Raw genomic sequence first — 230,195 nt, 5'->3', positions numbered from 1 at the left:
CGGCGAATGCATCGCGCTGCCGATCGACATCTCGACGGTCGAAGGTTGCGACAAGTTGGCTGGCGAATTCATCAAGCTGGAGCCGAAGCTCGACATCCTCGTCAACAATGCAGGAGCTGCATGGGGCGCGGAATTCGACGAATTCCCGGAAAGCGGCTGGGACAAGGTCATGGACCTCAACGTCAAATCGCTGTTCTTCCTGACCAAGGCGCTGGCGAAGCCGCTGCGCGCGGCGGCGTCACCCGAACGGCCGGCCAAGGTCATCAACATCGCCTCCGTCGACGGCATCTTCGTCAACCCCGGGGAGACCTATTCCTACGCCGCAAGCAAGGCCGCCGTGATCCATCTGACGCGGCGCATGGCGACGAAACTGGTCAAGGACAATATCAATGTCACCGCGATCGCGCCGGGCGCGTTCAAGTCGGACATGAACCGGGCGGCGCGCGACCATTCGGACGAAGTGGCAAAGCGCATTCCGGCGAAACGCATCGGCACCGATGAGGATATGGCGGGGGTGGCGATCTATCTCGCCTCGCGCGCGGGCGATTATGTGGTCGGCAATACGATCGCGGTCGATGGCGGCGTGGTCTACGCCAATGCGGGGCTTGAGATCGCGGGGTAGGCGTTGCGCACGACCGGTCGTCATACCCCGCGAAAGCGGGGTATCCAGTACGCCGCGGCCTCAATTGGTTGACCGTGGCGTTTCTGCAATTGACACCGGTGTTTACTGGATCACCCGCCTTCGCGGTTGATGACGGCTATGTCGAAGGCGCGGGCTCGCGCTTCTCTCACATCTCACTCTTTATATTCGAAATCAGCCCTGGGCGCGTTGGGCAGTTCGCGCTCCAACGCCTCCCGATAGCGCAAACACCCGCGCAGGAATTTCGGCCAGGGCGGCACGGCCACCTCGGGCGTGACCTGTTCGGGCATTAGTCCCCAGAGATCGGGATGGTGCCAGCACAGGTCGTGACCGGTGCTGTCCCTGTGCGTGCGAATACCAGCCCTTAGACGCTTCACCTCCGCGACCAACTGGTCGCGGTTCAGTGCTTCAAGATCGCTGTCGGGGTCCATGTTACTGCTCCCCGATGTGGGGCGGTTCAGGTTTCGATTTTGACGTACTCGAAATCGCCGGGCTTGTTGTCGATGCCGACTTTCGGCGGCGAGATCCAGTTGGCGTAGACGCCGGCTTCGGTCACGGGCTTCATCAGCGAGGCGATGAAATCGCCGTCCTGCGTCGAAGGTAACCATTCGCCCTTGCGCTGGTTCCAGGTGGCGTCGTCGATCAGGATGCCTTCCGGCGTGGCGTGGATATCCTTGAACTCGCCGATCTGGCGATGGAACGCGACGTTCGGCAGCGTCAGCTTGTACTGATAGCCCGCGGTCGAAATGACCTTGTTCCAGCGCAGCATGCCCTTGACGCAATCCTGCGTGTAGTCGTCGCGCAGGCGCATGTTGAGCGCGGTCAGCGCCGGCTCGTCGACGCGCTTGATCACACCGTCGACCAGCTTGAGCACCGGATAGGTGGCGTTCTTGAGCTGGTGGTCGTCGTCGATCTGGGTTTCCTTGTAGCGGCCCTTGATGCCGGCGTTGAAGGCATTCGCCGCGTTGGTCGAGACTTCCGAGCCGAACAAGTCGAGCGACAGCGAATAATGCAGGTGCAGCTTCTTCTGGATGGTCGGCAGGTCGATCACCCCGAGCGCACGCACCTTGGCGATGTCGGTGGGATCGGTGATGCCGGCTTCCTTCATCGCCTCGCAGGTGCGCTGCACGACGCGGCTGATGCCGGTCTCGCCGACGAACATGTGGTGGGCTTCTTCGGTCAGCATGAAGCGGCAGGTGCGCGACAGCGGATCGAAGCCGGACTGCGCGAGTGAGTGCAGCTGCATCTTGCCGTCGCGGTCGGTGAAATAGGTGAACATGAAGAACGACAGCCAGTCCGGCGTCGCCTCGTTGAAGGCGCCGAGCATGCGCGGTGAGTCCGCATCGCCGGAGCGGCGGCGCAACAAATCATCGGCCTCCTCGCGGCCGTCGCGGCCGAAATATTTCTGCAGCAGGTAGACCATGGCCCAGAGGTGACGGCCTTCCTCGACATTGACCTGGAACAGGTTACGCAGGTCGTAGAGCGAGGGCGCGGTCTTGCCGAGATGGCGCTGCTGCTCGACGGAAGCGGGCTCGGTGTCGCCCTGGATCACGATCAGGCGGCGCAACGTGGCGCGGTGTTCGCCGGGGACTTCCTGCCAGGCCGGCTTGCCGTAATTCTCGCCGAAGGGAATGACGCGGTTCTCCTCCTGCGGCGCCAGCAAAATGCCCCAGCGATATTCCGGCATCTTGACGTAATCGAACTTGGCCCAGCCGCGCGGATCGACCGAATAGGCGGTGCGAAGGTACACCAGCGACTGCTGGAAACCTTCCGGCCCCATGTCGCCCCACCAATCCATGTAACCGGGATGCCAGCCCTCGAGCGCTTTCAGCACCTGGCGATCCTCGCTGAGATTGACGTTGTTGGGGATCTTGGTCGAGTAGTCGACATTCATGAAATTCATGGTGTGCTCCTTAAACCCGCGTCATATCGAACTGCGCCATTCTGGCCGGTGCCGTAGCGGCGCAGCGCGCCGTTTTCGCCGACCGCATTGGGGCGCTGGAAGATCCAGTTCTGCCACGCCGTGAGGCGCGAGAAGATTTTCGATTCCATGGTCTCAGGGCCAACGAAGCGCAAATTCGCTTCCATGCCGGTGAGGCCGTCGGGCGAGAACGACGTGCGTTCTTCCAGGAACACCCTCACCTCGTCATCCCAGTCGATATCGTCGAGCGCGAAGGTGACGAGGCCGAGCTCTTCGGCCTCCTCCGCATCGAGCGTGGTGCCGATGGTGGCTTCCGCGCGCTCCAGATCGGACGGATCGGCCTGGAAGCGCGATTGCAGCCGGGTCAGGCCATGGCACATCGGATAGGGACCGAAATTCATCGCGGTCAACTGGATCGCCGGGGGCTGGCGGTTGTCGCCCTGCCGCGAGCCGATCAGCATGTAGGAGCGGTCGGCGGCGAACACGAGTTCGGCGAGCGTGCCGGCGAAACAGGAGCCCGGCTCAACCAGCGTCACCAGCGTGCGCGAGGTGACGTCGATGCGCTTCAACACCCGCTTCCAGTAGTGCCTGATCTCGTTGACCAGCCAGTGCGCCTTGTTGGCGTCGAGGAAGGTGTCGCAGGCCACTACATTGGCGGCATCGCCATGGCTCTTGAACAGCAGCATCGCGATTTCGAGTTCGTTGATGCGCAAGTGAAGGATCGCATCGTCAAGCTCGCGCGCCACCTGCAGCGGCCAGAACGACGCGCCTTGCGCGATCAGGCCGTCGATATCGGCAGGCGGAGCGGCTTCCGGCGCCCTGATCGAAATGGTCGCAATCCGCGCGGCGCGGTCGATGTCGACATTGACAAAACCGTAGCGGATGCCGCTGTCGTCGATGGTGCGGTGGAGCGGCGACAGCGTGATGCCCTTGCCGTTGCCGTTGCGCTTCGAGGCGGCGGCAAATTCTTTTGCCCGATCGGCGACTTTGCTTTCGAGCTTGCTGTTGGGCACGATCTCGTCGACCAGTCGCCACGCAACGGCGCGCTTGCCCTTGATGCCTTCCTCGATGGTGCAGAAGAAGTCGGCATGGTCGCGGCGCACCTTGCGCTTGTCGACCACGCGCGTCAGGCCGCCGGTGCCCGGCAGCACCGCGAGCAGCGGCACTTCCGGCAGCGACACGGCAGCCGCGCCGTCATCGGCCAGCATGATGTGATCGGTCGCCAGCGCCAGTTCGTAGCCGCCGCCGGCCGCGGTGCCATTGACGACGGTGATGAAGCGCTGTCCGGAATTCTCCGATGAATCTTCCAGGCCGTTACGGGTCTCGTTGGTGAATTTGCAGAAATTGACCTTGTGGGCGTGGGTGGCGCCCGCCAGCATGCGGATGTTGGCGCCGGCGCAGAACACGCGGTTCTTGCCCGATCGCATCACCACCGCCTTCACTTCCGGGTGTTCGAAACGCAGCCGCTGCACGGCGTCGGCGAGTTCGATATCGACGCCGAGATCGTAGGAATTCAGCTTGAGCTGATAGCCTTCGAACAGACCGGCATTCTCGTCGACGTCCATGGTGAGCGTCGCAACGTCGCCTTCCACGCCCAGCTTCCAGTGCCGGTAGCGCTGCGGATCGGTTTGAAAATCGATGTACTTCGCGCCGCCTGCGAGGACGCGATCTTCACCGGCCATGAGGACACCCTCTGTCGTTTTCTCAGGATTTGCTTGGTTGGTTAGATGCACAATAATGCATGTTTTTTAGCAAGTCCAGCCCAAACCGCCGAAACATGCATTTTGTTTCATGTTCTGATAGCGGCGGCGAATGCCACCCAATCGGTCTTGGCGAGCGGAGGCCGCTCCAGTTTGCCCTTGATGAGGGCCGCCAGTGCCGCTGCCGGAAAGCAATCCGCAAATCCGTCACCGCCAGCGTTTCGCATCCCCAGCACATCGAGTTCGCCGAGCGCCTCCCCGAGCAGCCGCGCCGTGACGTGCGGCTTCTGCATGCGCAGCCGCAAATTCGCTGTCGCAATCAGGATGCAGGCGCGCAACAGGATCCGCTCGCGACCGCCCTGCGGCGCCGCCGCCCACACCGCCTCCAGGATCTCCTGCGCTTCCCAGAAGTAACCGCGGTCGTTGAGCGTGAGGCCGTAGCGTAGTGCGGGATGGCGCGCCGGCACGTAGCCGCCAAATCGTGGCGGCACCAGAGCTGTGATCTGCGCCAGCGTTTGGTAATCGGCACTGGGTTTTTCGGATTCGCCGGGCACATAGGCCCATCGCGGCAGCGGCAGGTTGCCTGCGGCTGGCGGCGGCGTGGTCATCGGGGCGCCGCCCCGGAAAAAAGCAAAGCGTTACGCGGCCCGTCCCTGCGAGCCGTCATCGACGTGCAACACCGCGTTTGCGAATTCCGAGATCGCATCCAGCGTCGCCCCCGGGGCTTCACGATGCGGCTGATGTCCCGCTCCCGGGATAACCGTCACATCGACCGGACAGTAGCACTCTTCCTGCGCGATCTCGACCTGCCGCATCGTCCCATACTGGTCGTCCACACCCTGCAGGATCGCCACCGGTACGCGAATATAGGCGAGGTATTCGGAAATATCCCAGCTGCGGAAGTCAGGATCGAGCCAGGCGCCGTTCCAGCCATAGAAGGCGTTGTCGACATCCCTGTGCCAGCGCGAAAGCTTTCCCTTCAGATTCGTGGTCTCGTAGGTGTTCCTTATCTGCGCAATCGAGGCCACCGAAATATCCTCGACGACGAAATGCGGGGCGATCAACGCGAGGCCCTCGACGCGGTGGTCCTGATGGGAGCCGGTATAGATCGTCGCGATCGAGGCGCCATCGGAATGGCCGAGCAGGAGGCCGCGGCGAAAGCCGATCTTGTCGAGCAGCTTTGGCAATACGTCGAGCGCCTCGACATGCATGTAGTCGAGCGGCCGCGGCAGTTTCACCGGTGTCGATGCACCGTAGCCCGCGCGCGAATAGACGAACACGCCGGCGCCGGTCGCGGCCTGAAGCTGATCCGGAAAGTCTCCCCACAGCCTGGTCGATCCAAGGCCTTCATGCAGCATCACGATGGTGGGCGCATTCTCGGGCGACGGGCCGATCATGCGGTATTCGAGATGGGAGCTGCCGACGGTGAGGAAGCCCGAGGAGGAAAGGGTGGTCATGTCGCAAGCTTTCCGAAGTGATCCAGACGTCGCATCCTCAAGCTCGTCGTCCCCGCGAACGCAGGGACGACGAGTGATTACGATGCGCCTTCCCGCAACTTGAACCGTTGAATCTTCCCCGTCGCCGTCTTCGGCAGACTGTCCACCACGTCGATCCAGCGCGGATATTTCCACGGACCGATCTTCTGCTTGACGTGCTCCTTCAGCGCCTCATGCAGGCCGTCGGTTTTGGTATCGGCGCGCAGCACGACGAAGGCTTTCGGCTTCAGCAATCCTTCCGGATCGGCCTCGGGCACGACGGCGGCTTCGAGCACGGCCGGGTGGGTGATCAGCGCGCTCTCGACCTCGAACGGCGAGACCCAGATGCCGGAGACCTTGAACATGTCGTCGGAACGGCCGCAGAAGGTGTAGCGACCCTCGGCGTCGCGGACATATTTATCGCCGGTGTAGGTCCAGTGGCCCTGAAACGTCTGGCGGCTCTTGCTGCGCTGGTTCCAGTATCCCTCGGCCGCCGAGGGCGCCTCGACCAGCAATTCACCGACTTCGCCGTCGGGCACTTCGCTGCCTGCTTCATTGACCAGCCGCACCCTGTAGCCGGGCACCGGACGGCCGGACGAGCCGTATTTGATGTCGTCGGGGGCGTTGGAAAGAAAGATGTGCAACAGTTCGGTCGAGCCGACCCCGTCGAGAATGTCGGCGCCGAAGCGCGCCTTCCAGGCGTTGCCGACCGATTCCGGCAGCGCTTCGCCGGCCGAGGTGCAGATGCGCAGCCGCGTGCCGGCGCGCGCGTTCTTTTGCGTCTCGTCATTGAGCATCGAGGCAAACAATGTCGGAACACCGTAGAAGATGGTCGGGTTATACCTGTTCAACAGCTCGAACATCCGCGCCGGCGTCGGGCGGTCGGCGTTGAGGACGGTTGAGGCACCGACCGACATCGGGAACGTCAGCGCGTTGCCGAGTCCATAGGCAAAGAACAATTTTGCCGCAGACAGGCAGACATCGTTCTCGCGGATGCCAAGCACCTGGCTGGCATAGGTGTCCGCGGTCGCCTGCAGGCTGGAATGCAGATGCCGCACGCCCTTGGGCATGCCGGTGGACCCGGACGAATAGAGCCAGAAGGCCGGCTCCTCGGCGTGGGTCGGCACGGTCGCAAAGGACTCGTCCTCCTTTGCGAGCTCGTCAGAGAGCTCCTTGTGGCCGAACGCGTTGCTGCCGGACACCACGACATGTTCGAGATCGGGCATCCGCCCGACGATGTCCTTGACGACGGGATACAGCGCCTCGGACACGAACAACACGCGCGCGCGGCTGTCGGCCAGCACATAGGCATATTGATCCGACGTCAGCAGCGTGTTGAGCGGCACCGGCACGATGCCGGCGCGAATCGCGCCGAGAAAGACGGAAGGAAAGTCTGTCGTGTCGAGCATGATCATCGCCACGCGCTCTTCGCGGCGGACGCCGAGCCGGCGCAGCATGTTGGCTGTGCGGCAGCTCTGTTTCTGCAGGTCGCCATAGGTGAGTTCGGAGACCGTATCGGTAAAGGCGAGCTTGGCCCCGCGGCCCTCGTCGACATTGCGGTCGAGCAGCCAGGTCACCGCATTATACGAACCGGACACGCCGCTCACGACGCTTCTCCCCTGGTTTTAAGAATTATAATTCATACAAAGACACCGGCAGCGCTTGCTGTCAATCCTCATCGGCATTATGTTTCCGAAAACCATTCACCCGCAGCTAAAGCTGAACGAGGGAAATGACCGAGGCCAGCGACCCCGAAACCGGCTTTCTCGAGCAGCTTGGCCAGCGTGTGCGCACCATGCGTGCCCTTCGCGGCATGTCGCGCAAGGTGCTCGCGAAAGTATCGGGAATTTCCGAGCGCTATATCGCGCAGCTCGAAAGCGGCAAGGGCAATGTCTCGATCGTGCTGCTGCGGCGCGTGTCGAACGCGATGGGCGCGCATCTGGAAGACCTCATTCCCGCAACCGAGCCGGCGCTCGACTGGGCCGTGATCCGCGACCTCTTGCGCAAGGCGACGCCCGCCCAGATTGCGCAGGCCAAGGACGCGCTTGCCGGCGGCGGCATGTCGGCGCAGCGGCGGATCTCGTTCTCCGGCATCGCCTTGATCGGCCTGCGCGGCGCCGGCAAATCCACGCTCGGCAAGATGCTGGCGAAGAAAATCGGCTGGAAGTTCGTCGAGCTCAACAAGGAGGTCGAGGCGCAAAACGGATTATCCGTCGCCGAGATCATCGCGCTCTACGGCCAGGAAGGCTTTCGCCGCATGGAGCAGGCGGCGCTGACGCAACTATTGGCGCGCAAGGAATTGATGGTGCTGGCGACCGGCGGCGGCATCGTGTCCGAGCCATTGACCTTCGACCTGATCCTGTCGTCGTTCTACACCATCTGGCTCAAGGCCGAGCCCGAAGAGCACATGGCCCGCGTACGCGGCCAGGGCGATTTGCGCCCGATGGCCGATGACCGCTCGGCGATGGCGGAGCTGCGCAACATCCTGGCCAGCCGCGAGCCGCTTTATGCGCGGGCCTCCGCCGTGGTCGATACCGCGGGGCTTTCGGTCGACGCCGCCGCCACGCGTCTTGTGGATGCGGTGGCGCCGGTGCTGCACGACAAGCACGCGTTCGGGCTGCGCAGCGCGGTCTCCTGATCTCCTTACGATAGCGACACCAGCTATGGGGGCGAATTTCGCCCCTGCAACCGCACGGCCGCAGTTAACCACCACACGAGTTCCGTGCAGCAATACACCCTTTAATTGTGTTACCAAATCCTTAATCGAATGGAGAAGAAGCATGCTGGAGCGCCGTCGACACCAGAGAAACCGCGTCTATTACGGCGGAATGGTCGCGTTCAACGCTCGCAACTCGACGCTCGACTGCGTCGTGCGCAATTTCAGCCAACGCGGCGCAAAGATCGAATTTGAAAATTCGACCATGTTGCCCGACCGGGTCGATTTCGAGATCGAGCGCAGGAGTCTCTCGTGCCGGGCCAAACTCGTCTGGCGCGATCAGAACGCGGCCGGCCTGTTGTTTTCGGATGTGCAAGAGACAAGCGACGTCATTCCGCTGGACCTGGCGCGCAAGCTGCGCGCGACCGAACGGGCAAACCGGAGGCTGCAGTCGCGCCTCGATCAGCTTCTATCCGAACTCTAGGGTCGCATGAGCACGGTTGAAGGCGAAGGCGCCGCCATCCTTGCCGTAGCCAGCGCGCCGAAAGTCCGGCGGCGACGGCTGCGTTCGATATTGCTGGCCTTGCTGGCGCAGTACACGATCGTCTCGATGATCGTCGGCCTGTCGGTCGCCGGCATCCTTCGCTATGTCGTGACCCCGCAGATCGTCGCCAGGTTCGAAGCGATCGAAGCCGCGCTCAAGCGCTTGCCCTCGCCATAGCCTGATCAGATATCGGTGATCCGGCAGACTTCCTCGTGCGTTCATGGGCCCGCCCGAAAAATTGTTTCACGACGCCGTAATTACCGGTTCCCGCGGATCGAACTGTTCGCGATACTGATCGCCACCGCCGTGCCGCGGCCCGATTGCCTCAAGCTGGATACCGGGGTGAATCCGGCTGATGTGACCGCGCGGGAGATCGTCCAACATTTCGGGCTGAACGTTCCGGCATAACAGGCCGTCGTCCACGGTGAAGACATGAAAATCGAAATCGCATCCAGATCGGACATCCCAACGATGATGCGCATCGAGCGCGGCGAGGGCTATGCGCGCCTCGTCGGCCGGTGGGAAGCCGAGCAGCACTCCGCGGCAATCGACAGTCCGTCCTGCAGATATTATCTGGCGCGCGAGGGAGACGATATTGCAGGATTTGCGATCCTGCAGAATGTCGGAAGCGAGAATCAATGCCTGCGGCTCCGCCGTATCGCCGTACAGGATGCCGGGCGCGGCACCGGATCGCGCCTGCTGCGCGCTCTCCTGAAAATCTGCTTCGACGATCTGGGCGCGCATCGCGTCGAGCTGTTCGTATTCGAAGACAACGAACGGGCCCATCGCGCCTATCTGAAGAACGGATTCGTCGAGGAAGGCATCGTCCGCGACATACACCGGGATGCGGAGGGCACCTTCCGGTCCATGCGCCTGATGTCCGTACTCAAACCGGAATGGCAGCGCCCGCGGTAGCCGATCGATCTGCCACTATCCGAGCTTTGCAAAGGCGAGAGCATGCTGAATGCTTCCCGTATCTGTCGGAAGTTCGTTCCGGCCAAGAGGCAAGGCCATCCAATGCGGCCCGGCATAAGGTGAGATAAAGCCGCTCGCCTTGCCGGCATCGAATCCAAAACGCCGATAGAAGGCCAGATCGCCGAGGACGAAAATTCCGAGCCACCCGGCGGCCTCGCTGCGGGCGATCCCTTCACGGATCACCCGGCTGCCAACACCCATCCGCTGGCGGTCCGGCAGCACCGCGACCGGGCCGAGCGCCAGCGCCGGAAACGGCGCCTTCAGCCGCGAGAACATGGCATGGCCAGTGACGGTTTTGCCGTCAACAGCGATCAGCGAGAAAACGGAATCGCCTGCGGCACGTAGATCGTCGACCAAGTCCGCTTCGGCGGATTGGAGGAATGCGGCCTCTTCAACGAAACGGATCCCAGCAATGTTGCCTGGCGATACAGATCGGATAGTCATTCGTCAAACCAGCATCGACTTCACCGAGGCCGACGCCTCGCGCAGGCGGGGCAGGAAGCGTTCGACCATCTCGGCTGATGACACGCGGTCGACATGCGCGCCCATGTTGATGGCCGCGACGGTGACGCCGTCATACCGGTGGATTGGCACGGAGATCGAGCGGAAGCCCGGCTCGGCTTCGCGATCGACCAGCGAATAGCCCTTCGCACGATCGGCGACGATCGTCTTCAACAACAGTTTTTTGTCGGTCACCGTGAACGGCGTCAGCGGCGCGAGATCCATCGCGTTGAGCGCTTTCGCCAGTTCGTCGTCGGACAATCGCGACAGCAGCACGCGGCCGACCGAGGTGCAGAAGGCAGGCAGCCGGTAGCCGATGTCGATGCCGGCGGAAAATATCCGCGTCGGGCTGGCGCGGGCGATGAAGACGACATCGTTGCCATCGAGGATCGCCATCGACGAAATTTCCTGCGCCTCGCCCGACAGCCGGTCGAGCGCCGGCTGCAGCACCGAGACCACATGGTTGGAAGCAAGATAGCTGGAGGCCAGCACAAGCACGCGCGGCATCAGGCGGAACAGCTTGCCGTCGGTGGCGACGAAGCCGGCGCGTTCGAGCGTGAAGAGAATCCGCCGCGCGGTCGCGCGCGGCAGGTCGGCGGCCTTGGCGAGGTCGCTCAGCGTCATGGGCTGCTGGCTGCCGCCGAACACCTCGAGCACGCGCAGGCCGCGATCGAGGCTTTCGATGAAATCGGTCGCGCCGCGGTTGCCTGCGTCGCCTGCGCGCTTAAGCTTCGGCATCGCTGCCTCCATAATCCGCTTGCCTAACGGCGAGCCTACGTTAAAATCGCACAGAAGTTCAATAGGCGAACAAATGGATATGCGGAGATCCTCGCCATGATGAGCCAGGAAGCGAACGACCTGATTACCCGCACCGGCCGAAAAGATCCTTGCGGCAAGCTGATGCGGATGTATTGGCAGCCGGCCGCGCTGGTCGACGAGCTGCAGGGGCCGCGGCCGGTGCGCCCCATCAAGCTGCTCGGCGAGAATCTCGTGCTGTTTCGCGACGAGGAAGGCCGCTACGGCCTGATCGACCGCCACTGCGCGCATCGCGGCGCCGACCTCGCCTTCGGCCGTCTGGAAAACGGCGGGCTGCGCTGTGCCTTCCATGGCTGGCTGTTCGATGTAAGCGGCCAATGCCTGGAAACGCCCGCGGAGCCAAAAGACTCCAAGCTGTGCCAGGGCATCAAGCAGCGCTCCTATCCCGTGGTCGAGAAGAGCGGCATCCTCTGGGCTTATCTCGGCGAAGGCGAACCGCCGGCGTTTCCCGAGATCGACTGTTTCGTCGCGCCCGACAGCCATACCTTTGCGTTCAAGGGCCACATCAATTGCAACTGGCTGCAGGCGCTGGAAGTCGGCATCGATCCGGCGCACGCCTCGTTCCTGCATCGCTTCTTCGAGGACGAGGATACTTCCACTGCCTACGGCAAGCAGTTCCGCGGCGCCTCCGCCGGAAGCGACATGCCGATGACGAAGATCTTGCGCGAATACGACAACCCGATCATCAACGTCGAGCACACCGAATACGGGCTGCGGCTGATCGCGCTGCGCGAAATCGACGAGGAGCGCACCCATGTGCGGGTCACCAACCAGCTTTTCCCGCACGGCTTCGTCATTCCGATGAGCCAGGAGATGACGATCACGCAGTGGCACGTGCCGGTCGATGACGAGAACTGCTACTGGTACGCGATCTTCACCAGCTACACGGCGCCGGTCGACAAGCAGAAGATGCGCGACCAGCGGCTCGAATTGTACGAGCTGCCGGATTACAAATCGCGCAAGAACAAGAGCAACGATTACGGTTTCGATCCGCACGAACAGGCGTCCGAGACCTACACCGGCATGGGGACCGACATCAACGTCCACGACCAGTGGGCGGTGGAATCGATGGGCGCGATCCAGGACCGCACCAACGAGCATCTCGGCACCTCGGACAAGGCGATCGTGCAGTATCGCCGCCTGCTGCGGCAGGAGATCGAAAAGGTCGTCGGCGGCGAAAAGCCGTTCATGTTCTTGGACAGTGCGCATGCGCGCAGCATCCAGGGCCCGGCCACGATGGACGGCATCGGGCCGACGCGCGGCTGGGAAATCTACTGGATGGAAATCGACGTAAAACGCCGCCGCGGCGCGCCATGGGCAGCGCCCGTGCCGAGCGAGATTGCTGGCAAGATCCGGCATTTGTCGGCGGCGGAGTGATGGCTCCCTCCCCGTCATTGCGAGCGCAGCGAAGCAATCCATCGCGCCGCATGTGGAAAAATGGATTGCTTCGTCGCTGCGCTTCCTTGCGCAAACGCTTCGCGTTTGTCGCAGGCAATGACGGCTATTGCGGAGCAACGCGTTGAGTTTCGTCGAACGTCACGGGCTGTGGTCGAAAGAGCAGCAGGAGGCCGCCGGCCGCCTGCGCAAGATCGTCGAAGAGAAAAATCTCGAAGTCATCAGGCTTTCATTCCCCGACCAGCACGGCATCCTCCGCGGCAAGACGCTGGTCGCGAGCGAAGCAATTGCGTCGCTCGAAAGCGGCTGCTCCATCACCACCACGATGCTGGCCAAGGACACCTCGCACAAGACGGTGTTTCCGGTGTTCACGGCCGGCGGCGGTTTTGGCATGAAGGAGATGGAGGGCGCTGCCGACGTGTCGATGGTGCCTGATACGACGACGTTCCGCGTGCTGCCCTGGGCGCCCACCACAGGATGGCTGCTCTGCGACCTCTATTTCAGCGACGGCCGCCCGGTGCCGTTCGCCACGCGCCATCTCTATCGCAAGGTGCTCGATCAACTGGGAAGCCGCGGTTACGATTTCGTCGCGGGGCTTGAGGTCGAATTCCACCTCTTCAAGCTCGAAGATGCGCACATGACGCCGGAAGATGCCGGCCAGCCTGGACGTCCGCCATCCGTCAGCCTGCTGTCGCACGGCTATCAATACCTGACCGAGCAGCGCTACGACCAGATGGAGCCGGCGCTGGAAATCATCCGGCGCGACGTGCTCGCGCTCGGCCTGCCGCTGCGGTCGGTGGAGGTCGAGTTCGGCCCGAGCCAGTGCGAATTCACTTTTGCGCCGACCAAGGGGCTGACACCCGCCGACAACATGGTGCTGTTTCGGAGCGCCGTGAAGCAGATCGCCCGCCGCCACGGTTATCATGCCACCTTCATGTGCCGGCCGAAATTGCCAAACGTGTTCGCTTCCGGCTGGCACCTGCATCAATCGATCGTCTCTCGCACCAGCGGCGAGAACGCCTTCATGGCGAAAGATGGCGACGAGCCGCTGAGCCCGTTCGGCCGTTTCTATCTCGCAGGGCTGCTGGAGCACGCCCGCGCTTCCACCGTGTTCACAACGCCGACCATCAACGGCTACAAGCGCTACCGCTCCTACTCACTGGCGCCGGACCGTGCGATCTGGGGCCGTGACAACCGCGGCGTCATGATCCGCGTGCTCGGCGGCCCCGGCGACGCCGCAACGCGCCTGGAAAACCGGATCGGCGAGCCCGCGGCGAACCCCTATCTCTACATGGCGTCGCAAATTCTCTCAGGGCTTGATGGCGTCGACCGCAAGCTCGATCCGGGGCCGTCGGCGGATACGCCGTACGAAACCAAGGCCTCGCTGCTGCCGAAGAGCCTGCGCGAGGCGGTGTTCACGCTGCAGGAGGACCCGTTCTTCCGGCAGGCGCTGGGCGCGGAGTTCGTGGATTATTACGTCCACATCAAGAACGCCGAGATCGAGCGGTTTCAGGCTGAAGTGTCGGACTGGGAGCACCGCGAATATTTCGAGATGTTTTGAGCGGGGGCGCTCCGCTCTCTCAACTCGTCATTGCGAGGAGCGCAGCGACGAAGCAATCCATGCCTCAGCAAGCGGAAAGATGGATTGCTCCGCTACGCTCGCAATGACGGCGGACCCACTGCCGTCAAAATTTCGGAATCGTAGGGTGGGCAAAGCGAAGCGTGCCCACCATTCCCCAGCGCGCTCGGTGAAAGATGGTGGGCACGTCGCTTTGCTCCTCTGCCCACCCTACGGAGATAGCTTAAATCCCCAGATACCGGTGCTGCAAATCCGGCTCCGCAATCAACTGCTCGCTCGTCCCGGTCCATACCGTCCGGCCGCGCTCGATGATGTAGTGGCGGTCGGCGATGCGGGAGAGGTTGGCGACGTTCTTGTCGATGACGAGCACCGATTGTCCGCGGCCTTTCAGCATCGACAGGCAGTTCCAGATTTCCTCGCGGATCAGGGGCGCGAGGCCTTCGGTGGCTTCGTCCAGAATAAGAAGTTTGGGATTGGTCATCAGCGCGCGGCCGATCGCCAGCATCTGCTGCTCGCCGCCCGAGAGCGTGACGCCCATGTTGCTGCTGCGCTCGGCGAGCCGCGGAAACAGCGCGTGGATCTTGTCGATGGTCCAGGGATCGGGATTGCCCAGGCGGTTGCCCGAGGCTGCGACCAGATTTTCGTATACCGTCAGGTTCGGAAAGATCTGGCGGCCTTCCGGCACCAGGCCGATGCCGAGTTTTGCGATTTTGTACGACGGCAGGCTGCGCACTTTCTCGCCTGCGAAGCGGATCGTGCCTGCGCGAGCCGGTGTCATGCCCATGATGGAGCGGATCGTCGTGGTCTTGCCCATGCCGTTACGGCCCATCAGGGCGACCATCTCGCCGGATTGGACCTTCAACGAAAGCCCGAACAGCACCTGGCTGAGACCGTAGCAGGTCTCGATCCCGTCGATTTCAAGCAAGGTTTCAGCCGTTTTGGTTTCAACCATGGCTGGTCACCGCATGCTGTTCGCCGAGATAGGCGCGCTTGACTTCCTCGTTGTTCCTGATGGCGTCGGGATCGCCTGACGCGATGACGCGGCCATAGACCAGCACGGTGATGCGGTCGGCGAGCGCGAACACGGCTTCCATGTCGTGTTCGACCAGCACGATGGTGACTTCCTTCCGCAGCTCCTTGAGCAGCGCCACCATACGCGCAGATTCGGTGACGCCGAGGCCGGCCATCGGCTCGTCCAGCAGCAGCAATTGCGGTTTTGTCGCGAGCGCTACCGCGAGCTCGAGCTCGCGCTGCTCGCCGTGGCTCAGTTCGGACACCGGCACGTCGGCGCGTTTCGCAAGTCCTACCCGGGTCAGCGCGGCCTGCGCCGCGTCGCGCAGATGCTTCTCCTTGCGAGCCGCGCCCCAGAAGCGGAACGAGTGTCCATCATGCGCCTGCGCCGCGATCGCAACGTTATCGATCGCGGTAAAATCCTTCAGCAGCGACGTGATCTGGAACGATCGCGCCAACCCAAGCCGGCTGCGTTGATAGGCCGGCACCCCGGTGACGTCGCGACCGGCGAAGTGAATCGCGCCGGAATTCGGCATCAGCTGCCCGGTCAACTGGCTGATCAGCGTGGTCTTGCCGGCGCCGTTAGGACCGATGATGGCGTGCAGTTCGCCCGGCAGGACGTCGAGCGACAGATTGTCGGTGGCCTTGATGCCACCAAAGCTGCGGACCAGGTTTTCAACGCGGAGCAAGGGATCAGCCACGGCTCAACCTCCCCAGCAAACCCATGATGCCGCCGCGCGCGAACAGCACGATCAGCAGCAACAGCGGACCCATGATCAGCGCCCAGTATTCGGTAAACTGCGACAACAGCTCTTCCAGCAGCAGGAACACGATAGTGCCGATGACCGGGCCGAACAGCGAGCCCATGCCGCCGAACACCACCATCACCATGAGTTCGCCGGAGCGGGTCCAGTACATTCCGGCCGGGCTGACGAAGTCGGTGTTGTTCGCCAGCAGCGCGCCGGCAAGCCCGCAGATGGTGCCGGAGATGACGAAGCAGACAAGACGATATCTGTTGGCATGATAGCCGATCGCCTGCATGCGCTGCTCGTTGGAGCGAATGCCCTGCACCACCATGCCGAACCGCGAATTGATGATGCGCCAGATCAGATAGATGCCGCCGAACAGGCAGCCGAGGCAGAGGTAATAGAACTGCACGCGGTTCGACAGGTCGATCAGGCCGCCGAAAGTGCTGCGCTTGTAGATGGTGAGGCCGTCGTCGCCGCCATAGCGCGAGAGACCCGAGGTGACGTAATAGGCCATCTGGGCAAAAGCGAGCGTGATCATGATGAAATAGACGCCGCGGGTGCGGAGCGACAGCGCGCCGATCACGAGCGCATACAGCGCCGACGCCGCGAGCGCCACCGGCCACTGGATGAAACCGGAGCCGATGCCTTCAAAGGCGAGGATGCCCACCGCATAGCCGCCGATGCCGAGATAGGCGGCGTGGCCAAAACTCATCATGCCGCCATAGCCCATGATGAGATTGAGGCTTGCGGCGGCGAGCGCAAAGATGACGATGCGGGTGAACAGCGTCAGGATGAAGATGTTGCCGGTCAGTGCGGAATAGACCGGCAAAAGCGCGAGGCCAAGCACGACGAGCGCCACGACGACGTTGCGGACGTTGATATGAGATTTCATCGCTTGGCGGCCGGAAACAGCCCCTCCGGCCGCACGACGAGCACAATCGCCATCAGCAGATAGATCAGCATCGAGGACAAGGCAGGCGCCGCGGTGGAGGCTGCGGAAGAACTCAACACCATGCGCAGCAGATCCGGCAGGAAGGCGCGGCCGAGCGTGTCGATCATGCCGACAAAGATCGCGGCCAGGAACGCGCCGCGGATCGAGCCGATGCCGCCGATCACGATGATGACGAAGGCGAGAATCAGGATGTTCTCGCCCATGCCGATCTGCACCGTGAGGATCGGCGCCTGCATCAGCCCGGCGAGGCCGGCGAGCGCGGCGCCAAGCCCGAACACCAGCGTGAACAGCAGCTTGATGTTGATGCCGAGCGCCCCGATCATTTCGCGGTTCGAGGCGCCGGCGCGGATCAACATGCCGATACGGGTCCGCATCACGACGACATACAGCATTGCTGCGACCGCGAGCGCGACCACGATGATCGACAGCCGATAGGCCGGGTAGAACACGCCGGGGATGATCTGCACCGGCACCGTCAACCAGGCCGGCAGCGGCAGCGCGAGGCCGGCTGGCCCCCAGATCAGCCGCACCGCGTCGTTGAAAAACAGAATCAGCCCGAACGTCGCCAGCACCTGATCGAGATGATCGCGGCCATAGAGGTGCCGGAGCGCGATGAATTCGAGCGCGATGCCGAGCAGCAACGTGGCGCCGAGCGCCAGCAGGATGCCGAGCACAAAACTGTTCGTCCAGGCCACGAAGGTGGCGGCGAAATAGGCGCCCATCATGTAGAGCGAGCCGTGCGCCAGATTGACAAAATCCATGATGCCGAACACCAGCGTCAAGCCGGCTGCCAGCAGGAACAGCAGCAGGCCAAACTGCAGGCCGTTCAGCGATTGTTCTACGAGGACGAGCATGAATGCCTTGGACTCTGGGCCGCCTAACAAAACAGCGGCAGCGCGTCGGCGCCGCCGCTTATTTTTATTGGCGCATGATCATTTGCCAAACCGCTTACACATCCACGCCTCCGAAGCAGGGCCATCGGGTCTCTAAAATTACTTTAAACATAAAGTAATTTTTCGACAAGCCCCCTGGCCGATCATGCACCGGCCATGCCAACCATCACTTCATCGGGCATTTGTCGGCGAAGCGGTCCTGGTCGTCCTTGACGATGGTCGCCACCGTCTTGAGCGCGAGCTGACCGTCGGCGTCCTTGACCACATCCTGCAGGTAGAAATTCTGGATCGGGATGTGGTTGTTGCCGTATTTGAACGGACCGCGCACGGACTTGAAGTTGGCCTTCTGCATCTCGGCCTTCATCTCGTCCTTCTTCGAGGTATCGCCCTTCACCGCGATAACCGCGCTGTTGATCAGGTTCGCGGCGTCATAGGACTGCGCGCCGTAGAAGGTCGGGCGCAGGCCGGTGAATTTCTTGCGATAATCCTCGACGAATTTCTTGTTCTCGGCATTCGGCAAATCGTTGACCCATTGCTGCGCGCCGGGAACGCCGAGTGCATTTTCCTTCTGCAGCGGCAGCGACAATTCGTCGATCGTGAACGCCGTATAGAGCGGGATCTGCGCCTTGATGCCGGCCTGCGCGTACTGATTGAGGAACTGCACGCCGGCAGCGCCCGGATAGAACACGAAGATCGACTCGGCCTTGGAGTTCTTGGCCTTGGTGAGTTCGGCAGAGAAGTCGAGCTGGCTCGGCCACACCGTATATTCCTCGCCCACGACCTGGCCCTTGAACGTGCTCTTGACGCCGGCCAGCATGTCCTTGCCCGCCGCATAGTTCGGGCCGATCAGGAACACCGACTTGACGCCCTTCTGGTTCATGTAGGTGCCGACCGCCTGCGGGGTCTGGTCATTCTGCCAGGAGGTCGAGAACACGTAAGGCGAACAGAGTTCGCCCGCGAGCTGCGAGGGACCGGCGTTGGCCGAGATCAGGAAGGTTTTGGAATCGACCGCGGTCTTGAGCGAGGCCAACAGTACGTTCGACCAGATATAGCCGGCGATGAAATCGACCTTGTCGGACTGGATCAGTTTTTCGGTCTTCTGCTTGCCGACGTCGGGCTTCTGGCCGTCATCCTCATAGATCACCTCGACCGGCTTGCCGCCCATCTTGCGACCTAGATGGTCCAGCGCCAGCTCGAACGAGTTGCGCATGTCGTTGCCGATCACAGCGGTCGGGCCGCTGAAGGTCGAGACAAAGCCGATCTTGATGGTGTCGCCTGCAAGCGCCGTCTGCGTCAGCGCAAAAACGGTTGCACCCGCCAGCCAGAATGCCTTTTTCATAAATCACTCCCCTCCTCGTTATCGAACCAGACCCGGTCAACCGGGCGACCACGCGGTCCCGCGCGCCTCATTATCAGGTGAGGTATTTTGTGCGCGAAATCGCCGGTCTGCGGCAAGCATGAACCGCTGGGCCCGCTTTGGACCTTCGGCTCATACCCCAGCGGGCTGCACCATAATTCGCAGACGCTGCCGATGGCAAGAACTATAGTGCCGGTTGCCCGGGCAACAATTGTCGCACCGGGGGCGGTTCAGATCGAGTATTCCGCGCCGTCGATCGCGTACGCCGCATGGCGGAAATCCCGGATGGTCACGACCTTGCCGGCGGCCCAGCCCAGCAACATGAAATATTTCGGCCCATGCTCGGGTTCGTTCGGATCGAACACCAGGATGGCGGGACGTCCCTCCACCAGGCCCGGGACCAGACACCAGTCGCTCACCTTGGAATAATTGCCGAAATAGCGGGATACCTCGGCCTTGCCGCGCATGTGGGTCCTGCCGACGAGGTCGAGTTGCACGTCGTCTGCGATCATGGCGCGGATCGCGTCGAAATCGCGCGCGTTAAAATGGTCGACATAGGCGCCAAGCCGCGCGCGATCGGCGTCCGATAATCGCTGTTGCGGCGTGTCCTCCGGCTCGTCGGCGATCTCCCGCAACTGCGTACGGCCACGATGCAGCGCGGCCTTGGCCGCGGGCAGGCTGCACGCCATGATTTCGCAGATCTCCTCGAGCGAGCAGCCGATCACGTCCATCAGGATCACGCTTGAGCGCTGCGTCACCGGCAGGCGCATGAAGGTGCGCAAGGAGGTGGCGGCGATCTGGCGGCTCTCCACGGCATCGAACTGGTCAACCATCATGTCCACCTCCGCTACCGATCGCAGCGCCTCCTGACGGTTGCGCCGGCGCAGGAAATCCAGCGCGGTGTTATGCGCGATCCGGAACAGCCAGCCTTCGGGATTGCCGATTGCGCCGGTGCTGGCCTGCGCCTCCACCGCCTTGATCAACGCGTCCTGCAGCACGTCCTCGCCGTCGATGACCGAACCGACCATGCGCGCGCAATAGCGATGCAGCCTTGGCCGCATCGCGACCAGCAGGCGCGCGATGGCTGACGCGGCGGACGTCTCGGGCACCACGCTCATTTGGCCTCCGGCAAGCGGGTTCAGTTCTCTTCCAGCATGCGATAGTTGCCGACGATGGCCGCGCCCTTAGGTACCGGCGGTTCGGCGCAACGCTCCCGAATGCCGCTCTGGAACGCGGCGAACGCCGGCAGCTTCGGCAACGGGCTGGAGCCGTCATCGGCCGCGGTCTCGACGACATGGATGAAGGTGTCGTCCTCCAGCCGCAGCGACATGTAGCGCAGGCCTTCCGGCTGCGCCGCCTTCAGCTCCGCAAACACCGCCGCGACCAGTTCGGCATTCCTGTCGGCCATATCAGGCTTTGTCCTGTACCTTATCACGGTCCGTCGCATGGGCTTCTCCTCGTTGGCGGCTGCGAAGGCAGCGCGCTTCGATTCCAAGGACGTTTGGAACCAGCCAAAGGATGCGGGCTCGGAAAGATATTTTCGGGCCTTCCGCGATACGCATTCGCTATCGATCGATTGGCAAAGGCGCCTTGGATCGGAGGAAGAAATAGCTACATAATCCAATGTGTTGAAAGATCTGAAACCGGGGCCGCAGCCATGACGACAGCACCGAAACAGCCCCATCACGTCGTGATCGTCGGCGCCGGTTTTGGCGGGCTGGAGACCGCCTTCGGCCTCGCCGGCGCGCCGGTCAGGATCACGCTGATCGACCGCCGCAACCATCATCTGTTCCAGCCGCTGCTCTACCAGGTCGCGACCGCTTCGCTGGCGACGTCGGAAATCGCCTGGCCGATCCGCTATTTGCTGCGCGGACGCAAGGAGGTGACGACGCTGTTCGCAAATGTCAGCGGCGTCGATGCCGCGGGCAAGCGCGTGCTGCTCGATGACGGCGACGCGCTGCCCTACGACACGCTGGTGCTCGCCACCGGCGCGCGCCACGCCTATTTCGGCCACGACGAATGGGAGCCGTTCGCGCCGGGCCTGAAGACGCTGGAGGATGCCACCACGCTCAGACGCCGCATCCTCGTCGCCTTCGAGCGCGCCGAACGCGAGACCGATCCGGTGCGGCGTGCGGCGCTGTTGACCTTCGTCATCATCGGCGCCGGGCCGACCGGCGTCGAAATGGCCGGTACCATCGCCGACCTCGCCAAGGACACGCTGCCGCCGGATTTTCGCAACATCGACACCCACAAGACCCGCGTCGTGCTGATCGAGGCCGGCCCGCGCGTTCTCCCCAGCTTTCCCGAAGACCTCTCCGCCTATGCGCAGCGCTCGCTGGAGGAGATCGGCGTCGAGGTGGTGCTCGGGCAACCCGTCACCGAATGCGCCATCGATGGCGTCGTCTACGGCGGCAACAAGCTCGAGGCCCGAACCATCGTCTGGGCCGCCGGCGTGCGCGCCTCGCGCGCGGCGGAATGGCTGAACGCACCCGCCGATCGCGCCTACCGTTTGAAGGTCGAGCCCGATCTCACCGTGCCAGGCCATCCCGACATCTTTGCCGTCGGCGACACCGTGACGATCGCCGGTCCCGACGGCAATCCCGTGCCCGGCATCGCGCCGGCCGCCAAGCAGCAGGGACGCTACGTGGCGGCGCTGATCAAGGCGCGCCTCGGCGGCAGCACGCTGCCGCCGTTCCGCTACAAGCACGCCGGCAGCCTCGCGCAGATCGGCAAGAAAAAAGCGGTGATCGATTTCGGCTGGATGAAGATGCGCGGCAATCTCGCCTGGTGGATCTGGGGCCTCGCCCACATCTACTTCCTGATCGGCCTGCGCAACCGGCTCAGCGTCGCGCTGAGCTGGCTGTGGATTCATGCCCGCGATCAGCGCGCGGCGCGGTTGATCACGCAGGGATCGAGCAAGGTCACGGGATAGGTTTTATCGCGGCGCGCAGGCAAAACTGGCCGCGCGATCGATCGGCCCCGATTTGTAATGCGGCCATGCCGGCCACTGGCAAAGCGGCAGTGCGCGCGTCGCCTCAAACGCCGGCGCTTCGACCCTCTGCTCGGTCACCTCGAGATCGCCGGGCGCCTTGCCATTCTCCACCCAGTCGACCAGCACGCCGAGCATGTCGACATTGGCGGGCGCGCCGGAGCCGACATGATCGACGCCGGGCGCCGTGTAGAGGCGGGCGAACTCGGCCGTCTTCTCCTTGCCCAGCTTGCGCTGCACGTTTTCGAAATAGCGGATACCCGCATAGGGGCTCTGGGCGTAGTCGGCCATGTTCTCGAGAATCACGAGCTTGCCGCCGCGCGCGCTGAAACGGCTGAGGTCCGGATTGGTCGAATCCATCAATCGCGACACCTGAAGCAGGCGCTCCTTGTGATCGTCCGGCTTGTAGGTCGTGACATCGAGCTTCGGGTCGCGCGCGAAGACGTACTGTATGCCGCCCGCGCCATAGATCCAGGCGATGCCGTTGGCCGGTACCGGCGGCTGCGCCGGCGCCGCCTTGCCGAGCCACCAGGCGCCCCAGCCGCCGGTCGGACCGAAGGCAGGCGTGTTTTCGCCCGAGACGCCCCAGCCCGGATAATCATCGAGGCCGTTCTCCAGCGCAAAAGAGAACTTGTAGGTCGAATGAAGCGTCTTGATCGCCGCGATCTGCGGCTCGGTCAGGCACGCGTCGCCGCTTTTGCCCTCCGAGCAGCGCAATGATTCCGGCTGGAATTTCGCCTTGCAGCCGACCGGATCCATGATGAGCAAATCCTCAGCGCCGTCAGCCTTGTCACAGGCCTGCAGCACCGCAGTGGCGACGAGTTCGACCTGCGCAGGGCGGATCCAGCCCTCGCCCATCGTCGCTAACCCCGACCGCGTCCCTGCATGCTGCAAGCCAACCCAGTTGATGACGGGCACGCGGGCAAAGATGCCGTCAAAGTCGTCGGGATAGCGCTGCGCCATCGTCAGCGCCTCGCGGCCGCCTTCCGACGATCCCATGAAGTACAGTTTTGTTGGCGGGTTGCCGTAGGCGCGCACCATCAGGGCAACTGCAGCGTCGCGCACGCGCTTGTAGGACCGATGCGCAAAATTCTCGAACGCCTCGTCGTTGAGCGCAAACACCTGCGGCGGCTCGCCCGGCTTGGTCTCATGTCCGGAATCCGTGCCATAGGTGACAAAGCCGCGCGCCAGCGGCGAAGCTGCGCCGAACGGATAGGCCGGCGGCAAGGCAAGGCCGGTGATCAGCACGCCGTTGAAACCGCCGCCGCCATATTGCAGCGAGCGGCCGTTCCACTCGACCGGGAGATTGACCTGGAATTTGATCGGTGGCGCATTGGGATCGGAAGACGCGATCTGGCCAAGCACCCTGCAGAACTCCGGATTGGCCGGCGTGACGCGCGCTGCCGGCGTCGGTCCTCTTTCGGCGACCGCAAGTGGTGTGGGTGCGATGATGGAGGCGGAATCAACCCGGACGGCGTTATCGGTCGGTCGAATAAGGTCGCTGCAGGTCGTGGCCGGATCGCCGGCCATCTTCGCCGCCATTGCATCCGCAGCAAAGAGCGAGGTCGCAGCAAGCAGCGAGGCCAACTGAGTCCACGCGCGCAAATCGAACTTGAGGTGTTGCATCGTTTCCCCGCTATTGTCTTGCAACCGCGTTTTGGCCGGCCGTCAGGCCTACAATGGTTCACGCCACGCGGGCGTCAACCCAAATAAGCGTCACTTGACCAGCGAGCACCCGCCATCCGCGAGCGGGCGGAATGCCTGGTCGGCCGGGATAGTCGAGACCAGCTTGTAGTAGTCGTAGGGATATTTGGATTCCTCCGGTTTCTTCACCTCGAACAGATACATCGGGTGAATGACGCGGCCGTCCTGGCGGATGGTGACGTCGCCGAACAGCTTGTCCTTACCCTTGAACTTCTTCATCTGCGGCACCGCGTCCTTGGCATGGTCGCTGCCGGTCGCCGCGACCGCGTTGAGATAGGCCAGTGTGGAGGCGTAGACGCCGGCCTGGTTGCCGCTCGGCATCTTGCCGTTCACGCCCGGCCGCGCCGCGAAGCGCTTTGCAAACGCGCGGGTGTCGTCGTCCATGTCCCAATAGAAAGCCTCGAACAGTTGCAGGCCCTGGCCGACCTTCAAGCCCATGCCGTGGACGTCGTTGATGAACAGCAGGAACGCCACCATCGTCTGGCCGCTTTGCTGAAGACCGAACTCGGCGGCCTGCTTCACGGCGTTGACGGTGTCGCCGCCAGCATTGGCAAGCCCGATCACCTTGGCCTTGGAATTCTGCGCCTGCAGCAACAGCGAAGCGAAATCCGCCGTGTTGAGCGGATGCTTGGCCGAGCCCAGCACCTTGCCGCCGTGCTTCTCGATGTAGTTGGTGGCCTCGGCCTCGATGCCCTGACCGAGCGCGAAATTGACCGTGATAAAATACCATTCCTTGCCGCCGCGCGCCATCATCGCCGCCGCCGTGGAATTGCCGGTCGCCCAGGCGTCGTTGACCCACTGAATGGTATTCGGCGAGCAAGCCTTGCCGGTGAGGTCGGAGCTCGCGGTCGAGGACGCGAGGAATGTCATGCGGCTGTCGCGCAGCAGCGAATTGATGGTGAGGCCCACCGCCGAATTCGGCACGTCGACCACGGCATCGACGCCGTCGACGTCGAGCCATTTGCGCACGATCGCAGAACCGACGTCGGCCTTGTTCTGGTGATCGGCGTAGACGATCTCGACCTTGATGCCCTTGCCACCGCCGTTGAAATCTTCCGCCGCCATCCGCGCGGCCTCCACCGAACCCATGCCGTTGGTGTCCTGGAAGATGCCGGAGATATCGTTGAGCACGCCGACGCGAACGACGCTGTCGGAAATCTCTGCATGCGCTGCGTTCGTCACGAACGACAAGGCCAGCGCCAGCCCCAATCCTAAACCCCGCATTGTTTTCTCCTCCGATGTTGATTGAGCGTTCCCGGACTTTCGCCGGGTTTGCGATTGGCGCCATGCGCCGCTAGAGCTGCCGATCAGATGCCGGGATGGTATCCGTCAGGCCGGGGAAATGGTGATCGGGAGACTGTCCAGACCACGCAGCGTGTTGTTGTAGCGGCGCTTCACGGGGCCTGTGATCTCGATGCTGCCGACCCGGCGGGCGATCGCCGCCATCATCACTTCGCCTTCGAGGCGCGCGACAAGCTGGCCGACGCACATGTGAATGCCCGAGCCGTAGCCGACATGGCCCGATGTGCGGCGGGTGATGTCGTAACGATCGGCCTGTTCCCAGCGGCGCGGATCACGATTGGCGGCCCCAAGGAACATCAGAACCTTTTCGCCCTCGCCGATCACGTGCCCGCCAAGCTCGACTTCGCGCGTCGTGGTACGGAAGAAGGTCTGCACCGGGCTTTCGAAGCGGACCGCTTCCTCGAAAGCATTGCGTGCCAGCGTGGGATCGCTGCGCAGCTTTGCCAGTTGTTCCGGAAAACGCGCGAGGCAATAGACGGCGGCGCCGATGCCGTAGACGGTGGTATCGAGCCCGGCTGACAGCAGCGAACGCACCAGAAGCGGGGCTTCCTCATGAGTGATTTCCCCGGCATCGGCGCGGGCATGGATGCAGGCGCCCAAGCCGCCGGGGGCGAGATTCTCGCGTTGGCATTGTTCGGCGACATAGGCCTGATGCGGCGCTGAGCGCTCGATCGCCTCCTGGCGCAACTGGTTCGGCGGCCCGAACGCGTTGAACACCAGGCTGGCATAGGGCAGCAGATGCTCGCGCCCTTCCTGCTTCAGTCCGAGCGCATCGGGGAACACCGACAAGGGATAAGCTTCCGCAAGATCGGTGATGGCATCGAAGCTGCCGCGCGAGAGCAGCTCATCGACCTTGGCTTCTGCCAATGCGGCGAAATGAGCGCGTAACGGCTTCATGGCGGTGGCCGACAGCACCTGATTCAGCACCGCGCGTGTTCGGGAGTGGGCCGGAGGGTCCGCCTCCAGGATGATGCTTTGCGGGCGCCACGCCTTCTCCTTGGCGAAATCGCTTAAACCCACGCCACGGCCCGAGCAGAACGTCAGGGGATCGTGAAGGACGCCATGCACCTCGGCATAGCGCGCCACGCCATAGATGCCCCACTTGGCGAGCCACACTACTGGCCCGGCCTCGCGCAGGACCTGGTGAACCGTATGCATATCGTCGAAGAACTCGATCGAGAACGGGTCGACGTCGAGGCTCGGGACGCCGGTCGGCGCTGCTTGATCGGTCGCGCTCATGGGGTTCTCCTGCATATTGTTCTTGCGGAACGGTATGCGCTGTCTCTATGTCTGGAACGCTGGAGCGATTTCGGAAGAGCATGAGCAGGAACAGACAGGCGCGCGCCCCCCGCACCGGCGCCGCAGGCAGGAGCGGACGGGCCGAACAGGTGCTCGACCTCGACCGTTACGTTCCGGCGCTCATCACCTTCATCGCCAACAAATTGTCGCGCAGCGCGACCGTGGTCTATCAGAAGCGCTTTGGCGTCAACGTCACGGAATGGCGGATCCTGTCGCTGCTCGCGATCGAACCGGAAATTTCGGCGGCCCGCATCTGCCATGTGATCGGTTTCGACAAAGGGCCGGTCAGCCGGACCTTGGCCGGCATGGAGGAGCGCGGGCTGGTCAGCATAAGGGCCGACCGGCAGGACGGCCGCACCCATTCGATCGCGCTGACCGCGAAGGGATACACCACCCACGACCAGGTCATCGCGGTCGCGCTCGAACGCGAACGCCGCCTGCTGTCCTGCCTGAACAAGCCGGAACGCGAGACCTTGATCGGACTGCTGCTGCGGGTGCACGGCAATCTCGACGCCGTGAAAGGCGCGGGCGAAGTCGACGACCGGGCCTGAACGGAACGCGGTAGCCGCAACGCCGGGACGCGCTGCCGCAGAGCCAACGCGCACGCACCGAAGCCTTACGTCGTGACGATCCGGTTGTCCGGACATCCGCTTCTCCCCTGCACGGCCTGGCAATTTCTGTGCTCTTCGAGCGGCCGCTTGTCGAAAACAGGCTCGCACAAATTAGTTGCCTTGGCAACATACACGACAAGCCTCGAAGATCGATTTTCGACGGCGGCCGGTTCCCACCGACCGCCCTCAATCAGATCATTTCTTGACCAGCGGGCAGTTGCCTTCGCTCTCGGGACGAAACGCCTGATCGCCGGGAATGGTTGCGACGACCTTCAGCAGATCCCATTTCGACGTGGATTCGTCGGGCTTCTTGACCTCGAGCAGATAGAACGGGTGAATCTTGCGCCCGTCGCTGCGGATGGTTCCCTTGCCGAACAGCGGATCGTCGGTCGGCATCGCCTTCATCGCTGCGACCACGGCCTTGCCGTCGACGGCGCCGCCGGTCTTGTCGACGGCCTTCAGGTAATGCAGCACGGATGCGTAGACGCCGGCCTGCATGTCGTTCGGATAGTTCTTCTGCGGATGGCGTTCGGCGAACCGTTTTGCGAAAGCGCGCGTGCCGTCGTTCAGATCCCAGTAGAACGGATTCATGATCTGCGCGCCCTGCGCCGCCTTCAGGCCGAGCGCTGGAATGCCGTTCATGCCGAGGATCAGCCCGACCAGCTTCTGCTTCTGCGTCAGCCCGAACTCGGCCGCCTGCTTGATCGAAGTGATGGTGTCATCGCCGGCATTCGCGACGCCGACGATATCGGCACCCGAGGCCTGCGCCTGCAGCAGGAAGGAGGCGTAGTCGGCGGTCCCGAGCGGATGGCGCACGGCGCCGAGCACTTCGCCGCCCGCCGCCTTGACGCCTTCCATGGCCTGCTTCTCCAGATCGTGGCCGAAGGCGTAATCGGCGGTCAGGAAGAACCATTTCTTGCCGCCTTGGGCGACCACGGCTTTGCCGAGGCCGCGGCCATAGGCGTAGGTATCGTAGGTCCAGTGCACGGTATTCGGCGTGCATTTTTCGCCGGTGAGCAACGCGGTTCCGGCGCCGGAGCCGATGAAGACCTTGTTCTTCTGCTCGCTCATATTGGCGACCGCGAGCGCAATCGCCGAGTTCGGCAGGTCGAAGATGGCGTCGATGCTTTCGGTGTCATACCAGCGCCGCGCGATGCCGACGCCGACGTCAGTCTTGTTCTGGTGATCGGCGGTGATGACGTCGACGGCCTTGCCGGCAGCCTTGCCGCCATAATCCTCCACCGCCATTTGCGCAGCGATGACCGAACCAATGCCCTGGTAGGTCGAAAACACGCCCGACTGATCGTTGAGCACGCCGATCCGGACGCGGTCCTGACCTTGCGCTGCGCCAACGAACATGCCGCCGAGCGTGGCAACGAGCATTCCCGTGCGAAAAAACTGTCGCATGCATTCCCTCCTGTAAAAGAAAAGGCGGCCTTCGCGGTCACTTCGAAATTACTTATAACTTATAAGCATTTTGAGGATTGTCAATTCACGTAATGCCGTGCGAGCTATTGCCATGGGAAGAATCGCCAAAGTTTCGACGCGCAAGGCCAACGGGGGAGCCAGACCGGCCGAGCCGGACGCGGGCCGGGAACTCGACCTCACGGCCCTGCGGCAGACCCCGGGATTCATGATCCGGATCCTGCAGCTGCAGAATTTCGAGGCGTTTTATCCGTACTTCGTATCGCTAAAACTCTCGCCGCTCGAATACGCCATCCTCGTCGCGGTGCGCGACAACAAGACGGTGACGCAGAGCGAACTTGCCGGCATCCTGAAGATGCAACTGCCCAATTTGGTGAAGATCCTGTCGCGGATGGAGGAGACCGGCGTTTTGAAACGTAAGCGGTCCACGCGGGACAAGCGGGCGGTTGAGCTCAGCCTCAGTCCGGCGGGCGAGAGGCGCGCCGACGAGGCCAGCCGGCTCGGTGAACGCTTCAATGCGCATACGCTTTCCGCGCTCAGCAAGTCCGAGCAAACAGCCTTTCTCCAGATGCTGGTGCGGCTGGTCGAAGCGCACAAGAACGGACTTTGAGGCGAACCTCTCAGCCGGGGCAGCCGATCCATTCGGCCGACGAATCGTCATCCAGCGTTGCCACCGCGACCGCGCGGCGCGTCAGCACCGCGCGCTGGTTGATGTAGCCCTTGTCGGTAATCTCGCCGCCGTCGACGGATGCGATCTCGGCCAAAAGCAGTGCTCGCGTGGCGTGGCCGGACGAATTGCCGCTCTGCGCCTTGAGCTTGGCAAGGCCCTGTGCGATCGCGGCGCGAACCTTTTCGTGGTCGATCACGTCTTTCACATCGGCATTGTCTGATAGGCTGGCATGCGCCCGGCAGGCCGCGATGTTCGGGAACACGAGAAAGCGAACTTCGTCGCCGCCGTGGCCGGTCACCACGATATCCTGCGCCAGCGGCGCTAGCGCGGCGATGCCCGCAACGCGCAGGGTGCCGACGCTGACCCAGGTGCCGGAATTGAGCTTGAAATCTTCCGCGACGCGGCCGTCGAAAAACAACCCGAGCTCGGGGCGCGCGGGATCGGCAAAGGTCACGGCGTCGCCGATCAAATAGAAGCCTTCGCTATCGAACGCCTGCGCGGTCAATTCCGGCGCCTTCCAGTAGCCGGGCGTGACGTTCGGGCCGCGCACGCGCACCTCCAGCTTGTCGCCTGAGGGCACCAGCTTCAGTTCGGTCCCCGGGATCGGCACGCCGATATTGCCGGAGCGTTGGGCCTGGAAATGGCAATCCGTCGCCAAGGGCGAGGTTTCGGTCGAGCCCCAGGCCGACACCATCGGCATCGCGCGGCCGACGGTCTTGATCGAGAGTTCTTCCAGCGCGTCCCAGAGATTCTGCGGCAACGCGGCGCCCGCGTAGAAGGCGAATTTTACCTCGCCGAAGAATTTCCTGCGCAACTCTTCATCGCTTCGCAGCGCCGCGATCAGCATGTCAAAACCGCGCGGCACATTGAAATAGACCGTGGGCATCACGCTGCGCAGATTGGCCAGCGAGGTCGCAAACAGTCCGGGCGCCGGCTTGCCGCCATCGACATAGAGCGTGCCGCCATTGCGCAGCACCAGATTGAAATTGTGGTTGGCGCCGAACGTGTGACTCCACGGCAGCCAGTCGAGGATGACGAGCTTCTCGCCGATATCCCTTAGGAACGTCCAGGTTTGCGCCTTGGCCTCTTGGCTCGAGGTCAGCATGCGCTGGGTGTTGATCACGGCCTTTGGCGTGCCGGTCGAGCCTGACGTGAACAGGAATTTTGCGATCGTGTCGGGCGTGATCGCGGCAAATGCCTTTTCGACATCGGGCGTTTCCGGCGTGGCCGCGATGCTGCGGAACGAGATCGCATCGGTGTCGCCGGCGCCACTGCTGACGATCGCAGCCGAATGCAGCGCCTTGATCGCCGCCAGCGCTGCGGCAAACGGCTTGGTCGAGGAAACATAGATCGCACCGGGCCCGAGCAGCGTGACCATGCTCTTGAGCTTGTCAAAATCTTTGGACATCAGCGAATAGGCCGACGAGATCGCAGCCGCGGGCACGCCGACGTGCTGCGCCGCGAGCGCGAACAGCGCGTGCTCGACGCTGTTGTCGGACAGGATCACCAGCGGACGCTCGGCGCTCAGCCCTTGTGCGAGGATCCACGCCGCCGCCGCGCGCACCTGCGTCAAGGCGTCCTTGTAGGTGACCGTCGTCCACGGTGCATCGGCACTGGCGCGATCGGCGAGAAAGATCCGGTCGGGCGCTTGCCGCGCCCAATGCTCCAGCCAGTCACCGATGCAACGCACACCCGGCTGCAGCGGCACGGTCGACTTCACTAAAATGCTGCCATCGGCGCGGCGATCGGCGACAATCGCTGGAGTCGCGAACAGGCTGTGGGAATTGTCACCGCTTGCGGCGGCGAGGGTCATGGCTTCCTCCTGTCCCGGCTTTTTCAGGATCGCCGCGCACCGTGCCGGCTTGCAGCCTCGGGCGGGCGCTTGCCCCTAATGTTGAGCACAACAATTGTTGTCGTCAACAACAATCTTCCCTTGAAGTCCGCGAAGCGCTAGAAGGAGCGGCGATGGCGGGAAACAGTCAGGTGCCCAGAACGGCCAAATCACGAGAGGGATTGCCGCCGCGTTCCGGCCGGCCGCGAAGCGGAAACGGCGGCGCGCAAAGCGGCGTCATGGACGACGAGATCGTCCTCGATGCGCTGGCCGGCCACGCCGGCTATGCGGTGCGGCGCTTCCAGATCTGGATTTTTCAGGATTTTATTCGCACCCTCGGCACCGTCGATATCCGCCCGACGCAGTATTCCGTCCTGACCGTCATCGGCGCCAATCCCGGCCTGAGCCAGATGGCGGTCGCCAAGCGGCTCGGGATCGAGCGCGCCAGGCTGGTGCATCTCCTGGACAGTCTCGAACATCGCGACCTCGTCAGCCGTATCAAGTCCGCCACCGACCGGCGCTCCCACGCCTTGCACCTGACCCCGCGCGGCAGGACCGCGCTGGCGCAGTTCAGGCGGCTCGCCGCCGAACATGAGCGCCATGTGGCCGATAAAATCGGCAAGAAAAACCGGGAGCGCCTTCTGCAAATCCTTTCCGCGTTCACCTGATCGCGGTCGTCGCCTTGCCATGGGTCTTTTCGCCTAAACTTTAGGCAATCGCTCGGCTACCCCAGCCTGCAAAGCGAGCGCGATTAGATCCTATACTACTGAAATTACGTGCCTATCTCCCGAGATCGGCTCTACCCAACCATTGTACACAATGGCACATCGCTTGCTTCATTCCCGGTAACCTTTGCTCGCTGGAGTTTTGCTCGCCATGGGGTCTGACGCGCCTGAAACCGTTGCCGCCATCGTCGCCGCGCACCGCGCCGCGACCATGACCCCGGCGCAAACCATCGCGCGCAGCTATCAGCGCATCCGCGCCTATAACGACCGCGCCGTGTTCATCAGTCTGCGCGACGAGAAGGAGGCGCTGGCGGACGCCGAAGCGCTGGCCGCGAAGGACGCCGCGGCGCTTCCCCTGTATGGCGTCCCTGTTGCCATAAAGGATAATATCGACGCGCAGGGCCTGCCGACCACGGCGGCCTGCCCGGCTTTCTCCTATTCGCCCGCGCAGGATTCGACGGCGGTGGCAAAGCTGCGCGCGGCCGGCGCCATCATCATCGGCAAGACCAATCTCGACCAGTTCGCGACCGGGCTCGTTGGCGTCCGCTCGCCCTACGGCATCCCCGTCAATCCGATCCGCGCCGATTTGATTCCAGGCGGATCGAGTTCGGGGTCGGCGGTCGCGGTTTCCGCCGGCCTCGTTCCGCTGGCACTTGGCACCGACACGGCAGGTTCGGGCCGGGTGCCCGCGATGCTCAACAACATCGTCGGATTGAAGCCGAGCCTCGGGCTGATCTCCAACGCCGGTCTGGTGCCGGCATGCCGGACGCTGGACTGTATTTCGGTGTTCGCACTCACCGTCGACGACGCAATGGCCGCGCTGGCGGCGATGGCAGGACCCGACGGCGCCGATCCGTTTTCGCGCGACCGGCCGCTCGGAGCAGTGTCCGCGTTTCCCGAAAAACTCCGTCTCGGCGTGCCGCGCAACGGCCAATTGATCTTCTTCGGCGATCGCGCCGCGGAGAAAGCCCATGGCGAGGCGCTTGAGCGCTGGACATCGCTCGGCGCCACGCTGGTCGAATTCGATCTGGAGCCGTTTTATGAGACCGCGCGGCTGCTCTATGAAGGCCCGTGGGTCGCCGAACGCTACCTGGTCATCCGCGACCTTCTCGCCTCGTCGCCGGATTCGATCCATCCGGTGACGCGCGAGATCACGGCCGCCGGCGCGCGGCTGACCGCAGCCGACACCTTTGCCTCGCTCTATCGGCTGCAGGCGCTGCGACGTGTCGCCGAGCGAGCGTTCGCCCATTTCGACGCGATGGTGCTGCCGACGGCGCCGACCGCCTATTCGACCGCGCAGGTGCTGGCCAATCCGGTCGAGCTCAACTCCAGGCTCGGCACCTATACCAATTTTGTGAACCTGCTCGACCTCTGCGGCCTGGCGCTGCCGGCCGCGATGCGTGCCGACGGCATTCCGTTCGGCATCACGCTGCTGGCGCCCGCGGGACACGACGCGGCGCTCGCCAGCATCGGCCGCGTCTTTCACGCCGATACCAAACTCAAGATGGGAGCCAAGTGCCTGACGCAGCCGCCGCTCGCTCCGTTATCGGCAGCGGCCGGCGGTGACGAAATCACCATCGCCGTGGTCGGCGCGCATCTCTCCGGCATGGCGCTCAACGGCGAGCTGCAGGCGCTCGGCGGACGCCTGCTCGAGGCCACCGCGACCGCGCCGGACTACAAACTCTATGCACTCGACACCACGCCGCCGAAGCCCGGCATGCTGCGCGTGGAGGCAGGCGCGGGACATTCGATCAAGCTGGAGCTATGGGCGTTGTCAGCGGCAGCGTTCGGCAAATTCGTCGCCGCGATCCCGCCGCCGCTCGGGATCGGGACGGTACGGCTAACCGACGGCCGGGGCGTAAAGGGTTTCGTGGTGGAGCCCGTGGCGATCGAAGGCGCGCGCGACATCTCATCGTTCGGCGGCTGGCGCGCGTTCATGGCGAAGAAGGCGGTGTGAGTCCTCATTTCGTAGGGTGGGCAAAGCGCAGCGTGCCCACCATCGCTTGCGATGTTCGAGGAAGCATGGTGGGCACGGCGCTTCGCGCCTTTGCCCACCCTACGGTCTTGCGCAAGCGGCGAAGGTCTACACCGACACCGCGTAGAGCTCGTATTCCCCGCGCACCAGTTCGATGTGCGCGCGCATCGCGGCCGCCGCGCCCGCCTTGTCGCCGCGCATGATCGCGACCACGACGCGGTCGTGTTCGGCGTGCGATTTCGCCAGCCGTCCCAGATTGCGGAACTGCGCGCGGCGGAACGGCTGCACGCGCACCCGCGTTGCCAGCGTCATCTCGGCGATGTAGCCGTTCTGCGAGCCGGCATAGATCGCGTTGTGAAAGCGTTCGTTGACTTCATGAAAGCGCTCGGGATTGCCGGCGTGGCTCAGCACGCGCAATTCCTCGTGGATCGCCTCCAGCTTCTGGCGATCCCCCGGCGGCATCCGCTCGGCGGCGAGGCCTGCGCACAGCGCTTCCAGTTCCGCCATCGCCTCGAACATTTCAGTTAAACGATCCAGCGAGGGCTGCGCGACGACGGCGCCGCGGTGGGCGCGGGCTTCGACCAGGCCGCTCGCCACCAGTTGCCGCAGCGCCTCACGAACCGGCGTGCGCGACACGGAAAAGCGCCGCGCGATGTCGGTCTCGTCGAGCGCCGAACCCGGCGGCAGCACGCCGCGCACGATCTCGTCGGCCAACTGCAGCCGCAGCTCTTCCGCGCGCGTGACCTTGTCGCGCAGCGGCGATGGGCGGTCGACACGGCGAACCATTGTCTCTGGCTCCGAGCCCGCGGCCTGTGGCAGTCGGGTCGGCAGATCCTCCAGGCTCATGTCGTTTGACCCATCTCTTTAGGGGATCCGGGTTCATTGATGATGCTGACATGGGCAGCAACCACCTTCCAGCCGTCAGGAAATCGCACCCAGGTCTGCATCTGGCGTCCGACCTTGCCCGGCAAACTATCACGATAGAACAGCGTCGAGGCGACGGCAGCATCCCGGCCATACGTCGTGATCACGGTCTTGTCGGTCCGGCGGCCCAACCCGATCGGCGAGCGCGCGGCGCGAAACCCCATGATCGCCTCATAGCCGTAGAGGTTTTCACCGACGCCGTAGCGCAGCGTGCGGGAGTCGTTACGGAACAATTCATCGAGCACGGCGACGTCGTTGGACACCAGCGCTTTTTCGTAGCGCGCGAATTGCGCGGTGACTTCGGCGAGCACGTCCGGAAGATCGATTTCCATCACTATAATCCTCGCGGGAGCGGCGCGGTGGCGACGCCGGCGCGCTCTAATGCATGTGCAACGCGCAGCGCGAGATCTTCCCGCCATGGAGCTGCAATGATCTGCACGCCAATCGGCATCGGGACCAGCGGAACTGGTACTGCGACCACAGGCAGGCCGATGAACGAAATGGGCTGGGTGTGGATGCCGATATTGGCGCGCACCGGCAGTTCGACGCCGTCGAGCACAAAGTTTACCTGCCCGAGCTTCGGCGCGATGCAGGGTGTGGCCGGCGCGATAATGACATCGACTGACTTGAACAGCTCCAGCACCTTTGCGCGATACCAGCGGCGGAATTTTTGCGCGCGGTCGACCAGCGCCGCCGGAACCATGGCGCCGGCAATCAGGCGGTCGCGCACCGCCGGATCGAAATCGTTCGGACGTTTCCGCAACCTATCGAGATGCAGCGAAGCGCCCTCGATGGTGGTGATCACGTAAGCCGCGGCGCGGGCGCGCGCGGCCTCGGGAATTTCGACCGTCGCCGTGGCATCGAGCGCTTTCGCGACACGCGAAACGGCCTCGACCGCTTCGGGAAAGACGTTCTTCTGGAAATAGCCGCCGGCTACCGCGACCCGCAGGCCGGAGATCCCCTGCGCCAGCAGCGGCGTGACCGGTTCGATCGCCCGCGTCGTGCAGGCCGCATCGTCGGCGTCGGGGCCCTGCATGGCGTCATAGGCCAGCGCCAGATCACCGACACTGCGCGCGAACGGGCCGAGATGATCGAAGCTTGCCACGAACGGAAACGAGCGCGCGCGCGACAGCCGGCCGTAGGTCGGCTTCAAGCCAAAGATGCCGCAAAACGACGACGGCACGCGGATCGACCCGTTGGTGTCCGATCCCAACGCGATCGGGACCAGACCGCCGCCGACCGCACTGCCCGAGCCGCCGGAGGAGCCGCCGGTCATCCGCGTCGTATCATGCGGATTGCGCGACGGGCCGTCATGCACGTTCTCGCCCGTAAAATCGTAGGCATATTCGCCCATATTGAGCGCGCCGACCAATACGGCACCGGCCGCCTCCATACGCTCGATCAAGGTTGCGTCGCGTGATGATGGCGCGAGATCGCGGTTGATCTTCGATCCGGCGCGGGTGGCGAGACCTTTCACGTCGAAAAGGTTCTTGACCGCAAACGGCACGCCGGCGAGCGGGCCGACTTTCTGCCCCGCGGCAATGGCAGCATCGACCGCACGGGCTTTCGCACGCGCGCGGTCGGCGGTGATGTCGGTGAAAGAGTTCAGTACGGAATCGTGTTTGGCGATCCGCGCCAGTGCGGCTTCGGTCGCATCAAGCGCCGATAATTCACGCGCGGCAACCGCCTGCGCGATTGCCTCAGCCGAGAGTCCGTCGGTGTTCATGGTCATCGTGCTATCAGGCTGCGTAGACACTGGCCGGCTCGGCTTCGTCCGGCAGCGGGAATTCATCGACCAGCCGCGCCAGCCTCAGCGATACTTCGAGATTGGCCCGCACGGCAGGCCGCCAGGCCTCCTCGATGGGGAGCGCCAGCGCCTTGGCGACGGCATCGATGTAGTTGTCCAGGGGTTCGGCAGCCATTTTACTCCCACTCTTCCTTGCACATGATCTGTTCGGAAAACCGGCGTCCACTTTGCGCTAACGCGGCCTCCGGCTCCGGATCATGCTTTCTTAATGAGCCGGCAACGGCGGATGCGGGATCGCCGTCAGCAGTTCCTTGGTATAGGCGTCGTGCGGATCGCCGAGCACGCGTTCGGAGGAGCCCTGCTCGACGATTCGTCCCGCACGCATCACGATGACACGATCACATAACAAACGCACCACATTCAGATCGTGCGACACAAACAAATAGCTCATGCCCATCGACGCCTTGAGATCCTGCAGCAGATTGAGCACCACCGCCTGCACGGAGACGTCGAGCGCCGCGGTCGGCTCGTCGAGGATCACGAGCTTTGGATGCAGCGCGATCGCCCGCGCAATGCCGACGCGGGCCTTCTGGCCGCCGGATAATTGGTGCGGAAAACGATCGAGCAGGTTGATCGGAAGGCCGACCAGCCCGGCGAGTTCCTCGCAGCGGGCGCGAAGGGCGTCGCGTCCCTTGACGTCGCCGAGCTGCATGATCGGATCGACGATGGCGCGTGCGGCAGTGAAGCGCGGGTTGAGGCTGTCGGTCGGGTCCTGGAACACCATCTGGATGCTCTTGCGCAGCGGCAACCGCGCAAAGGAATTGGGCATGATGGCGCCGATCTCGTCGCCGTCGAACACGATGCGGCCGGAGGTCTGGTCCAAGAGCCGCATCACCATCATGGACGTCGTTGACTTGCCGCAGCCGGATTCACCGACCAGGCCGACACTCTCGCCGTGGCCCACGGTGAAGCTGATGCCGTCGACGGCGCGGAACAGTTCCGCCTCGACCGGCGGCTTGCGGGAGAACAGTTTTCCGAGCACCGCGGTGGCGCCCTGGCGCGGATACTCCTTGACGAGCTTTTCGACCAGGAGAAGGGGCTTTGCGGAGTTGTCGACCGCAGGCGCTGGCGCGGCGGCCGGTGTCGCCGGCGCTGCTGCGCCCTCCTCCTCCGGCAACAGATCCCGCAGGGAGACGCCGATCCTCGGCGTCGCGCGCATCAATTTCTTGGTGTAGGCGTGCTCGGGCCTGGCAAAGATATCCGCCGACTTCGCCGTCTCCACCACCCGGCCCTTCTCCATGACAACCACGCGGTCGCAATAGGCGGCGGCCAGGCCGAGATCATGCGTGATCAGGATCGTCGACATGTGCCGGCGTTTTGTCAGTTCGACGATCAGGTCCATCACCGCCTTCTGCGTGGTGACGTCGAGCCCCGTCGTCGGCTCGTCCGCGATCAGGAGCTGCGGATTGCAGGCCAGCGCCAGCGCGATCACGACGCGCTGGCACATGCCCCCCGAAAGTTCGAACGGATAGGCGTGATAGCGCTCGCGGGGACGGGCGATCTTGACCTGCTCCAGCGCCTCGATCGCCTTCTCGCCGCGGTCGCTGGCCGCGCTCTGCACGTGCTGGCGCAGCACGTCCTCGATCTGGTCGCCCACTTTCCGGATCGGATTGAGCGCCGCGCGTGGATTCTGGAAGATCATCGAGATTTCGCGACCGCGCAGATCGCGCATCTGGTTTTCGCTCGCGGCCTTGACATCAATGCCGGAGAACATCACCGAGCCCTCGGCGATCCGGCCGGCGCGATCGAGGATCCGCATCACGGCATAGGACGTCACCGACTTGCCGGAGCCGGACTCGCCGACGATGCCGAGCGTTTCGCCCTTGCCGACCGAGATGTTGACGTGCTGCACCGCCTTGACGATGCCGCGCCGGGTGGAGAATTCGACCGTGAGGTCGCTGACGTCGAGCAAGGGCTGCGCGGTCATGTCAGGTTCTCCGCTGCGGATCGACGATGTCGCGCAGGCCGTCGCCGAGCAGGTTGAAGCAGAACACCGCGAGCATCAGCGCGAGGCCCGGGAACAGCGCGATCCACCATTCACCCGAGACCATGAAGCCCGCGCCTTCCGCGACCATGATGCCCCATTCCGCCGTCGGCGGCCGCACGCCGAGCCCGATGAAGGACAAGCCCGCCGCGTTGAGAATCGCGTAGCCCATGGTCAGCGACATCTGCACGATCATGATCGGCATGATGTTGGGCAGGATATGCACCAGCAGAATTCGCATCTCGCCATTGCCCGACAGCCGCGCCGCCTGCACGAAGCCCGCGTTGCGGCGCACATTCGCCTCGGCCCGCGCGACGCGCGCATAGAGCGGAAAGTTCACGATCGCGGTCGCGATGATGATGTTCTGCACGGTGTTGCCGAGGGCTGCGACGATGCCCATCGCCAGCACGAACAGCGGAAACGCCATGATGGTGTCGGCGATGCGGCCGACGATGCGGTCGGTCCAGCCGCCGAAATAGCCGGCGGCGATACCGGCGAGCCCGCCCATCAAAAACACCAGCGCCACAGAGGCGACCGCGATGAACGTGTCGAGCCTGGTGGCGACGATGACGCGGCTGAAAATATCGCGGCCCAATTGATCGGTGCCGAACCAGTGCGACGCAGACGGCGGCTTCAGGGCTGCTGCGGTATCGCTGGCGAGCGGATCGTAGGGCACGATGTAGGGGCCGAAGATCGCGGCGAACAGGATGATGAGCAACAGGCCGAAGGCAAAGGCGGTGACGCGGTTCTCGCCCAGCACATAGCGGGTGTGTTCGAAGATCGCAGCCAGTCCCGAGGTGCGCGCGGGACCGGCGGGTTCAACGGCGGGTAAAACAGCACTCATCTTCCAACCTCACCCTTCCAGCCGCACGCGTGGATCGATCACGCCATAGAGAATGTCGATGATCAGGTTCAGCAGCACGTACATAACCGCCATGGTCAGCACAAAACCCTGCACCGGCGCGAAGTCCGACGAGATCAGCGCTTCCACCGCGTAGGAGCCGATGCCGGGCCAGGCGAAAACTTTCTCGACCAGCACATTGGCACCCAGCAGAAACGAGAACACCATGCTGAGCGTGGTGATGACCGGCAGCATGGCGTTGCGAAACGCGTAGGTGACGATCACGGTCGACGGCGACAGCCCGCTGGCGCGCGCGGTGCGCACGAAGTCGGACGCCAGCACCGCCAGCATCGAGGCCCGCGTCATGCGTGCGATCGGCGCCAGCGAGAAGATCGCCAGCGTCGCCGCCGGCAGGATCAACTGGCTCAGCGCCGAACGAAACGTCTCGAAATCGCGCGCGATCAGCGCGTCGATCAGATAAAGGCCGGTTACGGTGGGCGGCGCACTGTAGAACACGTCGAGCCGGCCGAGCGGCGCCGGCGACCAGCCGAGGCGGAAATAGAACAGGTAGACCAGCACGAGACCCGTAAAGAACACCGGCAGCGAAACGCCGGCCGTCGTCGTGATCCGGCAGAGATGGTCGATCCAGGAACCCGGCCGGGTGGCGGCAAGCACGCCGAGCGGGATCGCGATCATGACCGAAACGACGAGGCCGAGCAGCGTCAGTTCGGCGGAGGCCGGCAGGCGGTTGCGGATTTCGGTCGCGACCGGCTGGCCTGTGGTCAGCGAGTTGCCGAAATCGCCATGCGCGAGATCGTTGGTATAGCGGAAGAACTGCTCGATCAGCGGCTTGTCGAAGCCGAGTTTCTTGCGGATCTGCTCGATGGCTTCCTTGCTGGCGGCAGGCCCGGCAAAATAAGCCGCGGGATCGCCGGGCAATGCGCGCGTCAGGAGGAATGTGACGATCACGACCCCGATCAGCGACGGGATCGCAAACATCAGCCGCTTGCCGATCATGCTCAGCATGGCGCTCGCCTCTTATGCTTTCACGAGCGCACGGTAATCCAGGCGGCGGTGGAACCAGTACTGATAGCCCGAGACGTTCTTCTGCATCGCGACGTTGACGTAGGGCTGATACAGCGGGATGCGCGGGATATCCTTGAAGGCGAGGTCGACAAAACCCCTTACGTCGGTGTCGTATTTAGCGGTGTTGCCGATTGCGGCCGCGTCGACGGCGCCGCTGATGAATTCGTCCATCGCCTTCGACTGGTAGCTCATGGTGTTGAAGATCGAATTCTTGCCGTCGTAGCACCAGATGAAGAAGTACTCGGGATAGTCGAGCCAGCCGGAGAACACGTTGGTGTAGAGCGGCAGCACCTTCTTGTTGAGCTCGGTGCGCCAGTTGGCGCCGGGGATCTTGTTGATGGTGGTCTTGATGCCGATCTGCGCGAGGCTCTCCTGCACCAGCACGCAGAGCGGCTCGTTGACGCCGGCGAAGCCGAGATCGAACGACAGCGTGGTCTCGAAACCGTTGGGATGGCCGGCCTCCGCCAGCAATGCCTTGGCCTTGGCGATATCGGTGACGTATTTGGTCGGTTGCGGCCACGCCACCTCGGTGGCCTTGTCGGCAGCGGCGCCGAACATCGGCTTGGCGAGGCCGAACAGCACCGCATCCATGATCTTCTGGTAGGGGATCGCGCAGGCCACGGCCTCGCGAACCTTGGGGTTGTCGAACGGCGGGATCTTGACGTTCATGCCGATGTACTGGACGCCGTTGGAATAGGGCACCGAGACGATGTTGAGCTTGCCGCTGTCCTTCAGCTCGACGAAATCCTTGTTCGGCAGATCGTAGGAGATGTCGGCGTCGCCGCGTTCGAGCAGTGCGCGGCGGTTGCCGGCCTGCGGCACCATGCGCCAGATGACACGCTTGACCTTCGGCAAGGGACCGCCGACCCACTCGTCGTTGCGCTCCATGATGACTTCAGTGCCGGCGGTCCACTTCGTCACCTTGTAGGCGCCAGAACCCGCGGTCTGCTGCTTGGTGTATTCGAGGCCCCACGGATCCTTCTCGGTCGCGTTCTTCTTCACCAGTTCGGAATTGACGACGCACGGCACGATGACCGCGAGATCGGGCAGCGTCAGGCGATCTTTCTTGGCAAAATCGATCCGCACCGTGTTGTCATCGACGACGACGAACTGCTCGGGCTTGGTCAGGGAGCCCGCGCCCATCTGAAAGGTCGGAAAGCCGCCGACGCTCACCGCGCGATCGAGCGACCACTTGACGTCCTTGGCCGTGACCGGCGCGCCGTCGTGGAATTTCGCGTTCTTCTTCAGCTTGAAGGTGACCGACATGTCGCCGACCTTCATGTCCTCGGCGAGCTCGGGCTTGAACTTGTCGCGGTCGTAATACGGCACGCCGCCCGGACCGCTTTTCATCTCGTGGCTGATCAGGCGGTCGTAGCAATTCCACGACACTTCGTAGCCAGGCACGTTGGTGCCGACGCCGTGGATGTCGAGGTTGTTGGGGCCGCTTTCCGAGACGATCAGCAGCGTCTCCGACCGCGCATCGGCCTTGGCTGCGGACCAGATCGCCGGCGCCGGCACCATCGCGCCCGCAGCAATTCCGGTGACGGATTTGAGGAAATCGCGACGCTTCATGGGTGATGCTCCAAACGCCTGAGGGAAAACGGCTTTGGAACTGGAATCGCAAGGTTTGTGCCAACCGTTAACGGAAGCTTGGCGATCCACTAACCTTTTGATCAGGCTTGTGAATGTATCCAGCGCTCGACTTCGGCCGTGATGCGACATCCTGGCAGATTGCATACAAAGAGATATATTTGCTCAATAAATATGCAGATATTTTGAGCGCTCCATTGCTGGGCGGCGCTTAGCCGGGCCAGATCACCTCCTGCAATTGACGGAGGTCAGCGGCTTTCTGCTGCCAGCCCTCGATACGAAACTTCCCCACCGGGTCGCTGAAGCGATGTAGCAGCATCAGCGCCATCAGCCGCCGCTTCAGCTCGGGCGTAATATCCGCGGCCGAGTAGCCAAAGCCCTCGAACAGGCGCTGCACACGCCGCGGCCTGCCCTCTGTCATGAACGCGCTCGGACCCAGCAGGTCGTATTCGCCCCTTCCCGTCATCACGTCGCCGAAATCGAACAGCCCGGCGACACGCCAGTCCGCACCGTCCCGGTTCAGCAGAAAATTCTCCGGGATGTATTCGCCGGTCAGGATCACCGGCGGCCTGTCCAGAGCGGTCAGCATGGCCGCATCGCACAACAGCTCGTCCAGTCCGTCCAAAAATTTCTGCGGCAATCCGAGGCGCGCGTGGCGGGCGTGGCATTCCTCGATCTGCCCGCGCATGAAGGCGTCCCAGCCCGGCCCGATCTGCGCCAGGCTGCCCGCGGGGACGCGCTGAACCTCGGCAATGATCCCGCCGATTTCCGCAAGGATGCGCTCCTTGTCCGCTTCCGGCAAAGTGGGCCACGCATCCGCACCCAACACGCCCGATAGCCGTGTCATGACGAGATAGGGCCATCCGTCGCGCTCCCCCTCAGCGACGATTTCGGGAATTGCGACACGAAGCCGCCCGCGAAGCTGCGTGAGCGTGCCGCGTTCCGAGACGAACTGGCCGCGAAGAAACGGCGGGAAAAGCTTCAGGATGAGCTTCTCGTCGAGGGCAAGGACGAGATTGGTGCCGGTGGCAAAAACATGCGGCGACACGCATGCCAGGCCGTGGCCACGGACGATATCGGCCGCAACCGGCAACCATTGCGCCGGATCAGCGCGAAAGGCGGGGAATGTCTCGTCGTCAATGACTGCCGGCAAGGACGCGATCATGGCGGCGCCAACGTTATTCGTCAGCGATCCGGATTCGCCCGCTCGAACTGGCGCAGCAGGCGGTTGCCGCGCTCGACGGCGACGTCGAGGGCCGCCTGCGCCGACTGCTTGCCGCTGAAAATATGCTCGAGTTCTTCGTCGATCACGCCGCGGATCAGCACAAAGGACCCAAGCCGGATTCCCTTCGAATTCTCGGTCGGCGGCTTCAGGGTCATCTGTTCGATCCCGATCGCCGCACCGGGATCGCGATCGTAGAATCCCTGCGCGCGGGTGAGGTCGAAGGCGGCGCGGGTGATCGGCAGATAACCCGTGTTCTGGTGCCAGGCGGCCTGGACTTCCGGCTTCGAGAGATAAGCAAAGAACCGCGCCACGCCGGCATATTCGGTGCGCGGCCGGTCGCGCAGCACCCATAGCGTGGCGCCGCCGATGATGGAATTTTGCGGGGCGCCGGCGATTTCGGGCCGGTACGGGATCATGCCGTAGCCGACCTCAAATTTCGAATTGGCCTTGATGTCCGCGCGCGTCCCGGACGAGCCGATGAAGATGCCGCATTCGCCCTTCTGAAAGCGCGGCTCGGCCGATTGCCCGCGGCCGCTATAATCGAAAACTTTCGTTGTCTCCCATTCCGCGAGTTGCGCAATGTGCCGCACCACGTCCGGGTTGTTGAAGGTCAGCTCCGCATCCAGCCCGCTGAAGCCATTGGCCCGGGTCGCCAATGGCAGATTGTGGAACGCGGAAAAATTCTCGACATGAACCCAGGAGGGCCAGGATGTGGTGAGCCCGCAGGGCGAGCCGGCCGCGCGCAGGCGCTTCGCCGCGGCGCCGACCTCGGCCCAGGTCTTCGGCGCCACTTCCGGATCGAGGCCCGCGGCGCGGAACAGATCCTTGTTGTAGTAGAGGATCGGCGTCGAGACATTGAACGGGAACGACAGCATGTTGCCGGCGACATCGGAATAGTAACCGGTCACGGCCGGCAGATACGCCTCCGGCGCGAACGTCTCCGACTGATCGCGCATCAATTCGAACACCGGATAGATCGCGCCCTTTGCCGCCATCATGGTGGCGGTCGCGACCTCATTGACCTGGACGATGGCGGGCTGGCTTCGCGAACGGAAGGCGAAGATCGCCGCCGTCACCGTCTCGGTGTAGTTGCCCTTGTAGGTCGGAACGACCCGGTAGTCGGACTGCGATGCATTGAAATTGGCCGCCAGCTTTTCAAGCTGCTTGCCGAGTTCCCCCGACATCGCGTGCCACCACATGATCTCGGTGGCAGCCTGTGCCGGAGACGCAAGCGCCGTGGCGGCGACCGCTGCCAATTGCAAGAACCTCAAGGCCAATTTCACTGGTGAATATCCTGCTCTGCCGCGCCGGCGAAATATCTGCCCGCTACGCCCTCATAAATCCATGCGGCTGTGGTTTCAATCCACCCGTCATCACCGCAGCGCACAACACAATTTAAGATTGCCGAAAGATTATCAGGATTACCCGCCGCATCGCCCTGGTTAGCCCATCCACCAATAGCCAAACATCGGAAAATTCTGCTAAAAACACGTTGAACCTTTTTCTCTCCGCCGCAGACTCCATGTCTAAGGGGATTTGTCGCTGTGTATCGCCGCGCCGAACTTTCGCGGACCTTCGTGCCTGTTGTTGCGCTGTTGCTTGCGGCGGTCTCAACGGGCGCTTTTGCGTGCGAGTATCGTATCCCCGATCCCCAAAACGAGAGGCATCCGATCGACGCGCTCCATTCCCGCGGTTTCGGCGTGGAACGCGGTTTCGGCGTGGAAATGGAAGCCTTCGAACATATCAGAGCCGGCGCGGCCGATCTCAACCGTACCAAATTTGCATGGCTCGGGACGATGACGCCGCTATTGATCGGGCGCCTTCGCAGAGTGGATCGAATTTGACCGGCGAACCGCAACAGCACCGGACCGCGGAACGGCCGGCGAGCTTCGCCGCGCGCGGCCGTTTTCGCGTCGTGCAGTGGCTGCGCGCGGTGCCGATCCGCTGGCGCATCCTGTCGATCGCGGGATTGAACTCCGCCGTCGTCGTGGTGCTCGCAGTGCTGATCTGGAACGGCACCAAGGTGCTGGATTCGGCCTGGGACGACGTCCGGCAGGTGCGGGAGTCCGACAAGATCCTGGCGCTGCTGGAGAGCGAAACCAGCCGGCTGCAGAACCTGATCCATCGCTACATCAACCAGCCGAGTCCCGACCTGTTCGCCGAGATCCTGCTGCTGCGGGAAGCGGTGCTCGGCACGCTCACCACGCGCGCCGCGAGCGACCCGATGCTGTCGGGGTCGGTCGAGCGGCTCGAACACGTCACCGACCGTTTCCTCAACGGCTTTGGCGAATTGCGCGCCGTGCAGGCCACCATCACCAAGACCTATGAGCAGCAGGTGCTGGGGCCGGCCCGGGAAATGGCCGGGTTGTACTCGATCATCGAGGGCGCCACCGGGCACCGCGACGCGCAGATCTGGCCGGCACTCGGGAGATCCCGCGAGGCGTTCACGGCCATGCTGGTCGCCACCAACGCCTATTATCTGTCGCGCGCCTCGGCCTCCGCCGAGGACGCCCGCAGGAACACCGAGACGATCGAGAACACCATTCCCGCGATGGCAGACCTCGCCGACAACGACCTGCAGCGCATGGCGCTGACGCGGCTGAAGGCGCGGACGGTGGCGTTGCGCGAGGGGATGGCCAAATTGACCGAGCAGCTCACGATCCGGACCGAGCTCTTGCGCAATACCATCGATGCCAGCCAGGCCGAGGCCATCGGCGTCATCGACGAGTTGTCGGTCAAGATGCGCCAGCGCGAGCACAAGGCGCAGGAGACGTTCGACAGGACGCTGTCGGGCATTTCGCGCCGGGTGCTGTCGATCGCTGTGATGTTCCTCGGCATCATCCTGTCCGCAGGCGTCCTGATCGCGCTCTCGATCCGCCTGCCGCTGCAGCAGATCCTGGCGGCGATGCATGCGATCACCTCGGGCAATTTCGATCGCCGCGTGCAGGGCACCACCGCCAGGGACGAGGTCGGCGCCATGGCGCGCGCGGTGGACGTCTTCCGCGAAAACGCCATCGCCAAGCGCAAGACCGAGGACGAGCTGCGCGCCTCGAAGGAAAAGGCCGAAAGCGCGCTGCTCGAGCTCAACGCCGCGCAGCAGAACCTGATCGACGCCGAACGGCTGGCCGCGCTCGGCGGACTGGTCGCCGGCGTCGCCCATGAGGTCAATAACCCGATCGGCATCAGCCTGACGGTGGCGTCGAGTTTTGCGCGCCGGGCTGAAACGTTCGAGTCCGAATTGCGCAGCGAGCCGCTGCGCCGCTCCAAGCTCGACGAATTCGTCAAGACCTCGCGCGACGCAGCAGGGCAACTGGTGGCGAACCTGCACCGCGCCGGCGAGCTGATCCAGTCGTTCAAGCAGGTGGCGGTGGACCGCTCGCACGCCGAGCGCCGGCAATTCAACCTCAGCGAGGCCACCGACCAGATCGTCGCGAGCCTGAAGCCCGTGTTGAAGAAGGCGGCGATCACGCTGTCGGTCGACGTGCCGGAAGGGCTTGTCATCGACGGCTATCCCGGCTCCTACGGCCAGATATTAACCAATCTTTTCCTCAACGCCGCCAATCATGCCTTTGCGGACGGCCGTTCCGGGGCGATCACGATCTCGGGGCGGGCGCGGGGCAGCGACGATGTCGAGATCATTTTTGCCGACAATGGGGCCGGAATGACGCCGGACGTGCAGCGGCAGGCGTTCGACCCCTTCTTTACGACGCGCCGCAACGAAGGCGGTACCGGACTGGGCTTGCATATCGTCTATAATCTTGTCACTCAGCAACTCGGCGGCCGGATGATGCTGGAGTCAAGGCTGGGACAAGGCACCACATTCCGCATTATCATGCCTAAAGTCGCCAGGGGCGAACCCACGATTACAGACCAGACAGCAGCCGACGGAACTTCTCAATGGCCGAACAGGACGATGTCCTCCACCTGATCGACGATACCGGGACCGTTCCGGAGGACTCGTCCGCGCGCAAGTGGAAGATCGCCGTCATCGACGACGATGCCGCAGTGCACGAGGGCACCCGCTTTGCGCTGAGCGATTACAACCTGCACGGTGCGACGCTGGAAATCCTGTCGGCCTATTCCGCGGCCGAAGGCCGCACCTTGATGCGCAACAATCCCGACGTCGCGGCCGTGCTGCTCGATGTCATCATGGAAACCGACGTCGCGGGCCTGGACCTCGTCGAGTACATCCGCAACGAGCTCAAGAACGAAACCGTCCGCATCATCCTGCGCACCGGCCAGCCAGGACAGGCGCCCGAGCGCCGCGTCATCGTCCAGTACGACATCAACGACTACAAGGCCAAGACCGAGCTGACGGCCGACAAGCTGTTCACCTCGCTCACGGCCGCGCTGCGCAGCTACCAGCAGCTCGAGCGCATGGTGCAGACGAGGCGCGGCCTCGAAATCATCATCGACGCCGCCTCGACGCTCTACGACTTCAAATCGATGCAGCGGCTTGCGGAAGGCGTGCTGACGCAGCTCGCCTCATTGCTCAATGTCGACTGCGCCGGCATCCTGGTGCTGCGCGACGACGGCGCCGCGGGGAGCGAATTCTCGGTGCTCGCGGGCTCGGGCTGCTACAGCCGATTCATCGGCACCACAAGTTCCAGGGCGCTTGATCCGGATTTGCGGCAGATGGTGGAAGCCGCCTTCCTGCGCCGCAAGAACGAATTCGCCGACCACCGCAGCGTCCTTTATTTGCGCACCGGTTCCGGCCGCGAAGTGGTGGTGCTGCTGCAGGCCGAGCGCCAGCTCTCGGACACCGACCGCGCGCTGGTCGAGATTTTCTCCAGCCGGCTGTCGATCGCCTTCGACAACGTCATTCTCTACCGGCAACTGCACGAGGCCAATACCCAGCTCGAGGACCGCGTCGCCCAGCGTACCCGCGCACTGATGCAGGCCAACCGGCGGCTCTCGGCGCAGTGGCTGCGGCTGCAGCGCGCCAACGGCTTCAAGAACGAGATTCTCGGCACCGTCGCGCACGATTTAAAGAATCCACTCGGCGTGATCCTCGGCCGCACCGAAATGCTGACCGAATTGATCAGCGCCGGCTCGCCCAAGGAAAACGTCACCGCACAGGTCGAGCATATCAGGGACGCCACCAAGCGCCTGACCTCGATGGTCGACCATTTGATTTCAGATGCGATGGCGGATGCCTTCGACATTACGATCCGCCGCGAACCGGTCGATGTCGCAGCGCTCGTTACCGAGGTCGCCGATTCGAACCTGCCTTCGGCCGTCAACAAGCAGCAGTCCATCGCCGTGTCAGCGCCGCCGAATATCGTCACCATGTGCGATGCCGACCGGATCCGCGAGGCGATCGACAACCTCTTCAGCAACGCCATCAAATACTCGCCGATCGGCGGCAAGATCACGGTAGGCGTCACCCATGAGGACCGCGACACCGTCATCCGTATTACCGATCAGGGCGCCGGGTTATCCCCGGAAGATCTCGGCCGGCTGTTCGGCCGGTTCCAGCGGCTCTCGGCCAAGCCGACGGCCGGGGAAAGCTCGACTGGCCTTGGCCTGTCGATCGTCAAGCGCATCATCGACATGCATGGCGGCCATGTGACCGCGGAAAGTGCCGGCCCCGGACAGGGATCGACGTTTACGGTTACACTGCCTTCGACAGAGACGACATGACCCAGAACCCGCACATCTTCATTGTCGATGACGAGCCACCGGCCCGCGAGATGGTCGGCGATTACCTCAAGATGCACGGTTTCAGCGTTACGCTGTGCGACGGCGGCAAAAGCTTGCGCCGCGAGATCGAGACCAACGTGCCCGACCTCGTGGTGCTCGACCTCAACATGCCCGAGGAAGACGGGCTGTCGATCATTCGCGACCTGAAGAGCCGCATCAACGTTCCCGTCATCATGCTGACGGCCACCGCAAGCCCGATCGACCGCGTCGTCGGCCTTGAACTCGGCGCCGACGACTACATCGCAAAGCCCTGCGAGCTGCGCGAGCTGATGGCGCGCATCCGCTCGGTACTTCGCCGCAGCACGCCGGCCAAGGCGGTTGCCGCGCCGGAAGCTGCGGCTGCCAAGGCGGCGAAAGAGCAATTGGTGCGGTTCGGCACCAAATGGCTCGACCTCGAAGCCCAGGCGCTGCGCGACGATGAAGGCAACGAGCATCCGCTGACGGCATCCGAATTCGGCCTGCTGAAAGTGTTCGCAGCAAACCCGAAGCGCGTGTTGTCGCGCGAGCGGCTGCTGGAGCTGGCCAATGCGCGCGACGCCGAAGCCTTCGACCGCGCGGTCGATCTGCGCATCATGCGCATCCGCCGCAAGATCGAGATCGACCCGACCAAGCCCGCCGTGATCCGCACCATCAGAGGCGGCGGCTACCTGTTCTCGCCGACCGGCGAGAAGGGCTAGGCCAAGCACGCCATCGTCTTCCCCGCCCAGTGCGCAATTGCCTGCGGGAGCAGGGATCCATACGCCGCGGCGCCCGTATTGGCTCGCTGCGGTAGATGTCCCTTCCAGGCGCAACGCCTGTGATTATGGGTGCCTACGTTCGCGGGAACGTCAAAAAGGTTCGCACCCGGCGGAACGAATCCGCATCTGCAATCGTCCAATTTTCCACATATTGAAATAACTGGCCTTTTAGGCCCGAATGTTTCGTCGCAAGCCCCGCGACGAAACAATTCTCCCCTGCACGAAACCATTTTTCCCTTTTGGTGCAGACATCCCGAAACCGAGCCTAATTAACAATTCTCCCAACGAAACGCCGCACCGTCGCGTCGAATTGGGAGCCTGTCATGTCGAACGTCATCGCCATCAACGCCGCAGCCAAGCAGTCGATTGCCGCCGCCCGCGCGACATCCGACGAAATGCTGCTGCAGAGTATTGCCAAGGGCGACCGCACGGCGATGCATGTGCTTTATTCGCGCCATAACGTCCGGGTTTACCGCTTCGTACTGCGCATGGTGCGTGACACCACGATGGCGGAAGACCTCGTCAGCCAGGTGTTCCTCGACGTGTGGCGGACCGCCAGCCAGTTCGAGGGCCGCTCGCAGGTTTCGACCTGGCTGCTGTCGATTGCCCGCTTCAAGGCGCTGACCGCGCTGCGCCAGCGCAAGCATGAGGACATCGAACAGGAAGACGTGCTGGAGATCGCCGATGAGGCCGACACGCCGGAAGCCTCGCTCGACCGCAGCAACACCAAGGCGATCCTGCGCGCCTGCGTCGCCAAGCTGTCGCCGGCCCATCGCGAGATCATCAACCTGGTCTACTACCACGAGAAGTCGGTGGAAGAGGCCGGCGCGATCATCGGTATTCCCCAGAGCACGGTGAAGACCCGGATGTTCTACGCCCGCAAACAATTGGCCGAGTTGCTTAAGGGCGCCGGCGTGGACAGCCTTGCTGCATAAATACTAGCTATTTCAATAGGTTAAACTGGCATTGGGGACGAGAAACGGGTCGATTTCGACGGATAAAGATTACCTCCGACGAAACAAATGAAACAGTTGGCGACATTACCCGGAAAAACTCAGCCCCTATACCTTTCATCAACAAGTTAGACACCAACGCCGAACAGGAGAGCGAACATGCTGAAGCCGTCCTTCCGCCTTTTCATCGTCCCGCTCGGCGCCGTCGCGACCCTGGCCACCCTCTCTGCCCAGAACGCCCAGCCCCGCGCTCCGCGCGACAGTGGTTCGACGTTCGTGCGTGAACAGGTGGTGGATTGCGGCACCAAGAGTCCCAAGGAGGTCTGTGTGATCTCCTACGACAGCGAGACCCCCCGCTGAACTTCTGACCACCAAGTCCTAAGCCTTCCAAGCTCTAGACCTCCCAAGTAACCTCCAACGACCCGGCCGGGATGCCCCCCAGCCGGGTCGCTCTGCGTTTGACGTTCGTTTCGTGTGCGAGGTGAGCCGCACGAAGAAGTGACGTCGCTCGGCTTGCTGCCGACGCAACGCCCCTGCTGTCTGCCCCGATTCTACCGTTATTGGCCGGCGCTATATATGCGACCTATCTTCGACCGGAACGGCAAGATTGTATGCCAGCACGAACAGATCGACCGCACCCTCGCCTGGCTGCCGAACGCTGTGTCCCAAGATCAGGAAACGCTGACTTGCCGTACGGCCACCGCACCGCTTGCCGCGCAACGCGGCCACGCCGCTCGTGATGCTAGCCGCGGACGATGAATACCGGCGAGGATGAAGTCAGGTTACGCAAGGGCACGTCGCTCAACGAGCGGCTGGTTCTGGCAGGCATTGCTGTAGTGGTGTGCCTGATCGCCCTGCCCGGCCTCGCCCATCTGGTAAATGACCAATGGCTCGGCATCGCCGCGCTGTTTGCGCTGTTGTTCGGGTGCCTTCTGCTGGGCGCGGCCCTGTTCGATCGCAACGTCGTGTGGATCGTTACGTCAGGCGAAATCCTGATCGGCGAACAGCGTCCCTTCGGGAAACTGTACCGACGATCGATCAGGGATGATGAACTATCGGGGATGCGTCTTCGAAGGAGCATCGGCAAATCAGTCGAATTCACCCTCGTATTCGAAACCGCATCGGGAGATACACTCACCTCGCCTCCACTGCCTGACGTCACCCAGGTGCAAAGAACCATCGTGCAGATTGCGCAGCTACTACAGTTGCCTGCTCCCGAATTGGTCGAGAATCCGCTCGATGCCGCGAATACGGGAATACGACTGGGCAAGCCGGTCAGTTCCAAACGCGTACGCGCGTACAGGGCTCTCGTCGTGCTGCTTGCCTGCTCGCTGGCCATTCCACTCATCTTCGCGCTCTGGAGCGGCAAACTGTCTGCCCTCGGAATCGCCGTCGGGTCATTCGGCGGGATCATGGCCTTTTTGCTGATCAGGCATCTCTATCGGGCGAGTGGATGCTGGATTGTCCGCGATGGCGACCTCAGGATTGAGCGGCTCGCGTTGCAGGGTACGATCGAGGTCATAACCGTCGGCGGTGACGACGTCGCGTTGATTGATGTCGAAAGCGGCGGCCGGCGAGGCTCCCACTACGCGATCGCGATCCGGCTGCACTCAGGAAGAAAGATCCGCAGCCCGGTGCTGGTCGGCAAGGACCAGACCCGCGCCGTGCAGGCCGAGATCAGCAGGCGGCTGAGGCTTGATCGATCGGGTGCGGGATAGGGCCGCACGCCTGTTCCGCGCACGGCGCGGGTACAATCCGCATCGGGGCGTGATAAGGTAAGCGCCTGGTTCGGACGCAATTTTCGAAAATTCCCTTTTTCGAAAGAGATCGCGTCTGGCGAAACGCGCGACAGGTGGTGCGGATGTTCGAAGGCTGGGATGCGGTCGTATTGGCCCGGGCACAATTCGCATTCACGATGTCGTTCCACATCGTGTTTCCGGCCTTCTCGATCGGGCTCGCGAGCTATCTGGCGGTGCTCGAAGCGCTGTGGTTGTGGACCGGGCGCGAAGTCTTCATCAACCTGTTCAACTACTGGCTGAAAATCTTTGCTGTCGCCTTCGGCATGGGCGTGGTGTCGGGCATCGTGATGTCCTACCAGTTCGGCACCAACTGGTCGGCCTTTTCCGACAAGACCGGCCCGGTGATCGGGCCGCTGATGGCCTATGAGGTGCTCACCGCGTTCTTCCTCGAGGCAGGCTTCCTCGGCGTGATGCTGTTCGGCCTCGAACGCGTCGGCCACAGGCTGCATTTCATGGCGACGCTGATGGTCGCGATCGGCACGCTGATTTCGGCGTTCTGGATTCTGTCCGCCAATTCCTGGATGCAGACGCCGACCGGTCACGCCGTCAATGCCGACGGGCAGTTCATCGCCGCCGACTGGCTGCAAGTGATCTTCAACCCGTCATTCCCTTACCGTCTCGTGCACATGGTGCTGGCGGCCTACCTGACCACCGCGCTGGTGGTCGGCGCGGTCGGCGCCTGGCACCTGTTGCGCGACCGCCACCTCGCCGGCCCGCGCGTGATGTTTTCGATGGCGATGTGGATGGCCACTTTAGTGGCGCCGATCCAGATTCTCGCCGGCGATCAGCATGGGCTCAACACACTGGAACATCAGCCGGTGAAGATCATGGCGATGGAAGGCCATTTCCAGAGCCACAAGGACGGCGCACCCCTGATCCTGTTCGGCCTGCCGAACCAGGCCGCCGGCAGGGTCGACTATGCGATCGAAGTGCCGAAGCTGGGTTCGCTGATCCTCAAGCACTCGCCCGACGCGCCGATGGCCGGCCTCGACACGGTGCCGCGCGAAAACTGGCCGCCGGTGCCGATCACGTTCTGGTCGTTCCGGATCATGGTCGGCATGGGATTGCTCATGCTGGCGCTCGGCCTGCTCAGCCTGTTGATGCGCGTGCGCGGCACGCTGTACGATTCCCGGCTGCTGCACATGTTTGCGGTCGCGATGGCTCCCGCGGGTTTTATTGCCGTGCTTGCGGGCTGGATCACCACCGAGACCGGGCGGCAGCCCTACACCGTGTACGGACTATTGCGCACGGTTGAATCCGCTTCGCCGCTGGCGGCGCCTGCGATTGCCTCCTCGCTGATCGCCTTCATCATCGTCTATTTCGCCGTGTTCACGGCCGGCGTGATCTATCTGCTGCGCCTGATGGCGGCCCCGCCGCATCCCGGCGAACAGGGGCCGTCGCACGAAGTTCCGATCCGCTCGGCCGGCATCACGCCCGCTGCAGGCGCGGCAACCGAGGGAGCCGCCCGATGATCCCAATCGACCTCGCCATCATCTGGGCCTTCATCATCGCCTTTGCCGTGTTCGTCTATGTCGTGATGGACGGCTTCGACCTCGGCCTCGGCATCCTGTTCCCGCTGTTTCCGGAGAAGCGCGATCGCGACGTCATCATGAACAGCGTCGCCCCGGTCTGGGACGGCAACGAAACCTGGCTCGTTCTTGGCGGCGGCGGCATGATGGCCGCCTTTCCGCTGGCCTATGCGGTGCTGATGCCGGCGCTCTACACGCCCATGATCGCAATGCTGCTCGGCCTGGTGTTTCGCGGCGTCGCCTTTGAATTCCGCTGGCGCACGACAAAGGAACGGAACAAGTGGGACATCGCGTTCTTCGGCGGATCGCTGGTGGCGACGCTGGCGCAGGGCATTGCGCTCGGCGCCATCCTGCAAGGCATCCACGTCGAGGGCCGTCAATATGCCGGCGGCTGGTGGGATTGGCTGACGCCGTTCAGCGTTCTGACCGGCCTGTCGCTGGTGATCGGCTATTCGCTGTTGGGCGCGACATGGCTGGTCATGAAGACCGAGGGTGAATTGCGCGACCGCGCCTATCATTTAAGCTGGATCCTGTTGCTGGCGATGCTTGGCGCGATCGGCGCGGTCAGTATTGCGACGCCATTCCTGCACGTGCAGTACGCGCGGCGCTGGTTCGAGTGGCCGAGCGTCCTCCTGACCGCGCAGGTGCCGATCGCGGTGGCCGTCATCACCGCGCTATTGCTGCGCAGCCTCGCCAAAAAATACGACTACCAGCCGTTCTTTCTGACGCTGGCTTTGTTCGGGCTGTCCTACGCCGGCCTCGGCATCAGCATGTTTCCCTATATCGTGCCGCAGAGCATCACGATCTGGCAGGCGGCGGCGCCGGAGAACAGCCAGATCTTCATGCTGTTCGGCGTCGCCGTGCTGATCCCGCTGATCCTCGGCTATACCGCGTGGGCCTATTGGGTGTTTCGCGGCAAGGTCAAACCTGAGAGCGGGTATCATTGAAGCCGACGGAGCCAAACGCGCGCCCCCTGACACAGCGCCTGCTGTGGTTCGCCGCGCTTTGGCTCGGCGGCGTCGGCACCGTGGCGCTGATTTCGTTTGGCCTGCGGCTGTGGATCGCGCCGAAATAGGCCAAATCTGGACATCCCATGAACAGGGCGGTTGACGAAAATAGAAGACATTTCAGTCACCTATCCGCCTCATTCGCCCTAAACTTGCCATCAAGCTGGCCCTGAGATTTGATGGTTCCGCTGATTTAGCCAACGCCGCGAGGAGAGTTTGCGATGACGAAATTTCGGCACCTGATCTGGATGGTGATCGCTGCAGGCGGTCTGGTCCTTTCGGTCCCGCAGGGCCAGGCGCAGACGCGGCAGCCCGACGTCGGCGACCAGCCGGGGCTCATCGCGGACGACTCCGTCGAACTCGATCCGCAGTTCAGGAAGACCGCGGTGCTCTATCGCACCAATGAAGCGCCGGGCACCATCATCGTGGTCACCGCCGAGCGCCATCTTTATCTGGTTCAGGGCAACGGCCGCGCATTGCGCTACGGCATCGGCGTCGGCCGCGAAGGGTTTCAGTGGCAGGGGCTCGTGAACATCACGCGCAAGGCGGAGTGGCCGGACTGGACACCGCCACCCGAGATGATCGCGCGTCAGCCCTATCTGCCGCGCTTCATGGCCGGTGGGCCCGGCAACCCGCTCGGTGCGCGCGCGATGTATCTCGGCACCACCGTCTACCGCATCCACGGCACCAACCGGCCTGACACCATCGGCACCGCGGTCTCTTCCGGCTGCTTCCGCCTGGTCAACGCCGACGTCGCCGATCTCTACGAACGTGTCCCGGTCGGCACCAAGGTGATTATCCGGCAAAAGCCGGAACTGTAATTGCGACGCGGTCTCTCAAAGCCGATTCATTTCCCTGAAATTGTGAGTTGAAAAAATGCTACGGACATTCCGAGGCGGCCTCCTCATCGGGCTGGCGGTCGCAATCGCGGTCGCGGCTGGCGCGATCACCTATGAACGTTACGACACCAAGACCCTGAAGCGGACCATCCGCCGCGGCGACGTGCTGTGCGGCGTCAACAAGGGCCTGCCCGGCTTCTCGATCCCCGATGACAAGGGTGACTGGACCGGCTTCGACGTCGATTTCTGCCGTGCGGTGGCCGCCGCCATTTTCGACGATCCCAAGAAGGCGAAATTCCTGCCGCTCGACGCCAGCGAACGCTTCAAGGAGCTGCAGAGCCGCAAGGTCGACATCCTCTCCCGCAACTCGACCTGGAGCATGTCGCGCGAAACCAACTACGACCTCTATTTCCCGGCGGTCGCCTATTATGACGGCCAGGGCTTCATGCTGCCGCGCTCGCGCAACATCGATTCGGCGCTGGACCTCAACAACAGCAAGGTTTGCGTGCAGGAGGGCACGACGACGCTGCTCAACCTCGCCGACTATTTCCGCGCCAACAACATGAAATACACGGAAGTCAAATTTTCCAAGCTGGAAGAGGTGCTCAAGGCCTATGAGGGCGGCAAGTGCGACACCTTCACCGCCGACGTCTCCCAGCTCTACGCACTTCGGTTGAACCTCATCCAGCCGAACGACCACGTCATCCTGCCCGACGTCATCTCCAAGGAGCCGCTCGCACCCGTGGTGCGGCAGCGCGACGACGACTGGATGATGATCGTGAAGTGGACACTGTATGCGATGATCAACGCCGAGGAACTCGGCGTCACCTCGAAGAACATCGACGAGGCGCTGAAGTCGAAGAAGCCCGACGTGATGCGGCTGGTCGGCACCGAAGGCAGCTACGGTGAAGACCTCGGCCTGCCCAAGGACTGGGCCGCCCGTATCATCCGCCATGTCGGCAATTACGGCGAGGTTTACGACCGTAATGTCGGCGAAGGGTCGAGACTGAAGATTCCGCGCGGGCTGAATTCGCTCTGGAGCAATGGCGGTATCCAGTACGCGCCGCCGATCAGGTAAGGTCTATCAACGCCCACAACCGTCGTCACCCGCGAAGGCGGGTGACCCAGTATTCCAGAGACGTCGTAATTGACCGAGAAGCCGCGGCGTACTGGATCACCCGCCTTCGCGGGTGATGACGGCGGTGTGTGAGGCGCGGCTCCCGTGCCCCACAACAATCTCAATAACTCTTCATCCGCGCCAGCTGATCGGCGTGGTAATTGCTGTCGCCGAACAATTCCTGGCAGACCCGCGCCCGCTTCATGAAGAAGCCGATGTCGAACTGGTCGGTCATGCCCATGCCGCCATGCATCTGCACGCCCTCCTGCACCGCCAGCGTCGCGGTCGTCCCGGCGCGGGCCTTTGCAACGGCGACAGCCGCGCCGGCGTGCTCGAAATCCCCATCAAGCGTCTGCAGCGCCTTCAGCACGGCGGCCCGGGTGATCTCGATGTCGATGTAGAGCTGGGCTGCGCGGTGCTGCAGCGCCTGGAATTCGCCGATCAATTTGCCGAACTGCTTGCGCTCTTTCAGATAGGTCACGGTGCGGCCGAACACCTCTTCGCTTAAGCCCACCATTTCGGAAGCCACCGCGCCGCGGCCGATATTGAGCACGCCGTCCAGCAGCGCCGCGCCCTGATCGACTTCGCCGAGCACGTGATCGGCATCGACCTCGACATTGACGAATTCGATCCTGGCGGCGTTATGCGCATCGACCATCACCGTGCGTTCGATCGCGACGCCCTTGGCCTTGGGATCGACCAGGAACAGCGTCAGCCCGTTGCGCTCACCGGCGGCGGCGCCGGTGCGGCCGGCGACGATCAGGAGATCGGCGGTATGACCGTCGACCACGAGAGCCTTGGCGCCATTGAGCTTGAAACCGTTCCCCGATCGCACCGCCTGCAGTTTGGTCTGCAGCGGACGATGTTTTGCGCCTTCGTCGATCGCAAACGCAGCCAGCAGCGAGCCGTCAGCAATCTTCGGCAGGTGCGCCGATTTCTGCGCTTCGCTGCCGCCGCGCGCCAGCGCGGACACCGCCAGCACGGCTGTCGAGAGAAACGGCGACGGCATCAGGTTGCGGCCGATTTCCTCCATCACCACGCCGGCCTCGACACAGCCAAGCCCGCTGCCGCCGAGATTTTCAGGGACCAGCAATCCGGAAAAGCCCATCTCGGCAAACGCCTTCCAGAGGTCGCGGGAAAAGCCCGTTGCGTCCTTGCCGTCGCGCAAGCTGCGCAGGTGCGCCACCGGCGCCTTGTCGCTGATAAGGCCGCGCGCGCTGTCGCGCAGCATGGATTGTTCTTCGGTGAGGACGAGGGCCATTGGGAATATCCGCTTCAGAGGTGAATTAAGCTTTTTCGTCGTCCCTGCGAACGCAGGGACCCATACGCCGCGGCCTGTCGAGTAGGATTGGAGTTAGCGTCACAATCAACACTTAACAGCGGTGGTTATGGGTCCCTGCTTTCACAGGGACGACGAGAGAGGTTGGGCACTACGCCCCCGGCAGATCGAGGATGCGCTTGGCGACGATGCCGAGCATCACCTCGCTGGTGCCGCCTTCGATCGAGTTGGCCTTGGTGCGCAGCCAGGCACGTGGGCGTGCGCCGCCTCGGGAGCGCTCGCTTTCCCACTCCAGCGCGTCGATGCCGCCGGCCGACATCAGGATTTCATGGCGGCGCTTGTTGAGTTCGGTGCCGTAATACTTCATCGCCGAGGAGAACGCCGGATGCGATTGCCCGGCCTTCGCCAGATCAACGGCACGCTCGGCCACGGCTGCAAACGCAGCCTCATCGATGTCGAAGGTCGATATCTGGCTGCGCAGCATGGCATCGTCGAGCCGACCGGAATCATCGCTTCCGACGGAGTCGGCGGTGACCTGCCCGAGCGGACGGCCGACACCGCGCTCTCCAGTGCCCGAGATCATCGCCCGCTCATGCTGCAACAGATATTTCGCGACATCCCAGCCGCGGTTGACGGTGCCGACCACATGCGATTTCGGCACGCGGACATTGTCGAAGAAGGTTTCGCAGAACGGCGAATAGCCCGAGATCAGGAGAATGGGTTTGGTCGATACGCCCTTCGAGGCCATGTCGAACAGGATGAAACTGATGCCGTCGTGCTTCTTCGCCGTGGGATCGGTCCGCACCAGGCAGAAGATCCAGTCGGCGTAGTTCGCGTAGGAGGTCCAGATCTTCTGGCCGGTAATGACGTAGTCGTCGCCGTCGCTCTCGGCACGGGTCTGCAGCGAGGCGAGGTCCGATCCGGCGTTCGGCTCGGAATAGCCCTGGCACCAGCGGATCAGGCCGGCGGCGATTTTTGGCAGATGCTCCTTCTTCTGCGCCTCGTTGCCGTACTTCAAGAGCGCCGGCCCGAGCATCCAGGTGCCAAAACTCGACAGCGGCGAGCGTGCGCCCATTGCCGACATCTCCTCGCGCAGCACCTTGTGCTCGGCGCGATCGAGCCCTCCGCCGCCATATTCCGTCGGCCAATCCGGCACGGTCCAGCCCTTGTCGCGCATCCGCTCGAACCAGACGCGCTGCGGTTCGGACGAGAATTTGGCGTTACGCCCGCCCCAATAGGTGTCGTCCTCCGAGGTCATCGGACGCCGCATCTCCGGCGGGCAATTGGCCTCCAGCCAGGCGCGGGTTTCACGGCGAAAATTATCCAGATCGGACATGATGGCGTTTCCATGTGGGATATTTGCAACCGACCTTAGCCGTCGCATTGCGGAATTCAACATATGTCTGGCATCAGCCCATGCCGACGGACGGTGGTCACGACGCCCGATCAGGTGTATGCGCAAAGCCGTAGCGATTGAAAAACAAGAGGAAACGGGCATGCGGTTGAAGTTGCTTTCGCCTGGCGAAATGAGCCCCGAACAAAAAGAAACCTACGACGAAGCGATATCAGGCAAGCGTGGAGCCCCGCCGGCGCCGATGATGGCCTGGCTCAACAGCCCGGACATGGCGCGGCACGCCACGCGGCTTGGTGAGCAACTTCGTTTCAACACCATGTTTCCCGCAAAGCTCTCCGAGATCGCAATCCTCGTCACCGCGCGGCACTGGACCTCGCATTATGAATGGTTCGCGCATAAGCGGCTGGCGCTGAAGGGCGGCATGGACCCCAGGATCATCGAGGACATCCGCGATCGCCGCACGCCGACATTCGATGATCCCAAGGGCCAGATGATCTATGACCTTGCCAAATCGCTCCATGAGGGCAAAGGCGTCTCGCAGGTGCTGTATGACGAGGCCGTCAAAGTGCTCACCGAACGCGGGGTCGTCGAGGTGATCGGGCTGTGCGGTTATTACACGATGGTGTCGATGACGCTGAACACGTTTGAATTTGGACTGCCGGATGGTGAGGTGTCGGATCTGGCGTGATCTCTCTTCCAAAGCTCGCTCTGAGAGGGTCAGGGTGAGGGGCCTCCGCAAATTGTGACCTCCCGATAGACCTGTATCCCTCACCCGACCTTTCCGCTTCGCGTAATGTTCGACCTCTCCCCGCAAGCGGGGCGAGGTTAAGAGTCACAGGAGGCAACATGCCCCAGAACCCACCCATCATCGCCGGCACCCGCATTGGGCATGTCCATCTCAAGGTCGCCGATCTCGAACGCGCCCTTAGCTTCTATTGCGGCGTGCTCGGCTTTGAGGTGATGCAGCGGATGGGCTCCGGCGCGGCGTTCATTTCGGCGGGCGGCTATCACCACCATATCGGGCTCAACACCTGGGAAAGCAAAGGCGGCCACCCTCCGCCGCCTGATGCCACCGGGCTGTTTCACACCGCCATTCTCTATCCCAACCGCCCGGCGCTGGCGGATGCGCTGTATCGCGTGATCGAGGCCGGCATCGAGCTTGATGGCGCCAGCGATCACGGCGTCAGCGAGGCGCTCTATTTGCGCGATCCCGACCAGAACGGTGTGGAGCTCTACTGCGACCGGCCGAAGGAAGAATGGCCGCGTGCGCCGGATGGATCGCTCGCGATGTTCACGAAAAGGTTGGATCTCGAGGAGTTGCTGCGGCAGCGACAGACCTAGCTCTCACCGTCATTGCGAGGAGCGAAGCGACGAAGCAATCCATACTTCCTTCGCGGAGAAATGGATTGCTTCGCTCCGCTCGCAATGACGAACGCCGGATGAGCGCAGCGACATCCGGGCTACGACTTCGCTGCCTGCCGCCCCCGTATCATCACCAGCACAGCCGCCGTCAGCTCCACTGCGATGCAGCCATAGAATGGCAGCGTGTAGCTTCCCGAGAGATCGTGCAGCAGGCCGACCACGCCGGGGCCGAACGCGTAGGTGATCTGGTTGATCGCCGTGATCAAACTGACCAGCACGCCGAACGAACGCGGGTCGAACTCGCGCTGAACGATCAGCGCCGGCAGCGTGATCAGATTGCCGACCGAGAAGCCGAACAGCGCGCAGGCGGCGATCAGCGCGTAGTCATGATGCACGTTGATGACGATCAGAAGGGCCACGGCTTGGCTCACAAAAGAGAGCGAAGACGCCAGCCGCTGGTTCATCCGGTCGATCACGAATGAAAACAGCACGCGACCGACCACCGCCATCGCGGTCAACAGTGCCATCGCAATCGCCGCCTGTTGCCGCCCGATCGCCGAATCCAGAAACGCGATCAGGTGCACGATGAAGCCGACCTGCGCGAACAGCACCAGCGCGAACGCCGCTGACACCGAGAGGAAGCCGATATCGCGAAATGCCCGTGCGCGAATTTGCGTCGGCGACGGCGCGTCCGCGGCGTCGACATCGCCAGCGCTTGCATGAACCGGCGGCCGCCCGACGGATAGCATGATCACGGGAACCATCACCGCGACCATTACCAGCGCCGACGCAGTCATCGCGCCGGGGAAGCCGAAAGTGCCGATCGCCATGACCATCAAGGGCACACCGACAATGCCGCCAAAACTCGCGCCGTTCAGCGCCAGGCTGATCGCCATGCCGCGCCTTTTGTCGAACCAGAGGCCGAGGGTGTTGGTGATCATGCCGAGGCTGGTGCCGGCCCAGCCGAAGGCAAGCACGGCGTTGGCGAGATAGAGTTGCCAGGGCTCGCGGACCTGGCCGATCGAAATCGCGGCCAAAGCCATTGTGCAGATGCCCGCGATCATGCAATTCCGGGGCCCGAACCCCTTGATCGCCTCGCTGACAAAGGCGACCAGCGCCGCGCCCGACAGGTAGAAGAACGTCGTGCCCGAAGAGATCAGCGACGCCGGCCAGCCGTGCAACCGCTGCAACTCGGCGACATAGACGCTCTGGCCGTAGAAGCCGAAGGCCCAACCGAAGGTCGCCAGCAGGAAGCACACGGCCACGATGCGCCAGCCGTCGTAGCGGATCGAAGTTTCGTCAGGAGGCATGTAGTTGCGGGCGTCCAAGAGATGTCCCTTCGTTGCGGTCTCGTCATTGCCGCGTTTGCCCGGCACATGTCGGCAACAGCGAACAACGCTGCAAGGCCCATCAATTCGACGGACACCGAACTGTCAGCAGATGGCAACTAGGTGGTCGGCTTCGACGGGTCGTAGAAGAACCGCTCGCGAAAGACCTTGTCGCCGCGCCATTCCTGCAGCGCCACTTCGTCGAACCGTCCGGTCTTGCCGGAATGATAGACGAACTCGAACACCCAGTTGATCGCGACGCGATCACCCTCGACCACCGAGGCGACGCAGATCGACGTCACGCTCTTGACCCGTTCCAGCACCGCGCGCTCATGCGCCACCAGGAGATCGCGGCCGACGCGGGGCGGAGCGGCATTCTCCTGCATGCTGGCGTCCTCGGTGTAGAAGCGCTCGATGGCGCCGGCATGATCGCCGGAGACGACGACTGCAATGAATTCATCGAGACGGGCGCGCGACGGCATGGTGCCTCCAGCAATCAACTAAAAATCAGATACCCGAACCGGGAATCTCGCCAGCCGCCTGCAGCTTCGCGCGGCGCTTTGCGAATGACGCAAACGACAGGACTGCAAGGCCGAGCAGCACCGGCGGGAACACCACCATGTTTACCATCGACCAGCCGTAATGCGCCAGCAACTGGCCTGAAGAGAACGAGCCCAGCGCCATCATCCCGAACACCAGGAAATCGTTGAAGGCCTGCACCTTGTTGCGCTCCTGCGGCCGATGCGTCTCCAGCACCAGCGCCGAGGCGCCAATAAATGCAAAGTTCCACCCCACCCCGAGCACGATCAACGTCGCCCAGAAATGCATCGCGGTGATACCGGAAAGGCCGATGCCCGCCGCTGCGGCTTCCAGCAGCAGGCCGAGCGCCACGATCCTTGGCGCGCCGAAGCGCGCGATCAGCGAGCCCGTGAAGAAGCTCGGCCCGTACATCGCCACGATGTGCCATTGAATGCCGAAATTGGAATCGCTGACGGTGAGCCCGCACATCTTCATGGCGAGCGGCGCCGAGGTCATCACGAGATTCATGATCGGATAGGCGATCACCCCGCATAGGGCGGCGGCGATGAACCGCGGCTGCCGCGCGATCGTAAACAGCGGCCGGCCGCCATGCATGTCCGATGGCGCCGGCTTCGGCGCGTCGACGCCAGAGAGCACCGCCATCGCCACCAGTGCAACGACGGCCTGCATGACGAAGCTGAAGGCAAACAGATAGGGCGGCCAGATATCCATGGTCCACTGCACGAGCTGCGGGCCAAGCACGCCGGCGAACACGCCGCCCGCCATCACCCAGGACAGGGCCTTGGGACGGAACGAAATGCTGGCGCCATCGGCCGCGGCGAAGCGATAGGATTGCGCCACCGCGCCATAGAGCCCGCCGAGAAAGGTCGCGAAGCAAAACAGCCAGAACGATCCATGCAGGATCGCGGCCGCGCCGAGGGCGCCGGTCAGCACGCCGCAGAAGGTGCCGATGATGAAGGCGATACGGCGGCCATAGGCGCGGGAGATCGCGCCGGTCGGCAGCGTGCCCGCGGCGAGGCCCAGCACATACATCGAGATCGGCACGGTGGCGAGCGAGACGGTCGGCGCCAGCGTCGCGCCGACGATCGATCCGGTGGCGAAGATGACAGCCGAATTGGCGCCGGTCAGCGCCTGCGCCGCGGCGAGCCGCAGCACGTTGGCACGCGCGCGTGCGTCGTTGGTTACCTCTACGGCAGCAGTCGTATCCAGCATCGGCCTTCCCGCCCGGCAGGCCCCGGGCGGGGAGCCTTATCGATTCATTGCGGGCCACTATGAAGACGCGAGGGGACGCGATCAACCGGCGCAAACGGGCGCTCGCTATGCGAGAGGCGCACATTGGACAGCACACCGGCGACAGCCTACATCGAGGGTCGCCCCGATCATGCCTGTTGCGCTACAAGCGACCGGCACCTCCTGGAGTTCAAGCCATGGCAATCGACGACAGGCCGACCATCGCCGCGCCCGACGATGATCCCTATCTCTGGCTCGAGGAAGTCGAAGGCGAACGCGCGCTCGACTATGTCGACCGGCAAAGCCGGCTGACGCTGGAAGCTTTCGGCGGGCGGCAGTTCGAGACGGATCGCGATACGCTCGCGGCGATCTACGACCGAAGCGACAACATTCCCTATGTCACGCGCCACGGCGGGTCCGTCTACAATCTCTGGAAGGATGCCAAAAATCCGCGCGGCCTCTGGCGGCGCACGACGCTTGCTGATTTTCGCAACGCGGAGCCGGCCTGGGAGCCGTTGCTGGACATCGACCGCCTCGCCGCCGAGGAGGACAAGGATTGGCTGCTCAACTGGACCCAACCGCTGCCGGGAAACTCGCGCGTGATCGTCGCGCTTTCGCGAGGCGGCAGCGACGCGGTGACGCTGCGGGAATTCGATCTGGACACCAAGGCTTTCGTCACGGGCGGATTCACCCTGCCGGAAGCCAAAAGTGGCGTCGAATGGATCGACGCCGACACGCTCCTGCTCTCGAGCGCCCTCGGCGAGGGCATGGCGACGACTTCCGGCTACGCGAAAACCGTCCGGCTGTGGCGCCGCGGCGAACCCGTGGAACGCGCGCCGGTGCTGTTCGAAGTGCCGGCCGACCGGATGGCCGCGTACTGCAGCGTCGATGACACCGGCCCGACGCCGCGGATGTGGTTCATCGATCGGATCGATTTCTTCAACCTCAATCTCTGGCTCGGCACCGAGGCCGGTCCGCGCACAAAGCTCGACCTGCCGACCGACATCTGGCTGGAAGCGCATAACGACTGGCTGGCCGTGAAATTGCGCGGCGCCTGGACGGTCGCGGGCAAGACCTACGCGCCCGACAGCGTGCTTGGCATCTCGCTGTCCGCCTTCCTGGCCGGCGACCGCAACTTCACCCTTGTTTTCGAGCCGCAGCCGCGGCGGGCGTTGCAGGGCTTTTTCTGGACGGACGGCAAACTCGTCTTGTCGATCCTCGACGAATTGCGCCCGGTGTTCGAAATCTGCACACCTTCGGCAAGCGGATGGATGCGCGCAGAACTGCAGGGCCTTCCCGAAATCGGCGTGGTCGATGTCTGGCGGCTCGACCGCCACGAAGCCGAGAGCAATGGCGACCTGCTCGCCAATGTGCAGGATCCGGTGACGCCGCCTTCGCTGCTACTGCTCGAGGGCGTCGCCAGCCCCGCTATCCTGAAGCAGGCGCCAAAGACCTTTTCCGCCGACGGACTCGTCGTCACCCGCCATGAGACGATTTCGATAGACGGCGAGCGCATTCCCTATGTGCAGACCGGTCCCGCCGCCGAAACCGGCGACGCCCCGGTCTATATGAGTGCCTATGGCGGCTTCGGCCACGCGGTGAAGCCATATTACAATTCCGCGCTGGGCAAGCTGTGGCTGGAGCGCGGCGGCACCACGGTGCAGGCCAATATCCGCGGCGGTGGCGAGTTCGGCACGCGCTGGCATGATGCCGGCCGTTACGCTGGAAAACGGCTGGCGCATGATGATTTCGCAGCCGTGGCCGCCGACCTCGTCAAACGCGGCGTGACGCGCGCCAGCAGAATTGCCGCCGAAGGCGGATCGAACGGCGGCATCCTGATCACCAACATGCTGGTGCGTTACCCCGAAAGATTCGGCGCGCTGTTCTGTACGATTCCCCTGATCGACATGCGCCGCTACACCAAGTTGCTCGCGGGCGCGAGCTGGATCGCCGAATATGGCGATCCCGACAAGCCCGCCGAATGGGAGTGGCTGAAAACCTATTCCGCCTATCACACCGCAATACCAGGCCAGAACTACCCGCCGATCCTGATCGCCACCACGCGCCGCGACGACCGCGTGCATCCCGGCCACGCCCGCAAGATGGCGGCCAAGCTGCAGGCGATGGGATACGAAGCCTGGTTCTACGAGCCGGCGGCCGGCGGTCACGGCTACGGCAAGGACAACCGCGAGCGCGCCGGATTCATCGCGCTCGGCTACACATTCCTGAGGAACAAGATCGGCTGGGCGGATAACGCCGCGTAGCGTTTCGCCACCCCACCTCACCAAAACGCCCTCTCACGGCCGCTTCTTGCCCGATTTCCTTTGGGCTCGCACCGCACCGGTCTTGTGGACTTTTGAGCGAGGATCCACGAGGCGGTGCGGGAAGCCCGGACTCCAATCGAGCGCAATCGTGGCGGCGAGGCCGAAGAAGCTGGAGCGGCTCATGCCGAACTCCGTGGCGCGCTTATCGATCCGCGCAACCAGGCTCTTCGGCAAATAGACGTTCACCCGCTCGGACGGATCGGGCGGATCGACTCCGACGATGAAATAAGCGACGACGTCCGCGCCCTTTGGCAACGCGATCCGCTCGATCGGCGTCGGCTCCGGCAGCGCCCTGCCCTGCTCGGCCATCCCGTCCACGGCTCGCGCCAGCGCGCCCTCCGCCTTCTCGATCGCCTCCTCCTGCGACCGCCCGCCGGCAACGCAGCCCGGAAAATCGGGAAACCACGCGCCAAGCGCGCCGCGCGGACCGCGCTCCAGCACGGCCGGATAAAGCCGCTTCTTCAATCTGGCCTCCTCCCGACGATTATGCTATTTAACACACATGATGGTGTGTCAAATCACACAACAGTAGCATGAGCCAGGATGGAGTGCAAAATGGACGCGCAAGCCGAGCTCCGCATCGTCCGTGCCGCATACGCCAAGCAGGTACTTGCCGCCGCAAGCGTCGCCAATGCGGGTCTCGCTCAGGCGCTTGCGGCCATTCCCCGCGAGGACTTTGTCGGCCCCGGTCCATGGCTGGTGCTCCGGTGGCTACGCAACTATGTGCCGACACCCGACGCCGACCCGATCTATCTCTATACCGACGATCTGGTCGCGCTTGTGCCCGAGCGCCATGTCAACAACGGGCAACCGTCGTTGCACGCCCACCTTATCCATCAGGCATTACCCGCCGCCGGCCAGCACGTGGTCCATGTTGGAACTGGCACGGGCTATTACACGGCGATCCTCGCACATCTCGTCGGGCCGTCAGGGCGGGTAACGGGAATCGAGTATGATGGGAACCTTGCCGCGCGTGCCAGGGCCAACCTGGCGGCCTATGCGAACGTCGCAGTGATTGAAGGCGACGGCACGCAGGTGCCGTTCGATGCCGCCGATGTCATCTATGTCAATGCCGGCTGCACGCGGCCGGCCACACGCTGGCTCGATGGCCTTGCCGACGGCGGCCGCCTGATCATGCCGATGACGTCAGATCAGGGATTTGGCGGCATAGCGCCGGAGCGCATGGCGAGTGCCGGCGCCGTATTCCGAATTGAGCGAACAGCCGCGAACTATCTGGCGCAATGGATTTCGCCGGTTGCGATCTTCCCCTGCGCCGGCAGCCGCGACGAGGCGTCCGAACGCGCGCTTGCCGAAGCCTTTACCCATGGCGGCTGGCAAAAGGTCACACGATTGTATCGAGACGAGGACGTTGCCGACGAGCGCTGCTGGCTTCGTGGGCCAGGGTGGTGCCTCGCCTATCATTAAGGCGGGGAAAGGCGCTACCGCCCGAAAACCAAAATCATGTTGTTGGCCGGCATTGGCACGGTTTCGATCAATGCGAGGTCCGCGCCAGCGGCGAGCTTTTCGAGATCGACGATGTCGCGCACGCCCCATTCGGCATCCTGCTCGCGCAGGCTGGTGTCGAACACGGCATTGCTCATCGCGGTGTGTTTGCCCTCGCGCTTGAACGGGCCATAGAGAAACAGCCGGCCGTCGGCGCGCAGATAGCGGCCTGCGCCGGCGAACAAGCCCTCAGTCACGCGCCATGGCGCGATGTGGATCACGTTGGCGCAGAACACCGCCAGCAATTCGGCCGGACCGCCGCCGTCGCGCATAGCCGAAGACCAGGCGGGATCGGTGAGATCGATCCGCTGCGGCGGACGGATGTTCAGCAAGGCCGAATGCGCGCGCCACGCTTCGATGCTCTGCAGGTGCCGCTCGTTGAGATCGCTCGGCCACCAGATGATGCCGGGTGTATGCCTTGCAAAATGAACGACATGCTGGCCGGTGCCGCTGCCGGCCTCCACCACGTCACCGGATTTGCCGGCGAGGAATGTCTGCAGCACCGCCCAGATCGGCTCATGGTTGCGGTGGAACGCCGCCGCATCGAGCCGGCCGTCCGGTTCGACCGGCCGGCCATCCTTGCCGAACTCCACCACATATTCGGCCATTGCCGCCTCGTCTGAAAATCGTTGTGGGCCTGAAACGCCGCTGGCGTCACTTCAGTTCGCTACAATAAATCTCTTTCAGCACCTGCAGCAGGCGCAATGCACGCTCATCGGCCACGCGATAATGCAGTGTCTGGGACGCTCGCCGGAATTCGACCAGACCATCGGCGCGCAATTTCGCCAGATGCTGCGACAATGCGGACTGGCTCAGCTTGACGATGCCGACCAGTTCCCCGACCGTCATCTCGCCGCGCACGGCCAGAAAGCAGAGGATCAACAAGCGCTTTTCGTTGGCGAGCATTTTCAGGAGTTGGGCTGCTTCGCCGGCCTGCTTCGCCAGCATCTTCAGGGCCGCCGCATCGTCAGCGCCGGGGGCGGATTGCGTCTCTTTGGCTGCCGCCGCGGCTGCTCTCATGGTGTCCAATCCGGGATGGTTTTCCGTGCCTCCGAAGCACACATGACATACTAACGTCCCGGCCTTTATTTAGCATTGACTAAATTAGCAAATGTCGATAGCGGTTCAAAAAAGCAAAAAATGATGCGGCGATGCGGCCGCGAGGGGAAGAAAACGTGCGGCCTGACCCGTTACGCAGCAAAGCTGTTCTCTCCGATCTTGCCGGCGCGGACGCGCCTTTGGGCCGACGCAGCGTTCTTGGCCTCGGCGCTGCGCTGGCCGGCAGCCTCGCCCTCGGCAGCAAACCCGCCATGGCCGACCCGGTGCAGGAGGCTCCTCCCGCGGACGCCCCCTGGTCGCAATCGATCGGCGCGGGCGTGGTCGACCGGCCCTATGGCCGGCCTGCGGATACCGAAGCCTCCGTGATCCGGCGCAACGTCCCCTGGCTCACCGCCAGCGCGGAATCGTCCGTAAGCTTTTCGCCGTTGCAGGACCTGCACGGCATCATCACACCCAATGGATTGTTCTTCGAGCGCCACCATGCGGGCCGGCCCGATGTCGATCCGGCGCAGCACAAGCTCATGATCCACGGGCTGGTCGAGCGCCCGCTGCTGCTCACCATGAAGGACGTCCTGCGCTTCCCATCGATATCGCGCATCCATTTCATCGAATGCCCGGCCAATGGCGGCATGAACTGGCGCGCCGCGCAGATGAACTCGCTGCAGTTCAGCCACGGCATGGTCAGTTGCGCCGAATGGACCGGCGTCCGGCTGTCGACGCTGCTGGAGGAGGTCGGCGTCAAGAAGGAAGCGAAGTGGGCGATGGTCGAAGGCGCCGACGGCGCGCACATGAACCGCAGCCTGCCGCTCGACAAATGTCTCGACGATTGTCTCGTGGTCTACGCGCAAAACGGCGAGGCGCTGCGGCCCGAACAGGGCTATCCGCTGCGGCTGGTGGTGCCGGGCTGGGAAGGCAACGTCAACATCAAATGGCTGCGCCGGATCAAGCTCGGCGACAAGCCATGGCATTCCCGCGAGGAAACCTCGAAATACACCGACCTGATGCCGGACGGCACCTCGCGCGGCTTCACCTGGCTGATCGACGCCAAATCCGTCATCACCTTTCCCTGCCCGGAAAAACCGCTCGATGGGCCCGGCCTCTATGAAATCAGGGGACTGGCGTGGACGGGCAACGGCAAGGTCAGGCGTGTCGACGTCTCCATGGATGGCGGGATCAATTGGCAGAGCGCGCGACTGCACGACCCGGTGCTTTCGAAGGCACTCACAAAGTTCACCCTGCCCTGGCGCTGGGACGGCCGCCCGGCGCTGGTCGCATCCCGCGTCATCGACGAAACCGGTTATGTGCAGCCAAGGATTGCGGAGCTGCGAAAGCAGCGCGGCTCGAACTCGGTCTATCACAACAATTCGATCCAGACCTGGCAGATCAAGCCTGACGGAAGCGTCTTCAATGTACAGCTCGCGTAAGATTTGCCTGGCCGTCGTGGTCATCCTGCTTGCGGCCGGAGGCCTCGCAGGCGCGGCAGAGCCCGGCTCGTTCGGTTACGGCAGCGTCGCGACGCCGGCGCAGATCGCCGGATGGGACATCGACGTGCGTGGCGAGGACGGCGCTGGTCTGCCGCCCGGCAAGGGCACGGTTGACCGGGGCGCCGACGTCTATGCCGAGCAATGCGCCGCCTGTCATGGAACCTTCGGCGAAGGCGAAGGCCGCTTTCCCAAGCTGGTGGGCGGCGTCGGGTCGCTCCGGGACGAGCGTCCGGAGCCGACAGTCGGCAGCTACTGGCCGTTCGCCCCGACCCTCTGGGACTATATTAACCGCGCCATGCCGATGCCCGTGCCGCACACATTGTCAGCGGATGACGTTTATGCTTTGACCGCCTATATTCTGAGCCTGAACGACCTCGTTCCCCATGATTTCGTTGCCGATCGCAACAGCTTGCCGAAAGTCAAAATGCGTAATCGCGACAGTTTCATCTGGACCGACCCGCGACCCGATACGATGGCCAAGCCCTGCATGAACGCTTGTGTCAACGCTGCCGATGTCAGGATATCGTCGACAGCCGAAGGCAGGAACCTGACGCCGCGCACGACCGGACCACTCGACACGATGCAACCGAAATAGAAACGACGGAAACGCCTGTGATCGATCATTCCCTGACGAAATCCGCAAAGCTCCCGGCGTTCACGCTGGCGCTGATGATCGGCGCGTTCGCTTCCACCGGCATCGCGCAGGCGCAGTCCGCGGTGGACGAAGGCCGCAAGCTCGCCTTCGACCGCGGCAAGGGCAATTGCCTGACCTGTCATGTCATCAAGGGCGGCGACCTGCCCGGCACGATCGGGCCCGAGCTGGTCGACATCAAGAGCAAGTATCCCAAGCGCGAGGATCTCGTCGCCATTCTCAACGATGAAACGCTGCGCAATCCGCTGACCGTGATGCCTCCGTTCGGACGCAACCGGATTCTGACCGAAAAGGAAATCAACGCGGTGGTGGATTTCCTGCAGACGCTGTGACGTGCGCACGCACGCTTTAGGAGACGATGGACATGACTGACGTCGGATTTTCGGCCACGCGGCGGCTGATCCTGCAGGGTGCAGGCGCGGTCGCGCTCTTGGGCCTCGGCAATCTTCCGTTCGGCCTGACGCCGGCGCTGGCCGCGGCCAACGACAAATATCCGGAAGCGGCATTCAAGGCCAAGAGCGAAGCCGATGCGATCAAGGCGCTCTACGGCAAGACGGCGGAGCCTTCGGACAAGGTCAAGATGGACGCGCCCGAAATCGCGGAGAACGGCGCCGTGGTTCCGATATCGGTGACGACGACGCTGGCGGACGTGACCTCGATCTCGTTCCTGGTCAGCGAAAATCCGGTCGCGCTGGTGGCATCCTACAAAATTCCGGCCGGCACGCTTCCAAACGTCGCCAACCGCATCAAGATGGCGCGAACCAGCAACGTGATCGTGGTCGTGGAAGCCGGTGGCAAGCTTTACAGCGCCAACAAGGAAGTCAAAGTCACCGTCGGCGGTTGCGGCGGCTAACGGGCGTCCGGGAAACTAGACACCGGTTTTTCGACAAGATCATGCGCCAAGGAATAGGCTAGGAGAATTCAGATGGCATCGACCATTCGCGTGCGCGCCACTTCGAGCGGCGAGACCACCGAGGTGCAGGCGCTGATCCAGCACCCGATGGATTCCGGCTTCGTCAAGGACGCCAAGGGCGAGATCATTCCCGCGCATTTCATCCAGCAACTCACCTTCGAATACGACGGCAAGAACGTGTTCACGGCCGACTGGGGCGGCGGCGTTTCCAAGGATCCGTACGTCAAGTTCGCCTTCAAGGGCGGCAAGAAGGGCGACGAGCTGAAGATCAGCTGGGTCGACAACAAGGGCGCGACCGACACCACCACGGCGAAGATCCAATGAAGCTGCGATCCGCGATCTATCTGGCTTCCGCCGCGCTCGCGCTCGCGGTGTTGACGCTTGCGAGCACCCTGCCCTCAGGCGCGGCCGACAAGGTCGATCCCGTCGCCGACGCCAAGGCGTTCAGAAAATTCTTCACCGACAAATTCCCGAAGGTCAAACTCGAGGATTTCGTCAACGGCCCCTATTCGATGAACGAGGACCTGTACCGGCAGTGGCAGGAGAAGGAGCAATTTCCGCCCTACGAATTCTCGCTCGAAATGGGCAAGGAAATGTTTTCCAAGCCGTTCAAGAACGGCAAGAGCTACGAGGACTGCTTCCCGAACAAAGGCATCGGTATTCGCCAGAACTACCCTTACTTCGACGAGAAGGAAGGCAAGGTCATCACGCTTGAACTGGCCTTGAACCGCTGCCGCGAGGCCAACGGCGAGCCACCGTTCTCCTATGTCAGGGACGAAATGGCGGCGCTGACCGCCTACATGGCCTTCACCTCGCGCGGCAAGCCGATGGACATCAAGATCCCGGACGATCCCCGCGCGCTTGCGGCCTACGAGAACGGCAAGGAATATTTCTACACGCGCCGCGGCCAGCTGAATTTTTCCTGCGCCACCTGCCATGTGCAGAGCCCGGGCGAACGCATCCGCGCCGAAATCCTGGCCCCCGCGCTCGGCATCGTCAACGCGATGCCGATCTACCGCTCGGAATGGAGCGGCATGGGCACCACCAGCCGGCGCTTCACCACCTGCAACAGCCAGATTCGCGGCGTGCCGCTCAGCCCGCAGGACAATGAATATCGCAATGTCGAATATTACCTGTCCTATGTCAGCAACGGCCTGCCGATTTCGGGTCCGGGGGCGCGGCCATGAGGAACATGTTGCAGAAATCCGCATTGGTGCTGGTGCTGCTTGCCGCGGGTGCTATGCCCACGCTCGCCGCGGGCTCCGAGGACGAATTCAAGGCGGCGTACGCCGCGGCTGACGCCGCCAACAAGGAGGCCGGCAAGCTGCGCAACCAATGGACCACCACGGCGGCGACGCTGGCGGCGGCGAAGAAGTCGGCCGATGCCGGCGAATTCGACAAGGCCATTGCGTCCGCCAAGGAAGCCGAAGCGCTGGCCAAGGCTTCGATCTTCCAGGCCACCAGCGAGAAGACCCGCTGGAAGGATTTGGAAATACGGTGACGCCTTACGACGCGCGGAGACCCGCATGACCATCCGCCGCCGCGACTTCCTGACGCTAGCGGGCGCCGCCACCCTGTCCGGCAGCCTGCCGCGGCTCAGTGCGCAGGCGGCCGATAATAATGCAGGCGTTTACGATCTCGAGCGCTTCGGCAATGCGCGCATCCTGCACATCACCGACACCCACGCGCAGCTTCGGCCGGTGTTTTTTCGCGAGCCGAGCGTCAATCTCGGCGTCGGCTCGATGCGGGGCAATCCGCCGCATCTGGTCGCAAGAGCCTTCCTCGATCGTTTCGGCATCCGCCCCGACAGCGCGGACGCCTATGCGTTTACCTGTATTGAATTCGAAAAGGCCGCCGGACGATTCGGCAAGCTCGGCGGTTTTGCGCATCTGAAGACGCTGGTCGACCGGATGCGCAGCGAGGCCGGCAGCGGGCGCGCGCTGCTGCTCGACGGCGGCGATCTCTGGCAGGGCACCGGCCTTTCCAACACGCTGCAGGGCGCCGACATGGTGGATGCCGCCAACCTGCTCGGCATCGAGGCGATGACCGGCCACTGGGAATTCACCTATGGTGAGAAGGCGCTGCGCGCCAACCTCGAACGCTTCAAGGGCGAATTCCTGGCGCAGAACGTTTTCCTCACCGAGGAAGCCGCCTTCAACGACGCCAAGGCGTTCGATCCGGCATCCGGCCGCGTCTTCAAGCCGTCCGTCATCAAGGAGATCGGCGGGTATCGTGTCGCCGTGATCGGACAGGCGTTTCCCTACGTGCCGATCGCGCACCCGAAGCGTTTTACGCCGGACTGGAAGTTCGGCATCCGCGACGAGGAACTGCAAAAGCTCGTCGATATCCATCGCAACACCGACAAGGTCGACGCCGTCATTCTGCTCTCGCATAACGGCATGGATGTCGACCTCAAGCTCGCCAGCCGCGTCACCGGCATCGACGTCATTCTCGGCGGCCACACCCACGACGCCGTACCGCAGCCGGTTCCCGTGACCAATCCGGGCGGCGTCACCCTCGTCACCAATGCCGGCTCGAACGGAAAGTTTCTGGCCGTGCTCGATCTCGAACTCGGCAAGGGTAAGGTCGCCAATGTGCGCTACCGGCTGCTGCCGGTGTTTTCGGAATTGCTGAAGCCCGATCCGGCGATGCAGACACTGATCGACAAGACCCGCGAGCCGCATGCGGCCGCACTCAGCGAGAAGATCGCTTCCGCCGACCGCCTGCTCTATCGCCGCGGCAATTTCAGCGGCACGATGGATCAACTGATCTGCGACGCGCTACGCGGCGAGTTGAATGCCGAGATCGCACTGTCGCCGGGTTTTCGTTGGGGCACCACCGCGCTGGCAAGCCAGCCGCTGACGATGGAGGACGTGATGGCGCAGACCGCCGTCACCTATCCGGAGACCTACGTCCAGACCATGACCGGCAGCCAGATCAAGGACGTGCTGGAAGACATCTGCGACAACCTCTTCAACACCGACCCTTATTACCAGCAGGGCGGCGACATGGTCCGCGTCGGTGGGCTTGCCTACACCTGCAGTCCGAACGAGAACGTGGGCAAGCGGATTTCCGAACTCAAGCTCGACAACGGCCATGCGCTGCAAGCCGGCAAGCACTACAAGGTGGCGGGCTGGGCCTCCGTCAACGAGCAGACCGGCGCGCCGATCTGGGATGTGGTCGCCAAACATCTGCGGTCTGGCAAACCGCCCAACCGCTCCGCGTCGGGCGTGACGCTAAAGGGCGTTGAAGACAATCCCGGCATTGCAGGACAGGGATGACAGGTTTTTCAACCATCATTCGCGCGATATCAGCGGCGCTTCTGATCGCAGCCGCCGCGCCCGATGCCCACGCCCAGCAGGTGCCGCTGCAGGACAAGCCGTTTGCCGAGCACAAAATCGTGCTGCAGCTCTCCGACAACGACCCGCGCAAGCAGGGCCTCGTGCTCAGCGTCGCCAGCAATTTGATGAAGCACTACGATCCCGACAAGGTCGCGATCGAGGTCGTGGCGTTCGGCCCCGGCATCGAGCTGCTGCGTCCGGAAAATCCCAACCGCAAGATGGTCGAGAGCCTGGTGGCGCAGGGCGCCCGTTTCGACATCTGCCTCAACACCGTCGATACGATCGAACGTGAAGCGGGCAAGCGTCCGGAGTTCATATCGGCGGCGACACCGGTGCAGGTCGGCGTCGCACAGATCCTGTTTCTGACGGAGAACGGATATACGCTGGTAAGACCGTGACGGCCCCCACGTCATTGCGAGCGCAGGCAAGCAATCCATAGCGCCGCAAGCCGAGACATGGATTGCTTCGCTTCGCTCGCAATGACGGCGGAGAGAATTACAGAAGCGAGGTTGAGATTACGCCCGCCCGAGCTAGTCAAAATTTATTGGAACAACGGCCATGATCTTTCGTCAGCTTTTCGACAGTGTTTCCGGCACCTACAGCTACCTGCTGGCCAGTCGCGCCGGTGGCGAGGCGCTGATCCTCGATCCCGTACTGGAGAAGGCCGACCGCTACTGCCAGCTCCTGCGCGAACTAGATCTGCGGCTGGTGAAGGCCGTCGACACCCATCTCCACGCCGATCACGTCACGGGCCTGGGCGAACTGCGCGACCGCACCCAGTGCATCACCATCATGGGCGAGCAGAGCAAGGCCGACGTGGTGTCGATGCGGGTTTCCGACGGCGACAAGGTCATGATCGAGGGGCTCAGCCTCGATGTCATGTACACGCCCGGCCACACCGACGATTCCTACTCTTACTTGATGGGCGATCGCGTCTTCACCGGCGATACGCTGCTGATCCGCGGCACCGGCCGCACCGATTTCCAGAACGGCTCTTCGCGCGCGCAGTATGAATCGATCTTCAATCGACTGCTGAAACTGCCTGACGAGACCATGGTATTCCCCGCCCACGACTACAAGGGCGATACGGTTTCCACCATCGGCGAGGAGCGGCGTTACAATCCGCGGCTTCAAGTGCGCTCGGTCGACGAATATATCGAGCTGATGGCCAATCTGAAGCTGCCGAACCCGAAGATGATGGACGTGGCGGTGCCTGCCAACATGCATGTCGGCCTGCATCAGGAGGAGCTTGCCAAGCAGGGGCTCGCGCTCAGCGCCCTTGATGCGATCAAGAGTCTCGGCCGGCCCGACATCCTGCTGGTCGATCTGCGCGAGACCAGCGAGCGCGCCAAGCACGGCACGATCTCGGGCGCCCTGCATGCGCCCTACCCCGGCATCGCCGAGAGCCTCAAGCCCGGCGGCATGCTGCGCGAAGTCGCCGCCGCCACCGGCCGCCGCGTGGTGTTCTTCTGCGCCTTCGGCGAGCGCTCGGCGATGGCGGTAGCCGCGGCGAAGAATGCGGGTCTTGCCAACACCGCGCACATCGAAGGCGGCATCGATGCGTGGAAGAAGGTCGGTGGGCCGGTGGTTCACGGGTAAACTTTATGGGATGGTCGTCCCTGCGAACGCAGTCCGTAGGGTGGGCAAAGGCGGCGCTTGCGCCGTGCCCACCATCTACCAACGGATTGCCTCTAGATGGTGGGCACGCTTCGCTTTGCCCACCCTACGGCAGCGAGGGCGTATCACCGCCCCACCCGCTTCACCTCCGCCGTCAGCGCGTCGAGCGCATCCGCCAGCAGCACGCCGCCGCATTCGGTCATGCGTTCCGGAATCACGATGCGCTTTTCCGGCGGATAGAAGCGCTCCAGCGCAGGATGCAGCAGGAACGCCTGGCCATCATCTCTCGCATAATCGCCGGCCTGCGAAACCACGATGAAGTCCGGCCTCAAATTCACGATCGCCTCCAGCGAAGCAAATCCGCCAAAGGCGAAGCCGAGATCGCCGGCCGCGCTGCGCAACCCGGTTTCGGCCAGCAGCGAACCGACAAAACTGTCGCTGCCCGCGACCCAACCGCGCCGCGACAACGGCAGCACGCGATAGTGCCGTTCCGAGACCGCGCGGCGGGCGCGCGCCAGCGCCGCATCAAGCCGCGCGATTTCCAAAGCCGCACGATCGGGGTGACCGGTGATGTCGCCGGCCTCGCGGATCTGCTGCCGCGCTTCGTCGAGGGTTCGCGGCACGGCGAGTTCGGCGAGGCGAAGTCCCTTGGCCTTCAACAGCTCCCGCGTCGAGCGCTTGTCGAACGCGCTGGCGACGACGATGTCGGGCCTGATGAGCAGCACATCCTCGGCTCCCCCTGATAACACCGGATAGCGGCTGATGTCGCCGGCCTGCGATTGCCAGCCGTCCCGCGCAAACCGGCTCAATCCCAGAATCTGTTCGGGGTCGGCCAGCGTCAGCAGCAACTGATCTGTGCAGACATTCATCGACACCAGGCGCGGCAGACTGGCTGCGAGCACGGTGCTGCCCGGCAACGCAAGCACCATCATCGCGACCAGAAATGCCAGCCGCCGCTGCATCAGATATCCGCCCACGGCACGATCACCGCCTCGCGCTGGAATTCCGCGCGATAGGCCGAGATCCGAAACACGTCAGCCATCACCTGCTCGGACAGCGCCTCTGCCGGCGCGCCCTGCGACACCAGCCGGCCTTCGCGCAGCACCAGCACATGGTCGGCAAACCGCGCGGCCAATCCCAGATCATGCGTCACCACGATGACGAGCACGCCCTTGTCGGCGGTCGCGCGCAAATTCTTCATGACGTCGATCTGGTGCCGCGGGTCGAGCGAGGCAGTCGGCTCGTCGGCCAGGATGACCGGCGCCTCCACCGCCAGCGCGCGGGCCAGCGCCACGCGGCTGCGCTCGCCGCCGGACAATTCCGTGACGCGGCGATCGCTGAACTCCATGACGTCGACCGCCTGCATCGCGCGCAGCACCGCCTCCGCATCCCTGGGCGACAGTCGCGCCGGATCGGTGGCGCCGTGCGGATAGCGGCCGAGCGCCACGATATCGCGCGCCGGCAGCGGCCAGTGCACCACATGCCCCTGCGGTAGATAGCCAAAACGTTTTGCGCGCTCGCGCAGCGGCAGCGACGACAGCGTTTGGCCGCCGATCTCGATCTCGCCTTCGGACGGGATCAACCCCGCCAGCGCCCGTAGCAGCGTGGTCTTGCCGGCGCCGTTCGGCCCGACCAGCGCCACCAGATGGCCCGGCGACAGCGACAGCGAAACCTCTTTCAGCACGACGCGGCCGGCGAGCCGCACGCCGATGCCCTTTGCGGTCAGAAGCGCCGTTTCGCTCATGCGACGCCTCCGCCGAGCGCGCGGCGTTCGCGCATGATCAGGTAGAGGAAGAACGGCACGCCGATGATCGAGGTCAGCACGCCGACCTTGATGTCTGAGGTCGAGGGGATGATGCGCACCGCGATATCGGCCGCCAGCAACAGCGCGGAACCTGTGAGCGCACTCGGCACCAGAAGCCGCCCAGGGTCGTGGCCGATCAACGGCCGCATCAGATGCGGCGCGACGAGCCCGATGAAGCCGATGGTGCCGGTGACGGCGACCGCGCCGCCGACGCCGAGCGCCACGCCCGAAATCACGAACAGCCGCAACCGTCCGACATCGACGCCGAGGCTTTGCGCGGTTTCTTCGCCCAAGCTCAGCGCGCGAAAGGCATGGCGCTGGCTGAACAGCATGATCGCGCCGGCAATGATGAAGGGAAACGCCAGCATGACATGCTGAAAGCTGCGGTCCTCCAGCGAGCCGAGCAGCCAGAATGCGATCTCCAGCACCACAAAGGGGTTGCTGGAAAGGTTCATCACCAGCGCGGTGGCGGCGCCCGCGAAGCTCGATATCGCCAGGCCTGAGAGAATGAGGATCAAAAGCCCGGCATTGCGGCCGGCGATCGAAAGCAGCACGAAAACGGACGCGAACGCCGCGATGATCGCCGCCACCGGCAGCGCATAGGAGCGCACGTCGGCCAGCCCCAGCGCGATCACCAGCACGGCCCCGAACGCGGCTGATTGCGGCGCGCCGAACAGCGAGGGCGAGGCCAGCGGATTGCGCAACAGACCCTGCAGCGATGCGCCCGACAGCCCGAGAATGGCGCCGATCGCCAGCGCTAGCAGCGTGCGCGGCAGGCGGATTTCGCGCACGATCACCTGCGACACGTCGCTGCCGCCGCCGAACAGCGCTTGCGCCACCGCAAGCGGCGACAGCCGCACGGGCCCGATGCCGAGCGAGATCAGCATCAGCAGCGCAACGAGCGCGGCAAGCGCCGCCACAGCGCCGATCCGCCGGCGTGCGGCATCCTCGTTGGTCAGGGTTGCGGCCTCAACACTCATCGATCGTCCTAAAGCAGTTTTACCCGCCCCGGTACAGGAGCTCAGGCAAGGAGCAGGCAGCGGTGCTCATGCGGCAAAAATAGCGCACTCGTCCAGTGAGGATCGCAAGCGCGCCCAAGGCGGATTGACTCGAACTTTGACAAACTTCTACCATAGTTCCTGACGGTTCCCGTTTTGGGGATCAAAAGGGAATGCGGTGCGGGGAAAATCCCCAATTCCGCGGCTGCCCCCGCAACTGTAAGCGGCGAATCCTTCGTCATATGCCACTGGGAAACTCGGTCCTGGGAAGGCGACGATGGGGTAACGACCCGCGAGCCAGGAGACCTGCCGTCAGCCGTGGTCACACGCGAAGATGTCGGTCGGGGAGTACAGGCATTAGCTTCACTGGGTTCGCGAGAAGCGAGATGGTGAGACTTGGTTCGCTGTGACGTACCACTGACGTCATACCGAGGTTAAGTCCATGTCTTTCACAACCCCCGCGAAGCGGCATAGTGCGCTGCTGCTCGCCACCAGCATCCTTGCGCTGAGTGGCTCGCCCGCTTCGGCGCAAACGCCACCAACGGCCCTGCCCCCGGTCGAGGTCAGCCCCCCCACCGACCCGAACAAGACTCGCGCCCGGCCGCTGGACAACGACGGTAGCGGCACCACCACCCGTCAGGCGCGGACCACGCGGCCTTCGCGCGGCGCCGGCACGGGGACCTCCGATGGCGCAAGCCCGGGTACCGCCGACGCCGGCGGCACAGGCACCGGTGGCCGGCAATTCAACGGCATCGTCGGCACCGCCTCCAGCGTGATCACGGCGCAGGACATCGCCCATTCGCCATCAAACAACCTGCCCGACATTCTCGCGCAAGTACCCGGCGTGCAGCTCACCTCGCTGTACGGCGTTACGGCGAATGGCGCGAAGACTTCTGTAGATCTGCGCGGCTTCGGCGCCTTCGCGACCTCGAATACGCTCATCCTGGTCAACGGCCGCCGTCTCAACGATGTCGACATGGCACAGGTCGATCTGTCGACCATCCCGCTTCAGTCGATCGAGCGCATCGAGATCACGCGCGGCAACAGCGGCGCGGTGCTCTACGGCGACAACGCGATCGGTGGCGTCATCAATATCGTTCTGAAAAGCGGCGTCGGCGGTCCGCCGGTGACGATGCGGGCCGAGGCCGGTGTCGGCTCGTTCAACACGCGTCTCGCAAATATCTCGGCAGCGACCAATTACGGGCCGTGGTCGACCTCGTTCTACGGCAATGCCATCAAATCCGACGGCTATCGCGACAACAACGCGCTGGACCAGAAGAACGGCGTCGGCAACCTCAACTACACGACGCCCGACCTCAAGGCGTTCCTCACCGTCACCGGAGATGACCAGAAGCTGGGATTCCCCGGCGGTCGCATCGTCAGTCCCTTGCAAGGCATCAACGAACTGGTCACCGACCGCAAAGGCACTTCAACGCCGTTCGACTACGGTAACCAGCAGGGCGCCAGCGCGACGGCCGGCTTTACCAAGACGATCATCGACGGCGTCGACCTGATCGTGGATGGCGGCGTTCGTGACAAGAAGTCACAGGCTGGCTTCTTCGGCACGCTGCCGACCATTCCTTTCAACTACGTCGACAGCCATCTGCAGACCTGGTCGATCACGCCGCGCCTCAGCATCAAGAATTCGCTGTTCGGCGTGCCGTCACAGATCCTGACCGGCATCGATTACTACGATGCCACCTTCAATTCGGACCGGCCGCTGTTCAAGGGCGCGCAGCCGATCCACGTCTACGACCTGTCGCAGCAATCGCTGGCCGGATACTGGCAACATACCGTCGGCCTGGCGCCGACCACCGACTTCGCCTATGGCGCCCGGGTTCAGAACACGTGGCTCAGCGCGCGCGACCGCCTGAATCCCACCGCACCCGGCACTTTCGGTTTCGAAACCCAGGCGCTCCCGCTCGACAGCAGCGAAACCAATTACGCACTGCATGTGGGTCTCGAGCATCGTTTCAACGACGTGTTCTCGGTATTCGGACGCGCCGCGCACGCATTCCGCACGCCGAATGTCGAGGAACGCGTGGCCTCTGGACCCTTGCTGCCATTTGCGCCCTTCCCGGGCCCGCCCCAGGATTTCAAGCTGAAGACCCAGACCTCGCACGACATCGAAGGCGGCTTCCGCATCAAGAGTGGCGGCTTCCAGATGCAATCGAGCATCTACGGCATGGACCTCGAGAACGAGATCCATTTCATCCCGGCGCTGTTCTACAACGTCAACCTAGATCCGACCCGTCGTTACGGCTCGGAGACCAGCGCTTCGCTCCGCGTCAGCGACACCGTGCTGCTTCGCGGCGGCATCGCCTACACCCGCGCGGTGTTTCGCGAGGGGGAGTTCGAAGGCAAGGACGTGCCGCTGGTGTCGCGCTACACGGCAAGCGGCGGCGTGACCTGGAACATCTGGCAGAACTACCTGGTGTTCGATGCCACGGTGCGCGCATGGAGCGAGCGCGTCATGGACAACGACCAGGAGAACATCCGGCGCCGCATCCCGGCCGACGCCACCGTCGACTTGAAACTGAGCGGCGCTTACGAACACTTCTTCTGGTCGCTGAGCGTGAACAACCTGTTCGATGCGCAATACTACGACTACGCCATCGCCAGTTCGTTCACGCCCGGCCGCTTCGCGGCCTACCCGTTGCCCGGACGTACCTTCTTGGTGAAGGCCGGCGCAACGTTCTAATCCGAGCAGCCGGATCGGCCTTGTGCCGGACCGGCTTGTCCTGACCTCACGAGACGGTATTCTCCCGAGCATCCTGCCCGGGAGAATACCCCTTCATGCCTGAACCGCTTCCGTTCCGATGGCTTCGATGAGCGCCAAAGCCATCGATCTCTTGCAGCGGGAAATATCCAATCCCGACACGCAATGGAGCCTCGGCTCCTTCGACGCCATCGCCGAATTTTCGCGCGACCATGGCGAGCCGGTGCGCCTCGTCCAGTCGGCGGAAGCCGTTTCGGCCGTGACGCCGCGTGGCGGCATCGCCCTGAAGCCACACACTGCCATGCGCCCCTTCGCGTCGGAGGGCATCACCAAAACCGGGTGGAATCAAAGGATCGCGCTATGCCTGCCGCAAGATGATTGCGCCATGAACCAGCGCGTCGCGCTGACCGAGATCGGCCCCGATCATCAGGCGCTACGGGAGGAAGATCGGAACTCCGTTCTGTTCGATCTCGGCCTTGGCGCGCTGCAGGCGGATTTCTGCGTCCGCATCAGCGATCGCAGCCTCGCCGCGGGGCTGCGCGAACACATCGGCCGCGCCGTGTTCGACCCCGGCAATCCCGCCATGGCAATGATCCTCGCGGCCAATCCGCACCGCGTCTTCATCAGCCGGCTCGGCCGCATCGAGGTCTATCAGCCGATCCCGCCGCCATCGGGCAAGAGCCCGGAAGGTCCCCACACCCATGTGCTGCCGAGGCTATTGAAAAGCGGCCGCACCCATCCCGCGACCGAGCCGGTCCCTGAAGGTCTGGTTCCCTGCGCGCATCTCTATCCGCCGCATCCGGCGCGGGACGGCCTGGGTGAGGCCCGGCCGTTCGACGCCACGCACCATGATGCCTTTCAGCGGATGATGGCCACCTGCGGCGATCCCGCAGCCCTTGCGACCAAGCGGCGGGTGGTCGATGCGGTGCTTGCCGGTGAGCCGCCCAAGGCGGTGGCCGGCGACCGCCACGGCCGGATCAGCGTCCGCATTGCGTTGCGGCAACTGAAGTCGCAGGGGCACGCGTCAGCGGCGCTGAGCGCCTGGCTTGCGAGCTTCGATTCTGCGGCCCCAGACGAGGCCGACGACGAAGCTGCCCTTCATCATGAAGGCTGATTTGACAAGAAAGTGGGGCTTTTTCGACCGAAAATAACATCCTCAGCGCCCCAAACCGTGATAAACCGCCCCAAGACCGCTCGACGATATCTGTCGTGATTTCAGAGGTATGCCATGAACGATGAGCCGAAGAGCGCCGCGGAACTGAAAGAGATCAGGTTGAACCGCAAGCGCACCCAGGAAGTCGAAGGCATCAAGGCGATGGCCGAGATCGCGGCCGCCGACGTCGCGATCCGAAAGCGGACCGAGAAATTGCGCGCGCTGCGTCTGGCGAAGGAAGCAGCGGACCGCGAAAATCCGCCGGAACCGGCGGTCAAGAGCAAGGCCAAGACCAAAGCCGCCAAAAGAGGCTGACCTGAAATGACGAAAGAGGATCGTGATCGCGCCCAAGCACGCGCCGACAAGGTGGCAAGGGCGGCTCAAGATGCGAGATCCGGCAAGGCGGAACGTGACGCCACTGCCAAGGCCGTGCTCGACAACATGGCGAAGCTGAAGGCATTGCGGCTCGCGCGCGAGGCCGCCGAGCCGCAGCGCGCCCCCGCCGCGAAGGCCGCAAAGAAGGCGTCCGCCAGCACCAAGCGGTCGAACGAGAAGCCGGTAGCCCTGTCCGACTGGCTGGCGAGCCAGCAGAACGGCGGACGGCGAACCTGAGGCAGGACTCTTACGGGTGTGTCTCGTCGTGCCCGGGCCAAGACGCGCTTCGCGCTTTGGCCCGGCTGTGAAAAAATAAAGTCAGAGATCCGCGGCGTTACGCCGGCCCCGGCCAATCGATCATCGAACGCGTCTTGTTCTCGGCATCGTAGACCTGCACCTGAAGCATCTGAAACTTGTTCTTCAGGGCCATGCCCGCCTCTTCGGCGGCCTCGACCGTTTCGTGATGCGATTTGAAATGACCGTCGACCACCAGCGAGTAACCGGTGGTCGGCGCTTTGTCGGCGCGGATGGTTTTGCGCGGCTGCGGTTCGTCCGCCGCAGGGCGGGGCTTCTTCATGCTGGCTCCGTGTGAACGCCCTCTTGGACTGAACGCCGCAAAAAGGGCAGGAAAGTTCCTGTGACCGGCGCTAACATGCCGGCCCAACGCGATTAGATTGAGGTCATGCCGATACTCCGAATCGGCATGCAGCGCAAACGCCGATTGATCCGGCAAAAAAGGCATCAGATGGGCGGAACGGGCAGGAAGAACGAGCCTCCGAAGCCGGCGGACGACAAACCGAAAAAGCCGGAGCGCGCGCCGGTTGAGGATGAAGACTACGAGGACGGCGACATCGCCACGCCGAAGCGAGACAGCCACGGCAATGATGATGAGCCGTTGTAATGCAACACACCGGATTGTCGTCGCCCGGCTTGACCGGGCGATCCAGTACTCCGAGGCGTTCGTAGTCGACCGGGAGGCTGCGGCGTACTGGATCGCCCGCCTTCGCGGGCGATGACAAGTTGAGGTTAGCCAAACCCCTCCCCCTCAATCGTCCGAACACTTGCCATATCCAGCAGATGCGCGCCAAACCCGCCGCGCGCAAGTTTGACCGCTGACTTCGGCGAGGCCAGCAGCAATGCGGCCGTCATCGCAAGCGGCACGGCGCTGATCCAGTCTGATCGCACCGGCGTGAGTTCTTCGGTGCTGCCGGCATATGGCCCGCGCTTCGCAAACAGGCGCAAACATTCCCTCGCAATATCGCGCCGCGCGCCACCGCGCGCGCCACATCCGAGCAGTGCCTGCATCGCCAGATGCGTGAGTATGCCCTCACGGCCCTCGGGCAACGCTGCCGGCGTCTCGCCCAGCGAGATCAGAAGCAGCAACCCGACCAGATCGACGCCGGAGCGATACGCGTTCATTGGCTCGACCAGGCGCGGATTGCAATCGATCAGCAACGGCGCATCACCATCATCGGGCAAGATGTAGTCGATCGATAGCGCGCCGTGCCAGTCGAGGGCTTGTCCGATTTTTTCGAGATGCGTGCGAACGACGGGCCGCCTCACGCTCTGCTTGATCGCCTCGCCGCCGCCTACGCCGGCCATGACCTGTCGATAGCCATGAAAAACGATCATCTGGCCGCGGCAAAACACCGACTGTGCCTTCTCGGTCGTTCCTGCGATGAGGTCTTGCACCAAGACCTCATCGGCGAATGCATCGCCGGCACCGAGATCGTGCAGTGCGCCTTCGAGATCGCCGGCATTGCGGATGAACCAGATGCCACGGCTCGCGGTGCCGACCGAAGTCTTGACGACGGCGGGAAATCGGAGGGCTTCACGCAATTGCTGCGCGGACGTCACGATGCGCGTCGGCGGCTGCGGCAGCCCCAACCGATCGAGCAGCCGGCTGAACCCGGCCTTGCTATGCGCGGTGCGGTAGCTCGCGAAACTCGGCAACGCGAGACCGGCGCGGCCTTCGATGCGTGGCTTCGCCCGGGCAAACAAAAATCCCTGCTCATGCGTGGGCAGCAGCACGTCGAATTTCCCGTCGGCCAGCCGCTGCTCGATGAAGGCCAGATAACCGGCGGGATCATCCCGCAGCCCGGGGCAGCGGTGAAATTTTCGGACGAAGCGCGAGAACCGCGACAGGCACCACGGCGAGGGATCGCAGACCTCGACGTGATGGCCCGACAGGCCCAGAATCGTGATGGCCGAGGTGCTGGAACCCTCGGAAACGAGCACGCGGAGCGGTTCTAAGGCATCAGGCATGTCCGATCATTGCCGTGCCGGCGCACCTTTGTCTCCCCGATTCAATGACGCATTTTGCGCGGCCCTGCCCTCCGCAGGGGCAGCCATGCAGCTCTATTCATGGACAAATAACGCCTAGCCACTATTTTCACGAGCGCTTAGAGCCCTTTCCGTTCCAATGGAATCGGAACGGGGCTCTCGATTTTTGATTTGTCGCGTTTTCTTGCCGCGAACCGGTCCCCACTTCGCTGGAAAACGCTCCGGCCGGGCCATAAAAACTACGGGATTTTGAGCTGACATGGTCGACATTCTGGCCGCACCGCAACAAGCCAAAGCGGACGCTTCGCTGCGTACGCTGGCTGCGATTTCGGCCGCCCATTGGGTCAGCCATTTCCATCTCTTCGTGCTGCCGATGCTGTTTCCGTTCCTGAGAGAACAACTCGGCGTCGGCTATATCGAGCTCGGTTTTGCGCTTACCGTATTCGGCGTCGTCTCCGGCCTGACGCAGGCCCCGATCGGCTATCTCGCCGACCATATCGGCGCGCGAAAAGTCCTGCTGATCGGCCTCGCCGTCGGCGGCCTGGCGCTGATCATGCTCGGCCTGCATCTGAGCTACGTCTCGCTGGTCGCCTGCGCCGCGCTGCTTGGCCTCGCCAACAGCGTCTATCACCCGTGCGACTATGCGATCCTTTCGACACATATGGATGAAGCGCGGATGGGCCGGGCGTTTTCGGTCCACACCTTTGCGGGCTTCCTTGGCGGCGCGGTGGCGCCCGCGATCATGGCCGCGCTGGTGGCAACCGTCGGCGGGCTCGGCGCGTTGATCGTGGCCGGCGCGGTCGGCCCTGTTGTGGCGCTGCTGTTGATCGCCGCCCGCATTCCCGATGCGAGCTCGGCTGATCGCAAGGAAGATGGCGCTGACGCGCCGAAGCAAAGCGTCGTCACGCCCGCGATCATCGTGCTGACGATCTTCTTCATGCTGCTCGGCCTGTCCAATGCCGGCATCAGCAATTTCGGCGTCGTCGCGCTGATGAGCGGCTATGGCGTGACATTCTCGGCCGCCAATATCGCGCTGACCGCCTTTCTCGGCGCCAGCGCCGTCGGCGTGCTGGCCGGCGGCTATCTCGCCGACCGCACCCAGCGCCACGGCAATGTCGCCGCCGCGTGCTTTGCGATCAACGCCGTCATCATATCAATCATTGCGACGGTCAACCTGCCGTCGGCCGTGCTGACCGCCGCGATGGGGCTGGCCGGATTCCTCGGCGGCGTCATTGCACCCTCGCGCGACATGCTGGTGCGGAACGCCGCACCGGCAGGCGCGGCGGGCCGCGCGTTCGGCATCGTCTCCACCGGCTTCAATTTCAGCGGCATCCTCAGCCCGCTATTGTTCGGCTGGATCATGGACCAGAACCTGCCGCATTGGGTGTTCGGCGCGTCGGTCGCCTTCATGGTGCTGACCGTCCTGCTGGCGCTGGTGACCGACCGCAAGCCGGCGGAACCCGCTCGGGCGTAGCTCCCTCGCGATGCATTCCTGAGCCTCGCCGGCGGCGGTTGACAGCCTCCGGCAGCATCGGATGATGCGCCAACAAAACCAGAACCGGGATGGAAGCCATGACCTCGACCCCCGACCTCGTGATCCGCGGCGGCACCATTGCCGATGGCAAGGGCGGCGAATTGTTCGAAGCCGACGTGGCGATCTCCGGCGGCCGCATCACCGACGTCGGCAAGATTGCCGCGAAGGGCCAGGAAGAAATCGACGCCAAGGGCAAACTGGTCGCGCCCGGCTTTGTCGACGTCCACACCCATTATGACGGCCAGGTCACCTGGAGCCAGGACATCACGCCCTCCTCGCAGAATGGTGTCACGACCGCGATCATGGGAAATTGCGGCGTCGGTTTTGCGCCATGCCGTCCGGTCGATCATGTCAGGCTGATCCAGTTGATGGAGGGCGTCGAGGACATCCCAGAGCCGGTGCTGAGCGCCGGCATTCCCTGGGCCTGGGAAAGCTTTCCGGATTACATGGAGTGGCTGTCGAAGCGAAGTTTCGACATGGATATCGGCGCGCAACTGCCCCACGCAGCGCTGCGCGTCTACGTGATGGGCGAGCGCGGCGCGCGCCGGGATCCCGCAACGCCTGATGACAACAAGGCGATGGCGGCGCTCGCCGGAGACGCCGTGCGATCAGGCGCACTCGGCTTCTCGACCTCGCGTACGCTGAACCACCGCACTTCGACAGGTGACTACACACCGACGCTGAAAGCGGGCGAAGATGAATTGACCGCGATTGCGGCTGCGATGCACGGCGTCGGCCGCAGCGTGCTGCAATTCGTGCTCGACCAAAGCACCGTGGACGAAGATCTGCCGATGATGCTGCGGGTCGCCCAGAATACCAAATGCCCGATCTCGTTTTCCGTAGCGCAGGCCGACAAGGCACCGCGGCGCTGGCGCCAGACGATGGACACCATCAATGAAGCCGCCGCCCGCGGCCTGTCGATCACGACCCAGATTGCCGCGCGTCCCGTCGGGCTGCTGCTTGGGCTCGAATTATCACGCAACCCGTTCCAGACTCATCCGAGCTATCGCGCGATCGCCAAGCTGCCGCTGGCTGAGCGGCTGACGCATTTGCGTCGGGCGGAAGTACGCGCGGCCATCCTGAGCGAGACGGCGACCGCGACCGACGATCCGCTGTTCTTCCGACCAAACTACGACAAGATGTACCTGCTCGGTAACCCGCCGGACTACGAGCAGCTGCCGGAAAATGCGCTCGGCCCGCAGGCCCGCCGCCAGGGCCGGCAGCCGGAAGAACTCGCCTACGAGGCGATGCTGACGGACGAAGGCCGCGGCATGCTCTATGTGCCGTTCCTCAATTATGCCGACGGCAATCTCGATGCCGTGCATGAGATGCTGCGCGAACCCAGCGCCGTGCCGGGACTCTCCGACGGTGGCGCGCATTGCGGCATCATCTGCGACGCCAGCTTCCCGACCTATCTCCTGACGCACTGGACGCGCGACCGCAGCCGCGGCGAAAAACTCTCGATCCCGTTCGTGGTGGCCGCGCAGTCGCGCAAGACCGCGCTCTCGGTCGGGCTCTACGACCGCGGCGTGATCGCGCCGGGCTTCAAGGCCGACGTCAACGTCATCGATTACGACCGACTGCATCTGCATCCGCCGAAAGTGCATTACGACCTGCCGGTCGGCGGCCGTCGCCTGATGCAGCAGGTCGACGGCTATGAGGCCACCATCGTCTCCGGCGTGGTGACGCAGCGCGGCGGCAAGGCAACCGGCGCGCGTCCAGGCAAACTGGTACGCGGCGCGCAGGGTTCAAAGCCGCAGTTGGACGCGGCGGCGAGTTAGGGCGGCGCTGGTTCAACAGACTCGTTGTCGTCCCTGCGTTCGCAGGGACGACGAGAAAGCGCTATGCGGGTCGCAACATCGAGAGCCGCAGATCCGAACCCACCGGCATCAATTCATAGGGCGGCTGCCAGCCCGGCAGCGCTGCGAGGCGCTCGCGCCAGGCATGGAGCGCCGGAAAATCCGCCGCGATGTCGAAGCCGGTCTCCTCCTTGGGGTAATACACATATCCCGCCAGGGAAAAATCCACGATGGTGGGCTTGTCGCCGAGCATGAACGCGCGATTGGCGAGATGTTTTTCCGCGATCGCAAAGCTCGCCTCGGTGCGCGAGCGCAGGAACGACAGGATGGCCGGATGCACCGGCTCCGGCATGAATGACCTCTGAAACCGGTGCATCGCATGATTGTTCGTGAACTTGTGATTATCGAACATGATCCAGCGCAAGGCCTCGTATCGCTGGTCAGCGCCGGGCGCAAACTTGCCGGTGGTTTCCGCGAGCCAGATCAGGATCGCGCCCGACTGCGACATAAGCTGCCCGTCGACTTCAAGAACCGGGACCTCGCCCATCGCGTTCATGCCGGCCCGCCAGCCCGGATCGCGGGTCTGGCCACCGGCAAAATCGACCCCGACGGGCTCCCAGTCGAGACCGGCGCAATTCAGATAGAGCGCCAGCTTATAGGAATTGCCCGACGCGCCGATGCAATGAAGCTTGTAGCGGGCCATCCGTTTACGCAAACTTCGGCTGCACTGTCGCCTGAGCCATCAGCCTTGCGCGCTCGCTGTTAGGCCAGAGCAGCAACAGCCCGAGCAACCCCGACGCGACCATCACTACCGCATTGATGATGAAGCCGGTGATGTAGCCGTCGAGCGGCACTGCCGCGTTCTGGATCACGATGCCCATCACGGAAGGGGCAATCATTCCCGCAAACGTATAGATCGCACCGTAGATCGCGAGCACGGCGCCGCGCTGCTGCACCGGTGTGAATTCGCCGAGCATCGGCGGGCAGACCACATAGATCGACCCGCAGAGTCCGGAACCGACCACGAGGAACGCGATCTGCAATCCCGCGCCATTGACGAGAGGCAGCGCCGCGAGGATCAATCCGCCGACGATCAGCGGCACCGAGCCGAGCACGCCGCGCGAGACGCGCGTCGTGAAGCCGCGCGCCAGCATCACCTGCGAAATCCACCCGGTCAGCAGCACGATGGTGGCGCCGAAGACCCAGGGCAGCACCGAAATCCAGCCCGCGTCCTTTTGCGAGAAACCTAATCCCTTGACGATGAAGGGCGTGAACCAGGTCAACCCGAGTGATAGCGCCCAATAGGCGCCGAAGGTCGCGGCGCAGCAGCCGATGAACGTCCGCGAAGTCAGGAGCTGGAAATACGGAACGGGCGGATCGGCGGCGGCCATCGCGACCGTCTGCACCAACGGTCCCTCCTTGCCCATCACCAGCCACGCCACCACCCACATCAGGCCGACCACGCCGAGCGCGCCGAAGGCGTAGTGCCAGCTATGATTGACGATGATCCAGTTCAGTGCCGGCACCGCCAGGATCACGCCGAAAGCCGAGCCTTGCGAGAGAATGGCCGTCGGCAGCGTTCGCTTCTCGTCGGGAAACCACTTATAGAGCGCGTGCGCCGCCACCGCGAACGCCGGCCCCTCGCCGGCGCCGAGGATGATGCGGCAGATCACGAGCGTGGTGAAACTGACGGTGCCGACCATCGGAAACTGCGCCACCGACCAGATCACCGCCATCACGAGCAGCACCCAGCGGGTGTCAACACGATTGGCGATGAAGCCGACGACGATGGCCGAGATCGAGAAAAGGATGAAGAACGAGGAGCCGAGGAAGCCGAACTGCTCCGGCGAGAGCTTCAACTCGTCCATGATCGGCGCGCCAGCGAGGCCGACCACAATCTTGTCGGCAAAGTTCACCAGCATGAACAGGAACAGAAGGAAGGTGATTTTCCAGGCGCCCTTCGGCGTCCCCTGGGGCGTCGGTTGCGCGGTCATGGCTGGTTTCCCCGTTTATCTTTACTGGCTCTGTAAGAACGGCCGGTTCCAATGGTACAAGGGGGGTCGCGGGCAAGGCAACCCGGATTTTTCCGGAGAACCCCCGCCCCGCAACTGCTGACTGCCGCGGCAGGCGCGCGCCACAACCGGATCACGATCACGTCGCGGTGCGATTGAGCCGTGATCCGGGGCATGCGCCCTGATATGTTGCTGCCATCACGCTAGGAGATTTCATGGTCAGATCGGTTCATCGTCGCGCATGACCAACGGCAATCTCAGTGTGACCGGTCCGGTGCTTCATGTGGCCGGCCTGACCAAGAGCTACCGCACGGCCGGCGAACAGGTCGCGGTGCTGCGCGGGGTGAATCTCTCGGTCGCCGCCGGCGAGAGCGTCGCACTGACGGGCGAATCCGGCAGCGGCAAGAGCACGCTGCTGCACCTGATCGCAGGCCTCGATGCGGCCGATGGTGGCGAGATCAGGCTGGCGGACGCTCAGGTGTCCGATCTCAACGATGCCGGCCGCGCGGAATTGCGCCGCGACCGGCTCGGCCTGGTGTTTCAGCAATTCAACCTGATTCCGAGTCTCACGGTGGAAGACAATTTGGTTTTCCAGTCGCGCATTGCCGACCGTCACGACGCGGCCTGGCACCACGAACTGGTGGAGCGGCTCGGGCTCGGCAATTTCCTCAAACGCTATCCCGAGCAATTGTCCGGCGGCCAGCAGCAACGCGTCGCGATCGGCCGGGCCCTGGCCGTCAAGCCGCTGCTGCTGCTTGCGGATGAGCCGACCGGCAATCTCGACGAGGACACCGCGGACGAGGTGCTGGCGCTGGCGCGCGATCTGGTGGCGCGCAGCGGCTGCGGTTTTCTGATGGTGACCCACAGCGAAAGGCTCGCCGCTACGCTCGACCGGCGGGTCAACCTCCATGCCGGGGTGATCGCGTGAAGCGCGCGCTGTGGACGCTGGCCATATTGCTGAGCCATTGGCGGCGGCATCCGATGCAGCTCGCGACCCTGTTGATTGGATTGATCTCGGCGACCGCGCTGTGGAGCGGCGTGCAGGCGCTCAATCAGCAGGCGCGCACCTCCTACGATCGCGCCGCCGCCACGTTCGGCGGGACGCGCACCGCGATGCTGGTCGCACGCAGCGGCGCAGGCTTTCCGCAAAAGCTCTTCGTCGACTTGCGCCGCGCCGGTTGGCCGGTCTCGCCGATGCTCGAAGGCCGCATCCAGATCGAGGGACGGTCGTTCCGCCTGTTGGGCATCGAACCGGTGACGCTGCCCGCGGAAGTCGGCAACGCGCCTGCGATCGGCAGAGCCGATCTGCAATCCTTCATGACGCCGCCGGGCGCGATGCTGGTGGCGCCGGAAACGCTTTCCGATCTCAAACTCGCGGAGGGCGCCCGCCCGCAAGCCAATGGCGGCGCATTGCTGCCGCCGCTTCGCGTGCAGGCAAACCTCGTGCCCGGCGTATTGGTCGTCGACATCGGCATCGCGCAGAGCCTCCTGAAAATGCCGGATCAGCTCTCGCGCCTCCTGATCGGCAAGGCGACGGGCAGGCGCGCGCCGCTTGAAAGCATTGCGGGCGACAGGCTTCGCCTGATCGAACCCAACGCGGAGACCGACCTCGAACGCCTCACCGACAGTTTTCACCTGAACCTGACCGCGTTCGGCTTTCTGTCGTTCTTCGTCGGACTCTTTATCGTCAATTCGGCGATCGGACTGGCATTCGAACAGCGGCTGCCGGTGCTGCGCACCTTGCGCGCCTGCGGCGTCTCGGCGCGGATGCTCAACGCCGTGCTGGTGTGTGAACTGGTGTCGCTGGCGCTGATCGCGGGGCTGATCGGCCTCGTATGCGGCTACTTCATCGCCGCTGCGCTGCTGCCTGATGTCGCCGCATCGCTGCGCGGGCTCTACGGCGCGCAGATTCCGGGACACCTGACGCTGGAACCGCAATGGTGGATCGCAGGCATCGCCATCAGCATAGCGGGCGCGCTCGCGGCGGCCGCCACCAGCCTGACCAAGGCGCTGCGGCTGCCGCTGCTCGCCGCTGCCCAGCCGTACGCGTGGCAACAGGCGCAGCGGCGCTGGCTGACCTATCAGAGCGCGCTGGGGCTCGCAGCGTTCGCGGCCGCCGCATGTCTGCTCTGGTTCGGCGATTCCCTGATTTCGGGGTTTGCCGTGCTCGCGGCGCTGATGTTCGGCGCGGCGCTGATCCTGCCGATGTTTCTGGAGTTCATGCTGTCGCTTGGTCAGCGCTATGCGCGAGCCCCGGTCAGCGTCTGGTTCTGGGCCGACAGCCGCCAGCAATTGTCCGGGCTGTCGCTCGCCCTGATGGCGCTGTTGCTTGCACTATCCGTCAATGTCGGCGTCTCCACCATGGTCGAGAGTTTCAGCCGCACGTTCCTGGTCTGGCTCGACGGGCGGGTGGCCGCGGATGTCTATGTTAACGCCGCCAACGACGCGCAGGCCCACGAGATCAAGGCGTGGCTGCGCGAGCGCCCCGAGGTCGAGGCGATCCTGCCCGGCGGCCGCGCCGATACGCAATTGGCGGGCGCGCCAATCGAGGTGCTGGGCCTGCCCGATCACGCCACCTATCGCGACAACTGGCCGCTCCTGGAATCAGCCGACAATGCCTGGATCAAGCTTCGTCCCGGCAATGCGGCCCTCGTCAGCGAACAACTGGCGCGGCGCCTGCACCTGTCCGTCGGCGACCGCATCGAGGTGCCAGCGTCGGGCGGAAACTGGCCGCTCGACGTGGTCGGCATCTATGCCGATTACGGCAACCCCAAGGGCCAGATCGCGGTGAACTTCGCCGCACTGACGCGACGCTTTCCGGAAATCCCGCTGACGCGCATGGGATTGCGGGTCGCCCCGCCAAAGATACCCGCGCTGATCTCGGGCTTGCAGGAAAAATTCGCGCTCGATGACCGCAACGTCGCCGATCAGGCGACGATGAAGGCGGAATCGACCCGGATCTTCAACCGCACCTTTGCGGTGACCGCCGCGCTGAACGCCTTCACGCTTGGGGTAGCCGGCGTCGCGCTGTTGACGAGCCTGCTGACGCTGGCCAATTCCCGCCTGCCGCAGCTGGCGCCGCTATGGGCGATCGGCATCACGCGGCGGCAGCTCGCGGCGATCGAGCTTCTGAAGACGATGTCGGTGGCGCTGATCACCACCATCTTCGCGCTTCCGCTCGGTCTCTTGGTCGCGTGGTGCCTGCTTGCGGTGGTCAACGTGAAGGCGTTCGGCTGGCGGTTGCCGTTTCACGTCTTCCCGCTGCAATTGCTGTGGCTCACAGGTGTCGCGATGGCGGCGGCGCTTGCCGCATCTGCGCTCCCCGTCATCCGGCTGGCGCGCATGCAGCCGGCGAGCCTGATCAGGATCTTTGCCAATGAACGGTAGCGGTCGAATTACCCGCCGCGGGTTCATTGGCGGCACGCTCCTCGCCGGACTAGGCGGCAACGCGCTCGCGCAGGGTTTTGCCGGACTTGGTGAAAGCGCGGATGGATTCGCGAGCGTCGTACCCGGCAGGACATTCGCCTTCCCCGCCGACCACGGGCCCCATCCGGAATTCCGTATCGAGTGGTGGTATGTGACAGCCAATCTCGCCGACGCGCATGGGGCGGCCTACGGCGCCCAATGGACGCTGTTTCGCCAGGCGATCGCGGCGGGCGGGCCAGAGGAAGGCTGGGCCAACCAGCAGATCTGGATGGGCCATGCCGCCGTCACCCGCGCCGATACCCATCGCGTCAGCCAGACATTTGCTCGCGGCGGGGTCGGCCAGGCCGGCGTCGACGCCAAGCCGTTTCGCGCCTGGATCGACGCCTGGGAAATGCGCGGGCTCGATCCGGTGAACGATGAAAATATCGCACCGTGTGAACTAAAAGCATCGGGCGCCGATTTCAGCTACGCGCTGCGCCTCGACGCGGAACGTCCGCTGGTGCTGCAAGGCGACGGCGGCTACAGCCGCAAATCGCTGCGCGAACAGGCCTCCTATTATTACAGCCAGCCGCACTACACGGCGAAGGGCGTCCTCACCATCGACGACAAACCTGTCGACGTCACCGGCATGGCCTGGCTCGACCGCGAATGGAGCAGCCAGCCGCTGGCCGCGGACCAAAGCGGATGGGACTGGCTCTCGCTGCATTTCAATTCCGGCGACAAACTGATGCTGTACCGGATGCGCCAGACCGACGGCCAGCATTACGGCTCCGGCAAATGGATCGCGCCCGATGGCAAGACCGAACAACTCGCCTCCGCCGACATCACGATGACGCCACTGACCTTCACCGAGATCGAGAAACGAAAGATCCCGACGACCTGGCGTATCGCCATTCCGGGCATGGCGCTGTCGATCGAATGTACACCGCTCAACGCCCGAAGCTGGATGGGCACCAGCTTTCCCTATTGGGAAGGCCCGATCCGCTTTGCCGGCAGCCATACCGGGGTGGGCTATCTGGAGATGACGGGCTATTAAGCGCATCTACGAAACAGGGGGAATTTCAGCGATGTATCACTTCACCGCGCTCGTCACCTTGCTGGCGGTCCTGGTCTACTTCTACTCATCTATCCTGGTGTCGCGGGCACGCGGCAAATTCGGCGTCAAGCTGCCGGCCATTTCGGGCAATCCGGATTTCGAGCGCGTGTTTCGCGCGCAGATGAACACGCTGGAGTGGCTGCCGATCTTCCTGCCGTCGCTGTGGCTGTTTGCGATCTATATCGGCGATGGCATCGCGGCCGGGATCGGGCTGGTGTGGGTGGTCGGCCGCATTCTCTACGTGTTCGGCTATGCCAGGGCAGTCAAGGACCGCAGTCGCGGCTTTGCGATCCAGGCGCTGGCGGCGATCGCGCTGTGGGTGGGAGCGTTTGGCGCGATTATATGGCGGATTGTGCAGGCGTGAGCTGCACTCTATGTCGTCCCTGCGAACGCAAGACGACGGAGAGGCGTACTTCACCAGACTCGTAGGGTGGGCAGAGGAGCGAAGCGACGTGCCCACCATCCATCAGCGAACGAGCTGCGAGATGGTGGGCACGCTTCGCTTTGCCCACCCTACGGCTTTTACTTCACCAGCGGGCAGCCGGAATCCTTCGCCGCCGGAAACGCCTTGTCGCCGGGGACCACGGCAAGCTGCTTGTAGTAATCCCACGGCTTCTTCGATTCAGACGGCTTCTTGACCTCGAACAGATAGAGGTCGTGCACCATGCGGCCGTTTTCGAGCACCTTGCCGCCCTGCGCGAAGTCGTCGTCCACCGGAAGCTCCTTCAGCTTCTTGGCCACCGCCTCGGTGTCCTTGGTGCCTGCCGCCTTGACCGCCTTCAGATATTGCAGCGTCGCCGAATAGGTGCCGGCCTGGATCATGTTCGGCATCCGGCCGGTACGCTTGAAGAAGCGTTCGGCGAGGTTGCGGCTCTTGGCGTCGCGGTCCCAGTAGTAGCCTTCCGTCAGCACCAGGCCCTGCGCGGCATCAAGCCCGAGGCCATGCACTTCGGCGAGCGTCAGCAGCAGGCCGGCCAGCTTCTGGCCGCTCTTGACGATGCCGAATTCCGACGCCTGCTTGATCGAGTTTGTGGTGTCGAGACCGGCATTGGCGAGCCCGATGATCTTGGCCTTCGAGCTCTGCGCCTGCAGCAGGAAGGACGAGAAGTCCGATGAGTTCAGGGGAATGCGAACCGAACCCAGCACCTTGCCGCCCTTGGCCTTCACGAAATCGCTGGTGTCCTTCTCAAGCGCATAACCGAAGGCGTAGTCGGCGGTCATGAAGAACCAGCTGTCGCCGCCGGCTTCCACCAATGAGCCGCCGGTGCCGTACGCCAGCGCATGCGTGTCGTAGGCCCAATGGAATCCGTAGGGCTGGCAGGCGTCGCCGGTGAGACGCGACGTCGCCGCGCCCACGACGATGTCGATTTTCTTCTTCTCCTTCGAAAGCTCGTGAATCGCGAGCGCGACCGAAGAGGTCGTCAGTTCGGTGATCATGTCGACGCCTTCGACGTCGTACCAGCGCCGCGCAATGGCGCTACCAAGATCCGGCTTGTTCTGATGATCGGCGGAGACGATTTCGATCTTGTGGCCCAGCACTTCGCCGCCGAAATCCTCGATCGCCATCTTGGCCGCCTCGAACGACCATTTGCCGCCGTAATCGGCGTAGACCCCGGACTGATCGTTCAGAATACCGATCTTGACGCCCTGCGCCGATGCCGGCGCGGCGAGCAAAAGACCACTCGCCGCAACGGCGGCCAACAATCCCGACTTCATTTTTTTCTCCCGGAATTTTTTGTCAGAGGAACCTGACGACACTATTCGATAACCCCGCACCTGCCCATCCATTTCGGATAAGCCTAAAGTATTGGGGAACTTGTGATTTAGGCCGCGCGGCACCGCGTCAAGCGTCACACCGCGGCGACATCCTTGCGGGGCTTTGGATCGGCGAGATTGCGCACGATGACGTAGAAGATCGGCGTGAAGACCAGCCCGAACAGCGTCACCCCGAGCATACCGAAGAACACGGCCACGCCCACGGCCTGACGCATCTCCGAACCCGAGCCCGAGGAAATCACCAGCGGCAGCACGCCGAGGATGAAGGCGAACGACGTCATCAGGATCGGCCGCAACCGCAACCGGCAGGCTTCGATCACCGCCTCCAGCCGCGGCTTTCCCTCAAGCTCGATGTCGCGCGCGAACTCGACGATGAGAATGGCGTTCTTTGCCGCCAGCCCCACCAGCACCACGAAACCGATCTGGGTCAGGATGTTGACGTCCTGCCCCATGATGCGCACGCCGATGGTCGCCGCCAGCAAGCACATCGGCACGATCAGGATAACCGCGAATGGCAGGCTCCAGCTACCATACTGCGCCGCCAGCACCAGATACACGAACAGAACGCAGATCGGGAACACGTAGAGACCGGCATTGCCGCCGGTGACCTGCTGGTACGAAAGGTCGGTCCATTCGAACGAGAAACCGCTCGGCAGCGTTTGCTCTGCGAGCTGCTTCATGGTGTTGATCGCGGTGGCCGAACTCGTGCCCGGCAACCCCTCGCCCTGCAGCTCCGCCGCCGGATAGAGATTGTAGCGGGCGACGCGGTCGGGACCGGAAACGTCGCGGAATTCCACCACGCTGCCGAGCATCACCATGTCGCCAGCGGCGTTGCGGGTGCGCAGCCGTGCCAGATCGGACCGCTCTTTTCTGAACGGCAGGTCGGCTTGGGCAGTGACGTGATAGGTGCGGCCGAACAGGTTGAAGTCGTTGACGTAGGTCGAGCCGAAATAGGTCTGGATGGTTTCGTTGACGTTCGCAATCGGCACGCCGAGTTTCTGGGCCTTGACCCGATCGATCTCGACGAAGAGCTGCGGCGTATTGGCCGTGAAGGGCGAGAACACCTGCGTCAGCCCGGGTGCCTTGCGCGCCGCGTTGACGAGTTCGTCGTTGGCGGCGGCCAGCAGTTCGGGGCCGCGGCCCTGGCGATCCTGAACCCGCATCGTGAAGCCACCCCCGGTGCCGATGCCCGGCACCGGCGGCGGCGGAATGACGATAATGAACGCCCCCTGAATCGCGGACAGGCGCTTGCGCAAATCGGCCGTGATCGCAGCCGCGGTCAGGCCCTTCTTCAAGCGTATCTCCGGCTCCTCGAACACCGGGAAGAGCGCCGCCGCATTGCCCGCCTGTGTTCGGGTTGCGCCCGAAAATCCTGCGAATGCCGCAACGCGGATGATGCCCGGGGTGTCCAGCGCCGCTTTCTCGATCTGACGGACGATGTCGGTGGTGCGCGCCAGCGACGCCGCGCCCGGCAATTGCGCGGACACGATGACATAGCCGCGGTCCTGCGCGGGAATAAAACCTTGCGACGTGGTGGCAAGCAGCCATCCGGCACTGCCGATCAGCGCCACATACAACAGCAGCATCACCGCCGCATGCCGGATCACGAAATCGGCCGCCCTGGCGTAGCCGTGCGACAGCCGGTCAAAACCGCGGTTGAAATAGCCGGTGAACGTGTCCCAGCCGCGCGCGATGAAATTCCAGCGTGCCGGTGGCTTTTTCTCCTCATGCGGCACCAGGATCAGCGAGGCCAGCGCCGGCGACAATGTCAGCGAGCAGAAGCAGGAGATCGCGGTCGCAACCGCAATGGTGACGGCGAATTGCTGGAAGAACTGCCCGGAAATGCCGCCGAGGAAGGCGGTCGGCACGAACACCGCGCACAGCACCAGCGCAATCGAGACCAGCGCGCTGCCGACCTCCTCCATGGTCTTGAGCGCCGCATCGCGCCGGCTCATGCCGTGCGCGAGGTGCCGTTCGACATTCTCCACCACCACGATCGCATCGTCGACCACGATGCCGACCGCGAGCACGAGCCCGAACAAGGTGAGATTGTTGATCGAGAACCCGAGCGCCGCCATCACGGCGAACGTGCCGACCAGCGATACGGGGATGGCGATGATCGGAATGATGGCCGGTCGCCAGCCCTGCAAAAACACCAGCACGACGATGACGACCAGCAGCATCGCCTCATAGATCGTCTTGATCAGCTCGTGGATGGATTGCGCGATGAATTCGGTGGGGTTGTAACCGATGTTGTAGTCGAGGCCCTTTGGAAAACGGGTCTTCAGCCTCTCCATGGTATCGGAAATGCCTTTCGCCGTCGCCAGCGCGTTCGATCCCGGCCGCTGCGTCACCAGCAGCGCGACCGCCGATTTGCGCAGCAGAAAGCTGTTGGTCGCATAGGACAACGCACCGAGTTCGACCCGCGCGACGTCGCGCAGCCGCACGATCCGGCCGTCGGCGCCGGCCCTGACGACGATTTCCTCGAACTGCTTCTGATCCTTCAGGCGCCCGACAAAGGTGAGATTGGGCTGGAACGCGCGGTCGGCGATCGGTGGCTCCCCGATCTGCCCGCCCGTGATCTGCAGGTTCTGCGCGCGGATCGCGGCCACCACTTCGGCAGAAGTCAGACCGAGCGTTGCGATCCGGTCCGGATCCAGCCACAGCCGCATCGAGTAGTCGCGGGCGCCGAACATCTGGATGTCGCCGACGCCGTCGAGGCGGAGCAACTCGTCGCGCACCTGCAGCAGCGCATAGTTGCTGATGTAGAGCTGGTCGAAGCTGTCGTCCGGCGACAGCATGAACACCACCATCAGGATGTCGGGACTGTTCTTGCGGGTGACGACGCCGTTGCGCTGCACCTCTTCCGGAAGCCGCGGCTGCGCGATCGCGACCCGGTTCTGCACCAGCACCTGCGCCTTGTCGAGGTCGGTGCCGAGCTTGAAGGTGACCGTGATGGTCAGATTACCGTTCGAAGTGGCCTGGCTGTAGAGATACAGCATGTCTTCGACGCCGTTGATCTCCTGTTCGATCGGGGCTGCAACCGTGTCTGAAACGGTTTGCGCGGTGGCGCCCGGATATTGCGTGGTGACGACTACGGTCGGCGGCACCACCTGTGGATATTCCGAGACCGGCAGCGTGGTGTAGGCGATCGCGCCGACAATCAGCAGCACGATCGACAGCACCATCGCCAGGATGGGCTGGTTAATGGAGAGCCGACCCAGATTCATGTCTTGCCACCGGCGGGCTTGACCTCGGCGGTCTGCGGGGTGACCTTCGCACCCACGCGCGCCCGCTGCAGGCCGTCGATGATCACGCGGTCTTCAGGCTTCAGCCCCTCGCGGATCACGCGCAGCCCCTCGTCGAGCGGGCCGAGCGTGACCGCCTTCGCCTCGACCGTGTTGTCGTCCTTGACCACAAAGACGATCTTGCGCGACTGGTCGGTCGCAATCGCCGTGTCCGGCAGCAGCAACGCCTCATAAGGCGCGCTGCCGATGATCCGCACCCGGCCGAACTGGCCGGGCAGGATCGAAAGGTTCTTGTTCGGGATGACCGCGCGGGTGCGTAGAGTTCCGGTCGATACGTCGAGGCGGTTGTCGAGGAAATCCACCTTGCCCTCAAGCGAGGGCTTGGTCTCGCCGGTCAGGGTCACCTCGACCGGGTTCGGCGTGTCGCGCGAACTCGGCCGCTTGCCTTCTGACCAGAGCCGGCTGTTTCGCTGGTAGGTCGCCTCGTCGACGTCGAAATAGATGTAGATCGGATCGAGCGAGACGATAGAGGTGAGCAGCGTCGCGCCGCCCTCGCTGCCCTGCACGAGATTGCCGGGCGTGACCAGATGGCGGCTCACGCGACCGGTGATCGGCGCCATTACATGGGTGAACTCGATATTGAGCTTGGCGGCCTTGAGCGCGCCTTCGGCCTGCATTTCCGCGGCGTGGGCCGCCTGCAAGGTCTGGCGGCGCTGGTCGACGATGGAATCGGATACCGCCTGGGTCTGGTTCAGCGTCAGGGCGCGGTCGAGCTCGCGTTTGGCGAGTTCTGCTTTCGCGCGCGCGTCCGATAACTGGCCATCGGCCTGCTCGGCGACCGCCTCAAACGGACGGGCGTCAATCACGTAAAGCAGATCGCCTGTGCGAACGATGGCGCCATCGCGGAATTCGACGGATGTCACGAAACCGCCGACGCGGGCGCGAACCTGAACCTCCTGGACTGCCTCGAACCGCCCGGTGAATTCGTCCCAGTCGGTAACGGTACGCTTGACCGGCTGCGCCACTGTGACCGGCGGCGCCGCGGGCGCCGCCTGCTGCGGCGGCTTGTTGTCGCAAGCCGACAGCGCCAGCGCGATCACCGGGGCTAACCATTTGAGGCGGCGAAGTGCGTGAATGTCGATGTTCGCCGGCAGGGCCGGACGTCCCAATGGCCTGGTCGCGATCAATTCCATCTCCCCTGCACTCTCAACATCCTGATCGATGGAAGCGGCTGCCGTGGAACCTTGTAGGCGGAGGCCACAAATGTGATCGGTTCCCAGTCTCGTCAAGAACCCGGCGGGATCAAGCACAATCGTTATGCATTCGAGTAGCCAACGCCCTGCACCATCAGAATCTCACGTTTTCCGCACTGCGACGAAAGCGGAATCGGTCGCAACGAACGGTCAGCTAATCGTGGGCTAATGACGAAAACGTGACATCGTGAGGGCGTCCTGCAACGCAGCCGCTGGACGGATGGAGCGCGGCAATATCCATCAACACCGGTGCGCATGGCGATGGGTATCGCGGAGCCTGTCATCGGGCGTGCATTCGCGCGACCCGTTGGCTCCGCCATCCTACGGGGACGACAGCATCACCTTCGGACATGACGTCGCGAATTTCCTCGGCTAACCTTGCCGCCAAGGCTGGCAAACAGCCAATGTCCGGGGAGGACAGCCGTGCACAAAGGGCGTGTCGTATTCGGCGCGATGGATGAGGTCGTGTTCGGACGGCCGGCATCCGAGGCGCTCGTCGAGCAGTTGAACCGGCTCGGCAGCACACGCGCCTTCCTGATGGTCAGCGGCACGCTCAACCGCGAAACCGATGTGATCGAAACCATCCGCCGCGAGCTGGGCGTGCGCTGCGCCGGCACTTTTGACGCGATGCCGCCGCATACGCCGCGCGCGGCGGTCATTGCCGCGACAGACCAGGCCCGCGCCGCGAATGCCGATCTCATCGTCACGATCGGCGGCGGTTCGATCACCGACGGCGCCAAGGCAGTGCAGCTTTGCCTCGCCAACGATATCCGCAACCCGGATGACATCGACAGGATCAGGGCCGGTCGTGGCGGCTCGCCGCAGCTCACCGCGCCGACGGTACGCCAGATCAGCGTGCCGACGACGATTGCCGGCGGCGAGTTTTCTTCCACCGCTGGAGTCACCAACGAGAAGACCAAGGTCAAGGAAGCGCTGCGCCATCCGCAGTTGATGCCGCGCGCGGTGATCCTCGATCCCTGGCTCGGCCTGCACACACCGGAATGGCTGTGGCTTTCGACCGGCATCCGCGCCGTCGATCATTGCGTCGAGGGCATCTGCTCGCGCGAGGCGCACCCTTACGGCGACGCCCAGGCGCTGAAGGGCCTGTCGATGCTGGCGCAGGCATTACCGCGGGTGAAAGCCGACGCCCGCGACCTCGACGCGCGGATGGATTGCCAGATCGGGACCTGGCTTTCGACCGGGCCGCTGGCTTCCGGCGTGCCGATGGGCGCCAGCCACGGCATCGGCTACGTGCTTGGCGCCGAATTCGGCGTGCCGCACGGCTACACCTCCTGCGTGATGCTGCCGTCGGTGATGCGCTGGAACAAGTCAGCCAATGCCGAGCGGCAGGCGCTGGTCGCAGCCGCCATGGGGCATCCGCACGAGGACGCTGGCGGCGTGCTCGACCGGTTCATTCGCGGCCTCGGCATGCCGCGCAGCCTGCGCGAGGTCAAAGTGGACCCTGAGCATTTCGACCGTATCGCGCAAGCCGCGATGGCAACGCCCTGGGTGCCGCGCAACCCGCGCAAGATCGAGGGGCCGGCGCAGGTGCGCGAGATTCTGGATATGGCCGCGTAAGGAGACCAAAGCCAACATGTACACCGGCAAGCATGCTCATCTTCGTCCGCTTCAGCCCGCCTTCATCATGGCGTCATCAGGCGAGGCGGTGACCTATCGCGAACTGGACGCGCGCTCCAACCGGCTGGCGCACCTGTTTCGCAACCGCGGCCTCAAGCGGCTCGACCACTATTCGATCTTCATGGAGAACAACAGCCGCTACCTCGAAGCCTGCGCTGCCGGCGAACGGAGCGGACTTTATTTTACCTGTGTGAATTCCTACCTGACCGCAGCTGAACTTGCCTACATCCTCACCAACAGCCAGTCGCGCATTCTCATCACATCGAAAGCGAAACTCGACGTCGCCCGCGAGGCGCTGAAGCAATGCCCGAAGGTCGAGCTTTGCATCATCGCCGACGGCGATGGCGAAAGTGACCGCATCGTCGGGTTGCAACAGGCGACATGCAGCCTGCCAGGCACCCCGATTGCGGACGAATGGCTCGGCACCGCGATGCTGTATTCCTCCGGCACCACGGGCCGACCGAAGGGCATCTTGCGGCCACTCCCCGAACTACCGCCAGTGCAAAACCTGCCGATGTTTGATTTCCTCATCGGTCTTTGGCAGTACCGCGAGGGAATGATCTACCTCTCGCCGGCGCCGCTCTATCATTCTGCGCCGCAGGCGGCGGTCAACCTCACCATCCGCGTGGGCGGCACCGTCATCATCATGGAGAGTTTTGATCCGGAAAAATATCTGGAATTGATCCCGAAGTGGGGCATCACACATACCCAGCTGGTGCCGACGATGTTCTCGCGGATGCTCAAATTGCCGGAGGAGGTGCGCAAGCGCTACGACCTCTCCTCACTCGAGATCGCGATCCATGCCGCCGCGCCCTGCCCGGCGCTGGTCAAGGACGACATCATCAAGTGGTGGGGACCGATCATCCACGAATATTACGGCGCCACCGAAGGCCTCGGCTTCACCGCCTGCAATTCGGAGCAGTGGCTGGCGCATCGCGGGACCGTAGGCCGAGTGCTGCTCGGCGACCTCCACATCATGGACGAGAACATGAAGCCCTGCCCGAAGGGCACGGCAGGCACGGTGTGGTTCAAGACCGCGAGCCCGTTCGAGTATTTCAACGATCCTGCAAAGACCCAGGAGGCCCGTTCCGCCGACGGCAGCATGAGCACGGTCGGCGACGTCGGCTATGTCGACGATGACGGCTATCTCTATCTGACCGATCGCGCCACGTTCATGATCATCTCCGGCGGCGTCAACATCTATCCGCAGGAATGCGAGAACCTCTTGATCACCCATCCCAAGATCGCGGACGCGGCGGTGTTCGGCGTGCCCAATCCGGATCTTGGCGAAGAGGTGAAGGCGGTGGTGCAGCCGATGCCGGGCGTGTCGCCGGGGCAGGAACTGGCCGACGAACTGATCGCCTTCTGCAGCCAGTCGCTGTCGCGCCAGAAAGTGCCGCGCTCGATCGATTTCGAGGCTGAGCTGCCGCGGCTTCCGACCGGAAAACTCTACAAGCGGCTGTTGCGCGATCGTTACTGGGGCAACAAGACCTCACGGATCGTCTAGCGAGATGGGTCGTCGTCAGGTGACGCAATGTCGCGAGTTGCGATGCAACAACCGCGTTGCGACGAAGCGGCTGTGGCAAATCATCGCAAGTTCCGCCACGCGGATTTCGAGTAGTCCGAATTGCCAACCCTCGCATTGGCATGGCCGGTTGCCCCAACGCTGCGCCGTGGTATCCTCGATACCAATCGGCCGGTTGAGACCGAAAAATGTGGAGGGGATCATGCGGAGCGTGCAAGCGCTTGCCGTCGCGGCATTGTTGTTGCTGCCGGCTTTTGACGTTGCATCGGCGGGCGAACCCAAGCAGGGCGGCATCCTCAGGGTCTATCACCGTGACAGCCCGGGCAGCGCCTCGATCCACGAGGGCGCGACCTATTCGATCAACATTCCCTTCATGCCGGTTTTCAACAACCTCGTCGTATTCAAACAGGACGTGGCGCAAAACAGCGTGGATTCGATTGTCCCCGAGCTCGCGGAGAGCTGGGCCTGGAGCAGCGACAACAAGACACTGACCTTCAAGCTGCGGCAGGGCGTCAAATGGCATGACGGCAAGCCGTTCACGTCGGCCGACGTCAAATGCACCTTCGACATGGTGATGGGCAAGTCGCAGCAGAAGTTCCGCCAGAACCCGCGAAAGTCCTGGTACGATCAGGTCAGCGACGTGACCGTCAACGGCGATTTCGAAGCGTCGTTCAACCTGAAACGGCCGCAGCCGGCGCTGTTGTCCCTGCTCGCCTCCGGCTACACGCCGGTCTATCCGTGCCACGTCTCGCCGGGCGAGATGCGCACCCACCCGATCGGAACCGGCCCGTTCAAGTTCGTCGAGTTCAAGGCCAACGAATCGATCAAGCTCACCAGGAATTCCGACTACTTCAGGAAGGGCCTGCCGCATCTCGACGGCATCGAATTCACCATCATCACCAACCGTTCGACGGCTATACTCGGATTCGTCTCCGGGAAATTCGACATGACGTTCCCGACCGAAGTGTCGATCCCGCTGCTCAAGGAGGTCAAGGCGCAGGCGCCGAACGCGGTTTGCGTGGTCGAGCCGGTCAACGTCTCCACCAACATCATCGTCAACTCGTCCTCCCCGCCGTTCGACAATGCCGACATTCGCCGCGCCCTGGCGCTGGCGCTGGATCGCAAGGCGTTCGTCCAGATCCTGTTCGAGGGGCAGGCCGATATCGGCGGCACCATGCTGCCGGCGCCGGGCGGATTGTGGGCGATGCCGAAGGAAATGCTGGAATCGATCCCGGGCTACGGCCCCGACATCAACGCCAACCGGGAAGAGGCGCGCAAATTGATGCAGAAGGCGGGTTACGGCCCGGACAAGCGTCTTGCCGTCAAGGTCTCGACGCGCAACATCCCGGTCTACCGCGATCCCGCCGTCATCCTGATCGATCAGATCAAGAGCATCTATGTCGACGCCGAACTCGACGTTGTCGATACCGCACAATGGTTCCCGAAGGTGGCGCGCAAGGACTATGCGCTCGGCCTCAACCTGACCGGCAACGCGGTCGACGATCCCGACCAGTCGTTCTACGAAAACTATTCCTGCGGCTCGGAGCGCAACTACACCAACTACTGCAACAAGGAAATCGAGAAGCTGTTCGACCAGCAATCCGCCGAGACCGACAAGGAGAAGCGGAAGAAGCTGGTCTGGGAGATCGACAAGAAGCTGCAGGAGGACGTGGCGCGCCCGATCATCTTCCACGCCCGCCAGGGTTCGTGCTGGCAGCCCTACGTCAAGGGCATCACCATCATGGTGAACAGCTCCTATAACGGCTATCGTTATGAAGATGTCTGGATGGACAAGTAAAGTTTGGCCGCGAGCATAGCGTTTTCGAGCGAAGCATGCCCTCGGACTTGATCCGGGGGTGGGACCCGGTTCGCGTGAAGAAAACGCGTCAAAACAAAAAACTGGTGTTCGGTTCTGATTTAATCAGAATCGAACTCTAGCCAATCGGCGAGGGAGAACCGCCAGGTGTTTGCTTATATCGTGCGACGCCTCGCCTTGATGCTCGTGACCCTGGTCGGGATCTCGATCATCATCTTCGTGTTGCTGCGCGTCGTTCCCGGCAACATCGTCGACATCCTGTTCGACGCCGCCGGCTTCGTCGACCCCACCGACAAGGCCAACCTCGAAAAGGAGCTTGGCCTCAATCTGCCGATCTACCAGCAATATCTGAACTGGATCGGCGGGCTGCTGCACGGCGATCTCGGCTATTCCTACGTCTCGGAAAAGCCGGCGCTGCAGGAGATCCTGCCGCGGATTCCGATCACCGCGCGGCTGGCGGCGCTGGCGCTGCTGTTCTCCGCTTCCATCGGCATTCCCTTGGGCGTGCTGAGCGCGGTCCATCAGGGCTCGCGGCTCGACTATGCCTTGCGCATCGTCAGCCTGAGCGGCCTGTCGCTCCCGTCGTTCTGGCTCGGCCTGTTGATCCTGATGGCGTCGGTTTCCCTGTTCGGCAGCATGCCGATCTACAATCCGAACCCGAAGACCTGGACCGAGGCTTTTGCAATCTATGCGGTGCCTGCGATGGCCGTCGGCTTTCGCAGCGCCGCGCTGACCATGCGCATCACGCGCTCCTCGATGCTGGAAATCCTGCGGCAGGACTACATCCGCACCGCGCGCGCCAAGGGCGCCTCCGAGGCATCGGTCAATTATCGCCACGCGCTGAAGAACGCCATTCTCCCGGTCATTACGGTGATCGGCATCGAGGCGGCGTTCCTGATCGGCGGGCTGATCGTCACCGAAACCGTGTTCAATATTCCCGGCGTCGCCCGCTTCCTGGTCGAAGCGCTGCGCTGGCGCGATTACCCGATCGTGCAGAACCTCGTGATGCTGATCGCCGTGGTCGTGGTGGTCGCAAACTTCACCGTCGACATGCTTTACGCCGCGATCGACCCGCGCATCCGGTATGGGGATTGATAGCTTGGCCACGATCAACTTCGATAGCGAATTAAGACGGGCCGGCGCCCATTCGACGCATGGCTGGCGCCGTCTGCTGTTTCTGGCGCAGCGCTATCTGCTCGGCACGATCGGCCTTGTCATCATGGTGATGTTCGTCTGGATGGCGATCTCGGCCGACCTGATCTGCCGCTACGATCCGCTCAGCGTCGATTCCGCGCAACGGCTGGCCTCACCCAGCGCCCGGCACTGGATGGGAACCGATTCATTCGGCCGCGACGTCTGGAGCCGGATCGTCCATGGCGCACGGATCTCGCTGGCCGTCGGCATCGGCGCCACCGTGCTGGGATCGTCGATCGGCGTCATCGTCGGGCTCGTATCGGGCTATCTGTCGGGTTGGGTCGATCTGGTGTTCCAGCGCATCACCGATATTCTGCAGGCCCTGCCCTTGCTGGTGCTGGCGCTGGTGATGACGGCTGCGCTCGGGCCGTCGCTGCCGAACGTGATCATCGCCATTGCGATTCCTCTTATCCCGACGGTCGCCCGCGTGATCCGCGCCAATACGCTGGCGCTGCGCGAACTGCCATTCGTGGAAGCCGCCAAATCGATCGGCATGAGCGAGACCCGTATCGCGCTCCGCCACGTGCTGCCCAACACGCTGGCGCCGCTGATCGTGCTGGCGACCGCGCAACTGGGCTCGACCATCCTCACCGAGGCCTCGCTGTCGTTTCTCGGCCTCGGCATTCCCGAGCCTTATCCTTCCTGGGGACGCATGCTGTCAGAATCGGCGGCGGAATATGTCCGCACAGCGCCGTGGCTGGTGATCTTCCCGGGCGTCGCCATCAGCCTGGCGGTGTTCGGCACTAATCTGTTCGGCGATGCGCTCCGCGACATCCTCGACCCGAGGCAGCGCGGCTGATGACCGAGGCGCAGAAGGACGACATGGTTCTCGACGTGAAGAACCTGCAGACGGTGTTCTTCACCAATTCAGGCCTGTTCCGCGCGGTCGACGACGTCTCGTTCAGCGTCCGCCGCGGCGAGACGCTGGCGATCGTCGGTGAATCCGGCTGCGGCAAGAGCGTGACCGCGCTGTCGGTGATGCGGCTGGTGCCGGACCCGCCTGGCCGGGTGGTCGGCGGTTCGGTGACGCTGGAAGGCACCGACCTGCTCGGCCTCGCCGAGGCCGAGATGCGCAAGATCCGCGGAAATCGGATCTCGATGATCTTTCAGGAGCCGATGACCTCGCTCAATCCCGTGATGCGGATCGGCGACCAGATCACCGAAGTGCTCCGCCTGCACCGCGAAATGACGTCCAAGGAGACATGGGCGAAGGCGGTCGAGATGCTGCGCCTGGTCCGCATCCCCGAGCCGGAACGCCGCGCGCTGGAATATCCGCATCAGCTTTCCGGCGGCATGCGGCAGCGCGCGATGATCGCGATGGCCTTGGCGTGCCGGCCGGCGCTGTTGATCGCGGACGAGCCGACCACCGCACTGGATGTGACGATCCAGGCGCAGATCCTGGCGCTGATCGTCGACCTGCAAAAGACCCTCGGCACCGGGCTGGTCCTGATCACGCATGACCTCGGCGTGGTGGCGCAGACGGCGCAGCGCGTCATCGTGATGTATGCCGGCAAGAAGGTCGAGGAAGCGACCGTGGAAGACCTGTTCGCGAATCCGAAGCATCCCTACACGCGCGGGCTGATGGCCTCGATGCCGGCGGTGATTTCGTTCGGCGCCAAGACCGATGCGCGGCTGAACGAAATTCCCGGCATGGTACCGTCGCTGACCAACCTGCCGCCGGGCTGCGCCTTTGCGCCGCGCTGCAGCCTCGCCATCGATCGCTGCCGCGCAGAATACCCGCCGCTAACGGAAGTCGACGGCGATCACTTCGCGGCTTGCTGGCGAGCGGCGGAATTGGTCGGCGCGCCATGACCGTTTCCCGGCCCCTGCTCGAAGTCACCGACCTCGTCAAGCATTACGCGGTGCGCGGCGGCGTCCTGCGTCGGCGCGTCGGCACCGTGCATGCGGTGGATGGCGTCAGCTTTTCGGTCGGCAAGGGCGAGACGCTCGGGCTGGTCGGCGAATCCGGCTGCGGCAAATCGACGGTCGCGCGCAGCGTGCTGCGGCTGGTGGAGCCGTCCTCTGGCGCCATCAAGCTCAACGGCACCGATATCACCGGTTTGAGCAAGGCCGAGATGCGGCCGCATCGGCGCTCGATGCAGATCGTATTCCAGGATCCGTTCGCATCGCTCAATCCACGCATGACCGCGGGCGATATCGTCGGCGAACCGCTCAGTGTGCATGGGCTAGCGACCGGCCGCGCGCAGCAGGAACGCGTTGCCGAATTGTTCGCGCAGGTCGGGCTACGTTCCGACCAGATGAGGAACTATCCGCACCAGTTCTCCGGCGGCCAGCGGCAGCGCATCTGTATTGCGCGGGCGCTGTCGCTCGGGCCGAGCCTGATCGTGTGCGACGAGCCGGTCTCGGCACTCGACGTCTCGATCCAGGCGCAGGTCATCAACCTGTTGATCGACCTGCAGCGCAAGAACGGTTTTTCGTACCTGTTCATCGCGCATGATCTGGCCGTCGTCGCCCATATCAGCCACCGCGTCGCCGTGATGTATCTCGGGCGCATCGTCGAGATCGCCGACAAGTCCGAATTATTTGCCAACCCGCGCCATCCCTACACGCAGGCGCTGCTGGCCTCGGTCCCGATCGCCGATCCCAGGGCAAAGCGCCTTGCGCCGATGGTCGACGGCGACGTTCCAAGCCCGATCAACCCGCCCTCAGGGTGCGCGTTCCACACCCGCTGCCGCTATGCCATGGACCGCTGCAAGGTGGAGCGGCCCGCACTGGTGGAGGCGGGCGAGCGGCATCAGGTGGCGTGCTGGCTGAATGAAGGCACGGGGCGGCCGGAGTAGAATTCGTAGGGTGGGCAAAGCGCAGCGTGCCCACCATCTCTCACACGGCAAGAATGGTGGGCACGCTTCGCTTTGCCCACCCTACGCAGCTAAGCCACCGCTGCGATCTCCACGACGATCCTGCCCGTCGTCACCTGCTCGCCTTCAGCTACATCGATGGCCGACACCGTGCCCGCTACGCCAGCCGTGTGCACATGCTCCATCTTCATCGCCTCCAGCGTCATCACGGGCTGTCCGGCCGCAACCTGCTCACCGGGCTTGACCAGCACGGCGACCACGCGGCCGTTCATCGCCGCGCGTACCTTGCCATCGCCGCCAGCCGCCGTAGCGGACTCTGGTGCTGCGAGCGTCAAGTCGCGAACGGCAATCGTGGCTCCGCGATGCAGGATGTAGAGCCGATCGCCATCGCGAAGGAATTTTGCGGAATCCATGATGCCGTCGGTGCGGAAGCGGACCGTCTCGCGGTCGAGTTCATCGATCTCGATCCGCTGCTCGCCGCCCGAAAGACTTGCGAGATAACTCCCATCGCGCTCGCGAACGATGTCGACCTCGTCCACGCCATGGCCGCGATCAATCCGTGTCGTCAGCGGAAACGTTGCCGCCAGACTGCGCCCGCTGCGCCAGGGTGGCGCATGCGGATTGGTGACGTAAAGCAGCAACGCGGCCAACGCAGCCTCCGCGTTGGCGTTTGCACGTGGCGCCAGCAGTTCGTCACGATGGTTGCCGATGAAGGCTGTGGTCGCTTCGCCCGCGGCAAACTCGGGATGGCGCAGACAGGAAATCAGAAATCCCTGGTTGGTGGTGACGCCGAACGCCGCGGTCTGCTCCAGCCCGCAGATCAGCCGGCCTCGCGCTTCGTTGCGGTCGGCGCCGCGGCTGATGATCTTTGCAATCATGGAATCGTAGAATGGCGGGATCTCGGAGCCCGATTGCAGCGCGTGCTCGACGCGCACGCCATCCGGCATCTGCCACAGCGCCATTTTGCCGGACTGCGGCATGAAGTCATGGCCGGCATCCTCGGAACACAGCCGCACCTCGATGGCGTGGCCGGAGAATTTGACATCTTCCTGCTTCAGCCCGAGCGGTTCACCCGCGGCGATACGCAACTGCAACTCGACCAGATCGAGCCCGGTGATCGCCTCGGTGACGGGATGCTCGACCTGCAGCCGCGTGTTCATCTCCATGAAATAGAACTCGCCGCTCTCGTCGAGGAGGAATTCCAGCGTGCCGGCGCCCTCATAGCCGATCGACTTCACCGCGGCGACGGCGACGGCGCCCATCCTCGCCCGCAATTCCGGCGTCACTTTTGGCGAGGGCGCTTCCTCGATCAGTTTCTGGTGCCGGCGTTGCACCGAGCAATCGCGCTCGCCGAGATGAATGGCGTTGCCGTAGCGGTCGCCAAACACCTGGATTTCGATATGGCGCGGATTGACGATGGCGCGTTCCAGAATCACGCTTGCGTCACCGAACGCGCCTTGCGCCTCGGACCGTGCGCTGCGCAGCGCATCTGGAAATGCCGCGGCGTCCGTGACCAGCCGCATCCCGCGACCGCCGCCGCCGGCAACCGCCTTGATCATGACGGGAAAGCCGATCTTCCCAGCCGCCGCCAACATCGCGGCGTCGCTCTGGTCCGCGCCCTGATAGCCGGGCACGATAGGCACGCCGGCCTTCTGCATGATGTCCTTGGCGCCGGCCTTGTTGCCCATCGCCCGGATCGCTTCCGGCGATGGACCGATGAAGACCAGTCCAGCATCGCGGCAGCCTTGCGCGAAGTCCTCGTTCTCGGCGAGGAAGCCATAGCCCGGGTGCACCGCGCTGGCGCCGCTCGCCTTGGCGGCAGCAATGATCGCATCGATCCGCAGATACGACTGCGCCGGCAGCGCCTCGCCGATCCGCACCGCCTGATCCGCCTCACGAACGTGCAGCGCGTCGCGGTCGGCATCGGAATAGACCGCGACCACGCCATAGCCGAGGCGCCGCGCCGTGCGCATGATCCGCAGCGCGATCTCGCCGCGGTTGGCGACAAGGATCTTGAAGAATGGCGTCCGCTTCATCGCTATCCCGCTCATGGCCGCGCGACCGAGAATTGCATGCGCTGCGGCGTGCGGGCCTCGGCCTCGCGGCAGATCGACAGCACTTCGGCGAGTACGCTGCGGGTATCGCGCGGATCGATCACGCCGTCATCGAGCACGCGTGCGCTGGTCGAGAACACGTCCATCTGGCCGTCGAACACGCCCGTGATCTGCGCCTTCATGGCGTCGAGCTTCTCCTTCTCGATCGGCTTGCCGCGCCGCGCCGCGGCAGCCTCGGTAACGATCGCCATGGTTTCCGCCGCCTGCTCGCCGCCCATCACGGCCGTCTTGGCATTCGGCCAGGAGAAGCAGAAGCGCGGATGGAAACCGCGCCCGCACATGCCGTAATTGCCGGCGCCAAACGACGCGCCGCAGTAGATCGTGATCTGCGGCACGGAGGCCGACGTCACCGCCTGGATCATCTTGGAGCCGTGCTTGATCATGCCGGCTTCTTCATAGGCCTTCCCAACCATGTAGCCGGTGGTGTTGTTCATATAGAGGATCGGCGTGCGCGACTGGCAGCAGGCCTGGATGAAATGCGTCGCCTTGTTGGCGCCGGGCACATCGAGCGGGCCGTTGTTGGTGATGATGCCGATCGCCTGCCCTTCGATGCGGGCGTGGCCGCACACGGTTGCGGGACCATAATTTGCGCCGAACTCGGTGAAGTCGGAATCATCGACAAACCGTGCTATGGCCTGGCGCATGTCGACAGGGCGCTTGTGGTCCATCGGCATGATGCCGAGCAATTCCTCCGCATCGTAGCGCGGCGGCCTGAACGATGCTTCCGCGGGCTTCGGCCGGTCCCATTCCAGATTGGCCATGATGTCGCGCGCGATGCGGAGCGCGTCGCGATCGTCTTCGGCCAGATAATCGCCAAGACCGGAGATGGAGGTGTGCATCTCGGCGCCGCCGAGTTCTTCTTCGGTCGCAATCTCGCCCGTCGCGGCTTTCAACAGCGGCGGTCCGGCGAGAAATGCGCGGGTGCGGCCACGCACCATCACGATGTAATCGGACAATCCGGTTTGATAAGCGCCGCCCGCCGTCGACGAACCATGCGTCACCGTGACGACGGGCAACCCAGCCGCCGACAGCCGCGCCAGGTTACGAAAGATATTGCCGCCGCGAATAAAATCCTCGACGCGGTAGCGCAGCAGGTTGGCGCCGGCGCTTTCGACCAGTTGCACGTAAGGCAGCTTGTTTTCCAGCGCCAACTCCTGCACCCGCAGGGTCTTATCCAGGCCGTACGGCTGCAGCGCACCGGCGTCGATGCCGGAATCGTTCGCACTGACCATGCAGCGGATGCCGGAGACGAAGCCGATGCCCGCGATCGCCCCGCCACCGGGAATACTCTTGTCGGCGTCGGGCACATCGAACATGTAGCCCGCAAGCGTCGACAGTTCGAGGAATGGTGAACCGGGATCGAGCACCAGCGCGACGCGCTCGCGCGGCAACAACTGCCCGCGCTTATGGAAGCGGTCCCTCGCCGCAGCCGACGCCGCCCGCGTGCGCTCTTCGAGGGCACGCATGCGCGTGATCAGCGCCAGCATGCCGTCGCGATTGGCTTTAAAGGCGGCGCTGGAGGGAACGATGGTAGATTCGATTACTGCCATGAACTCTCCCGCTCGTCATTGCCTGCGACAAACGCGAAGCGTTTTCGCAAGGGAGCGAAGCGACGAAGCAATCCATACTTTCCTTGCCGCGAGATGGATTGCTTCGCTTCGCTCGCAATGACGGCGGCCAAGACCGTCAATGCCTGGTCCCGAAAATCTGCCGCGCTTCGGCGGGACTCGCGATCTCCCGGCCCGCGCGCCGCGCGCAAGCGGCGATCGCCTCGATCAACTGCCCGTTCGAGGTCACCTTGGTGCCATCGGCGAGATAGAAGGTATCTTCAAGTCCGGTGCGCAGGTGCCCGCCGAGATCGGCGCAGCGCTGGTGCAGCGGCCAGATTTCGGCGCGGCCGATCGCAGTCACCTGCCAATGGGCTTCCGGCAATTTCAGCTTCAGCAGGATCGGCAGCAGGTCCGGATCAGCCGGCATGCCGGAGGCGACGCCCATCACGAAGTTGTATTCGAGCGGTCCGGAATACATTCCGGTCTGCCGGTACATGCCGACGCAGCGCACGATGCCGACGTCAAAGCATTCGAATTCGGGAATCGTACCGGCATCCTTCATGACGTCGAGATAATCCTGCACCTTCTCGACCGCGTTATCGAACATCATCGGCGGCCAAGCCCAGGTGTTGTCGGACTTCACCTTCAGATAGTTCAGCGAGCCGGCGTTGCAGGCCGCGATTTCGGGCTTCGTTTCGCGCACGCAGTCGAGCGCGCCCTGATATTTCGGACCCGAGGTGCCCGTGGTGTGGTTGATGATGACACCGGGGCAGGCCTCACGGATCGCCTGCTGAATTTCCTTGCTGACGCCGACATCCCAGGACGGCAGATGCCCCTTATTCGGCTCCTGCTGGCGCAGATGGACGTGCATGATGCTGGCGCCGGCGTTGAACGCGGCCTTGGCCTCGCGCGCCATCTGCTCCGGCGTCACAGGCACGTTGTGCTGCTTCGGATCGGTCAGCACGCCGTTCAGCGCGCAGGTAATGACGGCCTTGTCGCCCATGGATCAGCCTTCGAATGCGAGACGCGAGGAGTCGCGAAAACAGCTTTCGCGATCATGCGTCGGGCATCAGCCGGCTTCTTGCGTCCACCCGCTATTGTCGGCGGCGGCATGGCGGTGGCTATAGATCGCCAGATCGCGCGAACCTGAAAAGATCGCGCGCGGCTTCAAGCCGTAGAAGCGACGGATCGAGTGGCTGAAATGCGTGGAGTCGGGATAGCCGATATCCTGCGCCAGATGCGCAAGGTTGATGTCCTGGTTGGCGAAATGCAGCAGATGCCGCGCCCGCTTCCAGGCGCGGAACGAACGGAAGGAAATGCCGGTCGCTTCCTTGAACAGATGCAGGAAGCGCGACGGGGAGAGTCCCGCCTCCGCCGCGCAGCTCGCCGCCGTCACCGGTTCGCCGGAGAATTTTCCGATCTGCAGAATCGCGCGCGCCACGCGGGCATCGAGTTCACGCCGCGGCAGCGCTTCGCCAAGGCACAGGGTATCAAATTCGGAGCTGGAGAATTCATCGCCGGCGTGATGCTCAAGCAGTTCGAGATAGGCGGCGCGGATGCGGCGGGTGAAGGCTTCGCCTTCAGGCCCCGTGAGGCGTTTGGCGAGGTCTTCGAGCACGCCGGGAGGGACGCTCTCCGGCTCGATCACGATGCTGAGCACCGAACGGTGGTCGCTGGCAATGGTGTGCCTGACGTTCGGGAGCACGGCGACCATCTCGCCATAGTGCTCGCGGCCATCGGCGGTCGTGAGCCACAGCCCGCCCTCCAACGAAACATAGATGTTGAACGCACCCGAGCAGCGTTGGCGCGGACGGCCGAGGAGCCCTGCGTAAAAAACGCGCTCCGGGGTGATCAGCATCAGATGGCCGGATTTGTGGCCGATGTTGTCGCCGATGTTGTCCATGGCTCGTCCTCCTCGCGCGGCTCTTTGGCCGCTGCGACGGGGTCAACCATAGCCGAAATTCGGTGTCTGTCACCGATCGGGAAAGGTTAATTCGAAGGACAGAAATCGGCGCCCCTCAGGCCCGGATCCGTGTCGCCACATTCTGCTCGACGCCGGCCTTGCGTTCCGCCGCAACCGCGCGCTTGTAGCCGTCGCGTTCCTGCAATCTGGCCCAGTACGCGGCGACATTGGGGCCGAAATCCTTGGCCAGGCCGATATTGCCCGCCAGACGCAACGCGTAGCCGTTGACGATATCGGCCGCGGTAAAGCGCCCGGCGCACAAGGTTTCGGCATTCGCGGTGGCTGCCTCCACGGCGCGCAGCCGGCCGAGGAACCATTTGGCGTAATCGCCGGCCACTTGCGGGTTGCGCCGCTCCTCCGGTTCGAGCTGGCTGTATCTCAGCACCAGCGTTTGCGGAAAGGTCAGCGTGGCGTCGCTGAAATACATCCAGTTCAGGAAGGCGCCGTAGGCGGGATCGTCGGCCCCGACCACCAGCGGCGTCGGACCATGCCTGGTTCCGAGATAATAACAGATGCCGGAGGATTCCGTCATCTTGGTCTCGCCGTCGATCATGAAGGGAATGGTGCCGAGCGGATTGATTGCGAGATATTCCTTCGCGAACACCCGCGGCGGGAACGGCAGCATTTTCAGCTCATAGGGCAAGCCCATCTCTTCCAGCATCCAGAGCGGACGGAACGAGCGTGCGCCGTCGCAGTGATAGAGCGTGATCATCAGGCTGTTTCCTTCGTAAGTTCCGATCGGGTTTTTATTGGTTTTTCGGCAGCGTGCCCATCATCTTGCATAGCACCGTCAGCATCACTTCGTCGGCGCCGCCGCCGATCGAGGTCAGGCGGCTGTCGCGATAGGCCCGGCTCACCGGCGTCTCGTTCATGAAACCCATGCCGCCCCAGAACTGCAGGCAGGCATCGGTGAGTTCGCGCCCCAGACGCCCCGCCTTCAGCTTGGCCATGGTGGCGAGCCGCGTCACGTCCTCGCCCGCGACCAGCGCCTCGGCGGCGCGGTAGATCAGCGCGCGCAGCAGTTCGACTTCGGTCTGCATCTCCGCCAGCTTGAAATGGACGGTCTGGTTGTCGAGGATCGATTTTCCGAACGCCTTTCGGTTGCGGGTGTATTCGATCGTCTCGGCAATAATGAATTCATGCGCCTTGAGGCAGGCCGCCGCGCCCCACAGCCGCTCTTCCTGGAACTGCACCATCTGGTAGGTAAAGCCCTTGCCTTCCTCGCCGATGCGGTTGCGCTTGGGCACCCGGACATTGTCGAAGAAGATCTGCGCGGTGTCGGACGAGCGCATCCCCATCTTGTCGAGCTTGCGCGCGACCTGCACGCCCTTGCTCTTCATCGGTACGCAGATCAGCGACTTGTTGCGATGGACCTGGTCGTCGCTGGTGTTGGCGAGCAGGCAGATCCAGTCGGCCTGCACGCCGTTGGTGATCCACATCTTGCCGCCATTGATGACGTAATCGTCGCCATCGGAGCGCGCACTGGTTTTGATCGAGGCGACGTCGGAGCCCGCGCCCGGCTCGGAGACGCCGATACAGGCCACCGCGTCGCCGGCAATGGCGGGGCCAAGAAACTCGCGACGCACTTCATCGGAGCCGAACCGCGCCAGCGCCGGCGTCGCCATGTCGGTCTGCACGCCGATCGCCATCGGCACGCCGCCGCAGGTGATGGCGCCGAGCTCTTCGGCCATCATCAGCGCATAGGAGTAATCGAGCCCCTGACCACCGAATTCGACCGGCTTGTTGAGGCCGAGAAAGCCGAGATCGCCGAGCTTCTTGAACAGCTCGTGCGCGGGGAAGATGTCGTTCTTCTCCCATTCGTCGACGAACGGATTGATTTCGGCGGCGATGAATTTTTGCAAGATACGGCGAGGTTCGTCGTGATCGGCGGTAAAGAGCATACTTCTTTAGCTCCGGTTGGCTTGCTTGCTCATTCCCGATGGCCGGCTTGTCCCGGCCATCACAACCCCATCTGCCTCGAAGCGAGATCTTTCATGATCTCCTCGGTGCCACCGCCGATGGCGTTGACCTTCACCTCGCGATAGATGCGCTCGACCTTGATACCGCGCATGAAGCCGGCGCCGCCAAAGATCTGCACGGCCTCGGAGGCGCAGAACGCCATGGTCTGGGTCGCCTGGTTCTTCATCATGCAGATTTCGGCAACCGGGCTTTCGCCCTGCCCGAGCCGCCACGCCAGCATTTCCAGCATCGCCTGCGACGCCGCGACCTTCTGGGCCATGTCGACCAGCTTGTGCCGGATCACCTGATGCTGCGCGATCGGCTTGCCAAACGTCTTGCGCTCCCTGGCGTAGGCAATCGCCTCTTCGACGCAGACGCGGGCGTAGGCCGTGCAGCTCGCCGCCATGCCCATGCGCTCGCTGTTGAAATTGTGCATGATGATCTTGAAGCCGTGCCCCTCCTCACCGATCAGGTTTTCCGCAGGCACGCGGCACTCGTCGAAATGCAGCGTCGCGGTATCGGACGCCCACCATCCCATTTTCTTCAGTTTCGTGCGCGACAAGCCCGGCGTGTCGCCTTCAATCAGCAAAAGGCTGACACCTCCCGGCCCCTCGCCGCCGGTACGCACCGCGACCGTCAGATAATCGGCGCGCATGCCCGAGGTGATAAACGTCTTTTCGCCGCTGACGACATAATGGTCGCCGTCGCGCCGCGCCTTGGTGCGGAGATTGGCGACGTCGGAGCCACCGCTCGGCTCCGTGATCGCGAGCGCGGAAATCTTCTCACCCGCCAGCACCTGCGGCAGCACCCTCGCCTTGACCTCAGGGCGTGCGGCGCGCGCGATCGGCGGCGAACCGATGGTATGGCTCATCAGGCTCGCACTGATACCGCCCGCGCCGGCACGTGCCAGCTCCTGCGAAACCACGATTTTCATGAACTGGTCGGCAGGCATACCGCCATATTCTTCCGGGAAACCGAGCCCAAGCAGCCCGATCTCGGACGCCTTGCGATATAGCTCACGCGGAAACTCGCCGGCTTCGTCCCATTCATGGGCATAAGGTTCGATCTCGCGCGCCACGAAGCGGCGCATCACGTCGCGGAAGGCCTCGTGTTCGGCCGTATAGAACGGGCTTTGCACCCTTGTGCGCTCCAGCATGCTTTCCTCCCGGGGAATTACGATGCCCCGATTTGGCCGGTGCAAACTTGCGTTGAGCGGCTGGCATGACGCGGCCTGCACCACCGGGCGAACCCGACGCGTGCTGTGTCCAGCAACTGAACGCAAGACCGGTTGCCCGAGCATGCCCTAGCCTTGGTTCAAAACCAATAACAACATTATCGGCCATTCGCCGGGGAGGATGAAGCATGATCCGATCGAGCAAGTTCGCCCCGGTCTTCTTTTCCGCGCTGCTCGCGCTGGGCATAGCGACCACGGCGAGCGCCCAGCAACCCGGCATCACCGAAACCGAGATCAAGTTCGGCAACATCATGCCGTATAGCGGCCCGGCGTCGGCGCTTAGCGTCACCGGCAAGGCGTTTGCGGCCTATTTCGATCTGGTCAACGAGAAAGGCGGCGTCAACGGACGCAAGCTCAACATGATCTCGCTCGACGACGGTTTTTCGCCGCCGAAGACGGTCGAGGCGACACGCCGGCTGGTCGAGAATGACGGCGTCGCCTTCATGTTCGGCACCATGGGCACCGCGCCGAGTTCGGCGACCGCAAAGTATCTCAACGGCGCCAAGGTGCCGCATCTGTTCCTGATCAGCTCCGCATCGAAATGGAACGACCCGGTCAACCAGCCCTGGCTGATGGCGCTGCCCTGGGCACCCAACTATGTCGAGGAAGCCGGCATCGAGGTGCGCTTCGCCCGTGCCAAGAAACCAAATGCGCGCTTTGCGATCCTTTATCAGAACGACGATGCCGGAAAGGACTATCTGCGCGGCGTCAAGGAAGCGCTCGGGGCTGACGCCGACAAGGCGATCGCGATGGCGACGAGTTTCGAAGTCGCCGATCCCACGATCGATTCGCAGATCCTCACGCTCGCCAACACCAAGGCCGACGTCTTCCTGATCTACAGCGTGACGCCGCGTGCGTGCGCGCAAGCGATCCGAAAAGCCTACGAGACCGGCTGGCGGCCGATGCGTTTCATCTCTTCAGGCTGCGCCAACAAGGAAACGGTGATGGTGCCGGCCGGGCTCGAAGCGGCGACCGGCATCATGTCGGTCGGGGCGCTAAAGCCCTATTCGGCTGATTCCACCGACGCGGACCTGGTCGCCTACCGGGATTTCATGAAGGCGCGGCTGCCCAACGTCGATCCGGCCAACCTGGCGGCGGGCTACGGCTACATGGTCGCCCAAGCGCTGGTCGTGGTGCTCACCCAGTGCAAGAACGACCTCAGCCGCGAAAACATCATGGCGCAGGCCGCCAACCTCAAGGGCGTGGCGCTGCCGATGCTGATGTCCGGGGTGACGCTCAACACCTCGCCGACGGACTACCGTCCGATCAAGGACGGCTACATGGTCGAGTTTCGCGACAACCAGTTCAACGTGATCAGCGAATTGCTGCGGGGTTCGTGAACCGGCGATCTGTCCGACACGCACCGCCGACGCAGCCGATTATTGACGCGCAGCCGGTGGCGGCTTCTGCACCGTCGGCGCGGCGGCTGCCAGAATGTCCGCGCGTACGCCGTTCCTCGGCGGATAGATCCGCTGCTGGTTGATCACCTGCTTGGTCGCCTTCGCAGGCGCCCCGGATGAATACAGCTGGCGGTCCCATCCGATGGTTTGAAGTGCTCCCCAGGTTCCGAGGTCGAGCACGGTCACATACCAATCGATCTGGAGTGGAAGCATCGGCTGTCCAAGCAAATTGGCCACGACGTTATTCCCAGCAAAGCGGCCCATCGGTCTTGCGAACTGGCAGGACATCACGGTGCAATGTTCGCCGTCCACGACGCAGGAGGCCACATCGCCGGCCGCAAAAATGTTTGTCGCACCGGCAACGCGCATGAAGTGATCCACATGCAGGCGACCAAGCCGATCCCGCTCGACCGCGATCGTCTGGGCCACCGGGCTTGCCCTCATGCCCGCGCACCACACGACCGTCCGTGTCGGGATCATTTCACCGGAGCTCAGCGTGACGCTGCCTGTATCGACAGAAGTGACCGTTACGTTGAGCCGCGTTTCAACACCCAGCGCCGCCAACGCGTCGCTGACGATCGGGCGCGCCTGTTCCCCGATCGTCTCGCCGACGACGGGGTTTGGATCGACGAGAATGACGCGCCGGTTGCCGGAGAGATCAGCCTTTTCGAGCTTGCCTGGCATCTCTGTTGCGACTTCGATGCCCGTGAAGCCGGCGCCCACGATGACCACCGTGGCAAGGCCTTCCGAAGCCGCTTGCTCGCCCAATGCGGCGAGGTGCGTGTCGAGCCGAACGGCCGCGGCGTAGGTATCCACGTCAAAGCCGTTGGACATCAGCCCGGGTATCGCGGGGCGCACCAATTGGCTGCCAAGCGCCAGCACCAGCCGATCGTATCCTATGACCTCGCTGCCGGCGTTCGTTGTCACGCTCACATGCTGCTTGACGGGATCAATCTCCCGGACCTCCGCAATCCTGTGAGCGACGCCGGCCGGGTCAAGCAGTTCGACAAGCGGTATGGCCGCGTCGCTGATGTCGACCTCATAGTTGCGTACCCTGATGTTGTGGTAGGGGTTGCGATCGACGACGAGTATTTCGACGTCCGCTGCCGGCGCACCGATTTCGTCGCGCTTGCGCGCAGCACCGAGGGCGGCCCAGAGCCCAGCGAATCCCGCACCAAGCACAACAATGCGCGCCATGTGATTTTCCCGAACGCTCGGCTGGAGCTAATCTCGCGGGAGGAACTGAATCAAGCTTGTTGAGTGCCGTCAAAATCCTGCGCGCGCAGCGGCGCAGGCTCAGCCCTCGCCGTCTCGCGTTTTATCAAGCGAGATGCCCAGGCCCGCCAGGTGTGTATCCACGAATTGCGTCAACTGTTGGCGCAGCTTTTCCGGCGGCACCGCGACCATTCGCTCTTCCAGGCCGAGCGAAATGATGCCGTGCACGGCGGAGAACATCATGCGCGCCAATAGCGCCACCTCCTCCGGATTCCGCTCGGGCAAGAGCCGGACCATCGGCTCATGCATCAGCGCAAACGCCTGCATCACCATCTTTAGGATGTCTTCGGGGAAAGGCCGGTCGTCCTCCATCCGGTGTTCGAACAGCGAGCGCAAAAGATTGGCGTGTTCGGCCGCGAACGTCAGGTAGGTCTCGGCCAAGCCGTGGAGCTGCCGGACCGGGTCTTCGGCAGGAACCGCGACCAGGCGGTCGGTCAGAGCCCGAACCGTCTCGCGATTCACGGTCAGGATCAGGCCGTCGAAGTCTCCGAACTCGTTATAGACGCTCCCGATCGAACAATCGGCGGCCTCCGCGACATCCCGAACCTTCAATGATCTCAAGCTGTTAGAGGCAATCAAGCCGCGTGCGATCTCGATCATGAGATGGCGCCGCAAATTTTTTTTGCGTTCCCGCAAAGATTCTTCTTGAGCGTTGCTCACGTTTGTCCTATACATTTTGAACAATGTTCATTTTCAACCCGGAGGCTACCCCAATGCAAACCCTCGTTTCCCAGCTGACCACCTCTTTCGTCGACGATGCCATCGAACTCGTGAAGGGATTTGGCAAAATTATCGTCCACATCGCCACCGCGCCGATCGAGCGCATTGCCAATGCCTGCGACGTCGGCGGCGTTCTGGCCCGCCGGCCGTCGGCGCGTCGCCTGCGCGCGACGATGAAAGCCCATCGTCCGCGCAGCCCGTGGAAGCGCTCGCTGTCGCCGTTCGCCTCCCTGCACCATTTGACCTGAGGCGCCGCCGCTTTCGTTCAAATGTGTCTCCAATCGTAAGAAAGGGATCACTATGCCACGGCAAATCATCCACCAGGTCCCACGCAACAATGTCCGGATAACTTTCCGTACAACTTTTCAATGCAACCGTGCCCGATGACCACTTCGTGCATTGGCCACAACTTTCGCGCGACCGACGACACCCAAATTAGCAGCTCACGATTGTAGATCAGATCCGGGATTGCCCGGCCGAAGTAACAGGAAATAGCCATGATCAAGGAATTGCTGTCCTCTCGCCGCTTCGCCCCGCTGTTCTGGTCGCAATTCTGTTCGGCCCTGAACGACAATGTGCTGAAGAATGCGCTCGTCATCATGCTGCTCTATGGCGTGGCCGCCGAAGAGGGCGCTCCACTGGTGACGTTGGCCGGCGCGGTGTTCATCTTTCCCTTTTTCGTGCTTTCGGCGCTCGGCGGCGAACTGGCCGACAAATACGTCAAAATGACCGTCGCGCGGCGCCTGAAGTTCGCCGAAATATTTGCCGCCTGCTTTGCGGCCGCCGGCTTCTACATGCATTCGATCCCGTTGCTGTTCGTGGCGCTCGCGCTGTTCGGCGTGGTGGCCGCCCTGTTCGGCCCGGTGAAATATGCGATCCTTCCCGACCAGCTCCAGGTTTCCGAACTCGCGACCGGCAACGCCCTTGTCGAGGGCGCGACCTTCCTGGCGATCCTGATCGGCACGATCACCGGCGGCCTGTTTATCGCAGGCGCCTCGCACATGGGATGGATTTGCCTCGCCGTGGTCGGGCTGTCGATCCTGTCCTGGGCATTCGCGGCCCGTATTCCCGTGAGCCAGCCATCCGCGCCTGATCTGCCGATCACAGCCAATCCCTGGACCTCCACCGTTCATCTTTTGAAGTCACTCTACGCCGAACCGCGCCTGTGGGACGGCATGGTGATCGTGTCCTGGTTCTGGATGGTCGGCGCGATCGTGCTGTCGCTGCTGCCCGCGCTGGTCAAAGGCGGCGTCGGCGGCACCGAAGGCGTCGTGACGGTCTGCCTCGCTGTGTTCGCGATCGGTATTGCCGCGGGCTCGCTATTTGCCGCGCAGCTCAGCCATGTGCGCCCGAATCTCGCGCTGGTGCCGATCGGCGCCATCGTGATGGGCATCGTCGGCCTCGATCTGGCCTGGGCCATCGGAAGCACGGTGCACGGAACCGACGTAACGGCCGCCGCATTCATTACCTCCTTCGCCGGCTTCCGGATGCTGGCCGACTTCTTCCTGTTCGCCGTTGGCGGCGGCTTGTTCGTGGTACCGTCCTTCGCCGCGGTCCAGGCATGGTCCGCGCCGTCGGAACGGGCCCGCGTGATCGCCGCCGGCAACGTGCTGCAGGCGGCCTTCATGGTAGCCGGCTCGCTGCTCGTCGCGGGATTGCAGGCGCTTGGTCTCCCCGTAGCCTGGATCTTCTTCGGCCTTGCGATCGCAAGCTTTGGCTCGGTCTGGTTCGTGCTCAACAAATGGGGCCGCGAAGGCGTGCGCGACTTCGGCGCGCTGCTGTTTCGTGCGCTGTTCCGCGTCGAGGTCCGTGGCATGGAAAATCTGCCGCCGGCCGGCACCCGCATGCTGATCGCACCGAACCATGTCAGCCTGGTCGATGGCCCGCTGCTGCATGCCACGCTGCCGATCGACGCCAGCTTTGCCGTTGACACCGGGATTTCCAAGGCGTGGTGGGCAAAACCGTTTCTGAAGCTGATCAAGCATTACACCATGGATCCGACCAAGCCGCTGGCGGCGCGCGACCTGATCAAGCTGGTGGCATCGGGTGAGCCGGTGGTGATTTTTCCCGAAGGTCGCATCACGGTGTCGGGCTCGCTGATGAAGGTTTATGACGGCACCGCGATGATCGCCGACAAGGCGGATGCGGTCGTTGTGCCCGTCCGCATCGAGGGCGCGCAGCGTTCCTACCTGAGCTACCTGAAGAACGGCGAAATCAAGCGCTCGTGGTTCCCCAAGGTGACGATCTCGATCCTGCCGCCGGTCAAATTGCCGGTCGACCCGTCGCTGAAGGGCAAGACCCGGCGCAATGCGGCAGGCGCGGCGCTGCAGGACGTCATGATCGACGCCACGGTCAAGAACGCCATGCTCGAGCAGACCCTGTTCGAAGCGCTGGCGCATGCCCATCGCGACCGCGATACCGGCAAGCCGATCATTGAGGACGCTCTCGGCACCAGCCTGACCTATCGCAAGTTGATCCTCGGCGCCCAGGTGCTGAGCCGCAAGCTGGAGCAAGGCACCACAGCCGGCGAGAATGTCGGCGTGCTGCTGCCGAACTCGGCCGGCGTCGCCGTCGTGTTCATGGCGCTGCAGAGCATCGGCCGCGTGCCGGCGATGCTCAATTTCTCCGCCGGCCCGGTCAATGTGCTGGCGGCGATGCAGGCCGCGCAGGTCAAGACCGTGTTGACCTCGAAGGCCTTCATCGAAAAGGGCAAGCTCGACAAACTCATCGCCGCCATCGCCGGCAAGGCCAGGGTCGTGCATCTCGAGGATGTCCGCACCTCGATCGGTGCGCTCGACAAGGTCCGCGGCCTGCTCGCCGGCACTGCCCCCCGCGCCGCCCGCAAGGCGGACGATCCGGCGGTCGTCCTGTTCACATCAGGCTCGGAAGGCACGCCCAAGGGTGTCGTGCTCTCCCACCGCAACATTCTCGCCAATGCGGCACAGGCGCTGGCGCGGGTCGATGCCAATGCCAATGACAAGGTGTTCAACGTGCTGCCCGTATTCCATTCGTTCGGCCTGACGGGCGGGATGATGATGCCGATGCTGGCCGGCATTCCGATCTTCATGTATCCGTCGCCGCTGCATTACCGGATCGTGCCGGAGCTGATCTACCAGACCGGCGCCACCATCCTGTTCGGCACGGATACTTTCCTCTCCGGCTATGCGCGCTCGGCCCATGCCTACGACTTCCGCACCCTGCGCCTCGTGATCGCCGGCGCGGAAGCGGTGAAGGACCGCACGCGGCAAGTGTATATGGAGCGCTACGGCATCCGCGTCCTCGAAGGCTACGGCGTCACCGAGACCGCGCCCGTGCTCGCGATGAACACGCCGATGGCGAATCGTCCAGGCACTGTCGGCCGGCTGTCGCCGCTGATGGAAGCCCGCCTCGATCCGGTCCCCGGCATCGAGGAAGGCGGACGCCTGTCGGTGCGCGGACCCAACGTCATGCTGGGATATCTCCGTTCGGAAAACCCCGGCGTGCTGGAGCCGCTCGCCGGCGGCTGGCACGATACCGGCGACATCGTCGCCATCGATGCGGCCGGCTTCATCGCCATCAAGGGCCGCGCCAAACGCTTCGCCAAGATTGCCGGCGAGATGGTCTCGCTGTCGGCGGTTGAGGCCATGGCCGCAGCGCTGTGGCCGCAGGCGATGTCGGTTGCGGTATCGATACCCGATGCACGCAAGGGCGAGCGGATCGTGCTCCTGACCACGCAAAAGGATGCCGAACGCTCGGCGATGCAGCGCCAGGCCAAGACCGTGGGCGCGTCCGAACTGGCGGTGCCGGCGGATATCCGCGTGGTCGGCAATTTGCCACTGCTGGGCTCCGGCAAGACCGACTATGTCGGCGCGACCACGCTTGCCAAGGAGCTTGCGACGCCGGCCGAGCCGGTGCGGGAACAGGAAGTCGCTGAACAGGAAGTCGCATAACATTATCGCGTCGCCGCGGGATCAATGACGATCCTGCGGCGAGCAGATCGGATCAACTGCGAGAATTTCCGACGCGATTGACCGGAACCAGAAGTCGCCTTTTAACAACGAACGGCCTAACCCCATCTCCACCCGCAACTGGTGCGGCAATCAATCCATCTTCTTGTCGGAAGGCGTCAATCTAGCCGCATCTGTCGCAGGTGCACTCGGGATGGCCGTATAAAAGAAGCTTTCGTAATATCGTTGTAACGCGAAGCGCGTCAGCACGCCGATAGCAGACGCAAGCGGCACGGCAATTAAAAGGCCGACGAACCCGAACAGGTAGCCGAATGCGAACAGCGCGAACATGATCCAGACCGGGTTCAAGTTGACGCGCCGGCCGACGAAATAGGGCGACAGCAAATAGTCTGACAGTGTCTGGCCGACGAAGAAGATCGCCGGGACGATCCAGATGATGGCCCAATGCGGCCAGAACTGTGCAATCGCAACGCAAGTCGATGTGACGAGCCCGCTCAGCGAGCCGAGATACGGCACGAAGCTTATCAGTCCAGCCGCAATACCGATCAGGATCCCATGCTTGAGCCCGAGCAAGGACAGCGCTGCCGCGTAGAATACCGCGAGGATCAGGCACAGCGTGCCCTGACCGATCAAAAAGCCGCCGATCGTATCGTCGATCTCGCGAGCAAGGGCCCGGACGGTATCGCGCTGCGCAGGCGGTATCCAGTTGTCGATAACCGCCACCATCTTCTTCCAATCATAGATGAGATAGCAGGCAACAATCGGGGTCACCACCAGGAGGGAGAAGGCCGAGATCAGCGCCCGGCCTCCGGTCCAAACCGAGCGCAGAAAATCGTTGAGCCAGTCAGTCGCCATTGTGGTCAATTCTCCGACCGACTGCTCCGCGTAGGCCAGGCCTTCTCCGACAAGCTTGCTCAGCCACGGCCGATTTGGATCGGTCGCGAACCCCCGCACCGTTTTGATGTAGAGCGGAAAATTATCGATGAAATAGGCAAGCTCACCGACAACGACCGGGGCGGTCAGAATGATAAGCGCGGTCACGCCGACAACGAACAATCCGACGATGGTTAGCGTCGCAATGAGGCGGTTCATTCCGAGCCGTTCCAGCCGAGTGGCCAGAGGATCAAGTAGATACGCCAGTAGCATCCCGGCGACGAAAGGCAGCAGGACTTCGCGCAACAGAACGACGGCGACGACGACCGCCGCCAATACCGCAATCCAGAATGCGACGGGCCGAGTGAGGTTCATGGTTCATGCTTACATCAAGCCGGCCGGGGCGATATGCTGCGCACGTGTATGACCCGCGGTCGGATATTTTCGACCGGTCTGGCAGGGAGATGATACTTTGGCACAGAAGTATTACTTTGTCAGTGACCTGCACATGGGTGGCGACGGTCAATTGCAGCACTGCGATTACGCCGCCGAGTTCATCGAATTCCTGAAGGCGTTGGAAAAGGAAGGCCCCGACACCGAGTTTCTGATCGTGGGCGACACGTTTGGCTTCTGGGAGCTCACGCTTGTGTGCGGGGTCGAAAGGCTTGCGCACATCATACAGGCGCACCAGGCGATTTTCGATCAACTCAGGGCCACCGGAGCGCGCATCAAGGTGACCATGATGGTCGGGAATCACGACTATGATCTCGCTTGCGATCCGGCCTTTGTGGAGAAACTGCAGGCATACAACATCCATCTGGACCCGAGCCTGGTCCTGATCCGCCCGGTGGGCGACAAGAGGATATGGATCGAACACGGACAGCAGCGCGATCAGTTCAACAGCTTCCCCGAATATGGCAACGCTTACGCTCTCCCGGTGGGCTACTTCATCACGGAAACCTTCGTCAGCGGAGCCAGCCGGTATTCCGACTTCGGCCGGGGAGACTGGCTCAAGGACATCCGCTCCGTGGGCACGATGCAGATTCCCGAGTGGATGCTGTCGAACTACTTCTACCGCGAGATGAGTATGGCGCTGCGCTGGGTGCTGCTGCCCTTCCTGCTGCTGGCCGGCGTCACGGTGATCGCGATTCTCGGCGAACTCCTTCGGGTCGCGGGCATCTTTGATTACAATATCATATTTCACAACCCGCTGATGAGCAGGCTGGGGATCATCGACAACGTCCTTCAGGTCGTGATCGCGATCAATTCCCTATTTTTGATCTTGTTCGGTATCCCTGCGTTGTTCGTTGAACGTGACCTCATGCGAACGTTGCGTCGCTTTCGTCTGCAGACGAGTCACGGAGTGACCCCGAACCTCGATTCGGAAGCGCCCTACCTAAAAGGAGCTCAGGAGGTTTTCCAGGGTGATGACAAGGTAGCGGTGTTCATTTTCGGACACACGCATTCGGCGTTCCTGCGGCGACTGGGTCCCGCCGGTCAAGTCGTCATCAATACCGGTACGTGGCTGAAGCTATTGTCCCGTGTTCCGGTGCGCTTTGGCTTGTTGCCCGCGGTCTACTATCCCTCGTATCGCCTGAATTACTTCCGGATCGAGAAGGAAAACAACCAACTTGTGATCGACTATGTCGAAATTCCCAAGACGCCTGAGCGCGAACTGACTTGGCTGCAGCGTCTCGTGATCCTGGGGAACGTGCCTAAGTCACCAGAAGCAATCCCCGCAAGGACAATTATCGATTTGTAACTGCAGAGACCAATGACAGGCGACTTCCGCACCCTGCGCCTCGTGATCGTCGGCGCGGAGGCGGTGATGGACCGCACGCGGCAAGTGTCGACGCCGGTTCCCGCTGAAGCTCGCGCTGTGGTAGTATGTCAGCTGCTGGGGTGACTCTTTCAGGCTCGGGAGAGGCTCTATGTCCAGACTTGTCACAATCCTCGCTGCTTCTGTGGCGCTTTGCGTCACCAGTCTGGCTCACGCCCAGCAGCAAGCATCATCCAATCGCCAGCCGCTTCGGATTGGTGCCACCATGTCGATCACGGGAAAGGCTTACTCGGTCCAAGGCGGATATGGCCGCGAGGGCTACCTGCTGTGTCAGAAGCACCTGAATGCGCAAGGCGGCCTTCTCGACAGGCCGGTCGAATTGGTGATCTACGACGATGAGTCGGACGAAAAGACCGCGGCACGCCTTTATGAGAAGCTGATTAGCGAGGACAAGGTCGACGCAATCCTCGGCCCCTACGGCACCGCGATCACGGAGGCCGTTGCCGACATCCCCGACAAGCATCGCAAGGTGATGGTCGCGGCAAACGCCGCGACGAGTTCGATTTGGGAAAAGGGACGCAAGTTCCTGATCATGGTGCTTGCGCCGGTCGATTTAGCGGCCATCGGTGCGCTCGACCTCGCAGCGCGCAACGGCCTGAAGAAGGTCGCGATCATCAATCAGGATGCCCTGCTGCCCAAAGCGGTTGCCAACAGCACAAACGAGCTCGCCAAAGAAAAAAACCTAGATGTTGTGGTCTTCGAGACCTATCCAACCGGCACCAGAGATTTCTCCACCATTTTGAAAAAGGTGCAGGATGCTGCCCCGGATCTATTGATCGTAGCAGCCGTCCGGCTGGACGATCACGTGGCGATCATCCGGGAAATGAAAGGATTGAACTTTGATACGAAGATGGTGAGCAGTCTGCCTTACGGCCTGCTGCCGGAATTTTATCAGCAGCTCGGGAAGGATGCTGAATTCGTTTACAGCGCGACCTTCTGGGAAGCGAGTCTGCCGAATCCGGGGAATCGCGAATTCGTTGCGGCATATCAAAAGGAATTCAATCGCGCGCCCGCTGTTCAATCAGCCAATTCTTATGCTGGATGTCAGATTTTTGCGGAGGCCGTGCGACAGGCGGGCACAACCGACTCTGAAAAGCTCCGCGAGGCACTGCTGACACTCAAGACAAAGACCATCCTCGGCGACTTTGCTGTCGATCAGCGTGGTTTTCAGACTGGACAGAAGGCCGTGACGATCCAGTGGCAGGACGGAAAGCAAGCCGTTGTTTGGCCGGACGGGTTAGGGTCTGCGCCGCGTTTCCCGACGCCGAATTGGGCCAGCCGTTAAGACAAGGCGTTTCGCGCGCGCAACTTCGCGCGAGATCGCTGGAAAGTTGCCCTCTGAGTACGGAAGCCTGATCGAATGATTTCCGGTTATGGTACTTTTCGGACCTGACACGCCCGGCTGCGATGTCTGTTCTTGAGGGTAAAGCGGACGCCCATTTGCGCGCCCACGGCTACTTGGCTAGTCGGATCAAGGCCGTCATCTGTCGTCGCTGAAGTCGACTTCCCGCTTGGCCAAAGGCTTGACCGCCGCCGGGGTCGGCATAACCTCCACCGCCATCGTTGGTCTTTAATGGAACTAGCTCGGTCGGATTTCATCACGCCAGGTTAGTTCGGTATGTCCAAGCACGTGCGAGAATTATGCCATGCCGAAGCGCGCTTCCATAGGCAAGCGTCGGAGCAAAGCCTTACCCGTCCTAGGGTTTGCCGGCATGTCTCTCTCGATGGCAAGCGGTGCGTGCGCCTCAACCAGCGAGGCGTCGGCGAATAGATCACCGCCCTCGGAGAAGCACGAAATCTTTCTTGGTGAGGAGGAAATCTCCGACGTCAGCTTGGCGGCGTTCTATGTCTTCGACAACGAAAATGCTGGACCACCACCGCTCTTCCAAAAGCCAAGGCTGGCCGCCGGATGCGGCGCCGGCTGTGCCTGCAGCTTCGGCTGTGCCTACTGGCCGCAATCTCCGCGGCCTCCAAAGGCAACGCAGCCGACACAGCATCGAAAGAAGAAGCCTCCGCACCGCACGTACTAAATGGCGTCCGGTAAAGCCGCCTCAGTCAAGCGTTACGCGACAGGCTTGCAACGTCCTCGCGTCCTCACCGTCAAAATCGAACTGATGTCCGGCACTTTTGAGACATGCCGAAGCGATCCGATTATGTCCGATGTTCGGGGAAGACCGGAAGTGACTGGCAACCGACCAAACCGTCGCGATTGACCCAACCCGGACATTACCCTCCCGGAACCCCGGCCATGCGGAAGCCCTCGGCAACGCGCTCGCGCTTGGCGAGGTAGGTTGGGTCATCGCTTTGTGGGTTGAGGCGGTATCGACGAATCGTGAAGGTCGGATCGAGCGCAAGTCCAGCTTTGGTGGCGGCCCGCGCCTCTTCACGCGCGCCGAGCAGCGCCAGTGCTGCGCCGAGCGCGAAATGCGCGAGGGGATAATTTCGGTTGGCCTCGAGACTGCGGCGGAACCAGCCGACCGCTTCGGCATCCGCCATGACCTGCAATTTTGCGAACCCGATCATCATGAGCCAATCGAAGGCAAACATGTCTCGTGGCGAGAGGCGAAACGCTTCGTCCATGTGCGGCTCGATCTCGGCTCCGCGTCCAATATAGAACTTGCCCATTCCGATTTGCGCGTGCGCCTCAGCCAAATTGCGATCCAGCTCCAGCGCTCTCTCGCACTCCGCAATGCCTAGAGCGACGCGGTTCGAAGCCATAAGCGCGGTGGCCATGTACAAATGGGCCCCCGCGTGGTTCGGAGCGATGGACAGCACCTTTATCAGCGTCGCCTCGGCAGTCGTAACAAGTGCGGCCTTGTCGTCACTCATGAGTGCAACGCCAACTAGTAGATCCACTACAGCGGTCCAGATCGCCGCCTCGAGGTTGTCCGGATCGAGGGCAGCCGCTCGCTCAAAAAGCCCGCGAGCCCTTGCCGCGTATTGCGGCGTCCACCCCTTGTACAACCAGGTCTTTCCCTGGAAATACAAGTCCATCGAACTGGGGTGCGGGGATCGTTCCGAACGTCTTGCCTCCTGCTCAGTGAGTTCAGCATGTAAAGTGTTGGCAAGCCGGGAAACGATCTCGTCCTGCATGTCGAAGAGATCGGCGACAGGGCTGTCAAAACGGTCAGCCCACAGGTGCGCGCCGAATTTCGCATCCACGAGCTGAACATTTACCCGAAGGCGATTCTCGCTTCGTTGAACAGATCCTTCGAGCACATATCGCACACCCAGTTCTTGTCCGATCTGCCTGATACTAGTCGGCTTCCCCTTGTAGGTGAACGCAGTGTGCCGGCCGATCACAAACGAGCCCCGAATGCGGGACAGGTCCGTGGTCAGGCTCTCGGTTATGCCATCGGCGAAGTAGTCCTGCGCGGGATCGCCGCTGAGGTTGGCAAAGGGCAGCACAACGATGGAAAGATGAGGCGATGAGGCTGGCATGGGTGCGTCGCGGCCTTGCCCGCACTCGACTCCGGTGGGAGCTGCGGGCCCTTCCGTCTCCCGCACCGGACCAATAAAGCGGAAGCCCCTGCGCGGCAGCGTCTTGATCAGACGCTGTTGCTCGCCGCAATCGCCAATGACGGTCCGAGCCGCATTCAGGCGGGTCGTCACCGCAGCATCGGAAACGATGCGTCCATTCCAGACCCCCTCCACCAGATTGTCCTTGCTGACGACATGGTCCCTGTTTCGGATCAGATAGCCGAGCAAGTCGAAGACCTGGGGAGTCGTCCGGATCACTTCGGGCCCGCGTCGTAGCTCGCGCAGATCGGTGTCGAAAGAGTAATCCTCGAAGAAATAGCGCAAGGTCCACTCCCCGGTTGGCTCCCTGACCGTCTCGGGTGGCTCAGCGCCGTGAAGAATAAACCGCCGGTAAGCAAAATGTAAGCCGCATGGCTGCTTGTGGCCCTTTTCGGACGTGCTGCGGCAGTCTTCCGATGTCCGCCGTTGGGGGTTGAACAGACCGAAATCAGCCGCGCCCGAAGGTCACCTTTTGACCCTTGGCGGACACGGCTTGGAGGTTTGCATCCTGTTTCCGAGCGCGGTGACCTATTTTGAAATCAATAGTGGCTGAGTTTGATCTAGATTGCAGACCAAACCATTAATTGGCGGAGCGAACGAATGACCATGTCAGCCATCTCGCACTACCGCGGCGGCTCCATCGACGTTGTAGCACCCGTAGCTAAGAAGTTGAAAGCGGCCTACCTCAAGCACGGGATCATCTATCGTCTTAGCCGATTTGAGACCGGCCCAAATCGTGGCGATTGGCTCGTCGTTGTACAATACGACCAAGATGCCCATGAGACATTGCAGGCAGCCATCGCCCAGGACGCCGAGTGCCAACAGGCGTTCGCCGAGATTGCAAAGTTCGCGACCAGAATTAGCCGAGAGCTAGTCATCGATCTCGATCTTTGACGAGCCCAGAATGTCTCCTGCTGGCACTTTTGAGACATGCCACCGTCCGTGTGTCCGCTTCGGGGGAAAACCGGAAGTCATCGACGGAGAGCCAAACCGGCGCGATTGACCCAAAGCCGACATGCACTCGCTTCCGCAAATGTCAGCGTTTAAACTGTCACAAACGTCGCGGAAGCCCGTTCGTCAGGAGGTCTGATCCAAAGCATCAAGTAGCGCCTTGGCCGCCCGCAAATCCGGCGTCGCCAAGCCCTCGGTGAAGCGGTCGAACACCGGACGCAGGAGGGCTGCCCCTTCGCTTGTACGGCCGCTCTCGGCCAAGCGGGTTGCCAATCCGCCGGCAGCGCGAAGTTCAAGTGCGAGTGCGCCTTGTTCTCGTGCGAGCTGCAGCGCCATACGATACTCTGCCTCTATGCGGGGACTTTTCGGATCAAGTTGATGCAGCGCTTCGGCGCGCAGGCGGTAGAGATCGGGAACAAAGAACTGCTGGTGGGTTTCGACCGACAGAAGATGCAATTCCTCGAGAAAGTTCAGCGCCTCTTCGGTGCGGCGCATCTCCAGCTTGGTACGAACCAACAAGGTGCCCAAGAAAGTCAGATATAGTCGCTCCTTCATTTCCTGGAGACTGCGAAAACCCGCTTCCATTTGGTCGGCGCCGCGCCCGACCTCACCCAATCGCGCAGTTACCCAGCCGGCCTGGAAGCGACCGAGGCGAACAGGCCAACCCAAGTTGGCTTCGGTGGCCACAGCGACCATGGCTCGGTTGTTTGTATCGAAAGCGGCATCGTCATCCATCATGATTGAGAGGAACACCCCCATCATATGCGAGTTTGCGACGCTCAATGGGTTACCGAGCTTGGTGCCGAGGCTAATCGCCCGGCAGGATAGATTTTGAGCGCGTTCAGCCAAACCGGCTTGCCAAAAGGTGATTGAGCCGGTGCTGCAGGCGCAGACACCAGGGTCATGAGCCCCATACATCGACCAGTGGTCGCGATGCCGTCCCAGATCGTAAAGCGCCAGTCCGTTTTCGACGGCGTCCCTGGCAGTGGTCACGTGACCGCGCGCGACCGCCGTCGTCCAACGCGCGTGGTGAGCCTGCAACTGCAAATCGTCGGCTCCGATCCGATTGGCCATTCCTACCAGCATATCAGCGCGCGCAGCGGCTTCTGGCAGCTTGCCGCCCACTGAGTGAACCATCCAATCGGCCCACCGGGCACGGAAATGCAGCGGATCGTCGCCTAACGGGGCGCTAACTGTGAGTGCCTCCGTCGCCATTTTGGCGTGCTCGACCGATGATGGACCCTTTAGGGCTACCATCGCTATGCCACGGTCCAGCAACAGGCCGGCTTCCTCGCGCGTCCTCGCTTCCGAAGGTCCTTCCTTGGCCACCAACGCCAATGCTTTAGCGAAATGGTTCGTTGCTTCGGCGTAGGTGGCGTTCAACAGCGCCAGCCGGCCAGCGCGGCCCCAGTACTCCTTGGCTAGCATCTCCAGTCCGGCCGCTTCGCAATGATGCGCAAGCATTTCGGGCTGCCGCGCAATCAAATCAGGGAATTTCTCCGGAAGAGTCCGCGCAATTCGAGAGTGGATTTGCTGGCGTCGTGCGCGCAGCAGGCTGGCATAGGCGGCGTCCTGTACCAGTGCATGCTTGAAGACGTAGGTCGCATCGGGTGGCTCGCCGCGGACATAGACGAGCTCCGCATTGGCCAACTGACCCAGCGCTTCCTTGAGCTCGTTGTCGCGCAACTCAGATACGGCAGCAAGCAGATCGTAGGAGAATTCTCGGCCGATCGCCGAGCCAATCTGCGCTACTTCCTTGACCGGCGACAGACGCTCAAGCCGTTCTATCAACGAATCCTGAAGGGTCGTTGGGATCGCCATCGGTGCCAGCGGGCCAGTGAGGGCATAGCTCCCCTTACGTTCGACCAGCAGGCCTGATTCGAGTACGGTTTTGGTCAGTTCTTCAATAAACAGTGGAACGCCATCCGTTTTGGCAACGATCTGCTCAAATACCTCTGCCGGCAGCGGCTTCCCGCCGCACAGGCTGTCAATCAGCTCGGTGCATTGCCGGCGCGCAAGCCGGTTGAGTGTAAGCCCCGTAACGTGCGGCATGTGTCCCCACGCGTGCACGAACTCTGGACGGGAGGTTACGAGCGTGAAGACCGGCAGGTCGCGAACGCGATCAAGACACAGCCCAATAAGTTCGCGCGTCGTAGGATCGATCCAGTGCGCGTCCTCGACCAGCCAATGGACCGGCTTGATCCGCGCCAGTGCCGCGAGCTGGCTTGCCAAGGCTTCTAGCGTGCGCCTCTTGAGCACGTCAGAAGTCACATTGGGCATGACATGGTGGCTGCCGAGCGGAATTCCGAGCAAGGTCGCCAGCAGTGGCACCACCTCGTCCATGTTCCGGGTTGTGGGCGCAAGCAGCGATTCGAGTTTTGCCAGGCGGGCCGAACCATCTTCTTCTGCGTTCAGGTCGGCAGCGTACTCGAGCTGGGAAATGACCGGCTGCAGCGCACTGTTGACGTGGAACGGGGAGCACTGGTAGCGAATCCGCGTATGGTCGAACCCCTCCAGCCGTTGGCGCAGCTGCTCGGCAATACGAGACTTGCCGATGCCGGCCTCCCCGCACAGGAGCACCGCTTGCCCTTCGCCACCTAACGCCTGTTCCCAGCGGCTGTTCAGCAGCGCCACTTCCGGCTCGCGCCCGACGAAGCCGCTGAGACCTGCCACGTATGCCGCTTCAAAGCGGGAGGCTGCAACATTGCCCGCCACCTGCCAGACACGCACGGGCTCGGAAATGCCTTTCAGTTTGCGGTCACCGAGATCGACGTAGCGGAAAGCGCCACGCGTCAGCGTGCGCGTGCTGTCGGCGATCACCACAGTGTTGGGCTCGGCCAGTCCTTGCAATCTTGCCGCGAGATTGGGCGTGTCGCCTATGGCAGAAAGCTCGGACGCGCCGTCCGGCGCCGCGACCGCGCCAACCACGACCATTCCCGTCGCAATGCCGACCCGTACCGACAACCTATGGCCGTTGGCGGGTGTCAGGCGATCAATGGCTTGGACAACATCGCGCGCCGCACGCACTGCACGTTCCGCTGCGTCCTCGTGCGCGCGAGGATAGCCGAAGTACGCGAGGACGCCGTCGCCCAGGTACTTGGCGAGATAGCCGTCGTAGCGCGCGATAGAGCCGGCGCAGGCGTCCTGATAGGCGCGCATGACGTCGCGGACGTCTTCGGGATCGGCACGGGCCGCGAGTTCGGTCGAACCAACGAGATCAGCAAACATCACTGTGAGCTGTCGGCGCTCGCCGTCTGCTGACGATTGGCTGGTTGCGCGGCGGGCTTCGTCTGGCGCCACAGCGATCGTGCCCAACGGCAAATTGCTCGCGACCGACGCCGGCGTTTGGGACCCAGCCAAGCGCAATTCGGCTATGGCTTTCATCAGGCGGACGCGATGGCCTAGCGAGAGGCCAAGCTCCTTCAGATGTGTTTCCTCTAACTCAAGTAATGCCAGACCATCGATATCGTTATCGGCGAACGTCCTGATGTATTGCGATAACCCTAGACTTGCGAGGAACGAGGCAAGTTCAACCATCAGCTGCCCTCCCCAAAACGGGTCTAGGAATGCTGACAGTATCCCAGCCCTAGACAAACAGTAGCCTAGTCAGTCCCAGGCTGGTTGGGACGATTCGTCGCTGGCCGCGTCAGAAAAGGGATGTCTGCTTATGGCACTTTTCGGACCTGACAGGCCCGGCTGGCGATGTCTGTTCTTGAGGGTAAAGCGGACTTCCCAGTTGCGCGTCCGGACTTCTGAGTTTGACCCATAAGAGACATCGAACGCAGCACCAAGCGTCGCCCCTTGATCCGTGATAGCTTCAGACAGTGGAATCCCCTCAATGAATGGGGCTCGAAGGGAGGAAACTCTATGCGCACACTGATGCTGGCTGTCTTTGCGGCAGCAACCGTGCTTGCATACCCCGCTGTTGCAACGGACGTGTCCATCTCGGGTACATACAGGCTCGTCAGCGAGCAGCGGACCATCGTGGACACCAACGAAGTTATCCCGGGTACTGGGGCGCGCGGCTACATCACCTATGGCGACAACGGCCACATGCTCGTTCTCATCGTCCGGCAGCCGAGACCTACACCGGAGGGCGCCGAGAAGATAACGGATCAGCAGCGGATCGAACTGTTCCGTACGATCACTGCCTATGCGGGTACGTACAAGTTCGACGGCACCACCATCGAACACAATATTGAAATCTCGATGAATCAAGTATGGAGTGGGACGAAGCAGGTGCGATCCGTCAAAAGGGATGGGAACCACCTCGTCTATTCGACGCCTCCGTTTCCGTTTCACACGGACGGCAAGATGAGCATCAACACATTGGTGTGGGAGAAGGTGCAGTAGGGGTGGCCCTCGGCGGACGCGGCTACGTCTTCGCCCAAGCATGTCGCCTACTGGCGCTTTTGAGACATGCCACCGTCCGTGACGGTGTCCGCTTTCGGGGGAAAACCGGAAGTCATCGACGGAGAGCCAAACCGGCGCGATTGACCCAAACCTGACTCTCTAAGCCAGGCTTTAGCTACCAGTAGCGGGGCTTGTGAACCCAACGCGCGTTTGATGGAGACGCTACTCGGCACGCTCCCAAATGGTGGTGACGACGACCTCCTTGCCATCAACCGAGGCTTTGAACGGCTCGGTTGAAATCGTCAGCGTCTTGCCCTGTATCTCGACCTGAGACGATAAATCTCGTCCGGTCCATAGCTGGTGCCACGACGTATCGTAGCGGGTTACAACCTTGTTGCCTTCAACCTTGTAGGTCCCGCTGCCGAATGACATCGTCTTGAACAACTCACTTCTTTCGGCATCCGTCAGATTGGGGCTGGCGGGAGGCTTGCGGTCGGTCCCGACAATGACAAACGTGAGGAGCCCGCCCCGCGTGAAGATGATGTAGCCAGTCGGCTTTTCTCCAAAGGTCGCCAGAGTCGCGCCCGTCGCCACTTCCTTGCGCAACTGGCTATTGAGGCTCCACACACCAACGAGCTGAGGGGCCAGGTCCTGCGCTGGCGCAGGCCGGGGCAACATCAAAAGGAAAGCGAGAGCTGCTGCTGACATCAGAGTACGCTTCATGAGAACCCCCTAGATAGCAGAAGGCGCAGCGACGCGCGGGCGAATCGCGGGCCAATGAATTTGCGTTTTTGAAAAGGATGAGACCGACAAAAAGGGCGGCCTGCTTCAAGAATATAATGCCTGCCGAAGGCACCCACGTAACCGAACCGAACGGTGATTGCGGCATATCCCGTCGTGATAGCGGAGGCTACTCTACTGTTTTGTGCGCTGTAAAGCTTCAGCGAGGCATCGCGCAGACGATGCGGGGCTGCGGATGGCCGCTATTGGCACTTTTCGGACCTGACAGGCTCGGCTGGCGACGTCCGTTCTTGGGGGTAAAGCGGACTGCCCAGTTGCGCGCTCGTACTTCTGAGTTTGACCCATCTCCGACATCACCCCTCTGGCACCCCGGCCATGCGCAGGCCCTCATAGAAGCGCTCGCGTCCAGCGAGGTAAGTCGGATTGTCGCTCGGCACGTTGGCGCGGAAGCGGGAGATGGTGAAAGTCGGGTCGAGCGCAAGCCCTGCTTGGGCCGCGGATCGCGCCTCATCAAGCTGACCGAGGTGCGCTAGCGCGGTGGCAAGATAGATATGCGCGCGTGGATGATTTCGGTTGATCTCGACCGAGCGACGGAACCGTGCGACCGCCTCCTGGTCGGCGCCGAGCTGCAGCTTGGCGAAGCCCGCGAACATCATCCAAACAAAAGCCTCCGTATCACGAGGACTGAGGCGGAGTGCCTCTTGGACATGGGCCTCAGTCTCCTCGCCGCGACCGAGAAGATACTTGGCGCGACCGATGTAGGCGTGCGCATTAGCTAGGTTTCGATCCAGCGCCAATGCCTGCTCGCATTCAGCAATGCCTTGGGCCGCGCGGTTTGTGAACATTTTGACGTTTCCCAGAAGCCAGTGGGCGCTTGCGTGCTGGGGGGCCAGGGACAGAGCCTTGATCAAGGCCGTCTCAGCCGCTGCGAGACGCGCGGCCCGCTCAACGGTCAAAGCCATGCCAACAGCTGCCGCATCAACAACTGCCAATCCGACCAGCGCTTCGACATTTTTGGGATCGAGCGCCAAGGCGCGTTCAAAAAAGCTGCGCGATTGCGCAAGATACTCGGAAGTCCTTCCCTTGTTTAAGCAAGCCATGCCCTGGAAAATCAAATCCATCGCATCGGGATGCGGCGAACGCTCCGCCCGCCGCGCCTCAGCTTCAACAAGTTGAGTATTTAGCGTGTTGGCGAGCCTCGATACGATTTCGTCCTGCATATCGAATAGATCAGCGACTGGCTTATCGAACCGTTCGGCCCACAGGTGTTTGCCAGTCTCGGCGTCGATCAGCTGAACATTCACGCGAAGCCGGTTGCCACCACGCTGCACCGAGCCCTCCAGTACGTAGCGGACGTTTAACTCGCGCCCGATCTGCTTGAGATCAACCGCTTTGCCTTTGAACGTAAATGCGGTGTGTCGGCCAATCACGAATGAGCCATTGATGCGCGACAAGTCTGTGGTCAGGCTCTCGGTCACACCGTCAACGAAATAGTCTTGCTCGGGATCGCCACCAATATTCGCAAACGGCAGCACCACCATGGACAGACGCGGCGCTGAAAGCGAGCTTGGCGTCGTGCTGCCGACCTTTGTCACCGGGCTAAGTCCCTCTCGGGCCACGGCATAGGCTCGGATCGGACGAGCAATATTCTTGAGGTTCTGCTCGCCCAGATCGGTGAACTCAACCCCGACCTTGCCTCGGACTTGATCGTAGGCAGAAGACGAGATGCAGATGCCGCCGGGTTCCGCGATGCTCTCAAGTCTCGCCGCGACGTTGACGCCATCCCCAAAGATGTCATGGGGCTCGACAATTACGTCGCCGATATTGACGCCCACGCGCAAAGCAATGCGTCTGTCTTCCGCGTCACCAATTGTAAGTTCCTTGATGCGGGTTTGAAACTGAACAGCAGCCCGAACCGCTTGGACCGCACTCGGAAAGTCCGCCAAGAACCCGTCTCCGGTGTTCTTCACCACGCGGCCACCGTGCTCGGCGATACTCGGTTCAACAGCGTCCGCTAGGAGTGCCGTCAGTTTGGCATGCGTCGTTTCTTCGTCATGGTGCATGAGCCGCGAATAGCCAGCCACGTCGGCGGCCAATATCGCCGACAACCTGCGCTCGACCCGGACCGGCCGCTCTTCTGCCATGGCACGCTATCCAACCCACAGCACACTGTATGACGGATCAGACGGCAGTGCCAAGCACGCCTTGACGGGATGCCAGGGTTGATGTCGGCTATTGGCACTTTCGGACCTGACAGGCCCGGCTGGCGACGTCTGTTCTTGAGGGTAAAGCGGACTGCCCAATTGTGCACTCAGACTTCTGAGTTTGACTCGAAACGGACATACGTGGTCACCAATGTCCTAAGTGAAAGCAGCAGTCTTCGGATCAAGTAAGAACGATCGCGTTGATGCAATTCGAGTAGGTTCGACGTCGTGCGCCTTAGCTTCAGTGGCTCGTCGTGTCACGACAATTCATCGACTAGTTCGGCGAGAAGTAGCGCGCGAGATTGCCGCGCAAGTGGCGAGGCGTGCATCGCATCATCACGGTCGCTCCAGAAAGTTCACGTTGTGGTGACGACGGAAAGGTGATGCTACCTGAACAGAGCTGGCTATGCTATGCGTTGTAGCACTCCGGGGGGAATCCCAACAGGAGCTAACTATGACAAGAAAACTGCTCATCGCCCTCGCTGTTCTCACTCTCTCCGTTTCTGCCGCCTCGGCAAAGCACCATCGTCACCATGCAGTGAGCCCACATGCCGCTGCCCCGGAATCGCCACCGCCAATGGGCTGGGCGGACGGTATGAACGCCAACGATCACGCCATGTATCTCAAAAATCTCCATGACTCCGGGTACAACCCGAAGAATAATCGCGATGCCAATGGGAACGTGGCCGTGCAGTAGAGATCGCAGAGCGGGTTAGCGAATTGTCCGTCGAGGGTCGAGCGTGGACGCGTAATCCGCCACTTGGCTTCCACAAGTGATGGATCGTGGGTGGAATGCGTTCGGCCGACCCCCACCCACGATCATTGCTACGCGAATCGCTTCACCGGGCGCTTCTCGAGCTTCTCTGCGGTCACGAGCAGTCTAGGGCGCGTCAACATAGAGTGCCGTCCAGCGCTTTCTGTAACCCAGGAACAACGGAGCTATTTCTCTTTGGGCTTCGCGGCTTCCCTAGCTAATCGCTCAGCCCGCAATCGTTCGTAGTTCTTTTGGAAGGCTTCCTGCGCTTTTTCGTATTCAGTTACCGCCCTTCGCTTATGTGCTTGTAGAAAAGCTTTTTCCGCCGGTCGTTGCGCGGGGTCTTTCGTCATTTTATCGATCATGGAATCCTCGGCTGCATTATCGACGCCGCGGCTTGCGGCTAGCAGATGCCCGAACGTTTTTGATTTTGGCCGTGCGCTGCGACGCTGGCCGCGTTTTGCGGGATTGCGTTTTACGTTTCCGCTCGGGTTGCGGGTCGTGGACAGACTCGGGTTGCGTGTTACCGACCGGCTGGGGTTGCGTATTGCGGACCGCCTCGGCCAGCATCTCAAGCAGCTCGGCCTTCGTCTTATTGTCGCTCATAGATCACCTCCGTGATCGATGAGACGACGGTAGCGCGGCTACAGTGCCCCGCAAGAAAAACCGCTGATTAAGATTGCTGATTAAGTTTAATGGCGGTGAATTCACAGGGAAGAGCACATGTCGAACAGTCGCTGCTTGAGGTGTGCTTTTTGACGCGGTTCGGACATTCGAGAAGAAGTCAGAAAGTTCAGCCGCAACCAGGATCGCGCCGCGGAGAATCCCGTAATTCTCCGTGCTGCTCTCCATTACGTCGGTGTGATCTCGAAGAACTTCCACGGCGCACCCGAGAGCCCGCCGAAGCCTCTTCTCCGTACGGAACAAGTTGCCGAGAAGCCACACGACCCGATGGGAATCCGATGCGTGCGATCATTATGTGGCGATGCTGGCTTCTCGCGCTTAATGATGTTGTAAGCAGCGAAGGCGGCGCGAAGTGCGCCGCGGGGACTAGAACGCTCAGGTAATTTGCCGCGTAATTGGCGATCAGTCGGTACAACACCCGAAGGAGTCGAACCGCGACATGAGCTTGGACGATCAGAAAGCGAAATCCGGTCGTTACGTGGAGGCGCCGGACGCCGCCTCGGCGCTTCCCGGTGTGCGCGAAAACGGGAAGATTCGCGTTGAATTCAAGGCGACGGACTTCGTCGTCTATCCGGCACACGGCGTTGGACAGATTCTGTCGATTGAAGAGCAGACCGTTGCAGGAGCGAGCCTGGAGTTCTTCGTGATCTTTTTCGCAAAAAGCAAAATGACCGTCCGCGTTCCCGTCCGGAAAGCCGCGAACGTCGGAATGCGCAAGCCATCAGATCTTTCCTCGGTCCAAGGAGTGAAACAGATTCTGAGCGAAACTCCCCGGAAAGGCCGCGGCAACTGGTCCCGGCTTGCTCAGGAATACGAAGGCAAAATCAAATCCGGAGATATCGTCGCGGTCGCGGAGGTCGCTCGCGATCTTTTCCGACCGGGCGACTCCGGCCAGAGTTTCAGCGAACGACAGTTGTACGTGTCGGCGCTCGATCGCCTCTGCGGAGAAATCGCGCTGGTAGACGGAATCTCCGAGGAACAGGCCCTCAAGGAACTCGAGGGCCTGTTGAAGACCGGCAAGCTCAAGCGTAGCGCCTGACTGCGCGACGGCTTGGCCGCCGGCGATCGCGTTCAGCTCCAGCACCTTTCGGACCTGCGGATCCTCGCAGCGAGCGTCGGCTATGAGGGGAAAGCGGAAGTGGCTCGGACATCGCCAAACCGGCGCGATTAACCCAGAGCCGAAATTAGGTCCTGCTGGTTATTAGAGCGATCCCTCCCGCTCACGCCCCCCTTAGAAATGCTTCGAGGCGCTCGTTGAAGGCAGCACCGGTGTGCGGCACTGAGTGGCCAGCTCCGGGGATGATCGCACGTTCGGCGTTAAGTTCCCGCTGGAGGACATCGCAGATCGCCTCGGAAACGGAACTATGGCCCCCGGAGGTGACAAGTTTTGGGAAGGAGGCTCGCCTGAGCGCACCCAACGGAATGTCCGCCTCGTTCGGATCGCGTTGCGCCATCGTCGTGAGTACGCCTTGCTGAATGTCGGGCGGTAGCGGGTCGGGTAGGGGCACGGGGCTATGCGCTCCGGGTCCGTTGTTGATCTTCCTAAAAGCCTCAAGGAAAGCGCGGGGTTCGTGCACATCTCTTCTGGTCGCTTGTACCCGTGCGGCAATCGCATCTGCCTCCGCGTTGCCCTTGATCAATCGGTACGCTGGCGGCTCGTTAATCGTAAGCGAGCGCACAGCCTGCGGCCGGAGCGCAGCGGCATAGAGCGCGCCGATGGCACCGAAAGAGTGCCCGACAAGGTGTGCGTCGTCACCGAGCAACGCTGCTATATCCCGAGCATCCTCCTCAAAATCCGACCGTACTTCCGGGGAAGGGCTCTTGCCGTAGCCCCGGCGATTGAGGACCTCCAGTCGCCAGTGTTCCCCGAGCGGTCGCTGCTCCTTCCACGTCAGGGGACCGTTGAAGACGCTGCCGTGCACCAAGACCACGCGCGGGCCAGAGCCCCAAACCACCACTTCGAGGGATGCTGACTGTGCCACCGGCGCGAAGCCCTGTTGTAGAGATTTCGAGACCGCAAGAAAGATCGGTCTGTCTTCGAGTGAAATACCCGCCGCCGGCACTCGCACTAGAATGCTCGCACGGAGACCTCGGCATGTCTCAACGTGATGGCCCACTCTATCGTTGGCCGGTCTATCGGTAAAGTAACAAGCCGTTCCGTGATTTGACCGCGTCTCGTGGGCAAGGGCGGTAAGACTGCGAGAAGTTACGGGTCACGCTGAAAAAATCGCGCGGTGAAGGCGCGAGCTGTCCGGCTGGTAATCGAAAGACGGTTGCAGCCTTGTGGGGCGGCGCGGCTCACTTAGTTTAAGGCTCACCGATCTTGGCCTTGAGGCGAGCGCGTTGCGGCTGAGCAATCCGTATACGTGTCTTCCTGTTCCAAGTACGACAGCTCCTGGCACTTTTCGGACCTGACAGGCCCGGCTGACGATGTCTGTTCTTGAGGGTGAAGCGGACTCCCCAGTTGCGCGCCCGGACTTCTGAGTTTGACCCGAAACGGACATCGCTTGCGCTCGGTTGTTGGCCCTTGGGCCAATATTGGCGACAGACTCGACCGAGTAGCATTGAGGAGTTTTCTTGGCGGGGCGCAATCAGGGAGGCTACTCCATGTTACGGATTGGATTTTTGGCGGCGGCGGTTGCTTGCACCACCCTGATGCCTAGCTCGGGCTTCGCCCAGACGGCGCCTCCAACCCCTCCCTCGATCACGACGCCGGACAAGGTTGAGACGCGTGTCGGCACAATCGATTTCAAGGACGGGGCGCCGAGCAAGGCGACCCTGGAAAAAGTCTACGATGAGATCGACTCTGCGAACGCCCAACGCGCATTCTCAGACACCTTTCAGGGCGTCAGCATCCACACGATCCGAACCGTTCTTCACGAAGGCTTGGCGCCCGAGCGAGATAGAGTTGGTCCGCTAGATCAATCTGACTAGAGGCTTCTTGTCTTGAGGAGGCGGCGATGCCAAAGCGGCTAGTGACGACAGGAGGTTAGTGGAGTTACCGCCATGAAAGTCACGGCTTTAAAGCGCTTCGCTTCAGGGGTGATGCTACTTGCTTTGATGGGTTCGGCGACGGCATTTGCGCAACAAAGCAATAAGCCCAACGTCGTTTTTATTCTCGCCGATAACGTGGGCTACGGCGATCTTGGGTCATATGGCGGCGGCGAACTGCGCGGCGCTCCGACGCCGCGTCTCGATGCAATGGCTCAAGAGGGATTGCGTCTGACGCAATTCCTTGTGGAACCGGCGTGCACACCGTCACGCGCCGCGCTAATGACGGGACAGTACTCGATCCGCAACGGCCTATCGCTGATTGCCATCGAAGGTACTCCCTACACGCTTCCCGCGCGCGCGTTCACCATGAGTGAGCTATTTAAGGGGGTCGGCTACGCTACTGCAATCTTTGGAAAATGGCATTTGGGAAGTGCGCCGCAGAGCCTACCTACGGCGCACGGCTTCGACGAGTTCTATGGCATCCCGCCGGACATTAGCTGGGATGCGTCAACATACACGCAGACAATTGCCCTCACGCACTCAACCAATGCTCCGTTCGATGAGCTGCTGAAGACCGGGCCGCAGATCGTCGAGGCGAAGGATGGCGGGCCGTTGCGAGTGGTGAAGCCGTTCACCGAGCAAGTTCGCGCCAATATCGACGATGAACTGGTCGAAAAATCAATAGATTTCATGCGTCGGCAGAAGAGCGCGGGCAAGCCCTTCTTCCTCTATCTGCCATTCTCTATGGGGCATGCGCCGAACCTGCCTTCGCAGCAGTTCACAGGTAAGTCGCGAATTGGCAACTACGGCGACAAGATGATGGAAGGAGACTTCCACGTCGGCCAAATCATGGACACCTTAAAGGCACTGGGTGTTGAAAATGATACCATCGTTGTCTTTGCTTCCGACAACGGGCCTTATGGCGAGGCCGCTCGCGAATTTGGCAATCAAGGAACGCCGGACATGGGGAATTCCGGCCCGTTCCGCGGCGAGTTAGGCGAAGTAACCGAAGGTTCGATACGGACGGCAGCAATCATTCGCTGGCCCGGGCACGTCAAGCCGAACACCACTTCATACGCCATGTTTTCGATCATGGATTTCTTGCCGACCTTTGCCCGCATTGTGAATGGTAATCTACCGACCGACCGTCAAATCGACGGTGTGGATCAGATCGACGTTTTACTCGGCAACAGCGCAACGGGGCATCGCGAGAGCCTCTTGAGCTTTATCGGCGGTGAGCTTGTTGCCGCCCGCTGGAAGCAGTGGCGTATCTACTTCACCGACATTCATCCAACAGGCAACGGACCACAGCGGCAGCCGGGGATTTTCTCGGCTAGTGCCGCGATGGCAGGCTACCCAAAGATCTACAACATCGAGATGGACCCGCATGAGGATCTTGTCGTCGGTGGATTGTTCGGCTGGGTATCGGGACCTGCGTTCAAAACGGTCGACGAGTACTTGGCTTCGGTCAAGAAATTTCCAAATCCACCAGCACCGAACATCACCCAGTTTGGTCGGCCCTAATTAGGGACAAACACTGGTCTTCACAAGACCGACTGCATTTCCGCTGTTGGCACTTTTGAGACATGCCGACGGTCTGCGATTAGGGCTGCTTTGGGGTTAGACCAGAAGTGGACTGCGCACGGTCAAAGCGACGCGAATGACCCAAAGCGGAAGCGGCGCGTCATTGATTTGCTGAGCGCTAGGCTGGTCAAAATGACCGGTTTGCCAACGTCTCCTCCAAATCAATCTTTTGTCGGACGCATTTATCGCCGCCGATTTTCCGCGAGCGTAATAGCGCCGGCAGCCACCAGGACAATGACGATGACAGTGGCAAGCGCCTCCACCGAGGCCAGGGTGTCGTACCAGTTGTTCCAAAGCTCAAGCATGCGCTGGCCTCTATCGAGCGCGCCCACCAACGCTAAAATACACTCAGTCGAAAGGACGTGCCTTCGCGCACAAGAATACAATGCTACGTTTCGTCGCGTGCGTTTTGATCGCGCGGCAACATGACCTATGCTGTGCCCGCCGCGCAGGGAGTCGGCCGGACCGAAAACATGATCGGCCTTGCCCTAAATGCTGGCATGCTGGCCGAGACTGGCATTGACACCTTAAGGACAGTGCCGGCTCGACTGACGATGTCCGGTCCAGAGGGCAAAGCGGACCTCGTGGCTGCGCTGCTCGATGTCTGTCCGATTTAACCGGCGGAGATAAGACCATGCGATATGCTTCGGTCGTCGCGATGTTGCTTGGGTCGACGCTCCTTGCACAGGCGGAGCCAATCGATCGTGACAGGTGGATCGCGCAGACTGGAAAAGCGAGCAAATCCTGCCTCGCTAAATTTCGGCAGAAATTCGGGGAAGACAAGGGCCACAATTACTCACGCTGTGTGACAGATCAAACTAACAAGGCGATCGATGACTGCGTTGGCAGTAGTGAGTTTTCCAGCTGTGTCTTGGAAAAATCATTGAGGGTATTGGAAGTCTGCGAGCTATCGAGCTGCTGAAAGTACACGTCTCAAGCAAACCGCCACGGCCTCTATCACGCGCCGGAATGACGAGTGGCATTTTCAGAGAACCACCGTGGGAACTGCGTGAGATCAAGGATAGGCGACTTCCGCCTTTGGAACTTCTCGGCCTGACGTGATGCCTCGGCCGCGTCAGGCAATTTCTTTCGCGATCGTCACAGACGCGGGATGGGATGCGGTGGACGTGGATGTACCTTTGACGAACGGTGCTGATGCGTACGGTGAAGTCGTGTGGTCTCTATTTTGGCACTTGGCGAAACTAGCTGAAACTACCAAAACCCTATGAAATAAGGGGCTTAACGCCCATGCTACGGCGGGATGTTTCAGCGGGCTTCGTCAAATCTAGGGCCGCGCCCTAGTCCAACCCGCAGGAGCCAAAACAGATGACGACGATTGCCACCACACCGCGCGCCCGCAACGGCAGCACCATTCTAACCGACCGCATCTGTCAGAAGCGCGTCGCCAAGCGGACCAAGGTCTACGACCGCAAGTCGTCCCGCTCGGAAGCACGACATCTCAACTGAGCAAGCCCGCGAACTGATGCGGAAGCTGGGCCGCGACCGCGACAAACTCAATGAGGCTGCTGCAAGGATTTTTCGCAAGTCCGATCCGTAAGACTTACGGGTTAGCGGCGCCAACGGCTTGCGCAGCGATTTGTTCGGCATGATCCATGGCTGCTATCCGTCGATAAGCGACTAAATTCCGCATCGCAGCGGAATGACGCGATGTGCCGCATCCGGATACCTGCACCGTAGCAAACAGCATCTCTGTTCGATCAAACCTCATCGGCGCGAGCGAGTGCAAAAATTGCCAAGAACAGACAGCGCCGCTGTCTTGAATCTGCTGCTGGACAGATCATGCTGGATCGATTGATCAGGTCGACAGGCGACATACTGGCAAAAAATTTTCTGCGGATGTAAACCAGATCACATACAGCAAAGCCCGACCGCAGTATCCCTTGACCAGATATCGGGTCAGTTTCGCATCCGTTTGAACCGAGCACGCGCGTTGCGCCCTCAATCCGGTCAATCGAGAACTAGACTGCTGTAAGACACAGACACCAGATCTGAATATGAGGCGGGCCCGGTTGCGAACCGGGGCCGATTTGTCGGATTGCATTCAGCACGCGCCATAGCATGCGCAAGGGAGGTTGCTATGGACCGAACTGCCGACAAGGAAATTGGTTGCCGCGCCATACCGCATCGTTCGACAGGCTGGCGCCGTGGCGGTACTCTCGCTGTTGCGGTGTTCTGCATCGCGGGCGTCTTCCTGTTCGCGAGCGAGGCCGGCGCGCAATGCACGGCGCGGGATGTCTTGCAGAACCAACTGAGGCTGAAGAAAACTCCCTCAGCCAGTGCGCCGCGAATTGTCGTCAGATCCGCCGCCAAGGCGTCGGTGTGGAAGACGATTACGGTAGGGACTTTTGCAAATTCACTCACCCTCCATAACGCACTGGATGCAGTAGGTTGCAGCGTCGGAGGTTTGGCTGCGGAAACTCTTGCCCGACCGGCCTTTACCCTCCGCTCTGCGAAAACGAGTGTGAATCTTTTCTTGGTGTCCGCAGCCGAGCTCGGCTTTGAGACCGATACCGTGCCGTTGGCGAACATTTATGCGCGCGCTCAGGAGCTGGGTTTCGAACTTGTGGAAGCTGAGGTCGCTCCGCAACTGAGGCTTCAATATTTTGACCAGCCGGTCGGTGAATTTCTTATCGTCGCAATGGAGCCAATCACGACCTGGAAGGGCGATCCCGTCATCTTGAATGTAGCTAATGGTGGAGCGGGACTAACCCTGATTGGCCAAGATGGCAGCGCCGACGCACAAATATCGGTGGTATCCCGCTTTGTATTCGCGCGATCAGAAAAAGCCGCACCTCTGGATGGGGTGGAGGAGGCAGAAGCACTCGACAATCGCTGAAGGGGCTCTAGTCCGTGCAGATGCATCCAAAGACGCGAGACTTGGTCAGCAGTTCACGCCTAACCGAGACGGAAGAGTGAAGCGAGAAGCATAAGTAACTTCACTGACCCTACCCCCCGTGGTAGAAGGAGATTGGACGGTAGGCTTACGGACTACCGCCCAATTTTGAGTAGGCAGTTAAAGGCCCGCCTCCATGGTCTTTTACGGTCCCCCGATGACTTGGAGGCGGGTTTTCGTCCTGCCCGCGTCACGACACACAATACTCTGCTGCGGATTACCTCTCAGCCGGTCATTCACGACCGCTTCGGCCCACGAGCAAGCTCGGTCATGTCCGCCATGCCGTTCGCCGTTTTCAACAGCCGGAAAAAGTCGCTAGACATCAAGTCGTGTGGTCCTGACGCCCCGATGCTGGCGTCAAGCCGGTGCAAGCAATTCCGCCGGCGACGGTGACAACGAGCCCGGCCCGACCGGGGAGCGTACGATATAAGCCGTAAAGCCATTGCGCAGGGAATGTCGGATGCCTCCGCTGCCCTGTATGCTCGTGTGCGCTTCTATCTACATATTGCACACGAGACCGCGGGTGCAGCGCGCACCCGGCATTCCCTGCACCCTCGGTCTGGAGGGTTGAGGAAATTCGATAGCAAGCCTCGGGCAAAATCAGGCCGCGAGAAACGTGAAGTCGTGTTTGTTGATTGAGATTAGATTGGCGCTGGATCCACTCCCCGTCATTGCGAGCGTAGCGAAGCAATCCATTCTTCCTTTCGGTGGTGAGAGTGGATTGCTTCGCTACGCTCGCAATGACGGTGACCTGGACCTTCCCACCCCAGCCACTCGACGCAAGACAGCATCCCCATATGGCCCCTCATCTGCTAGAGAGAATGCCGTCAAGCAAAACAGACGGCGCAAGACCGCTGGACGTGGAGGAAGCATGTCGTCCGTTCGCCATTACGACTGGATCGCGCATTTCGGCCGTCGCACGCCGGACAAGATCGCCGCCATCGACCTCGCCAGCGATCGCCGCCTCTCCTACGCGCAGTTCGACGCGCGCATCTCACGGCTTGCCGCCCACCTGCGCGACAAACTCGGCGTCGCGCGCGGCGACCGCGTCGCCGTGCTGGCGCTGAACACGACTGATACGCTCGAAGTGCAGTTCGCCTGCGGCCGGATCGGCGCGGTATTCCTGCCGCTGAACACGCGGCTTACGGTTCCCGAATTGCAGTTCATCGTCGGCGATGCCTCGCCGAGGGTGATGATCCACGACGCTGATCTCGCCGAAGTCGCGCTGACGGTCGCAAAGCTCTGCAACGTCTCATCCGCGCTGCTGCTCGGCGCTGGCGGATCCTACGAAGCGGCGATTGCAGGCTCAAAGCCGCTCGACCGCTTTGAGGACGTCACGCATGACGACATCTCGACCATCATGTACACCTCGGGCACCACGGGCCTGCCCAAGGGCGCGATCATCACCCATGGCATGACGTTCTGGAATTGCGTCAATCTCGGCGGGCCCGCCTATATCTCGCCGTCGAGCGTGCTGCTCACCGTGCTGCCGCTGTTTCACACCGGTGGGCTCAATTGCTACGCCAACCCGGTGCTGCATGCCGGCGGCACCGTTCTGATCATGCGCGCGTTCGATCCCGGCCTGGCACTGCAACTGATCGACGATCCCGCCCAAGGCATCAACCAGTTCTTCGGCGTGCCCTCGATCTACCAGTTCATGGCCCAGCATCCCGCTTTCGCCACATGCGATTTCAGCCGGCTGGTGATCGGCGGCGTCGGCGGCGCGCCGATGCCGGTGCCGCTGTTGAAGGTGTGGGAGGAGCGCGGCGTGGCGCTGCAGCAGGGCTACGGCATGACCGAGACCAGCCCGGCCGTGCTCACGCTCGACAAGGAGGACGCCGCGCGCAAGGCCGGCTCGTCCGGCAAGCCGGTGCTGCATACGGAAGTGCGGATCGTCCGCCCTGACGGAATCGATGCGGATGTCGGCGAACTCGGCGAACTCTGGGTCAGGGGACCGAACGTCACGCCCGGCTACTGGAACAGGCCGGAGGCCAACGCGTCGTCATTCACCGATGGCTGGCTGCACACCGGCGATGCCACGCGCGTCGACGAGGAAGGGTTCTACTACATCGTCGACCGCTGGAAGGACATGTACATCTCCGGCGGCGAGAACGTCTATCCGGCCGAAGTCGAAAGCGTGCTGCATCAGCTGACGGCCATCGCCGAGGCTGCGATCATTGGCGTTCCCAACGAGCAATGGGGCGAGGTCGGCATGGCGATCATTGCCGTCAAGCCCGGCCACACGCTGACCCCGGCGGAAGTTCACGCCCATTGCGCGGCCAATCTGGCGCGCTTCAAATGCCCGCGGCTGATCGAGTTCGTCGATGCGCTGCCGCGCAATGCGACCGGCAAGATTCACAAGCCGACGCTGCGCAAGACTTTCAGCGCGCCGAAAGCGACCGACAAGCTTGCGTCGTGACCAACAGAATGAAAAAGCCCGCGGGCTCATCGCCGGCGGGCTTGATTGTTCAAAAGCCGATCAGAGGATCCCAGTACATCCGTGGTGATCCTCCATCGATCGCCTTAACCGACGCGGAGATTTTCCGCGCTGGTCTTGCCGCGCATGCTGTCGACCTTCGCTTCGAACGAGATCTTCTGACCTTCGTTGAGCGAGCTCAGACCCGCACGTTCGACGGCGCTGATGTGAACGAAAACGTCGGTGCCGCCATCATCGGGCTGGATGAAGCCAAAACCCTTGGTCGCGTTGAACCACTTAACTGTTCCGGTAGCCATGTAACTATCTCCAAGATGCGCCAAAGCGCTTTGCCCGCACGACCTCCGCGCAGGCTTCATCCGATTTCAACGATGTCTTGGGGAAAGGAGCCGGTTTCGGCGCGGTCAACAAGGCAGAGCGATAATTCGAATGGGGCTCATATAGCCTGTTTCACTGAAAACGCAAGGCTGGAAGGCGCTATCCCGGCAGGAACAGCGCAAACGGCTCTTCCGTCGTCCGCCGCAAATGCTGGCGGTAAGCCGCGCAATTGGGGTCATCTGACGAAATCCTGCCAAAAGTCGGGTTAGCGACCATCTTGATCGGCAGATAGGCGATTGGGGCTGCGATCGGCGTCAGCAGGGAGCCGCGGCCTGCGAGCAGTGTCGTGATGATGCCGTACATCTCGCCAGAGATGGTCGGGCGCGCCACCGTGATCAGGCGGTGCTGGCCGTGTCGGTTGGTGACGAGATAGATGTGGCCGGACTGGTTTGGCACCGCCACTTCGCCGAACTGGGTGAAGGCTGCGTCCTGCCGTTCGCTTTCGTGAAATACGAGGGAAGACGCCGCATTGTCCCATAAGATCTCGGTGCGGTAGGCGAAGATCGCGTCCTTGTCGCCGAATGAGGGACGCACCGTGACATAGTTCCCCTCGATCCAGGCCACCGCGCGGCGCGAATAGGCGCCTAACCCATCAGGCGCGATGTCGCCGTTCACGGCAGTCACGGGCGCCGGCGCCTCCGGCGTTTTGCGCAAGGAAACGCCGAGCGCCTGCTCGAGCCGCACCGTGGTGGCGAGCGTGAACGGGCGGCGGCCGCCCAGCACCTTCTCCAGCGTCGAAAGGCTGAGTTTTGCAAGCTCCGCCAGCGATTGCCGGGAGATCCGGCGACGGGCGATTTCCTCGCGAATGGTGTCGGCGATCTGCTGGCTCTGCTCGGCGGAAAGCTGCTTGTCCGGCGCTGGCATCGTTACCCCTGGTCTCAAAGGGCCAGTCTAGCAGACGCACAATCCATCACAAACCCGCACAAAGCCGCCGCAGCGGTGGCGCCCCGTGCTGGCCGACGGCTGAACAAGGCCGATCATTCCGCTCGCGCCAAATCAGGGCTTTCCGCACCCTCACATCACGGCGAAAGCTCCGTTCGGAGTGAGCAACATGACGACATGCGATGAAATCGAAAGCGACAAACCGGGCCAGCCCAGCCTGATCCGCCTGGTGCTGTTCTTTGTGATGCAGGGCGTTGCAGTAATCCTGGTCGGGTTTGCGGCATTGTTTTTGAGCTTTGAGCCGGGATGGTCGGCGGAACGCGTTCAGGCGGCCTTGGTCAAGCCCGGCGAGGCGCGCTCCGGCTCGCTGCTCCTGAAAACGGACGACGGTTACGCCGATGCATCGCGGCTCGGCATCGATGTCGATCTCACCGTATCGGGCCCCACCGTCCGCGCCCGCGTCACCCAGATTTTCCGCAACCCGACGCAAGACTGGGTCGAGGCCGTCTATGTCTATCCGCTGCCGTCGGGCGGCGCGGTCGATACGCTGAAGATGGTGATCGGCGATCGCGTCGTGGTCGGCGACATCAAGGAGCGGCAGCAGGCGAAAATCATCTACGAACAGGCGAAGCAGAACGGGCAGAAGGCGGCGCTGACCGAACAGGAGCGGCCGAACATCTTCACCAACTCGGTCGCCAATATCGGCCCCGGCGAAACCGTGCTGGTGCAGATCGAATATCAGGAGCCGGTGCAGCAATCCGCCAACGAGTTCTCGCTGCGGGTGCCGATGGTGGTGGCCCCGCGCTACAATCCCGCACCCGTCGTGCAGAGCGTCGACTTCCGGCCCGACAGTGGCGGCTGGGGTTCGGCCACATCCGATCCCGTGCCGGACCGCGACCGTATCTCGCCCGAAGTGCTCGACCCCGCGACGAATGCGCCGGTCAATCCGACCCGCATCACCGTGCGGCTGCAGGCCGGCTTCCCGCTCGGCGAGGTCAAGAGCCACCATCATGCGATCAAGACCGAAAAACCTGACGCCAGCACGAGCATCATTCGTCTTGCCGAAGGCCCGGTGCCGGCCGACCGCGATTTCGAACTGACCTGGAAGCCTGTGGCCGAGAAGGCGCCTTCGGTAGGATTGTTCCGCGAACGCGTCGGCGACAGCGATTACCTGCTTGCCTTCGTCACGCCGCCGTCGGTCGAACAGGCCCAGCAAAAGCCATTGCCGCGCGAAGTCATCTTCGTGATCGACAATTCCGGTTCGATGGGCGGCGTCTCGATCATCCAGGCCAAGGCCAGTCTCATTTACGCCCTCGGTCGCCTGCAGCCGAACGACCGCTTCAACGTGATCCGCTTCGACCACACCATGGATGTGCTGTTCCCCGCGGCCGTGCCGGCCGACAGGGAGCATATCGGCCAAGCCACCTCGTTTGTCGGGGCATTGCAGGCCAATGGCGGCACCGAGATGGTACCGGCGATGCGCGCCGCGTTGTCCGACAACGCAAGCGATGCCAGCTACGTCCGTCAGGTCGTCTTCCTGACCGACGGCGCCATCGGCAACGAGCAGCAATTGTTCGAGACCATCAATGCGCTGCGCGGCCGCTCGCGCATCTTCATGGTCGGCATCGGCTCGGCGCCGAATACCTACCTGATGACGCGCGCCGCCGAACTCGGCCGCGGCACCTTCACCCATATCGGCTCGGTCGAACAGGTCGAGGAGCGCATGCGAGGCCTGTTCGCCAAGCTGGAGAATCCCGCGGTGACCAATCTCACGGCGAAATTCTCCGACGCCAACGCCGATATCACGCCGGTCGCGATCCCCGACGTCTACCGCGACGAGCCGCTGATTCTGGCGGCAAAACTCGACAAGCTCGCGGGCTCGGTCGAGATCAAGGGCCGCATCGGTGATCGCCCCTGGGTCGTCACCCTTCCGTTGGCGAATGCGGCCGAAGGCAAGGGCCTGTCAAAACTCTGGGCGCGGCGCAAGATCGCGGATGCAGAGGTTGCGCGCACCACGCGGCAGGCGAGCCCGGAAGATGCCGACAAGACCATTCTGGCGCTGGCGCTCGAGCATCAGCTCGTCACGCGGCTGACCAGCCTGGTTGCGGTCGACAAGACGCCGAGCCGTCCCCAAGGCGAGCCGCTCAAGGTCGCGGAACTGCCGATCAACCTGCCGGCCGGTTGGGACTTTGAAAAGGTGTTCGGCGAGCGCCAACGAATTCCTGCAACACCGACGGAACGGCGCGCGGCGACCGAGGAAGCGCGGATTCAGATCGCGGCGCTGAAACGGGTGCAGCCCGTCGTCACCCAGGCGCCCAGCACGGTCACGCTGCCGAGGACGGCGACTGACGCCGAACTGAAGATGATTGCGGGTGTGATTCTGCTCACGCTCAGCCTGATCCTTTTGGTGTTCAATCGGCATCGACGTCAGATGTCTCAGCGTTGACGTCGACTGAAGGCGGAGGCCTCCCCATCCTCCTCTTTCCAGAGCGCGCGCGGCTCCCGTCCCCCCAAGGCCGCGCGCGCCGCTTTTACAAAGCCGTCATTGCCAGCGCAGCGACGCAATCCATCTCACCGCGGAAAGAAAGAATGGATTGCTTCGCTGCGCTCGCAATGACGGGAGAGCCAACATGATGCCCCGCTTCGTCCTTCCACTTCTTCTCGCCCTTATCGGCCTGATCCTGTTCGGCCAAGGCGCCTACATCCACGCCAAGGCGCTGCTGGCGCAGGTCCTGCTGGAGCGGGCCTTTGAAAAAACCATCGCCACCGGGCGCGAGACAAAGCCGTGGTCATGGGCGGATACATGGCCGGTCGCCCGCATCGAAGTGAAGCGGCTCCATGCCAGCACCATCGTGCTCGCAGGAAGCAGCGGCCAGGCACTCGCCTTCGGCCCGGGTCATGTCGAGGGCACGCCCGATGCCGGCGAACGCGGCGTCACCGTTTATTCGGCGCACCGCGATACGCATTTCGCCTTCCTGAAGAACGTCGTCATCGGCGACGAGATCGACGTCAAGCGAAGCGACGGCCGGCAATTTCGCTACCGCGTAGACGCGACCTCAGTCGTACGCTTCAATGCTTCGGGGATCGATCCTTTGAAGGGCGGATATGAGCTGGTGCTTTCGACGTGTTGGCCCTTCGGTTCCCTGACTTCGGCGCCGGAACGCTATCTTCTGCACGCGACCATGATCAGGAACCCGTGAACGCAAGCTGTGACGTGGCATCACACGGCAAGCGGTCTACGGGCAAATGGTTGAATTTATTCCGGGATATTGAGAAACGAAATTTTTACCCTCCGCCGGATGAGGTTCCTATTCCCGGAACTGTGGCCCCCGCGCGACAGCCCTGTGAGGGATTTCCGGCTATATTTCGCGCATATTCTGGCCTTTGGGGGAGTTTCGTATGCCCGTTCGTAAAGCCCTTCTCGTGATTTCAGCACTCGCTTTCAGTTCCATGGCAGCGTCCGCCGCGGACATGGCCATGCGCACCAAGGCACCGCCGATCGTCGTCGATCCTTCCTACAACTGGTCGGGCTTCTATATCGGCGGAAACGTCGGATATGGTTGGGGCGACGCCGATACCTCTTTCAATCCGCTCCCTAGCGCTGCGGCGTTCGTCAATCTGGCGCCGACAACGTTGGCCCCGGATCCGCAAGGGGTCGTCGGCGGCGTGCAAGCCGGATACAATTGGCAGGCCGGCAAATTCGTCTTCGGCCTCGAGGCCGACATCCAGGCATCGGATATCCATGGCAACGCGCTGGTGACTCCGATCATTCAGAACAGCGGCGCGCCCTTCCCCGGTGCCGGCTTCCTGGCCGCCAGCCAGCGGATCGACTGGTTCGGCACGGTGCGCGCACGGGCAGGCTTCACGCCCGTTGATCGGTTGCTGCTCTATGTCACCGGCGGTCTCGCCTATGGCAACGTGAGCTACAACGCGCAGACCGATTTCAGGCCGGGCGGGACGATTCAGTATCCGGCATCGTTCAGCCGCACCAAGACTGGCTGGACGGCCGGCGCCGGTGCCGAATGGGCGTTCGCGCAGAACTGGACGGCCAAGGTCGAGTATCTCTATATCGACCTCGGAAACGAATCGACGATTGCCAATCCGGTGCCGGCGAATCCGCCGTTCCAGGTCGGATATAACTGGAGAACCACCGAGCAAATCGCGCGCGTTGGCTTGAACTACAAATTCGGCTGGGGTGGACCGGTCGTGGCGAAGTACTGATCCTTAGCCAAGCCCAGATATTGAAAAGCCCCGGCATGGTCCGGGGCTTTTCTTTTTGGCGACGAAGTCAAGACGGATGCCGGCGTCACAGCGTTTTCGAGCGAAGTGGGAACCGGTTCGCGTGAAGAAAACGCGTCGAACAAGAATCGAGAGCTTCGGTTCTGATTCAATCAGAACCGATAATGCGCTAGTCGGGTTCCGAATTGTTCGCGTGCCGGGATATCGCCGTAGCGACGCAGCAGCCCCGCGCGCAACGTCGGTTGCCACCTTCCCGAAGTCCAAATAATAAGAAATCAAAAGCGTGGCGCGGCGGGCATTCTCGATCGTCTCGGCCAAAGGAAACAACAGAGTAAGGGCCGTCAATGGAAGCTCAGGCAAGCACCGCATCGCACGCGATCGAAAAATGGTCGCCTTCGCCTGACGCCAGCGACATCGTCAAGCGCATCCATGCGATGCTGCACCCGCGCAATATCGTGCTGGTCGGCGCTACCGACAAGCCCGGCAACTATGCCGAGCGCATCTGGAACAATCTGATCAAGTACAAATACGAGGGCGGTCTGTTCCCGGTCAACGCCAAGCGCGAAACGATCTGGGGCGTGCCCTGCTACAAGGATTTCGCGAGTCTCCCCGAAAAGCCCGATCACGTGCTGGTGCTGGTGCCGGCACGCTTCGCGGTGCAGGTGATCCGCGATGCCGCAGCGGCCGGCGCACGCTCCGCCACCATCGTCACCTCGGGTTTCAGCGAGTTGCAGGACGAGGAAAGCCAGCGACTGGCGGTTGAATTGCAGGAAGCGGTGCGCGAGACCGGCCTTGCCGTCACCGGCCCGAACTGCCTCGGCAACTTAAGCGCGGGCGAAAAGCTGTTCACCAACATCGACGACCGTATCGTCACCATGGAAGCAGGCCCGGTGGCGATTGCCGGGCAATCCGGCGCGATCGTGATGGCGATCCGCCAGACGCTGGAAGATCGTGGCGTCGGCGTCGGCTACATGGTCACGACCGGCAACGAGACCGGCCTCGAGACGCCGGACCTGATGGCCTATTTCGCCGCCGATCCGTCGATCCGCGTCATCGTGGTCTATCTCGAAGGCGTCCGGAACACGAAAGTGTTTCGCGAGGCCTGCAAGGCCGCGCGTGCCGCCGGCAAGCCCGTGATCGCGCTGAAACTCGGCGCATCCGAGGGTGGCCGCGCTGCCGCGATGGCGCACACCGGCGCGCTCGCCGGCTCGATCGAAACATTTGACGCGATCTCGACGCGCGAAGGTGTGATCCGCGTCCGCGGGCTCGACGAATTGATCGAGACCACCGAATGTTTCGTGCATGCCGAGCCGCCGAAGAGCAACCGGCTCGCCGCGGTGTCGCTATCCGGCGGCAAGCGCGGTCTGCTGATCGATGCGTTCTATTCGGCCGGCCTGAACTTCGCCCCGCTGAGCCCAAATGCGACCGAGCAACTGGCAAAGATGCTCGGCCCCGGCAGCATCGTCGGCAATCCCCTCGATGCCGGTTTTGCCGCGGTCGTGGACCCCTCGGTCTACATGAACTCGATCAAGATCATGATCGACGATCCCGACACCGACATCGTCATCATCGACGCCGAACTGCCGAAGGCGCCGCATGAATTGCGCGAACGTAACTTACGGATCGTCAACGAGATGGCCGGCGCGGCAAGCAAGCCCGTGGTCTACATCAGCGCGATGTCGATCGGATTTACCGAATTCACCAAGGCCTTGCGCAAGTCGCTGCCGAACATCGCGGTCATGCAGGGCCTCGACCGCGCGGTCGGCGCGATCAAGTCGCTGATTGAATATTCTTCCCTGCGCAAGGAAGTGCCTGACATCGTCTCGAGTTCGAAGGCTTCGGCGCGCGCGGTGCTGGAGAAGGCGCTCAAGGCCGCCAACGGCGCCGCGGCGCTGGACGAGGTCGCCTCGAAGAAGCTGCTCAAGGCCTACGGCATTCCTGTCTCGAAGGAAGAGATCGCGCAGACCACCGCGGAAGCGGTGAAGATCGCCAAGAAAATCGGCTTTCCCGTCGTGGCGAAAGTGGTCAGCGCCGACATCCTGCACAAATCCGATATCGGCGGCGTGGTGCTGAACCTCAACAGCGCGGCCGAGGTGAAGAAGGCGTTCAACGACATCACCGCGCGGGTCAAGAAGATCAAGAGCAAACCGAAGCTCGAAGGCATTTTGATCGCGCAGCAGGTCAAGGCCGACCTCGAGCTCGTGGTCGGCGCTTCGCTCGACGCCGAGATGGGACCGGTGGTGCTGTTCGGCACCGGCGGCGTCGATATCGAGTTGATGAAGGACGTAGCCCTCGCCGGCGCGCCGCTGGATGAGGCCGAGGCGAAGCAGTTGATCGCCAAGACCAAGGCCGGCGTGAAGATGAAAGGCTATCGCGGCAAACCGGCGCTGCACGAGGCTTCCGCCGTGAAGGCGCTGGTCGGCCTGTCCAATCTGATGGCCGACGCCGGCAACCGCATCGCCTCGATCGACGTCAATCCATTTTTGATCAACAGCAAGGTCGGCGTCGCCGTCGACGGCCTGATCGTGCTCAACAACGCCGCCGCGAACAAGGCGGCGAAGCATTAAGTTCACGGAAGCCGTAGGGTGGGCAAAGCGTAGCGTGCCCACCATCCATCCGCGACCGCTGTCTTGAAATGGTGGGCACGCTGCGCCTTTGCCCACCCTACGGCACCGAGCAAGTTACAACCCCACACCCCATTTCTGCGCCGTCTGCAAAATCCAGTCCCGATACAGCGTCAACGGCGTAACGCCGGTCATACCACCGCACCCCGCCGCGCCGTTCGGCCCGGTCGACCAGCTCACCACGCCGACGATCACCGGGCCGCCTTGCTTGTCCTCGAAAACAGGCGCGCCGGAATCTCCCGTACAGGCGCCGAGCCCCTCACGCGTGCCCTGCCCTGCGGGATCGACAAGCCGGATCTGCAGCGTGCCGGGCTTGCCGGTCGCGACCAGGCCGGCGACGCGGATGGTGCCACCGCTCTTGCCGTCGCCACGCACGGTCACGCCGATGCCTGCGATGGTAAAACGGCCGCCGACGTTGATCGGGAGGTCAGGCATTCCGAGCGCGGCCGGCGTCTTTCCCTTGGGCGGCGCGGCCAGTTGCAGCAGCGCGACATCCGCCGTCGCACGATGTCCCGACATCGCCTGCATATTGAAGCCGGGATGAACGGCGACGCTCTTCACATCCTGCAGCGACGGCTGCCTGTCCGCGCCATATTCGACGATCTTGTACTCCGCGCCTGATGGCACGCAATGCGCCGCCGTCAGCACCAGTTTCGGCGCGATCAACGCGCCGGTGCAAAAATTACCGCGTGAGCCGACGATGGTAACGACCGAGCGGGCCACGCCTTCCGTCGACGGCGCGCCGCCACCGACGATGGCATGCGCGGGAACGGATAGCAGCAAGGCAAGACTGGCAATGAGGCCGGCGATCGGGCAAGACAGGATGTTCATCGGCGCAGCAATAACCCGCGCGGCGCATGTCGCCAAGCGTCCGATCGCACTGGTTCCAGCTGATAATTCGTGTTAGCCGCTGGCCAGCACATTTGTTCAGGCAGGGCATGATGATCGAGGCAGTGATCTGGGATTTCGGCGGCGTGCTGACCACCTCGCCGTTCGAGGCCTTTACGCGGTATGAGACGGAGCGCGGGCTGCCTGCCGACATCATCCGGCGCACCAACGCCGCCAACCATCTGGAAAACGCCTGGGCCAAGTTCGAGCGCGCCGAAGTCGATATCGAAGCCTTCGATGAATTGTTTGCGGCCGAATCGCTGGCGCTGGGCGCGGCGGTTCGCGGCAAGGACGTGCTGCCGCTGCTCTCAGGCGACCTGCGGCCCGAAATGGTCGAGGCGCTCAAGCGAGTGAAGGCAAAGTTCAAGACCGGCTGCATCACCAACAACCTTCCCGCCAACGCCATCGGCAGCCACAGCGGCCGTTCGCTCTATGTCGCCGAAGTGATGGTGCTGTTCGACCATGTCATCGAATCCGCGAAGATCGGCCTGCGCAAACCCGACCCGCGCATCTACCGGTTGATGGTCGAGACGCTGCAGGTCGATCCCAGGAACTGCGTCTATCTCGACGACCTCGGCGTCAACCTGAAGCCGGCGCGCGAGATGGGCATGACCACGATCAAGGTGGTCAACGCCGCGCAGGCGATCAAGGAACTGGAAGCCGCTACCGGACTGGCATTGCGCTAGGCGGAAAATACCGGAATTGCGCGCTCGTTATGACCAAACGGCGCTTGTTCTTTGCCGGGAACGCAGGCAGAACATTCCGAAATCTACCAGAATTCGGAGTTGAAACCCGTGGCTGAAAACCGGCCGTCGGCCTCGATCGAGGCAGTGGAAAGCGGTCTTGCGGCGCAAGGCTATATTGCGAGCCGCCAGATCGCGACCGCGGTCTATCTGGCGCAGCAGATCGAAAAACCCATCCTGGTCGAAGGTCCCGCCGGCGTCGGCAAGACGGAACTTGCGAAAGCGATCGCCGCCTGGCGCGGCATGAAGATGATCCGCCTGCAATGCTATGAGGGGCTGGACGAGGCCAAGGCGCTCTACGAGTGGAAATACGCCAAGCAGCTTCTGTACACGCAGATCCTGAAAGACAAGCTCGGCGAAGTGCTCGGCGGCGCTCCGACGCTGGAAGCCGCGCTCAACCAGCTTCACGATTTTGGCGATGTGTTCTTCTCCAAGGAATTCGTCGAGCCGCGGCCGTTGCTGCAGGCGCTGGAACAGCCCGCCGGCTGCGTATTGCTGATCGACGAAATCGACAAGTCGGACGCCGAATTCGAATCGCTGCTGCTGGAAATTCTCAGTGACTTCCAGGTGACGATTCCGGAACTCGGCACCGTTGTCGCGGTCGCCCCGCCGACCGTGATCCTGACCTCGAACAGCGAACGCGATCTCGGCGACGCGCTGAAGCGCCGCTGCCTGCATCTTCACATCGGCTTTCCCGAACAGAGACTGGAAGAGCGGATCGTCGAAAGCCGGGTGCCCGGTATCTCGCAAAACCTGCGCAAGCAGATGGTCAGCTTCATTCACGAAGTCCGCACGCTCGACCTGAAGAAGCTTCCGTCGGTCAGCGAGACCATCGACTGGGCCCGCGTGCTGGTGCTGCTGCAGGCGCCGGAGCTTGGTCACGAGGTGGTCAAGGATACGCTGAACGTTCTCCTCAAATACGAGGCGGATATCGAGGCGACCATGCCTCAGGTCTCCACCTTCATCGCCAAGGCCTCGCGTCAGAACGTCTTCGGATAGACAAGGGATGAGAGAGAACCTGCATCGCTTCTTTCGTGCGGCGCGGGGCGCAGGCGTGAGGCTCTCGCCGGCCGAAAGCATCGACGCGATGAAGGCCGTCTCAAAGGTCGGCTTTGCCGACCGCACCATCCTGCGCGACACATTTCTGCTGACGCTCGCCAAGACGCAGGACGAGAAGAAAGCGCTCGGCGATTGTTTCGATCTGTTCTTCGATCAGCCCGAGCCGCAGTCACCGCCCGAGGACGGCAAGGCAGACGCGCAGGATCCGTCCGGATCCAACTCCGCGTCCGATTCGCCTGGCGAGACAAGCGGCGGCGACGAGCAGGCCGACGGCCTTGGCCAGCTCGCCCAGATGCTGCTGGCGCAGGACCGCAACCAGATTTCGGCGGCCATCGCCAACGCGGCGAGCGCGGCCTCGCTGTCCGACATCCGCTATTTCACGCAGCGCGGCATTTTCTCCGGTCGCATCCTGGATCAGATGGGCATCGAACGTCTGCGCGACGATCTCGACAATCTCACCGCGACAAACCCTGCCCTGGCTGAGCGGCTCACTAACGCACTGGACGGGCTGCGCGGCACAGTCCGCGAAACGGTTTCCCAGGCGCTCATGCTGTACGGGCGCGAGGAAGCAGAAAGCCTGCGCAATGAAATCCTGCGCAACGCGCCGCTGTCGCGGATCGAACCGCGGCAGGTCGAGCAGATGCGGAATCTCATTCGTCAAATCGCGCGTCGGCTGCGCGAGCGCTACTCCAAACCGCGCAAGCGCCAGCGCCGCGGCCATCTCGACGTGCGCCGCACCATCCGCCGCAACGCCGCCTGGGGCGGCGTACCGTTCCTCACCGCCTGGAAACGCCGGCACCGCGACAAGCCGAAGATCATTGCAATCTGCGACGTCTCGGGCTCGGTGGCGCGGGTGTCCGATTTCTTCCTGCTGCTGATCCACAGCCTGCACGAGGTCGTGGACGACGTCCGCTCGTTTGCGTTCTCCGGACATCTGATCGAGGTCAGCGACATCCTGGAGTCGAAATCGCCGGAAGAGGCGATGGCCGAGATCATGTGCAAGGCAGGCTTCGGCTCCTCCGACTACGGCAACTCCTTTTCCGATTTCGAGCACGGCTGGATGAGCGCGATCACGCCGCGAACCACCGTGATCGTGCTCGGCGACGCCCGCAGCAACAACCTCGATCCCCGCGCCGACATCCTTCGCCGTATCGCCGAGCGGTCGAAGCGGGTGGTCTGGCTCAATCCGGAGGGCCGCATGGCCTGGGGCTGGGGCGATTCCGAAATGCCGCGCTATTCGACCTTCTGCACCGTGGTCCGTCAATGCGCCACCGCAAAGCAGCTCGAACGCGCGGTGTCGGACATCGTGGCGAGCTATCAGTAATGTCCTCTCCCGTTGCCCTACACCGCGACAGTGTTCCCGACGCGCTGTCGGTACTGAATTCGGTATTCGGCCTGCCGGCCTTTCGCGGCGCGCAGGAGAAAATCGTCCGGCACGTGACGGATGGCGGCAACTGCCTGGTGCTGATGCCGACCGGCGGCGGCAAGTCGCTGTGCTATCAACTGCCGTCCTTGTTGCGCGAAGGCTGCGGCATCGTGGTGTCGCCGCTGATCGCGCTGATGCGCGACCAGGTCGCAGGACTGCTGGAGGCCGGCGTCAACGCGGCGGTGTTAAACTCCACGCTGTCGTTTGACGAAGCCTCGGAAGTCGAGCGGCGGCTGCTCGCCGGCGACCTCGACCTGCTCTACGTCGCGCCTGAACGGCTTCTGACGCCGCGCTGCCTGTCCTTGCTCGGCCAGGCCAATATCGCGCTGTTCGCGATCGACGAAGCGCATTGCGTATCGCAATGGGGGCACGATTTCCGCCCCGAATATATCGGGCTGTCCGTCCTCGCCGAACGCTTTCCCGACGTGCCACGCATCGCGCTGACGGCGACCGCCGACGAGATGACGCGCAAGGAGATCGTCGCCCGGCTTGGACTATCCGGCGCGCCGAGTTTTGTCGCGAGTTTCGACCGCCCGAACATCCGCTACGAAATCATCGAGAAGCAGAACGCCCCGGCTCAGCTCAAGGCCTTCATCAGCGAGCGCCACGCCGGAGACGCCGGCATCGTCTATTGCCTGTCGCGCGCCAAGGTCGAGGACACCGCGGCAGCCCTGACCAGCGCCGGCATCCCGGCGCTGCCCTATCACGCCGGGCTTGACGCAAGCTTGCGCGCCCGCAACCAGGATCGATTCATCAACGAGGACGGCGTCGTCATCGTCGCCACCATCGCGTTCGGGATGGGGATCGACAAGCCGGACGTGCGGTTTGTCGCGCATCTCGATCTGCCGAAAAGCATCGAGGCCTATTACCAGGAGACCGGACGCGCCGGGCGCGACGGAAAACCCTCCAGCGCCTGGATGGCCTATGGCCTGTCCGACATCGTGCAGCAGCGCCGCATGATCGACGAATCCACCGGCTCCGACGCCTTCAAGCGCGTCTCGATCGGCAAGCTCGACGCGCTGGTGGCACTGGCGGAAACCGCAGGCTGCCGGCGCAGCCGCCTGCTCGGTTATTTCGGCGAGGAAGTCACCGGCACCATCTGCCGCAATTGCGACAACTGCCTGTCGCCGCCGCAGCTTCGCGACGGCAAGGTCGCCGCACAGAAACTGTTGTCCTGCGCCTACCGCACCGGGCAACGTTTTGGCGCCATGCATCTGATCGACGTGCTGGTCGGCCGCATGACCGAGAAGGTCACGCAGTTCGGGCATGACAAGTTGACCGTGTTCGGCATCGGCAACGATCTGAACGAAAAGCAATGGCGCGCCGTGATCCGCCAATTGGTCGCCATGGGCCATCTGCGAGCGGACAGCGAAGCCTTTGGCGCGCTGAAACTGACGGAAAGTGCGCGCGGCGTCCTGAAAGGCGAGACCGAGGTGATGCTGCGCGAGGCGGCGCCCGGCACGCGCATTCGCGCCAGCCGTACCAAATCAAGGCGCGGCGATCTGACGCCGCGCGCCGGGACCAGGCCCGCCGATGCGCCCCTGCATGCGGCGCTGCGGGCATGGCGCGCCGATATCGCGCGCCAGCGCAGCGTGCCGGCCTATGTCGTGCTGCATGATTCCACGATCGACGGCATCGCCGCCGCGCGGCCTTCGACGCTCAACGAGCTCCGCAACATCCCGGGCATCGGCGACAAGAAGCTCGAACATTACGGCGACGAACTGCTCGCGCTGGTGCGGGCGGCGGAGGTCTAGAACTTCGGTCCTGATTGAATCAGGATCGAAGCACTGGATTCTTGTTTTGACGCGTTTTCTTCACGCGAACCGGCATCCACTTCGCTCGAAAACGCTGAACCCTCAGCCATTCCGGAAGGTATACGCGTATCCGTTGATCGCGGGCGCACCGCCGAGATGGGCGTAGAGCACCTTCGATCCCTTCGGGAAATAGCCCTTGTTCACGAGATCGATCATGCCCTGCATGGATTTTCCCTCGTAGACGGGATCGGTGATCATGCCCTCGAGGCGCGCGCAGAGCCGGATCGCTTCCTTGGTTTCCTGTGAGGGAACGCCATAGGCCGGATAGGCGTAGTCCTCGATCAGGACGACGTCGTCCTCGACGATCCCTTGGCCCAATTCAACGAGGCTGGCGGTGCCACGGGCGATCTCGAGCACCTGGGCCTTGGTCTGGGCCGGGGTGAAGGAAGCGTCGATGCCGATCACCTTGCGCGCGCGGCCATCCTGGGCAAATCCCACCAGCATGCCGGCGTGAGTCGAACCGGTAACCGTGCAGACCACGATGTAGTCGAAGGCGAAGCCGAGCTCCTTCTCCTGCGCCCTGACCTCTTCGGCAAAGCCGACATAGCCGAGCCCACCATATTTATGCACGGAGGCGCCGGCCGGGATTGCATAGGGCTTGCCGCCCTTGGCCTTCACGTCGGCGATCGCCTCTTCCCAGCTTTGGCGAATGCCGATGTCAAAACCTTCATCGACCAACTGCACGTCGGCGCCCATGACGCGGCTGAGCAGGATATTGCCGACACGGTCGTAGACCGCATCCTCATGCGGCACCCAGCTTTCCTGCACCAGGCGGCACTTCATGCCGATCTTGGCCGCCACCGCTGCAACCATGCGGGTATGGTTGGACTGCACGCCGCCGATCGAGACCAGCGTATCCGCATTGGAAGCGATCGCATCCGGGATGATGTATTCGAGCTTGCGCAGCTTGTTACCGCCGAAGGCCAGCCCCGAATTGCAATCCTCCCGCTTGGCGTAGAGCTCGACCTGACCGCCGAGGTGCTCGGAGAGCCGCTCCAGCTTTTCGATATGGGTGGGCCCAAAGGTGAGCGGATAGCGTTCGAATTTCTTCAGCATCGTCATCCCCGTTGATGGTGCGGATCTCCGGGAACGCCCGTATCATCGAGGGCTGGAAAGGTGCTCTCTAATTTGCCTGATTCTATTTATGAATATTGCGCATCCACCGAAATAAACTATCATTTCATCCGTTATCCTAGATATTGTTGAGAGATTCTTTCATGGCCGGCAGGCTCGACCGCATTGACCTTAAGATCTTGCGTTTGCTGCAGAATAGCGGCCGACTGACCAATGCCGAGCTGGCCGAAACGGCCGGCGTCAGCGCCGCAACCTGTCACCGGCGCACCCAGCGCCTGTTCGACGAGGGGTTCATCGCCCAGGTCAGGGCGATGGTGGCGCCGCGCAAGGTCGGCAAGGGGGCCCTGGTCATGGTCGGCGTCGTGCTCGACCGCTCCACACCGGAAAGCTTTGCCATCTTCGAGCGGGCAATCGCGCAACTGAAATTCGTGCTGGATTGCCATCTGGTGGCCGGCGATTTCGACTACTTCCTCAAGATCCGCGTCGGCGACATGGAGGATTTCAACCGCATCCACGGCGAACAATTGATCGCGCTGCCGGGCGTCCGCCAGACCCGGACTTTCTTCGTCATGAAGGAGGTGGTCGACAACGCTCCGCTCGATTTCTGATTGCCGTTTGGCGCTGCAAAACAGGCCATCTCGCCCTGGTGCACTTGGGGAACCTTGCGAGACTCTGGTCACACAGCGCGCCATGTCCTATCAACCGGGCATGACCATGAAATTTTGCCGGCAGGCTTTCGCCCTTGCCATCATTTTCATTGCAACGCCTGCCTTCGCCCAGGACGAACTGCCGCGGCCAGAGCCCGACACTGTCATCTTTGCGATGATGTCCGGCAGGTGCAACACGCTCAAGGTCGCGGGACGGGACTTTGGCTGCCGGGCGGTTGCTTTCTTCCAGACCGAGGAAGGCCGGGCGAATTTTACCGTGGCGCTCGACGATCCCAACGATGACAGCCACATCATCACGTTCTCCGGCGACAACGGGCGAAGGCAGGACGCCAATCTGTACGAATTGCCGGTCGACCGGATGCTGCTGAAATCCAGGGACAGGCCGAAGGCCGACGGCCTGCCGGTGCCGTTAGTCGAACCCACCGCCGGCCTCTGCAAGCAAGTCGGCAACTTCGTGACGCTCGAACTTTCCAGCATCACCTGCAGCGCCGTCGACAGGAATGGCAAGAAATACGAACTGCAGTACCAGTCCGACGGTGCGCCGATGGCGGTGCGCCGCATCAAGCGGATGCGCGTCGGCAACCCCTCGGTGACGCCGTTCGACGATGTGAAATGAACGCGTGGGCATGGAAACGAAAGGCCGCCGGCGGAAAACCGACGGCGGCCAGTGTCGATCCACGCATGGCTCGCGAATGCGCGGACAAGATCATGCTAGTTCGAAATTCCTCCCAGGGAGTGGAGGCTATCCGTCAAAGTCGAGCGATTGCCTTCACACGGGCTTTACCGTGAGCGCTCGCGCCCGCTCGTCATTGGCAGGATGGCGGCCGCGATTTCGAACGCGACGGCCCATCGCGGCTTTTCGTCCTCCGTGCCGGGCACGTTGATCTGAACGCCACCACCGTCGGTGATCGTATCGGACGCGGCCAGTGCGGCGGCTTCGAGCGCGGCGCCTCGCGAATCGTAGACGCCGCCGACCTTGACGTTGTCGGCAAATACCGACCATCCGAGCGGCGCCTTCACGATTTCGAACACTGATCGTTCCATTGGCCCAGCCTGCACCGTTTCACCTGTATCGCTTCCGCCCCTCGCCCACGTGGCGAATCCTGGCCACCGGCGCGTGGCGCTGGGACGTTGGCTTGTCGCCGCCGGTCTTCGTTCGCCAGTCGGAAGCCCGCAACCGCGTCAACGAATGCACCGCCGGTGCAAGCGCGATTTCCTTCCGCACGGCATCGACAATTCGCTCGAAATCAACTTCGCTCATTCGCACGCTCCATTGCGCCAGGTCCGGCATTCTGCCGCCAGGACGATAAGAGGGACCGCGCTGCGCACAGATCGCCATGCAAGTTTGTTGTTTGGAGGCTCGCTCGCGGTCGCTTCGATGGCAAAAAAGGGTCGAAATCGGGAACAGCCGGACCGCACCTTGCGAAACCGGTGGCCTCGATGACGCGACCGGCGCCCTCCCTTGGCCCAACTTGCCCGATGCGTGCTAGATTCGGCCACGAATCAGGAGAGTTTGCATGCCGGTAGACAGTGACAGCGCCATCGCTTGGCACCGCGCCCAGCTCAAGAAGCTTCGCGAGACCTTGAAGAACTTCGAAACCGCGAGGTTCACGGTCGGCGTGCCTGCCCAATCGAGCAGGACCGGCAAGACGCAGAAGGCGATTGCCGAACTCGAGCAGAAAATCCGGCAGTCGCAGCACATCATCGCCGCCTATGAGCGGCAGACCCGGCGGCCGCTTGCGACCGACCTGCGAAGCCTCGCCAGCGTGAGCTGGAGCAGCTGGAATGCCCAAGCCGCGCATGGCCGCGGCAATTCGCGATAAGCCTTGGCGGTAAACCTAGGCGGTAAGCCTTGGACGCGTTGACGGCTGGCGGCTTCCAAGCGCGGAGCGCGCGTGTCAGGTCTCCAGCTGCTGGATCGTCATGTTGGCGTAGCGAATGCGCACGCTCAGTTCGCGGCCGAGTGCGGTCAACAATTTGATCGCGAGATCCGGCTGCTGCTGGCACAACACCGCGAACGACGCTTCCGACAGGCCGAGCGCCTTGAGGTCCTCGTCGGCCGTGATCGTGGCCGAGCGCGGCCCACGGTCGAGCAGCGCAAGTTCGCCAAACACCGCACCGGGCGCGAAAGTCACCAGTCTGATGTCACCGCCATCGTGCCTGATATGGACGCTGGCTCGGCCCTGGGTGACAATATAGAGCGACGAGCCGGGATCGCCGCTGCGGAAAACGACTTGCCCGGCCGGCCAGGCCACGGGCTCGAGCCAGTTTTGCAAACGCGCTATCTGATCCACCGTGAAGTCGCTGACGAGCGGAAGGCGCTCGAGCGGCAATTCCGCTGAAGGCGCCGTCGCGGTCTGCCGGAGCAGGTCGTCTTCGGCCCATTCGATGGCGCGATCGATATCCGGGAAGAAACGATCGGGCGCGTGGAAAATGTCGGCCAGGCGTGCCGCCGTCTCGGTGCGCGTGGACAGGACAAGCGCGAGCTTGATGCCGCTGGCTGCGAGTGCGGCGTCGATGTCCCCGAGGATTCGGGCGCCCGTCGAATCAATCTCGGTGATACGCCGCATCTCGAGCAGAACGGCAACCGTGCCCCGCGCACTTTCTCGCTCGACGATCTGCGCCAGCCGTTCAGCGCTGCCGAAGAAAAGCGCGCCCTGCAGCTCGACAACCAGCACCGAGGCGCCTTTCGCGTGCAGCACCTCGAGCTCGGCCGGGTCACGATAGCGTCGTGAACGCACGACGTCGCAGCGATAGAGCTTGCGAATGTTCGAGCGACTCATGCGAACCACGAACAGCAATACCGCCAGGACGATGCCTATGAACACCGCCAGGACCACGTTGACGGCGATCGACAACAGCGAAACGAACAGGCAAACGCCGAGGTCAAGTGCGATTGCGCCACGCTGCGGCGTCCCGGGCCTGACCAGTCGCCGCGCCAGCTGGCCGGTCCAGGGATCGATATGCTGGATGGCGATCACCATGACCACCGCCGACAGCACCGCGCGCGGGATATAGGCGAGTAAAGGAAACAGCAGCGTCGCTGCCGCCAAAACCGCCGCGGCGTTGACGAGGACGGAGAGCGGGCTTTGTCCGCCGAACACGCGGTTGGTCAGGCTGGGCCCGATATTGATGCCATTGGTGATACCGCCAAAGGCTGCCGCAATCGCATTGGAGAGGCCAAGGCGAACGAGCAGGCGGTCGTCGCCGGCACGAAGTTCGCCGGGCCGGCTGGCGAGCTTGGCGCAGAGCAGCGCATCGATCGAGGCGATGATCGCCAGTGCCAGCGCGCTCGACACGATCAGCAGCCACGATCGTTCCAGCGGCTCGGCCATCGCCAGCCCGGAAAAGTCGACCAGCACGGTGCGCATCGCCGCACTTGCCGTCGGCGGACCGATGACCGGCCCCAGCATGTTGGAGAACCCGACCAGAGCGAGCCCGCCGTAAACCAGCATGCCGCAGCCGAGGCCAACCAGAATCGGCGGCACGCTGGTAGTGATCCGGCGCGCGTGCCACATCGCCGCAAACGTCAACGCAGCAACCAGCACGCTGAGCGGCCGCGTTTCACCGATCGCTCCGAAGACGTGGGTGAAGCGAACGTTGTGATCGAGGCCCAGCACGTTGCCAAGCTGGACCAGGAAAAGCAGCACCGCCGCCATGTTCTGGAAGCCGGCCATGACCGGATGCGGCGCGAACTTGATCAGCGAACCGAGCCGCATCAGCCCGAACAGCGCCTGAAAGGCGCCACCGAGCAGAATGATGGCGAAGAACACCAGAAGCGTGGCGGAAACGCCGGATTCGCCGCCTCCTGCGGTGTCGCGATGCAACAAGGAGAAAAGCAGCAGGCCGAGGAAGAACGTCGTGGTGATGCGCGGCGCATAGACACGCGTGGAGCGGTCGCCGAGCGCGACGCACACCATGCCCGCGATCACCGCCGAGACCAGCCCCGCCATCGCGCCGTAGGCGAAATACTCGTCGCCGAGGCTGACGAAGGCGAACATGCCGAACGCCATGGCAAGCGGAATCGCTACCGTCGATGAAACCAGTCCGGCGGTCACATCGCTACGCACTGCCGCCACGCTGAACATCGCCTGCCGTTCCGCGCCTGCCCCTGATCCCATCCGGCTACTTATTCAGGCCGCGCGGGCATTGGCTAGGGGCAAAACGGCGGCTGGGTGTCCTTCCCTAGTTCTTCGCGGTCTCTTTTTCTTTCGGCTTTGCCTTGCACGAAATGAGAAACGTAAACGCCCTTGCATCGCGCGCGATGTCGGCCGTCTTCAATTCGGCCCTGGCGTCGGAGATCTGATACGGCACCACGCTGTTATCGAGAAAATCCCTCAGCGCCCCGGTCTTGATGGCGAAATTGATGTTCTCGGGAATGTTGCCCGTTACCCTCACGAACTTGATGGCATTCAGTTTCGCCGCGACAACGCCGACCACGTCGCCGCTCGAGGCCAATAGCGGCCCGCCGCTATTGCCGGGTTGAACGGCCGCGCTGATCTGCAGAAAGCGCGTGTCGTTCAGGATGCCGCTGAGCGAGCTCACGATCCCGGTCGTCACCGTGAAATCGGATGTCAGCAGTCCATGGAAGGGATAGCCGATTGCCACCACGCTGTCGCCGGACTGGATCGCCTTGTCCCTAATCTTGGCGATGTCCTTGAACGAGCCCGTGGCCTGCAGCAGCGCAAGATCGTTGGTCTCGTCGCTGGACACCAGGCGCAGCTTGGCCGGTGCCTCGCCGGACGGATTGCCCAAGATGTCGCCGACGCAGCCCTGCACCACGTGCGCATTGGTCACGAGGTGTCCATTCGAACTCACAAGGAAGCCGGTGCCCTTCTGGTCGAGCAGCTTGTCGGGCTTCGCGGCCGCCGAGTCCGGTGCCGCCGCAGCGACCGCCTTGGCGACGGGGAGCACCGAGAAATCGCCGGCGCTGGCCACGCCCGATTGCCTGACCTTGGCCACGCAATGCGCCAATACCGGCAATAGCTGTCCGGTCTGATCGAGGTTGAACTGGAAGAGCTGGCCTTGCGTATAGGCCGTCATTGCCTTCGCCTTTCGAAATTGGGCGATGAGCGAGGAATTGCTCGGCATCGGAACGCGAACCAGCTTGTCGGCGATCGGAATGCCGTGAACGTTGAACGGTTGCTGGCCGTCGAACGTCAGGTTCAGCGGAAACGCCTCCCCGGTCGTCAGCTTCCATTGTTCATGCATGAAGCCGAGGCTCCAACCGCCATTGTGGTCGATCATCACGAGAAAAAAGACCCCGCTGGCGTATCGGGCGCCGGCTGCACAGTGCGTGAAAGATCCGGTTTCGTCGTTGGTGTAAGCTCCGCCCTTCCAGTTGCCGACACTGATCGAACCGTAGGGCCCACGGGCTTCGGCATTCGAACTGGCAAAAATCGTACACAGCAAAATTGCGAGCGCAGCAGCACGGCATTTCATAGGTATTTTCCCCACATTCCCAAGGCGAGCATATTTATTTTTGCAACCGGAGTCTAATTGTACTGACGTGGGGAGCCGAAATTTCCTCTCGGTGTGGGAGAAAATTGCGCGCCACCGGTTCACGCTCGCGGATGCCGCTGCGGCCCGAACCGCCGAAGCCCACTTTCGTCACGTTCTTTGCGGGATCATCCGGTACATCGTCGCGATGATAATCGGCGCCGACTCGCATCCGGCCGCAGACGGCGCCCGGCAGCGACAACACGTGGACTTGGCCCACGGCGGCGCGACCAAACGCCCCGGTGCCTGCCCGTGTCCGGGCGCTCATTTTAATGGATCATGCGTGGCGTCTTGCATACGGTGGGGCTCGTTGCCCTGCCCATTCCAGGTGAACGCCAGAACCAGGGAAGCAGAAAAGACAATCGCGCCGCCGATGGCGGACGCCAATTTGCAATAACCGGAGGAAAATGCCGTGAAACCAACAGTTGTCCGGTGCGCCGTGCTTACAGTCCTGGCGGTCGTTGCCGCCGTGGCCGGCCAGGCCCAAGCCATAGCCCAAACATGGCCGGACAAGCCGATCACCTTCGTCGTGCCGTTCGCGGCCGGCGGCGGCACCGATGCCTTTGCCCGTCCGCTGGCGGCCCAGCTCGATGCACAGCTGGGCAAGCGCGTGCTGATTGAAAACCGCGCGGGCGCCGGCGGCACTGTCGGCGCATCGGCGGCGTCGAAGGCGGCTCCCGACGGCTACACCTTCTTCATGGGCGCGGCGCATCATGCCATTGCATCTTCGCTCTATCCCAACCTCGACTACAACATCGAGAAGGATTTTATCGCGGTGGCGCTGATCGCGCGGCCGCCGCAGGTGGTGGTCGTCAATCCGGACAAGGTCGCCGCCAAGACGCTCGCTGAATTCATCGCCTACGCCAAAGCCAATCCGGGCAAATTGAACTACGGCTCCGCAGGCGCCGGCACCACGCATCATCTCGCGGGCGAACTATTCAAGATCCTGACCAAGACCGACATCCAGCACGTCCCCTATCGCGGGGCCGGACCCGCGATGCAGGATCTCATCGCCGGCCACGTGCCTGTCGTCTTCGACGGGCTCGGCTCGTCGGCCGCGCCCGTCAGGGCCGGACAGTTGCGCGCGCTCGCCGTCGCCGCGCCGAAACGCGTGCCGGCATTCCCCGATCTTCCGACCGCCGCGGAAGCGGGCCTGGCTGGATATGAAGTGTCGACCTGGTACGGCCTGTTCGCACCAAAGAACACGCCGCCGGCGATCGTCGATCAGATGGTCAAGGAATTGCAGAAGGCCATGCAGACACCCGCCGTCAAGGAAGCCTGGGAACGCAACGGCTCCGATGTCCCCGACGTCACGGGTCCCGCGTTCGCAAAAATGGTGTCCGCGGAAGTCGAGCGCTGGCGCAAGGTCGTGAAGGAAGCGAACGTGAAGCTGGATTAGCCTCGGAAGACCGGCTCACAATTATGTAAGACGAGAAGCCGGCGCGGCGGAGGGCTTGAATAAGCCCCCCCGCCGTGGCTGTTTGCACACTTTGCGCCCGATCAGGTGCGTTGCGGCGCTCATCTGTGCTGTTCGCCAGCACGAAAACTCCCAATCTCGGTTGCTGCGAATGCATAGCGGCCGCCTTTTTAAGTGCGGTCTCTATACTCGATGCACAGGCAGCGATCAGGATTCGGCTACTCCTGCCCTGGGAGATCGCGGCCGCCCTTCGAGGCGAAAGCCGAACTCGGATAATGTGTTAGCCCATAACAAGACAGGGGCTCAGACATGCCGCCCGACCTCGCGATTGTTGACCCAGATCAAGTTATCGACGTCAGTTCCCGGAACACTGCCATCCATGCGAATTGCTCTCGCGCTCCGATACACCGGATTGGCATGGTTCCGTAAAGTTAGAGGCGGCACGTTGCTTCAAAGGGGCTGCAGCTCATGATCGCTCAATTGACAAAAGACGAGCGGCAACTGGCGCTCATTATCCTGCTGGCACTTTCCTTGTGCGGATTTGCCATGGCGGTCGCCGGCCAGGATGATCCCCTGGGCATTCACGGCGCGATCGTATTGTTGGCGGGGATTGCCGGAGCCTTCGGCGTCATCTCCGGATATTACGCACCGGAGCCTGGCGAAGACCGCCTCGATCGATACTTCGACGATCCCAGCCGGATGGGCATTGTCCTGGCAATGGTCTGGGTCGTGGCTGGACTTTTCGTCGGCGACTGGATCGCCTGGCAGCTCGTTAATCCGAACCTGACATTCGACGGCGCCTGGTCGAGTTTCGGCCGCCTCCGTCCGGTGCACACTTCCGGCGTCATCTTCGGCTTCGGCGGCAATGCGCTGATTGCCACGTCCTTCTATGTGGTGCAGCGAACCTCGCGTGCTCGCCTGCCGGATCAGGTAACCCCGTGGTTCGTTTTGCTTGGCTACAATTTGTTCTGCGTTCTCGCCGCAACCGGCTACCTGATGGGCGTTACGCAATCGAAGGAGTATGCCGAGCCGGAATGGTATGCCGATATCTGGCTGGACATCGTGTGGATCACCTATTTCGTGCTCTATCTGCGCACGCTGGCTCGCCGCAAGGAGCCGCATATCTACGTATCGAACTGGTACTTTATGGCCTTCATCGTGGTGGTGGCGATGCTCCACATCGTCAACAGCCTCGCCATCCCGGTTTCGATCGGTCATGCCAAGAGCTATTCGGCATTCTCCGGCGTGCAGGATGCGATGACACAGTGGTGGTACGGGCATAACGCGGTCGCGTTCTTCCTCACGGCCGGCTTCCTCGGCATGATGTACTACTACCTTCCGGTGCGCGCCGGCCGCCCGATCTTCTCCTACCGGATGTCGATCATCAGCTTCTGGGGCATCACCTTCATGTACATGTGGGCGGGTTCGCATCACCTGCACTACACCGCGCTTCCGCACTGGGTGCAGACGCTCGGCATGACGTTTTCGGTCATGCTGCTGGTTCCCTCATGGGCGTCGGCCGGCAATGCGCTGCTGACGCTCAATGGCGCCTGGCACAAGGTGCGCGACGACGCCACCCTGCGCTTCATGATGGTCGCGGCGGTATTTTACGGCCTGTCCACTTTCGAAGGCTCGTTCATGGCTATTCGCACCGTCAACGCGCTGTCGCACTATACCGACTGGACCGTCGGCCACGTGCACGCTGGCGCGCTCGGCTGGGTTGCCATGATCACGTTCGGCGCAATCTATGCATCGGTGCCATGGCTCTGGAAGCGCCAGCGGATGTATTCGGCCAGGCTGGTGGAGGTGCACTTCTGGCTCGCACTTGCCGGCACTGTGATCTACGTCTTCGCGATGTGGAACTCCGGCATCATCCAGGGGCTGATGTGGCGGACCTTCAATGAAAGCGGAACGCTCGCTTATTCCTTTGTCGACACCCTGGTCGCGATGCATCCCTATTATATCGCGCGCGCCATCGGCGGCCTGCTGTTCCTGCTCGGCGCATTGGTCGGGTGCTACAACATCTGGATGACGATACGGACGGCCGATCAGCCGGCCGACGAGCGGGCTGGCGACCTTCCGGTTCCCGCGATCGCAGGCGTTTCCGCGCCTCAACCGGCGGAGTGAACCGGCATGTTCAACCTGCATTACCGGCTCGAGCGAAAGACCATCGGCCTGGTGCTGGGCATCATCGTCGTTGCTGCCATCGGCGGTGCGGTGGAGATCATACCGCTGTTCACGATCAACCAGACCGTCGAAGACGCCCCGGACATGCGCCTCTACACGCCGCTCGAGATCGCAGGCCGCAACATCTATCTCCGCGAAGGCTGCTACGCCTGCCATTCGCAGATGATCCGGACGTTGCGTGACGACGTGGAACGCTACGGCCCCTACTCGCTCGCCGTTGAATCCAAATACGACCATCCGATGCTCTGGGGATCGAAGCGGACCGGGCCCGACATCGCGCGCATGGGCAACAAATATTCGGACGAATGGCATGTGCGTCACCTCAACAACCCCCGGGACGTGGTCCCGGAATCGGTGATGCCGCATTATTCGTGGCTCGGCCGCACCGAACTGCGCTATGACGACCTCGGCGTTCATCTTGCCGCGCTTCGCAAGGTCGGCGTGCCCTACACCGATGACATGATCGCCAACGCGAAGGCCGATGCCTACGGACAGGCTACGCCTGATACACCGTTCGCCGAAGGCGTTACCAAACGTTACGGCGCGGCGACCAATGTCCGCGCCTTCGACGGCAGACCGGGCGTACTGACCGAAATGGATGCCCTGGTCGCTTACCTGCAAATTCTCGGCAAGCTGACCGACGCTGCGCACAAACACGCCGCGGGAGGTTGATCATGGACCATGATTTTACAGTCTGGTTCTCGAAGTCGTTCGGTCTGTTCTATCTGATCGCGCTTTCGGTCATCATCGTCGCCTATGCCTACTGGCCGTCGAACAAGAAGCGGTTCGACGAGGCTGCGCAATCCATACTCGGGGACGAGGACAAGCCGCACCGGGATCAGCCAGATAGCGAGCAGCCACTTGGAGATCGGTCATGGCGGTAGAGGAACGCGATCCCCATTCCGGCTACATGACGACCGGTCACGAATGGAACGGCATCAAGGAATTGAACACGCCGGTACCCCGGCCAGTCTATTTCTTCTTGATCGCAACGGCCTTGTTCTCCGTCGTCTACTGGGTGCTGTATCCGGCATGGCCGCTCGGAGTGACCTATACGAAGGGCCTGCTCGGCATCGATCAGCGCACCACCGTCAATGAAAGCCTGGCGCAGGCGGCGCTTGAACGCAGCACCTGGTCCAAACGCATCGAGGCTGAGGGCTTCAAGCAGATCCAGGCCGATCCCCGCTTGATGGAAAACGTACGGCAGACCGGTCGCACGCTGTTCGGTGACAATTGCGCGCCATGTCATGGATCGAACGCACAGGGCGGCAAGGCGTTTCCCAATCTGACGACGGCGTCGTGGCTTTGGGGTGGCAATCCCGAAAACATTGCCGAGACGATCCGAGTCGGCGTCAATTCGGCCCACCCACAAAGCCGCACCTCGCAGATGATGGCGTTCGGGCGCGATCAGATGCTCAAGAAGGGCGAGATCGACGACGTCGTGACTTACGTGCGCAGCCTTTCCGATCCCACTGTCGTGAGAGATGTGCCCGCGGCGAAAATCGAGGCCGGCAAGGCCGTCTTCGCCGCCAATTGCGTCAGCTGCCATGGTGACAACGCCAAGGGCAACGCCGAGCTCGGTGCACCTGATCTGACGGACCGGTCCTGGATCTACGGCGGCGACGCCGAGTCGGTCTACGATACCGTGTGGGGCGGCCGGCAGGGTCACATGCCAAGCTGGGACGGAAGGCTCTCGCCGCTCGATCGTAAAATTCTTGCGCTCTATCTGTTTGACCTCCGCAGGAGCGAACGATGAGCGCGACCGGCGCAGCAACGAGGCAGATCCGAACCAGGGCCGTTCTTTGGCTCGCGGTCGGCGCCGGGCTATTGCTGCTGCTGATCGCCAATTCGCACCTCGTCTATGTGGCAATCGTGTCACAACCGGAATGCGTCACGCATGTGCGCCAGGGCGAGGGATCTGCGAAGGATGGAAAGTTCAGCGCGGCACGATCGTCATGCACGCCGCGATGAGACAGCAGGGAGATCAATGATGACGCCGATACCGGCCGTTGTTCCACCTCTGCCGCGCGCGCGGACCTGGAAGCGAAACGTCGCTCCCGCAGCCGCTTTCGACTGGCTCTCGGCCGGCTGGCGCGACTTCACCATCGATCCGGCAGCCAGCATCAGTTACGGGCTCCTGGTGTTTCTGGTCTCCGTCGTCACCACCGTCGGCCTATTCGCGCTTCGCCTCGACTACATCCTGCTCCCGGCGTTTGCCGGTTTCATGGTCGTTGGTCCGATAATCGGAATCGGACTGTACGAAAAAAGCCGACGCATTGCAGAAGGTAGATCGGTCAGCCTGTGGCAGATGGTCTTCGTCAGGCCAGAGTCTGGTGGCCAGGTTCTGTTCGCAGGCGTGCTGCTCTTTCTGCTGACGCTGTTGTGGATGCGCGCCGCTGTCATCCTGTATGCCCTGTTTTTTGGCCTGCGGCCTTTTCCTGGTCTCGACCGCATCATTCCCATGCTGTTCACGACTGAGGTCGGCTGGGCGATGTTGCTGATCGGCAGCGCCGTCGGGGGCCTGTTTGCGGCGTTTGCATTCGCCATCAGTGCCTTCTCCATTCCGATGCTGCTAACCGAGCGCACGGACGCTTTGACCGCCATGGGCACCAGCATGGCGCTGGTCTGGAACAATCTACCCGTCATGTTGACCTGGGCGGCCATCATGCTTGTGCTGATTGTTATCGGCATCGCGACCGGACTGCTGGGAATGATCGTTATTTTTCCGGTGCTGGGGCACGGAAGCTGGCACGCGTACCGGACGATGCGGCCTCAAGTTTGACACGCGGCACCTGGAGTTGTTGCCGATGGCTTGTTGCGGTTCGGAAGCTGAATTGGTAGCGCTGCCGCTGGATGCGCGCGCAGCCGATGAGGAAGTGCTGCTTGCCAGCCCCATCGTCGCCGATGGTGTACGCCAAACCGACTTGTCCGTGCCCGCGATCCACTGCGGAACATGTATTCGGACGATCGAGAAGGCGCTCGGCGGGCTGGCCGGCGTGGAAAGCGCCCGCGTCAATCTTTCGACCAGGCGTGTAACCGTCCGGTGGCAAGCCGACGGGCCTCCGCCGCCACTGATCGAGACCCTCGAACAGGCTGGCTTCCAGGCGCATCTGTTCGATTTCGAGCCCGACAGCAAGGATGATGCACGATCGGAACTTGTCCGCGCGCTCGCTGTCGCAGGCTTCGCTGCGAGCAACATCATGCTGCTTTCAGTGTCGGTCTGGGCGGGCGCCGAAGCCGACACCCGTAATCTGTTTCATTGGCTGTCGGCAATCATCGCCCTTCCCGCGCTGGCATATTCCGGCCGGATATTCTTCCGGTCGGCCTGGCAGGCCGTGAGGCACGGACGCACCAATATGGATGTGCCGATCTCCCTTGGCGTGTTGCTGGCCTTCGGCATGAGTTCCTATGAGACGGTGGTACATGGCCCGCACGCCTATTTCGACGCGGCCATCTCCCTGCTGTTCATTTTGCTGGTGGGACGCACGCTCGACCACATGGTGCGCGAACGCGCCCGGCTAGCAGTAAAAGGGCTGGCGCGGCTTACTGCGCGTGGCGCGTTCGTACTGCAGGAGGACGGTACGCAGCTTTATCTCCCGACGAACGTGATTCGGCCCGGGATGACGATTTTGCTGGCGGCCGGCGACCGCGTGCCCGTCGATGCGACCGTGACCAGGGGCATATCGGAAATGGACGTTTCGCTGGTGTCGGGAGAGCACGCGCCGGTCCCGGTGGCCGCCGGCTCGGTCCTGCGGGCGGGAACGCTAAATCTGATGGGACCTCTGACCATTACCGCGACCGCGACATCAGGCGATTCGTTCCTCGGTGAGATGGTACGGATGATGGAAGCCGCCGAGCAAGGACGCTCCGGCTACCGACGCATTGCCGACCGCGCCGCGAGCCTCTATGCGCCGGCGGTCCACCTGACGGCATTCATCACGTTTGTCGGCTGGCTTGTCGCAACCGCCGATGTGCATCATGCGATCACAGTCGCTATTGCCGTGCTGATCATCACTTGCCCTTGCGCGCTCGGTCTCGCGGTGCCGATGGTTCAGGTGGTCGCGGCCCGCAGGCTGTTCGAGGCCGGCATCATGGTGAAGGACGGCGGCGCGCTTGAGCGCCTCGCCGAAGCCGACACGGTCGTGTTCGACAAGACCGGAACGCTGACGGTCGGCATCCCACGCATGGTCGAGTCGTGTGACGCAAACCGCGAGACAACCGCGATCGCGGTTGGATTGGCTGCGCATTCGCGCCACCCTTATTCGCGTGCGCTGGTCGAGGCCGGCGCCGGCCTTCCCGCACCTCATATCGCGTTCGATGAGATCTCCGAGCGTCCTGGATACGGACTTCAGGCGCGTTCGGGAGCCGCAGTCTACCGGCTGGGCCGGCCGAACTGGGCGCTCGCCGGTGCGGTGGAAGCAGGCTCAGGCAACGAAACCATCGTGCTCGCAAAGAACGGCAGCCACCTGTCGGATTTTCGCTTCGAGGACCGACTCCGGGCGGACGCGGCAGCGGCGGTCGCCGAGCTGAAGGATATGGGATTTCGGGTTCAGGTGATTTCCGGCGATCGCGAAAAGGCGGTACGGCCGATCGCAGCGGAGCTCGACGTTCCCTATCTTGCTGCCGCGTTGCCCGGCGACAAGACCACGCACATTGCAGCGCTCGAAGCTTCCGGCCGCAAGGTTTTGATGGTCGGCGACGGATTGAACGACGCGCCGGCGCTGGCAGCAGCGCATGCATCGATGGCGCCGGCTTCAGCGGCAGACGTCGGACGTAACGCCGCCGATATGGTTTTCCTGCATGAGAGCCTGGCGGCGGTGCCTCTGGCGATCTCTATCGTACGAAGCGCCGGCCGGCTCGTTCGCCAGAACCTTGCCCTTGCGACCGCATACAATGTCGTTGCCGTGCCGATCGCAATCCTTGGCTATGTGACGCCGCTGGTTGCGGCAGTGGCGATGTCCGGATCGTCCATTCTGGTCGTCGCAAACGCGCTTCGCCTCGAGAGCCGGCGAAGAACGGCGCCAAACGCTGCCGGCGTTGCGCATCTTCCGACCAAGGCCGTGATGGAGGCTGCCGAATGAAGGACTATTTTTACCTGATACCGATCGCGCTCGGGCTCGGCCTCGCCGCCCTCGCGGCATTCATGTGGTCGCTCAAGACCGGGCAATATGACGATCTGGAAGGCGCGGCGGTGCGAATTCTGGAGGAAGAAGACGTTCCGATCCGAACGAAGTCCGAGCGGTGACGTCTCGACCGTTGGCCGAATGCCGCATCACTTGCTGCTTGTTCAAACGGCTCTTCTTCGCGGCAAACCTGGCTGACTAGTTGATGCCGCGCACGCCATAGCGCGTGAAGTCGTCATCGATTCCGGCCTGAATCGATTTTGCCGCGGAGATATCGGCATCGCTGCCAGCGATGTCGCCGTTCCTGCGCCTGGCAAGCCCGCGCCCATAGAGCGCGCTCGCCAGCTTCGGATCTACCCGCAGCGCCGAACTGAAATCATCGATCGCCGCGTCGGCTTGTCCCATCTTCAGGCGGACCAGTCCACGCGAGTCATAGGTGGCGGCGTCGTCCGGCCACGACTGAAGCACTTTGTTGCAATCCTCGAGCGCCGCTTGCAACGAGCCGAGGATGGCCCGGGTCCAGCAGCGCCCGCTCCACGCGGCTTGCAGATCGGGCTCAAGGCGAACGGCCTCGTCGTAGTCCCGCGCCGCGCGATCGTACTCGTTCTTTTTCAGGTAGACTTCGGCGCGGTTGACGAAAGCCCTGCCGTAGTTCGCATTGAGCCTGATCGCCTGATCGAGAGATTTGAGGGCGAGGTCGTATTCGCCTTTCTGCAGGTATGCCGCGCCGCGGTTGTTGAAGGGCTTGGCGTTAGTTGAGTCGAGCTTGATCGATTGGTCGAAATCCGGAATGGCGCGGTCAAAGTCTCCCTTTGCCGTATGCGCATTGCCACGATTATTGTAGGCAATGGCAAGCGCCGTCGTCGTGCCTTGACCGGAATCGATGAGCGCCGTGCAACCATTGATCCGGGCTGCAAGCGACGGCCGATCCGAGCCGTTGCACAGCGCGGTGTTGCCGAGATAGTCACTCTTCTTGGGGGTCTGCGCGGCAGCCGGTGAGCCGAGCAGCAGCAAGGCGAAAGCAGGCGCTACGCCGTACATGATGCGCCAGCTCGCACTCAATTCCATATCCGGCTTTCCGATGTTGGAACCAGCGAATGGGCGGCCGCCCATTTGAACGCGGCGCGCCCGGACCTGGTTGATCGACAAATTTCTTGCACTGCGAACGGCTTGCGCCGGGAACGAGCCTAGCACCCCCGACAGATGTTCAGATTCGACTTGGGATAAGGCTTCAGGGCGGGTTGTTGCACCGCCGGTCCCCCCGGCTTTCTCACGACGCTGCTCTTACCCTCTTCAATGAGCGTAGAAAATCTGACCGTCCCGTCATCCGAAATTTCGACGCGTGGCGTGGTGCCTCGAATGCCCATGGTCGCGACCGGGGTGTCGACTTTCATATCGCCGGTCTTCGCGACCTTGCCCGCGACAAAGGTGAAGGTTCCCTTGGTCAGATTGAACAAGGACGCATTGGACGTACTATTTGGATCGTACACGAACTCGTCCAAAACCATGCGCGCGTTGTTCGACAGATTGAAGGAACTGCCATCGGTGAAGTTGATACCGACCTTACCGTCGGCGCCGGTTGCAACGGCATCGCCCTGATAGACGAGATCACCTACCTTGGCCTGACCAGCCTGACCTCCGGTACTCGCCTGAACGACCGCCGCACCCGCGCGTTCGAGCGTGACCGAACCCGTGGCGACAACAACTCTTCCAATCGGTTTTGATGCGACATCCTGAACTGCGGGCCTGGCGATATCGCGTTGCGCGTGGGCCGGTCCGGCAAAAAGCCCGCCGGCCGTCAGAACTAGACCTGTTACCAATGCGGCAATCGTTTGCGTGCGCATGATCCCCCCCTTTCCCGAGAAGATCTTGTTCGAGAAACCGCTCACGGGCTCTTTGAACCATCGGCCGCGGCGACATTAGACACGATGTGGGGGGAAGGCATCATCTACCATCCGCTCAAAAGGATTACATCTTTTGAGCCTAAAGCCTAACGCCCATGGATTGGGGTAGTTTGGAGGTGTTGGCGGCCAGCCCTCGGCTGGCAGCGATAGGACATTTTGACCTCATGGGCTGGATAAAGCCGGACCGCGAAAAATCGCGCGAAAATCGCATGAGATAATGGCAGGCAGGGTTGGAGCCATGCTCGTCGGGTTCCACGCCGAGACTGGGGATGAACGTGAGGCCGCTGCGGCCCCGCTTCCCCAAGTTGTCGGCAACGTTCAGGCCGCGGCCGGTTCCGGCCCCCTCAGGCGTGCGACCTGCACTGCCGCTCAAGTCACACTCGACGATCACCGAAGCCGGGCTCATGCCGGCAGGTTCGGCATGCTGTGGCTCACGGCACTCACCTTCTTGCTTGGGAAGGAGGTTCAGGCCGCCGACCCGAACGTCACACTCCTGGACGACGGCAGCATCACGTACAAGGATCTCGCGCACGGCGCATTCGAGCTGGTCACCAAGGAGGTGATCCCTCGACACTTCCTCGTCGAGGATCCCGGACAGACCGTCGTCCTGCGTTCGCAGGGGTCCTCGGTCAGCGTGAGTCAGACCACAAACTCTCCCGCGCGAATGGCCGAATTGCAGGCGGCCCAGCAGGATGCGCTCGCCACCTTCGAGAAAGGACTGGGCTCAACCGGATCGAGCACACCACCTTCACTCGAAACGCTACCCGTGGAACCGATCAATTTCATTCAGATTGATAATGCTCCCCCAGAGCAGAGTTTGCCTGCGCTGCCGGGGTCGATCCTCGCCGCGGTCCCGGAGACCGTTTTCGGAAAGGTGCCGCCTCCACCGCCAACGCCGCCGACGCTGAATGCGATAGCCGGGCCGACTGAAATCGACACCACGGTCTTTGACGTCTTCACTGCGACAAGCGGCACTTTTATTGCCAGCAGCCCCAACAGCGCCACGCTGACCTTCAGCATCAGCGGGGGAACCGCCGGCAGCACCGTCATCGATGGCCAAACCTACGATGTGTCAAAGGCTGGTCCCTACGGCACGCTTTACGTCGATAGCACGACCGGCTCCTACACGTTCGTTCCGAATAATGACGCAATCAATGCGCTCGTTGCGCCGACCACCACGAACTTCACGATCACCGTATCCGACGGGACGCTCTCGGCCAATCAACCCTTTACGATCGCCATCAACGGCACCAACGACGCGGCCGTCATCTCCGGGGCCACCAGTGGCACGGCGATCGAGGCCGGCAGCGCCGCCAACACCGCGCTGCAGGCGCTGAGCGCCACTGGGACGCTCACCAGCACCGACGTCGATGACGCGCCCAATAAGTTTGCGGCGGTCAGCACGCCGGCCGCGAGCGCCCAGGGCTTCGGCACCTTCACGATGACGGCGGACGGCGTATGGGTCTACACGGTCAACGATGCCAACAGCGCGGTGCAGGCACTCAATGTCGGCGACAAGCTGACCGATTCCTTCACGGTGCACAGCATCGACGGCACCCCACAGGTGGTGACAATTGTCATCAACGGCAGCAACGATGCGGCCGTCATTTTCGGCGCCACCACCGGCTCGGTGACCGAGGACGGTGGCACCAAGTGCGACCCGCCGACCGCGACCGGTACGCTCACCGCTACCGACGTCGACAACGCGCCCGGCTTTACGGCGGTCAATTGCCCGACGGCCAGCGATGCCGGCTATGGCACCTTCACGATGACGGTGGATGGCGTCTGGACCTACAAGCTCGACAACGCCAATTGCGCGGTGCAGGCGCTCAACGTCGGCGATACGCTGACCGACTGCTTCAAGGTGACCACCATCGACGGCACCGCGCAGCTGGTGACGGTTACCATCAACGGCACCAACGACGCCGCCATCATTTGCGGAACCAAGCACGGGTCGGTCATCGAGGCTGGCGGCGCGGACAATTCCATATCTTGTAAACCAACCGCGACCGGCACGCTCACCGACACTGACGTCGACAACACTCCCAACACCTTTACGGCGATCGATACGCCGAAGGCGAGCACGGACGGCTATGGCACCTTCACCATGACGACGGATGGCGTCTGGACCTACACGCTCGATAACACCAACTGCAAAGTGCAGGCTCTTAACGTCTGCGACACGCTGACCGACTGCTTTACGGTGACCACCATCGACGGCACCCCGCAGGTGGTGACGATCACCATCAACGGCGCCAACGATGCCGCCATCATTTGCGGCCCCGCGACCGGCTCGGTAACCGAAGCTGGCGCTTGCACATACGGCACGCCGATCGCAACCGGCACGCTCACCGACACCGACGTCGACAACACGCCCAATACGTTCACGGCGGTATGCGCGCCGAAGGCGAGCGATGCCGGCTATGGCACCTTCACGATGACGGCGGATGGCGTCTGGACCTACAAGCTCGACAACGCCAATTGCGCGGTGCAGGCCCTCAACGACTGCGACACGCTGACCGACTGCTTCAAGGTGACCACCATCGACGGCACCGCCCAGGTCGTGACAATCACCATCAACGGCGCCGACGACACGTTCCACTTCAAGGACAAGATGTCCGACGTAAAAGCTCCTGACGTCATCGACCTTGCACAGGACATCCCGGCGTCGACCAGTTCTGCCCAAAGCGCTGCAGCAGCCAGTGCACCGCCAGCGATTACAGAGACAGCCCAGACGATCGAGCTGCCTGCACAATGGCATCACTCGTCCGCCAGTCACGCGTCGCACGATCTGATGGTGTGACGGAGCTGCGCCGGTTCCAGCGCAGCCGTCCACGCCACACGAGACGCCCTACTTCGCTTCGCTCGCCTTGATCCCAGAGCTTTCAATGAGCTTGGCCACGCGTGGCAGGTCGGCGACGAACAGGCTGGCATGCGCCTCAGGCGTCAACTCCTTGTCAGGGAATGGCAAGGTTCCGAGCTGCTTCAGCTTCTCCACGAGCTCTGGCTCGGACAGCGCCGCGCGGAGCGCAGAATTCAGCGTAGCGATGGTTTCCCTGGGTGTGCCCTTCGCCACGTAGAGCCCATGCCACATCGAGTAGCTCACCTCGGGCATGCCAAGCTCGGCGGTGGTCGGTACATCCTTCAACTGTTCAAGACGTTGCGGCGACGTAATGGCGATGCCATGAAGCGTTCCAGCCTGAATCTGCGGCAGCGCGTTGGTCACCTGATCCCACAGAAGATCGATCTGCCCCGCCAGCAGATCGCCGATGGCGGGGGCTGATCCGCGATAAGCCACGACCGTCGGTTTGAAGCCGAGCACATTGCCCATCATCACGGCGCACAAATGACTGTTGGTCCCGAGACCGCCATGCGCGAAGTTCGCCTTGTCGCCCTGCGCCTTGATCCAGGCGACATGGTCCTTCGGTCCCTCGCCGGGGATCGACTTGCGGCCAATCAGGACCATCGGCGCGTTATTGACGAGGCCCACCGGCTCGAACGCCGTTTTGGTATCATACCGCAGGTTGGTGAACAGGCTGGGCGCTGCGAGCAGCGCGACGTGATTGATCAGGATTGTCGAACCGTCAGGCGCCGATCGGGCAACACGATCATTGGCCAGCGTGCTGCCGCCGCCGACCACGTTCTCGATGATGACGGCCTGCCCGAGCGTGCGCGACATCCGCTCGCCAATGAGGCGAGCGACGGTATCCGTGCCGCCGCCGGCCGCAAAGGGCACCACCAGCGTCATGGTCTTGGGGTTCGATTGCGCGTGGGCCTGCGGCGCAAGCGCCGCAATCAGGAGACCAAGGCCCATGAGGGCGCTTCTAGAGGGAAGATTGATCACGGTGGCGTCCTCCAAAGTCTTTGTTTTTTGTTATGCCGCATTGTTGCGGACGTGCGCTCGTTGGCGACGCCACGCCGCGGAAGACAGCGGGGCACCGCATGACTTCGGATCATGCTGATTGCGCTTGCGCAAATCAATTACAAAGCGAGCGTAGCCCGCCGGTAGACCGGCGTGATACCATGCCCTCGAGGCGCGGATAGCATCGGGACGAACTTGAAATGAGCGAGGCTGCATATGTCGCGGTCGATTGGGGTACGAGCAGTTTTCGGCTTTGGCTTGTCGACCGGGCCGGCAACGTCCTGGGGGAACGGCGCAGCCACGAAGGCATGATGGCGGCGGGCAAACTCGGCTTCGCAACCGTGCTGCAATCGCATCTGGAAGCCGTCGACGCCGCGCCCGGGCTGCCCGTTATCGTCTGCGGCATGGCCGGCGCGCGGCAGGGGTGGGTTGAAGCCGGATATGTCGACACGCCGGCGCGGCTCGCATCGATCCCAGAGCATGCCGTCCCGGTGCCGGGACAGGATCGCGACATTCGGATCCTTCCGGGAATCGCACAACGAGACCCCAAGGCGCCGGATGTCATGCGGGGCGAGGAAACCCAGTTGCTTGGTGCCTTGGGTGTCGACGGGGCTGACGATGCGGTCGTCTGCATGCCGGGTACCCATTCGAAGTGGGTCAGGGCAAATGGCGGGACCGTCGAACGCTTCGCCACGTTCATGACGGGAGAGCTGTTCGACGTCGTATCGCGAGAGACGATCCTGTCGCACGCGATGACCGGCGCCGATGAGGCGGACGATATCGACGCCTTCACGTCGGCGGTCATTGCCGCCTTTGAGAAGCCTGCGTTCGCCGCCAACCTGCTGTTCCAGGTGCGATCGGGTCAGCTCCTCTACGGCGGCAAGCCATCCGCGGCCCGCGAGAAAATATCCGGCACCCTGATTGGTCTCGAACTGGCGGCGGGGCTCGCCGCAGAAGTACCCAGCACCGGCATCACGTTGGTGGCGTCGGGGCGGCTCCAGATGCTTTACCAAATGGCGTTTGACACGGTGTCCGTTCCTGTCAGATCAATCGGTGCCGAGGATGCGGTCCGTCGCGGTCTTTCGATGGCCGCGAAATCGTTTTGGAGTGTTGAATGAGCGTTGTCCCTTTCCCCCCGATGAAGCGCCCGCTGGTCGCGATCCTGCGCGGCGTGCGGCCCGAGGAAGCGGCCGATATCGTCAGCGTGCTGATCGACAGCGGCATGACGGCAATCGAGATCCCGCTCAACTCGCCGGATCCGTTCCGCTCCATCGAGATCGCCGTCAAGAAGGCCCCCGCCGGGATCCTGGTTGGCGCCGGCACTGTCCTGACGCTGGAAGCCGTCGAGCGGCTCCATGACGTTGGCGGCCGGCTCCTGGTAACTCCCAACGTCGATCCGGAAATCATTGCCGGAGCCCGGGCCCGCGGCATGGTCACGATGCCCGGCGTCTTTACCCCGACGGAGGCCCTGCTTGCCGTCAAGGCGGGGGCCTCCAGCCTCAAATTCTTTCCGGCGAGCGTGCTTGGCGCCGCGGGCATCACCGCCATTCGCGCCGTTCTTCCCGCAGACCTGATGATCGCCGCCGTGGGTGGCGTCTCCGACCAGAACTTCGCGGACTACATCAGGGCCGGCATTCTCGCGTTCGGCCTCGGCAGCAGCCTCTACAAGCCCGGCATGACGGCGGCGGAAGTCGCTGTCCGCGCCAAGGCGACGATCGACGCCTACGACATGGCGATTCGAGAGGCGCGGTAGATCAGCGATATCGGATTGAGACTTTCAGCGACTGCACCTTGCCTGAGCCGGAACCGCTGAGGGCGGTCCGCACCGCCGCCTTTGCCGACGCCACGACGTTGGTCTAGAACGTCTGCATGACCAAATCATCGAATGCGCCCCTGCCGTTTGACCAGCTTGCCAAGGCCATCGAAGCGCGCCGTTCCGTCTATGGATATATCAGCGGACTTCGGCTCGATCGCGCCGCCCCTGGAGAGGCCTGGTCAAGCCTGCCCTACCGTCCCGTCTTCGTCGGTGACACCGAGACAGGCGTTCTTCACGGCGGTGTCGTCACCGCCATGCTCGACGAGAGCTGCGGCATGGCCGTCCAGCTCGCCCTCGACGGGACGCGATCGATTGCCACGCTGGATCTGCGCATCGACTACCAAAAGCCCGCGACACCGGGCCTCGACATCAAGGCGCATTCGTTCTGCTATCGCGTCACCCGCTCGATCGCCTTCGTGCGCTCCGCCGCCTACCAGGAATCCGAAGACGATCCGGTCGCTACCGCAACCGCCTGCTTCATGGTTGGCGCGAACCGGACCAACATGCTGACCGACGAGCGGATGCACAAGGGCGCGCCTCCGGCGCTCGAAGTCCCGGAGGATCCGACAAGCCCGTTTGCCAACAGCCCGTTCGCGCGCGCTCTCGGTATCCGCCTCGGCGAGGACGACACGCTTGTCATGCCTTTCTCGCCAAAGATCATCGGCAACCCGATGCTGCCCGCCATCCACGGCGGCATGACCGGCGCCTTTCTGGAAACGACCGCGATTGTGGGTGTGACGCGCGAACTCGGCGCACTGGCACCGCCCAAGCCGATCGGCCTGACCATCAATTACCTTCGCTCCGGCCGCGCGCTGGACAGCTACGCCAGGGTTTCGATCGTGAAGCAGGGCCGGCGCGTCGTGGCCTTCGAAGCGCAGGCATGGCAGGACGACCCGGCCAAACCCATCGCATCGGCGTTCGGCCATTTCATGCTGAGGAAGACGCCCGGCGCGGATGAGGAATAAGCTACACGCCTTCCGGACCGTGCCGTCGTACCGAGTCGCCGCGGCTCCCACCAAAAATATCGAAAACAACCCCATGCAAAGTAGCCGGCGACCGCCGCAACCAAAGGTTTGGACCGAAAAACTTGACACGTCGGGCAAATCAGCGGCACAGTTTCATGATCCCGGAATTTGCCAAACGACGGCGTGCGCAATATTGATGCGATCATGTTCTGCGTGGCCGGACCGTTGGGGACACGCCGCCGTCGCTTGCGCGAGGGTGCAGAAACCACGAAAATCCGGACTGTTTCAGCACCTATCATGGGAATCCTACACAGATGCAGTTTGATGACGTCATCCTCGGTCGCCGGAGTATCCGCGGTTACAAACCCGATCCGGTACCCAAGGCGCTGATTGCCGAAATCATTGGTTTGGCGATGCGCGCCCCGTCGTCGATGAACACCCAGCCCTGGAATTTCTACGTCATTTCAGGCGAACCGCTGAACCGGATCCGTGCCGGCAATACCGAACGAAACGTGGCGGGCATCCCGCATTCGCGCGAATTCCGCACCGGCCAGCCCTTTGCCGGCAAGCACCGCGACCGGCAGGTCGGCGTCGCCAAGCAATTATTCTCCGCGATGGGGATCGAGCGCGATAACAAAGACAAGCGCCAGGACTGGGTGCTGCGCGGCTTCCGTCAATTCGACGCGCCCGTCTGCGTGATCATCACCTATGACCGCGTGCTTGATGGCAGCGACGACACGCCCTTCGACTGCGGCGCCGTGGCGACCGCGCTGGTCAATGCCGCCTGGTCTCGCGGGCTGGGCGCCGTGATTAACAGCCAGGGCATCATGCAATCCCCCGTGGTGCGCGAGCACGCAGGCATCGCCGACGATCAGGTCATCATGAAAAGCATCGCGCTGGGCTGGCCGGATGAGACGTTTCCGGCGAATGCGGTGGTGTCGGAAAGGAAGTCGGTGGAGGAAGCGACGGTGTTCGTCGGGTTCGAGAAATAGCGGCGCGCGGTACCGCAGTGATCCGCACCATGCTCCGACGTGCGCTCGTGCTGGCGGCGGCGTTTGCCGCAGGGCTGACGCCGGCCATGGGCCAGGGCGAAAACAGCAAACCGTTGAGCAAGCCGTTGCCGGCCAAGGCAACACAGGAACTGCCCGCCGAGCTGCTCGCGCTGCTCGAACAGAAGAAGATGCCGAAATATTCGCCTATCGTTGTGCGTCTTTTCAAGGAAGAGGCGGAGCTCGAAGTCTGGAAACAGGACACGACCGGCCGCTTCCAAATCCTCAAGACTTATCCGATCTGCCGGTGGTCGGGTGATCTCGGGCCGAAGTTGTACGAGGGCGACCGGCAGGCGCCGGAAGGGTTTTATGCGATCACACCCGAGTTGATGAATCCCAACTCCAACTTCCATCTTTCAATCAACTTCGGCTTCCCCAACAGCTTCGACAAGGCGAACAAGCGTAACGGCAGCTTCCTCATGATCCATGGCGACTGCCTGTCGGCCGGTTGCTATGCCATGACCGACGAACAGATCAGCGAAATCTATTCGCTGGCGCGCGACTCGCTCAGCGGCCGGCCGTCGTTCCAGATCCAGGCCTATCCGTTCCGCCTGACGCCGGCGAACCTGGCGCGGCATCGAAACAATCCGAACCTGCCCTTCTGGAAAATGCTCAAGGTCGGCAACGATCATTTCGAGACCACGCAACGCGAACCCAAGGTGGATGTGTGCAACCGCACCTACGTGTTCGATGCTCAACCTCCGCCGAATTCGCCGCACCCGCTGGTGTTCAACGCGACCGAAAGATGCCCGCCCAACGTCGTCAATCCGGACATCGCGCTGAAGGCGCTGGAAAAGCGACGCGCCGACGAGCGCGCCACCGCGCGATTGGTTGAAGAGAACGTGCCGGCTGCCTCGATTTACACCGGGCTGGACGGCGGAATGAACAAGGCTTTCCTCACACGATTTCCGTACAGGGTGACGCTTGCGAAAGTGATGCCGTATGCATCGTACCTGCCGCAACTGCCGCCAGTGCCGTGGATCGACAATGACGGTTCGTTGACGAGCAAGTGGTTTGGCGCCTCGTTCGCCAAACCGGTTGTGTGTGATGCGGGTTGGACCGGCTTCCCGTCGAGACGGTGCTAAACCGCGACGAGTTCTTCACACTCTTTTTCTGCTATTTGCCCCTGCGAGAGAGTTGCTACTGTGCTATGCAACGCCAAGTCGAGGGCCGCTAGAGCCATTTTTCCTTTCAAAACAATATGATGAGTCAGAACGCGGTGGTGTCGGAGCGAAAGTCCGTCGAAGAAGCTACGGTGTTTGTCGGTTTCGATAATTAGGCGCGCGCACGCGCAAAGGGTCTAGCGGTATAACGTCAGGCGAAACTTGCGAAGGCAACGCGTGACCGACAAGAGACATCGCCACATGAGCGCCAAAGAGCTTGACGCTACACTTTCAACCTGAAACCTTACCGTATCCGGGGTGCCCGCAGTACGGGCTGAGATCACACCCGTTGAACCTGCCTGGGTAATGCCAGCGAAGGGAGACAATCATGCCGGTTGTTGGCGACGAGCGTCTGCAGGCTTTGCTGGACACACTCCATGCCGAGAGCGACGAGCAAAAGGTGGAGATCGCAGCTTTCGAAGCGCGACGAGCCGGCGCTAGCGATCCTCCAAGCGCTGAGGAGATTCGCGCCTTTCGTAACAACAAGCTTGTTGCGCTGGACCGCGACAAGGCGGAGTTTTGCTACCAGCTTTGCCGTGCCAAAAAGGCTTGCCGGATTGTCGAGGTCGGCACTTCGTATGGTGTCTCAACACTCTACCTTGCGGCTGCGGTGCGCGACAATGTCGCCGAATCAGGTGGCTCAGGTGCGGTTATCGGAACTGAGCACGAGCCTAGCAAGGCTGCCGCTGCTCGAGAGAATTTTGCACGATCAGGTTTGAGCAGCTTCATCCAGCTCCGCGAGGGGGATCTTCGACAGACGCTGAAGCAGATCGACGGCCCCATCGATTTCGTGCTGATGGACGTTTGGATTGCGATGGCGCTGCCTGCATTAGAACTCGTCGCACCGCAACTCGCGTATGGCGCCGTCGTTGTAAGCGATAACACGAGGCAGCATCGAGCATTCTATGCAGATTATTTCGAGTTCCTGAATGATCCGACCAACCGCTTCACGACGATGACTTTGCCATTCGACGGCGGCCTGGAAATGTCGGTTCGCTGCTAGATGGCTTAAGCCACGGACGTTGGCTGTTCGTCAGCCAATCAGGTACTGGAAAGTTGCGCATGGCTTCCTCCACACGACCGAAATTGTTCACGCTCATCCTGCTCAGCAGTCTCTCTGTCGTTTCGCTAAACATGTTTCTCCCGTCGCTATCGGCAATCGCCGGCGAGTTTCATGCCGGTTATGGTTTGCTCGCGAACGTATCGATTGCCGGCTACGCCGGGACGACGACAGTGCTGCAACTACTGATCGGCCCCTTGTCGGACAGGGTCGGCCGGCGACCAGTGATCCTCGCAAGTCTCGCGATCTTCGTCTGCGCATCGCTCGGCTGTTTGCTGGCGACAGACGTCTGGACGTTTCTGCTCTTTCGCACGATGCAGGCCGCAATAGTCTCCGGATTAGCGCTATCGCGCGTGATCATCCGGGATGCGGAACCGCCACAGAAAGCGGCAAGCCTCATAGGCTATTTATCGATCGCATGGGCGATCGCGCCAATGGTGGCCCCAACGTTAGGAGGAACGTTGGATCAACTATTTGGCTGGCGCTCGAATTTTTGGGCGTTCCTTGTCTTTGGCGCGGCCATGCTGGCCTTGTGCTGGTTCGATCTAGGCGAGACCAACAAGAACCCTTCAGAGACGTTCACGAAGCAGTTTCAGGCATTCCCCAGTTTGTTCCGGTCTCGGCGATTTTGGGGTTACTCACTGTGCATGGCGTTTTCAATCGGTGCACTTTACGCCTTTCTTTCGGCCGCGCCTCTCGTGGCAACAACGGTGTTTCGGATGTCGCCGGCGAAGCTTGGAGTTTATATGGGAAGCACCGCCGCAGGCTTTATCATCGGCAGTTTCGTGTCAGGTAAATTTGCTGCGCGCTTTCCACTTACGACGATGATGGTCGTGGGCAGGCTTGTCGCCTGTGTCGGACTAGCGGCGGGGCTAGGGTTGCTCCTCGCCGGATTCGTGCACGAGGTATCCTTGTTTGGCGCTTGCGTTTTTCTCGGTTTCGGAAACGGCGTCTCGATGCCGAGCAGTAACGCTGGCGCGATGTCCGTTCGGCCCGAACTGGTCGGAAGCGCTGCCGGACTATCGGGTGCCCTTACAGGCGCAGGTGGGGCCCTGATGTCCGGAATCACCAGCACTATTCTCAGCGAATCAAACTCGGCATTTGTCTTGCTCGGAATGATGTTTCTATCGTCCGCAATGGCGTTGCTGGCGGCGCTATTCGTGCATTGGCTTGATCGTCATGAACCCGAGGCAACCAAAATGTAGTCGCGGGCCATCTAGCATGTCCGGCGTGGACGACATTTCATCGTCGGGGTCGTTACTCACAATAATGTCGCCGAGCAGGTTCAAATCCCGGCGACGCGACCACCGATTGCGATGTTGGTTTCAAACTGGAGAAATCCGCATCCTTGCGTTCAAAGATCGAGATCTCATCTACGATCGAACAGCGGCGATCATGTTCAGCTCAATCGGAGCACCTCGCGGTAGCTCAGCGACGCCGATGGAGGTGCGTGCGTGGCGACCGCGCTCGCCGAGGCGTTCAATCAGCCGATCGGAAGCACCATTCATGACCTGTGATTGCTGAGCAAATCCAGGCGCCGAGGCGACATATCCAACGACCTGCAATATTTGAATTATCTTGTCTTCCCCGCCCGCTGCGTGACTAAGGACAGAAATGCAAATATCCGCGCAGAGGGCGGCGGCTTCCCGCGCAGCATGGACATCGATATCAACCCCGACTTTGCCAGAGTAGAGAAGTTCTTCCCCCCGACGCGGCAACTGGCCGCTCACGTAGGCGATTCCATTGTGAATGATCGCCGGCGAGTAGTTCCCTCCGGGTTTGTTCATACTATTCATCTCGGTACAAACCTTCCTTCCACATCCAACTGCAAAGCCTAACGATACAACATCGCTCGAATCGATCATCGTTTCCCAAGGCGCCTGACTTGAGTTGATCATGGAGCCCGCAAGAAATTTGTCAATTTGAGCTGACTGCAACCGAGGGCAGCGTCCACGATGCTGGGACGCCCGACCGCGCTTCTCTTGCACTCCGGTGGTCGGCGGATCGGGAACTGGGCATCGAGGCGCCTGAGGTGTCGTCAGGCCATGTCCGCTTCACCCCCTGAAAGCGTACATCAGAGGCAGCAGCCACTACGTCTGCGATGTGCCAAAAGCGGAAGAACATAAACCAGCTGGTAAGCCGAGCTGCCGCGGAACCTGCGAAACCTCGCCCTGCGGAACCATGGTCCCGCACCATCCGAGAATACAGGTCGATCTGAACGCGCTTTTCGTCTAAACTTGCAGCAGGGGCACTTTGGGAAGAGACCCCAGGTCCGTATTTCTCCTGAGAACGCCTCGAACGCTCAAACCAGACCCTCTCAACGGCGAGAACAGGTCCATGAGCATATCTCACTTGCGAGATATTTCGCAGAATCCAGACACTTCCCAGCTGCCGATCGGCGAGTGTCCCGATGCGGAAATGACGCGCGTACTCAAGACGAAGCCCGTTCGCATGGCGTCATCGTCCAGCGGCGCGATCACACTTTGGAAGCATGATCCCCTGCACGACGTCGTCAAGCCGATGGACGATCACGTCATCATGACGTTCCCCGCCGGGTCGGTGCGGTTCGAGCGCCAAAACGGGAAAAAATTTGTGAATGGAATGACGCGTCCCGGGACCGTGACAGTCATTCCGGCCGGTTCGAGCTCACGATGGGACATTTACCAGCCTCTGAATGTCGTTCAACTCTACCTGCCGCACGCAACGCTTGAGCGCGTTGCCCACGAAGCCGACGGGGCCGCTCCTGGCGATCTCGTGGAGCGAACGGTCCATCCCGACCCCGTTACATCTCGATTGCTCCTGAGTGGTGCGGATGCGCTTGAAGGCAACGCGGCCCTGGATGCCCTGTTCAGACAGCAGATAACAGATCTTCTGGCCACGCGCCTGCTGGTTGCCCACGCAGGTTCGCCTGTCACGATCCAGCCGGTCATCGGTGGATTGTCGCCAACGGTCCTGCGCCGCGTCATCGAACGCCTGCGTTCGGACAGCGATGCGGACGTCTCGCTCGCGGCGCTGGCGTCCGATGCGGACCTGTCGCGCTTCCACTTCTGCCGCGCCTTCAAGGAAAGCACCGGGCTGTCGCCGCATGCCTGGCTGCGCCAGCGCCGGCTCGAGCAGGCCATGAACATGCTGCGCCACACCGACGACTCGATCGTGTCGATCGCAGCCGGGCTTGGTTATTCCTCGCAGACCGCCTTCGCTGCGGCATTCAGGAAGCTGACCGGCGAGACCCCGAGCGGTTGGCGACGGCGCACGCGTTAGCAGCAATTGCTCTACAGGTACGGCAATCGCTCTGGCGCAGCCGCAGCTCTCTTCCGGTAGACCATCACGGTGCCAAGATCCAAACCGACCGAGAACTACGATGATCTGGAAAAGCATCAGAGCTCGATCAATCGCACTCTTCGCGCGCGGCTGGGAGCGCGAGGTGTCGATGGTCGGCGACGTCGCCAAGATGACCAAGCAGGAGATCAATACCGTCTGGATCTATCCGCCGAAGGCAGAGCGACCGCTGCGCTCGCCTTGGCCGATCCGGAACGTGTGACTGATGTGACTGGCTTCCCTTCACGCGAAACGGGCCGCGCTCCGCGCTTGCTGCGCGGCCTGCTCAACCAAGACCAGCCAGCGGCCTTAACATCAAAGAGGAGACAAACATGAGCCTAGACTACACATCCCCCACCTCACGCCTTGGCAGACCGATGCACGACGAGTTGGTCCCGTCGCGCTACGCGCTGAAGGTCGGCGACATCGACGTGCTGGTGATCAGCGATGGAGTGCTACATCTGCCAGCCCAGATGTTGGCCGCCAATGCCGATCCGGCCGCCCGGCAGGCCGTGATGGACAGCCTGGCACTGCCGCGGGAAATGTTCGATTGGCCGCTGAACGTCGTCGTGGTGCGGAGCGGCGGCCGGACCGTCCTGGTCGACACCGGGGCCGGGGTGAACTCGAACCTGCCGAAGGCCGGGCACTTGACCCATCGATTGGAGGCCGCCGGCATCGATCTTGCGGACCTGACCGACGTGGTGCTGACCCACTTGCACATGGACCACGTCGGCGGGCTGCTCGTCGACGGGGTGAAGGAGCAGCTGCGTCCGGACCTGCGGATCCACGTGGCCGCCGCCGAGGTCAAGTTCTGGGCGAAGCCCGATTTCTCCCTCGTCTCCATGCCGGAGGGTTTCCCGGAGGTGCTTGAATCGACCGCGCAGAAGTTCCTGCGCGAATACCCCAGTTATCTGCGGACGTTCGAGGACCGGGCCGAAATCGCGCCGGGCGTAGTCGCTCAGCGCACCGGTGGCCACACCCCCGGCCACTGTGTGGTCCGCCTCAACTCCGGCGGCGAGCGGCTGACGTTCGCCGGCGACGCCGTGTTCCAGGTCGGATTCGACCACCCCGATCTGCACAACGGCTTCGAACACGACCCCATGGAGGCGGCCCGCGTCCGGGTCCGTCTGTTGCGGGAGATGGCGGAGAGCGGCGAGATGCTGCTGGCCACCCACCTGTCGTTCCCGTCCATCTGCCATGTGAAGGTCGACGGCGACGGGTTTCGCTGTATGCCGGTCAACTGGGACTACTGACCGCTTGCTCTTAAACAACTGGCGCCTTCGTTCCTGACGAAGGCGCCGGCATGAACAGCAACAGAAACAGGCTAACAGAAGGAATTCAACAATGTCACAGCGGATGGATTACAACGCAGCCTCGCCGGCTGGAGCGAAGGCACTCGGCGCCGTACACACTTACGTTTATCAGTCGGGACTACCCGCACAGCTTATCAACCTCGCGTGTCTCCGCGTGTCCCAGATCAACGGATGCGCCTTCTGCATAGACTTTCATTCGCAGGACCTTCTCAAGGCCGGGCTATCTGTCGAACACCTCGTTCTCGTAACTGCCTGGCGTGAGGCCGGCAGTGTGTTCGACGAGCAGGAAAAGGCAGCACTAGCCTGGGCAGAGGCAGTGACTCGCCTTGGAGACCGAGGTGTTTCGGACGAGGCATTTGAAGCGGCGTCGGCTGTTTTCAACGAGAGGCAGCTCGCCGACTTGACAATCGCGATTGGCCTGATGAATGCCTACAATCGGTTGGCGATCAGTTTCCGCACGACGCCGCTCGCGGTCGTCAAGCACAGCGCACAACAGAGCTCTCCGTCGAGAGCCGCGTAATGATCGTCTGTTCGTGCAATGTGCTGAGCGATCAGGACGTCCGGGCCGCTGCAGAAGCGGGGCGGACGCGGTCGACCAGCCGGGTCTATGGCTGTCTCGGCTGCGGCGCGCAGTGCGGCCGCTGGGCGCGCACCGTCCGCCGCCTCGTGGACGAGACGCTCGGCAGCGCCCGTGCGTCATCCTGCAACGGCTGCGCGCGGTACTCGCAACCCTGACTCGGCCGCCGCACCGCCGGCTTCCTGGTCGATTTCAAGGTCTTCTTTGCTACGCAACGCGATCAGCCGCTTCTCGTTGTCGGCGTGCTTGCAGCGCTTTCGGCGGCAAATGGCTACCGACGGAAATCGGATTGCTTCTCACTGAACGAGCCGTAACGCAGCTCACGAAATTCGGCGTTCCGGGGCGATAGCGAGTTTGCCCCCGAGACCGGACATTCCAGAGCGCGTTCGGCATGTCTCAGAAGGGCCATGAGTAGACATCGGCACTTGGTCGACCACCTCGTTAGCGGCGATTTCTGAATCGTGAAGTGAGACGGGCTCGGCGGCGGGATGCGGCAGCTTCTGCCGACCACGCAACGGAATTACTGCTTCGCCCCTGCGGCGACGGCGGTCGCCATGTACTTCGAATAGAATTCAGCGACCCGCGCGCGCCACATGCCGACGAACGCCTCCGATGTCACCTTGTCCACCGATTTCCACGCCTTCTTGAGGGCCGGAAGGGTGTTGCCCCAGATCGCGCGTTTGCACCACTTCTCGCCCTTCTCCCTGCCTTCGCTGGTGGCGCACATGGATTTCCAGGCGATGCGATCGGGCCGGTTGATGTGCTCGGCGGCGCCTTCCCAGCCCTGCTGATGGATCAGGTAAAGATCGTTCAAGTCCGGCTTCCGGTGCGTGATCCACTCGAACAGGATGCCTTCGGTAATGACCTTGTAGGCGGCCGCAACGGCATTGTCGCGGGGACTGCGAATCTGCCCAAAGCCGAATTTGCTGAACTCATATTCGCTCAGCTGAAACAGGCCGATATACGACCCCGTGCGTTGATTGGGGTTGAAACCGGACTCGATCTTGGCAACCGCTTTCATGAAATTGAAATCGAGACCGAACGCGTCGGAAGCACGTTTGATTTCCTCGACCGGCGTTCCGACCGGGATGTCCTTGAGCGAACGCAGGACGGTCTCCGCCGGCTTCTCGGCGGGCGGCGCTTCGGACCAGACGTAATAGATGAGATATTGGAAATCCTGCGTCGCCGGCGCTGGGTTGGAGGCAACACCGGTCTCATCGCTCGTTGTCGGCGCCGGTTGGGTGGCATCAAGGTGACCGGACGGCACCGATCTTGTTCCGATCAAATCGTCGCCTGCTTTGGCGTGGGCCGACGATGGAACGGAAGCAGCATCAGGCATCGAGCCAAGCGTGACTTCCTGCAATGGCGGCTCGGGGGCGGGCTCGGGCTGCGGCCGCGGCAGGGCCTGCATCATCTGCTCGCGTAGCTTGACCAGACCGTCGAGGCGGTCGGACTCCAGCGCCGGCGCTTCGTACGGTTGCACGAGCGAGGCGACCTCGGCCGGGCGCAAGGCGCGTTGGTGGACCGCAACCAGGATTAGCGTACCTATCGCCGCACCGGTGAAGATGACCCTGAAGGCGAGCATGGCAGCGAGCTTTCCATGCGCAACGGGGCAACAACATGGCAAGATCACGACCGAGCCCGGAATGTGTCCGAATCACGTATCAGCCAAGCGTCGGAAGCGGGCTTAAGCGGGCCGCTGCCCATGTCCGCCTTGGGCCAATAACGGCCATGGCTGACGCCTGAGGCGTCGTTACTCCGTCGGCGTGATGGACGCCGTCGTCAAATCGGGATCATTGCCGGGACTGAAGTGCACGTCCTCCAAGAGCGAGGAGGATACCGACGGCATCTGCGCGCCATTGGAGGCGCGAAAGACGGCGACACGGGTCTTGTTGAAGACGCCTGCAGCGCTAACCGGCGCGTTGAGCTCGTTGAGCAACTCAGTAACGAACACACTGTGCTCGCCCTTCGTGTCATCCGCGACCTTGCCGGGCGTATTGGACGAGATGATGAGCGCGTTGTTGGGCGCGTTGACTGGCGCAAGCCCGTGGGAGTAGGAGCGGAAACGGCGTTCATAGGGATTGCGTCGCGAGGCGTCGATGACGGCCAACGTGGCGCGAGCGCCCCGCTCCTTAACTGCGTGGAGAACGGTTTCGACGGACGTACCCTCGTGACGTACATCGCCTTCCCTCCAGATCACTGCATCGGTCGGGATCATGTAGGTTTCGTGGCGAGACTGCACCCCATAGCCGCCGAAAAACAGCATCACGACAGATCCCGGAATGATCCTGGATTTTAACCGCTCGACCGCGCGAGCCATATCTGCCTTGGTGGCGTCCTCCACCACATCGACATCGAATCCGTGGCGGCGCATTGCATGCGCCAGACCGCTTGCGTCGTTAATGGGTTGGTTTAGCGGCTCGGCGGCGTCCGGATAATTGCCATTGCCGATGATGAGCGCGAGCTGGAGAGCGCCGGCTCTTTCCGGGGCAGACACCACCTTTGCGGCTTCCGAGGCGTGCAGATCCAACGCTGCATTCGCGCCGATCGCCAGCAATGCCGCGCCGACAAGACTGCAAGTAACGGTAGGCAAGTGGCGAACACAGTAAAGCTGCGTCACTTTCATTTCACCCCCCTAAACTGCGAGAACTCCCATTCCTTCAAATGCATTTCCGACCCAACCGCGCGCGAAGATCACGATCAGTCGCAAGAACAGGCCATTTCCCCGCCTGTCCTTCGAAAAGCATGCGCGAAGCTTCTTGAGCCCAAGTTAGGGGACGTGGTTTCTGGTGATTTGTGACGTTTGGTAAACAAACTATGCGAGACCGCCATTACGGCGCCGCTTGACGTTGCTCGTCCGCAAGCTCGCAAAATTGTCCAGCAATCTTGCAGGAACGGCAGGCTCGCAGCTGTTCATAATTGACGACCGCTTGCCGAAGGTAACATTCCGTTTGCCATTCGGTACTTTGTAATTTCCGGATTGAAGTTCTCAGCCCGGAATTGCGGAGAATCGCAGCAAACCATCGAGAGTATCGGCGGGCGGATGTCCGCTTCGGGTCAAAAGCTGACGCCGGCTAGAGCGACGCGATGTTCGCTATTGGGTCGTTAGCTGACATCGCCCCAAGCCAAATCCGCCGTCCGCGCCATTAGCGGACACCGACTACGCCCTACCGAACGTAATGGAAGAACTGCGGCTTAGAGCCCATCATGCTGGAAGTGATCTGCTCAACGCTCATAAGGAAACCGAAAAGCGCCCGATAGTCGTCGAACCCGTGGGGAAAAGTTCGATCCGTGACATAGAAGCAGGGATCGGTTTGTAGATTGCCGCAGAGTACCACCGGGTGTTTTCGAAAAGTCTTGTTTTGAAGGTTAAACTGGAGTTGCAGGAGCTTGGGAGGCTCGATGGCGGAGAGAGTGTCAGTCAATGTCCATTGAAAGATGAGGCATTTGACTTTCCCAAGCCAAAACCTACCATTTATGCCACGGCCAAAATCAGCGATCGCACGCGCGACGCCGTGAAGCGATTGTCGGATGACTCGGCAACCCAGCGGGACTGGCTTACGAGAATCAAAGCGCCGCCACCGTAGCAAAGCCGTGCTCCGCGGCCTCGAGAGCAACGGCGATGTCGGCTTCGGTATGGGCGGCGCAGAGGAACATGTTGTGCTTGGGGTGGAAGTAGACGCCCTTCGCAAGCATCGCGCTGCAGAAAGCCGAACCCTTGCGGTAGTCCGGGTCGCCTTCAAACAAGAGGGTCGGCATTTGCGCTGGCCCGGATTGACGGATTGAAAGACCGAACTGGCGGGAGCGCGTCTCGAGGCCGTCGCGCAGCGTTTGCCCGAGTTGCGCGATGCGCGCCGGGACATCGTCGCGGCGCACGACCTTCAACGTCGCGACGGCCGCCGCCATGGCGACGGCGCCGGCCCAGAACGAGCCGGTGACAAAGACCTCGGAGGCGGCACGGCGGAGCCAATCGGCGCCTGTGACGGCTGCCAGCGCATGACCATTGGCGATCGCCTTGCTCCAGGCGGACAGGTCGGGCCGGACACCGAGTCCTTCCCAGCTACCGGCTGCATTCAGGCGAAAGCCGGCGCGGACTTCGTCGATCAGCAGCGCGGCGCCCTTGCTGTCACAGATGCGACGCGCCGCACGCGCGAACTCCACGGTCGGAAGTTCCTGGTCGAACCCGAGGTCGTGGCGGTACGCCGAAACCAGAATCCCGGCAAGATCATCGCCCGCCGCCTTGGCCGCGGCTTCAAGACTCTCGACATCGTTGAATTTGAAATAGGCGAGATGGGCGCGATCTTCCGCGGTGACACCGAGAAGCGACGGCGAGCACCACGGCACGGCACCATGATAGGCGCCCTGGGCGACGAGGATTTTCCGCCGGCCTGTCGCAGACCTTGCGATCGTGACGCAGGTCGTCGTCGCATCGGTGCCGTTCTTCTGAAACTGCGTCCAATCGGCATGGCCCACCATATCGACGACGAGTTCGGCCAGCTCGACCATGATCTCGGCCGGACCATTGAGGCAGTCGCCGTCGCGCCGCTGACGCTCGGCGGCTTCCTCCACCTCGGGATGGTGATGGCCGAGCAGATTAGGACCCCAGCTGCACATGAAATCCACGTACCGGTGACCGTCGACATCCCAGAGGACGCCACCCTCGCCGCGGCTGAAGAATTGCGGATACGCATCCGGCAATTTGGCCGCGTGGAGATGACCCCACATGCCGCCCGGCACCACCTTTTCGGCCCGCGCCCGCAGGGCAGCATCCCTTGTCCTGATCAATTCCGGCATGCTTTTCTCCTCTCAATTTTGATATATCATATATTATGTTGTGGGTTACAAGGGAATTCTTGCTTTGCCGGCCCGGGGCCGTAAGACCGCATATCGGGGGCTAAGGTTGCGATTCTTCGGAGCTCACGAAATCGGGTGTGGTGCGCGGGAGGCGATGAACCTTCGAGGCCCCGTCGCTCAGCAAGGCGCGGACGATCAAATGGATTCGAACCCGCATCGGCGAGGATTGCCGAAACGGCCCAGACCTTTCGGGGACCAAAATGGCTGACGTTGAACAGAGGCATGGCGAGGGCGGCGTGGGCCCGGTCGCGCGCGACAGCCTGACAAGCCTGGTCTACAGCAATCTGCGCCAGGCGCTGATGGAAGGCCGGTTCTGGCCGGGCCATCGCTTCAAGATTCGCGACCTTGCCGCGACCATGAACGTGTCGGAGACGCCGATTCGCGAAGCCCTGATGCAGCTCGTGCGCGGCCGCGCGCTCGAGATGCAGGCGGGACGCTCGATCATGGTCGCCCATATGACGTCCAAGCAATATATCGAACTCAGGACCGTCAGGCTGTTTCTCGAGGGACTTGCCGCCGAGCACGCCACCACGCGCATCTCGGAAAGCGATATCGACAAGATGGAAGCCACGCACCGCGAGCTGATCAGCGCGGAGAAGGAGCGCAGATGGTCCGACGCAGTGCGCGCCAACTGGCAATTCCACCGCGGTCTCTACGATGGATCGGGGCTTCCCGAAGTGCTCGCCATCCTCGACGATATCTGGATGCGCAACGGACCTTTGTTGAATTTCCATTACCCGCACGCGCCCCCAACCTATCCAAACGAGCATCAGCATCTGTCCGTTCTCAAAAACCTGCGGCAGCGCCGACCGGACAAGGTCCGCGAGTCGATCCAGGCGGACATGATGGAGGGCGGCCAGAATCTCGTCCGGTTGCTGGAGAAGCATGGCGGCACACGCTTCATGACGCCGGAGACGGCCATCGACGAAGACGTCGAGGCTGTAGCGGCGCCGAGGCGTGCCGCACCACCTGCCAGAGCCGCACGCACGAAATCCAAGCGTCGTTGAAAATCGCTCACGCGGAGCGGGGCGCGGTGAAGCGATCGAGGATGTTGCGGGTGATCCGCTGCGTGAACGGATCGCCGCGCTTCAGCCCCATCACCCATTCGCAGGTCGCGGCTGTCAGCACCTCGCCCTTGCCGCGGGTCATGTGCACCATCATGCCGGAGCCGTATTTGTAGCGGGCCAGTCCCTCGGGCGTGACCTCGCCGGTGATGCATTCCACGAGGCCTTCGTGGTCGCTGCTGCGTACGTAGTAGCGGAAGCCCTCACCCTGCGGCTCGTCTTCGGCCAGGACGGCCGGCGCCATCGCCAGGATCTGAATGGTCTCGGGCTGCCCTTCGGCCGGGACCGGAAATGGAAGACCGTTGCGGAACGTGTAGTCCAGCCCGTCGACCTCGTAGGCGAAGATGCACTGCTTGTCGCCGAAGATATCGGCATAGTGCAGCCCTGTGCCCGCAAACGCCCAATGTTCGGGGCGATAGACGGTAAAGCCTCTTTGGCCGTTCGGCGCGAAGCCGCCCCAGGACGCGTAGAGGCCGTGCGCACCGTTTACGCCGACCGTCGAGGCGCCGGGCCAACGGACGTTGCGATCTTCCCAGGCGGACGTCATCAGACGCGCGCGGTCCGTGCCGACGATCGGGTCCTTGTGGATGGCCTTGAACTTGTAGCAGACTTGGCGCTTGCCATCCTCCTCGAGCCGAATCTGCCACAGGAAGTTGGCGCCGAAGCGCGCGAGCCGCCCGCCGCCCTCCACATAGCACTCGATCGCTTCGCGCATCTCCCACGTCCAATACTCGTCATGGCCGATGATGGTGACACAAGGGTAAGCATCGAGCAGCTCGGGCCGGTAGTGAAGATCGGTCTGGGTGATCATGTCGAGGGCATAGCCCTCCTTCTGCGCCCAGAGCACGAAATGCCGGTCGAACTGGGCCCAGCCCGCTGCCGCGTAATACTGGCCAAAGCCATTGGCGAACGCCCACTCCTTCATCGGATAGCGCGGTGCGTCACCCATCTCGGGTGCAGGATCGGCGCAGATGCGCGGCGCGCCGGGGGGCAGCCAGACCACGCCGCGCGTCCATGGTCGCTGCAGCGACAGCACCGGCGAGGGCTCGTCCCGGTTCGGACCTTCGACGCCGAAATAGTGATTGGCACCGCCGAAATCATTGTAGGCGGTCCAGGTGCCCGTCGGCAGGATCATCAGTATCTTCGCGCGCGGCGTCTTCCCGGTGGGGCGCACGACGAAGAAGTGATGCTGGACGAAGCGAGCCCCGTTCGCTCGTTCGCACGACGAGACCACGCGATAGAAGCCCGAGCGCAGATCCGGCGGCAACTTCCAGCGATGAGCGACGGGCCAGTTGCAGCCATTGCGATAGGCATCGGACGGCGTGGCCGCGAACACGCCCTCAAGCGCGTCTATCTCGTGCACCATCTCGGGTTCGAGATCATCGCGATAGATTTGCATCCGCCAGGCCTTTGCTGTTGCGGAGGAGCGAAAGACGACTTCGTCTCCCGGGTCGTAAGACATCGCGTCGGTGTAGGTGTAGACCTCCGCCATTGCGGGATCGCCGCGCGGAGCCTCATACCAGGGCTGGCTGCCCCAGTGCTCGTCCGCATGCATCGGGCGCGCCTTGCGGGGAGCGACGTTGACCGATCCCAATTCCGGCGGTTGAAACTCAGGCTTGTCTGACATGAACAGCCTCCCTGGCTCGAGAAAACCATCTCTGGCGACGAGATGGCTATTCGTGTTGGGCCGAAGTCCAGGCAGCCTGCTAGACTTTGGCGGGCATGACGAAGGGCCGTGGATCGAGAAACCGGTTCACGACGTTTAGCGTGATCGCGCTGATGTTGTTGTCGTAATTGTTGTGGCCCAGCGACATGCCGTAGGTGATCGACCCCGTCGCAAAGACGGCGCCGCCATTGGCGGTCTCGAAGAACACCATGTCGGCGCGCACCAGCGCGTTCTGCGTGCCGTCGAGCCCGTCGACCACGGTGCGAAACTCCTCCGGCGTGGGCAGCGCGCCCGCGCCCAGTCCTTCTGATGTCGCGATCCGCAACGCATGCGGCGGCGTTCCAAGTTCGAGATCGTAGCGGTCGATCTCGCTGCCGACGGCGCCATTGTAGCGAAATCCAAAATCACCGAACTTCTCATGACGGCCGGTGCCCTCGAAGATGAAGGTTGCGCGCGCATCCTCGCTTTCGGGGGTGCGCAGATAATAGCCGCAGGTATCGTTGATCATGGCCGCGAAACCGACGCCGACGAGCTTTTGCGGCGCAAAGCCCGAATGCCGCCACAACGAGCCGGGTTCGCCGGTGCCGGCAAGATGCACCTCGCCCGGCTCCGACTCCCAGGTGCGTGTTCCGGCCATGCCGCGGCGAACCTCCCAGCGCGGCGGGCGCGGCCGGGTGAAAGCCGCAGCGCCAGTAGAATGCATTGCCTCCCATCGCGACATGCCGCCCGCCGGCGTTCTGATACGCCATGATCGCGTTCATCATGTTGATGCTGTAATATTCGGGATGGGTCGGCGTCATCATGGCCCGGTAAGGGGCAAGCGCCCGCGCGCCTTGCCGATCGAGCTCGACATCCGTGATCAGATCGTAGGCGATCCCCTTCTCCTCGAGCCAGTCGAGGATATGGGTGTCGTTGATCAGATTGAACCAGTAACCGCGCGGGCGCATGTTGATGACGGGCCGCAGCCAGGAACTGTACGCCCGCCCCGAGCCGTCGACATGGCAATCATAGGTCGACTGGCCGATCTCCGGGTTCTCCTGCAGGAACAGATCATCTTGCGGCAACCACAGGACATGCTCCATCAGCGTCTCGAAGTGAACCTGATAGAGTCGCAACGCGCTGTTGGCATAGGCGAGATAGGTTGCGACGGAGGCGACCACGACGAGATCCGCGCGCCTCGACGCCTTGCCGGGCGTCACAAAGAAGGTGACGTAGCTTTCGCAGCCGGCTTCGGCATTGCCGCCGCCCGGGGTCAGCCGAAGCGCATAGACGCCGGACCGCCAGTGCGCCGGCACATCGAGCGTGCAGGTGGAGCGCCACTCGCAATCGTAGATGTCGTCGCTGTGGAAATGAATCGCGGCATATTCCTGCGGCGACAGCCGCCAGTCATGGACGGATCCAGACCAGTGAAAGCCGGTCACGCCCCTGCGGGGCAATTGGCGGAGGCTGCCATGCAGGCCGTTCGGCGAAAGATCCTTGATCGCCAGTGACGAGATTCCATCCGAGAAGTCCCAGAAGGCGACAAGCCCGGTATCGCTTGCGCCCGTCCGCTGCCGGCCGTCGAACACGCGCAACGCCTCGGCGTCCAGCCGGCACGAAAAGACGCGCGGAGCCTCGATCTTGCCGTCGAAATGTGCGACGTACTGGCGATCGTCATTCAGATGATGGGCCGCGATCAGGAACGGCAGTCCGGAGTCCAGCGCAGCTGCCTGCGGCAGCGCGAACGATTTCGAACAAGCCGTGGCCGGCCGAACGCCATCGGCCGGAACGATCAGTGACAGGGTTACCGATCCCTGCGCCAGATCAAGTGCGCACGACACGAACGCCCAGACCCGCGGGCGCAGCTTGACGTCGAGGGCAAAACGAACCGGCGTACCGCTCGCCTCGCCGAGCACCAGGACCAGATGCCCCTCTGCGTCGAGTTCGAGCGCATAACCGCGCGCCGAGCGCTCGCACCAGTTTCCCATCACGGCCCTGGCATTGTCCGCGATCCGCGTCGGATACACGTAGGCGCCGAAACACCAGTGCCCGCCGGTCGGGACCAGCGCACCGTCGTGGTCAATGACGGCGTTCGATCCCGGCCGGATCGGCTGGTCGAGGCAGGCATGCTCCCCGTCAATGCCGCTCGTCATCACCTCATATTTGAAGCCTGGGCCGTTGGCATCGAGATCGCCGCAGCGCAGCCGGAGCACCTCGACCTTCACGCTCGGCCGCTTGGCACTGAGCTGGAAGCTCACGGCCTCGCCCGCCGGGACACTGATGCGATCCGGATAGCCGAGATAGTCGTTGGTCCTATAGATCACCGGAAACCTCCGCAGGCAGCGTCGTGCCCGTCATTTCCTGCCAGCGCAGCTTGAAGACATGCCACTCCGCTTCCGCAAGAGAGGTGAAGATGCGATCGTCGACGAAAGGCATCGGATCGCCGCGGCGCCTCGGGATGCGCGACAACCGCCAGGCCTTGCCGGGTTCGAGCACGATCAGGACAAGCCGCCCTTCCGGCTTGCCCCATCGCATCCGCGCCAACAGCTTGCGAAGTTCCGGACTATGCACGCCCAGCGGACTTGCGCGGAATTCCTCCACGAGATCGAGCCTTCCGGGATCGATCACGTAGCGCATCGCACCGGGCTCACTGGTGTGATCCATGGTCCGTCCCTTCTTGCAAACGCGATTGGCGGGAGAAGCGGATCAGCGGGTCAGCCAGGCCATCCAGCGTTCCCGCAGCTGGTTACGATTTTCGCCGATCCAGGCGAAATCGGGCTTGACCAGCTTTTCGTAGTTCTCCGGCGAGGTCGCGTAGAGATTGCGCTCCTCCGGCTTCAACAGTTCGATGGCCGACTTGCTGGCCGTCGCATAGTTGACAGCGCGCATGAACGGCACATGCGCATCCGAGCTCGCATAAAAGAAGTCGAGATAGGCCATGGCGGCATTGAGGTCAGGTGCGCCCTTGAGAATGGCCATGTAGCCGGTGTCGCGAATGGCCTGGTCCCACGACATCGCAGCCGGTACACCCTCCTTCACGACGGCGAGCGCGCGGCCCGAGTAGCTCATGGTCATGACAACCTCGCGGCTGCGCATGATCTGCTGCACCTGGTCGCCCGTCTTCCACCACACCGCGACATTGGGACGGATCTCGTCCAGCTTCTTGTAGGCGCGATTGAGGTCCAGCGGGAAAAGCTGATCCGGCTTGACGCCGTCGGCGAGCAGCGCGGCGACCGGAACCCACCAATCGCTGTCGCCGGTGTCCGGCAGCCCACGCGGCCCGGGAAACTGCTTGACGTCCCAGAAATCCGCCCAGGTCCTGGGCGCCTTGTCCTTGAACGTCTCGGTATTGTAGGTGATCAGCATGCCGCCGGTTGTGCGGGCGACACCGTAGGGCTGACAGGCGTCGGAGACACCGAACTTCTGGACGCTCGGCAGTTTCGCACAGTCGATCTTCTCGAGCATGTCGGTGCGTCCGACCAGATCGGGCCCCGTTGCGGTGACGATGTCGAACTCCACCTTGCCGGTTCGCTGCATCGCCTTGGCGCGCGCCCACTGGTCGGGGACCTCGATCGCGACCGGGACGATTTCGACATTCTTGGCCTTGTTGAAGGGATCGTAGAAATATTTCGCGAGGGTGTTGCCCATCAGGCCACCGGTCGTGGCAATCACCAATTGATCTTCCAGTTTTTGAGCCGTCGCCGGCGACGCGCCACAAACAACCGAAGCAAGCACGAAAGCTGCCGGCTTCCACATCCAACTTCTCTTCAGCATCGACGGCTTCCTCTCTGGCTTTTCACCCGGCTCGCTACCGGGTGAGGCTGCGGGATCTGAGGACATGGGCCCCCAGCAGAATCAAAATAGACAAGACGATCAGCAGCGTCGCGATCGCGGGAATCACCGGCGTCAGGTTCTGCTCGATGTCTTCGAACATTCGGCGCGGCAGTGTCTTCTGGCGCACACTGGACAGAAAAAACGACACGACAGGCTCATCGAAGGAGACAATGAAGGCAAACAGCGCACTGCTGGCGAGGCTCGGCAGGACCAGTGGCAGCGTAACGAGGCGGAAGGCCCGAAAGCGCGTCGCGCCGCAGCTCATAGCCGCGGCCTCCAGACTGGGATCGATCTTTCCCAGAGCCGCAGCCATCGTGAAGACCACGAACGGCAAGGTGAGCACCGTATGCGCCAGCACGAAGCCGGGAATGGTCCCGGACAGACCGATCGTTTGAAAGAACAGATAGAGGCCGACGGCGAGCGCGATATGCGGCACAATGATCGGCCCGATCAGGAGGATCTGGAACACCGTTACGAGCCGGCTGCGGCCGCGGATCATGGCATAGGTCGCGGCCGTGCCGATGATCGAGGCGAACAGCGCCGTCAGCAGGGCCACTTGTACGCTGAGCCAGGTGGCCGCACGCCATTGCCGGCTGTCAAAATATTCCGAGTACCATTTCAGCGTGAAGCCGGACGGCGGAAACGCCAGATAGTCGTTCTGGCTGAACGACATTGGAATGACGATCACCAACGGCACGATGATGAAGGCCAGCACGGCATAGACATAGGCCCCCAGCGCGAGCGATCCGCGGTCGACCGGCGGTTTCACGAGGCATTCCCCATCAGGCGGTCGAACCGGAGCGTCTTGCTGAAGACGATCGCCAGCAGCATCACGAACACGGTCAGCACCCCGACCAGCGCGGCAGCAAAGGGCCAGTCGAGGACCTCACGTATCTGCTTGGAGACCAGCGTCGAGATCATCATCTCCTGCGGCGAGCCGAGCAGCGCGGGCGTAATGAAGAAGCCGATCGCCGTGAGGAACACGAGCAACGAACCGGAGACGACACCCGGCAGGCTCAAGGGAAGGATGACTTCCAGAAAGCTCCGCAGGCGCGTGGCGCCGAGCACGGCGGCCGCCCGCACATAGTCGTTCGGAATACTGCGTAATGCGCCGTAGATCGGCAGGATCATGAACGGCAACAACACGTGGGTCATGGCGATGACCACCGCGCTCTGGGTATAGAGCAGCTTGAATGGCTCTGAGGTCAAACCGAGCGTCATCAACGCTGAATTGACCAGCCCGGTGCGCTGGAACAGAAACGACCAGGCGGCGGTGCGCACCAGGACGCTCGACCAGAGTGGCAGGATGACACAAACGGCGACAAGGGCCGCAACTGTCCCCTTCGCCCGGCTCATGTAATAGGCGACCGGGAAGCCGAGGACCACGGACAAGGCCGTCACCAGCGCAGCGGTCCAGAGCGTGCGCAGCAGGACGCGGATGTGAACCGGGTTCTCGACGACGCGCGCGTAGTTCTCCAGGGTCGGATGCGGTTCGAGGACGCTGATCACCAGGAGCTGCAGGATCGGATAGACGAAGACGAAGGCGATGATGATGAAGAATGGCAGGAGCAGCAGCAGCGTCGACAGGCCGCTCAGCCGGCGGCCGTCGGAATGCCAGAAATGCGACCGTCCCGCCGCCATCATCGCCGCTTCCCCCGGTAAAGCAGCATCGCCTCCAGGGGAATCGTAAAGGACGCAACGTCGCCCGGGGCCAAGGCGCTGAGCTGCGAGGCGCCGGGGATTCGCGCGCGCATCTCGCTGCCGTCCGGCAGACGTCCGATCAGCAGCAGCGCCGCCCCCGCATAGACAATGTCGCTTAGCGTCACGGTGATGACTTGCCCGGGCGAGCCGGCGCCGAATTGCAGCCGCTCGGGCCTCACCGCCAGCACCGCCGCCTCGCCGGCCGCAACCGGCTCGACTGCCGCCTTGGCCGGCAGGCGCCACGTCTCACCCCATGGCAGCGCCACCGAGACGTCGTCGCCGACGCTTTTGACGGTAACGTCCACGAAATTCATCTCGCCGATGAAGCCCGCGGTAAACAGATTGGCGGGCCTTTCGTAAAGCTGGCGCGCCGGCCCGATCTGCTGGATCTTGCCATCCATCAGGACGGCGATCCGGTCGGCCATCGTCAACGCCTCGCTTTGGTCGTGGGTAACGAAGATGACGGTGATGCCAAGCTCGGCATGCAACCGCTTGATCTCGAGTTGCATGTCTTCGCGCAAGTTCTTGTCGAGCGCACTTAGCGGTTCATCCATCAAGAGGACGCGCGGCTGATAGACGATCGCACGCGCAAGCGCCACGCGCTGTTGTTGGCCGCCGGAAAGCTCATTCGGACGACGGTGGCCGTAGCCCGCCAGACGAACGGTCGCGAGCGCGGCCTCGGCGCGCGCATGACGTTCAGCGGTCCGCAGACCGCGCATCTTCAAGGGAAAGGCGACATTGTCGAGAATCGACATGTGGGGGAACAGCGTATAATTCTGGAACACCATTCCGAGGTTGCGCCTGTTCGAAGGAACATAGGTCAGGTCTTCGGAATCGACGTGAATGGTGCCGCTGGTCGGGAATTCGAATCCTGCAACACTCATCAGGATCGTCGTCTTTCCGGAGCCGCTTGGTCCGAGCAGGGCGATAAACTCACCGGCAGCAATATCGATATCGACGCCATCGACGGCGGACACGGCACCGAAGCGCTTCTCCAGGCGACTGATGCGGATCGATGCGCCCGACGCCGACTGTCTGGCCGATGCAATATTCACGGAGTCTCGCTTCCCTTCCGTTTGCCCTCGATACGGGGCGGCCCTCGCCGCCAGTCCAAAGTCGCCATCCCCGATATAATATTTGATATATCAGGCTATCGTTCGATCAACCCCGCGACAAGGGCCATCTGCGCATCGAGCATCGGCTTTCCGCCGATGACCTTTGCGCCCTGCGCAGCCGCCCTTGCAAGAAGCCGCGTAACTGCAGGATTGACGATGATGTCGCTGACGGTGGCGCCCGGACCGACACCTTCGATGTCCAGTGGAAGCGGATCATCCGGTTTCATGCCGAGCGACGTCGTGTTGACGATGAGATCGAATGCCCGCGCCTCGGCGCGGCCGGCGCTGACCTTCGTGGCGGGATAATGCGCCGCCACGGCAGCCGCAAGCGCGCGGGCTTTCTCGTCATCCCGGTTCATGATCGTGAGTTCGCGCGCGCCGGCCTCTGCCAGGCCGAATGCCGTTGCGCGTCCCGCGCCACCGGCACCGACCTGGAGCACCTTCCGATCGCGAACCGCAACGTCATGCTGCGCGAGGCTGGCAATGAATCCTCTCGCATCCAGATTGTCGCCAACGAGGCGCCCTTCGGCCGCCCGCTTGACGAAGTTGACCGCGCCAATGAGCCGTGCCGTCGGCGTAATCTCATCCAGATGCTCGATCACGCAGGTCTTGTGCGGGATCGTTACACCGAAGCCGAAGACGTTGCGCATCCGCTTGATACTTGCAACGACGTGACCGAGATCGTCGGGCCGGACATGGAGCGGCGACACCGCCAGATCGTCGCCGATCGATCCGAAATAGGCATTCATGACCGCGCTCGCCCGCACGTGATCGATCGGGTCGGCGAGCACGAACATGATCTTGGTCTTCCCGGTGATCTCCATAAAATTGTCCTTCTCAGGCCGGCAGCGCAGCGCGGCCGTAACTGCCATAGCGTTCGACCACCCGCGCCATTTCATCGTCGGCAAGGATCGCAGGCGCGCCGGCCCGACAGGCAAGCAGATACTGCCGGGCAAGGGTTTCGAGCTTCACGGTGAGGTCGAAGGCCGCCTGCAGCCCTTTGCCGACGGCAATCATCCCGTGGTTCGCCAGCAGGCAGGCCTTGCGCTGTTTCAGCGCCGCCACCGCGCCGTCGGCGAGAGCCCGGGTGCCGAACGTGGCGTAGGGCGCGCAAGGTACATCGTTTCCGCCAAAACCGGCGACCATGTAGTGGAACGCCGGAATTGGCTTTGCGAGGCAGGACAGCGCGACGCAGCAGTCAGCGTGGGTGTGCACCACCGCGTTGACATGCGGATAGGCGTTTAGAATCGCCAGATGCATGTGCCATTCGCTGGAGGGCAGGCCGCCTCCGACCACCGTTCCATCGCGCTTCAGATGGACCAGTCCGTCAATCGTCGTGTTGCCGCTGTTACCGCCCGTCGGCGTGATGAGAATGTCTTCCCCGATGCGACAGCTGACATTTCCGCTGCTGCCGTGATTGAAGCCCTTGGCTTCCAGGCGCGCGACGGTATCCAGCACGGATTGTCTAAGTTCGCGTTCGTTCAATTTACTCCCCCGGGCTTCAGCATCGCTTCGAGCGTTGTCGCGAACAGATCGTCGGGGCCGAGCTTGCCGGACTTGAGACAGAGGGCCACCGGATCATCGTCTTCCGTCACCGCAGTGCCGATGCCGGGTCCACCATAGGGACCGACCCGCAAGCGTCGAATGCCGAGGTGCTCGACGATCGCACCCGACGTCTCGCCACCGGCCACGACGAAGCGCCGCACGCCGACACTGCGGAGAGCGACGGCGAGCCGGCCAAGAATGGTTTCGGCGAGTTGTGCTGCACCTTCACGACCGTATCGCTCCTGAGCCATCTTGACGGCCTCGGGCGTGCCCGAGGTGGCGAAGCCGACGGGACCATCGTGCAGCCGTGACCGAGCCCACTCGAGCGCGTCGCCAATTGTCGACGCCGCATCTTCGGCATTCAGGAGATTGATGCGAAGCACGGGATGCGCCTTCTCGAATTCGTCGAGTTGCTCCAAGGTCCGCTCGGCGCAACTCCCGGAGAGAACCACGCCGCCACCGCCAACTGCGCGCAAGCCGGGTGGTTTCCCGGCTACAGGGATGAGCTCCCGCGCCTTCCAGATTTCCGGGTAGTGCTGCACGATCGTCGCATTGCCCGTCATCAACCTCCACTCACAGGTTAGCGTGGCAAGCGTGTCGAGATCCCGATCATAGATCGCGTCCGCAATGAAATAGCGGATACCCCGAGCCGCCGCTTCCGCGATCGCGCGTCCGGCCGCGTCCGGTCCGGCGTTGACCTGCGAATGCGGCAGAATGCCAACGCTGGTCCGCGTTTGACGCTGCAGAACCCGGACCAGATCGGGATCGGTCATCGGCGTCAGCGGATCATTGCGTTTCGGTGAGTCCGAGATCAGCTCGGTCCCGAGGAAGAGATGGCCGTTGTAGACGGTCCTTCGAAGGACCGGCGAAGCCGGGCAAAAGGCGGTGTATTCGGCGCCGGTCAGCTGCATCAGCAGGTCGGAGACCGGGCCGATGTTGCCCTGGTCGGTAGAATCGAATGTCGCGCAATACTTGAAGAAGATTTGCCTGACGTCCCGCGCAAGCAGCGCCCGTGCCGCCTTCGCCGTCTTGCTGACGGCTTCGCTCGCGGGGATGACCCGCGTCTTCTGCGCGATCACGATAGCCGGCACATCGCCGCAGCTGCCGACGAGGTCGGGGTCGGTGACAAATCCGCATTCGATCCCGGCAGCGACCAGCATCGCGGCGGTTTCCAGGCCACCCGTCAGATCGTCCGCCACCACTCCGAAGATAAGCTTCGTCATGCGTCCCGCAGATTTCGTCCCCTCGACGCCATTCTGATACATGATATATCAAATATTGACAATACCAATTGTGCCGGAGGTTGCCGACCATTCGGGGATCGCCGACGGCTGCCGCGCAGCTGCTGCTGACGCGACAGAACGCGCACTACGGGAGTGCCCCAGACAGCCTCAGGAATGCCTCGACGACGAAAAGGAACAGGAAGCGCCGCACCACGAGCTACGGATTCCGCGAATCCCGCTCACATCACTTGCTGGCAATTGTTCTCGGGAGCGGCGCCTTCGGCAGGACGGTCACCCGCGAGAGCGCGCGGCCGCTGCACAATTTGGCGTACAAAATCGTGCAAATGGCGGAGAGAGTGGGATTCGAACCCACGGTACGGTTTCCCGCACACACGCTTTCCAAGCGTGCGCCTTAAGCCACTCGGCCATCTCTCCGGAGGCCCTCTCTTGAAGGGGCAGGACTGATTTTGCAAGGGAGGCCGGGCGAGGTCGCCAAATTTTCCCCAATCCATTGAATTTATTCGGTAATTTTTGCAACCCCGCGTCGGATAATTGGCGCGTTGTCGGACCTTGAACCGAAATCCGGCCACGATCGACGACGATAAGTGGCAACGCAATTGGTGGAGGACGGCATGACGATCACGCGGGCGCTTCAATTCTCCATTCTGGCAGCGGCACTCGCGTTAGGCGCCGCCGGGCCCGCGATGGCGCAGTCCTGCACCCGCCAGGGCGTGGACGTGACCTGCGACGACGGCAGGCGCGGGGTTTTCGCCGGCGAATCGCTCATCTGGGCGGACGGCACGCGGTCAAACCTGGTCTCGCCGCATCCGAGCGTCATCATCGGCAACAAGTCGTCGGTCGTGATCGGCCCCGGTGTATTCGTTGGTAACGGCAAGGGCGGTTACGTGCCGATGGAAAATCCGAGCGCGCCGAGCAAGGCGCGCTGCCCGGTTCTGGATGGCGTGTCGTATTGCTATTAGACGAGCACGGCCACCGCCGCCTCATCCTTCGAGACGCCGCTTCGCGGCTCCTCAGGATGAGAAAGTTAGCTCGTCGGATGAGCTGCTTGAGACACTAATGATACCGCGCGCCGCCGTTGGTGAAGGAGCGGAGCGGCCATAGCACGGGTTCGGCGATCACAGGCGCCAATGCTTCCCTGTCGAGCTGGCATTCGTGCAGCGCGTCGGTGAAGTCGGCGAACCATTGCTGGATCGTATGTCCGCGCAGCTTCGCCATCATCGCTTCCCAGCGCATCCGCCGTTCGGTCAGCGGCATCGACAGCGCGGTCGCGATGGTGCGCGCCATGGCGTCGATATCGTGCGGATTGACCAGCAGCGCGGTATCGAGCTCGTTGGCGGCGCCGGCGAATTTCGACAGCACCAGCACGCCGGGGTCGACCGGGTTTTGCGCGGCGACATATTCCTTGGCGACGAGATTCATCCCATCCTGCAACGGCGTCACCACGCCCACCTGCGCGGTGCGATAGAGACCCGCGAGCACGGCCTGGCCGTAGCCCTTGTTGAGATAGCGGATCGGCGTCCAGTCGACTTCACCGTGCTGGCCGTTGACGTCGCTGACGAGCCTGGCGACCTCGCCCTGCAGATTGCCATAGGCTTCGATCGCTCCGCGCGAGGGCGTCGCGATCTGCAGCAGCGATGCGGCGCGCGAAAGCTGCGGATGCAGCGTCCACATCCGGTCGAACGCCTTGATGCGGTTGATCAGGCCCTTGGAATAGTCCAGCCGGTCGACGCCGATCGCGAGCTTCTCGCCGTTCAGGCTGCGCCGCAGCCGCGAGACGTCCGGATGGGTCGACGCCTTCGCCGCCAGCTGCGCGAATTGCCCGGGATCGATGCCGATCGGAAATACGGCGGCGCGCGTCCGGCCGTAGCGTGAAATGACGACGCCGTCATGCACGACGAGGCCGAGGTCGGACTGCGCGTAAGACAGGAAGTTCTCGCAATCTTCCTCGGTCTGGAAACCGATCAGATCATAGGCCAGCATCGCCTCGATCAGCTCGCGATGATTCGGCACGCCAGATATCACCGAACGCGCCGGCCACGGCGTATGCAGGAAGAAGCCGATCGGCTGCGTGACGCCGAGATCGCGCAGTTCGGCGCCGAGCGCGAGGAAATGGTAATCCTGAACCCAGAACGCGGAATCGGCTTTTCGGAATCGCAACAGCGCGCGCGCCATGAAGGCGTTCACTTCGCGATAGCTGAGATAGTCTTCCTGCGTGGCGCGGATCAGATCGGCGCGCGAATGCAGCGCCGGCCACAATGCGGAATTCGCAAAGCCTTCGTAATAGCCGCCGTAATGCGCGGCCGGCAGATCCAGCATCGCCAGCGCGCCGGCGCCAAGGGCCTCGACTTCGGCAAACGGTTCCTTCAGGTTCCCATCGCGGACCCGCCCCGAGGAACCGACCCAGATCGCGCCTGACTTCTCGACGATCGGCAACAACGCCGCGGCGAGTCCCCCCGTCATGGGTTCGTTGGGTTTTCCGCGCGAAACGCGGTTTGAAACGACGACGAGGTTCACAGATCTCCCCTCCCGTTGATGCGCTCGCGTTAACAACCGTTCATCAATATGGTTCCTGTTCACCCTTTCAACGAATTGAAACCAAATTCGGGCTGCGGCGTGGGGGAACTCACCGGAACTCACGAAAAATAAATTTTGTCGTGAACCACGGCATCAAGCGCGAGAATCTGTGGTCGAAAGCCGTCGAGACGAAAAACATTATGGCAGGGATGCGTCCCTTTCATCATCAAGCAGGTGCGCGAGGAACTCGCGCACGTCGCTCGGCGCATCGAAGTGCCCCGCCACGCCCTTGGCGCGACGGCCGACCGAGAAGGCGAGGCCATCGAGATCAGGCATGATCGCAAACACGGTTTCGTCGGTGACGTCGTCGCCGATGAAGAATGGACGGCGGCCCTTGAAGGGTTCGCGCTTCATCAACTCGTGCACGCCGCTCGCCTTGGTGAATCCGGAATGCTTGATCTCGCAGACGCATTTGCCGGGCAGCACCTCGATCGGCGCATTGGGAAGATCGGCCCTGATCAGCGACACCGCGGCATAGATCGCCTTCTCCGCGTGCGGCGCGAGGCGATAATGCAGCGCCAGCGAATAGCCCTTGTCTTCCAGCAATATTCCCGGGCTCAACTTTGCGATCGCAGCCAGCCGGCGCTTCAATTCCTTGTCCAGCGGCGGCGCGTGGGCATCCACCGACTCGTTGTCCGGCTCGATCCGCATCTCGGCGCCATGGCCGCCGACGGCCGGGAATTGATCAGGCGCGAAAATCAAATCGATGTCGTTGAGCGAGCGGCCTGAGACCAGCGCCAGCGCGCCGTTGGTTCGCACCAGCAGGCGATTCAAGGTCTTCACCAGGCCCGGCGGCACCCAGACTTCGCGCGGCGTCGGCATCAGATCGAGCAGCGTGCCGTCGATGTCGAGCAGGATCGCGGTCTCGCTCAGATGCGGCACCAGCGAGCGCGGCACCGGCACGGTTTCCGGCGCAGCGTCGTCTTCACGGACGATATCTTCTTCCAATGGCATTTCCAGCAGATCCTCATTCATCTCATTCTACTCCACAAATGCGAGCGGCCGTGCGACAGTTTCGAGCGACTTGCGCTCGGCCGCGATGGCATACCGCCACGCGACGGCGGCGGCTACGATCATCAATGCCGACCCGAACAGGTAGCCGGCGAAGACACTGTTACGCGATCCGGTATCGATCAGGGCGCCGAACAGCACCGGGCCCGCCACGCCACCAATGCCCGTTCCGATCGCGTAGAACAGCGCAATTGCAAGCGCGCGCACCTCCAGCGGAAACGTCTCGCTGACGGTGAGATAGGCAGCACTCGCCGCCGGCGAGGCAAAGAAGAAGATCACCATCCAGGCGATGGTCTGGGTCTGCGCAGTCAGAACGCCGATCGAGAACAGGTAGCCCGACAGTGCGAGCAGGACGCCCGATGCGCCATAGGTGGTCGCAATCATCGTGCGACGGCCAAGGGTATCGAACAGCCGGCCGAGCAGCAGCGGCCCCAGGAAATTTCCCACCGCAAAGGGCAGGATGAACCAGCCGACATGGCTGGACGGGATGCCGAAGAAATCGGTCAGCACCAGCGCGAAGGTAAAGAAGATGGCGTTGTAGAAGAACGCCTGCGCGCCCATCAGCACCAATCCGACCAGCGAACGCTGCCGGTAGGTCGTGAACAATGTATGCGCCACTTCTCCAAGCGGCGTGTGGCTGCGCATCCGCAGCCTGATCTTCGAAAATACCTCATCGGCCGGATGATCGGGATGTCGCGTCGAGGCCCTTTCGATCTCGTCGACGATCGCATGCGCCTCTCCGGGGCGGCCATGGATCATCAGCCAGCGCGGGCTTTCCGGAATCCACATCCGCATCACGAAGACGATCAGGCCGAGCGCGGCGCCAATGAAATAGGCCAGCCGCCAGCCGATATCGGGAGGCAGCAAGTTGGGATCGAGCAGCACGATCGCGGCGACCGCGCCCATCGCCGCCCCGATCCAGAAGCTGCCGTTGATCACCAGATCAGTCCAGCCGCGATAGCGCGCCGGGACCAGCTCCTGGATCGTCGAATTGATCGCGGTGTATTCGCCGCCGATCCCCGCCCCGGTCAGGAAGCGAAACAGCGTATAACTCGCCACACTCCACGACAGCGCGGTGGCTGCGGTCGCGGTGAGATAGAGCGCGAGCGTGATGAAGAACAGTTTCTTGCGCCCGATCCGGTCCGTCAGCCAGCCGAACCCAAGCGCGCCCAGCACGGCGCCCGCGAGATAGGCGCTGTTGGCGAGGCCAACATCGAAATTCGAAAATTGCAACGTCGGGCTTTCCTTCAGCGCGCCCGACAAGGCGCCCGCCAGCGTGACTTCCAGCCCGTCCAGAATCCAGGTGATGCCGAGCGCGGCTACCACGCGGGTATGAAAGCCGCCCCAGCGCAGGGCATCGAGCCGCGCAGGGATGCTGGTTTCGATGACGCCGTCATTTTCCTGCTGCAGCGGCGCGGAACTGGACGCACGCTCATCCACCGCCGCACCCTGCCGTATCGCCTTCACAATCATCCGATTGGACCAATGAAAAAACACCCCCGGAATGCCCCAGCCCCAGGGTTTTTACGTCAAATTGCGGCAAACATGATGCCCGACCCCGAGATAACGTCCTGCGGGGAGTGGGGTTCCGGGCTAATTCGGGTAGCGAAATTGCATGGCTGCCGCGTGCCTGCGAGGCATTAATGGGACGCTCGCTTGAACGTGGCGAGCGAAGCGAGCCATAGCGCGCCGCATATCGAGCCATAGCGCGCCGCATATGATGGCGCGAATTGCTTTGGTTCGCTCGCGATCTCCGCTTCTCTGCATTGCAGATTCAAGTTGCGACATCGCGCAACGTCCTTGAAGGGTCATTTGCGTCGCTTTGGCCGCGTGCCGACGACTTCCGCTCTACCCCTCCCAAGGCCGACATATGTGCCTCAGCCAACGCTCCAATTTGGTTGGAGTGGGAGGTCCGCAAGGACACCTACACTCTGAAGTCTCTAAGTCTGATTGATCGTAATGATCCTCTCAGCGACTTCGTTGCGCGCAAGATCATCGAAATCGACGCATCAGGCACTCGCGATCCAAAGAAAATCGCGAAAATCGCGGTCAGGTATCTCAGCCGGTAACGGCCCCTCCGGTATCTTGCCTAGACATCGATGGGTTTTGATCCGTTGCCCGAGACCTTCATCCGGCGGGCAAACGCCTCCGTCAGGATCGTACTAAGAACCGAGCTAACGACCAGCAGCACCAGCACGGCGTTGAAAATTTCCGAGGTCAGCAGCCGGTCCCCGGCGGCATTAAGAGTGTTGTAGCCGACCAAGGTGGCGGCAAGGGTGGCGGCAACCTGCGGCAGCGTCAGGGACCACATCGTTAGCCTCGCCGGGCGCGCATAGCCAAAGGCGCGACCAGTGATAGCCGCTGCGATTCCCTTTCCCAGGATCAGGGAGGCAACCAGGGCCACAACCAGCCAGAGATGGGTGGAAATTGTTTGCGCCACCGCGCTTGGGACAATCAGGAAGCCTACGACAATGAAGAAGATTGGAATGAAAAAGGCCCTGCCGAAGAAATCCAGCTTTTCCTTCGCCGGGTGCTCGCCGACAGCAGCATTGACCGCCAATCCCGCCAAAAAGGCACCGACAATATCCGGCAGATTGATGAGATCGGCGAGTACGCCGGCAACCGCCATAATGCCAAGCATCGTGACAAAGTAGCCCTCTTGGCTGTCCCGCAGCTTGCTCAGGAGCCAGGCGCCGGCGCGGCTTACGCCTATCAGGATCAGCGGGACGAAGATGGCAACCTCGACGATTTGCAGCGCAAGGCCCGATGGCGAGAATCCGGTCGTATACATTGAAACACAAATCCCGAAGATGACCAGCGACAAGGTGTCCGCCACCAATGTGGCACCGATCGTGACGACGACCGGCTCCGTTCCAAGGACACCAAGGCGCCTGACAATCGGCAGAGCGAGCAAAGTATGCGATGCGAACAACGAGCCGATGACGATGGCGGGGATAATCCCATAACCGAACGCCAGACCACACGCGGTACCGAGCACCTGCGGCACGATGGTCGTGACGATACCGAATATGATGCTGCGGGTCTGTGCTTTCCGAAAGAGGCTGATCTCGATTTCCAGCCCCGCCGTGAACATGATCAACAGCCTGCCAAGATCGCCGAAGAACTGCACGATCGGGTGATTCATCGGGGCGACGTCCAGAACATATGGCCCGAGCAGGACCCCGAAGGCTAGCAGCGCTACGATTTCGGGAGCCCTGAAGCGGCGGGCAAGCAACGGTGCCGCCGCGATGATCGCCATTATTTGCCAAGTTCGGCAGGGCCACGGCGTGGGATCTGAAGGCTTCAAGCCATTCCATCGCCATTTTGCTCCGCGAGCGGGACAGCCTTACATACGTCGACACCACGAGTCAGCGCGCGCTCACTGCAGCGCAGAGAATACCAGATCGCGAATCCCCTGATCGGGAGGTCGCGGTCGCTGTCTTTTGCTAAAAAATCCTAACTCAGCAAGTCGGTGCGTTGCTTGCCGCGAAAGGGTCACTAGGCCGAATGCCAGCGCCAGCTTCGATCAACTCGGGTGCCCCGCCATTGATTTATGCCAATCAGCCTCGCTCGGGACTTCTGTGGCCCAGCCGCGCGATCGTGCTCCCACGTCGTGGCCACACCGAAACGCCCCCGCTTTTTTGTCCCCCACGCCTTTCGCGGCTGCCTTGCGGGCGTTGCTCGAGCATGCAGGTTGCATCTCCTCCGAACGGCTACGAGGCCTGGGAGCGCTCGTCAGCAAGCCTCACGAGTGCGTCGACATCCAGAACCACGACGACGTGTCTCCGGGTCGTATCGTCAAACTTCACGACGTCCTTTCGGTATAGCTCCGACATCGCTCGCGAAACCGTTTCGAGCGTTAGTCCCAGATAGTCCGCAATGTCACGACGGTTCATGGGAAGGTTCACGACGCCCGCGCTTGTCGAGCGAAGATGCATCTCGAGCAGAAAGGAGGCTACTCGTTCGAGTGAAGTCTTGCGGCCCAACAGAAGGATGTGGTCTTCGGCGTGCGCCAGGTTGCCCGTGGTCATGCCAAGGATGGTACGGAAGATCGCTGGATCGTTCTGCGCAACCGCATCCAACTCCCTGCGCTTTATCATGTGCACCGTGGTCGCGACGATGGCTTCCGCCGTGAAGTGATGAGTGTCGTCATTCTCCAGCCCGAAGATATCTCCGGGGAAGTAAAACGCCCCGATCTGGCGGCGTCCATCCGGTAGGAGCTTGTGTGTACGCACAGCCCCTTCGACCACTTGGTAGATGTATGCAGCCGGTTCTGCTTCCCCAAAAATTTCGGCGCCTCTGCGGTAATTGAAGTCGCTCACACCGAGCCGATCGGAAGCAACGTTGAGTTCTCCAATCAGGCGAGGCTTCTTCCTTGCCGTGTTGCTGTACATGCCCTCTCGTGCCTTTGAGAAAGATGCAGCCTACATGAGGGGCTTCCATCGTTTTTGATCGGCGTCAAAACGGATCCCTGACGCCGTGATACAAAAGCTGGGCGGAGCGGTGGATCAAGCCCCTGGCTGATCAAGCCGAGATTGACCTAGGTCAAGGCTGCGCCAGGCTGCTTGCCTGGAATGTCAATCCGATTGACGCATTCGGAGCCCAGGTGAGATGCCGCCAACCTGGTACGTCACCTTTGAGAGTCGCCCACGCGGTCTGCTGGCCAAAAAAAGGCGAAGCCCGCGCGAGACCAGGACATTTGCGACCGAAGGCGAGGCCAAGATTCTTGCGCGCTCAAAGCTGGACGAAGGGCTGATCGTTTTTGCAGGTACGATAAATCCCCATCTCCCGAGGCGGCATATCCCGTCCGGCCAAATCTCTATGTGGCTGACAGAGGGGTCCGAGGACTCCGCCGAAGTTCCGCCTCCCCTCGACAAGGATTGATCCGTGCACCGCTGTGCACTGCGCAATCTCCGATTGCGCTTGAGTGTTGCCATTTTGTTACGGGGACTTGAGACACTCGCGACTAGGCTTTCGACGATGATTCAATCGCTTACGCACGAAAACGTGCACAGGAGTCGCATCAGTAGATAAGGAACACGGAGATAATCACATGAAGAAGATTTTAATGGTCGCCCTCGGAATCGCTGCCTTGGGCTTGGCTGCTCCTGCATCGGCAGCCGACATGGCCGTCAAGGCCCCGCCACCGGCCCCCCTCCCGGTGATCTACAACTGGAGCGGCTTCTACATCGGCGCCAACGGTGGATGGGGCCAAAGCCACAATTGCGTGGATTTTGTCACTGTTTTGGGAACAGTCGCGAGCGGTTGTCGCGATCGTTCCGGAGGCGTTGTCGGCGGGCAGATCGGGTATCGCTGGCAAGCCAATCAGTTCGTGTTCGGATTGGAAGCACAAGGCGATTGGGCCGACCTCAGCAACACGCGCGTCAGCCTGTTCAATCCGACCCTCTCAACTCGCGTGAAAACCGATGGCATTGGCCTCTTCACTGGTCAGATCGGTTGGGCGTGGAACGCGGCGCTGCTTTATGTGAAGGGCGGTGCGGCCGTGACCAGCAATCGCCTTGATATATTCGATACGTTCACCGGCTTTGGTCTGGCCTCGGCAAGTGCCACGCGCTGGGGCGGCGCACTGGGTGTCGGCTTTGAGTACGGGTTCGCACCGAACTGGTCGGTCGGTCTGGAATACGACCATCTGTGGATGGGGAATGCGAACAACACCTTCTCCGTTGTCGATCCGCGCCTCGTCGGCGTACTCAACAGCCGGATCAGCCAAGACGTCGATATGGTCACCTTGCGCTTCAACTATCGCTTCGGCGGTTACGCCGCACCAGTCGCCGCACGTTACTAATCAATTCTCCAGGAGCAACGACCTGGCCCGGGGCACCCGCCCCGGGCCTTTTTGTTGCTTACATGATCGATCGAGCTGCCTGTAGGCCCGTGTACCGGCTTTTGAGATGATTTTGATGCGGTTGTCGGAGTTCGATCTGTCTCAAGACTCCGAGCGACAAGCCCCTACAATTTTTTCGGCCCGCTGGCGCCAGGATTGACATACATCAACCACCCCAGTTGATAGTGCTTTGACTATCCCGCTTCGCGTTCACCCGGGGCGAAGTAAATGAAATTTCGACAAGCCCGTCCGCTCGGTCTAGCTCTTCTATGATTTGCTATTTTGGCACTGGCGATGGTCTGGCTATACGGCGTAGTTCATCCCACAATCCAGTGAAAGCCGGCGGGACACCGATGATCGGTTTGACGGCCGGACATTCATGGCGCGCCGTAGCAGCTCTATCTGCGCCAATCTTTGGGACGACTGGGGCCTTCCGTCAGGCAGCGCGTCCTCCGGGCTTATACCATCCGCGCGCGTGGCACGAGCCGGATGGATCGAGAGGCTCACGTCCGGATCTGTGAGCGGCGTGGAGAGAAATCCCCGGGCCGACTCTGTGATTTTATCCTCGCCTTCGCCAAGCTCGTCACTTCCCGCCGGCAAGAATATTGATCGCGCTGCCGGCGATCGCGGTCAATGTAACAACTGAGATTGCCGCCTGCAGGAGCATCAGCAACTTGGCGCGGCGCGTCAGCGGCAGCGTGTCGGCTGGACTGAATGCGAAGCTGGTCGTGAACGCGACGAACAGGTAATCCGCATAGCGCGGAGCCCACGATTCATAATGTGGCAAGCTGCTTGCCCGCTGCGGAAACAGAAAATCCCATGGCTTATCGGCCCGTGTGATCTCCTCGACTCCCGGCGGATCAATAATCCAGTACCAGATTGAAAAGATCAGGATGTTCGACACCGCCATCAGCCCGACGTCGAGCAGAAGCGTGCGGACCGCCGGCGAGGCGGACCCAAGCAGGGCGGCAATAAGGCCGCTCGTGTGGCCCAGCAGTCCCAACGTGAACCAGGCGTTGACAAGAATGATTGACTGGAAAAGCGCATGTTTGAGTTTGAAGAGCCACAATATACCCAGCGCTGTAACCAACCCAAATCGCAAGACAATCAGGCCCGTTGTCACCAACGACACATCACTCGACAGAAAGCCCCGCAAAGCGCCCAGCGTCATCGTGTAGGAGATACTGCCCTGCGCTAGCGAGATGGCAAACAAGATCAGCACAACTACTGCGAGGCTAGGGCCGCGGTTGCGCAAGAAAGGTTTCATTGCTGGGCGCGAACATGAGGCTTGATCTGCCGGCTAAAGCTTAGGATGGCGCTTGTCATTAGTGGTGGCCACTCCCCCCATGGTGGCCCTCGAGGAAGACATAGTTCTGCCAGCTCCGCATGCGCAGAAGAATTTTCCGCAACAACGAAAGCTCGTGAAAATGCTCGGTGTAAATGGCGGCTTCGCCTTCCGAACCGAGCGGCACCTGGTAACCGGACATGTCATCGACGAGGTCAAGCCTAGCCAGAGCCCGATCTCCGGTCGGCGGCCCCTCGACATTCACTAGCGTGCCCGAGGTTTGAAGCTGGCCAGAAGCAATCGCATTGATCACAAGGCGTACCTTGGCCTTGAAGACGCGCCCCGGTACGCCCTTGAACAGAACTTCGGCCTCATCCCCCGCCTTAACCCGCTGCAGGGCGTTCTGCTGGAATGCCGCTACCAAAGCCCAGTCCCTTTGGCTGTCGTTGACGAAAATCATGGCTGGACGGAAGGGCGCCGGGACCACATATACGCCCGGCCGCAGTGCGAGCTCGGTGACAAAGCCGCCTGTAGGGGCTCGAACAACAGTGTCGTCAAGATTGTTCTGGGCATCGGCAAGCTCATTGCGCAAGCGCACGATGGCTGTATGTTCACCGTCAACTGTCGCGCCGTACGCTTGCCGGGCACGATCTTCGGCGGCAATAACCTCGGCCGTCGCCTGTTTTGACGCGTCGAGATTGCGCGTTGCCGTGTCGAGTGTGGCCTGCGCGACCACGTTTTTCTGAAATAGCGTCAACTGACGGTCATAGTTTCCTGGGCAAGCTGCAGTTGGGCCTTCGCCTTTCCGGTCGCCGCCGATGCCTGATCGACTGACGCCTTGAGCTGGGCAACACTGGCCTCGGCGTCCGCCAGCCCCGCCCGCTTTTCCCCGACGATATATTCGTAAGGCTTGGGATCGATCTTGAAGAGAACTTCCCCAGCTTCGAGGTGCTGGTTGGTACGGTCCTGAACCGGTACTTCGACCACCCGACCTTTAACGGAAGGCAATATCGGCACAGTGGTGAAGTAAATGCGTGCGTTGGTCGAAAATGGGTGATTGTAGGCCATCGCTATGAACAGCAGCGAAAGGCCGAAGGCGCCGCCGAGGACTGCTGTCACCAGCGTCCATTGATTGACCGGGATTCTGAAAATCTTGAAGATGGCATAACAGACCGCGGCGTAGGTCAATACGAGCAAGATTTCCATCCGCGACCTCCCACTCCGAGCTTTGAGCGTGCGTCAGCTATTGCCGCGCACCTCGGCTCTTCGAATCTGCCCCTTCCGTCGCAGGAGCGCTCGCCTCGTCAGCTGACCCCAATGATCCAGGCGACTCGGCTGCAGCCCGCCGCTTCCCTTTGCTCAATTGAGCTGCTCGATCTCCGACGTCGAGCTTGGCCTCGATCTCTGCCATGCGATGCCTGAGTTCCTCCAACTCAGCCACCGCCTCCTTCGGCGAGGCCGGCTCGCCCGGCTTGTGAGCGAAACCCCAGCCTCGATCCGGCTGATACATCATTGCCCAGATCCAAAGGAACGGCCACAGCACATGCAGCAAGAAAAGGCTGATCCAGCCTGCGGCGTGGATCGCGTCCGCGTGCGGATGATGACGTGCATGCGCGATCCGAGCCGGAATGTCGTGGATCGCAATCATGCCGTAGACCAGAACGATCACCACGAAAAACAGCAAGCCAAGCGCGAAGTAGTTCAGGAATGGATCTGCCATGCCCGCCCTCATTCAGGTTGAGCATTACGTGCCTTGACTACTCTCTAAACCGACAACTCATATCGACAGCGTCAGCAACGGCTGGAAGGCTTGGAATTTATTGACGCATCAAGTCCTGCGCCTGCTACGCCTGCGCAGGTCATGTTTGTGCTTCTTCGCCCTGCGCTCTTCCGCGGTGGCGTTCACTGGTACAAGACGCAAGCGCCTCCCTGCCATCGCACACACCTGCGGACGGCGCGGCGGGTCTGGCGAATGGTGGTCGTGCCACGCACACACCGTTCACCATTGTCCTGCCCGGGCCGCAGCCGAGGGCAATTTGCGAAATCATGCCGTCCGGCTGAGGAATCGGCGCGGGCGTCATAGCTTGCGCGAATGTTGCAACGGACAAGGCGAAACCAGCAGCAGCAATTGAC

206 protein-coding genes, 1 tRNA gene, 3 pseudogenes and 2 riboswitches (1 of these 212 only partly in view) are annotated in these 230,195 nt (G+C 62.4%); of the genes and pseudogenes, 107 read left to right on the top strand and 103 right to left on the bottom strand.

Going from position 1 to position 230,195, the window contains the following annotated elements; genetic code table 11:
* A protein-coding gene (locus ACVWVY_RS08935) for an SDR family oxidoreductase (protein ID WP_456626032.1) crosses the window boundary here: on the top strand, positions 1-622 show its 3' portion. Its footprint begins 179 nt before the window's first position; the window shows 622 of its 801 coding nt (coding positions 180-801); its start codon lies off the left edge, out of view; it ends in the stop codon at positions 620-622.
* Between the two features lie 173 nt (positions 623-795).
* Here ACVWVY_RS08935 and ACVWVY_RS08930 read toward each other — a convergent pair whose 3' ends face one another.
* The 6 genes and pseudogenes from ACVWVY_RS08930 to ACVWVY_RS08905 all read right to left on the bottom strand — a co-directional run bounded on the left by ACVWVY_RS08930 (position 796) and on the right by ACVWVY_RS08905 (position 7,343).
* Positions 796-1,071, bottom strand: a complete 276-nt coding sequence (locus tag ACVWVY_RS08930; RefSeq protein WP_456626031.1) for a hypothetical protein — start codon at positions 1,069-1,071, stop codon at positions 796-798.
* 26 nt (positions 1,072-1,097) lie between these two features.
* On the bottom strand, positions 1,098-2,534 hold the full coding sequence (boxB, locus tag ACVWVY_RS08925; protein WP_456632151.1) for a benzoyl-CoA 2,3-epoxidase subunit BoxB: 1,437 nt from the start codon (positions 2,532-2,534) through the stop codon (positions 1,098-1,100).
* A 19-nt stretch (positions 2,535-2,553) separates the two neighbouring features.
* A pseudogene (gene boxC / locus ACVWVY_RS08920) lies at positions 2,554-4,243 on the bottom strand (2,3-epoxybenzoyl-CoA dihydrolase).
* Positions 4,244-4,350: 107 nt separating this feature from the next.
* On the bottom strand, positions 4,351-4,869 hold the full coding sequence (locus tag ACVWVY_RS08915) for a DUF309 domain-containing protein (RefSeq protein WP_456626030.1): 519 nt from the start codon (positions 4,867-4,869) through the stop codon (positions 4,351-4,353).
* A 30-nt stretch (positions 4,870-4,899) separates the two neighbouring features.
* Positions 4,900-5,718: an alpha/beta fold hydrolase gene (locus ACVWVY_RS08910; RefSeq protein ID WP_456626029.1), complete on the bottom strand. Its 819-nt coding sequence runs from the start codon at positions 5,716-5,718 to the stop codon at positions 4,900-4,902.
* Between the two features lie 77 nt (positions 5,719-5,795).
* Positions 5,796-7,343 (bottom strand): benzoate-CoA ligase family protein, encoded by a 1,548-nt coding sequence (locus tag ACVWVY_RS08905; RefSeq protein WP_456626028.1) that lies wholly within the window; start codon positions 7,341-7,343, stop codon positions 5,796-5,798.
* Positions 7,344-7,468: 125 nt separating this feature from the next.
* On the opposite strand from ACVWVY_RS08905, the gene ACVWVY_RS08900 reads away from it, so the two are divergent.
* The 4 genes from ACVWVY_RS08900 (at position 7,469) to ACVWVY_RS08885 (ending at position 9,851) form a co-directional block, all read left to right on the top strand.
* Positions 7,469-8,374, top strand: a complete 906-nt coding sequence (locus tag ACVWVY_RS08900) for a helix-turn-helix transcriptional regulator (RefSeq protein WP_456626027.1) — start codon at positions 7,469-7,471, stop codon at positions 8,372-8,374.
* Between the two features lie 142 nt (positions 8,375-8,516).
* Positions 8,517-8,876: a PilZ domain-containing protein gene (locus tag ACVWVY_RS08895; protein ID WP_456626026.1), complete on the top strand. Its 360-nt coding sequence runs from the start codon at positions 8,517-8,519 to the stop codon at positions 8,874-8,876.
* Between the two features lie 6 nt (positions 8,877-8,882).
* Positions 8,883-9,113 (top strand): hypothetical protein, encoded by a 231-nt coding sequence (locus ACVWVY_RS08890; RefSeq protein WP_456626025.1) that lies wholly within the window; start codon positions 8,883-8,885, stop codon positions 9,111-9,113.
* A 255-nt stretch (positions 9,114-9,368) separates the two neighbouring features.
* Entirely contained in the window at positions 9,369-9,851 is a 483-nt protein-coding gene (locus ACVWVY_RS08885; protein WP_456626024.1) for a GNAT family N-acetyltransferase, read from the top strand.
* A 15-nt stretch (positions 9,852-9,866) separates the two neighbouring features.
* Here the strand turns inward: ACVWVY_RS08885 and ACVWVY_RS08880 are convergent, their stop codons facing one another.
* Positions 9,867-10,268 (bottom strand): GNAT family N-acetyltransferase, encoded by a 402-nt coding sequence (locus ACVWVY_RS08880; protein ID WP_456626023.1) that lies wholly within the window; start codon positions 10,266-10,268, stop codon positions 9,867-9,869.
* A 90-nt stretch (positions 10,269-10,358) separates the two neighbouring features.
* On the bottom strand, positions 10,359-11,150 hold the full coding sequence (locus tag ACVWVY_RS08875) for an IclR family transcriptional regulator domain-containing protein (RefSeq protein WP_456626022.1): 792 nt from the start codon (positions 11,148-11,150) through the stop codon (positions 10,359-10,361).
* Between the two features lie 96 nt (positions 11,151-11,246).
* Between ACVWVY_RS08875 and ACVWVY_RS08870 the strand changes: the two genes are divergently transcribed.
* Positions 11,247-12,605 (top strand): aromatic ring-hydroxylating dioxygenase subunit alpha, encoded by a 1,359-nt coding sequence (locus ACVWVY_RS08870; protein ID WP_456626021.1) that lies wholly within the window; start codon positions 11,247-11,249, stop codon positions 12,603-12,605.
* A gap of 142 nt (positions 12,606-12,747) precedes the next feature.
* Positions 12,748-14,184, top strand: coding sequence for a glutamine synthetase family protein (locus ACVWVY_RS08865; protein WP_456626020.1), 1,437 nt, complete (start codon positions 12,748-12,750; stop codon positions 14,182-14,184).
* Positions 14,185-14,425: 241 nt separating this feature from the next.
* Here ACVWVY_RS08865 and ACVWVY_RS08860 read toward each other — a convergent pair whose 3' ends face one another.
* From ACVWVY_RS08860 to ACVWVY_RS08830, 7 genes are all read right to left on the bottom strand, one after another.
* Positions 14,426-15,154: an ABC transporter ATP-binding protein gene (locus tag ACVWVY_RS08860; RefSeq protein WP_456626019.1), complete on the bottom strand. Its 729-nt coding sequence runs from the start codon at positions 15,152-15,154 to the stop codon at positions 14,426-14,428.
* A complete protein-coding gene (locus tag ACVWVY_RS08855; protein WP_456626018.1) occupies positions 15,147-15,914 on the bottom strand; it encodes an ABC transporter ATP-binding protein in 768 nt (255 codons plus the stop codon). The genes ACVWVY_RS08860 and ACVWVY_RS08855 overlap by 8 nt, the downstream gene beginning before the upstream one ends.
* The gene (locus ACVWVY_RS08850) at positions 15,907-16,854 is read right to left on the bottom strand and encodes a branched-chain amino acid ABC transporter permease (RefSeq protein WP_456626017.1); all 948 of its coding nucleotides are present in this window, start codon (positions 16,852-16,854) and stop codon (positions 15,907-15,909) included. The genes ACVWVY_RS08855 and ACVWVY_RS08850 overlap by 8 nt, the downstream gene beginning before the upstream one ends.
* Positions 16,851-17,768, bottom strand: a complete 918-nt coding sequence (locus ACVWVY_RS08845; protein WP_456626016.1) for a branched-chain amino acid ABC transporter permease — start codon at positions 17,766-17,768, stop codon at positions 16,851-16,853. The genes ACVWVY_RS08850 and ACVWVY_RS08845 overlap by 4 nt, the downstream gene beginning before the upstream one ends.
* Positions 17,769-17,973: 205 nt before the next feature.
* Positions 17,974-19,146 (bottom strand): ABC transporter substrate-binding protein, encoded by a 1,173-nt coding sequence (locus ACVWVY_RS08840; RefSeq protein ID WP_456626015.1) that lies wholly within the window; start codon positions 19,144-19,146, stop codon positions 17,974-17,976.
* Between the two features lie 248 nt (positions 19,147-19,394).
* Positions 19,395-20,282 (bottom strand): sigma-70 family RNA polymerase sigma factor, encoded by an 888-nt coding sequence (locus tag ACVWVY_RS08835; protein WP_456626014.1) that lies wholly within the window; start codon positions 20,280-20,282, stop codon positions 19,395-19,397.
* A 20-nt stretch (positions 20,283-20,302) separates the two neighbouring features.
* Entirely contained in the window at positions 20,303-20,611 is a 309-nt protein-coding gene (locus ACVWVY_RS08830; RefSeq protein ID WP_456626013.1) for a hypothetical protein, read from the bottom strand.
* Between the two features lie 210 nt (positions 20,612-20,821).
* On the opposite strand from ACVWVY_RS08830, the gene ACVWVY_RS08825 reads away from it, so the two are divergent.
* Positions 20,822-22,096, top strand: a complete 1,275-nt coding sequence (locus tag ACVWVY_RS08825; protein WP_456626012.1) for an NAD(P)/FAD-dependent oxidoreductase — start codon at positions 20,822-20,824, stop codon at positions 22,094-22,096.
* 3 nt (positions 22,097-22,099) lie between these two features.
* Here ACVWVY_RS08825 and ACVWVY_RS08820 read toward each other — a convergent pair whose 3' ends face one another.
* The 3 genes from ACVWVY_RS08820 to ACVWVY_RS08810 all read right to left on the bottom strand — a co-directional run bounded on the left by ACVWVY_RS08820 (position 22,100) and on the right by ACVWVY_RS08810 (position 26,398).
* Entirely contained in the window at positions 22,100-23,683 is a 1,584-nt protein-coding gene (locus tag ACVWVY_RS08820) for a tannase/feruloyl esterase family alpha/beta hydrolase (RefSeq protein WP_456632150.1), read from the bottom strand.
* Between the two features lie 186 nt (positions 23,684-23,869).
* Positions 23,870-25,081 carry an ABC transporter substrate-binding protein gene (locus ACVWVY_RS08815; protein WP_456626011.1) on the bottom strand — a complete coding sequence of 404 codons (1,212 nt, stop codon included), beginning with the start codon at positions 25,079-25,081 and terminating at the stop codon, positions 23,870-23,872.
* Positions 25,082-25,186: 105 nt separating this feature from the next.
* The gene (locus tag ACVWVY_RS08810) at positions 25,187-26,398 is read right to left on the bottom strand and encodes a cytochrome P450 (RefSeq protein WP_456626010.1); all 1,212 of its coding nucleotides are present in this window, start codon (positions 26,396-26,398) and stop codon (positions 25,187-25,189) included.
* Between the two features lie 80 nt (positions 26,399-26,478).
* On the opposite strand from ACVWVY_RS08810, the gene ACVWVY_RS08805 reads away from it, so the two are divergent.
* Positions 26,479-27,009 carry a MarR family winged helix-turn-helix transcriptional regulator gene (locus tag ACVWVY_RS08805; RefSeq protein WP_456626009.1) on the top strand — a complete coding sequence of 177 codons (531 nt, stop codon included), beginning with the start codon at positions 26,479-26,481 and terminating at the stop codon, positions 27,007-27,009.
* Between the two features lie 255 nt (positions 27,010-27,264).
* On the opposite strand, the gene ACVWVY_RS08800 is transcribed toward ACVWVY_RS08805, so the two are convergent.
* The gene (locus tag ACVWVY_RS08800; protein WP_456626008.1) at positions 27,265-28,476 is read right to left on the bottom strand and encodes an ABC transporter substrate-binding protein; all 1,212 of its coding nucleotides are present in this window, start codon (positions 28,474-28,476) and stop codon (positions 27,265-27,267) included.
* A 112-nt stretch (positions 28,477-28,588) separates the two neighbouring features.
* Between ACVWVY_RS08800 and ACVWVY_RS08795 the strand changes: the two genes are divergently transcribed.
* The gene (locus ACVWVY_RS08795) at positions 28,589-29,104 is read left to right on the top strand and encodes a MarR family winged helix-turn-helix transcriptional regulator (RefSeq protein WP_456626007.1); all 516 of its coding nucleotides are present in this window, start codon (positions 28,589-28,591) and stop codon (positions 29,102-29,104) included.
* Between the two features lie 10 nt (positions 29,105-29,114).
* On the opposite strand, the gene ACVWVY_RS08790 is transcribed toward ACVWVY_RS08795, so the two are convergent.
* Positions 29,115-30,977: a feruloyl-CoA synthase gene (locus tag ACVWVY_RS08790; RefSeq protein WP_456626006.1), complete on the bottom strand. Its 1,863-nt coding sequence runs from the start codon at positions 30,975-30,977 to the stop codon at positions 29,115-29,117.
* A gap of 257 nt (positions 30,978-31,234) precedes the next feature.
* On the opposite strand from ACVWVY_RS08790, the gene ACVWVY_RS08785 reads away from it, so the two are divergent.
* On the top strand, positions 31,235-31,663 hold the full coding sequence (locus ACVWVY_RS08785) for a MarR family winged helix-turn-helix transcriptional regulator (protein WP_456626005.1): 429 nt from the start codon (positions 31,235-31,237) through the stop codon (positions 31,661-31,663).
* 208 nt (positions 31,664-31,871) lie between these two features.
* Positions 31,872-33,677 (top strand): allophanate hydrolase, encoded by a 1,806-nt coding sequence (gene atzF / locus ACVWVY_RS08780; protein ID WP_456626004.1) that lies wholly within the window; start codon positions 31,872-31,874, stop codon positions 33,675-33,677.
* Between the two features lie 126 nt (positions 33,678-33,803).
* On the opposite strand, the gene ACVWVY_RS08775 is transcribed toward atzF, so the two are convergent.
* From ACVWVY_RS08775 to ugpB, 10 genes are all read right to left on the bottom strand, one after another.
* Positions 33,804-34,541 (bottom strand): GntR family transcriptional regulator, encoded by a 738-nt coding sequence (locus tag ACVWVY_RS08775; protein WP_456626003.1) that lies wholly within the window; start codon positions 34,539-34,541, stop codon positions 33,804-33,806.
* Positions 34,538-34,951 (bottom strand): oxalurate catabolism protein HpxZ, encoded by a 414-nt coding sequence (gene hpxZ / locus ACVWVY_RS08770; protein WP_456626002.1) that lies wholly within the window; start codon positions 34,949-34,951, stop codon positions 34,538-34,540. The genes ACVWVY_RS08775 and hpxZ overlap by 4 nt, the downstream gene beginning before the upstream one ends.
* Before the next feature lie 2 nt (positions 34,952-34,953).
* On the bottom strand, positions 34,954-36,351 hold the full coding sequence (locus ACVWVY_RS08765) for an AtzE family amidohydrolase (protein ID WP_456626001.1): 1,398 nt from the start codon (positions 36,349-36,351) through the stop codon (positions 34,954-34,956).
* A gap of 7 nt (positions 36,352-36,358) precedes the next feature.
* Positions 36,359-36,541 carry a DUF4089 domain-containing protein gene (locus ACVWVY_RS08760; RefSeq protein ID WP_456626000.1) on the bottom strand — a complete coding sequence of 61 codons (183 nt, stop codon included), beginning with the start codon at positions 36,539-36,541 and terminating at the stop codon, positions 36,359-36,361.
* Positions 36,542-36,631: 90 nt separating this feature from the next.
* Positions 36,632-38,353, bottom strand: coding sequence for a dipeptide ABC transporter ATP-binding protein (locus ACVWVY_RS08755; protein ID WP_456625999.1), 1,722 nt, complete (start codon positions 38,351-38,353; stop codon positions 36,632-36,634).
* A gap of 1 nt (position 38,354) precedes the next feature.
* Positions 38,355-39,254, bottom strand: coding sequence for an ABC transporter permease (locus ACVWVY_RS08750; RefSeq protein WP_456625998.1), 900 nt, complete (start codon positions 39,252-39,254; stop codon positions 38,355-38,357).
* A gap of 9 nt (positions 39,255-39,263) precedes the next feature.
* A complete protein-coding gene (locus tag ACVWVY_RS08745) occupies positions 39,264-40,277 on the bottom strand; it encodes an ABC transporter permease (RefSeq protein WP_456625997.1) in 1,014 nt (337 codons plus the stop codon).
* A 12-nt stretch (positions 40,278-40,289) separates the two neighbouring features.
* Positions 40,290-41,909: an ABC transporter substrate-binding protein gene (locus ACVWVY_RS08740; protein WP_456625996.1), complete on the bottom strand. Its 1,620-nt coding sequence runs from the start codon at positions 41,907-41,909 to the stop codon at positions 40,290-40,292.
* A gap of 229 nt (positions 41,910-42,138) precedes the next feature.
* Positions 42,139-43,092 carry an aminoglycoside phosphotransferase family protein gene (locus ACVWVY_RS08735; protein ID WP_456625995.1) on the bottom strand — a complete coding sequence of 318 codons (954 nt, stop codon included), beginning with the start codon at positions 43,090-43,092 and terminating at the stop codon, positions 42,139-42,141.
* 20 nt (positions 43,093-43,112) lie between these two features.
* On the bottom strand, positions 43,113-44,429 hold the full coding sequence (ugpB, locus tag ACVWVY_RS08730; protein WP_456632149.1) for a sn-glycerol-3-phosphate ABC transporter substrate-binding protein UgpB: 1,317 nt from the start codon (positions 44,427-44,429) through the stop codon (positions 43,113-43,115).
* Positions 44,430-44,696: 267 nt separating this feature from the next.
* Here ugpB and ACVWVY_RS08725 point away from each other — a divergent pair, with 267 nt between their 5' ends.
* The 12 genes from ACVWVY_RS08725 to ACVWVY_RS08670 all read left to right on the top strand — a co-directional run bounded on the left by ACVWVY_RS08725 (position 44,697) and on the right by ACVWVY_RS08670 (position 56,797).
* Positions 44,697-44,996 carry a hypothetical protein gene (locus tag ACVWVY_RS08725; protein ID WP_456625994.1) on the top strand — a complete coding sequence of 100 codons (300 nt, stop codon included), beginning with the start codon at positions 44,697-44,699 and terminating at the stop codon, positions 44,994-44,996.
* An 89-nt stretch (positions 44,997-45,085) separates the two neighbouring features.
* Entirely contained in the window at positions 45,086-47,080 is a 1,995-nt protein-coding gene (locus ACVWVY_RS08720; RefSeq protein WP_456632148.1) for an ATP-binding protein, read from the top strand.
* A complete protein-coding gene (locus ACVWVY_RS08715; protein ID WP_456625993.1) occupies positions 47,050-48,795 on the top strand; it encodes an ATP-binding response regulator in 1,746 nt (581 codons plus the stop codon). Before ACVWVY_RS08720 ends, ACVWVY_RS08715 begins: the two co-directional genes overlap by 31 nt.
* A complete protein-coding gene (locus ACVWVY_RS08710; protein WP_456625992.1) occupies positions 48,792-49,532 on the top strand; it encodes a response regulator in 741 nt (246 codons plus the stop codon). Before ACVWVY_RS08715 ends, ACVWVY_RS08710 begins: the two co-directional genes overlap by 4 nt.
* A gap of 383 nt (positions 49,533-49,915) precedes the next feature.
* A complete protein-coding gene (locus tag ACVWVY_RS08705) occupies positions 49,916-50,527 on the top strand; it encodes a sigma-70 family RNA polymerase sigma factor (protein WP_456625991.1) in 612 nt (203 codons plus the stop codon).
* A 177-nt stretch (positions 50,528-50,704) separates the two neighbouring features.
* Entirely contained in the window at positions 50,705-50,905 is a 201-nt protein-coding gene (locus ACVWVY_RS08700) for a hypothetical protein (RefSeq protein ID WP_456625990.1), read from the top strand.
* Between the two features lie 395 nt (positions 50,906-51,300).
* Entirely contained in the window at positions 51,301-52,263 is a 963-nt protein-coding gene (locus ACVWVY_RS08695) for a hypothetical protein (RefSeq protein ID WP_456625989.1), read from the top strand.
* A gap of 143 nt (positions 52,264-52,406) precedes the next feature.
* The gene (locus tag ACVWVY_RS08690) at positions 52,407-53,816 is read left to right on the top strand and encodes a cytochrome ubiquinol oxidase subunit I (RefSeq protein ID WP_456625988.1); all 1,410 of its coding nucleotides are present in this window, start codon (positions 52,407-52,409) and stop codon (positions 53,814-53,816) included.
* Positions 53,813-54,820: a cytochrome d ubiquinol oxidase subunit II gene (cydB, locus tag ACVWVY_RS08685; protein ID WP_456625987.1), complete on the top strand. Its 1,008-nt coding sequence runs from the start codon at positions 53,813-53,815 to the stop codon at positions 54,818-54,820. The genes ACVWVY_RS08690 and cydB overlap by 4 nt, the downstream gene beginning before the upstream one ends.
* Positions 54,817-54,948 (top strand): DUF2474 domain-containing protein, encoded by a 132-nt coding sequence (locus ACVWVY_RS08680; RefSeq protein ID WP_456625986.1) that lies wholly within the window; start codon positions 54,817-54,819, stop codon positions 54,946-54,948. Before cydB ends, ACVWVY_RS08680 begins: the two co-directional genes overlap by 4 nt.
* Before the next feature lie 153 nt (positions 54,949-55,101).
* On the top strand, positions 55,102-55,701 hold the full coding sequence (locus tag ACVWVY_RS08675) for a L,D-transpeptidase (RefSeq protein ID WP_456625985.1): 600 nt from the start codon (positions 55,102-55,104) through the stop codon (positions 55,699-55,701).
* A 55-nt stretch (positions 55,702-55,756) separates the two neighbouring features.
* Positions 55,757-56,797, top strand: a complete 1,041-nt coding sequence (locus ACVWVY_RS08670; protein ID WP_456625984.1) for an amino acid ABC transporter substrate-binding protein — start codon at positions 55,757-55,759, stop codon at positions 56,795-56,797.
* Between the two features lie 160 nt (positions 56,798-56,957).
* Here the strand turns inward: ACVWVY_RS08670 and ACVWVY_RS08665 are convergent, their stop codons facing one another.
* Together ACVWVY_RS08665 and ACVWVY_RS08660 are read right to left on the bottom strand one after the other, a co-directional pair.
* Entirely contained in the window at positions 56,958-58,097 is a 1,140-nt protein-coding gene (locus ACVWVY_RS08665; protein WP_456625983.1) for an acyl-CoA dehydrogenase family protein, read from the bottom strand.
* Positions 58,098-58,266: 169 nt separating this feature from the next.
* Entirely contained in the window at positions 58,267-59,451 is a 1,185-nt protein-coding gene (locus ACVWVY_RS08660; protein ID WP_456625982.1) for an acyl-CoA dehydrogenase family protein, read from the bottom strand.
* 160 nt (positions 59,452-59,611) lie between these two features.
* Between ACVWVY_RS08660 and ACVWVY_RS08655 the strand changes: the two genes are divergently transcribed.
* Both ACVWVY_RS08655 and ACVWVY_RS08650 read left to right on the top strand, forming a co-directional pair.
* Positions 59,612-60,157: a carboxymuconolactone decarboxylase family protein gene (locus tag ACVWVY_RS08655; RefSeq protein ID WP_456625981.1), complete on the top strand. Its 546-nt coding sequence runs from the start codon at positions 59,612-59,614 to the stop codon at positions 60,155-60,157.
* Between the two features lie 158 nt (positions 60,158-60,315).
* The gene (locus tag ACVWVY_RS08650) at positions 60,316-60,810 is read left to right on the top strand and encodes a VOC family protein (RefSeq protein ID WP_456625980.1); all 495 of its coding nucleotides are present in this window, start codon (positions 60,316-60,318) and stop codon (positions 60,808-60,810) included.
* A 119-nt stretch (positions 60,811-60,929) separates the two neighbouring features.
* On the opposite strand, the gene ACVWVY_RS08645 is transcribed toward ACVWVY_RS08650, so the two are convergent.
* From ACVWVY_RS08645 to ACVWVY_RS08635, 3 genes are all read right to left on the bottom strand, one after another.
* Positions 60,930-62,141, bottom strand: a complete 1,212-nt coding sequence (locus tag ACVWVY_RS08645; protein ID WP_456632147.1) for an MFS transporter — start codon at positions 62,139-62,141, stop codon at positions 60,930-60,932.
* Between the two features lie 137 nt (positions 62,142-62,278).
* Positions 62,279-62,641, bottom strand: a complete 363-nt coding sequence (locus tag ACVWVY_RS08640) for a nuclear transport factor 2 family protein (protein ID WP_456625979.1) — start codon at positions 62,639-62,641, stop codon at positions 62,279-62,281.
* A 25-nt stretch (positions 62,642-62,666) separates the two neighbouring features.
* The gene (locus tag ACVWVY_RS08635) at positions 62,667-63,911 is read right to left on the bottom strand and encodes an MFS transporter (RefSeq protein ID WP_456625978.1); all 1,245 of its coding nucleotides are present in this window, start codon (positions 63,909-63,911) and stop codon (positions 62,667-62,669) included.
* A 215-nt stretch (positions 63,912-64,126) separates the two neighbouring features.
* Between ACVWVY_RS08635 and ACVWVY_RS08630 the strand changes: the two genes are divergently transcribed.
* Positions 64,127-66,193: a prolyl oligopeptidase family serine peptidase gene (locus ACVWVY_RS08630; RefSeq protein WP_456625977.1), complete on the top strand. Its 2,067-nt coding sequence runs from the start codon at positions 64,127-64,129 to the stop codon at positions 66,191-66,193.
* Positions 66,194-66,226: 33 nt separating this feature from the next.
* Here ACVWVY_RS08630 and ACVWVY_RS08625 read toward each other — a convergent pair whose 3' ends face one another.
* The gene (locus ACVWVY_RS08625) at positions 66,227-66,718 is read right to left on the bottom strand and encodes a type II toxin-antitoxin system HicB family antitoxin (RefSeq protein WP_456625976.1); all 492 of its coding nucleotides are present in this window, start codon (positions 66,716-66,718) and stop codon (positions 66,227-66,229) included.
* 90 nt (positions 66,719-66,808) lie between these two features.
* On the opposite strand from ACVWVY_RS08625, the gene ACVWVY_RS08620 reads away from it, so the two are divergent.
* Entirely contained in the window at positions 66,809-67,678 is an 870-nt protein-coding gene (locus tag ACVWVY_RS08620) for a protein-L-isoaspartate O-methyltransferase family protein (RefSeq protein WP_456625975.1), read from the top strand.
* A gap of 14 nt (positions 67,679-67,692) precedes the next feature.
* Here ACVWVY_RS08620 and ACVWVY_RS08615 read toward each other — a convergent pair whose 3' ends face one another.
* Together ACVWVY_RS08615 and ACVWVY_RS08610 are read right to left on the bottom strand one after the other, a co-directional pair.
* Positions 67,693-68,364, bottom strand: a complete 672-nt coding sequence (locus ACVWVY_RS08615) for a DUF938 domain-containing protein (RefSeq protein WP_456625974.1) — start codon at positions 68,362-68,364, stop codon at positions 67,693-67,695.
* Between the two features lie 46 nt (positions 68,365-68,410).
* On the bottom strand, positions 68,411-68,704 hold the full coding sequence (locus ACVWVY_RS08610; protein WP_456632146.1) for an ArsR/SmtB family transcription factor: 294 nt from the start codon (positions 68,702-68,704) through the stop codon (positions 68,411-68,413).
* A 227-nt stretch (positions 68,705-68,931) separates the two neighbouring features.
* Here ACVWVY_RS08610 and soxC point away from each other — a divergent pair, with 227 nt between their 5' ends.
* From soxC to ACVWVY_RS08560, 10 genes are all read left to right on the top strand, one after another.
* Positions 68,932-70,239 (top strand): sulfite dehydrogenase, encoded by a 1,308-nt coding sequence (soxC, locus tag ACVWVY_RS08605; RefSeq protein WP_456625973.1) that lies wholly within the window; start codon positions 68,932-68,934, stop codon positions 70,237-70,239.
* Complete coding sequence (locus ACVWVY_RS08600; RefSeq protein ID WP_456625972.1) at positions 70,223-70,894, top strand: c-type cytochrome; 672 nt, start codon at positions 70,223-70,225, stop codon at positions 70,892-70,894. Before soxC ends, ACVWVY_RS08600 begins: the two co-directional genes overlap by 17 nt.
* Positions 70,895-70,968: 74 nt before the next feature.
* Complete coding sequence (gene soxX, locus ACVWVY_RS08595; RefSeq protein WP_456632145.1) at positions 70,969-71,283, top strand: sulfur oxidation c-type cytochrome SoxX; 315 nt, start codon at positions 70,969-70,971, stop codon at positions 71,281-71,283.
* Between the two features lie 32 nt (positions 71,284-71,315).
* A complete protein-coding gene (gene soxY, locus ACVWVY_RS08590; RefSeq protein ID WP_456625971.1) occupies positions 71,316-71,804 on the top strand; it encodes a thiosulfate oxidation carrier protein SoxY in 489 nt (162 codons plus the stop codon).
* Between the two features lie 72 nt (positions 71,805-71,876).
* Positions 71,877-72,188 (top strand): thiosulfate oxidation carrier complex protein SoxZ, encoded by a 312-nt coding sequence (soxZ, locus tag ACVWVY_RS08585; protein WP_456625970.1) that lies wholly within the window; start codon positions 71,877-71,879, stop codon positions 72,186-72,188.
* Positions 72,185-73,051: a sulfur oxidation c-type cytochrome SoxA gene (gene soxA, locus ACVWVY_RS08580; RefSeq protein WP_456625969.1), complete on the top strand. Its 867-nt coding sequence runs from the start codon at positions 72,185-72,187 to the stop codon at positions 73,049-73,051. The genes soxZ and soxA overlap by 4 nt, the downstream gene beginning before the upstream one ends.
* A complete protein-coding gene (locus tag ACVWVY_RS08575) occupies positions 73,048-73,365 on the top strand; it encodes a hypothetical protein (protein ID WP_456625968.1) in 318 nt (105 codons plus the stop codon). Before soxA ends, ACVWVY_RS08575 begins: the two co-directional genes overlap by 4 nt.
* Positions 73,366-73,390: 25 nt before the next feature.
* Positions 73,391-75,145 carry a thiosulfohydrolase SoxB gene (gene soxB / locus ACVWVY_RS08570; RefSeq protein ID WP_456625967.1) on the top strand — a complete coding sequence of 585 codons (1,755 nt, stop codon included), beginning with the start codon at positions 73,391-73,393 and terminating at the stop codon, positions 75,143-75,145.
* On the top strand, positions 75,142-75,603 hold the full coding sequence (locus tag ACVWVY_RS08565) for a DsrE family protein (protein ID WP_456625966.1): 462 nt from the start codon (positions 75,142-75,144) through the stop codon (positions 75,601-75,603). The genes soxB and ACVWVY_RS08565 overlap by 4 nt, the downstream gene beginning before the upstream one ends.
* A gap of 160 nt (positions 75,604-75,763) precedes the next feature.
* A complete protein-coding gene (locus tag ACVWVY_RS08560; RefSeq protein ID WP_456625965.1) occupies positions 75,764-76,804 on the top strand; it encodes an MBL fold metallo-hydrolase in 1,041 nt (346 codons plus the stop codon).
* A 143-nt stretch (positions 76,805-76,947) separates the two neighbouring features.
* Here ACVWVY_RS08560 and ACVWVY_RS08555 read toward each other — a convergent pair whose 3' ends face one another.
* Genes ACVWVY_RS08555 through ACVWVY_RS08545 form a run of 3 tightly spaced genes read right to left on the bottom strand, consistent with a single transcriptional unit; the run spans position 76,948 to position 79,606 of the window.
* Positions 76,948-77,784 carry an ABC transporter substrate-binding protein gene (locus tag ACVWVY_RS08555; RefSeq protein WP_456625964.1) on the bottom strand — a complete coding sequence of 279 codons (837 nt, stop codon included), beginning with the start codon at positions 77,782-77,784 and terminating at the stop codon, positions 76,948-76,950.
* Positions 77,784-78,566: an ABC transporter ATP-binding protein gene (locus ACVWVY_RS08550; protein WP_456625963.1), complete on the bottom strand. Its 783-nt coding sequence runs from the start codon at positions 78,564-78,566 to the stop codon at positions 77,784-77,786. Before ACVWVY_RS08550 ends, ACVWVY_RS08555 begins: the two co-directional genes overlap by 1 nt.
* Positions 78,563-79,606 carry a FecCD family ABC transporter permease gene (locus ACVWVY_RS08545; RefSeq protein WP_456625962.1) on the bottom strand — a complete coding sequence of 348 codons (1,044 nt, stop codon included), beginning with the start codon at positions 79,604-79,606 and terminating at the stop codon, positions 78,563-78,565. The genes ACVWVY_RS08550 and ACVWVY_RS08545 overlap by 4 nt, the downstream gene beginning before the upstream one ends.
* A gap of 146 nt (positions 79,607-79,752) precedes the next feature.
* Positions 79,753-79,952, top strand: a riboswitch (cobalamin riboswitch).
* Positions 79,953-80,066: 114 nt separating this feature from the next.
* Between ACVWVY_RS08545 and ACVWVY_RS08540 the strand changes: the two genes are divergently transcribed.
* The 4 genes from ACVWVY_RS08540 (at position 80,067) to ACVWVY_RS08525 (ending at position 84,108) form a co-directional block, all read left to right on the top strand.
* Entirely contained in the window at positions 80,067-82,325 is a 2,259-nt protein-coding gene (locus tag ACVWVY_RS08540; RefSeq protein ID WP_456625961.1) for a TonB-dependent receptor, read from the top strand.
* 127 nt (positions 82,326-82,452) lie between these two features.
* Positions 82,453-83,457: a DUF6925 family protein gene (locus ACVWVY_RS08535; protein WP_456625960.1), complete on the top strand. Its 1,005-nt coding sequence runs from the start codon at positions 82,453-82,455 to the stop codon at positions 83,455-83,457.
* 114 nt (positions 83,458-83,571) lie between these two features.
* Positions 83,572-83,811, top strand: a complete 240-nt coding sequence (locus tag ACVWVY_RS08530; protein ID WP_456625959.1) for a transcriptional regulator — start codon at positions 83,572-83,574, stop codon at positions 83,809-83,811.
* 6 nt (positions 83,812-83,817) lie between these two features.
* Positions 83,818-84,108, top strand: a complete 291-nt coding sequence (locus tag ACVWVY_RS08525) for a hypothetical protein (RefSeq protein ID WP_456625958.1) — start codon at positions 83,818-83,820, stop codon at positions 84,106-84,108.
* A gap of 97 nt (positions 84,109-84,205) precedes the next feature.
* On the opposite strand, the gene ACVWVY_RS08520 is transcribed toward ACVWVY_RS08525, so the two are convergent.
* A complete protein-coding gene (locus tag ACVWVY_RS08520) occupies positions 84,206-84,448 on the bottom strand; it encodes a hypothetical protein (protein WP_456625957.1) in 243 nt (80 codons plus the stop codon).
* Positions 84,449-84,574: 126 nt separating this feature from the next.
* Between ACVWVY_RS08520 and ACVWVY_RS08515 the strand changes: the two genes are divergently transcribed.
* Positions 84,575-84,772, top strand: a complete 198-nt coding sequence (locus tag ACVWVY_RS08515) for a hypothetical protein (RefSeq protein WP_456632486.1) — start codon at positions 84,575-84,577, stop codon at positions 84,770-84,772.
* A gap of 125 nt (positions 84,773-84,897) precedes the next feature.
* Here the strand turns inward: ACVWVY_RS08515 and ACVWVY_RS08510 are convergent, their stop codons facing one another.
* The gene (locus tag ACVWVY_RS08510) at positions 84,898-86,136 is read right to left on the bottom strand and encodes a hypothetical protein (protein WP_456625956.1); all 1,239 of its coding nucleotides are present in this window, start codon (positions 86,134-86,136) and stop codon (positions 84,898-84,900) included.
* A 277-nt stretch (positions 86,137-86,413) separates the two neighbouring features.
* Between ACVWVY_RS08510 and ACVWVY_RS08505 the strand changes: the two genes are divergently transcribed.
* Both ACVWVY_RS08505 and ACVWVY_RS08500 read left to right on the top strand, forming a co-directional pair.
* Complete coding sequence (locus ACVWVY_RS08505) at positions 86,414-87,628, top strand: MFS transporter (RefSeq protein WP_456625955.1); 1,215 nt, start codon at positions 86,414-86,416, stop codon at positions 87,626-87,628.
* Between the two features lie 98 nt (positions 87,629-87,726).
* Positions 87,727-89,469 (top strand): N-acyl-D-amino-acid deacylase family protein, encoded by a 1,743-nt coding sequence (locus ACVWVY_RS08500; protein ID WP_456625954.1) that lies wholly within the window; start codon positions 87,727-87,729, stop codon positions 89,467-89,469.
* 61 nt (positions 89,470-89,530) lie between these two features.
* On the opposite strand, the gene ACVWVY_RS08495 is transcribed toward ACVWVY_RS08500, so the two are convergent.
* On the bottom strand, positions 89,531-90,190 hold the full coding sequence (locus tag ACVWVY_RS08495; RefSeq protein ID WP_456625953.1) for a glutathione S-transferase family protein: 660 nt from the start codon (positions 90,188-90,190) through the stop codon (positions 89,531-89,533).
* Between the two features lie 4 nt (positions 90,191-90,194).
* Complete coding sequence (locus tag ACVWVY_RS08490) at positions 90,195-91,481, bottom strand: MFS transporter (RefSeq protein ID WP_456625952.1); 1,287 nt, start codon at positions 91,479-91,481, stop codon at positions 90,195-90,197.
* 259 nt (positions 91,482-91,740) lie between these two features.
* On the opposite strand from ACVWVY_RS08490, the gene ACVWVY_RS08485 reads away from it, so the two are divergent.
* From ACVWVY_RS08485 to ACVWVY_RS08470, 4 genes are read left to right on the top strand one after another with little or no spacing between them, the layout of a single operon-like run.
* Positions 91,741-92,427 (top strand): ABC transporter ATP-binding protein, encoded by a 687-nt coding sequence (locus ACVWVY_RS08485; protein ID WP_456625951.1) that lies wholly within the window; start codon positions 91,741-91,743, stop codon positions 92,425-92,427.
* Positions 92,424-94,886 (top strand): FtsX-like permease family protein, encoded by a 2,463-nt coding sequence (locus ACVWVY_RS08480; protein ID WP_456625950.1) that lies wholly within the window; start codon positions 92,424-92,426, stop codon positions 94,884-94,886. Before ACVWVY_RS08485 ends, ACVWVY_RS08480 begins: the two co-directional genes overlap by 4 nt.
* Positions 94,876-95,961, top strand: coding sequence for a lipocalin-like domain-containing protein (locus ACVWVY_RS08475; protein ID WP_456625949.1), 1,086 nt, complete (start codon positions 94,876-94,878; stop codon positions 95,959-95,961). Before ACVWVY_RS08480 ends, ACVWVY_RS08475 begins: the two co-directional genes overlap by 11 nt.
* 31 nt (positions 95,962-95,992) lie before the next feature.
* Positions 95,993-96,385, top strand: a complete 393-nt coding sequence (locus ACVWVY_RS08470) for an MAPEG family protein (protein ID WP_456625948.1) — start codon at positions 95,993-95,995, stop codon at positions 96,383-96,385.
* Between the two features lie 158 nt (positions 96,386-96,543).
* Here the strand turns inward: ACVWVY_RS08470 and ACVWVY_RS08465 are convergent, their stop codons facing one another.
* From ACVWVY_RS08465 to ACVWVY_RS08455, 3 genes are all read right to left on the bottom strand, one after another.
* Positions 96,544-97,737, bottom strand: coding sequence for an ABC transporter substrate-binding protein (locus ACVWVY_RS08465; protein WP_456625947.1), 1,194 nt, complete (start codon positions 97,735-97,737; stop codon positions 96,544-96,546).
* Between the two features lie 134 nt (positions 97,738-97,871).
* On the bottom strand, positions 97,872-101,027 hold the full coding sequence (locus ACVWVY_RS08460; protein WP_456625946.1) for an efflux RND transporter permease subunit: 3,156 nt from the start codon (positions 101,025-101,027) through the stop codon (positions 97,872-97,874).
* Positions 101,024-102,145, bottom strand: coding sequence for an efflux RND transporter periplasmic adaptor subunit (locus tag ACVWVY_RS08455; RefSeq protein WP_456632144.1), 1,122 nt, complete (start codon positions 102,143-102,145; stop codon positions 101,024-101,026). The genes ACVWVY_RS08460 and ACVWVY_RS08455 overlap by 4 nt, the downstream gene beginning before the upstream one ends.
* Before the next feature lie 576 nt (positions 102,146-102,721).
* On the opposite strand from ACVWVY_RS08455, the gene ACVWVY_RS08450 reads away from it, so the two are divergent.
* From ACVWVY_RS08450 to ACVWVY_RS08420, 7 genes are all read left to right on the top strand, one after another.
* Positions 102,722-103,876, top strand: a complete 1,155-nt coding sequence (locus ACVWVY_RS08450) for an iron-containing alcohol dehydrogenase (RefSeq protein ID WP_456625945.1) — start codon at positions 102,722-102,724, stop codon at positions 103,874-103,876.
* A gap of 16 nt (positions 103,877-103,892) precedes the next feature.
* A complete protein-coding gene (locus ACVWVY_RS08445) occupies positions 103,893-105,443 on the top strand; it encodes an AMP-binding protein (protein WP_456625944.1) in 1,551 nt (516 codons plus the stop codon).
* Positions 105,444-105,663: 220 nt separating this feature from the next.
* Positions 105,664-107,259 (top strand): ABC transporter substrate-binding protein, encoded by a 1,596-nt coding sequence (locus tag ACVWVY_RS08440; protein WP_456625943.1) that lies wholly within the window; start codon positions 105,664-105,666, stop codon positions 107,257-107,259.
* Positions 107,260-107,424: 165 nt separating this feature from the next.
* Positions 107,425-108,372, top strand: coding sequence for an ABC transporter permease (locus ACVWVY_RS08435; RefSeq protein ID WP_456625942.1), 948 nt, complete (start codon positions 107,425-107,427; stop codon positions 108,370-108,372).
* A 4-nt stretch (positions 108,373-108,376) separates the two neighbouring features.
* Positions 108,377-109,270 (top strand): ABC transporter permease, encoded by an 894-nt coding sequence (locus tag ACVWVY_RS08430; protein WP_456625941.1) that lies wholly within the window; start codon positions 108,377-108,379, stop codon positions 109,268-109,270.
* Positions 109,270-110,283, top strand: coding sequence for an ABC transporter ATP-binding protein (locus tag ACVWVY_RS08425; RefSeq protein WP_456625940.1), 1,014 nt, complete (start codon positions 109,270-109,272; stop codon positions 110,281-110,283). The genes ACVWVY_RS08430 and ACVWVY_RS08425 overlap by 1 nt, the downstream gene beginning before the upstream one ends.
* On the top strand, positions 110,280-111,272 hold the full coding sequence (locus ACVWVY_RS08420; RefSeq protein ID WP_456625939.1) for an ABC transporter ATP-binding protein: 993 nt from the start codon (positions 110,280-110,282) through the stop codon (positions 111,270-111,272). Before ACVWVY_RS08425 ends, ACVWVY_RS08420 begins: the two co-directional genes overlap by 4 nt.
* Positions 111,273-111,361: 89 nt before the next feature.
* Here ACVWVY_RS08420 and ACVWVY_RS08415 read toward each other — a convergent pair whose 3' ends face one another.
* The 7 genes from ACVWVY_RS08415 to ACVWVY_RS08385 form a co-directional block, all read right to left on the bottom strand.
* Positions 111,362-113,326 (bottom strand): acetyl/propionyl/methylcrotonyl-CoA carboxylase subunit alpha, encoded by a 1,965-nt coding sequence (locus ACVWVY_RS08415; protein ID WP_456625938.1) that lies wholly within the window; start codon positions 113,324-113,326, stop codon positions 111,362-111,364.
* An 11-nt stretch (positions 113,327-113,337) separates the two neighbouring features.
* A complete protein-coding gene (locus ACVWVY_RS08410) occupies positions 113,338-114,954 on the bottom strand; it encodes an acyl-CoA carboxylase subunit beta (RefSeq protein ID WP_456625937.1) in 1,617 nt (538 codons plus the stop codon).
* 136 nt (positions 114,955-115,090) lie between these two features.
* Entirely contained in the window at positions 115,091-115,957 is an 867-nt protein-coding gene (locus ACVWVY_RS08405) for a 3-keto-5-aminohexanoate cleavage protein (protein ID WP_456625936.1), read from the bottom strand.
* A 66-nt stretch (positions 115,958-116,023) separates the two neighbouring features.
* The gene (locus ACVWVY_RS08400; protein WP_456625935.1) at positions 116,024-116,857 is read right to left on the bottom strand and encodes a helix-turn-helix domain-containing protein; all 834 of its coding nucleotides are present in this window, start codon (positions 116,855-116,857) and stop codon (positions 116,024-116,026) included.
* 115 nt (positions 116,858-116,972) lie between these two features.
* Positions 116,973-117,629, bottom strand: a complete 657-nt coding sequence (locus ACVWVY_RS08395; protein WP_456625934.1) for a glutathione S-transferase family protein — start codon at positions 117,627-117,629, stop codon at positions 116,973-116,975.
* 34 nt (positions 117,630-117,663) lie between these two features.
* Positions 117,664-118,818: an acyl-CoA dehydrogenase family protein gene (locus ACVWVY_RS08390; protein WP_456625933.1), complete on the bottom strand. Its 1,155-nt coding sequence runs from the start codon at positions 118,816-118,818 to the stop codon at positions 117,664-117,666.
* A gap of 59 nt (positions 118,819-118,877) precedes the next feature.
* Positions 118,878-120,032: an acyl-CoA dehydrogenase family protein gene (locus ACVWVY_RS08385; RefSeq protein WP_456625932.1), complete on the bottom strand. Its 1,155-nt coding sequence runs from the start codon at positions 120,030-120,032 to the stop codon at positions 118,878-118,880.
* A gap of 206 nt (positions 120,033-120,238) precedes the next feature.
* On the opposite strand from ACVWVY_RS08385, the gene ACVWVY_RS08380 reads away from it, so the two are divergent.
* Entirely contained in the window at positions 120,239-121,450 is a 1,212-nt protein-coding gene (locus tag ACVWVY_RS08380; protein ID WP_456625931.1) for an ABC transporter substrate-binding protein, read from the top strand.
* A 39-nt stretch (positions 121,451-121,489) separates the two neighbouring features.
* Here ACVWVY_RS08380 and ACVWVY_RS08375 read toward each other — a convergent pair whose 3' ends face one another.
* Entirely contained in the window at positions 121,490-122,707 is a 1,218-nt protein-coding gene (locus ACVWVY_RS08375) for an NAD(P)/FAD-dependent oxidoreductase (protein WP_456625930.1), read from the bottom strand.
* Positions 122,708-122,806: 99 nt separating this feature from the next.
* On the bottom strand, positions 122,807-123,385 hold the full coding sequence (locus tag ACVWVY_RS08370) for a TetR/AcrR family transcriptional regulator (RefSeq protein ID WP_456625929.1): 579 nt from the start codon (positions 123,383-123,385) through the stop codon (positions 122,807-122,809).
* Positions 123,386-123,468: 83 nt separating this feature from the next.
* On the opposite strand from ACVWVY_RS08370, the gene ACVWVY_RS08365 reads away from it, so the two are divergent.
* Complete coding sequence (locus ACVWVY_RS08365; protein WP_456625928.1) at positions 123,469-123,753, top strand: hypothetical protein; 285 nt, start codon at positions 123,469-123,471, stop codon at positions 123,751-123,753.
* A 249-nt stretch (positions 123,754-124,002) separates the two neighbouring features.
* Positions 124,003-127,434 carry an acyl-[ACP]--phospholipid O-acyltransferase gene (locus ACVWVY_RS08360; protein ID WP_456625927.1) on the top strand — a complete coding sequence of 1,144 codons (3,432 nt, stop codon included), beginning with the start codon at positions 124,003-124,005 and terminating at the stop codon, positions 127,432-127,434.
* A gap of 150 nt (positions 127,435-127,584) precedes the next feature.
* Here ACVWVY_RS08360 and ACVWVY_RS08355 read toward each other — a convergent pair whose 3' ends face one another.
* Entirely contained in the window at positions 127,585-128,700 is a 1,116-nt protein-coding gene (locus ACVWVY_RS08355; protein WP_456625926.1) for an AI-2E family transporter, read from the bottom strand.
* Between the two features lie 97 nt (positions 128,701-128,797).
* Between ACVWVY_RS08355 and ACVWVY_RS08350 the strand changes: the two genes are divergently transcribed.
* Both ACVWVY_RS08350 and ACVWVY_RS08345 read left to right on the top strand, forming a co-directional pair.
* Positions 128,798-130,087 carry a metallophosphoesterase gene (locus ACVWVY_RS08350; protein ID WP_456625925.1) on the top strand — a complete coding sequence of 430 codons (1,290 nt, stop codon included), beginning with the start codon at positions 128,798-128,800 and terminating at the stop codon, positions 130,085-130,087.
* Between the two features lie 169 nt (positions 130,088-130,256).
* Positions 130,257-131,450: an amino acid ABC transporter substrate-binding protein gene (locus ACVWVY_RS08345; RefSeq protein ID WP_456625924.1), complete on the top strand. Its 1,194-nt coding sequence runs from the start codon at positions 130,257-130,259 to the stop codon at positions 131,448-131,450.
* A 941-nt stretch (positions 131,451-132,391) separates the two neighbouring features.
* Here the strand turns inward: ACVWVY_RS08345 and ACVWVY_RS08340 are convergent.
* A complete protein-coding gene (locus tag ACVWVY_RS08340; RefSeq protein WP_456625923.1) occupies positions 132,392-133,969 on the bottom strand; it encodes a winged helix-turn-helix domain-containing protein in 1,578 nt (525 codons plus the stop codon).
* Positions 133,970-134,284: 315 nt separating this feature from the next.
* Here ACVWVY_RS08340 and ACVWVY_RS08335 point away from each other — a divergent pair, with 315 nt between their 5' ends.
* The gene (locus ACVWVY_RS08335) at positions 134,285-134,578 is read left to right on the top strand and encodes a hypothetical protein (protein ID WP_456625922.1); all 294 of its coding nucleotides are present in this window, start codon (positions 134,285-134,287) and stop codon (positions 134,576-134,578) included.
* A gap of 183 nt (positions 134,579-134,761) precedes the next feature.
* Here ACVWVY_RS08335 and ACVWVY_RS08330 read toward each other — a convergent pair whose 3' ends face one another.
* Entirely contained in the window at positions 134,762-138,172 is a 3,411-nt protein-coding gene (locus ACVWVY_RS08330; RefSeq protein ID WP_456625921.1) for an adenylate/guanylate cyclase domain-containing protein, read from the bottom strand.
* Positions 138,173-138,502: 330 nt separating this feature from the next.
* Here ACVWVY_RS08330 and ACVWVY_RS08325 point away from each other — a divergent pair, with 330 nt between their 5' ends.
* Entirely contained in the window at positions 138,503-138,988 is a 486-nt protein-coding gene (locus ACVWVY_RS08325; RefSeq protein WP_456625920.1) for a lipocalin-like domain-containing protein, read from the top strand.
* 222 nt (positions 138,989-139,210) lie between these two features.
* Here ACVWVY_RS08325 and ACVWVY_RS08320 read toward each other — a convergent pair whose 3' ends face one another.
* Positions 139,211-139,711 (bottom strand): lipocalin-like domain-containing protein, encoded by a 501-nt coding sequence (locus tag ACVWVY_RS08320; protein WP_456625919.1) that lies wholly within the window; start codon positions 139,709-139,711, stop codon positions 139,211-139,213.
* A 371-nt stretch (positions 139,712-140,082) separates the two neighbouring features.
* Positions 140,083-141,873, bottom strand: a complete 1,791-nt coding sequence (locus ACVWVY_RS08315) for a tetratricopeptide repeat protein (protein WP_456625918.1) — start codon at positions 141,871-141,873, stop codon at positions 140,083-140,085.
* 514 nt (positions 141,874-142,387) lie between these two features.
* Between ACVWVY_RS08315 and ACVWVY_RS08310 the strand changes: the two genes are divergently transcribed.
* Positions 142,388-142,630, top strand: coding sequence for a hypothetical protein (locus ACVWVY_RS08310; protein ID WP_456625917.1), 243 nt, complete (start codon positions 142,388-142,390; stop codon positions 142,628-142,630).
* Between the two features lie 242 nt (positions 142,631-142,872).
* On the opposite strand, the gene ACVWVY_RS08305 is transcribed toward ACVWVY_RS08310, so the two are convergent.
* Together ACVWVY_RS08305 and ACVWVY_RS08300 are read right to left on the bottom strand one after the other, a co-directional pair.
* Complete coding sequence (locus ACVWVY_RS08305) at positions 142,873-143,052, bottom strand: hypothetical protein (RefSeq protein ID WP_456625916.1); 180 nt, start codon at positions 143,050-143,052, stop codon at positions 142,873-142,875.
* Between the two features lie 16 nt (positions 143,053-143,068).
* Positions 143,069-143,293, bottom strand: a complete 225-nt coding sequence (locus ACVWVY_RS08300; RefSeq protein ID WP_456625915.1) for a hypothetical protein — start codon at positions 143,291-143,293, stop codon at positions 143,069-143,071.
* Between the two features lie 517 nt (positions 143,294-143,810).
* Between ACVWVY_RS08300 and ACVWVY_RS08295 the strand changes: the two genes are divergently transcribed.
* Positions 143,811-144,410, top strand: coding sequence for a CarD family transcriptional regulator (locus tag ACVWVY_RS08295; protein ID WP_456625914.1), 600 nt, complete (start codon positions 143,811-143,813; stop codon positions 144,408-144,410).
* Positions 144,411-144,591: 181 nt separating this feature from the next.
* Here ACVWVY_RS08295 and ACVWVY_RS08290 read toward each other — a convergent pair whose 3' ends face one another.
* The gene (locus tag ACVWVY_RS08290; protein WP_456625913.1) at positions 144,592-145,440 is read right to left on the bottom strand and encodes an alpha/beta fold hydrolase; all 849 of its coding nucleotides are present in this window, start codon (positions 145,438-145,440) and stop codon (positions 144,592-144,594) included.
* Positions 145,441-145,948: 508 nt separating this feature from the next.
* Between ACVWVY_RS08290 and ACVWVY_RS08285 the strand changes: the two genes are divergently transcribed.
* Positions 145,949-146,305, top strand: coding sequence for a hypothetical protein (locus ACVWVY_RS08285; RefSeq protein ID WP_456625912.1), 357 nt, complete (start codon positions 145,949-145,951; stop codon positions 146,303-146,305).
* Between the two features lie 72 nt (positions 146,306-146,377).
* Entirely contained in the window at positions 146,378-147,889 is a 1,512-nt protein-coding gene (locus ACVWVY_RS08280) for an arylsulfatase (protein WP_456625911.1), read from the top strand.
* A 242-nt stretch (positions 147,890-148,131) separates the two neighbouring features.
* Here the strand turns inward: ACVWVY_RS08280 and ACVWVY_RS08275 are convergent, their stop codons facing one another.
* Complete coding sequence (locus tag ACVWVY_RS08275) at positions 148,132-148,254, bottom strand: hypothetical protein (protein ID WP_456625910.1); 123 nt, start codon at positions 148,252-148,254, stop codon at positions 148,132-148,134.
* A gap of 120 nt (positions 148,255-148,374) precedes the next feature.
* Here ACVWVY_RS08275 and ACVWVY_RS08270 point away from each other — a divergent pair, with 120 nt between their 5' ends.
* The 4 genes from ACVWVY_RS08270 (at position 148,375) to ACVWVY_RS08255 (ending at position 153,282) form a co-directional block, all read left to right on the top strand.
* Positions 148,375-148,566: a hypothetical protein gene (locus ACVWVY_RS08270; RefSeq protein ID WP_456625909.1), complete on the top strand. Its 192-nt coding sequence runs from the start codon at positions 148,375-148,377 to the stop codon at positions 148,564-148,566.
* A gap of 709 nt (positions 148,567-149,275) precedes the next feature.
* Positions 149,276-149,416 (top strand): hypothetical protein, encoded by a 141-nt coding sequence (locus ACVWVY_RS08265; protein ID WP_456625908.1) that lies wholly within the window; start codon positions 149,276-149,278, stop codon positions 149,414-149,416.
* A 631-nt stretch (positions 149,417-150,047) separates the two neighbouring features.
* Positions 150,048-150,806, top strand: a complete 759-nt coding sequence (locus ACVWVY_RS08260; protein ID WP_456625907.1) for a hypothetical protein — start codon at positions 150,048-150,050, stop codon at positions 150,804-150,806.
* 928 nt (positions 150,807-151,734) lie between these two features.
* Positions 151,735-153,282: an acyl-CoA synthetase gene (locus ACVWVY_RS08255; protein ID WP_456625906.1), complete on the top strand. Its 1,548-nt coding sequence runs from the start codon at positions 151,735-151,737 to the stop codon at positions 153,280-153,282.
* Between the two features lie 104 nt (positions 153,283-153,386).
* Here ACVWVY_RS08255 and ACVWVY_RS08250 read toward each other — a convergent pair whose 3' ends face one another.
* Positions 153,387-153,596, bottom strand: a complete 210-nt coding sequence (locus ACVWVY_RS08250; RefSeq protein WP_456625905.1) for a cold-shock protein — start codon at positions 153,594-153,596, stop codon at positions 153,387-153,389.
* Between the two features lie 178 nt (positions 153,597-153,774).
* Positions 153,775-154,539 (bottom strand): helix-turn-helix domain-containing protein, encoded by a 765-nt coding sequence (locus ACVWVY_RS08245; protein WP_456625904.1) that lies wholly within the window; start codon positions 154,537-154,539, stop codon positions 153,775-153,777.
* A 187-nt stretch (positions 154,540-154,726) separates the two neighbouring features.
* Between ACVWVY_RS08245 and ACVWVY_RS08240 the strand changes: the two genes are divergently transcribed.
* From ACVWVY_RS08240 to ACVWVY_RS08225, 4 genes are all read left to right on the top strand, one after another.
* Positions 154,727-157,003, top strand: coding sequence for a marine proteobacterial sortase target protein (locus tag ACVWVY_RS08240; protein ID WP_456625903.1), 2,277 nt, complete (start codon positions 154,727-154,729; stop codon positions 157,001-157,003).
* 187 nt (positions 157,004-157,190) lie between these two features.
* On the top strand, positions 157,191-157,757 hold the full coding sequence (locus ACVWVY_RS08235) for a class GN sortase (protein ID WP_456632143.1): 567 nt from the start codon (positions 157,191-157,193) through the stop codon (positions 157,755-157,757).
* A 199-nt stretch (positions 157,758-157,956) separates the two neighbouring features.
* Positions 157,957-158,778 carry an outer membrane protein gene (locus tag ACVWVY_RS08230; protein ID WP_456625902.1) on the top strand — a complete coding sequence of 274 codons (822 nt, stop codon included), beginning with the start codon at positions 157,957-157,959 and terminating at the stop codon, positions 158,776-158,778.
* 362 nt (positions 158,779-159,140) lie between these two features.
* Positions 159,141-161,363: an acetate--CoA ligase family protein gene (locus ACVWVY_RS08225; protein ID WP_456625901.1), complete on the top strand. Its 2,223-nt coding sequence runs from the start codon at positions 159,141-159,143 to the stop codon at positions 161,361-161,363.
* A 114-nt stretch (positions 161,364-161,477) separates the two neighbouring features.
* Here the strand turns inward: ACVWVY_RS08225 and ACVWVY_RS08220 are convergent, their stop codons facing one another.
* Positions 161,478-162,251 (bottom strand): S1 family peptidase, encoded by a 774-nt coding sequence (locus tag ACVWVY_RS08220; RefSeq protein ID WP_456625900.1) that lies wholly within the window; start codon positions 162,249-162,251, stop codon positions 161,478-161,480.
* Positions 162,252-162,358: 107 nt separating this feature from the next.
* On the opposite strand from ACVWVY_RS08220, the gene ACVWVY_RS08215 reads away from it, so the two are divergent.
* The 4 genes from ACVWVY_RS08215 to recQ all read left to right on the top strand — a co-directional run bounded on the left by ACVWVY_RS08215 (position 162,359) and on the right by recQ (position 167,290).
* Positions 162,359-162,994: an HAD-IA family hydrolase gene (locus tag ACVWVY_RS08215; protein ID WP_456625899.1), complete on the top strand. Its 636-nt coding sequence runs from the start codon at positions 162,359-162,361 to the stop codon at positions 162,992-162,994.
* Positions 162,995-163,102: 108 nt separating this feature from the next.
* Positions 163,103-164,050, top strand: a complete 948-nt coding sequence (locus ACVWVY_RS08210; RefSeq protein ID WP_456625898.1) for an AAA family ATPase — start codon at positions 163,103-163,105, stop codon at positions 164,048-164,050.
* 7 nt (positions 164,051-164,057) lie between these two features.
* A complete protein-coding gene (locus ACVWVY_RS08205; RefSeq protein WP_456625897.1) occupies positions 164,058-165,434 on the top strand; it encodes a vWA domain-containing protein in 1,377 nt (458 codons plus the stop codon).
* Positions 165,434-167,290: a DNA helicase RecQ gene (gene recQ, locus ACVWVY_RS08200; RefSeq protein WP_456625896.1), complete on the top strand. Its 1,857-nt coding sequence runs from the start codon at positions 165,434-165,436 to the stop codon at positions 167,288-167,290. Before ACVWVY_RS08205 ends, recQ begins: the two co-directional genes overlap by 1 nt.
* Positions 167,291-167,392: 102 nt before the next feature.
* Here the strand turns inward: recQ and ACVWVY_RS08195 are convergent, their stop codons facing one another.
* Positions 167,393-168,406 (bottom strand): 1-aminocyclopropane-1-carboxylate deaminase, encoded by a 1,014-nt coding sequence (locus ACVWVY_RS08195; RefSeq protein ID WP_456625895.1) that lies wholly within the window; start codon positions 168,404-168,406, stop codon positions 167,393-167,395.
* Positions 168,407-168,567: 161 nt separating this feature from the next.
* On the opposite strand from ACVWVY_RS08195, the gene ACVWVY_RS08190 reads away from it, so the two are divergent.
* Positions 168,568-169,032, top strand: a complete 465-nt coding sequence (locus ACVWVY_RS08190; protein WP_456625894.1) for an Lrp/AsnC family transcriptional regulator — start codon at positions 168,568-168,570, stop codon at positions 169,030-169,032.
* Between the two features lie 82 nt (positions 169,033-169,114).
* Positions 169,115-169,708 carry a hypothetical protein gene (locus tag ACVWVY_RS08185; protein ID WP_456625893.1) on the top strand — a complete coding sequence of 198 codons (594 nt, stop codon included), beginning with the start codon at positions 169,115-169,117 and terminating at the stop codon, positions 169,706-169,708.
* 164 nt (positions 169,709-169,872) lie between these two features.
* Here ACVWVY_RS08185 and ACVWVY_RS08180 read toward each other — a convergent pair whose 3' ends face one another.
* Both ACVWVY_RS08180 and ACVWVY_RS08175 read right to left on the bottom strand, forming a co-directional pair.
* Positions 169,873-170,136, bottom strand: coding sequence for a hypothetical protein (locus tag ACVWVY_RS08180; protein WP_456625892.1), 264 nt, complete (start codon positions 170,134-170,136; stop codon positions 169,873-169,875).
* A 19-nt stretch (positions 170,137-170,155) separates the two neighbouring features.
* The gene (locus ACVWVY_RS08175) at positions 170,156-170,353 is read right to left on the bottom strand and encodes a hypothetical protein (protein ID WP_456625891.1); all 198 of its coding nucleotides are present in this window, start codon (positions 170,351-170,353) and stop codon (positions 170,156-170,158) included.
* A gap of 256 nt (positions 170,354-170,609) precedes the next feature.
* On the opposite strand from ACVWVY_RS08175, the gene ACVWVY_RS08170 reads away from it, so the two are divergent.
* A complete protein-coding gene (locus ACVWVY_RS08170; protein ID WP_456625890.1) occupies positions 170,610-170,915 on the top strand; it encodes a hypothetical protein in 306 nt (101 codons plus the stop codon).
* A gap of 75 nt (positions 170,916-170,990) precedes the next feature.
* Here the strand turns inward: ACVWVY_RS08170 and ACVWVY_RS08165 are convergent, their stop codons facing one another.
* From ACVWVY_RS08165 to ACVWVY_RS08155, 3 genes are all read right to left on the bottom strand, one after another.
* A complete protein-coding gene (locus ACVWVY_RS08165; protein WP_456625889.1) occupies positions 170,991-173,213 on the bottom strand; it encodes an SLC26A/SulP transporter family protein in 2,223 nt (740 codons plus the stop codon).
* Positions 173,214-173,277: 64 nt separating this feature from the next.
* Positions 173,278-174,534, bottom strand: a complete 1,257-nt coding sequence (locus ACVWVY_RS08160) for a S1C family serine protease (RefSeq protein ID WP_456625888.1) — start codon at positions 174,532-174,534, stop codon at positions 173,278-173,280.
* Positions 174,535-174,568: 34 nt separating this feature from the next.
* The gene (locus ACVWVY_RS08155; protein ID WP_456625887.1) at positions 174,569-174,859 is read right to left on the bottom strand and encodes a hypothetical protein; all 291 of its coding nucleotides are present in this window, start codon (positions 174,857-174,859) and stop codon (positions 174,569-174,571) included.
* Between the two features lie 144 nt (positions 174,860-175,003).
* Between ACVWVY_RS08155 and ACVWVY_RS08150 the strand changes: the two genes are divergently transcribed.
* The 9 genes from ACVWVY_RS08150 to ccoS all read left to right on the top strand — a co-directional run bounded on the left by ACVWVY_RS08150 (position 175,004) and on the right by ccoS (position 183,440).
* The gene (locus tag ACVWVY_RS08150) at positions 175,004-175,990 is read left to right on the top strand and encodes a Bug family tripartite tricarboxylate transporter substrate binding protein (RefSeq protein WP_456625886.1); all 987 of its coding nucleotides are present in this window, start codon (positions 175,004-175,006) and stop codon (positions 175,988-175,990) included.
* 486 nt (positions 175,991-176,476) lie between these two features.
* Positions 176,477-178,135: a cytochrome-c oxidase, cbb3-type subunit I gene (gene ccoN, locus ACVWVY_RS08145; protein WP_456625885.1), complete on the top strand. Its 1,659-nt coding sequence runs from the start codon at positions 176,477-176,479 to the stop codon at positions 178,133-178,135.
* Between the two features lie 6 nt (positions 178,136-178,141).
* Positions 178,142-178,867 (top strand): cytochrome-c oxidase, cbb3-type subunit II, encoded by a 726-nt coding sequence (gene ccoO, locus ACVWVY_RS08140; protein ID WP_456625884.1) that lies wholly within the window; start codon positions 178,142-178,144, stop codon positions 178,865-178,867.
* Between the two features lie 2 nt (positions 178,868-178,869).
* Positions 178,870-179,079, top strand: a complete 210-nt coding sequence (locus tag ACVWVY_RS08135; protein ID WP_456625883.1) for a cbb3-type cytochrome oxidase subunit 3 — start codon at positions 178,870-178,872, stop codon at positions 179,077-179,079.
* Positions 179,070-179,951 (top strand): cytochrome-c oxidase, cbb3-type subunit III, encoded by an 882-nt coding sequence (gene ccoP / locus ACVWVY_RS08130; RefSeq protein ID WP_456625882.1) that lies wholly within the window; start codon positions 179,070-179,072, stop codon positions 179,949-179,951. Before ACVWVY_RS08135 ends, ccoP begins: the two co-directional genes overlap by 10 nt.
* Positions 179,948-180,166, top strand: coding sequence for a hypothetical protein (locus ACVWVY_RS08125; protein WP_456625881.1), 219 nt, complete (start codon positions 179,948-179,950; stop codon positions 180,164-180,166). Before ccoP ends, ACVWVY_RS08125 begins: the two co-directional genes overlap by 4 nt.
* 19 nt (positions 180,167-180,185) lie before the next feature.
* Positions 180,186-180,977 carry a DUF2189 domain-containing protein gene (locus ACVWVY_RS08120; RefSeq protein WP_456625880.1) on the top strand — a complete coding sequence of 264 codons (792 nt, stop codon included), beginning with the start codon at positions 180,186-180,188 and terminating at the stop codon, positions 180,975-180,977.
* Positions 180,978-181,002: 25 nt separating this feature from the next.
* A complete protein-coding gene (locus ACVWVY_RS08115) occupies positions 181,003-183,276 on the top strand; it encodes a heavy metal translocating P-type ATPase (protein ID WP_456625879.1) in 2,274 nt (757 codons plus the stop codon).
* On the top strand, positions 183,273-183,440 hold the full coding sequence (gene ccoS / locus ACVWVY_RS08110; protein WP_456625878.1) for a cbb3-type cytochrome oxidase assembly protein CcoS: 168 nt from the start codon (positions 183,273-183,275) through the stop codon (positions 183,438-183,440). The genes ACVWVY_RS08115 and ccoS overlap by 4 nt, the downstream gene beginning before the upstream one ends.
* Before the next feature lie 76 nt (positions 183,441-183,516).
* On the opposite strand, the gene ACVWVY_RS08105 is transcribed toward ccoS, so the two are convergent.
* Both ACVWVY_RS08105 and ACVWVY_RS08100 read right to left on the bottom strand, forming a co-directional pair.
* On the bottom strand, positions 183,517-184,386 hold the full coding sequence (locus tag ACVWVY_RS08105; RefSeq protein ID WP_456625877.1) for a tetratricopeptide repeat protein: 870 nt from the start codon (positions 184,384-184,386) through the stop codon (positions 183,517-183,519).
* A 119-nt stretch (positions 184,387-184,505) separates the two neighbouring features.
* On the bottom strand, positions 184,506-185,162 hold the full coding sequence (locus ACVWVY_RS08100; RefSeq protein ID WP_456625876.1) for a FecR family protein: 657 nt from the start codon (positions 185,160-185,162) through the stop codon (positions 184,506-184,508).
* Between the two features lie 481 nt (positions 185,163-185,643).
* Here ACVWVY_RS08100 and ACVWVY_RS08095 point away from each other — a divergent pair, with 481 nt between their 5' ends.
* Positions 185,644-188,025 (top strand): VCBS domain-containing protein, encoded by a 2,382-nt coding sequence (locus ACVWVY_RS08095; protein WP_456625875.1) that lies wholly within the window; start codon positions 185,644-185,646, stop codon positions 188,023-188,025.
* Between the two features lie 48 nt (positions 188,026-188,073).
* On the opposite strand, the gene ACVWVY_RS08090 is transcribed toward ACVWVY_RS08095, so the two are convergent.
* Complete coding sequence (locus tag ACVWVY_RS08090) at positions 188,074-189,036, bottom strand: Bug family tripartite tricarboxylate transporter substrate binding protein (protein ID WP_456625874.1); 963 nt, start codon at positions 189,034-189,036, stop codon at positions 188,074-188,076.
* A 248-nt stretch (positions 189,037-189,284) separates the two neighbouring features.
* Between ACVWVY_RS08090 and ACVWVY_RS08085 the strand changes: the two genes are divergently transcribed.
* The 7 genes from ACVWVY_RS08085 (at position 189,285) to ACVWVY_RS08055 (ending at position 196,342) form a co-directional block, all read left to right on the top strand.
* The gene (locus ACVWVY_RS08085; RefSeq protein WP_456625873.1) at positions 189,285-190,202 is read left to right on the top strand and encodes a 2-dehydro-3-deoxygalactonokinase; all 918 of its coding nucleotides are present in this window, start codon (positions 189,285-189,287) and stop codon (positions 190,200-190,202) included.
* Positions 190,199-190,837, top strand: a complete 639-nt coding sequence (locus tag ACVWVY_RS08080; protein ID WP_456625872.1) for a 2-dehydro-3-deoxy-6-phosphogalactonate aldolase — start codon at positions 190,199-190,201, stop codon at positions 190,835-190,837. Before ACVWVY_RS08085 ends, ACVWVY_RS08080 begins: the two co-directional genes overlap by 4 nt.
* Before the next feature lie 116 nt (positions 190,838-190,953).
* Complete coding sequence (locus ACVWVY_RS08075) at positions 190,954-191,865, top strand: PaaI family thioesterase (RefSeq protein ID WP_456625871.1); 912 nt, start codon at positions 190,954-190,956, stop codon at positions 191,863-191,865.
* Between the two features lie 314 nt (positions 191,866-192,179).
* Complete coding sequence (locus ACVWVY_RS08070) at positions 192,180-192,857, top strand: nitroreductase (protein WP_456625870.1); 678 nt, start codon at positions 192,180-192,182, stop codon at positions 192,855-192,857.
* Between the two features lie 29 nt (positions 192,858-192,886).
* Entirely contained in the window at positions 192,887-193,999 is a 1,113-nt protein-coding gene (locus ACVWVY_RS08065; protein ID WP_456625869.1) for a L,D-transpeptidase family protein, read from the top strand.
* 322 nt (positions 194,000-194,321) lie between these two features.
* Positions 194,322-194,415, top strand: a riboswitch (TPP riboswitch).
* Complete coding sequence (locus ACVWVY_RS08060) at positions 194,406-195,080, top strand: O-methyltransferase (RefSeq protein ID WP_456625868.1); 675 nt, start codon at positions 194,406-194,408, stop codon at positions 195,078-195,080. (Overlaps the previous riboswitch by 10 nt.)
* Before the next feature lie 59 nt (positions 195,081-195,139).
* Entirely contained in the window at positions 195,140-196,342 is a 1,203-nt protein-coding gene (locus ACVWVY_RS08055; protein ID WP_456625867.1) for a multidrug effflux MFS transporter, read from the top strand.
* A 168-nt stretch (positions 196,343-196,510) separates the two neighbouring features.
* Here ACVWVY_RS08055 and ACVWVY_RS08050 read toward each other — a convergent pair whose 3' ends face one another.
* On the bottom strand, positions 196,511-197,035 hold the full coding sequence (locus ACVWVY_RS08050) for a RidA family protein (RefSeq protein ID WP_456625866.1): 525 nt from the start codon (positions 197,033-197,035) through the stop codon (positions 196,511-196,513).
* A gap of 439 nt (positions 197,036-197,474) precedes the next feature.
* Between ACVWVY_RS08050 and ACVWVY_RS08045 the strand changes: the two genes are divergently transcribed.
* The 5 genes and pseudogenes from ACVWVY_RS08045 (at position 197,475) to ACVWVY_RS08025 (ending at position 200,503) form a co-directional block, all read left to right on the top strand.
* Positions 197,475-198,398 carry a helix-turn-helix domain-containing protein gene (locus tag ACVWVY_RS08045; protein ID WP_456632142.1) on the top strand — a complete coding sequence of 308 codons (924 nt, stop codon included), beginning with the start codon at positions 197,475-197,477 and terminating at the stop codon, positions 198,396-198,398.
* A 133-nt stretch (positions 198,399-198,531) separates the two neighbouring features.
* Positions 198,532-198,686 (top strand): annotated as a pseudogene (locus ACVWVY_RS08040) (NAD(P)/FAD-dependent oxidoreductase); the annotation flags it as partial.
* Positions 198,687-198,787: 101 nt separating this feature from the next.
* Positions 198,788-199,708, top strand: a complete 921-nt coding sequence (locus tag ACVWVY_RS08035; RefSeq protein WP_456625865.1) for an MBL fold metallo-hydrolase — start codon at positions 198,788-198,790, stop codon at positions 199,706-199,708.
* 91 nt (positions 199,709-199,799) lie between these two features.
* Positions 199,800-200,288, top strand: a complete 489-nt coding sequence (locus tag ACVWVY_RS08030) for a carboxymuconolactone decarboxylase family protein (protein WP_456625864.1) — start codon at positions 199,800-199,802, stop codon at positions 200,286-200,288.
* On the top strand, positions 200,288-200,503 hold the full coding sequence (locus ACVWVY_RS08025) for a (2Fe-2S)-binding protein (protein ID WP_456625863.1): 216 nt from the start codon (positions 200,288-200,290) through the stop codon (positions 200,501-200,503). The genes ACVWVY_RS08030 and ACVWVY_RS08025 overlap by 1 nt, the downstream gene beginning before the upstream one ends.
* Before the next feature lie 362 nt (positions 200,504-200,865).
* Here ACVWVY_RS08025 and ACVWVY_RS08020 read toward each other — a convergent pair whose 3' ends face one another.
* From ACVWVY_RS08020 to ACVWVY_RS08010, 3 genes are all read right to left on the bottom strand, one after another.
* Entirely contained in the window at positions 200,866-201,930 is a 1,065-nt protein-coding gene (locus ACVWVY_RS08020; RefSeq protein WP_456625862.1) for a transglycosylase, read from the bottom strand.
* Positions 201,931-202,098: 168 nt separating this feature from the next.
* Positions 202,099-202,971 (bottom strand): caspase family protein, encoded by an 873-nt coding sequence (locus ACVWVY_RS08015; RefSeq protein WP_456625861.1) that lies wholly within the window; start codon positions 202,969-202,971, stop codon positions 202,099-202,101.
* 941 nt (positions 202,972-203,912) lie between these two features.
* Entirely contained in the window at positions 203,913-205,139 is a 1,227-nt protein-coding gene (locus ACVWVY_RS08010) for an aminotransferase class III-fold pyridoxal phosphate-dependent enzyme (RefSeq protein WP_456625860.1), read from the bottom strand.
* A gap of 260 nt (positions 205,140-205,399) precedes the next feature.
* On the opposite strand from ACVWVY_RS08010, the gene ACVWVY_RS08005 reads away from it, so the two are divergent.
* Positions 205,400-206,206, top strand: coding sequence for a GntR family transcriptional regulator (locus ACVWVY_RS08005; protein ID WP_456625859.1), 807 nt, complete (start codon positions 205,400-205,402; stop codon positions 206,204-206,206).
* A gap of 7 nt (positions 206,207-206,213) precedes the next feature.
* On the opposite strand, the gene ACVWVY_RS08000 is transcribed toward ACVWVY_RS08005, so the two are convergent.
* The 12 genes and pseudogenes from ACVWVY_RS08000 to ACVWVY_RS07945 form a co-directional block, all read right to left on the bottom strand.
* Complete coding sequence (locus ACVWVY_RS08000) at positions 206,214-207,890, bottom strand: N,N-dimethylformamidase beta subunit family domain-containing protein (protein WP_456625858.1); 1,677 nt, start codon at positions 207,888-207,890, stop codon at positions 206,214-206,216.
* 79 nt (positions 207,891-207,969) lie between these two features.
* The gene (locus ACVWVY_RS07995) at positions 207,970-208,566 is read right to left on the bottom strand and encodes a N,N-dimethylformamidase beta subunit family domain-containing protein (protein WP_456625857.1); all 597 of its coding nucleotides are present in this window, start codon (positions 208,564-208,566) and stop codon (positions 207,970-207,972) included.
* Positions 208,567-208,654: 88 nt separating this feature from the next.
* Positions 208,655-209,896 (bottom strand): annotated as a pseudogene (locus tag ACVWVY_RS07990) (N,N-dimethylformamidase beta subunit family domain-containing protein); the annotation flags it as partial.
* A gap of 325 nt (positions 209,897-210,221) precedes the next feature.
* Positions 210,222-210,572 carry a hypothetical protein gene (locus tag ACVWVY_RS07985; RefSeq protein ID WP_456625856.1) on the bottom strand — a complete coding sequence of 117 codons (351 nt, stop codon included), beginning with the start codon at positions 210,570-210,572 and terminating at the stop codon, positions 210,222-210,224.
* A gap of 42 nt (positions 210,573-210,614) precedes the next feature.
* Positions 210,615-211,682 (bottom strand): extracellular solute-binding protein, encoded by a 1,068-nt coding sequence (locus tag ACVWVY_RS07980; protein WP_456625855.1) that lies wholly within the window; start codon positions 211,680-211,682, stop codon positions 210,615-210,617.
* A 34-nt stretch (positions 211,683-211,716) separates the two neighbouring features.
* On the bottom strand, positions 211,717-212,511 hold the full coding sequence (locus ACVWVY_RS07975; protein WP_456625854.1) for an ABC transporter permease: 795 nt from the start codon (positions 212,509-212,511) through the stop codon (positions 211,717-211,719).
* Positions 212,508-213,386 (bottom strand): ABC transporter permease, encoded by an 879-nt coding sequence (locus ACVWVY_RS07970; RefSeq protein ID WP_456625853.1) that lies wholly within the window; start codon positions 213,384-213,386, stop codon positions 212,508-212,510. The genes ACVWVY_RS07975 and ACVWVY_RS07970 overlap by 4 nt, the downstream gene beginning before the upstream one ends.
* The gene (locus tag ACVWVY_RS07965) at positions 213,383-214,492 is read right to left on the bottom strand and encodes an ABC transporter ATP-binding protein (protein WP_456632141.1); all 1,110 of its coding nucleotides are present in this window, start codon (positions 214,490-214,492) and stop codon (positions 213,383-213,385) included. The genes ACVWVY_RS07970 and ACVWVY_RS07965 overlap by 4 nt, the downstream gene beginning before the upstream one ends.
* 101 nt (positions 214,493-214,593) lie before the next feature.
* Positions 214,594-215,430: a shikimate dehydrogenase family protein gene (locus tag ACVWVY_RS07960; RefSeq protein ID WP_456625852.1), complete on the bottom strand. Its 837-nt coding sequence runs from the start codon at positions 215,428-215,430 to the stop codon at positions 214,594-214,596.
* Positions 215,396-216,043, bottom strand: a complete 648-nt coding sequence (locus tag ACVWVY_RS07955) for a class II aldolase/adducin family protein (RefSeq protein ID WP_456625851.1) — start codon at positions 216,041-216,043, stop codon at positions 215,396-215,398. The genes ACVWVY_RS07960 and ACVWVY_RS07955 overlap by 35 nt, the downstream gene beginning before the upstream one ends.
* Positions 216,040-217,326, bottom strand: a complete 1,287-nt coding sequence (gene otnK / locus ACVWVY_RS07950; RefSeq protein WP_456625850.1) for a 3-oxo-tetronate kinase — start codon at positions 217,324-217,326, stop codon at positions 216,040-216,042. Before otnK ends, ACVWVY_RS07955 begins: the two co-directional genes overlap by 4 nt.
* A 345-nt stretch (positions 217,327-217,671) precedes the next feature.
* Positions 217,672-217,761 (bottom strand) — tRNA-Ser (locus ACVWVY_RS07945).
* A 197-nt stretch (positions 217,762-217,958) separates the two neighbouring features.
* Between ACVWVY_RS07945 and ACVWVY_RS07940 the strand changes: the two genes are divergently transcribed.
* Positions 217,959-218,306: a hypothetical protein gene (locus ACVWVY_RS07940; protein ID WP_456625849.1), complete on the top strand. Its 348-nt coding sequence runs from the start codon at positions 217,959-217,961 to the stop codon at positions 218,304-218,306.
* Between the two features lie 94 nt (positions 218,307-218,400).
* On the opposite strand, the gene ACVWVY_RS07935 is transcribed toward ACVWVY_RS07940, so the two are convergent.
* The 5 genes from ACVWVY_RS07935 to ACVWVY_RS07915 all read right to left on the bottom strand — a co-directional run bounded on the left by ACVWVY_RS07935 (position 218,401) and on the right by ACVWVY_RS07915 (position 225,326).
* A complete protein-coding gene (locus tag ACVWVY_RS07935) occupies positions 218,401-219,861 on the bottom strand; it encodes a trehalose-6-phosphate synthase (protein ID WP_456625848.1) in 1,461 nt (486 codons plus the stop codon).
* 198 nt (positions 219,862-220,059) lie between these two features.
* On the bottom strand, positions 220,060-220,896 hold the full coding sequence (gene otsB, locus ACVWVY_RS07930) for a trehalose-phosphatase (protein ID WP_456625847.1): 837 nt from the start codon (positions 220,894-220,896) through the stop codon (positions 220,060-220,062).
* A gap of 6 nt (positions 220,897-220,902) precedes the next feature.
* The gene (locus ACVWVY_RS07925) at positions 220,903-222,405 is read right to left on the bottom strand and encodes an MFS transporter (protein ID WP_456625846.1); all 1,503 of its coding nucleotides are present in this window, start codon (positions 222,403-222,405) and stop codon (positions 220,903-220,905) included.
* 616 nt (positions 222,406-223,021) lie between these two features.
* Positions 223,022-224,191 (bottom strand): cation:proton antiporter, encoded by a 1,170-nt coding sequence (locus tag ACVWVY_RS07920; protein WP_456625845.1) that lies wholly within the window; start codon positions 224,189-224,191, stop codon positions 223,022-223,024.
* Positions 224,192-224,645: 454 nt separating this feature from the next.
* Positions 224,646-225,326 carry a helix-turn-helix domain-containing protein gene (locus ACVWVY_RS07915; RefSeq protein WP_456625844.1) on the bottom strand — a complete coding sequence of 227 codons (681 nt, stop codon included), beginning with the start codon at positions 225,324-225,326 and terminating at the stop codon, positions 224,646-224,648.
* Between the two features lie 659 nt (positions 225,327-225,985).
* On the opposite strand from ACVWVY_RS07915, the gene ACVWVY_RS07910 reads away from it, so the two are divergent.
* Entirely contained in the window at positions 225,986-226,738 is a 753-nt protein-coding gene (locus ACVWVY_RS07910) for an outer membrane protein (protein ID WP_456625843.1), read from the top strand.
* Between the two features lie 622 nt (positions 226,739-227,360).
* On the opposite strand, the gene ACVWVY_RS07905 is transcribed toward ACVWVY_RS07910, so the two are convergent.
* Genes ACVWVY_RS07905 through ACVWVY_RS07890 form a run of 4 tightly spaced genes read right to left on the bottom strand, consistent with a single transcriptional unit; the run spans position 227,361 to position 229,782 of the window.
* Entirely contained in the window at positions 227,361-228,044 is a 684-nt protein-coding gene (locus tag ACVWVY_RS07905) for a hypothetical protein (protein WP_456625842.1), read from the bottom strand.
* Positions 228,045-228,102: 58 nt separating this feature from the next.
* Positions 228,103-228,819 (bottom strand): HlyD family secretion protein, encoded by a 717-nt coding sequence (locus tag ACVWVY_RS07900; protein ID WP_456625841.1) that lies wholly within the window; start codon positions 228,817-228,819, stop codon positions 228,103-228,105.
* Entirely contained in the window at positions 228,816-229,268 is a 453-nt protein-coding gene (locus ACVWVY_RS07895) for a hypothetical protein (RefSeq protein ID WP_456625840.1), read from the bottom strand. The genes ACVWVY_RS07900 and ACVWVY_RS07895 overlap by 4 nt, the downstream gene beginning before the upstream one ends.
* A gap of 37 nt (positions 229,269-229,305) precedes the next feature.
* On the bottom strand, positions 229,306-229,782 hold the full coding sequence (locus ACVWVY_RS07890) for a DUF3302 domain-containing protein (protein WP_456625839.1): 477 nt from the start codon (positions 229,780-229,782) through the stop codon (positions 229,306-229,308).
* Positions 229,783-230,195 lie beyond the last annotated feature (413 nt).

It is taken from the genome of Bradyrhizobium sp. URHC0002, from assembly GCF_054059515.1.
Note: the sequence above shows the minus strand (reverse complement) of the source record. Positions and strands in the feature narration are given on the sequence as shown.

Bases quoted from the DNA above. Each gene is read 5' to 3' on its own strand.
- ACVWVY_RS08125 (WP_456625881.1), top strand. From the start codon at position 179,948: ATGAGCGCGACCGGCGCAGCAACGAGGCAGATCCGAACCAGGGCCGTT.
- ACVWVY_RS08630 (WP_456625977.1), top strand. From the start codon at position 64,127: ATGGCAATCGACGACAGGCCGACCATCGCCGCGCCCGACGATGATCCC.
- ACVWVY_RS08400 (WP_456625935.1), bottom strand. From the start codon at position 116,857: ATGGACAACATCGGCGACAACATCGGCCACAAATCCGGCCATCTGATG.
- ACVWVY_RS08235 (WP_456632143.1), top strand. From the start codon at position 157,191: ATGCCCCGCTTCGTCCTTCCACTTCTTCTCGCCCTTATCGGCCTGATC.
- ccoS (WP_456625878.1), top strand. From the start codon at position 183,273: ATGAAGGACTATTTTTACCTGATACCGATCGCGCTCGGGCTCGGCCTC.
- ACVWVY_RS07970 (WP_456625853.1), bottom strand. From the start codon at position 213,386: ATGATGGCGGCGGGACGGTCGCATTTCTGGCATTCCGACGGCCGCCGG.
- ACVWVY_RS08055 (WP_456625867.1), top strand. From the start codon at position 195,140: ATGGCTTCCTCCACACGACCGAAATTGTTCACGCTCATCCTGCTCAGC.
- ACVWVY_RS08930 (WP_456626031.1), bottom strand. From the start codon at position 1,071: ATGGACCCCGACAGCGATCTTGAAGCACTGAACCGCGACCAGTTGGTC.
- ACVWVY_RS08810 (WP_456626010.1), bottom strand. From the start codon at position 26,398: ATGAGCGCGACCGATCAAGCAGCGCCGACCGGCGTCCCGAGCCTCGAC.
- ACVWVY_RS08195 (WP_456625895.1), bottom strand. From the start codon at position 168,406: ATGCTGAAGAAATTCGAACGCTATCCGCTCACCTTTGGGCCCACCCAT.
- ACVWVY_RS08875 (WP_456626022.1), bottom strand. From the start codon at position 11,150: ATGCCGAAGCTTAAGCGCGCAGGCGACGCAGGCAACCGCGGCGCGACC.
- ACVWVY_RS08485 (WP_456625951.1), top strand. From the start codon at position 91,741: ATGACCAACGGCAATCTCAGTGTGACCGGTCCGGTGCTTCATGTGGCC.
- ACVWVY_RS08005 (WP_456625859.1), top strand. From the start codon at position 205,400: ATGGCTGACGTTGAACAGAGGCATGGCGAGGGCGGCGTGGGCCCGGTC.
- ACVWVY_RS08795 (WP_456626007.1), top strand. From the start codon at position 28,589: ATGGGAAGAATCGCCAAAGTTTCGACGCGCAAGGCCAACGGGGGAGCC.
- ACVWVY_RS08220 (WP_456625900.1), bottom strand. From the start codon at position 162,251: ATGAACATCCTGTCTTGCCCGATCGCCGGCCTCATTGCCAGTCTTGCC.
- ACVWVY_RS08365 (WP_456625928.1), top strand. From the start codon at position 123,469: ATGTTCATTTTCAACCCGGAGGCTACCCCAATGCAAACCCTCGTTTCC.
- recQ (WP_456625896.1), top strand. From the start codon at position 165,434: ATGTCCTCTCCCGTTGCCCTACACCGCGACAGTGTTCCCGACGCGCTG.
- ACVWVY_RS08020 (WP_456625862.1), bottom strand. From the start codon at position 201,930: ATGCTCGCCTTCAGGGTCATCTTCACCGGTGCGGCGATAGGTACGCTA.
- ACVWVY_RS08715 (WP_456625993.1), top strand. From the start codon at position 47,050: ATGGCCGAACAGGACGATGTCCTCCACCTGATCGACGATACCGGGACC.
- ACVWVY_RS08370 (WP_456625929.1), bottom strand. From the start codon at position 123,385: ATGATCGAGATCGCACGCGGCTTGATTGCCTCTAACAGCTTGAGATCA.
- soxZ (WP_456625970.1), top strand. From the start codon at position 71,877: ATGGCATCGACCATTCGCGTGCGCGCCACTTCGAGCGGCGAGACCACC.
- ACVWVY_RS08390 (WP_456625933.1), bottom strand. From the start codon at position 118,818: ATGCTCTTTACCGCCGATCACGACGAACCTCGCCGTATCTTGCAAAAA.
- ACVWVY_RS08750 (WP_456625998.1), bottom strand. From the start codon at position 39,254: ATGAGTGCTGTTTTACCCGCCGTTGAACCCGCCGGTCCCGCGCGCACC.
- ACVWVY_RS07940 (WP_456625849.1), top strand. From the start codon at position 217,959: ATGACGATCACGCGGGCGCTTCAATTCTCCATTCTGGCAGCGGCACTC.
- ACVWVY_RS08610 (WP_456632146.1), bottom strand. From the start codon at position 68,704: ATGCTGGCGAAGCAGGCCGGCGAAGCAGCCCAACTCCTGAAAATGCTC.
- ACVWVY_RS08465 (WP_456625947.1), bottom strand. From the start codon at position 97,737: ATGAAGTCGGGATTGTTGGCCGCCGTTGCGGCGAGTGGTCTTTTGCTC.
- ACVWVY_RS08000 (WP_456625858.1), bottom strand. From the start codon at position 207,890: ATGTCAGACAAGCCTGAGTTTCAACCGCCGGAATTGGGATCGGTCAAC.
- ACVWVY_RS08250 (WP_456625905.1), bottom strand. From the start codon at position 153,596: ATGGCTACCGGAACAGTTAAGTGGTTCAACGCGACCAAGGGTTTTGGC.
- ACVWVY_RS08695 (WP_456625989.1), top strand. From the start codon at position 51,301: ATGAATACCGGCGAGGATGAAGTCAGGTTACGCAAGGGCACGTCGCTC.
- ACVWVY_RS08030 (WP_456625864.1), top strand. From the start codon at position 199,800: ATGTCACAGCGGATGGATTACAACGCAGCCTCGCCGGCTGGAGCGAAG.
- atzF (WP_456626004.1), top strand. From the start codon at position 31,872: ATGGGGTCTGACGCGCCTGAAACCGTTGCCGCCATCGTCGCCGCGCAC.
- ACVWVY_RS08825 (WP_456626012.1), top strand. From the start codon at position 20,822: ATGACGACAGCACCGAAACAGCCCCATCACGTCGTGATCGTCGGCGCC.
- ACVWVY_RS07895 (WP_456625840.1), bottom strand. From the start codon at position 229,268: ATGGAAATCTTGCTCGTATTGACCTACGCCGCGGTCTGTTATGCCATC.
- ACVWVY_RS08255 (WP_456625906.1), top strand. From the start codon at position 151,735: ATGTCGTCCGTTCGCCATTACGACTGGATCGCGCATTTCGGCCGTCGC.
- ACVWVY_RS08310 (WP_456625917.1), top strand. From the start codon at position 142,388: ATGACAAGAAAACTGCTCATCGCCCTCGCTGTTCTCACTCTCTCCGTT.
- ACVWVY_RS08470 (WP_456625948.1), top strand. From the start codon at position 95,993: ATGTATCACTTCACCGCGCTCGTCACCTTGCTGGCGGTCCTGGTCTAC.
- ACVWVY_RS08015 (WP_456625861.1), bottom strand. From the start codon at position 202,971: ATGAAAGTGACGCAGCTTTACTGTGTTCGCCACTTGCCTACCGTTACT.
- ACVWVY_RS07985 (WP_456625856.1), bottom strand. From the start codon at position 210,572: ATGGATCACACCAGTGAGCCCGGTGCGATGCGCTACGTGATCGATCCC.
- ACVWVY_RS07905 (WP_456625842.1), bottom strand. From the start codon at position 228,044: ATGAAACCTTTCTTGCGCAACCGCGGCCCTAGCCTCGCAGTAGTTGTG.
- ACVWVY_RS08085 (WP_456625873.1), top strand. From the start codon at position 189,285: ATGAGCGAGGCTGCATATGTCGCGGTCGATTGGGGTACGAGCAGTTTT.
- ccoN (WP_456625885.1), top strand. From the start codon at position 176,477: ATGATCGCTCAATTGACAAAAGACGAGCGGCAACTGGCGCTCATTATC.
- ACVWVY_RS08205 (WP_456625897.1), top strand. From the start codon at position 164,058: ATGAGAGAGAACCTGCATCGCTTCTTTCGTGCGGCGCGGGGCGCAGGC.
- ACVWVY_RS08445 (WP_456625944.1), top strand. From the start codon at position 103,893: ATGTACACCGGCAAGCATGCTCATCTTCGTCCGCTTCAGCCCGCCTTC.
- ACVWVY_RS08575 (WP_456625968.1), top strand. From the start codon at position 73,048: ATGAGGAACATGTTGCAGAAATCCGCATTGGTGCTGGTGCTGCTTGCC.
- ACVWVY_RS08170 (WP_456625890.1), top strand. From the start codon at position 170,610: ATGCCGGTAGACAGTGACAGCGCCATCGCTTGGCACCGCGCCCAGCTC.
- ACVWVY_RS08895 (WP_456626026.1), top strand. From the start codon at position 8,517: ATGCTGGAGCGCCGTCGACACCAGAGAAACCGCGTCTATTACGGCGGA.
- ACVWVY_RS08635 (WP_456625978.1), bottom strand. From the start codon at position 63,911: ATGCTGGATACGACTGCTGCCGTAGAGGTAACCAACGACGCACGCGCG.
- ACVWVY_RS08335 (WP_456625922.1), top strand. From the start codon at position 134,285: ATGACCATGTCAGCCATCTCGCACTACCGCGGCGGCTCCATCGACGTT.
- ACVWVY_RS08675 (WP_456625985.1), top strand. From the start codon at position 55,102: ATGACGAAATTTCGGCACCTGATCTGGATGGTGATCGCTGCAGGCGGT.
- ACVWVY_RS07925 (WP_456625846.1), bottom strand. From the start codon at position 222,405: ATGATTGTGAAGGCGATACGGCAGGGTGCGGCGGTGGATGAGCGTGCG.
- otnK (WP_456625850.1), bottom strand. From the start codon at position 217,326: ATGACGAAGCTTATCTTCGGAGTGGTGGCGGACGATCTGACGGGTGGC.
- ACVWVY_RS08885 (WP_456626024.1), top strand. From the start codon at position 9,369: ATGAAAATCGAAATCGCATCCAGATCGGACATCCCAACGATGATGCGC.
- ACVWVY_RS08620 (WP_456625975.1), top strand. From the start codon at position 66,809: ATGGACGCGCAAGCCGAGCTCCGCATCGTCCGTGCCGCATACGCCAAG.
- ACVWVY_RS08835 (WP_456626014.1), bottom strand. From the start codon at position 20,282: ATGAGCGTGGTGCCCGAGACGTCCGCCGCGTCAGCCATCGCGCGCCTG.
- ACVWVY_RS07995 (WP_456625857.1), bottom strand. From the start codon at position 208,566: ATGGCCGGAACACGCACCTGGGAGTCGGAGCCGGGCGAGGTGCATCTT.
- ACVWVY_RS08700 (WP_456625990.1), top strand. From the start codon at position 50,705: ATGCTGAAGCCGTCCTTCCGCCTTTTCATCGTCCCGCTCGGCGCCGTC.
- ACVWVY_RS08095 (WP_456625875.1), top strand. From the start codon at position 185,644: ATGCTGTGGCTCACGGCACTCACCTTCTTGCTTGGGAAGGAGGTTCAG.
- ACVWVY_RS08545 (WP_456625962.1), bottom strand. From the start codon at position 79,606: ATGAGTGTTGAGGCCGCAACCCTGACCAACGAGGATGCCGCACGCCGG.
- ACVWVY_RS08735 (WP_456625995.1), bottom strand. From the start codon at position 43,092: ATGATCGCGTCCTTGCCGGCAGTCATTGACGACGAGACATTCCCCGCC.
- ACVWVY_RS08840 (WP_456626015.1), bottom strand. From the start codon at position 19,146: ATGAAAAAGGCATTCTGGCTGGCGGGTGCAACCGTTTTTGCGCTGACG.
- ACVWVY_RS08815 (WP_456626011.1), bottom strand. From the start codon at position 25,081: ATGCGGGGTTTAGGATTGGGGCTGGCGCTGGCCTTGTCGTTCGTGACG.
- ACVWVY_RS08515 (WP_456632486.1), top strand. From the start codon at position 84,575: ATGCAGCGCAAACGCCGATTGATCCGGCAAAAAAGGCATCAGATGGGC.
- ACVWVY_RS08300 (WP_456625915.1), bottom strand. From the start codon at position 143,293: ATGAGCGACAATAAGACGAAGGCCGAGCTGCTTGAGATGCTGGCCGAG.
- ACVWVY_RS08765 (WP_456626001.1), bottom strand. From the start codon at position 36,351: ATGACCATGAACACCGACGGACTCTCGGCTGAGGCAATCGCGCAGGCG.
- ACVWVY_RS08320 (WP_456625919.1), bottom strand. From the start codon at position 139,711: ATGAAGCGTACTCTGATGTCAGCAGCAGCTCTCGCTTTCCTTTTGATG.
- ACVWVY_RS08830 (WP_456626013.1), bottom strand. From the start codon at position 20,611: ATGCGACGGACCGTGATAAGGTACAGGACAAAGCCTGATATGGCCGAC.
- ACVWVY_RS08560 (WP_456625965.1), top strand. From the start codon at position 75,764: ATGATCTTTCGTCAGCTTTTCGACAGTGTTTCCGGCACCTACAGCTAC.
- ACVWVY_RS08120 (WP_456625880.1), top strand. From the start codon at position 180,186: ATGACGCCGATACCGGCCGTTGTTCCACCTCTGCCGCGCGCGCGGACC.
- ACVWVY_RS08550 (WP_456625963.1), bottom strand. From the start codon at position 78,566: ATGAGCGAAACGGCGCTTCTGACCGCAAAGGGCATCGGCGTGCGGCTC.
- ACVWVY_RS08410 (WP_456625937.1), bottom strand. From the start codon at position 114,954: ATGGCAGTAATCGAATCTACCATCGTTCCCTCCAGCGCCGCCTTTAAA.
- ACVWVY_RS08845 (WP_456626016.1), bottom strand. From the start codon at position 17,768: ATGCTCGTCCTCGTAGAACAATCGCTGAACGGCCTGCAGTTTGGCCTG.
- ACVWVY_RS07920 (WP_456625845.1), bottom strand. From the start codon at position 224,191: ATGGCGATCATCGCGGCGGCACCGTTGCTTGCCCGCCGCTTCAGGGCT.
- ACVWVY_RS08060 (WP_456625868.1), top strand. From the start codon at position 194,406: ATGCCGGTTGTTGGCGACGAGCGTCTGCAGGCTTTGCTGGACACACTC.
- ACVWVY_RS08510 (WP_456625956.1), bottom strand. From the start codon at position 86,136: ATGCCTGATGCCTTAGAACCGCTCCGCGTGCTCGTTTCCGAGGGTTCC.
- ACVWVY_RS08565 (WP_456625966.1), top strand. From the start codon at position 75,142: ATGACAGGTTTTTCAACCATCATTCGCGCGATATCAGCGGCGCTTCTG.
- ACVWVY_RS08860 (WP_456626019.1), bottom strand. From the start codon at position 15,154: ATGGTTGAAACCAAAACGGCTGAAACCTTGCTTGAAATCGACGGGATC.
- ACVWVY_RS08315 (WP_456625918.1), bottom strand. From the start codon at position 141,873: ATGGCAGAAGAGCGGCCGGTCCGGGTCGAGCGCAGGTTGTCGGCGATA.
- ACVWVY_RS08355 (WP_456625926.1), bottom strand. From the start codon at position 128,700: ATGAACCTCACTCGGCCCGTCGCATTCTGGATTGCGGTATTGGCGGCG.
- otsB (WP_456625847.1), bottom strand. From the start codon at position 220,896: ATGAATGAGGATCTGCTGGAAATGCCATTGGAAGAAGATATCGTCCGT.
- soxB (WP_456625967.1), top strand. From the start codon at position 73,391: ATGACCATCCGCCGCCGCGACTTCCTGACGCTAGCGGGCGCCGCCACC.
- ACVWVY_RS08070 (WP_456625870.1), top strand. From the start codon at position 192,180: ATGCAGTTTGATGACGTCATCCTCGGTCGCCGGAGTATCCGCGGTTAC.
- ACVWVY_RS08900 (WP_456626027.1), top strand. From the start codon at position 7,469: ATGACCGAGGCCAGCGACCCCGAAACCGGCTTTCTCGAGCAGCTTGGC.
- ACVWVY_RS08190 (WP_456625894.1), top strand. From the start codon at position 168,568: ATGGCCGGCAGGCTCGACCGCATTGACCTTAAGATCTTGCGTTTGCTG.
- ccoP (WP_456625882.1), top strand. From the start codon at position 179,070: ATGGCGGTAGAGGAACGCGATCCCCATTCCGGCTACATGACGACCGGT.
- ACVWVY_RS08890 (WP_456626025.1), top strand. From the start codon at position 8,883: ATGAGCACGGTTGAAGGCGAAGGCGCCGCCATCCTTGCCGTAGCCAGC.
- ACVWVY_RS08385 (WP_456625932.1), bottom strand. From the start codon at position 120,032: ATGCTGGAGCGCACAAGGGTGCAAAGCCCGTTCTATACGGCCGAACAC.
- ACVWVY_RS08175 (WP_456625891.1), bottom strand. From the start codon at position 170,353: ATGAGCGAAGTTGATTTCGAGCGAATTGTCGATGCCGTGCGGAAGGAA.
- ACVWVY_RS08645 (WP_456632147.1), bottom strand. From the start codon at position 62,141: ATGCCTCCTGACGAAACTTCGATCCGCTACGACGGCTGGCGCATCGTG.
- ACVWVY_RS08105 (WP_456625877.1), bottom strand. From the start codon at position 184,386: ATGGAATTGAGTGCGAGCTGGCGCATCATGTACGGCGTAGCGCCTGCT.
- ACVWVY_RS08460 (WP_456625946.1), bottom strand. From the start codon at position 101,027: ATGAATCTGGGTCGGCTCTCCATTAACCAGCCCATCCTGGCGATGGTG.
- ACVWVY_RS08555 (WP_456625964.1), bottom strand. From the start codon at position 77,784: ATGCAGCGGCGGCTGGCATTTCTGGTCGCGATGATGGTGCTTGCGTTG.
- ACVWVY_RS08505 (WP_456625955.1), top strand. From the start codon at position 86,414: ATGGTCGACATTCTGGCCGCACCGCAACAAGCCAAAGCGGACGCTTCG.
- ACVWVY_RS08395 (WP_456625934.1), bottom strand. From the start codon at position 117,629: ATGATCACGCTCTATCACTGCGACGGCGCACGCTCGTTCCGTCCGCTC.
- ACVWVY_RS08155 (WP_456625887.1), bottom strand. From the start codon at position 174,859: ATGAGCGCCCGGACACGGGCAGGCACCGGGGCGTTTGGTCGCGCCGCC.
- ACVWVY_RS08785 (WP_456626005.1), top strand. From the start codon at position 31,235: ATGGACGACGAGATCGTCCTCGATGCGCTGGCCGGCCACGCCGGCTAT.
- ACVWVY_RS08275 (WP_456625910.1), bottom strand. From the start codon at position 148,254: ATGCTTGAGCTTTGGAACAACTGGTACGACACCCTGGCCTCGGTGGAG.
- ACVWVY_RS08615 (WP_456625974.1), bottom strand. From the start codon at position 68,364: ATGGCCGAATATGTGGTGGAGTTCGGCAAGGATGGCCGGCCGGTCGAA.
- ACVWVY_RS08090 (WP_456625874.1), bottom strand. From the start codon at position 189,036: ATGGGCCTTGGTCTCCTGATTGCGGCGCTTGCGCCGCAGGCCCACGCG.
- ACVWVY_RS07915 (WP_456625844.1), bottom strand. From the start codon at position 225,326: ATGTACAGCAACACGGCAAGGAAGAAGCCTCGCCTGATTGGAGAACTC.
- ACVWVY_RS08025 (WP_456625863.1), top strand. From the start codon at position 200,288: ATGATCGTCTGTTCGTGCAATGTGCTGAGCGATCAGGACGTCCGGGCC.
- ACVWVY_RS08805 (WP_456626009.1), top strand. From the start codon at position 26,479: ATGAGCAGGAACAGACAGGCGCGCGCCCCCCGCACCGGCGCCGCAGGC.
- ACVWVY_RS08475 (WP_456625949.1), top strand. From the start codon at position 94,876: ATGAACGGTAGCGGTCGAATTACCCGCCGCGGGTTCATTGGCGGCACG.
- ACVWVY_RS08710 (WP_456625992.1), top strand. From the start codon at position 48,792: ATGACCCAGAACCCGCACATCTTCATTGTCGATGACGAGCCACCGGCC.
- ACVWVY_RS07980 (WP_456625855.1), bottom strand. From the start codon at position 211,682: ATGCTGAAGAGAAGTTGGATGTGGAAGCCGGCAGCTTTCGTGCTTGCT.
- ACVWVY_RS08230 (WP_456625902.1), top strand. From the start codon at position 157,957: ATGCCCGTTCGTAAAGCCCTTCTCGTGATTTCAGCACTCGCTTTCAGT.
- ACVWVY_RS08440 (WP_456625943.1), top strand. From the start codon at position 105,664: ATGCGGAGCGTGCAAGCGCTTGCCGTCGCGGCATTGTTGTTGCTGCCG.
- ACVWVY_RS08690 (WP_456625988.1), top strand. From the start codon at position 52,407: ATGTTCGAAGGCTGGGATGCGGTCGTATTGGCCCGGGCACAATTCGCA.
- ACVWVY_RS08360 (WP_456625927.1), top strand. From the start codon at position 124,003: ATGATCAAGGAATTGCTGTCCTCTCGCCGCTTCGCCCCGCTGTTCTGG.
- ACVWVY_RS08740 (WP_456625996.1), bottom strand. From the start codon at position 41,909: ATGAAGCGTCGCGATTTCCTCAAATCCGTCACCGGAATTGCTGCGGGC.
- ACVWVY_RS08405 (WP_456625936.1), bottom strand. From the start codon at position 115,957: ATGGGCGACAAGGCCGTCATTACCTGCGCGCTGAACGGCGTGCTGACC.
- ACVWVY_RS08870 (WP_456626021.1), top strand. From the start codon at position 11,247: ATGATGAGCCAGGAAGCGAACGACCTGATTACCCGCACCGGCCGAAAA.
- ACVWVY_RS08490 (WP_456625952.1), bottom strand. From the start codon at position 91,481: ATGACCGCGCAACCGACGCCCCAGGGGACGCCGAAGGGCGCCTGGAAA.
- ACVWVY_RS08415 (WP_456625938.1), bottom strand. From the start codon at position 113,326: ATGAAGCGGACGCCATTCTTCAAGATCCTTGTCGCCAACCGCGGCGAG.
- ACVWVY_RS08280 (WP_456625911.1), top strand. From the start codon at position 146,378: ATGAAAGTCACGGCTTTAAAGCGCTTCGCTTCAGGGGTGATGCTACTT.
- ACVWVY_RS08165 (WP_456625889.1), bottom strand. From the start codon at position 173,213: ATGGGATCAGGGGCAGGCGCGGAACGGCAGGCGATGTTCAGCGTGGCG.
- ACVWVY_RS08745 (WP_456625997.1), bottom strand. From the start codon at position 40,277: ATGCTGAGCATGATCGGCAAGCGGCTGATGTTTGCGATCCCGTCGCTG.
- soxA (WP_456625969.1), top strand. From the start codon at position 72,185: ATGAAGCTGCGATCCGCGATCTATCTGGCTTCCGCCGCGCTCGCGCTC.
- ACVWVY_RS08530 (WP_456625959.1), top strand. From the start codon at position 83,572: ATGAACGATGAGCCGAAGAGCGCCGCGGAACTGAAAGAGATCAGGTTG.
- soxY (WP_456625971.1), top strand. From the start codon at position 71,316: ATGACTGACGTCGGATTTTCGGCCACGCGGCGGCTGATCCTGCAGGGT.
- ACVWVY_RS07890 (WP_456625839.1), bottom strand. From the start codon at position 229,782: ATGGCAGATCCATTCCTGAACTACTTCGCGCTTGGCTTGCTGTTTTTC.
- ACVWVY_RS08075 (WP_456625871.1), top strand. From the start codon at position 190,954: ATGACCAAATCATCGAATGCGCCCCTGCCGTTTGACCAGCTTGCCAAG.
- ACVWVY_RS08800 (WP_456626008.1), bottom strand. From the start codon at position 28,476: ATGCGACAGTTTTTTCGCACGGGAATGCTCGTTGCCACGCTCGGCGGC.
- ACVWVY_RS08540 (WP_456625961.1), top strand. From the start codon at position 80,067: ATGTCTTTCACAACCCCCGCGAAGCGGCATAGTGCGCTGCTGCTCGCC.
- ACVWVY_RS08265 (WP_456625908.1), top strand. From the start codon at position 149,276: ATGACGACGATTGCCACCACACCGCGCGCCCGCAACGGCAGCACCATT.
- ACVWVY_RS08640 (WP_456625979.1), bottom strand. From the start codon at position 62,641: ATGCCGTCGCGCGCCCGTCTCGATGAATTCATTGCAGTCGTCGTCTCC.
- ACVWVY_RS08270 (WP_456625909.1), top strand. From the start codon at position 148,375: ATGACCTATGCTGTGCCCGCCGCGCAGGGAGTCGGCCGGACCGAAAAC.
- ACVWVY_RS08295 (WP_456625914.1), top strand. From the start codon at position 143,811: ATGAGCTTGGACGATCAGAAAGCGAAATCCGGTCGTTACGTGGAGGCG.
- ACVWVY_RS08760 (WP_456626000.1), bottom strand. From the start codon at position 36,541: ATGGCTGCCGAACCCCTGGACAACTACATCGATGCCGTCGCCAAGGCG.
- ACVWVY_RS08655 (WP_456625981.1), top strand. From the start codon at position 59,612: ATGCGGTTGAAGTTGCTTTCGCCTGGCGAAATGAGCCCCGAACAAAAA.
- ACVWVY_RS08650 (WP_456625980.1), top strand. From the start codon at position 60,316: ATGCCCCAGAACCCACCCATCATCGCCGGCACCCGCATTGGGCATGTC.
- ACVWVY_RS08500 (WP_456625954.1), top strand. From the start codon at position 87,727: ATGACCTCGACCCCCGACCTCGTGATCCGCGGCGGCACCATTGCCGAT.
- ACVWVY_RS08345 (WP_456625924.1), top strand. From the start codon at position 130,257: ATGTCCAGACTTGTCACAATCCTCGCTGCTTCTGTGGCGCTTTGCGTC.
- ACVWVY_RS08225 (WP_456625901.1), top strand. From the start codon at position 159,141: ATGGAAGCTCAGGCAAGCACCGCATCGCACGCGATCGAAAAATGGTCG.
- ACVWVY_RS08380 (WP_456625931.1), top strand. From the start codon at position 120,239: ATGATCCGATCGAGCAAGTTCGCCCCGGTCTTCTTTTCCGCGCTGCTC.
- ACVWVY_RS08330 (WP_456625921.1), bottom strand. From the start codon at position 138,172: ATGGTTGAACTTGCCTCGTTCCTCGCAAGTCTAGGGTTATCGCAATAC.
- ACVWVY_RS08775 (WP_456626003.1), bottom strand. From the start codon at position 34,541: ATGAGCCTGGAGGATCTGCCGACCCGACTGCCACAGGCCGCGGGCTCG.
- ACVWVY_RS08705 (WP_456625991.1), top strand. From the start codon at position 49,916: ATGTCGAACGTCATCGCCATCAACGCCGCAGCCAAGCAGTCGATTGCC.
- boxB (WP_456632151.1), bottom strand. From the start codon at position 2,534: ATGAATGTCGACTACTCGACCAAGATCCCCAACAACGTCAATCTCAGC.
- ACVWVY_RS08820 (WP_456632150.1), bottom strand. From the start codon at position 23,683: ATGGCCGGCGATCCGGCCACGACCTGCAGCGACCTTATTCGACCGACC.
- ACVWVY_RS08915 (WP_456626030.1), bottom strand. From the start codon at position 4,869: ATGACCACGCCGCCGCCAGCCGCAGGCAACCTGCCGCTGCCGCGATGG.
- ACVWVY_RS08375 (WP_456625930.1), bottom strand. From the start codon at position 122,707: ATGGCGCGCATTGTTGTGCTTGGTGCGGGATTCGCTGGGCTCTGGGCC.
- ACVWVY_RS08215 (WP_456625899.1), top strand. From the start codon at position 162,359: ATGATGATCGAGGCAGTGATCTGGGATTTCGGCGGCGTGCTGACCACC.
- ACVWVY_RS07960 (WP_456625852.1), bottom strand. From the start codon at position 215,430: ATGGCAGTTACGGCCGCGCTGCGCTGCCGGCCTGAGAAGGACAATTTT.
- ACVWVY_RS08535 (WP_456625960.1), top strand. From the start codon at position 82,453: ATGAGCGCCAAAGCCATCGATCTCTTGCAGCGGGAAATATCCAATCCC.
- ACVWVY_RS08035 (WP_456625865.1), top strand. From the start codon at position 198,788: ATGAGCCTAGACTACACATCCCCCACCTCACGCCTTGGCAGACCGATG.
- ACVWVY_RS08600 (WP_456625972.1), top strand. From the start codon at position 70,223: ATGTACAGCTCGCGTAAGATTTGCCTGGCCGTCGTGGTCATCCTGCTT.
- ACVWVY_RS07910 (WP_456625843.1), top strand. From the start codon at position 225,986: ATGAAGAAGATTTTAATGGTCGCCCTCGGAATCGCTGCCTTGGGCTTG.
- ACVWVY_RS08160 (WP_456625888.1), bottom strand. From the start codon at position 174,534: ATGAAATGCCGTGCTGCTGCGCTCGCAATTTTGCTGTGTACGATTTTT.
- soxX (WP_456632145.1), top strand. From the start codon at position 70,969: ATGATCGGCGCGTTCGCTTCCACCGGCATCGCGCAGGCGCAGTCCGCG.
- ACVWVY_RS08495 (WP_456625953.1), bottom strand. From the start codon at position 90,190: ATGGCCCGCTACAAGCTTCATTGCATCGGCGCGTCGGGCAATTCCTAT.
- ACVWVY_RS08850 (WP_456626017.1), bottom strand. From the start codon at position 16,854: ATGAAATCTCATATCAACGTCCGCAACGTCGTCGTGGCGCTCGTCGTG.
- ACVWVY_RS08910 (WP_456626029.1), bottom strand. From the start codon at position 5,718: ATGACCACCCTTTCCTCCTCGGGCTTCCTCACCGTCGGCAGCTCCCAT.
- ACVWVY_RS08065 (WP_456625869.1), top strand. From the start codon at position 192,887: ATGCTCCGACGTGCGCTCGTGCTGGCGGCGGCGTTTGCCGCAGGGCTG.
- ACVWVY_RS08050 (WP_456625866.1), bottom strand. From the start codon at position 197,035: ATGATCAACTCAAGTCAGGCGCCTTGGGAAACGATGATCGATTCGAGC.
- ACVWVY_RS08670 (WP_456625984.1), top strand. From the start codon at position 55,757: ATGCTACGGACATTCCGAGGCGGCCTCCTCATCGGGCTGGCGGTCGCA.
- ACVWVY_RS08325 (WP_456625920.1), top strand. From the start codon at position 138,503: ATGCGCACACTGATGCTGGCTGTCTTTGCGGCAGCAACCGTGCTTGCA.
- ACVWVY_RS08135 (WP_456625883.1), top strand. From the start codon at position 178,870: ATGGACCATGATTTTACAGTCTGGTTCTCGAAGTCGTTCGGTCTGTTC.
- ACVWVY_RS08080 (WP_456625872.1), top strand. From the start codon at position 190,199: ATGAGCGTTGTCCCTTTCCCCCCGATGAAGCGCCCGCTGGTCGCGATC.
- hpxZ (WP_456626002.1), bottom strand. From the start codon at position 34,951: ATGGAAATCGATCTTCCGGACGTGCTCGCCGAAGTCACCGCGCAATTC.
- ACVWVY_RS08180 (WP_456625892.1), bottom strand. From the start codon at position 170,136: ATGGAACGATCAGTGTTCGAAATCGTGAAGGCGCCGCTCGGATGGTCG.
- ACVWVY_RS08520 (WP_456625957.1), bottom strand. From the start codon at position 84,448: ATGAAGAAGCCCCGCCCTGCGGCGGACGAACCGCAGCCGCGCAAAACC.
- cydB (WP_456625987.1), top strand. From the start codon at position 53,813: ATGATCCCAATCGACCTCGCCATCATCTGGGCCTTCATCATCGCCTTT.
- ACVWVY_RS08245 (WP_456625904.1), bottom strand. From the start codon at position 154,539: ATGCCAGCGCCGGACAAGCAGCTTTCCGCCGAGCAGAGCCAGCAGATC.
- ACVWVY_RS08790 (WP_456626006.1), bottom strand. From the start codon at position 30,977: ATGACCCTCGCCGCCGCAAGCGGTGACAATTCCCACAGCCTGTTCGCG.
- ACVWVY_RS08185 (WP_456625893.1), top strand. From the start codon at position 169,115: ATGTCCTATCAACCGGGCATGACCATGAAATTTTGCCGGCAGGCTTTC.
- ACVWVY_RS08755 (WP_456625999.1), bottom strand. From the start codon at position 38,353: ATGACCGCGCAGCCCTTGCTCGACGTCAGCGACCTCACGGTCGAATTC.
- ACVWVY_RS08305 (WP_456625916.1), bottom strand. From the start codon at position 143,052: ATGATCGATAAAATGACGAAAGACCCCGCGCAACGACCGGCGGAAAAA.
- ACVWVY_RS08665 (WP_456625983.1), bottom strand. From the start codon at position 58,097: ATGGCCCTCGTCCTCACCGAAGAACAATCCATGCTGCGCGACAGCGCG.
- ccoO (WP_456625884.1), top strand. From the start codon at position 178,142: ATGTTCAACCTGCATTACCGGCTCGAGCGAAAGACCATCGGCCTGGTG.
- ACVWVY_RS08660 (WP_456625982.1), bottom strand. From the start codon at position 59,451: ATGTCCGATCTGGATAATTTTCGCCGTGAAACCCGCGCCTGGCTGGAG.
- ACVWVY_RS08045 (WP_456632142.1), top strand. From the start codon at position 197,475: ATGAGCATATCTCACTTGCGAGATATTTCGCAGAATCCAGACACTTCC.
- ACVWVY_RS08115 (WP_456625879.1), top strand. From the start codon at position 181,003: ATGGCTTGTTGCGGTTCGGAAGCTGAATTGGTAGCGCTGCCGCTGGAT.
- ACVWVY_RS08420 (WP_456625939.1), top strand. From the start codon at position 110,280: ATGACCGTTTCCCGGCCCCTGCTCGAAGTCACCGACCTCGTCAAGCAT.
- ACVWVY_RS08240 (WP_456625903.1), top strand. From the start codon at position 154,727: ATGACGACATGCGATGAAATCGAAAGCGACAAACCGGGCCAGCCCAGC.
- ACVWVY_RS08010 (WP_456625860.1), bottom strand. From the start codon at position 205,139: ATGCCGGAATTGATCAGGACAAGGGATGCTGCCCTGCGGGCGCGGGCC.
- ACVWVY_RS08425 (WP_456625940.1), top strand. From the start codon at position 109,270: ATGACCGAGGCGCAGAAGGACGACATGGTTCTCGACGTGAAGAACCTG.
- ACVWVY_RS08260 (WP_456625907.1), top strand. From the start codon at position 150,048: ATGGACCGAACTGCCGACAAGGAAATTGGTTGCCGCGCCATACCGCAT.
- ACVWVY_RS08100 (WP_456625876.1), bottom strand. From the start codon at position 185,162: ATGCGCACGCAAACGATTGCCGCATTGGTAACAGGTCTAGTTCTGACG.
- ACVWVY_RS08525 (WP_456625958.1), top strand. From the start codon at position 83,818: ATGACGAAAGAGGATCGTGATCGCGCCCAAGCACGCGCCGACAAGGTG.